The 228149-nt window shown below is 62.2% G+C and carries 211 protein-coding genes, 4 tRNA genes and 1 pseudogene (2 of these 216 cut by a window edge); 97 read left to right on the top strand and 119 right to left on the bottom strand.

All coding sequences use genetic code 11. From position 1 onward, the window contains the following. Together NL123_RS11925 and NL123_RS11920 are read left to right on the top strand one after the other, a co-directional pair. Positions 1-550, top strand: partial view of a methionine synthase gene (locus NL123_RS11925; protein WP_494357837.1) — the 3' portion only. It extends 482 nt beyond the left edge of the window; the window shows 550 of its 1032 coding nt (coding positions 483-1032); its start codon lies beyond the left edge, outside the window; it ends in the stop codon at positions 548-550. 75 nt (positions 551-625) lie between these two features. Beyond that, on the top strand, positions 626-1135 hold the full coding sequence (locus tag NL123_RS11920) for a flavin reductase family protein (RefSeq protein ID WP_248482326.1): 510 nt from the start codon (positions 626-628) through the stop codon (positions 1133-1135). Positions 1136-1156: 21 nt separating this feature from the next. On the opposite strand, the gene NL123_RS11915 is transcribed toward NL123_RS11920, so the two are convergent. Both NL123_RS11915 and NL123_RS11910 read right to left on the bottom strand, forming a co-directional pair. Next, positions 1157-1357 (bottom strand): DUF6021 family protein, encoded by a 201-nt coding sequence (locus NL123_RS11915; RefSeq protein ID WP_248482327.1) that lies wholly within the window; start codon positions 1355-1357, stop codon positions 1157-1159. Positions 1358-1371: 14 nt separating this feature from the next. After that, positions 1372-1548, bottom strand: a complete 177-nt coding sequence (locus NL123_RS11910) for a hypothetical protein (RefSeq protein ID WP_165447912.1) — start codon at positions 1546-1548, stop codon at positions 1372-1374. A gap of 113 nt (positions 1549-1661) precedes the next feature. On the opposite strand from NL123_RS11910, the gene NL123_RS11905 reads away from it, so the two are divergent. Then, on the top strand, positions 1662-2183 hold the full coding sequence (locus NL123_RS11905) for a DUF3087 family protein (RefSeq protein ID WP_248482328.1): 522 nt from the start codon (positions 1662-1664) through the stop codon (positions 2181-2183). On the opposite strand, the gene NL123_RS11900 is transcribed toward NL123_RS11905, so the two are convergent. From NL123_RS11900 to NL123_RS11890, 3 genes are read right to left on the bottom strand one after another with little or no spacing between them, the layout of a single operon-like run. Continuing rightward, positions 2180-2647, bottom strand: a complete 468-nt coding sequence (locus NL123_RS11900; RefSeq protein ID WP_494357836.1) for an MEKHLA domain-containing protein — start codon at positions 2645-2647, stop codon at positions 2180-2182. The genes NL123_RS11905 and NL123_RS11900 overlap by 4 nt on opposite strands. Before the next feature lie 16 nt (positions 2648-2663). Then, positions 2664-3794: an MFS transporter gene (locus NL123_RS11895; protein WP_494357835.1), complete on the bottom strand. Its 1131-nt coding sequence runs from the start codon at positions 3792-3794 to the stop codon at positions 2664-2666. Positions 3795-3840: 46 nt separating this feature from the next. Next, the gene (locus NL123_RS11890; RefSeq protein ID WP_494357834.1) at positions 3841-5205 is read right to left on the bottom strand and encodes an MFS transporter; all 1365 of its coding nucleotides are present in this window, start codon (positions 5203-5205) and stop codon (positions 3841-3843) included. A 179-nt stretch (positions 5206-5384) separates the two neighbouring features. Between NL123_RS11890 and NL123_RS11885 the strand changes: the two genes are divergently transcribed. Beyond that, entirely contained in the window at positions 5385-6110 is a 726-nt protein-coding gene (locus tag NL123_RS11885) for a carbonic anhydrase (RefSeq protein WP_494357833.1), read from the top strand. Here NL123_RS11885 and NL123_RS11880 read toward each other — a convergent pair whose 3' ends face one another. Genes NL123_RS11880 through NL123_RS11850 form a run of 7 tightly spaced genes read right to left on the bottom strand, consistent with a single transcriptional unit; the run spans position 6111 to position 9936 of the window. Further along, positions 6111-6563 carry an alpha/beta fold hydrolase gene (locus NL123_RS11880; protein WP_248482333.1) on the bottom strand — a complete coding sequence of 151 codons (453 nt, stop codon included), beginning with the start codon at positions 6561-6563 and terminating at the stop codon, positions 6111-6113. After that, positions 6556-7305 carry an HvfC/BufC family peptide modification chaperone gene (locus NL123_RS11875; RefSeq protein ID WP_494357832.1) on the bottom strand — a complete coding sequence of 250 codons (750 nt, stop codon included), beginning with the start codon at positions 7303-7305 and terminating at the stop codon, positions 6556-6558. The genes NL123_RS11880 and NL123_RS11875 overlap by 8 nt, the downstream gene beginning before the upstream one ends. After that, the gene (bufB, locus tag NL123_RS11870; protein ID WP_494357831.1) at positions 7302-8126 is read right to left on the bottom strand and encodes an MNIO family bufferin maturase; all 825 of its coding nucleotides are present in this window, start codon (positions 8124-8126) and stop codon (positions 7302-7304) included. Before bufB ends, NL123_RS11875 begins: the two co-directional genes overlap by 4 nt. A gap of 54 nt (positions 8127-8180) precedes the next feature. Further along, positions 8181-8453, bottom strand: coding sequence for a BufA2 family periplasmic bufferin-type metallophore (gene bufA2, locus NL123_RS11865; RefSeq protein ID WP_016979675.1), 273 nt, complete (start codon positions 8451-8453; stop codon positions 8181-8183). 26 nt (positions 8454-8479) lie between these two features. Beyond that, on the bottom strand, positions 8480-9241 hold the full coding sequence (locus NL123_RS11860; protein WP_494357830.1) for an alpha/beta fold hydrolase: 762 nt from the start codon (positions 9239-9241) through the stop codon (positions 8480-8482). 18 nt (positions 9242-9259) lie between these two features. Beyond that, the gene (locus NL123_RS11855; protein ID WP_083365789.1) at positions 9260-9667 is read right to left on the bottom strand and encodes a DoxX family protein; all 408 of its coding nucleotides are present in this window, start codon (positions 9665-9667) and stop codon (positions 9260-9262) included. Beyond that, complete coding sequence (locus NL123_RS11850) at positions 9664-9936, bottom strand: BufA1 family periplasmic bufferin-type metallophore (protein WP_049712652.1); 273 nt, start codon at positions 9934-9936, stop codon at positions 9664-9666. The genes NL123_RS11855 and NL123_RS11850 overlap by 4 nt, the downstream gene beginning before the upstream one ends. Before the next feature lie 576 nt (positions 9937-10512). On the opposite strand from NL123_RS11850, the gene NL123_RS11845 reads away from it, so the two are divergent. Continuing rightward, positions 10513-13329 carry an ATP-binding protein gene (locus tag NL123_RS11845; protein WP_494357829.1) on the top strand — a complete coding sequence of 939 codons (2817 nt, stop codon included), beginning with the start codon at positions 10513-10515 and terminating at the stop codon, positions 13327-13329. A 201-nt stretch (positions 13330-13530) separates the two neighbouring features. On the opposite strand, the gene NL123_RS11840 is transcribed toward NL123_RS11845, so the two are convergent. From NL123_RS11840 to NL123_RS11775, 14 genes are all read right to left on the bottom strand, one after another. Beyond that, positions 13531-13989 carry an REP-associated tyrosine transposase gene (locus NL123_RS11840; protein ID WP_248482338.1) on the bottom strand — a complete coding sequence of 153 codons (459 nt, stop codon included), beginning with the start codon at positions 13987-13989 and terminating at the stop codon, positions 13531-13533. A 126-nt stretch (positions 13990-14115) separates the two neighbouring features. After that, complete coding sequence (locus NL123_RS11835; protein ID WP_248482340.1) at positions 14116-15162, bottom strand: EscU/YscU/HrcU family type III secretion system export apparatus switch protein; 1047 nt, start codon at positions 15160-15162, stop codon at positions 14116-14118. Between the two features lie 3 nt (positions 15163-15165). Continuing rightward, positions 15166-15978, bottom strand: coding sequence for a type III secretion system export apparatus subunit SctT (gene sctT, locus NL123_RS11830; protein WP_248482342.1), 813 nt, complete (start codon positions 15976-15978; stop codon positions 15166-15168). Positions 15979-15984: 6 nt separating this feature from the next. Then, positions 15985-16254 carry an EscS/YscS/HrcS family type III secretion system export apparatus protein gene (locus NL123_RS11825; RefSeq protein WP_016969171.1) on the bottom strand — a complete coding sequence of 90 codons (270 nt, stop codon included), beginning with the start codon at positions 16252-16254 and terminating at the stop codon, positions 15985-15987. A gap of 10 nt (positions 16255-16264) precedes the next feature. After that, positions 16265-16918 (bottom strand): type III secretion system export apparatus subunit SctR, encoded by a 654-nt coding sequence (sctR, locus tag NL123_RS11820; protein ID WP_017137580.1) that lies wholly within the window; start codon positions 16916-16918, stop codon positions 16265-16267. Beyond that, positions 16915-17916: a type III secretion system cytoplasmic ring protein SctQ gene (gene sctQ, locus NL123_RS11815; RefSeq protein WP_248482344.1), complete on the bottom strand. Its 1002-nt coding sequence runs from the start codon at positions 17914-17916 to the stop codon at positions 16915-16917. The genes sctR and sctQ overlap by 4 nt, the downstream gene beginning before the upstream one ends. Further along, positions 17913-18359 carry a hypothetical protein gene (locus tag NL123_RS11810; RefSeq protein WP_494357828.1) on the bottom strand — a complete coding sequence of 149 codons (447 nt, stop codon included), beginning with the start codon at positions 18357-18359 and terminating at the stop codon, positions 17913-17915. Before NL123_RS11810 ends, sctQ begins: the two co-directional genes overlap by 4 nt. Before the next feature lie 270 nt (positions 18360-18629). After that, positions 18630-19952, bottom strand: a complete 1323-nt coding sequence (locus tag NL123_RS11805; protein WP_494357827.1) for a FliI/YscN family ATPase — start codon at positions 19950-19952, stop codon at positions 18630-18632. Continuing rightward, positions 19949-20533, bottom strand: a complete 585-nt coding sequence (locus tag NL123_RS11800; protein ID WP_494357826.1) for a FliH/SctL family protein — start codon at positions 20531-20533, stop codon at positions 19949-19951. Before NL123_RS11800 ends, NL123_RS11805 begins: the two co-directional genes overlap by 4 nt. Continuing rightward, positions 20530-21144, bottom strand: coding sequence for a type III secretion protein (locus NL123_RS11795; protein ID WP_494357825.1), 615 nt, complete (start codon positions 21142-21144; stop codon positions 20530-20532). Before NL123_RS11795 ends, NL123_RS11800 begins: the two co-directional genes overlap by 4 nt. Next, positions 21141-21923, bottom strand: coding sequence for a type III secretion system inner membrane ring lipoprotein SctJ (gene sctJ / locus NL123_RS11790; protein WP_494357824.1), 783 nt, complete (start codon positions 21921-21923; stop codon positions 21141-21143). The genes NL123_RS11795 and sctJ overlap by 4 nt, the downstream gene beginning before the upstream one ends. A 4-nt stretch (positions 21924-21927) precedes the next feature. Next, a complete protein-coding gene (locus NL123_RS11785) occupies positions 21928-22362 on the bottom strand; it encodes a hypothetical protein (RefSeq protein WP_248482350.1) in 435 nt (144 codons plus the stop codon). 9 nt (positions 22363-22371) lie between these two features. Then, complete coding sequence (locus NL123_RS11780) at positions 22372-22605, bottom strand: hypothetical protein (RefSeq protein WP_058425051.1); 234 nt, start codon at positions 22603-22605, stop codon at positions 22372-22374. 12 nt (positions 22606-22617) lie between these two features. Beyond that, entirely contained in the window at positions 22618-23181 is a 564-nt protein-coding gene (locus tag NL123_RS11775) for a type III secretion protein (protein ID WP_248482351.1), read from the bottom strand. A 48-nt stretch (positions 23182-23229) separates the two neighbouring features. Between NL123_RS11775 and NL123_RS11770 the strand changes: the two genes are divergently transcribed. Further along, a complete protein-coding gene (locus NL123_RS11770) occupies positions 23230-23994 on the top strand; it encodes a tetratricopeptide repeat protein (RefSeq protein ID WP_494357823.1) in 765 nt (254 codons plus the stop codon). A gap of 260 nt (positions 23995-24254) precedes the next feature. Here NL123_RS11770 and NL123_RS11765 read toward each other — a convergent pair whose 3' ends face one another. From NL123_RS11765 to NL123_RS11735, 7 genes are all read right to left on the bottom strand, one after another. Beyond that, positions 24255-24635 carry a hypothetical protein gene (locus tag NL123_RS11765; RefSeq protein WP_248482354.1) on the bottom strand — a complete coding sequence of 127 codons (381 nt, stop codon included), beginning with the start codon at positions 24633-24635 and terminating at the stop codon, positions 24255-24257. Between the two features lie 14 nt (positions 24636-24649). Then, on the bottom strand, positions 24650-25930 hold the full coding sequence (locus NL123_RS11760; RefSeq protein ID WP_494357822.1) for a type II and III secretion system protein family protein: 1281 nt from the start codon (positions 25928-25930) through the stop codon (positions 24650-24652). Then, a complete protein-coding gene (sctV, locus tag NL123_RS11755; RefSeq protein ID WP_248482356.1) occupies positions 25927-28059 on the bottom strand; it encodes a type III secretion system export apparatus subunit SctV in 2133 nt (710 codons plus the stop codon). Before sctV ends, NL123_RS11760 begins: the two co-directional genes overlap by 4 nt. Then, positions 28056-28391, bottom strand: a complete 336-nt coding sequence (locus tag NL123_RS11750) for a tetratricopeptide repeat protein (protein WP_494357821.1) — start codon at positions 28389-28391, stop codon at positions 28056-28058. The genes sctV and NL123_RS11750 overlap by 4 nt, the downstream gene beginning before the upstream one ends. Beyond that, positions 28391-28747 (bottom strand): hypothetical protein, encoded by a 357-nt coding sequence (locus NL123_RS11745; RefSeq protein WP_248482357.1) that lies wholly within the window; start codon positions 28745-28747, stop codon positions 28391-28393. Before NL123_RS11745 ends, NL123_RS11750 begins: the two co-directional genes overlap by 1 nt. 26 nt (positions 28748-28773) lie before the next feature. Then, positions 28774-29658, bottom strand: a complete 885-nt coding sequence (locus tag NL123_RS11740; protein WP_494357820.1) for a SctD/MshK family protein — start codon at positions 29656-29658, stop codon at positions 28774-28776. Positions 29659-29761: 103 nt separating this feature from the next. Beyond that, positions 29762-29923, bottom strand: coding sequence for a hypothetical protein (locus NL123_RS11735; RefSeq protein ID WP_016969018.1), 162 nt, complete (start codon positions 29921-29923; stop codon positions 29762-29764). Positions 29924-30525: 602 nt separating this feature from the next. On the opposite strand from NL123_RS11735, the gene NL123_RS11730 reads away from it, so the two are divergent. Next, positions 30526-30942 carry a winged helix-turn-helix domain-containing protein gene (locus NL123_RS11730; protein ID WP_248482361.1) on the top strand — a complete coding sequence of 139 codons (417 nt, stop codon included), beginning with the start codon at positions 30526-30528 and terminating at the stop codon, positions 30940-30942. Here NL123_RS11730 and NL123_RS11725 read toward each other — a convergent pair. Then, positions 30939-31799 carry a Dyp-type peroxidase gene (locus tag NL123_RS11725; RefSeq protein WP_248482363.1) on the bottom strand — a complete coding sequence of 287 codons (861 nt, stop codon included), beginning with the start codon at positions 31797-31799 and terminating at the stop codon, positions 30939-30941. The two genes, NL123_RS11730 and NL123_RS11725, sit on opposite strands and share 4 nt — an antisense overlap. 138 nt (positions 31800-31937) lie before the next feature. On the opposite strand from NL123_RS11725, the gene NL123_RS11720 reads away from it, so the two are divergent. Then, positions 31938-33554, top strand: a complete 1617-nt coding sequence (locus NL123_RS11720; RefSeq protein ID WP_248482365.1) for an NADP-dependent glyceraldehyde-3-phosphate dehydrogenase — start codon at positions 31938-31940, stop codon at positions 33552-33554. 86 nt (positions 33555-33640) lie between these two features. After that, positions 33641-34702: an FUSC family protein gene (locus tag NL123_RS11715; RefSeq protein ID WP_248482367.1), complete on the top strand. Its 1062-nt coding sequence runs from the start codon at positions 33641-33643 to the stop codon at positions 34700-34702. A gap of 168 nt (positions 34703-34870) precedes the next feature. Here the strand turns inward: NL123_RS11715 and NL123_RS11710 are convergent, their stop codons facing one another. Beyond that, positions 34871-35629, bottom strand: a complete 759-nt coding sequence (locus NL123_RS11710; RefSeq protein ID WP_248482369.1) for a TetR/AcrR family transcriptional regulator — start codon at positions 35627-35629, stop codon at positions 34871-34873. A 357-nt stretch (positions 35630-35986) separates the two neighbouring features. Here NL123_RS11710 and NL123_RS11705 point away from each other — a divergent pair, with 357 nt between their 5' ends. From NL123_RS11705 to NL123_RS11690, 4 genes are read left to right on the top strand one after another with little or no spacing between them, the layout of a single operon-like run. Beyond that, positions 35987-36694: an ABC transporter ATP-binding protein gene (locus tag NL123_RS11705; protein ID WP_494357819.1), complete on the top strand. Its 708-nt coding sequence runs from the start codon at positions 35987-35989 to the stop codon at positions 36692-36694. After that, positions 36691-37890 carry an ABC transporter permease gene (locus NL123_RS11700; protein ID WP_494357818.1) on the top strand — a complete coding sequence of 400 codons (1200 nt, stop codon included), beginning with the start codon at positions 36691-36693 and terminating at the stop codon, positions 37888-37890. The genes NL123_RS11705 and NL123_RS11700 overlap by 4 nt, the downstream gene beginning before the upstream one ends. Next, positions 37883-39361 carry a TolC family protein gene (locus NL123_RS11695; protein ID WP_248482375.1) on the top strand — a complete coding sequence of 493 codons (1479 nt, stop codon included), beginning with the start codon at positions 37883-37885 and terminating at the stop codon, positions 39359-39361. The genes NL123_RS11700 and NL123_RS11695 overlap by 8 nt, the downstream gene beginning before the upstream one ends. Beyond that, complete coding sequence (locus NL123_RS11690; protein WP_494357817.1) at positions 39351-40595, top strand: efflux RND transporter periplasmic adaptor subunit; 1245 nt, start codon at positions 39351-39353, stop codon at positions 40593-40595. Before NL123_RS11695 ends, NL123_RS11690 begins: the two co-directional genes overlap by 11 nt. 18 nt (positions 40596-40613) lie before the next feature. Here NL123_RS11690 and NL123_RS11685 read toward each other — a convergent pair whose 3' ends face one another. The 11 genes from NL123_RS11685 to NL123_RS11635 all read right to left on the bottom strand — a co-directional run bounded on the left by NL123_RS11685 (position 40614) and on the right by NL123_RS11635 (position 51558). Next, positions 40614-42008, bottom strand: a complete 1395-nt coding sequence (locus NL123_RS11685) for an FAD/NAD(P)-binding protein (RefSeq protein ID WP_494357816.1) — start codon at positions 42006-42008, stop codon at positions 40614-40616. Positions 42009-42020: 12 nt separating this feature from the next. Next, the gene (locus tag NL123_RS11680) at positions 42021-42788 is read right to left on the bottom strand and encodes an ABC transporter ATP-binding protein (protein WP_494357815.1); all 768 of its coding nucleotides are present in this window, start codon (positions 42786-42788) and stop codon (positions 42021-42023) included. A gap of 3 nt (positions 42789-42791) precedes the next feature. Continuing rightward, a complete protein-coding gene (locus tag NL123_RS11675) occupies positions 42792-44132 on the bottom strand; it encodes an ABC transporter substrate-binding protein (protein WP_464703948.1) in 1341 nt (446 codons plus the stop codon). A gap of 21 nt (positions 44133-44153) precedes the next feature. After that, positions 44154-45203, bottom strand: coding sequence for a branched-chain amino acid ABC transporter permease (locus NL123_RS11670; RefSeq protein WP_494357814.1), 1050 nt, complete (start codon positions 45201-45203; stop codon positions 44154-44156). A 4-nt stretch (positions 45204-45207) separates the two neighbouring features. Beyond that, positions 45208-46089, bottom strand: a complete 882-nt coding sequence (locus NL123_RS11665; protein WP_058423839.1) for a branched-chain amino acid ABC transporter permease — start codon at positions 46087-46089, stop codon at positions 45208-45210. Continuing rightward, complete coding sequence (locus tag NL123_RS11660; protein WP_248482388.1) at positions 46086-46859, bottom strand: ABC transporter ATP-binding protein; 774 nt, start codon at positions 46857-46859, stop codon at positions 46086-46088. The genes NL123_RS11665 and NL123_RS11660 overlap by 4 nt, the downstream gene beginning before the upstream one ends. Then, positions 46856-47758 carry an AMP-binding protein gene (locus NL123_RS11655; protein WP_494357813.1) on the bottom strand — a complete coding sequence of 301 codons (903 nt, stop codon included), beginning with the start codon at positions 47756-47758 and terminating at the stop codon, positions 46856-46858. The genes NL123_RS11660 and NL123_RS11655 overlap by 4 nt, the downstream gene beginning before the upstream one ends. A 112-nt stretch (positions 47759-47870) precedes the next feature. Next, positions 47871-49304: an LLM class flavin-dependent oxidoreductase gene (locus NL123_RS11650; RefSeq protein ID WP_494357812.1), complete on the bottom strand. Its 1434-nt coding sequence runs from the start codon at positions 49302-49304 to the stop codon at positions 47871-47873. After that, positions 49304-49630 carry an acyl-CoA dehydrogenase gene (locus tag NL123_RS11645; protein WP_248482393.1) on the bottom strand — a complete coding sequence of 109 codons (327 nt, stop codon included), beginning with the start codon at positions 49628-49630 and terminating at the stop codon, positions 49304-49306. Before NL123_RS11645 ends, NL123_RS11650 begins: the two co-directional genes overlap by 1 nt. Before the next feature lie 11 nt (positions 49631-49641). Further along, positions 49642-50838 (bottom strand): SfnB family sulfur acquisition oxidoreductase, encoded by a 1197-nt coding sequence (locus tag NL123_RS11640; RefSeq protein ID WP_494357811.1) that lies wholly within the window; start codon positions 50836-50838, stop codon positions 49642-49644. A 156-nt stretch (positions 50839-50994) separates the two neighbouring features. Continuing rightward, positions 50995-51558, bottom strand: a complete 564-nt coding sequence (locus NL123_RS11635) for a helix-turn-helix domain-containing protein (protein WP_248482395.1) — start codon at positions 51556-51558, stop codon at positions 50995-50997. A gap of 92 nt (positions 51559-51650) precedes the next feature. Here NL123_RS11635 and NL123_RS11630 point away from each other — a divergent pair, with 92 nt between their 5' ends. From NL123_RS11630 to NL123_RS11600, 7 genes are all read left to right on the top strand, one after another. Next, positions 51651-52580: a DMT family transporter gene (locus NL123_RS11630; protein ID WP_093123976.1), complete on the top strand. Its 930-nt coding sequence runs from the start codon at positions 51651-51653 to the stop codon at positions 52578-52580. 214 nt (positions 52581-52794) lie between these two features. Further along, a complete protein-coding gene (locus NL123_RS11625; protein WP_248482397.1) occupies positions 52795-55716 on the top strand; it encodes a monovalent cation/H+ antiporter subunit A in 2922 nt (973 codons plus the stop codon). Continuing rightward, complete coding sequence (locus tag NL123_RS11620) at positions 55716-56060, top strand: Na+/H+ antiporter subunit C (protein ID WP_003192163.1); 345 nt, start codon at positions 55716-55718, stop codon at positions 56058-56060. The genes NL123_RS11625 and NL123_RS11620 overlap by 1 nt, the downstream gene beginning before the upstream one ends. Next, the gene (locus tag NL123_RS11615) at positions 56057-57739 is read left to right on the top strand and encodes a monovalent cation/H+ antiporter subunit D (protein ID WP_494357810.1); all 1683 of its coding nucleotides are present in this window, start codon (positions 56057-56059) and stop codon (positions 57737-57739) included. The genes NL123_RS11620 and NL123_RS11615 overlap by 4 nt, the downstream gene beginning before the upstream one ends. Continuing rightward, entirely contained in the window at positions 57736-58224 is a 489-nt protein-coding gene (locus NL123_RS11610) for a Na+/H+ antiporter subunit E (RefSeq protein WP_058423849.1), read from the top strand. The genes NL123_RS11615 and NL123_RS11610 overlap by 4 nt, the downstream gene beginning before the upstream one ends. Next, on the top strand, positions 58221-58499 hold the full coding sequence (locus NL123_RS11605) for a K+/H+ antiporter subunit F (protein WP_017527140.1): 279 nt from the start codon (positions 58221-58223) through the stop codon (positions 58497-58499). The genes NL123_RS11610 and NL123_RS11605 overlap by 4 nt, the downstream gene beginning before the upstream one ends. Continuing rightward, the gene (locus NL123_RS11600; protein ID WP_028616866.1) at positions 58496-58834 is read left to right on the top strand and encodes a Na+/H+ antiporter subunit G; all 339 of its coding nucleotides are present in this window, start codon (positions 58496-58498) and stop codon (positions 58832-58834) included. Before NL123_RS11605 ends, NL123_RS11600 begins: the two co-directional genes overlap by 4 nt. 126 nt (positions 58835-58960) lie before the next feature. Here the strand turns inward: NL123_RS11600 and NL123_RS11595 are convergent, their stop codons facing one another. Together NL123_RS11595 and lepB are read right to left on the bottom strand one after the other, a co-directional pair. Further along, positions 58961-59419, bottom strand: a complete 459-nt coding sequence (locus tag NL123_RS11595; protein WP_494357809.1) for an HIT family protein — start codon at positions 59417-59419, stop codon at positions 58961-58963. 50 nt (positions 59420-59469) lie between these two features. Beyond that, positions 59470-60138, bottom strand: coding sequence for a signal peptidase I (gene lepB / locus NL123_RS11590; RefSeq protein ID WP_494357808.1), 669 nt, complete (start codon positions 60136-60138; stop codon positions 59470-59472). A gap of 112 nt (positions 60139-60250) precedes the next feature. Here lepB and NL123_RS11585 point away from each other — a divergent pair, with 112 nt between their 5' ends. From NL123_RS11585 to NL123_RS11575, 3 genes are all read left to right on the top strand, one after another. Continuing rightward, positions 60251-60802 (top strand): dihydrofolate reductase family protein, encoded by a 552-nt coding sequence (locus NL123_RS11585; RefSeq protein WP_248482406.1) that lies wholly within the window; start codon positions 60251-60253, stop codon positions 60800-60802. A 44-nt stretch (positions 60803-60846) separates the two neighbouring features. Continuing rightward, entirely contained in the window at positions 60847-61545 is a 699-nt protein-coding gene (locus NL123_RS11580) for a Type 1 glutamine amidotransferase-like domain-containing protein (protein WP_494357807.1), read from the top strand. 300 nt (positions 61546-61845) lie between these two features. After that, the gene (locus NL123_RS11575; RefSeq protein WP_494357806.1) at positions 61846-62181 is read left to right on the top strand and encodes a DUF6124 family protein; all 336 of its coding nucleotides are present in this window, start codon (positions 61846-61848) and stop codon (positions 62179-62181) included. Between the two features lie 70 nt (positions 62182-62251). Here the strand turns inward: NL123_RS11575 and NL123_RS11570 are convergent, their stop codons facing one another. The 3 genes from NL123_RS11570 to NL123_RS11560 form a co-directional block, all read right to left on the bottom strand. Beyond that, entirely contained in the window at positions 62252-63064 is an 813-nt protein-coding gene (locus NL123_RS11570) for a hypothetical protein (protein ID WP_494357805.1), read from the bottom strand. Positions 63065-63202: 138 nt separating this feature from the next. Beyond that, the gene (gene cysS / locus NL123_RS11565; protein ID WP_248482413.1) at positions 63203-64591 is read right to left on the bottom strand and encodes a cysteine--tRNA ligase; all 1389 of its coding nucleotides are present in this window, start codon (positions 64589-64591) and stop codon (positions 63203-63205) included. 21 nt (positions 64592-64612) lie between these two features. Next, the gene (locus tag NL123_RS11560) at positions 64613-66313 is read right to left on the bottom strand and encodes a glutamine--tRNA ligase/YqeY domain fusion protein (protein WP_248482415.1); all 1701 of its coding nucleotides are present in this window, start codon (positions 66311-66313) and stop codon (positions 64613-64615) included. 238 nt (positions 66314-66551) lie between these two features. Here NL123_RS11560 and NL123_RS11555 point away from each other — a divergent pair, with 238 nt between their 5' ends. Then, positions 66552-67055 (top strand): peptidylprolyl isomerase, encoded by a 504-nt coding sequence (locus tag NL123_RS11555; protein WP_010209496.1) that lies wholly within the window; start codon positions 66552-66554, stop codon positions 67053-67055. Next, on the top strand, positions 67052-67801 hold the full coding sequence (gene lpxH / locus NL123_RS11550) for a UDP-2,3-diacylglucosamine diphosphatase (protein ID WP_248482417.1): 750 nt from the start codon (positions 67052-67054) through the stop codon (positions 67799-67801). Before NL123_RS11555 ends, lpxH begins: the two co-directional genes overlap by 4 nt. Positions 67802-67957: 156 nt before the next feature. Here the strand turns inward: lpxH and NL123_RS11545 are convergent, their stop codons facing one another. The 4 genes from NL123_RS11545 to NL123_RS11530 are packed head-to-tail and all read right to left on the bottom strand — an operon-like array spanning position 67958 to position 72623. Further along, a complete protein-coding gene (locus NL123_RS11545) occupies positions 67958-69487 on the bottom strand; it encodes a DHA2 family efflux MFS transporter permease subunit (protein ID WP_058423856.1) in 1530 nt (509 codons plus the stop codon). Further along, entirely contained in the window at positions 69487-70686 is a 1200-nt protein-coding gene (locus tag NL123_RS11540; RefSeq protein WP_248482418.1) for an HlyD family secretion protein, read from the bottom strand. Before NL123_RS11540 ends, NL123_RS11545 begins: the two co-directional genes overlap by 1 nt. 15 nt (positions 70687-70701) lie before the next feature. Then, positions 70702-72153, bottom strand: coding sequence for an efflux transporter outer membrane subunit (locus tag NL123_RS11535; protein ID WP_248482419.1), 1452 nt, complete (start codon positions 72151-72153; stop codon positions 70702-70704). After that, positions 72150-72623, bottom strand: coding sequence for a MarR family winged helix-turn-helix transcriptional regulator (locus NL123_RS11530; RefSeq protein ID WP_494357804.1), 474 nt, complete (start codon positions 72621-72623; stop codon positions 72150-72152). Before NL123_RS11530 ends, NL123_RS11535 begins: the two co-directional genes overlap by 4 nt. A gap of 198 nt (positions 72624-72821) precedes the next feature. On the opposite strand from NL123_RS11530, the gene NL123_RS11525 reads away from it, so the two are divergent. The 8 genes from NL123_RS11525 to NL123_RS11490 all read left to right on the top strand — a co-directional run bounded on the left by NL123_RS11525 (position 72822) and on the right by NL123_RS11490 (position 85714). Next, a complete protein-coding gene (locus tag NL123_RS11525; RefSeq protein ID WP_494357803.1) occupies positions 72822-73772 on the top strand; it encodes a fimbrial protein in 951 nt (316 codons plus the stop codon). 54 nt (positions 73773-73826) lie between these two features. Next, on the top strand, positions 73827-76613 hold the full coding sequence (locus NL123_RS11520) for an ATP-binding protein (protein ID WP_248482422.1): 2787 nt from the start codon (positions 73827-73829) through the stop codon (positions 76611-76613). Further along, a complete protein-coding gene (gene pvrR, locus NL123_RS11515; protein WP_248482423.1) occupies positions 76600-77787 on the top strand; it encodes a response regulator cyclic di-GMP phosphodiesterase PvrR in 1188 nt (395 codons plus the stop codon). Before NL123_RS11520 ends, pvrR begins: the two co-directional genes overlap by 14 nt. Before the next feature lie 51 nt (positions 77788-77838). Continuing rightward, positions 77839-80997 (top strand): hybrid sensor histidine kinase/response regulator, encoded by a 3159-nt coding sequence (locus tag NL123_RS11510; protein WP_494357802.1) that lies wholly within the window; start codon positions 77839-77841, stop codon positions 80995-80997. A 22-nt stretch (positions 80998-81019) separates the two neighbouring features. Beyond that, positions 81020-81664, top strand: a complete 645-nt coding sequence (locus NL123_RS11505) for a response regulator (RefSeq protein WP_494357801.1) — start codon at positions 81020-81022, stop codon at positions 81662-81664. An 85-nt stretch (positions 81665-81749) separates the two neighbouring features. Then, on the top strand, positions 81750-82340 hold the full coding sequence (locus tag NL123_RS11500; protein WP_248482426.1) for a fimbrial protein: 591 nt from the start codon (positions 81750-81752) through the stop codon (positions 82338-82340). 58 nt (positions 82341-82398) lie between these two features. Beyond that, a complete protein-coding gene (locus tag NL123_RS11495; RefSeq protein ID WP_494357800.1) occupies positions 82399-83142 on the top strand; it encodes a fimbrial biogenesis chaperone in 744 nt (247 codons plus the stop codon). Positions 83143-83227: 85 nt separating this feature from the next. Next, complete coding sequence (locus NL123_RS11490) at positions 83228-85714, top strand: fimbria/pilus outer membrane usher protein (RefSeq protein WP_494357799.1); 2487 nt, start codon at positions 83228-83230, stop codon at positions 85712-85714. A gap of 124 nt (positions 85715-85838) precedes the next feature. Here the strand turns inward: NL123_RS11490 and NL123_RS11485 are convergent, their stop codons facing one another. The 3 genes from NL123_RS11485 to NL123_RS11475 all read right to left on the bottom strand — a co-directional run bounded on the left by NL123_RS11485 (position 85839) and on the right by NL123_RS11475 (position 91952). Further along, on the bottom strand, positions 85839-89510 hold the full coding sequence (locus NL123_RS11485; protein WP_494357798.1) for a translocation/assembly module TamB domain-containing protein: 3672 nt from the start codon (positions 89508-89510) through the stop codon (positions 85839-85841). Further along, positions 89510-91237 (bottom strand): autotransporter assembly complex protein TamA, encoded by a 1728-nt coding sequence (locus NL123_RS11480; protein WP_248482430.1) that lies wholly within the window; start codon positions 91235-91237, stop codon positions 89510-89512. The genes NL123_RS11485 and NL123_RS11480 overlap by 1 nt, the downstream gene beginning before the upstream one ends. A 64-nt stretch (positions 91238-91301) precedes the next feature. Then, positions 91302-91952: a GNAT family N-acetyltransferase gene (locus tag NL123_RS11475; protein WP_058423870.1), complete on the bottom strand. Its 651-nt coding sequence runs from the start codon at positions 91950-91952 to the stop codon at positions 91302-91304. A 168-nt stretch (positions 91953-92120) separates the two neighbouring features. On the opposite strand from NL123_RS11475, the gene xthA reads away from it, so the two are divergent. Together xthA and NL123_RS11465 are read left to right on the top strand one after the other, a co-directional pair. After that, entirely contained in the window at positions 92121-92933 is an 813-nt protein-coding gene (xthA, locus tag NL123_RS11470; RefSeq protein ID WP_248482431.1) for an exodeoxyribonuclease III, read from the top strand. Between the two features lie 182 nt (positions 92934-93115). Beyond that, a complete protein-coding gene (locus NL123_RS11465) occupies positions 93116-94447 on the top strand; it encodes a substrate-binding domain-containing protein (RefSeq protein ID WP_494357797.1) in 1332 nt (443 codons plus the stop codon). A gap of 121 nt (positions 94448-94568) precedes the next feature. Here the strand turns inward: NL123_RS11465 and NL123_RS11460 are convergent, their stop codons facing one another. Beyond that, on the bottom strand, positions 94569-95798 hold the full coding sequence (locus tag NL123_RS11460; RefSeq protein WP_494357796.1) for an acyl-CoA dehydrogenase: 1230 nt from the start codon (positions 95796-95798) through the stop codon (positions 94569-94571). A 151-nt stretch (positions 95799-95949) separates the two neighbouring features. On the opposite strand from NL123_RS11460, the gene NL123_RS11455 reads away from it, so the two are divergent. The 3 genes from NL123_RS11455 (at position 95950) to NL123_RS11445 (ending at position 98309) form a co-directional block, all read left to right on the top strand. Then, positions 95950-96885, top strand: coding sequence for a LysR family transcriptional regulator (locus NL123_RS11455; RefSeq protein WP_071493460.1), 936 nt, complete (start codon positions 95950-95952; stop codon positions 96883-96885). A gap of 115 nt (positions 96886-97000) precedes the next feature. Continuing rightward, a complete protein-coding gene (locus tag NL123_RS11450; RefSeq protein ID WP_071491993.1) occupies positions 97001-97393 on the top strand; it encodes a MerR family transcriptional regulator in 393 nt (130 codons plus the stop codon). A gap of 16 nt (positions 97394-97409) precedes the next feature. After that, positions 97410-98309, top strand: a complete 900-nt coding sequence (locus tag NL123_RS11445; RefSeq protein ID WP_248482433.1) for a hydroxymethylglutaryl-CoA lyase — start codon at positions 97410-97412, stop codon at positions 98307-98309. A gap of 542 nt (positions 98310-98851) precedes the next feature. Here NL123_RS11445 and NL123_RS11440 read toward each other — a convergent pair. Further along, positions 98852-100489 carry an AMP-binding protein gene (locus NL123_RS11440; RefSeq protein ID WP_494357795.1) on the bottom strand — a complete coding sequence of 546 codons (1638 nt, stop codon included), beginning with the start codon at positions 100487-100489 and terminating at the stop codon, positions 98852-98854. A 150-nt stretch (positions 100490-100639) separates the two neighbouring features. Here NL123_RS11440 and NL123_RS11435 point away from each other — a divergent pair, with 150 nt between their 5' ends. From NL123_RS11435 to NL123_RS11420, 4 genes are read left to right on the top strand one after another with little or no spacing between them, the layout of a single operon-like run. After that, positions 100640-101803, top strand: a complete 1164-nt coding sequence (locus tag NL123_RS11435) for an isovaleryl-CoA dehydrogenase (RefSeq protein ID WP_494357794.1) — start codon at positions 100640-100642, stop codon at positions 101801-101803. A gap of 11 nt (positions 101804-101814) precedes the next feature. After that, positions 101815-103422: a carboxyl transferase domain-containing protein gene (locus tag NL123_RS11430; protein WP_494357793.1), complete on the top strand. Its 1608-nt coding sequence runs from the start codon at positions 101815-101817 to the stop codon at positions 103420-103422. 15 nt (positions 103423-103437) lie between these two features. After that, a complete protein-coding gene (locus NL123_RS11425; RefSeq protein WP_494357792.1) occupies positions 103438-104244 on the top strand; it encodes a gamma-carboxygeranoyl-CoA hydratase in 807 nt (268 codons plus the stop codon). Further along, positions 104241-106166: an acetyl/propionyl/methylcrotonyl-CoA carboxylase subunit alpha gene (locus NL123_RS11420; RefSeq protein WP_494357791.1), complete on the top strand. Its 1926-nt coding sequence runs from the start codon at positions 104241-104243 to the stop codon at positions 106164-106166. The genes NL123_RS11425 and NL123_RS11420 overlap by 4 nt, the downstream gene beginning before the upstream one ends. Here NL123_RS11420 and NL123_RS11415 read toward each other — a convergent pair. Then, on the bottom strand, positions 106163-106795 hold the full coding sequence (locus NL123_RS11415; protein WP_248482438.1) for a LexA family protein: 633 nt from the start codon (positions 106793-106795) through the stop codon (positions 106163-106165). The two genes, NL123_RS11420 and NL123_RS11415, sit on opposite strands and share 4 nt — an antisense overlap. Positions 106796-106926: 131 nt before the next feature. Between NL123_RS11415 and NL123_RS11410 the strand changes: the two genes are divergently transcribed. Then, on the top strand, positions 106927-107277 hold the full coding sequence (locus tag NL123_RS11410) for a DUF6124 family protein (RefSeq protein ID WP_058423883.1): 351 nt from the start codon (positions 106927-106929) through the stop codon (positions 107275-107277). A gap of 467 nt (positions 107278-107744) precedes the next feature. Next, a complete protein-coding gene (locus tag NL123_RS11405) occupies positions 107745-108896 on the top strand; it encodes a M14 family metallopeptidase (RefSeq protein WP_494357790.1) in 1152 nt (383 codons plus the stop codon). Between the two features lie 18 nt (positions 108897-108914). On the opposite strand, the gene NL123_RS11400 is transcribed toward NL123_RS11405, so the two are convergent. Both NL123_RS11400 and NL123_RS11395 read right to left on the bottom strand, forming a co-directional pair. Then, a complete protein-coding gene (locus tag NL123_RS11400; RefSeq protein WP_248482440.1) occupies positions 108915-109454 on the bottom strand; it encodes a cytochrome b in 540 nt (179 codons plus the stop codon). Beyond that, positions 109451-110533 (bottom strand): catalase family peroxidase, encoded by a 1083-nt coding sequence (locus NL123_RS11395; protein ID WP_494357789.1) that lies wholly within the window; start codon positions 110531-110533, stop codon positions 109451-109453. The genes NL123_RS11400 and NL123_RS11395 overlap by 4 nt, the downstream gene beginning before the upstream one ends. A gap of 166 nt (positions 110534-110699) precedes the next feature. Here NL123_RS11395 and NL123_RS11390 point away from each other — a divergent pair, with 166 nt between their 5' ends. Both NL123_RS11390 and NL123_RS11385 read left to right on the top strand, forming a co-directional pair. After that, entirely contained in the window at positions 110700-111206 is a 507-nt protein-coding gene (locus NL123_RS11390; RefSeq protein ID WP_248482442.1) for an RNA polymerase sigma factor, read from the top strand. Then, on the top strand, positions 111203-111940 hold the full coding sequence (locus NL123_RS11385) for an anti-sigma factor family protein (protein ID WP_248482443.1): 738 nt from the start codon (positions 111203-111205) through the stop codon (positions 111938-111940). Before NL123_RS11390 ends, NL123_RS11385 begins: the two co-directional genes overlap by 4 nt. Here the strand turns inward: NL123_RS11385 and NL123_RS11380 are convergent. The 7 genes from NL123_RS11380 to NL123_RS11350 form a co-directional block, all read right to left on the bottom strand. Then, positions 111937-112857, bottom strand: a complete 921-nt coding sequence (locus tag NL123_RS11380; protein ID WP_248482444.1) for a Csu type fimbrial protein — start codon at positions 112855-112857, stop codon at positions 111937-111939. The two genes, NL123_RS11385 and NL123_RS11380, sit on opposite strands and share 4 nt — an antisense overlap. A 50-nt stretch (positions 112858-112907) precedes the next feature. Next, positions 112908-115265: a fimbria/pilus outer membrane usher protein gene (locus tag NL123_RS11375; protein WP_494358299.1), complete on the bottom strand. Its 2358-nt coding sequence runs from the start codon at positions 115263-115265 to the stop codon at positions 112908-112910. Positions 115266-115336: 71 nt separating this feature from the next. Beyond that, positions 115337-116125 carry a fimbrial biogenesis chaperone gene (locus NL123_RS11370; RefSeq protein WP_494357788.1) on the bottom strand — a complete coding sequence of 263 codons (789 nt, stop codon included), beginning with the start codon at positions 116123-116125 and terminating at the stop codon, positions 115337-115339. A gap of 25 nt (positions 116126-116150) precedes the next feature. Continuing rightward, complete coding sequence (locus NL123_RS11365; RefSeq protein ID WP_071493476.1) at positions 116151-116639, bottom strand: Csu type fimbrial protein; 489 nt, start codon at positions 116637-116639, stop codon at positions 116151-116153. Between the two features lie 2 nt (positions 116640-116641). Beyond that, positions 116642-117184 carry a Csu type fimbrial protein gene (locus NL123_RS11360; protein WP_034107216.1) on the bottom strand — a complete coding sequence of 181 codons (543 nt, stop codon included), beginning with the start codon at positions 117182-117184 and terminating at the stop codon, positions 116642-116644. A gap of 18 nt (positions 117185-117202) precedes the next feature. After that, the gene (locus tag NL123_RS11355; protein WP_248482446.1) at positions 117203-117745 is read right to left on the bottom strand and encodes a Csu type fimbrial protein; all 543 of its coding nucleotides are present in this window, start codon (positions 117743-117745) and stop codon (positions 117203-117205) included. After that, positions 117739-118236, bottom strand: coding sequence for a Csu type fimbrial protein (locus tag NL123_RS11350; protein WP_494358298.1), 498 nt, complete (start codon positions 118234-118236; stop codon positions 117739-117741). Before NL123_RS11350 ends, NL123_RS11355 begins: the two co-directional genes overlap by 7 nt. Before the next feature lie 215 nt (positions 118237-118451). Here NL123_RS11350 and zapE point away from each other — a divergent pair, with 215 nt between their 5' ends. Further along, entirely contained in the window at positions 118452-119546 is a 1095-nt protein-coding gene (zapE, locus tag NL123_RS11345) for a cell division protein ZapE (RefSeq protein WP_248482448.1), read from the top strand. 39 nt (positions 119547-119585) lie between these two features. Then, positions 119586-120887: a protein kinase gene (locus tag NL123_RS11340; RefSeq protein ID WP_494357787.1), complete on the top strand. Its 1302-nt coding sequence runs from the start codon at positions 119586-119588 to the stop codon at positions 120885-120887. A 43-nt stretch (positions 120888-120930) separates the two neighbouring features. Here NL123_RS11340 and NL123_RS11335 read toward each other — a convergent pair whose 3' ends face one another. Continuing rightward, positions 120931-121638, bottom strand: coding sequence for a YebC/PmpR family DNA-binding transcriptional regulator (locus NL123_RS11335; RefSeq protein ID WP_071493480.1), 708 nt, complete (start codon positions 121636-121638; stop codon positions 120931-120933). A gap of 100 nt (positions 121639-121738) precedes the next feature. Continuing rightward, positions 121739-122596, bottom strand: a complete 858-nt coding sequence (locus NL123_RS11330; RefSeq protein WP_248482452.1) for a LysR substrate-binding domain-containing protein — start codon at positions 122594-122596, stop codon at positions 121739-121741. 110 nt (positions 122597-122706) lie between these two features. Between NL123_RS11330 and NL123_RS11325 the strand changes: the two genes are divergently transcribed. The 3 genes from NL123_RS11325 to NL123_RS11315 all read left to right on the top strand — a co-directional run bounded on the left by NL123_RS11325 (position 122707) and on the right by NL123_RS11315 (position 125324). Continuing rightward, the gene (locus tag NL123_RS11325) at positions 122707-123828 is read left to right on the top strand and encodes a 2-aminoethylphosphonate--pyruvate transaminase (RefSeq protein ID WP_248482454.1); all 1122 of its coding nucleotides are present in this window, start codon (positions 122707-122709) and stop codon (positions 123826-123828) included. Further along, complete coding sequence (gene phnX, locus NL123_RS11320; protein ID WP_248482456.1) at positions 123825-124652, top strand: phosphonoacetaldehyde hydrolase; 828 nt, start codon at positions 123825-123827, stop codon at positions 124650-124652. Before NL123_RS11325 ends, phnX begins: the two co-directional genes overlap by 4 nt. Before the next feature lie 114 nt (positions 124653-124766). Next, positions 124767-125324, top strand: a complete 558-nt coding sequence (locus NL123_RS11315; protein WP_071493484.1) for a cytochrome b — start codon at positions 124767-124769, stop codon at positions 125322-125324. Here NL123_RS11315 and NL123_RS11310 read toward each other — a convergent pair. Beyond that, the gene (locus tag NL123_RS11310; RefSeq protein WP_248482458.1) at positions 125314-126198 is read right to left on the bottom strand and encodes a 1-aminocyclopropane-1-carboxylate deaminase/D-cysteine desulfhydrase; all 885 of its coding nucleotides are present in this window, start codon (positions 126196-126198) and stop codon (positions 125314-125316) included. The genes NL123_RS11315 and NL123_RS11310 overlap by 11 nt on opposite strands. Before the next feature lie 57 nt (positions 126199-126255). After that, on the bottom strand, positions 126256-128295 hold the full coding sequence (locus NL123_RS11305) for an oxidoreductase (RefSeq protein WP_494357786.1): 2040 nt from the start codon (positions 128293-128295) through the stop codon (positions 126256-126258). A 212-nt stretch (positions 128296-128507) separates the two neighbouring features. Here NL123_RS11305 and NL123_RS11300 point away from each other — a divergent pair, with 212 nt between their 5' ends. The 3 genes from NL123_RS11300 to NL123_RS11290 all read left to right on the top strand — a co-directional run bounded on the left by NL123_RS11300 (position 128508) and on the right by NL123_RS11290 (position 132007). Then, positions 128508-129638, top strand: coding sequence for a carbon-nitrogen hydrolase family protein (locus NL123_RS11300; RefSeq protein ID WP_248482462.1), 1131 nt, complete (start codon positions 128508-128510; stop codon positions 129636-129638). Then, entirely contained in the window at positions 129635-130663 is a 1029-nt protein-coding gene (locus tag NL123_RS11295; protein WP_248482464.1) for an AraC family transcriptional regulator, read from the top strand. The genes NL123_RS11300 and NL123_RS11295 overlap by 4 nt, the downstream gene beginning before the upstream one ends. Before the next feature lie 333 nt (positions 130664-130996). After that, positions 130997-132007: a transketolase-like TK C-terminal-containing protein gene (locus NL123_RS11290; protein ID WP_494357785.1), complete on the top strand. Its 1011-nt coding sequence runs from the start codon at positions 130997-130999 to the stop codon at positions 132005-132007. Between the two features lie 23 nt (positions 132008-132030). Here NL123_RS11290 and NL123_RS11285 read toward each other — a convergent pair whose 3' ends face one another. Further along, entirely contained in the window at positions 132031-132501 is a 471-nt protein-coding gene (locus NL123_RS11285; protein ID WP_248482468.1) for a MarR family winged helix-turn-helix transcriptional regulator, read from the bottom strand. 146 nt (positions 132502-132647) lie between these two features. On the opposite strand from NL123_RS11285, the gene aceE reads away from it, so the two are divergent. Beyond that, on the top strand, positions 132648-135308 hold the full coding sequence (aceE, locus tag NL123_RS11280) for a pyruvate dehydrogenase (acetyl-transferring), homodimeric type (RefSeq protein ID WP_494357784.1): 2661 nt from the start codon (positions 132648-132650) through the stop codon (positions 135306-135308). Position 135309: 1 nt separating this feature from the next. Here the strand turns inward: aceE and NL123_RS11275 are convergent, their stop codons facing one another. Together NL123_RS11275 and NL123_RS11270 are read right to left on the bottom strand one after the other, a co-directional pair. Next, positions 135310-136083, bottom strand: a complete 774-nt coding sequence (locus NL123_RS11275) for a DUF2242 domain-containing protein (protein WP_248482472.1) — start codon at positions 136081-136083, stop codon at positions 135310-135312. An 89-nt stretch (positions 136084-136172) separates the two neighbouring features. Next, a complete protein-coding gene (locus NL123_RS11270) occupies positions 136173-137072 on the bottom strand; it encodes a LysR family transcriptional regulator (protein WP_494357783.1) in 900 nt (299 codons plus the stop codon). A gap of 119 nt (positions 137073-137191) precedes the next feature. On the opposite strand from NL123_RS11270, the gene NL123_RS11265 reads away from it, so the two are divergent. Beyond that, positions 137192-138397: an MFS transporter gene (locus NL123_RS11265; protein ID WP_494357782.1), complete on the top strand. Its 1206-nt coding sequence runs from the start codon at positions 137192-137194 to the stop codon at positions 138395-138397. Here NL123_RS11265 and NL123_RS11260 read toward each other — a convergent pair. The 11 genes from NL123_RS11260 to NL123_RS11210 form a co-directional block, all read right to left on the bottom strand. Then, the gene (locus NL123_RS11260) at positions 138344-138868 is read right to left on the bottom strand and encodes a GNAT family N-acetyltransferase (protein ID WP_248482478.1); all 525 of its coding nucleotides are present in this window, start codon (positions 138866-138868) and stop codon (positions 138344-138346) included. The two genes, NL123_RS11265 and NL123_RS11260, sit on opposite strands and share 54 nt — an antisense overlap. Positions 138869-138967: 99 nt before the next feature. After that, a complete protein-coding gene (locus NL123_RS11255; protein ID WP_248482480.1) occupies positions 138968-140842 on the bottom strand; it encodes a SurA N-terminal domain-containing protein in 1875 nt (624 codons plus the stop codon). Between the two features lie 231 nt (positions 140843-141073). Further along, positions 141074-141361 carry an HU family DNA-binding protein gene (locus NL123_RS11250; RefSeq protein ID WP_221034285.1) on the bottom strand — a complete coding sequence of 96 codons (288 nt, stop codon included), beginning with the start codon at positions 141359-141361 and terminating at the stop codon, positions 141074-141076. 133 nt (positions 141362-141494) lie between these two features. Further along, a complete protein-coding gene (gene lon / locus NL123_RS11245; protein ID WP_071492029.1) occupies positions 141495-143891 on the bottom strand; it encodes an endopeptidase La in 2397 nt (798 codons plus the stop codon). Between the two features lie 174 nt (positions 143892-144065). Next, entirely contained in the window at positions 144066-145358 is a 1293-nt protein-coding gene (gene clpX / locus NL123_RS11240) for an ATP-dependent Clp protease ATP-binding subunit ClpX (RefSeq protein WP_248482482.1), read from the bottom strand. A 112-nt stretch (positions 145359-145470) separates the two neighbouring features. After that, positions 145471-146106: an ATP-dependent Clp endopeptidase proteolytic subunit ClpP gene (gene clpP, locus NL123_RS11235; protein WP_248482484.1), complete on the bottom strand. Its 636-nt coding sequence runs from the start codon at positions 146104-146106 to the stop codon at positions 145471-145473. A gap of 91 nt (positions 146107-146197) precedes the next feature. Next, positions 146198-147508 carry a trigger factor gene (gene tig, locus NL123_RS11230; RefSeq protein ID WP_494357781.1) on the bottom strand — a complete coding sequence of 437 codons (1311 nt, stop codon included), beginning with the start codon at positions 147506-147508 and terminating at the stop codon, positions 146198-146200. Between the two features lie 400 nt (positions 147509-147908). Continuing rightward, positions 147909-147984 (bottom strand) — tRNA-His (locus tag NL123_RS11225). A gap of 77 nt (positions 147985-148061) precedes the next feature. Beyond that, positions 148062-148146, bottom strand: a tRNA-Leu gene (locus tag NL123_RS11220). Between the two features lie 56 nt (positions 148147-148202). Next, a tRNA-His gene (locus NL123_RS11215) sits at positions 148203-148278 on the bottom strand. A gap of 32 nt (positions 148279-148310) precedes the next feature. Next, positions 148311-148387 (bottom strand) — tRNA-Arg (locus NL123_RS11210). Between the two features lie 279 nt (positions 148388-148666). On the opposite strand from NL123_RS11210, the gene folD reads away from it, so the two are divergent. Both folD and pbpG read left to right on the top strand, forming a co-directional pair. Continuing rightward, complete coding sequence (gene folD / locus NL123_RS11205; RefSeq protein ID WP_248482488.1) at positions 148667-149521, top strand: bifunctional methylenetetrahydrofolate dehydrogenase/methenyltetrahydrofolate cyclohydrolase FolD; 855 nt, start codon at positions 148667-148669, stop codon at positions 149519-149521. Between the two features lie 207 nt (positions 149522-149728). Continuing rightward, a complete protein-coding gene (pbpG, locus tag NL123_RS11200; protein ID WP_494357780.1) occupies positions 149729-150652 on the top strand; it encodes a D-alanyl-D-alanine endopeptidase in 924 nt (307 codons plus the stop codon). Positions 150653-150689: 37 nt separating this feature from the next. On the opposite strand, the gene NL123_RS11195 is transcribed toward pbpG, so the two are convergent. Beyond that, a complete protein-coding gene (locus NL123_RS11195) occupies positions 150690-151352 on the bottom strand; it encodes a C39 family peptidase (RefSeq protein ID WP_494357779.1) in 663 nt (220 codons plus the stop codon). A gap of 188 nt (positions 151353-151540) precedes the next feature. On the opposite strand from NL123_RS11195, the gene NL123_RS11190 reads away from it, so the two are divergent. After that, complete coding sequence (locus NL123_RS11190; RefSeq protein WP_248482492.1) at positions 151541-151702, top strand: hypothetical protein; 162 nt, start codon at positions 151541-151543, stop codon at positions 151700-151702. Here NL123_RS11190 and NL123_RS11185 read toward each other — a convergent pair. After that, positions 151699-152109 (bottom strand): PA0061/PA0062 family lipoprotein, encoded by a 411-nt coding sequence (locus NL123_RS11185; RefSeq protein ID WP_494357778.1) that lies wholly within the window; start codon positions 152107-152109, stop codon positions 151699-151701. The genes NL123_RS11190 and NL123_RS11185 overlap by 4 nt on opposite strands. A gap of 198 nt (positions 152110-152307) precedes the next feature. Here NL123_RS11185 and NL123_RS11180 point away from each other — a divergent pair, with 198 nt between their 5' ends. From NL123_RS11180 to NL123_RS11165, 4 genes are all read left to right on the top strand, one after another. Next, entirely contained in the window at positions 152308-155529 is a 3222-nt protein-coding gene (locus tag NL123_RS11180; protein WP_494357777.1) for an efflux RND transporter permease subunit, read from the top strand. Then, positions 155519-156688 (top strand): efflux RND transporter periplasmic adaptor subunit, encoded by a 1170-nt coding sequence (locus tag NL123_RS11175; protein ID WP_494357776.1) that lies wholly within the window; start codon positions 155519-155521, stop codon positions 156686-156688. The genes NL123_RS11180 and NL123_RS11175 overlap by 11 nt, the downstream gene beginning before the upstream one ends. Further along, positions 156672-158090: an efflux transporter outer membrane subunit gene (locus NL123_RS11170; RefSeq protein WP_248482497.1), complete on the top strand. Its 1419-nt coding sequence runs from the start codon at positions 156672-156674 to the stop codon at positions 158088-158090. The genes NL123_RS11175 and NL123_RS11170 overlap by 17 nt, the downstream gene beginning before the upstream one ends. A gap of 374 nt (positions 158091-158464) precedes the next feature. Next, entirely contained in the window at positions 158465-158923 is a 459-nt protein-coding gene (locus NL123_RS11165) for an REP-associated tyrosine transposase (RefSeq protein ID WP_248482498.1), read from the top strand. A gap of 106 nt (positions 158924-159029) precedes the next feature. On the opposite strand, the gene NL123_RS11160 is transcribed toward NL123_RS11165, so the two are convergent. Then, a complete protein-coding gene (locus NL123_RS11160; protein WP_248482500.1) occupies positions 159030-160313 on the bottom strand; it encodes a Zn-dependent hydrolase in 1284 nt (427 codons plus the stop codon). Between the two features lie 27 nt (positions 160314-160340). Continuing rightward, the gene (locus NL123_RS11155; protein ID WP_248482502.1) at positions 160341-161822 is read right to left on the bottom strand and encodes an NCS1 family nucleobase:cation symporter-1; all 1482 of its coding nucleotides are present in this window, start codon (positions 161820-161822) and stop codon (positions 160341-160343) included. 590 nt (positions 161823-162412) lie between these two features. Here NL123_RS11155 and hydA point away from each other — a divergent pair. The 3 genes from hydA to preA all read left to right on the top strand — a co-directional run bounded on the left by hydA (position 162413) and on the right by preA (position 166655). Further along, positions 162413-163852, top strand: a complete 1440-nt coding sequence (gene hydA / locus NL123_RS11150; protein WP_494357775.1) for a dihydropyrimidinase — start codon at positions 162413-162415, stop codon at positions 163850-163852. A 161-nt stretch (positions 163853-164013) separates the two neighbouring features. Then, positions 164014-165381 (top strand): NAD(P)-dependent oxidoreductase, encoded by a 1368-nt coding sequence (locus NL123_RS11145; protein WP_494357774.1) that lies wholly within the window; start codon positions 164014-164016, stop codon positions 165379-165381. Continuing rightward, positions 165381-166655, top strand: a complete 1275-nt coding sequence (preA, locus tag NL123_RS11140) for an NAD-dependent dihydropyrimidine dehydrogenase subunit PreA (protein WP_494357773.1) — start codon at positions 165381-165383, stop codon at positions 166653-166655. The genes NL123_RS11145 and preA overlap by 1 nt, the downstream gene beginning before the upstream one ends. Before the next feature lie 162 nt (positions 166656-166817). Here the strand turns inward: preA and NL123_RS11135 are convergent, their stop codons facing one another. Then, positions 166818-167438 (bottom strand): TetR/AcrR family transcriptional regulator, encoded by a 621-nt coding sequence (locus NL123_RS11135; protein ID WP_025854871.1) that lies wholly within the window; start codon positions 167436-167438, stop codon positions 166818-166820. Positions 167439-167581: 143 nt separating this feature from the next. Between NL123_RS11135 and NL123_RS11130 the strand changes: the two genes are divergently transcribed. The 10 genes from NL123_RS11130 to NL123_RS11085 all read left to right on the top strand — a co-directional run bounded on the left by NL123_RS11130 (position 167582) and on the right by NL123_RS11085 (position 176396). After that, positions 167582-168025 (top strand): GNAT family N-acetyltransferase, encoded by a 444-nt coding sequence (locus tag NL123_RS11130; RefSeq protein WP_494357772.1) that lies wholly within the window; start codon positions 167582-167584, stop codon positions 168023-168025. 18 nt (positions 168026-168043) lie between these two features. Next, complete coding sequence (copC, locus tag NL123_RS11125) at positions 168044-168409, top strand: copper homeostasis periplasmic binding protein CopC (protein WP_058426824.1); 366 nt, start codon at positions 168044-168046, stop codon at positions 168407-168409. Positions 168410-168412: 3 nt separating this feature from the next. Further along, positions 168413-169270 carry a copper homeostasis membrane protein CopD gene (gene copD, locus NL123_RS11120; protein WP_248482512.1) on the top strand — a complete coding sequence of 286 codons (858 nt, stop codon included), beginning with the start codon at positions 168413-168415 and terminating at the stop codon, positions 169268-169270. Between the two features lie 170 nt (positions 169271-169440). Beyond that, positions 169441-170703: an OprD family porin gene (locus NL123_RS11115; protein WP_494357771.1), complete on the top strand. Its 1263-nt coding sequence runs from the start codon at positions 169441-169443 to the stop codon at positions 170701-170703. 205 nt (positions 170704-170908) lie between these two features. Continuing rightward, positions 170909-171733, top strand: a complete 825-nt coding sequence (locus NL123_RS11110; protein ID WP_494357770.1) for an NAD-dependent epimerase/dehydratase family protein — start codon at positions 170909-170911, stop codon at positions 171731-171733. A gap of 3 nt (positions 171734-171736) precedes the next feature. Then, entirely contained in the window at positions 171737-172612 is an 876-nt protein-coding gene (locus NL123_RS11105; protein WP_494357769.1) for an SMP-30/gluconolactonase/LRE family protein, read from the top strand. 51 nt (positions 172613-172663) lie between these two features. Then, positions 172664-173626: a TRAP transporter substrate-binding protein gene (locus NL123_RS11100; RefSeq protein ID WP_071493518.1), complete on the top strand. Its 963-nt coding sequence runs from the start codon at positions 172664-172666 to the stop codon at positions 173624-173626. Positions 173627-173690: 64 nt separating this feature from the next. Continuing rightward, entirely contained in the window at positions 173691-174218 is a 528-nt protein-coding gene (locus NL123_RS11095) for a TRAP transporter small permease (RefSeq protein ID WP_248482520.1), read from the top strand. A 1-nt stretch (position 174219) separates the two neighbouring features. After that, positions 174220-175500, top strand: coding sequence for a TRAP transporter large permease (locus NL123_RS11090; protein ID WP_058426831.1), 1281 nt, complete (start codon positions 174220-174222; stop codon positions 175498-175500). Then, positions 175500-176396, top strand: coding sequence for an aldose 1-epimerase (locus NL123_RS11085; RefSeq protein WP_494357768.1), 897 nt, complete (start codon positions 175500-175502; stop codon positions 176394-176396). Before NL123_RS11090 ends, NL123_RS11085 begins: the two co-directional genes overlap by 1 nt. Positions 176397-176463: 67 nt before the next feature. Here NL123_RS11085 and NL123_RS11080 read toward each other — a convergent pair whose 3' ends face one another. The 11 genes from NL123_RS11080 to pedF form a co-directional block, all read right to left on the bottom strand. Beyond that, entirely contained in the window at positions 176464-177615 is a 1152-nt protein-coding gene (locus tag NL123_RS11080) for an HlyD family secretion protein (RefSeq protein WP_494357767.1), read from the bottom strand. Further along, complete coding sequence (locus tag NL123_RS11075) at positions 177612-179258, bottom strand: MFS transporter (RefSeq protein ID WP_494357766.1); 1647 nt, start codon at positions 179256-179258, stop codon at positions 177612-177614. The genes NL123_RS11080 and NL123_RS11075 overlap by 4 nt, the downstream gene beginning before the upstream one ends. 157 nt (positions 179259-179415) lie before the next feature. Then, on the bottom strand, positions 179416-180879 hold the full coding sequence (locus NL123_RS11070) for a DASS family sodium-coupled anion symporter (RefSeq protein WP_248482528.1): 1464 nt from the start codon (positions 180877-180879) through the stop codon (positions 179416-179418). A 64-nt stretch (positions 180880-180943) separates the two neighbouring features. Then, the gene (locus NL123_RS11065; RefSeq protein ID WP_248482530.1) at positions 180944-182314 is read right to left on the bottom strand and encodes an ATP-binding response regulator; all 1371 of its coding nucleotides are present in this window, start codon (positions 182312-182314) and stop codon (positions 180944-180946) included. Beyond that, the gene (gene ercA / locus NL123_RS11060; protein ID WP_248482532.1) at positions 182298-183461 is read right to left on the bottom strand and encodes an alcohol dehydrogenase-like regulatory protein ErcA; all 1164 of its coding nucleotides are present in this window, start codon (positions 183459-183461) and stop codon (positions 182298-182300) included. The genes NL123_RS11065 and ercA overlap by 17 nt, the downstream gene beginning before the upstream one ends. Before the next feature lie 104 nt (positions 183462-183565). After that, a complete protein-coding gene (gene pqqA / locus NL123_RS11055; protein ID WP_010209364.1) occupies positions 183566-183637 on the bottom strand; it encodes a pyrroloquinoline quinone precursor peptide PqqA in 72 nt (23 codons plus the stop codon). Between the two features lie 222 nt (positions 183638-183859). Then, positions 183860-185235 (bottom strand): IS3 family transposase gene (locus tag NL123_RS11050; RefSeq protein WP_494357142.1). Its coding sequence is split into 2 segments (ribosomal slippage): positions 183860-184732 and positions 184735-185235, totalling 1374 coding nucleotides; the frame shifts between segments, so codons are not numbered across the junction. A 103-nt stretch (positions 185236-185338) separates the two neighbouring features. Beyond that, entirely contained in the window at positions 185339-186859 is a 1521-nt protein-coding gene (exaC, locus tag NL123_RS11045; RefSeq protein ID WP_494357765.1) for an acetaldehyde dehydrogenase ExaC, read from the bottom strand. Between the two features lie 14 nt (positions 186860-186873). After that, a complete protein-coding gene (locus NL123_RS11040; protein ID WP_494358297.1) occupies positions 186874-187806 on the bottom strand; it encodes a quinoprotein relay system zinc metallohydrolase 1 in 933 nt (310 codons plus the stop codon). Between the two features lie 2 nt (positions 187807-187808). Beyond that, positions 187809-188552 (bottom strand): quinoprotein dehydrogenase-associated SoxYZ-like carrier, encoded by a 744-nt coding sequence (locus tag NL123_RS11035; protein ID WP_494357764.1) that lies wholly within the window; start codon positions 188550-188552, stop codon positions 187809-187811. A gap of 3 nt (positions 188553-188555) precedes the next feature. Then, positions 188556-189017 carry a cytochrome c-550 PedF gene (gene pedF / locus NL123_RS11030; RefSeq protein ID WP_248482539.1) on the bottom strand — a complete coding sequence of 154 codons (462 nt, stop codon included), beginning with the start codon at positions 189015-189017 and terminating at the stop codon, positions 188556-188558. Positions 189018-189271: 254 nt separating this feature from the next. Here pedF and exaA point away from each other — a divergent pair, with 254 nt between their 5' ends. Then, positions 189272-191164, top strand: a complete 1893-nt coding sequence (gene exaA, locus NL123_RS11025; protein WP_494357763.1) for a quinoprotein ethanol dehydrogenase — start codon at positions 189272-189274, stop codon at positions 191162-191164. A 190-nt stretch (positions 191165-191354) separates the two neighbouring features. Next, a complete protein-coding gene (locus tag NL123_RS11020) occupies positions 191355-192002 on the top strand; it encodes a pentapeptide repeat-containing protein (RefSeq protein WP_248482543.1) in 648 nt (215 codons plus the stop codon). Here the strand turns inward: NL123_RS11020 and NL123_RS11015 are convergent. After that, the gene (locus NL123_RS11015; protein ID WP_248482545.1) at positions 191999-192625 is read right to left on the bottom strand and encodes a response regulator; all 627 of its coding nucleotides are present in this window, start codon (positions 192623-192625) and stop codon (positions 191999-192001) included. The genes NL123_RS11020 and NL123_RS11015 overlap by 4 nt on opposite strands. A 153-nt stretch (positions 192626-192778) precedes the next feature. On the opposite strand from NL123_RS11015, the gene NL123_RS11010 reads away from it, so the two are divergent. Together NL123_RS11010 and NL123_RS11005 are read left to right on the top strand one after the other, a co-directional pair. Next, positions 192779-193318, top strand: coding sequence for a PQQ-dependent catabolism-associated CXXCW motif protein (locus NL123_RS11010; RefSeq protein ID WP_248482547.1), 540 nt, complete (start codon positions 192779-192781; stop codon positions 193316-193318). 27 nt (positions 193319-193345) lie between these two features. Further along, positions 193346-194011, top strand: coding sequence for a response regulator transcription factor (locus NL123_RS11005; RefSeq protein ID WP_058427587.1), 666 nt, complete (start codon positions 193346-193348; stop codon positions 194009-194011). Between the two features lie 146 nt (positions 194012-194157). Here the strand turns inward: NL123_RS11005 and NL123_RS11000 are convergent, their stop codons facing one another. The 6 genes and pseudogenes from NL123_RS11000 to NL123_RS10975 all read right to left on the bottom strand — a co-directional run bounded on the left by NL123_RS11000 (position 194158) and on the right by NL123_RS10975 (position 200374). Further along, positions 194158-196101 carry a PAS domain-containing hybrid sensor histidine kinase/response regulator gene (locus NL123_RS11000; protein WP_494357762.1) on the bottom strand — a complete coding sequence of 648 codons (1944 nt, stop codon included), beginning with the start codon at positions 196099-196101 and terminating at the stop codon, positions 194158-194160. Next, a complete protein-coding gene (gene nosP / locus NL123_RS10995; protein ID WP_494357761.1) occupies positions 196043-197188 on the bottom strand; it encodes a nitric oxide-sensing protein NosP in 1146 nt (381 codons plus the stop codon). Before nosP ends, NL123_RS11000 begins: the two co-directional genes overlap by 59 nt. A 246-nt stretch (positions 197189-197434) precedes the next feature. After that, positions 197435-197677: pseudogene (locus tag NL123_RS10990) on the bottom strand (porin); the annotation flags it as partial. Between the two features lie 253 nt (positions 197678-197930). Further along, positions 197931-198743, bottom strand: a complete 813-nt coding sequence (locus NL123_RS10985; RefSeq protein WP_248482551.1) for a sulfite exporter TauE/SafE family protein — start codon at positions 198741-198743, stop codon at positions 197931-197933. Next, entirely contained in the window at positions 198744-199988 is a 1245-nt protein-coding gene (locus NL123_RS10980) for an NAD(P)/FAD-dependent oxidoreductase (RefSeq protein WP_494357760.1), read from the bottom strand. A gap of 50 nt (positions 199989-200038) precedes the next feature. Beyond that, positions 200039-200374, bottom strand: a complete 336-nt coding sequence (locus tag NL123_RS10975; protein ID WP_005789341.1) for an ArsR/SmtB family transcription factor — start codon at positions 200372-200374, stop codon at positions 200039-200041. A 94-nt stretch (positions 200375-200468) separates the two neighbouring features. Between NL123_RS10975 and NL123_RS10970 the strand changes: the two genes are divergently transcribed. Then, on the top strand, positions 200469-201332 hold the full coding sequence (locus NL123_RS10970) for an MBL fold metallo-hydrolase (protein ID WP_494357759.1): 864 nt from the start codon (positions 200469-200471) through the stop codon (positions 201330-201332). 7 nt (positions 201333-201339) lie between these two features. On the opposite strand, the gene NL123_RS10965 is transcribed toward NL123_RS10970, so the two are convergent. The 3 genes from NL123_RS10965 to bkdR all read right to left on the bottom strand — a co-directional run bounded on the left by NL123_RS10965 (position 201340) and on the right by bkdR (position 204882). After that, positions 201340-202557: a cyclic di-GMP phosphodiesterase gene (locus NL123_RS10965; RefSeq protein ID WP_494357758.1), complete on the bottom strand. Its 1218-nt coding sequence runs from the start codon at positions 202555-202557 to the stop codon at positions 201340-201342. Positions 202558-202592: 35 nt separating this feature from the next. Next, on the bottom strand, positions 202593-204218 hold the full coding sequence (locus NL123_RS10960) for a methyl-accepting chemotaxis protein (RefSeq protein ID WP_494357757.1): 1626 nt from the start codon (positions 204216-204218) through the stop codon (positions 202593-202595). Positions 204219-204399: 181 nt separating this feature from the next. After that, positions 204400-204882, bottom strand: coding sequence for a Bkd operon transcriptional regulator BkdR (bkdR, locus tag NL123_RS10955; RefSeq protein WP_058426744.1), 483 nt, complete (start codon positions 204880-204882; stop codon positions 204400-204402). A gap of 195 nt (positions 204883-205077) precedes the next feature. On the opposite strand from bkdR, the gene NL123_RS10950 reads away from it, so the two are divergent. The 5 genes from NL123_RS10950 (at position 205078) to NL123_RS10930 (ending at position 211239) form a co-directional block, all read left to right on the top strand. Next, the gene (locus NL123_RS10950) at positions 205078-206313 is read left to right on the top strand and encodes a 3-methyl-2-oxobutanoate dehydrogenase (2-methylpropanoyl-transferring) subunit alpha (protein ID WP_494357756.1); all 1236 of its coding nucleotides are present in this window, start codon (positions 205078-205080) and stop codon (positions 206311-206313) included. A gap of 1 nt (position 206314) precedes the next feature. Then, entirely contained in the window at positions 206315-207373 is a 1059-nt protein-coding gene (locus NL123_RS10945) for an alpha-ketoacid dehydrogenase subunit beta (protein WP_248482563.1), read from the top strand. Beyond that, positions 207374-208633, top strand: a complete 1260-nt coding sequence (locus NL123_RS10940; protein WP_494357755.1) for a dihydrolipoamide acetyltransferase family protein — start codon at positions 207374-207376, stop codon at positions 208631-208633. Between the two features lie 3 nt (positions 208634-208636). Further along, positions 208637-210016: a dihydrolipoyl dehydrogenase gene (gene lpdA / locus NL123_RS10935; protein WP_494357754.1), complete on the top strand. Its 1380-nt coding sequence runs from the start codon at positions 208637-208639 to the stop codon at positions 210014-210016. Between the two features lie 203 nt (positions 210017-210219). Next, positions 210220-211239 carry a branched-chain amino acid aminotransferase gene (locus tag NL123_RS10930; protein WP_494357753.1) on the top strand — a complete coding sequence of 340 codons (1020 nt, stop codon included), beginning with the start codon at positions 210220-210222 and terminating at the stop codon, positions 211237-211239. Positions 211240-211274: 35 nt separating this feature from the next. Here the strand turns inward: NL123_RS10930 and NL123_RS10925 are convergent, their stop codons facing one another. Continuing rightward, positions 211275-212165 carry a GNAT family acetyltransferase gene (locus NL123_RS10925; RefSeq protein ID WP_494357752.1) on the bottom strand — a complete coding sequence of 297 codons (891 nt, stop codon included), beginning with the start codon at positions 212163-212165 and terminating at the stop codon, positions 211275-211277. Between the two features lie 285 nt (positions 212166-212450). Here NL123_RS10925 and ctlX point away from each other — a divergent pair, with 285 nt between their 5' ends. The 7 genes from ctlX (at position 212451) to NL123_RS10890 (ending at position 218376) form a co-directional block, all read left to right on the top strand. Beyond that, positions 212451-213377 (top strand): citrulline utilization hydrolase CtlX, encoded by a 927-nt coding sequence (gene ctlX / locus NL123_RS10920; RefSeq protein WP_494357751.1) that lies wholly within the window; start codon positions 212451-212453, stop codon positions 213375-213377. 11 nt (positions 213378-213388) lie between these two features. Continuing rightward, positions 213389-214435, top strand: a complete 1047-nt coding sequence (gene ocd, locus NL123_RS10915; RefSeq protein WP_494357750.1) for an ornithine cyclodeaminase — start codon at positions 213389-213391, stop codon at positions 214433-214435. A 246-nt stretch (positions 214436-214681) separates the two neighbouring features. Further along, the gene (locus NL123_RS10910) at positions 214682-215461 is read left to right on the top strand and encodes an ABC transporter substrate-binding protein (protein ID WP_494357749.1); all 780 of its coding nucleotides are present in this window, start codon (positions 214682-214684) and stop codon (positions 215459-215461) included. Positions 215462-215627: 166 nt separating this feature from the next. Further along, positions 215628-216329 carry an ABC transporter permease gene (locus tag NL123_RS10905; protein WP_248482576.1) on the top strand — a complete coding sequence of 234 codons (702 nt, stop codon included), beginning with the start codon at positions 215628-215630 and terminating at the stop codon, positions 216327-216329. After that, positions 216326-217039, top strand: a complete 714-nt coding sequence (locus NL123_RS10900; protein ID WP_248482578.1) for an ABC transporter permease — start codon at positions 216326-216328, stop codon at positions 217037-217039. The genes NL123_RS10905 and NL123_RS10900 overlap by 4 nt, the downstream gene beginning before the upstream one ends. Before the next feature lie 3 nt (positions 217040-217042). Beyond that, complete coding sequence (locus NL123_RS10895) at positions 217043-217873, top strand: ABC transporter ATP-binding protein (protein ID WP_494357748.1); 831 nt, start codon at positions 217043-217045, stop codon at positions 217871-217873. Between the two features lie 5 nt (positions 217874-217878). Further along, entirely contained in the window at positions 217879-218376 is a 498-nt protein-coding gene (locus NL123_RS10890) for an Lrp/AsnC family transcriptional regulator (protein ID WP_016974875.1), read from the top strand. Between the two features lie 137 nt (positions 218377-218513). Here NL123_RS10890 and NL123_RS10885 read toward each other — a convergent pair whose 3' ends face one another. The 4 genes from NL123_RS10885 to NL123_RS10870 all read right to left on the bottom strand — a co-directional run bounded on the left by NL123_RS10885 (position 218514) and on the right by NL123_RS10870 (position 222571). After that, complete coding sequence (locus NL123_RS10885) at positions 218514-219347, bottom strand: TIGR03915 family putative DNA repair protein (RefSeq protein WP_494357747.1); 834 nt, start codon at positions 219345-219347, stop codon at positions 218514-218516. Beyond that, the gene (locus NL123_RS10880; RefSeq protein ID WP_058426732.1) at positions 219344-220564 is read right to left on the bottom strand and encodes a putative DNA modification/repair radical SAM protein; all 1221 of its coding nucleotides are present in this window, start codon (positions 220562-220564) and stop codon (positions 219344-219346) included. Before NL123_RS10880 ends, NL123_RS10885 begins: the two co-directional genes overlap by 4 nt. 66 nt (positions 220565-220630) lie before the next feature. Then, entirely contained in the window at positions 220631-221968 is a 1338-nt protein-coding gene (locus NL123_RS10875) for a lysine N(6)-hydroxylase/L-ornithine N(5)-oxygenase family protein (protein WP_248482584.1), read from the bottom strand. A 120-nt stretch (positions 221969-222088) separates the two neighbouring features. Next, positions 222089-222571, bottom strand: a complete 483-nt coding sequence (locus NL123_RS10870; RefSeq protein ID WP_282578367.1) for a sigma-70 family RNA polymerase sigma factor — start codon at positions 222569-222571, stop codon at positions 222089-222091. A gap of 255 nt (positions 222572-222826) precedes the next feature. Between NL123_RS10870 and NL123_RS10865 the strand changes: the two genes are divergently transcribed. The 4 genes from NL123_RS10865 to NL123_RS10850 form a co-directional block, all read left to right on the top strand. Then, entirely contained in the window at positions 222827-223996 is a 1170-nt protein-coding gene (locus NL123_RS10865; RefSeq protein ID WP_248482588.1) for an efflux RND transporter periplasmic adaptor subunit, read from the top strand. Between the two features lies 1 nt (position 223997). Further along, a complete protein-coding gene (locus NL123_RS10860) occupies positions 223998-225968 on the top strand; it encodes a MacB family efflux pump subunit (protein WP_248482590.1) in 1971 nt (656 codons plus the stop codon). Beyond that, positions 225961-227364, top strand: coding sequence for an efflux transporter outer membrane subunit (locus NL123_RS10855; protein WP_494357746.1), 1404 nt, complete (start codon positions 225961-225963; stop codon positions 227362-227364). Before NL123_RS10860 ends, NL123_RS10855 begins: the two co-directional genes overlap by 8 nt. A gap of 104 nt (positions 227365-227468) precedes the next feature. Beyond that, positions 227469-228149, top strand: partial view of an alpha/beta hydrolase family protein gene (locus tag NL123_RS10850; RefSeq protein ID WP_494357745.1) — the 5' portion only. Its footprint extends 69 nt past the window's final position; the window shows 681 of its 750 coding nt (coding positions 1-681); it begins with the start codon at positions 227469-227471; the stop codon falls past the right edge of the window.

The following is a 228149-nucleotide window of genomic DNA, read 5'->3' as shown; positions in this document are numbered from 1 at the left end:
TCAGGAAGCCCTTGAACTAGAAGCCGCCGGGGTGGACATCATCCAATTCGATGAGCCGGCCTTCAACGTGTTCTTTGATGAGGTGAACGACTGGGGCGTGGCCACCCTGGAAAGGGCCATTGAAGGCCTCAAATGTGAAACCGCCGTGCATATCTGCTACGGCTACGGCATCAAAGCCAATACCGACTGGAAAAAGACGCTGGGATCAGAGTGGCGTCAATATGAAGAAGCCTTCCCCAAGCTGCAGCAATCCAGTATCGATATCGTCTCGCTGGAGTGTCACAACTCCCATGTGCCCATGGAGCTGATTGAACTTATCCGCGGCAAAAAAGTGATGGTCGGGGCCATTGACGTGGCCAGCCACACGATTGAAACGCCGGAAGAAGTCGCCAACACCCTGCGCAAAGCATTGCAGTTTGTCGATGCCGACAAGCTCTACCCTTGCACGAACTGTGGCATGGCGCCGCTGCCTCGGCACATTGCCAGGGGCAAGCTGAATGCGTTGAGTGCCGGCGCAGCCATTGTCCGAAACGAACTCTCGAACCCGTAGTGAGAATGCGCAAGGCCTGACGATGTCAGGCCTTGCCTGGCGCATTCGCACGCCCCCCCCAATTCAGGACCGCCTATGTCACCTCCCATCGAGCCCTTGCGCTTTCGAGAAGCCCTCGGGCACTACGCGTCCGGTATCACGGTGATTACCTCCCACGTTGATGGCGAACCGGTCGGCTTCACTTGCCAGTCGTTCTACAGCGTGTCGATGAGCCCGCCGCTGGTGTCATTCAGCGTCATGTCCAATTCGGCCAGCTATCCCAGGATTCGCCAGGCCGGCCGGTTCGCCGTCAATATCCTGTCCGGCGATCAAGTCAGGATTTCCAACCAGTTCGCTCGGCGAGGCACAGACAAGTGGCACGGCGTGGAGTGGCAGGGATCACCACTGGGCAATCCGCTCATTGCCGGCAGTCTGCACTGGCTGGATTGCGAAATTCACGCCGAACACGCCGCGGGTGATCACCTGATCGTGATCGGCGAAGTGAAAGCCTTGAACCTGCATGAAGCGACTGCGTCACAGCCATTACTGTATTTCAAAGGGCAGTATCGCGACCTCGCCACGCACGATGCGTGTCGGCAAGAATGAGCCGCAATGACCGTCGCCGGATCAAGTCTTCAAATCTCCCAGCGGATCGTAAGGCGGTTTGCGCTCGTCCTTATCGGTGTTTTTCTGATCCAATGGCGCGATAGCCGGGCCAATGGGGTCAACCTGCGGATCCGATACATCCGGTGAATCCGGATCAAACCCCAGTTCATCCTGACCACTGGAATGCTCACCCGAAGCCGGGCCTTTCGCTGTGTCACTCACGGCGTTCTCCTCCTTTAAAGTGGGCGAGCCTTGTCATGCAGGCTTTCAAGGTCTTCCTCGACGCGTTCAACGTCGTCGTCCTGACGCTCCGCCGGGTCGTTGGGGCGTAACGCATCGTTGTCGCGTTCCTCCTCTCCGGGTGTGCGGTCAGGGTTCGGGGTGCCAGGCGGTGGTTGCTTGTATTCGGGCATGATGGCTCACCTCAAAGGGTCTACATCAATTTAGAGAAACCGCCGTGCAGCATCGTTCAACTTGTTTGCCCAAGCGTGAGATGATGCCGGCCCCTTCTGGAGAGATGACCCGGATGTTCGAGCTCAAACCCTGCGACCCTGTCACCTTCCGTCAACAGACCCGGCGCAGCACGCTGATCGTGGCCGTGTTGTTCGTCGCACTGGCGATGCTGCTGTCGAGCCTGGCGGTGATGCTGTTTGGTGCGCCCGGCGGTGACAATTTCCGCTTCAATGTCGGCGGGGTGTTCGCCGGGGTGCTGATCACCCTGGCCCTGGTGCGTGGCCCGTTCTGGACCCAGGCGTGGCTGACGCCGGCGGTGTATGGCTGGCAGCTCAAGCGCAGCCTGATGAGCGTGACCAATGTGATGCACAAGGTCACCGAGCGGGTGCAGGCCAATGACCCGACGGCAATCAAGGTGCTGCGCTTCTACCACTTGGGCTTGACGCAGATGCATGAACTGGATGCCAACTCCAGCGCCCAGGTGCAGTTGCTGGCTGAGGTGGAGGCGCACAAGGCCAGGATGCAGGCGCTGGGGATCGACACCGAACAAACCCGTCTCGACCCCGCCTGGCTGGCAGCCTTTAAAACCGCTTAAGCCAACATGCCGATGCGCTGCTCGTCGGGCCAGAACAGCGCCGCCTGGCCGCACGGCTGGCCGGCGTCATCGAGCAAGGTCCACACCACCCCAGCATGAATCATGAACGGCTGGTTGTGCGCATCCACCCGCCAACCGCTGTAACCCTCGGCGATGCCGTGGGCGGTGACTTGCTCCAGCAGCAGCTGGCGCGCGGCGCGGTCGAGGGCCGAGGCGCTGAAGCGTGAGGGCATGCCGATAAAGCTCTCGCGCGGGTATTTGAAGCACTGCAAGGCGCAGTCATTCACATAGGTGAAACGCGGGTCTGCACCGCCATCATGGGCCAGCAGGCTGTAGGGCGCGTCGCTGTGCAGCCAGGCCAGGCGCTGTTGCGCGTCCAGGTGTGCCGGGGCCGGCAGTCCCTGGCCAGTCCAGTGTCGATAGGCCTTATCCAGCACGCCTACGAAGGTTTCTTGAGAGGACACGTACAACCTCACATCATCAGTTGGAATTTTTTGCCCGCCAGCAGAACACCGCGCTCACGGCGATGGCTGCACCGGCCAGGCCAAACACCCACGGCGCCGAAGCGATCGGCAACAGCAGGCCGGCGAGCAAGGGGCCAAGGCCGGCGCCGATATCGCGCCACACGGCATTCGAGGCCAAGGCCGATACCCGCATCGACCCGGGGTTGCGCTCCGCTACCAGGGTGGTCACCAGCGGCAGTTGCAACGCACGCAACACCAGCACCGCCGCCGCGCCGACAATCACCCAGTAACTACCGAACGCCGTCAGGGCCAGGGCACTCAGGAACGAAAACAGCAGCAGCATCGAGGTGGCGCCAAAACGCTGGGCCGCGCGACCGCCCAACGGGCTCAGGAGCATTTCCGAGACATAACGCAGCGCCATCAGGCCGCCGGCAATCAGCACCGCATCCCCGCCCAGCAGCTTCTGCGCCTGGATCGACAGGCCAAAGATAAACAGCCCGTCCAGCGCCACGCCCTCGATAAACGACCACACCGCCACACTGTCCGGCCATTTGAAGCGTCGTCCCGGTGTGCTGTGCAAATCATGCCCGACCGTAGGCAAGCCGCGCGCCATCCACAAGCCCACCAGGCAACACCCGGCCAGAATCAGAAAGATCGGACGCGGCCCGGCCCACAGCGTCAGCCAGCCGCCCAGGGGCAGCGCCAGCATCGGCCCCAGGGCGATCAACGCCCGCGAGCGTCCGGCGCGGCGTGCGGCACCGGCGGGCTCCGAGGTGGCCAGCACTTGGGTCGACAGGTTCAATGCGGCAAAACACAGGCCCCACACCAGGCGCAGGCAGAGCAATGCGGCAAACCCGGACAATATCGAGTTACCCACCGCACACAAGGTCGCGGCGCCGGCGGCGATCATGCAGGTCAGGCGGTCGCCGTTGCGTGCGTAAAAATTGAGCACATGCCGGTAGCCGAAAATCCGCACCAGGCGGTTGGCGGCCAGCAACACCCCGGCCTGGGCCAGGGTGATACCGAACGCCTGGGATTCCATGGGCAGCAGCAGGTAGAGCAACACGTCACTGGGCAGGCATAAAGCCAGGGTCAAAGCGGCGCGGCGGGAATGAGTATCAGCGGTGCGGAGGGCCAGGCTGGACATAAATCTGAAACATCCCGAAATATTCAGGTCGCCACGGTAGCGTTAATCAGACCTTTTTCCCATAGGGCAACAAACGCAGACCACTGGCCACCGCGCCCACCAGTGCAAACCCGCAGCCCAGCCACAGCGCATAGTGCGGGCCACTGCCCACGGACAAGTGAAAACACAGGGCCACCAGCGAAGCACCCAGCGTCTGGCCCAACAGGCGTGAAATCGCCACGATGCCGCTCGCCCCACCGCTGCGGGCCAAGGGCGCGCTGGTCATCAACGCCTTGAGGTTGGGTGACTGGAAAAACCCGAACCCGGCCCCGCACAGCGCCATGCGCCAGCCGATATCAAATGCCGAGGCGCCGCTGCCCAGGGTGGCCAACGCAGCCATCCCCACGCTGAGCATCAACAAGCCGATGCCGCACAGCACACCCAGGGACACACGGTCCGCCAGACGCCCCGCGACCAGCGCCATCACCGCCACCACCGCCGGCCATGGCGTCATCAGGAAACCGGTTTCCACCTGGCTGTGGCCGAGCACCGCCTGCAACAAAAACGGCAGTGACACAAAGGCCAGGCCCTGGGCGCTGAAGGCACACACAGCAGTCAAGGAAGACAAGGCAAACACCGGGCGCTTGAACAGGTCGAGCGCCAGCATCGGTGCCGGGTGCCCGGCCTGGCGCCGCAACAGCAGCACACCGCAGACCAGTGCCACGGCAATCAGGCCCAGCGTCAGCACGCCTTGGGCACCGTGGACCGCCGTGCCCAGGCCCAGCACCAGCAGGGCGAACAACCCGGCGCACAACACGGCGGCAAGCCGATCGAAGGCATGCCCGGTCATCGGCAGGGTCGGCAGCGAGCGCAGGCCCAGCCCCAAGGCCAACAGCCCCAACGGCACGTTGATCAGATACAACCAATGCCATGTCGCCACCGACAGGATCGCCGATGCCGCCGTCGGCCCCAGCGTGAACGCCAACCCCACCACCAACGAGTTATAGCCCAGCCCACGCCCGAGCATTGTTGACGGGTAGATATGCCGCAGCAACGCCGTGTTCACGCTCATGATCGCCGCCGCACCCAGCCCCTGTGCCACCCGCGCAGCGGTCAGGGTGACCAGCGATCCGGCCAACCCACAAAACAGCGACGACACAATAAACAGCAGCAAACCGCCGAGGTACACCCGGCGATGCCCCAGCACATCACTGAGCGACGCAAACGGCAGCACCGTGGCGATAATCGCCAACTGGTAGGCATTGACCACCCAGATCACCGAGGCGGAATCGGTACCGATCCCCTCGGCCAGGGTCGGCAATGCCGTGTTGACGATGGCCGTGTCCAGGGTCGCCATGCCGATTCCCAGGGAGATCGCGATCACGGCCGGCAGGCGTTTATTGAGGGGCAACCCATCGGCAACAGAAGACATGAACAATCCGCCCAGGTGACTAAGGCGGTTAGATTAATGGCAGCGGCGAATTTATTCAGTGGTGGATAGGCTACCTGTCAGTATTTTCATGTTCGCGCCCATTGAAAGAGACCTCCTACATTGTCCCGCTGCAATTTTTGCGAGGGTGACGTTCCTCTGCCCTTACGAGAAACTCACTGATGGACAACGATCGTAAAACCGCGCATTGCGATGCACGCCGGCATTTTCTGCGCCTGGCGGCCACCAGCGCCGGGGCTGTGCTTCTGGCAGGTCAGTTGCCAATCGCCTCGGCTCACGTGGCCGACACGCCAACCAGCATTATCGACCCGCAGCAGGCGTTGGCGCGATTGATGGAGGGTAACAGCCGCTACGCCGCCGACGTGACAAAGCGCCGCGACCTGATGGTGGAGCGCGAGGCCTTGGTCAGCGGCCAGCATCCGTTCGCGGCAGTACTCGCTTGCGCCGACTCAAGGATTGCGCCCGAATACATCTTCGATACCGGCCTGGGCGAACTGTTTTGCGTACGCGTAGCCGGCAACTTCGTGACGGAAAACGGGCTCGCCAGCCTCGAATACGCCGTTGCGATGCTGGGGACGCCATTGATCCTGGTGTTGGGGCATGACAGCTGCGGCGCCATTTCGGCTGGGGTCAAGGCAGTCAAAGACAACGTGACCTTCCCCGGTAAAATCCAGAGCCTGGCGGATGCGATCAAGCCTTCCGTGAACAAAGTGCTGAAAGCGCCCGGCAACCTGCTCGACAACGCCATTGCGCAAAATGTCCGGGACACCGTGGCACGGCTCAAGGGCGAATCAAGCGTGCTGGCCGACGCCCTTGCCCAAGGAAAACTCAGCATTGTCGGCGGCACTTACCGACTGCGCAGTGGCAACGTGGAGTTCCTGGCGTGATCAGGTGCGCCAGTGCCCAGTCTTCGCCATCACCCCTACCGCCTCGGCAAAACCCGCCTGGGGCAGCGTGTTGAGCGTGACCAGCCCCACGCAGCGTGTCGGTTTCAGGGTCGCCGTGTGCGTCGCCACGCGTGCGCCCTGCTCCACACCGGCCAGCACCGCCTCAGGGATATGCAGCGCGTTCATCAGTTCCAGCACATCCTGGCCGAGCGTGGCGTCATCGGCCTCGCGCAGGTACGGCACGATCACCCGGAAACCTTGCGCCGCCAGCGGCCCGCTGACCGCCGCAAACACGCTCACATCCGCCGCCAACAAGATAATCGCGCGGCCCTCCTCCGGCCCGAACTGCTCATAACGGACCTCCCCTTCATCCGTGCTCACCTGTTGCAGCGCAAACGCAGGGGCGGCGATCACCACCGACGCCAGCAGTAGAAAACCACGCCGATCAAACATCACTCACCCCCACGATCAATTCACTGCCCAGCCAAGCGGCCAGGTATTCACCCGCCTGCATGACGCCGGCCTCTTCCCCCAGGCGCTGCACCAGCAATTCACACAGCCCGGCGAAACTGCCGTCAGCCTGTACGTGCTGCACCGCCTGAAGCTCCAGCGCATCCATCTGACGCAGCCGCGAGGTGAATTGCCGCCGCCACACCAGCAAACCGCCCGCCTGCTCCAGCATCATCGCTTGCGGCGCGGGCGTTTCCTGCCACAGCGCCGACCAGATGGCCTCGGCATTGGTGGTCAAGTCGTGGCAACGCAACGACGGTGTGAGCTGCACTACCGCGGTGTCCCAGTCCAGCTCGGCCAGCGCTTCCAGGGCCAGCGGTTGCGCGTCAGCGGCGACAAAGGCTTCATTCAGGGCCGACTCGATCCACGCCAACTCATGCACATCCGGATTGCGCGGGAACACCTCCTTCAAGGTGGTGTAGAACCCCTCGGGGTACGCGTCCAGGGTCCAGGCATGGGGCGGATGGTTGTCGATGTGCGTAATGCTCGCGGCCAGGAACGCTTCCTCTCCAAGCCAACGGCGCAGGGTGGGGAAAGCCTGTTCGAGGCAGCCCACCAACTGGGCGCGGTAGTTGTTCTGGTACACCGCCAAACCGACGTGATTGCTGCCCAGCAACTGCGCGGATTCATCTGACGCGTTCACCAGCCAGCGGCGAAAAGCCTGCTGAAGTTGCGCCAGGTTCATCGCGCTGCCCCCAACGTCCGGGCCATCGACAGTTCCTGAAGCAGCTCGGCGAGCGGCGGGATCTCATCATCGCGCTCGATCATGGTCGCCACCGGCCCCAGCCGGGTCATGGCCTGGGCGTACAGTTCCCAGACGCCGGTGCACACCGGGCTGTCATGGCTGTCGATCAAGATGTCACGGCCCTGGCTGTGGCCAGCCAGGTGCACCTGGCGTACTCGCTCGGCGGGGATGCCGTCGAGAAACGCCAGGGCGTCGAAACCGTGATTGCTCGCACTGACGAACACATTGTTGACGTCCAGCAGCAGCTCACAGCCGGTGCGCCGGGCCATGGCCGTGATGAACTCCCACTCGGTCATGCAGGCACCCTCGAACGCCAGATAACTCGAGGGGTTCTCGAACAGCATCGTACGGCCCAGCACATCCTGGGCCTGATGGATATTGGCGCAGACCCGGTCCAGCGCTTCGTCGGTGTAGGGCACCGGCAACAAGTCATGGGCATTGAAACCGCCACTGCGCGACCAACTCAGGTGGTCGGAGACAAACAGCGGTTCAATTTCATCCACCAGCGACTTGAGGCGCCGCAGGTAATCGGTGTCCAGCCCTTCGGCGGTGCCGATGGACATGGACACGCCATGCAGTGCCACCGGGTAGCGCTCGCGCACCTGGCGCAGGATGTGCCGGGGCTGGCCGCCCGCGACCATGAAGTTTTCGGAGATCACTTCGACGAAGTCCACGGGCACCGAGGTCTCCAGAAAGTCGCAGTAATGCTCCTTGCGCAGCCCCAGGCCGTAGCCTGAAAAGTGAGGGTTGGATGTCGACATGACGGATCTCCGCAACGAATAAGTGGCGAGCCCACACAGGGCCCGCCGGATGGATTACTTCGGTTCGGTCAAGGTGCCACCGGCCTTGAGGCACTCGGACGGGGTCTTGACGATCACGCCTTCGCCCTTGCAGCTGTTGAGGCCCTTGCAGTCGTTTTTGGCGGTGGCGCACAGGCTGGTGCCTTTGCAGGTGTTGACGCCGTAGCAGCGGCCGGGTTTTTCCTGCTGGTCGGCGGCGCTGGCGGCGGTGGCGAATGAGGCCGACGCCATGGCGATCAGGGCAGCAGCGGCAGCGAGGCTCAGACGGGACTTGAGTGCAGTGTTCATGGGTGTTTCTCCAGGGTTGGGGTGAATTACTTGATAACGGACGCAGCGTCTTCGATGACCTTCGCCACAGCCTCGGGCTGGGAGATGTACACCGAGTGGCTGGCCTTGATTTCGGTGACCTTGGAACCGGCACGCTTGTACATCCAGCGCTGCAGGTCGGGGCTCAGGGCACGGTCTTCGGTGGAGACCACCGCGTAGCTCGGCTTTTTGTGCCAGGCCGCGGCCCACACGGTGCCGCCGAACAGGGCGGCGGTCGCGGGGACCTGGGAGGCGGCCATGAAGTCGGTGCGGTTGGTGGTCAGGTCGGCGGCAAAGTCGGCATTGAACTTGGCGCGGTCGAAGAACAGATGACCGTCGCGGCTCTGCTTGATGTCATCACTGGGCGCCGGCATCGAGCCGATCAACTGGGCCATGTTCTCGCCCACTTCCGGTTGCAGCGCCGACACATAGACCAGCGACTTGACCTTGTCGCGGTCGCCGGCAATCGAGATCACCGCGCCAGCGGAACTGTGTCCCACCAGCACCACCGGGCCGACTTGCTGCTCCAGCACTTCGCGCGCCTCGGCCACGTCGGCGGCCAGGTTCTCGTGGCCCTGGTGCACCACCGTGACCTTGTAGCCCTTGTGAATCAGGATGTCGTGCACCACACGCCAGCCGGAGCCGTCGACAAACGAACCTGGCACGATCACCACGCTTTTACCGGTGCCGGGCTGCGGGGCATCAGCGGCCTGGGCCAGCATCGGAACGGTCAGGGCCATGGCAATGGCCAGGGAAGAAAGCATACGCATTGGAAATCTCCATCAAAGTTAAGAACGTTTGCCCAGGATCAGGCGGTCCAGCGACCAGGCCCCACCGCCATACGCCAGCAGCGGCAACAGCAGGCCCGCCCAGGTCAGGTGCACCGGCCAGGCATCGGGGTACACAAACACCTCGATCACCAGAGTCATGCCCAGCAGCGCGGCGGCGGCCGGACGGGTCAGCAGGCCCAGCACCAGCAACAGCGGGAACAGGTGCTCGGCGTAGGTCGCCAGGTGCGCCGCCCACTCCGGCGGAATCAGCGGCAAGGCGTACTCCGAGCGGAACAGCGTGTAGGTCGACGGCTTGAGTTCAAGAAACCCGGTGACCTTGGTGCGCCCCGACAGAAAGAACACCGCCGCGATCCCCACCCGGGCCACCAGCAACAGCAGGGCTTCGGGCAGCAGGCGCTGGATCACGGCTGCTCCGTGAGGCTGCCGAAGCCTTTAGGGGTCTTGATCTGGGTGCAGGTGCCTTTGTCCACCAGTACCCAGGCATTGCCCTGGTAGTCGGTGGTGGCGGTGCCGGCACAGGAGGTACCTTTTCCGGCGGCGCAGTCGTTGGCACCGGCAAGGGACACGCCAAAGCATTTTTCCTGGGGCTTGGGCTCGTCGGCGTGGGCCACGGCCGCGAAGGCACTGAGGGACAGCGCAAGGGTTGCCGCGAGGGCTGCGTAAGGACGCTTCATAGGGTGAGTCTCCTGGCTTGACTGAGTGTGGCCAGGGCGCCTTGGGGGTCGATGACCGCCTGCGCCAGCTGGTGAGCAGAGTTAAAGCCAGGCGTGTATCCGCTCTGTGTCGCGAACGCGATAGAACGTCATGCGGGTGTATCAGGATGGTGCAGGGATACAGTTCGATACACAGTCAATAAAACAGTGCCAAAACCCCGGCGCTGTATTCGGCATCCCGAACGACACAATTAGAAATATTCGCCTTTCCGAACGAAGGCTTTTTCGTGTCTTCGACGACCGCAAAAATCACCATAAATTTCATGCGGTTGTTGTCATGTTTGTTACATGCCAACTGGCATACATTCTGCTTTATCCGTATTTCTGGTAATAAAATGTTTCAGCCCTGAGACAGTCTCATCCCCTGAAGCAATACCTGAGACACACCATAAAAACGACCACGCCCCAAAGGAGGGCGGCCTCTCCGACCTTTTGATCGACATCAACTTTCCAAGACTGCTGCTGCACATCTGTACCCCAAAAAGGGCGAACGGCCTGAACGCCGATAACAAGCCCGACTATAAAAAGGACGATTTGATGAGCTCGAGCAAGAACCACGCAGTGTCCTTCCTGGATGCAGACCACCCCGCGCCGACTACCCCCGACAGCACCCTGGGCTTTGGCCCCTTTCTATTACTGGCCAAGCAACATGTGTTGTTGCGCAACGGCGAGCCAGTCACCCTGGGCAGTCGCGCCCTCTACCTGTTGATTGCCCTGGTGACCCGTGCGGGGGAATTGCTTGAGAAGGCCGAACTGATCGCCTTCGCCTGGCCCAAGGTGGTGGTGGAAGAATGCAACCTGCGCGCACAGATCGTCGCGCTGCGCCGGGCCTTGGGTGACGATGGCAATTTCAGTTATATCGTCACCGTGCCGGGCCGCGGCTATCGTTTTGTCGCCCCCGTCACCGTACAGGCAGCCGCTGAAGAACACCTGCCCGTGCCCTATGTGCGAATGGATGAGCCCAACCCGCCGACGCCGACGGCGGAGGTGATCGGTCGCGACGCCTTGATCGCCAGCCTGGCCGACCAGGTCATGAGCCATCGCTTCGTCACCCTCACCGGCCCCGGCGGTATCGGCAAGACCACCGTGGCCATGGCCGTGGCGCAGCGCCTTGCCGGTGAACTCAACCTGGGTACGTGCTTTGTTGACCTGGCATCGGCCACCAGCGGGCAATGGGTGGCCGGCATGCTCGCCAGCGCCCTGGGTATCCAGACCGTCAGCGCAGACCCGCTGCACTCTGTAGTCGCCAGCCTGGCCAAGGGCCGCTTGCTGCTGGTGCTCGACAATTGCGAACACGTGCTGCCGGCCACCGCTGACGCAGTCGAAACCCTGTTGCGCGGCGCCCCGCAATGCTGTGTGCTGACCACCAGCCGCGAACCGCTGCGCGCAGACGGCGAACGCGTGCACGACCTGGCGCCGCTGGAGGTACCCGACGCACACGCCCCTCTCAGCGCCGAGCAAGCCCTGGCCTGGTCCGGTGTGCGTCTGTTTGTGGAGCGCGTACGCGCCCTCGACCCAAGTTTTGTGTTCCACGACGCCGACGTCGCGGCCGTGAGTGCGATCTGCCGCAAACTCGACAGCAACGCGCTGGCGATCGAAATCGCCGCCGCTCGCGTGCGCACCTTTGGTGTCCAGGACCTGGTCGGCCTGCTCGACGGCAGCTTCCGCCTGCAAATGACCGGCCGGCGTACCGCCCTCGCCCGGCACCGTTCACTGAGCGCGACCCTGGACTGGACCTACGCCATGCTCAGTGACGACGAACAAACCATGCTGCGCCAACTCGCGGTGTTCACCGGTTCCTTCACCCTGGAGGCCGTCAAGGCGATGACCACCAGCAGCCGGCTCGACCCGCGCAACGCCCTGCCCTTGCTCGAAAGCCTGATGGACAAGTCGCTGCTGATCGCCAGCGAATCCCCAGTGCACAAGCGCTATCGCCTGCTGGAAACCACCCGCGCCTACGCCCTGGAAAAACTCAACGAACAGGGCGAAACCCGCGCCACCTGCCAGCGTCACGCGCACTATGCCCTCGACGTGTTGCGCGAGGCCGGGCGGACCCTGGACGGCCTGTCGCCGGCCACCTGGCTGGCCCTCTACGCCCCGGAGATCAACACCATTCGCGCAGCGCTCGAATGGGCCTACTCACCCACCGGCGACCTGCCCCTGGGCATCGAATTGACCCTGGGTGGCGTGCCGTTATGGCTGCGGGTATCACTGGTCAGCGAGTGCCGCAGTTGGGTCGACAAAGGCCTGGCCAGCGACGCCCTCGTCCCGCTGCCCTTGCGCCAGCGCATGTTGTTGCAGACCGCCCTGGCCAGTGTGCTGATGCTCACCTATGGCACCGGCGGCCCGATGCGCGAAGCCTGGCGCCAGGTGTGCGAAGACGCCCGCGACCTCGGCGATGCCGAGCACAAGTTGCGTGCACTGTGGGGCCTGTGGACCGACCGTTGCGGTTGTAACCAGTACACCGAAGCCCTGGAACTTGCCGAGCGCTATATCGCGCTGAACAGCAGCGGCAGCCAACAATTGCTCGGCAAACGCATGCGCGCCGTGGCGCTGTTCCACATGGGCGACCTGATGGGTGCACGGCAGAACATCGATGAAGCCCTGGGCTCGCCGTCGGCACCGCGCTCGCACATCATCGACCTGCACTTCGACCAACGCATCGCCGCCCGTTGCCTCAAGGCCAAGGTGCAGCTGCTTGAAGGCGACGTCGACCCGGCGCTGCGCCTGATCGGCAACTGCGTCGACGAAGCCATCTCCCTCGAACACCCCGCGACCCTCTGGTACACCCTGTGCCTGGGCGCCATACCCCTGGCCCTGCTGGCGTCCAACCTGCCGAAAGTGCGCTATTACCTGGGCCTGTTGCAAGACAGCACCACCGGCCAGGACCTGCACATTTGGCGGCAATTTCGCCTGTGTTTCGAAAGTATCCTGCTGATCCGCGAAGGCGCGCCGGAAACCGGCGTGCCGCAACTGGGCGAAGCCTTGCACCACCTGCAAGGCCAGGGCGACAGCCAGCTCTACAGCCTGCTGCGCTGTGAATACGCCCTGGGCCTGGCGCGCCTGGGCCTGGAAAAACTCGCCCTGGAAGTGCTGGAAGACACCCTGCAATTGGCCCTGGGCCGCCATGAACGCTGGTTCGTGCCGCAAATGCTGCGGATCAAGGCACAACTGACCTTGCGCCAGGCGCACTATGGCTCGGTGGACAAGGCCACCGTACTGCTGCGCCAGGCCTGGGTCGACGCGCAGTTGGCGGGCGCGCATTTTTGGCGCGCGCAAATCGCAACCGACCTGGCGCGGTTGCAAGAACCCAAGCTGCGCATCGCCTCCCTGCCGCGATTCCAGCACCGATAAAGTGGTGAGCAGACTTCCTGTGATGAGCGGGCTTCCTGTGGTGAGCGGGCTTGCCCCGCGCTGGGCTGCGAAGCGGCCCCAATCCAGTCACCGCATATCTCCAGTCAGAAACAGGTCGCCTGGTTTAGGGCCGCTTCGCAGCCCAGCGCGGGGCAAGCCCGCTCACCACAAGCACAACCACAAGCCACACCCAGAAACCCATCAGAGCCAAACAGCATCCCACAGCGGGTAATCGCCTACCCGCTCAACCAACCCAGCCCGCAATGGGTTGGCGATGATGTAGCGGGCCATCTTGCGAATATCATCTTCCTCACGTACCGCCCTATCGTGATATCCGGGCTGCCAGACACGTTCTTTGCTTCGGCGACGACGATTGATGGTCAGTGTGCTGCGCGACTTGATACGCCGCATTACATCGGCCAGGGTCTTTTGCTTCAGATCGAATAGCCAGTGGATATGGTCAGGCATGATGACCCAAGCCAGGGACTCGACCAGGCCCAATTCGTGGGCATTCCGGAATTCGGCAACCAACAGGCGCCCAAGGAACAAATCAGTAAATAGACGTTGGCGGTTGTGAACGACGATGGTGATGAGGTAGCTACGGCCGTGTTCCGAATAACGCCCGTGGCGCAGGCGATGGGATTGAGGTGCTAGGCGCATATCCATTACTCCTGGAGAAGTCCTTAAGAGCATTAACGCTAGCGACTGATTTAAGGTGAGCCAGTGTTACTTGGTGACTGGATGTATCCCAATGTCCTTGAACAGCCTCCCTCTGGTAGCTGAGGGTCAGATAAGGCGAGCGGCCACCAGCCAGTCCGCCACGGCCTGGAACGACGCATCCGGCACCGGATCACCGGGGACGGTCTTGCGCGCGATCTCAGCGGCCAGGACCCTGTCCGGCGCATGGGGAATCCCCAGGTCATAGGCCTCCTGCAGCATCAATAACGCCTCCTCCGGCGAAGCCCGGCACACGATCACCGGCACCGGGGTTTCCCCGCGCACATAGCGCACGCCAATCACCCAGCCGTCGGTGGTGCCGATCATCATGGACGCACGGCCCAGACCCAGCTTGGTCGCCAGTGCCTGCATCTCGTTGCGCTGGCGGCGGCGCTCGCTTTTGATCAGCGGGTCGCCGTCGATGTCCTTGCGTTCGCGCTTGGTCTCGCTGCGCGTCATCTTCATGTCGCGGCCGAACAGCCAGCGTTGCATCATCACGTCCACGCCGCCCACCAGGATGAACGCACACAGCACGGTGAACACCAGCGGCTTGAGCACCAGGAAAAACGTCGACTGCATGCACTCGGCACCGCAACGCGAGGACTCCATCAGCGCCTGCAACGCATGCTTGCCGACCACGTAGAACGCGATTGCCAGCACCTGCACCTTGATCAGGCCCTTGATGAACTCCACCAGGTTGCGCAGGGCAAAGATCTTCTTCATGCCCTCCGCCGGGTTGATGCGCTTGAACTCGGGTTTGATCGGGTCCGTGGAGAACACAAACCCGCGCATGGTGATGATGTTGGTCAGGATCACCACTCCGGTGGTCACCGCCATCACCGGCAACGTGATGCCGATCACCAGTTGCTCGGCATGGTCGAGCACCCGGGGCCATACGGTGGCGAACGGTTCGATATAGATTTGCGCGGTGAGGTCGATCAACGCGGTGACCTGGGCCTTGGCCCGTGGCGCCAGAATCGAAATGCACAGCGTGCAGAACAGGATAACCATGCCCGACACCAAGTCCTGGCTCTTGGCGACCTGGCCTTTCTTGCGTGCGTCCTGGAGCTTCTTGTCCGTGGCCGGCTGGGATTTTTCTTCGCTGGTATCGGCCATGGTCTACTCCATTCCAGCCAGGGTCTTGAGCAGTTCGACGGTGCCGCGAAACTCCGCCAGTTGGTCAAGCATCAGCGGGATCAGGAAGCCGATGTAGATCACCATCAGAATCGTGAAAAACAGGTTTTTCACCGGCAACGACAGGTCGAAAATATGCAGGTTCGGCGCCATGCGCGACAGGTAGGCGAGCATCAAGTCGGTCACCAGCAGTGCGATCAACAACGGCGAGACCATCAGCACACCGACGCGCATGATCTGGTCAAGGATCGACAACACCGCCAGCAGCGCCGAGCTGGCGAACACTGGCGTGAACGAGGTGACCGGCCACAGCTGGTAGCTGTGGTAATAGCCGTCGACCATCAGGATGAAACCGCCGGACATGAAGAACAGCGTGATCAGCATCACCGTGAGCAAGGTCGCCATCACGCTGGACTCCCCGGACGACAACGGGTCCACCAATTGCGCCATGGTCGAGCCGCGTTGCAGGTCGATCAACTCCCCCGCCACCTCGGCGGCCCAGAACGGAATGCCGAACAGCAGGCCGATCAAAATGCCGATCAGGAACTCCTTGATCAGCAACCCGGCGATAAACACGCTGCCGTGCTCCGGCATCGAGGTCAGCGCGTCGAACACCGGGAAAAACATCGGGATGGAAATCGCCACGGCCACGCAGCCGCGAATCATGCCGGTGAGGCCCAGGCGGTTGAACGCCGGGGTGATCACCACCACGCCCATGGCCCGGCAAGCGGCAAGCGACGCGGAGCTGATCACCGGGTAGGCGACTTCGAGGAACTGCGCGGTCAGGCTGGCATCCATGGGCGGTCAGCGCGTCCACATCGGGAAATTGTCCAGCACCTGGCCGCCGAGTTCCGCCACCTGCCCGGCGAGTACCGGCCCCAGGAACACGATAGTCAGCAACACCGCCACCAGCTTCACCACCTGGGGCAACGTCTGGTCCTGGATCTGCGTCAGCGCCTGGAACAGGCCCACGCTCAACCCCACGATAATCGCCACCCCCAGCGCCGGCGCGGAGAGCATCAGCACCGTCATCAGCGCCTGTTTCATCAATGACAGGAATACGTCCTGGCCCATGGGTCGTGCCTCAGCCGTAACTCAGAATCAAACCGTGCATCAAGCGCGACCAGCCGCTCAGTGACACGAATAAAAAGATCTTCAGCGGAATGGAAATCAGGTTCGGCGAGACCATCGACATGCCCATGGCCATCAGCACGTTGGACACCAACAAGTCCACCACCAGGAACGGGATATAGAGCAAAAAGCCGATCTCGAAGGCGCGGGTCAGTTCCGAGCTGACGAACGCCGGGATCAGCACCACCAGGTCGTCGTCACGCAAATCGGCGCGTGCCTCAGGCGACCAGATGGTCTCAGTAGCCTGCACGAAAAAACCGCGTTCGGACTCATTCGCGAAGCGCTTGAGGTGCGCTTGCAACGGCGGACGCAATGCATCGCCCAGATCCTTGAGTTGCTCCACATGCTCGATGTTGAGGTCGCGCCCCTCCACCTGTCGGTACATGTCGCCAATCAACGGGGTGGTCACGTACACCGACAGGATCAACGCGATGCCGTACAGCACCAGGTTCGGCGGTGTCTGTTGCACGCCAAGGGCGTTGCGGATCAGGAACAGCACCACCGAGATCTTCATGAACCCGGTGAGCGTCACCACCGCCAGCGGGATCAGCCCGATCGTCGCAACGACCAGGATGATCTCGATCAGGTTCGGCTGATAGCCGGTCATGGGGTGGCAAAACTCAGCAGGCGCACACCCAGGCCGTCACCGATTTTCACCAGTTGGCCCTGGCCGACGCGGCGGCCGTTGACCATCAGGTCGACGCTGTCCACGCCCGGCGTGTTGAGCTGCAACAGGCTGCCGGCGCCCAGTTCACGCAATTGCGCCAGGGTCAGTTCCAGGCTGCCCACCTGGCACACCAGTTTCAACGGCAGGTCATCCAGCGCAACGGCGGCATCAACATCGGTCATGGGGTTCTCCGGTTCCACAAAGGGGGCTTGCAAGGCTTCCTGCAAGCGCAGGACTTCGCCCTGGTATTGGCAGCGCGCCTGCAGGCGGCCGTCGAGGTCGAGCACAAGGCCCGGACCTTGTTCCAGCATCAGCACATCGCCTGGGCGCAGGCTGCGCAGTTCGCCGAGGCTCAGCCACTGGCGCCCCGCCACCACCGCCAGGGTCTGGCACAGGCCTGGCAAGGGGTCGGGTTCGACCTCGGCGTATTGCGCCAGCAACTGCGCAACCAGCACCGCGGCGCTTTCGCTCAGGTCCAGCTGGGCGCTCATCGCGGGTTGGTTGCCGAAGGTCAATTCCAGCGCCAACCGCAGGGCAAACACGCCCTGCTCATCAGCGGCTTCGAGCACCTGCACCGGGTGACCGAGCAACGGTTCCAAGGCTTCGATCAGGTCGAGCAGCGCCAGCTCCAGCAACAACGCGCGCGGCAGCGCAGGCAACGGCTGCACATCGAACGGCAGCGCCAGCGGCAGCGTCAGTTGCTCCAGCGCCGCAGCAGACAGACGCAGGCGCACCGGGGCACGGCCCAGCGACAGCAACACGTCACGCGGCGCATCAAGGCTGTGCACTGCGGCGGCCCAGCTCACGCGCAGGTCCTGCCCAGCGCAACGGCCCTGCCAGGGGCGGCGACGGCGATGCAGTTGGTTGTGCAGGGCCAGCAATGCCGGGTCGTAGTGGGTCAGCCACGGCGACAGCGGGTCGGCAAGGGCTGCGATCATGTGCCGGTGCCCTCATCACGCAACTCGCCAACGCGACGCTCATCGCTTTCGCGGCCTTCGAGCAGGCTTTGCCAGGCGTCGGACTGACGCTGGCGACTCAGTCGCTCCTGACGGAACAGATCGCGTTCGCGCTCCTGGCTTTCCAAGGTGATGGAGACGTGGCTCACATCGTTTTCCAGTTGCTGCTGGTCATCCGACAGGCCGCGCAAGCGATCCTGGGCCGCCTGCCAACTGGCGACCGACAGGCCTTCGGTCAGGGACGCATAAACCTGCCGCGCTTCCTCGGCAATCGCCTCACGGTGCAGGCGCAATTGCTCCTTGGCGTCGGTCAGCACACCGTGGGTCTGCTCGCAGCGTTGCTGCTGCGCGGCCAGTTGGCTGGCGGCGCGTTGTTCGCGCAACACCCGCAGGGTTTGCAGGGTACGTAGTTGTTCGGTTTTCATTGGGCTGTCTCCATGTTCATGCCGATACACACATCGGTGGTGAGCCTGCTTGTTGTGGCGAGCAGGCTTGTCCTGCGTTGGGGTGCGGAGCAGCCCCTTGTAAACTCACCAGGCTCTTCCAGATAAAACTCAGCGCCTGGTTTTGGGGCTGCTGCGCAGCCCAACGCGGGGCAAGCCCGCTCACCACAACAGGCCTACCCAGCACAACAGGCCCGCTCACCACAGCAAGCCCGCTGACTACAACAGGCCTGCTCACCACCACAAGTCGGTTCATGCCAACACCTGGCGCATGCGGTTCAGGGTTTGTTCCAGGTTGCTCGGCTCATCCGCGTTCTGACGCAGGAAGGCTTCGATAGCGGCGTGGCGGTTGATCGCTTCATCGGCCAGGGGATCGCTGCCGGCGGAGTACTCCCCCACGCGGATCAGCATTTCGATCTCGCCATACCGCGCCATCAATTCACGCATGCGCATGGCCAGTCGCTTGTGTTCTTCACCGGCGACCTGCTCCATCAAACGGCTGCGACTGCGCAACACATCCACCGCCGGAAAGTAGTTGCGCTGGGCCAACTCGGCACTCAACGCGATATGCCCGTCGAGGATCGAACGGGCCTCTTCGGCCACCGGATCACTGGCGGCATCACCCTCGGTCAGCACGGTGTACAGCGCGGTAATGCTGCCGCTGGGGCCGGGGCCGGCGCGTTCCAGCAAACGCGGCAAGGCCGAGAAGAACGACGGCGGATAACCGCGCCGGGTCGGCGGCTCGCCCACCGCCAGGCCGATCTCGCGCTGGGCACGGGCGAAACGTGTGAGGCTGTCCATCAACAGCAATACGTTGCGACCCTGGTCGCGGTGGTACTCGGCCAGGGTGGTGGCGACAAACGCCGCACGCACCCGCTCGGCGGCCGGGCGATCCGACGTGGCAACCACCGCCACCGTGCGCGCACGCGCCTGGGCGTCAAGCTGCACATCGAGCAATTCGCGCACTTCCCGGCCACGCTCGCCGATCAGGCCGATCACGATCACATCGGCTTCACTGTTGCGGATGATGCTGGCGAGCAGCGACGACTTGCCCACACCGGGCTCACCGAAGATGCCCATGCGTTGGCCCTGGGCCAGGGTCAGCAGGCCATCGATGGAGCGAATGCCCAATGCCATGGAGCGCACGATCAGCTGCCGCGAAAACGGTGCCGGCGGTTCAGCGTGCAGCGGGTAATGCTGCAAGGCCACGGTCGGCGGGATGCCGTCGCCGTCGAGGAAATCGCCCATGGGGCTGATGACCCGGCCGAGCTGCGCATCCCCGACCGCCACGCCCAGGGTTTCGCCGGTGGCGGTGATTTGGGTGCGCGTGGACAGGCCTTCCATGGAGCCGATGGGCGACAGGATGGCTTCGTCGCCGTCAAAACCGATCACCTCGGCGCTCAGGCTGCGCGCGCTGCCGGGGTCGCGCAGCTGGCACAGTTCACCGATGCTCGCCCCGGCCACGCTGGCGCGCAGCAATACACCGCGAATACTCAGCACGGTGCCGTGCATGGGTCGCGGGCGCGCCTGGGCCAGGCGTTCGGTGAGGCGTGGCAGCAGGTGTTCCAGGTTCATGCCACGCCCTCTTCGGCGAAGGGCAACAAGCTGCGACGCAGGTTCTGCAATTGGGCTTCGAGGCCCAGTTCCACAGAGCCGGCCGGGCTGTTCAGGCGGGCCTGGCCGGCGCTCAGCTGTTCATCCGCATCCACTGCAATCGCCAGCCCCTCCAGCTTGAGGCGTTGGCGCAAGGCATCTACGTCCGCCGACGGCACCCACAGGGTCAGGGCCTGGTCCTGGCGAAACGCGCTCAACGCCTGGCGGGTACTGCGCACCACGCGGTCGGCCGTATCCAACTCACCCAGCACTTCGCGCACGATACCCAGGGCCAGGTCGGCCAGGGACGCTTCCAGGCCGCTCAAGTAATGCTGCACCTGGGCTTGGGTAGCGAGCAGCAGTTGCGCCACCTGTTCGGCGCCAGCTTGCCGGGCACTTTCAAAGCCCTCTGCGCGGGCGCTGCTCAGCCATTGCTCGCTGTCGGCGCGGAGCTGCTCGGCCTGCGCCTTGGCCGCTTGCAGGAAGGCAAAACCATCGCTCCATAGCGCGACTTCATCGGCGCGCAGGATGCGGGCGGTGGGGCGGCTTGGCAATTCAGTCATGGCGTGATCTCCTCGGCCAGCAGGCACGCGGCGGCGGCCTGGACGATTTCCAGGTCGCGTGGCACACGGGCGCTGTGGCCCTGGGGGAAGGCAAAGCGCAAACGCAGCCAGCCCTGCCAGTCGGCATGCTGGGCGTGTAACCAGGCCGCGACACAGCCTTGGCCATCGCGGTCGATGGCGTCGACCAGCTCGGCCGGCTCGCGCAGCAGATCCGCCGCGCCACCGAGCTGGCGCAAGGCCAGGGCGCTCACGAAGACTTCAGCGCCCAGGCCTTCGCGCAATTCATTGACCACTTCGCGACGGATCTCGCGGCTCAGGGTCGGGGCATGCCAGATGGCGCCGCACAACCTCGGCAAGCGGGCAAACTGTGTCGGCGACAGCAACAGCACCGACAAGTCTGCCGCCATTGGCGTGGTCAATTGCGCCATGGGCGCCAGTTGATAATGGCTGACCAGCAACAGCTCCAGGCGCTGGCGAAAGCGTGGCTGGCCCTGCATCGCCTGCAGCACGGCGTCTGGCAATTCATCGGCAAAACACGCGCCCAGGCTCGGCCCGCGCACAAACCGCAGCGGCTCGGCAATCAGCCCCTGCCAGCGTTCGAACAAACTCATTCACCCTCCTTGAGCACATACAACGCCTGGGACTGACGACGTGCCCACTGCTGACGGGCGAGCACACCCACCGCACCGAGTGCGATCAGCAACAAGGCGCCGAACATCAGCCGCGCCTGGGCCAGGTTGTCTTCCAGCAGCCACAGGCCCATGAACCGCGCCAGGCGCGGCTGCGCCGGGTTCTGACTGATGGCGACGGCGGCCTTGATCGCGGTCACCGAAACGCCGTCGTAACTCAACCCGGAGATGCCGTTGGCGACCAGCGTCTTGATCTGCGGGATCAGCGTATTGATATCGGTGTCCGGGTCGTAACGCACCAGCACCGAGGCCGACGATGGTGAAATCACGCGCTTGAGCAGGTCATTGTCCGGCAGCACCACGTGCACGCGGGCGGCGACGATGCCGTCGATCTGCGACACCGAGTGCGACAGCTCTTCGCTGAGCGCATAGATCATCTGCGCCCGCTCCTGCACCGGCGACGACACCAGGCCGTTGCCCTTGAACACTTCGCCCATGTTGGAAAAGCTCTGCTGCGGCAGGCCGGCGTTGTCAAGCAGGGTCATGGCTTCGGCAAAGCGTGACTCATCCACCACCACCTTGAGCTGGCCGTTGTCCTGGGCCTTGCGTTCGGCCGGGACGCCACCGCGCAGCAGTACCGCGACCATGGCATTGGCGTCGCGCTCGCTGAGGTTGGTGTAGAGGTCGGTGTTGCACGCCTGCAACAGGCTGGCGAGCAGGCCGATCAGCAACAGGCGCAGGGCGCGGTTTGGGCTTGGCATACGGTTATTGACCCTTGAGCAGCGTGTTGGCGGAACCGGAAATCTGTGTCGCACCGCGCACCACCATCTGGGTTTCGATGGAGTAATCGAACATCTTGCCTAGGGAGTGAACGATCTGGTCGACCTGTTGCTCGCCGACTTTTTTCCCCGGTTCACCCTGGGGCGAAGCACTGGCGGTGCGGACTTCTGCCTGGGCCGGCGGCGGTGCCGAAGGATTGTTGGTGAGCAGGTCGGCCCGTTCGGAGAAAGCCCGCGTACGGTCGATGAAACTGTTCATGCGCTCCATCAGGCCCGAGCCGATCTGGTGCGGGCTGGCGCCTTCGGGCATGCCCTTGGCGGTGTTGGCCATGTGCTCGAACAGGTTCTGCGAGGCCCCGGCGGGCCCCGCGCCGGCAGACGGCGGCAACGCCGAAGCACCGGCAGCGAGACTGATAGTCATAGGGGTTTCCTACTCTTCGTCGTCATCGGACATGGCGTCGTTCAGCAGTTCCTGCATCTTCGGCATGATGATGAACTGGCCGCCATAGGTGACCGCCTGGGTGATGAACGAATCGGTGAGTTCGGCGTCGGTGGGCTCGTTAGGTTTATCGGCGGTCTTGGCGTTTTCCACCGCCGCATTGAACTTGGCTTCAGGGCTGGCGCCACCAGGGGTGGGATTGCTGTCTACGGCCGTTACGGACATGGTGCTGCTCCTTTACTGGGTTGGGGTTTCGGTACTGACTTGCGCGCCACGGAACACCCGCACCCCGCGCTCGCGCGCCACCGGGGCGGCGGCGACCTTGGGTTGCAGGTGATCCACATGCTGCTGCACCAGCGCCAGGTACGGCGGTGGTCCGGACACGAACACTTCATCGCCCTCGGGGCCGTTGCGCATGGACAACTGCTGGCCGAACACATCGAGGTTGTTGAGGTAGGCCTGCAACTGGTCGAGGTCCAGGGCGTTGGCCTTGAAGAGCTTGGTGCTGATTTCATCGCTGGCGTTGAGGTACAAGAGGTTGCCGTCGAAGTACCAGGTGAGGCCGTTGGTGCTGCACAGGGTTTGCAGGAACTCCCCGGCGGTGGCCGCGCGAATCGTGCTGCGAGCCTTGCCGCGGACCTTGTCGGAGAGCACCAGCGGCACATCGAGGTTATGCCCGAATTCTTCCAGGGCACTGCGTACATCCTGGTCCACCAGTACGTAGGCGTACGGCTGGGAGAACCAGGCAGGTTCTTCGGCAGCGTGGGCGAAACTGGCGCTGAACAGGCATAGGACAGCCATCAAAAATATGCTTACATGGCCTCCGCCTTCGCCAGACGAGTTGTGACGATGACCGCTAGATTTCTGCTCGCCAGTACCCTGCTGCTGGCCGCCTGCGCCCACCAGCCTGCGACCGATGCCGACAAGTCCCTGCAACTGGCCAACGACCTGAGCAAGCGCGGCGACTACGCCAGTGCGGCAGCGCTGTACGAGCGGGCGGCGCAGCAACCCGGCGCGGGTATCGAGCTGTGGCTCAAGCTCGGCCAGGCCAAGCTCGACGCCAAGGATGCGGCGGGCGCCGAGCGTGCGTTCCAGCAGGCCCTGGGGTTCGATGCGCGCAATGCCGAGGCCCTGCTCGGCCTGGGCACCGCGCAATTGCAAGTGGGCAAGACCCAGCGCGCCGCCACCGCCCTGGGCCAGGCGGCCGAGATCAGCGGCTTGCCGGTTGCCTACACCCGCCTGGGTGTCGCGCAGATCCTCAATGGCCAGGCCGCTGCGGCGCAAACCGCGTTCGCCAAGAGCCTGAGCCTCAAGCCCGACGACCTCGACAACCGCTGCAACCTGGCCCTGGCGTATGCGCTGGGTGGGCAGTCGCAGCAGGCGCTGGACACCATCACCCCCGTCGCCCAGTCGCCCCGCGCATTGGCGCGGCATCAGCGTAATGAGTTGTTGGTGATGGTATTGGCGGGGTACGAAGGCCGCGTCGCTGCGCTGCCGTTGGACGATATTCCCGCAGCCGAGCGGGCGCGGTTGGTGGATGAAGCCAAGCGGATCAGGGCGATCAGTGATCCCGTGGCGCAGGCTCGGGAGTTGGGGTTGGTGGATCCGCGCTGAATCTGCTGCAGATGACTTTTCTGTGGCGAGCAGGCCTGTTGTGGTGAGCAGGCTTGCCCCGCGTTGGGGCGCGAAGCGGCCCCTGTCAAATTCACCGCATTCCAACAGACAGTTCTCAGCGCCTGGTTTTGGGGCTGCTTCGCAGCCCAACGCGGGGCAAGCCCGCTCACCACAGGAAGCCCGCTCGCCACAACAGGCCCGCTCACCAGTATAGGCCTGCTCCCCACAGCAAGCCCGCTCGCCACAGCAAGGAACACAGGTCATTGCTTGCCCCCTGCCGCATCAGCCTTGGCTTCCTGCTGGTCCTTGCGACGCTGCAATTGCTCGCGGTCGAACCCTTCGATGTACACCTGGGCAGCGCGGCCTACGGGCGCGGCCATGGCCGGGCCGGTGGCGCGGCCTTGGGTCAGGTCCTGCTTGCGCTCGACCATTTGCATCAGGTTCAAATTGTTCGCACAGCCAAGCGCCAACGTCGGTTTGAAATCCTCACCCAACCCGACGGTGTCCGTCGCCGGGGGTTGCTGGCACTGGGTCGGCAAGCCATCGGCGCGGTATTCGGACGAGTAATACGTCGGCGCCAGGTGGGTCTGGCAACCCATCAGCGCCAGGGGCAACAGCAGCAACACACGTAAAACAGTCATGGCAGGCCCCTTGATCAATTCATGTAGAAACCGAACGCCCCGCCGCTGCGCGGTCCGGTGGCCGCTGCGGTAGCCGGTGGTGCGTCGAGGGGCGTGGCGAGGTTGCGACCGCGCACCGGCTCCACCAGGTACGGCGTAATCAGGATCACCAGTTCGGTTTCATTGCGCTGGAAGCGCTTGGAGCGGAACAGGTTGCCGAGGATCGGCAGGTCGCCCAGCAGTGGCAGTTTCTCGATGTCCTGGCTGCTTTGGCGCTGGAACAGGCCGGCGATGGCGAAAGTCTGCCCGCTGCCGACTTCCACCCGGGTATCGGCACGACGCACGCTGAAGGACGGCACATGGAAATGGCCGAAATCCACGGTGCCGCCGCTGACCACCTGGCTGACTTCCGGGCGCACTTGCAAGGCTATGCGGCCGTTGGGCAGCAGGGTCGGGTTGAACAACAGCGACACGCCGAACGACTTGTATTCGATGCCCACCAGGTCGCGGTTGACCGGCACCGGTATCGCCACTTCGCCACCGGCGAGGAAGCTGGCGGTCTGGCCGGTCATGGCGGTGATGTTCGGTTCAGCCAGAATCTGCAACACACCGTTGGCCTGCAAGGCGTCGAGCATGCCGTCGATATTCACATTGCCGGAGCCTGCGCCTGCAGCGGCCAAGCCCCCCGCCGACGCTGCTGCCAACGGGCCACCGGTGATCAGGCCGAACGAGAACGTGCCGTTGTTGAACATCGCATTCCAGTTCACGCCGTAGTGCAGCAACTCCGAACGCGACACCTCGGCAAAGCGCACCCGCAGGTTCACCTGGGCGGAGCCTGCATATTCAGTGGTGTTGATCGCGCTCTGGAAACCCTGCCCCTGGGGATTGAGCAGCGCGTTCAGGTCTGTGGCTTCCGCCACCGAGCCTACGGTGCCTTTGGCGATCAGACGGTTACCGGCACCGCTGATCTGCGCAGCGTTGCCGGGATGCAATGCCTGCATCGGCGCCGTCACCGCCTGGCTGGCGCTGCTGACGGCCAGACTCAGGTTCGCCAGTTGCTTACCGTCACTGCCGAGGGCGATCAGGCTGGTGTTGCCCGGCGCCTTGCCGAAGATGTAGATCGTGCCCGGTGACACCACCTGCAAGTCGGCCACATTCGGTTCGGCCACCAGCACCGTGTCCACGGGAGCGACAAAATGCAGGATGCGCCCTTCACCGGAGGCCAGGGCGATAGAGCCACCGGCGCCGGCGGCGATTTCCTGAGCCTGGCTCACGCACGAAAAAACACTCAGCAACAATACACAAAAACGCATCATGAGGCAGACGCCAGGGCAGTGACGGAAGCCGCGGCAGGCGCGCGGCGATTGGAAATCTCGGTCAGGCTGATGGTCACCAGCGCTTGCAAGTTGTACTCGGTGGCCAGCTCGCGGAACGACAGCACCGCCAGTTCCAGCTCGCCGCGCACCACCAGGCGACGCAGGCTGCGGCGCAGTTCCGGGTGCACCAGCAACACCGCGCTGTTGACCTCGCGGGTGTGCTCGCAGGCCTGGCGCAGTTGGGTGAGCAAGGCGCGGCTGACGTCCTCGGGGATCAACTCGCGCTGCGGTTCCTGGCGACGCAGGGCGCCGCGCAACTGGTCTTCCAGGCCCGGCGCCAGCACCAGCGCACCGATCACCCGGTTGCGGTCGGCGTACTGATGGCTGATCTGCCGGGCCAACGCGGCGCGCAGGTGTTCGGCCAGGCGCCCGGCATCGGTTTCACGGGCGCCCCACTCCACCATGGCTTCGAGCAAGGCACGCTGGTTGCGGATCGACACACCTTCGCCGACCAGCAAACGCAGGGTTTCTGCGACCCGTTGCAACGGCACCAGGCGCAGGGCTTCCTTGACCAGTTCGCCGTAGGTGGCCTCGGTGCGCTCCAGCAGCAGGCGGGTTTCCTGGATGCCGAGGAAGTCGGCAGCGTAGCGACGCAGGCTGCGTTCCAGCACACCGCGCAACACCTCGTCGGGCAGCAGGAAACCGATGCCGGCGTTGCGCAACGTGTCTTCGTGCTGGCGCTCGACCCAGTGGGCGTTGCGGCCCGTGAGCGGCGAGTCGGCCTGCACCGTGGCGAGGTCGAGCAACTGCACGTGCACCGGGTCGTCCTGCACCAGCAGGCAGTTGATCGGCAACTCGCCTTCGCTGACCGGCACGCCTTCCAGGGACACGCGGAAACTGCCCGGTGTAGCCTTGGCCTCCATGTAGATGCCTGGCACCGGTACGTCGACGCCGAGTTCGGTGCGCAAGTCGTGGCACAGCGCTTCGACGCGTTGGCGCAGCAGTTGGCGCGGCGCGCTTTGGGACACGCCGCTGCCGATGGTCAGCAGCACGCGGGCGTCGGGCAGCAGGTTGTCATCCAGTTCGGCCTGGACTTCGACCACCGGCTCCGGCGTCTCGACCAACACTTCAAGTTCCGGCTGGCGGTGATGCCGGCGATACATCATGAACGCCGCACCGCCGAACACCAGGGACAAGCCGAGGAACACCCAGGTCGGAAACCCCGGCAACAGGCTCACGCCGATCATGATCAACGCGGTCAACCCCAGTGCACGGTAGCTGGCGCCCAGTTGCTTGATGATCTCGCTGCCCAGGTCCCCCGCTTCACCGTCGCTGTTGACACGGGTGACCACGGTGCCCGCCGCCACCGAAATCAGCAGCGCCGGGATCTGTGCGATCAGGCCGTCGCCCACGGTGAGCAACGAGTAGGTGTGCACCGCGACGCCGAACGGCATGTCGCGCTCGATCATGCCGATCAGCATGCCGCCCAGCAGGTTGACCGCCAGGATCACCAGGCCGGCGATGGCATCGCCCTTCACGAATTTCATGGCGCCGTCCATCGCGCCGAACATCTGGCTTTCGCGCTCCAGGCGTGAACGCCGGCGCCGGGCTTCGGCCTGGTCGATATCGCCGTTGCGCAAGTCGTTGTCGATGCTCATCTGCTTGCCCGGCATCGCGTCCAGGGTGAAGCGCGCGGCCACTTCCGCTACGCGCTCGGCGCCCTTGGTGATCACCACGAACTGCGCCACGGTGATGATCAGGAACACCACCATGCCCACCACCACTTGCCCGGCGATCACAAAGTCGCCGAAGGCCTTGACGATATGCCCGGCATCGCCGTGCAGCAGGATCAAACGGGTGGTGGTGATCGACAGCGACAGGCGAAACAGCGTGCTGAGCAGGATCAGCGGCGGAAGCGCGGAGAACTCCACCGAATGGCCGATGTAGAACGCCACGATCAGGATCAGGATGCTCAGGGCGATATTGAGGCCGATCAGCGCGTCCACCAGGTAGGTGGGCAGCGGGATGATCATCATCACAATCGCCATCAGCATGAACGCGACGATGATCACGTCGGTACGCTGCGCAGCCAGGCGCGCCAGGTTGTTCAGGCGGTTGAGTGCACTCATGCGCCGGCCCTGCGTGCGGCCAGGTAGCGTTTGAAGCACTGGCGCGCGTCGTCCTTGAGTTCGCCGTACCACAAGGCGCGGGCGCGCAGCAGCAACAGGCTGGCGGACTCGCCTTCCAGCGCCACCAGACGGTCGAGGGCGCCGAGGGCGCGAGTCGCGTCGCCGCTGTCGGTGAAGGCCAGCACCAGCGAGCGCAGCAACGCGCCGTCATCGGGAACGACGTTGACCGCGATCAGCAGCATCACCAGGGCGCGTTGGGACTGGCCATTGCGCCGGTACAGCTCGCCGATGCCCTTGAGCAGTTGCACGGCGTCGTCGTTATCGCGAGCCATCAGGCATGTACCTCCGAGCGTTGCTGTGCGAGGGTGCGGCGCATCTCGATTTCTTCACCGATCAGCTCGACGGCCAGTTGCTTGATGTGTGGCTCGGTGTCCAGGCTGGGCAGGATGTGTTCCATCACATGCTCCAGCAGCTCCAGGGAACGGGCGCTGCCGAACAGCAGCGAGTCGACGCCGGCGGCGCTGGTGAGTTCTTCGAGGTCACTGCGCAGGGAGCGGCGAGTCTGGGTCTTGCGGGTCTTGAGCACCGCTTCGAAAGCGGTGGCCTGGCGCGAATTGACCGGGCGCACGGCTTCGACCGGGGCGCTGCGTACGTCACTGGGGATCAACGGGCGGGGTTCGACTTTCATCCCAGGGCCTTAGCTTAAAAGCATGGTCACAACGTGAAGGTGAAGCGCTCCTCGCCACGGGCGAGGATCACTTGGTTGTTTTCGATGCGTTCCAGCACCCAGTTGTCCGCCAGTGCCGCGCCGGGGTACAGGCGCTTGCCGCTGTCGTTGATCACATAGGGATGAGGGCCGAACCACACGGCCTGGAAGCGCACGCGCGGCGCCGCCGCATCGGCCCGCGCGGTGACACGCGGGTTGAGCACGATCTGCTGGCCGTAACGCTGGTCGAAGGCTCGCTGCACCGCCAGCCACTGCGGTTTTTGCGACTGTTCGAAGGTGCCGGTGGCGCTGAGCTGGCCGTTGCTGTTACTGACTTTCACCGTGTCCAGCTGGGCGGCTTGCAGCTGCTGCTCCAGCCAGGCCTTGGCCTGCTCGCGGGAAGGTTTTTTCAGCGGGGCAACGTCGGCTACGGCGGTTGTCGGCAGCAGCGGTGCTTCACTGCGAAACGCCAGCGCTCCAGCACAGATAAACAACAGCGCGGTCGCGACAATCCAGGGGGTCAATCTGCGTGGTGCGGGCACGGGTTTTTCAGCACCGCCAGGCATTGCCAGGCTTACCCCCGCCGTGCCGATGCGCAGCTGCACCGGCAGCCGCGCGCGATGACCGTTGCCTTGGGGAATGCGCACGTTGCCGGCGATCAATACGTCACCGCCCAAGGCTTCGACCGCCACCTGGCCGCCTTCAAAACGCAGGCGCAGGTGCAGGCCGGCAATGCCGGGATCGCTGAGCACCAGATCAGCCGCCAGATCGGCGCCAATGGTGTAGACAGGCTGGTCGAGCACCAGGGAACTGCCCTGATGCAAACCGCCGGTCACCGTCAGGGTCGGCGCGCCAGTTGCGGCGAACGGACCCAGGGAAATCAGGGCTGTCATAGTCGGGTTTGCCCCCTTGAGCCTGTGCAACGGGGTCAAGAATCAGGATAAAAACGGGACTTGAGGGGTAAACGGGCAGCGCCGGCGCTGCCCGTTTGGCGAATCAGTTCTGCGGACGCTGTTTGGTGGCGTCCAGCTCCGCTTTTTTCGCGGTGCTGATTTCGGTGATCTTGGCCGACTTCTCGATAGCCATGTTGAAGGTCGCTTCCATCTTCGCGATAGCGTCGTCGGCGCCGCCGGCTTTTACTGGTGGGACATCAGCCATGTTCATCTCCTTGCATCGATAGGGAAGTTATTCAGTTGCGCAACAGCACGCTGAAAGTATGCAAACCGGTGAAGGCCCAAAACGTCAGACAGTGAACCTTCGAATCGCCGTTGGTTTGCATGGAATCCATACTACTCACGATCAAAACGCCTTCGCTGTGAAAGCTTGTGAAACGTTTCAGACAGGCACTGTGAAAGGTGTGGCTCAACCTGGCATTGAAAAAAACTCATCGCCGGAGCGGCATGGAACTTTTAGCAGAAACCAAAAACACGCCACAGGCCCCGATTTACGGGGACTCACCTACTGTTTACAGAACGAAGCTGAACAATAAACCTCGATGGAGACGCCCGGCACAGCGCTGCTCGGCAATTATTTTCGCGACAACGTCACATTTTTCGCTAATAGCCTTTTGCCCAACTTCCAGGGTATTTCGATTTGTAACAACAGCGACTTAATCATCGCGTTTGATAGGCCTCCCCCAACAACCTAATTGCGGGGGGGAGCAACTTTCCGCCGTGCCTGTTAGTGCAACTGCACTAATAACCAAAGGACGCGTTTGCAGGCCGGCTATATATGAACCTTCCAGGTGATCTATGACCGACATGAATTATTCACCCCCAACTTTCCTTGAAGACGACGGTTGCGTTGAGATTCACTTCGGCCCTTATCGACTGCTGCCCAAGCGCCACCAACTGCTCAGGCATGGCCAGCCGGTAAACCTTGGCAGCCGCGCCCTGACCCTGCTGATCGCCCTGGCCTCGCGGCCCGGTGAATTGCTGCAGAAAACCGAACTGCTGGACATCGCCTGGCCGAAACTGGTGGTGGAGGAATGCAACCTGCGCACGCAGATCAAGACGCTGCGCCGCACACTGGGCGATGACGATGTGCCGTACATCGCCACGGCAGCGGGCATGGGCTATCGTTTTGTCGCGCCCACCTGGTTCGAGCGGGCGGCGCACCCGCGGGCGATGAGGCCGTCGGGTGGTGGCGGTGAACGTGTGGCGGGCGGCTTGGTTTAGCTCAGGGCGCTCAGGTCCAGATGCCCATCCTTGATCGGCGGGCACCAGTAGTAACCACCGGTCAAGGGGGTGCTGATGCGGTACAGACCATCGACAATCCCATCCTCCAACCCGCTCATGCGGCGCAGTTGCGCTTCGAACGCATCGAAGGAATGCCCGAACGCGAGGAACATCAACCCTGCCTGGCCATTCTCGGCCCATGGCATGGAGCGACGTACCACGAAGGCTTCCGGCGTGAAGCTTTCCTGGGCGGTGCGCTTGGTGTGGGCGGACTCGGGAGCGTCGTCGAGTTCTTCGTTGTCGCCGTGGCGGCGACCGATGATGTGGTCGCGCTCCTGAGCCGGCAGCGCAGCGAAGCCATCGAGGTCATGCTGCCATTGCTGGAGCGCGGCAAAGCTGGCGCCGCTGTCGGTCAGGGCGGCTTCAACCGCGGCGTCGTCGTGGGGGTTTTCGGTGCCGTCTTCGTAGTCGGTGAGGTCGAAGCCGGTCTTGTAGCGGAAACCTTCGGTCATCTGCACCAGGCGAAATGCCGGGGCCAGGGCCTTTTCAAAGGCACGGCTGCGCAATAGCAATTCACCGCGATCCTCGCCATGCAGCCACACCCACAGAGCTTGCTGAGTGGACGGATTGTGTGCGCCCGGCCCGCTGACTGCCGGAAAACTGCGCAAGCCTTCAACGCGTGTGCCCAGTGCGGTGACCAACGGCTCGCCCAGACCGACCACTGCCGCCGAGTCGACCAGTTGCACCAGCGCGTCCAGCGCAGCAGGCACGGCGGCCAGGGCCTCCACGGCAAAAAACAGATGGCGTGCCTGCAACGGCACCGGTGCGGCAAGAATGCCCGGCTGGTACTGACTCATGTGAACTCCTTCTGAAAAGCCGCGCAGTTTAACCGCCGGGCTCAGCCATGCGTACTAGAAAGCGCGCAAGCCTTGCCATAGAGCCTGTTGTTGGGTGACTCTCTAGTCATGTTTTGCAACTATTCCAGGGGTAGCGCCATGACCACCAGCAACCTGCTCGCTCAGCTGTTTCCCGCCTCCGCCGCCGCAGTTCCCAAGCAATTCCAGCTCGGAGCGCCCATTGAACAGCGTGATTACCTGGTCGACGGCCAGTTGCAGGTGTGGAACGGCCCCTTGGCCAAGGTACAAAGCCCGGTGCAGTTTGGCGACGAGCGCGTGCATATCGGCAGCACACCGCTGCTGGACGCCGAGACCGCCCTTACCGCCCTGGATGCTGCCGTGCGTGCCTATGACCGGGGCCAGGGTGAATGGCCGACAATGCGCGTGGCCGAGCGCATCCAGCATGTCGAAGCGTTCCTGCGGCGCATGCGTGAACAACGCGACGCAGTGGTCAAGCTGCTGATGTGGGAGATCGGCAAGAACCTCAAGGACTCGCAGAAAGAATTCGACCGCACCTGCGACTACATCACCGACACCATCAACGCGCTCAAGGAACTCGACCGTCGCTCCAGCCGCTTCGAGCTGGAGCAGGACACCCTTGGCCAGATCCGCCGCGTACCGCTGGGCGTGGCGCTGTGCATGGGCCCCTACAACTACCCGCTGAATGAAACCTTCACCACGCTGATCCCGGCCCTTATCATGGGCAACACCGTGGTGTTCAAGCCGGCCAAGCTTGGCGTGCTGCTGATCCGTCCGTTGCTGGAGGCGTTCCGCGACAGCTTCCCGGCCGGGGTAATCAACGTGATCTACGGCAGCGGCCGCGAAACGGTCAGTGCGCTGATGGCCAGCGGCAAGATCGATATCTTTGCGTTCATCGGCACCAACAAGGCCGCCAGCGACCTGAAAAAACTGCACCCGAAACCGCACCGCCTGCGCGCGGCATTGGGCCTGGATGCAAAAAACCCCGGTATCGTGCTGCCCGAGGTGGACCTGGACAATGCGGTCAGCGAAGCGCTCACCGGCTCGTTGTCGTTCAACGGCCAGCGCTGCACCGCGCTGAAAATCCTCTTCGTGCATGAAGACGTGGTCGACCGCTTTATCGAGAAATTCAACCAGAAGCTGACCACGCTTAAACCTGGCATGCCGTGGGAAGACGGCGTGGCGCTGACGCCATTGCCTGAAATGGGCAAGGTGGATTACCTCAACGGCCTGGTGGCCGATGCCGCGCAACACGGCGCCAAGGTGGTGAATGAGGATGGCGGTGAAAGCCGTGGTTCGTTCTTCTACCCGGCGGTGCTGTACCCGGTGAACCCGCAGATGCGCGTGTACCACGAGGAACAGTTCGGCCCGGTGGTGCCGATCGTGCCGTACCGCGACCTGGAGACGGTGATCGACTACGTGCTGGACTCGGACTTCGGCCAGCAACTGAGCCTCTTCGGCACCAACGCCGTGGAAGTCGGACGCCTGGTGGACACCTTCGCCAACCAAGTCGGCCGCATCAATATCAACGCCCAGTGCCAGCGCGGCCCGGACACCTTCCCGTTCAACGGCCGCAAGAACTCGGCCGAGGGCACGCTGTCGGTGCATGACGCGTTGCGCGTGTTCTCGATCCGCACCCTGGTGGCGACCAAGTTCCAGGAGAGCAACAAGGCGCTGGTCAGTGACATATTGCGCAACCGCGATTCAAGTTTCTTGACCACCGATTACATTTTCTGAAAACGACACACCCAAATGTGGGAGGGGCATGCCCCCTTCCACATTTGGGCCGCGTAACCCTGAATTTCGAGGCCACTTTACTACCGATGAACCTGCCCTTCTTCGCCCGGCGCCTGTTGCGCCCGTTGCTCGACCCGTATCGCCGCTACCGCCATGCCAAGCTGATCCACGCCGTACGCGTGTCCATCGGCTTGCTGGCGACAATCCTGCTGACTACCGGCATCAACCTGCCCCACGGTGAGTGGGCGTCGGTGACCATGCTGATCGTGATCGGTGGCTTGCAGCACCACGGCAATATTGGCAAGAAAGCCGTGGAACGCGCCTACGGCACCTTGATCGGCGCCAGCGTCGGCTTGTTGCTGGTGGTGCAGCAGGCCTACTTCGGCCAGCCCTTCCTGACCTACCTGTTGATGTCGGCGGTGTGCGGGTTCTTTTCCTATCACGCCATCGGCAAGGGCGGCTACATCGCCCTGTTGTCGGCGATCACGGTGTTTATCGTCGCAGGCCACGGGGACAACCCGATCTCCGATGGGCTATGGCGCACCGTGGACATCCTGATCGGCATTGTGCTGGCCTTGGCGTTCTCGTTCGCCCTGCCGCTGTATGCCGTGTACTCGTGGCGCTACAACCTGGCCAGTGCGTTGCGCGATTGTGCGGCGATCTACAGCCGGATCATCAATGGCCAGTCGGTCACCGATGACGAGCACCTCAAATTGCTCAATCGCTTGAACGCGGCGATGCTGCAACTGCGTTCGTTGATGCCGTCGGTGTCCAAGGAAGTGCGGATTTCCATGACCGAGCTGGACGCGATCCAGCGGCATTTGCGCATGTGCATCAGCACCCTGGAGATTCTTGGCAATACCCGGCCCGATCCACGAGATGAACAGGCGATGGCGCGGATGCAGGTGATGTTGAGGGCCGAACATCGGCAAATTCGGGTGCAGTTGGTGGGGATGGCGCGGGCGTTGAAGTCGGGGGTGACGGAGCGGTTGGAGCGGCCCAGCCCTATCACGGGCACCGAGCCAGCACTGGATGCGCCAGTCTACAGCGCGCTGGATGGCTATCGGTTGTTGACGGTACAACTGGCGGCAAACGTGGATGCGATGCGCCAACGCCTGGCCAAAAGTGCCGGGCACTGGAAGATCTAGAGAGGTGGCCTGTTGCCGTGTTTACCAACGTCAACACTTTCACACTTTCTCTTACATATTTTTCACGTTTTATTCACATCCCGGAACGTAGGGTGAAGCCTCATCCGTTACAAATGTTGCATATCAAGCCCGCCGCCCCAGCGGGCTTTTTTTTGCCTCGGATTTGACCTAGCGGGACGCCTTGACGGCGGGGGCTGTCGCTTGTTCGCGAATGGCCCGCTGGGTATCCAGTACCTTGGCCAATGCGGTTTCCGCTTCCGGGCTTTGCTGTGGCACACGAATCGCCGCCGACACCAGGGTGATCAACTTGGCCATCACCTCGGCATCCGTCGCCGGGCGGCCCAGGCTCATGGAGTTCATCAGCAGGCGCAGCTCGGTGCCGGCCATCACCCCGGAAATCGCCTTGAGGGCAAATTGCAGGCGCACCCCCAGTTCATTGCGCGGCAGGTCCGGCAAGGCCAGGGCGAAGGCTTCGAAGAAACGCTGGAACACCGGCTGGTAATGCACCTTGAGGTATTCCTGGATAAACGGCGAGGTGTCGCTGTAGACCCGCCCCAGGAAGCGAATGAACGAACGCCCTTCCCCACTGGCGCTGGCCGGGTCGCTGCGCTCCAGGCCCATGGCCGGGGCAAACAGCACGCCGAGCAAGGTGTCGCAGTCCAGTGGGCCGTCGGACTCGGCTTCACACCGCGCCAACAGTTCCAGGCGCTGCTCGTTGAGCGGCTCCAGGCGCTGCTTGAGCAGGGTTTGCATCAGGGAGTCCTTGTCCCCGAAGTGGTAGTTCACCGCCGCCAGGTTGACCTGGGCACGCTCGGTAATCTGCCGTAACAAAACCGCGTCATATCCGTACTTGATGAAGAGAGCCTCTGTCGCATCCAGCAATCGAGTCTTGGTAATGTTTGGAGCGCTGACTTTCTTCGCGACCATAGAAGTTCCACGTGGGAAATATTGTTTTAAAAAATAATTTGATTTTTTATACCGGGGCCGCCGCCTGAAAGCAAGTAGTGACACTGCGCCATATGATCAAAAGCCTGTGCCCACGGGCTCGTTCAGGCTGGTCGACCGGTTTTTGAGCGGACTGCGACGCCCTTGAGGAAATCGTTTCAAAGGATGAAACCGCTCTATATCCATGGCTGGCGAAGCAGCAGGAACACGGTTAGTATTCAAACAATATTTTAAAAACAAGAAATAAAACCAGTCCGTGACGCACGCCAGGCCGCTCCCGAACTTGTAACAATGCTTTTCCGGGGACCGCACGGCATCGTCGAGACTGCAGGCGTAGTCATGATGACAGATACCCCCGCGCACCCAGGCTTGATCTCCCTGCAAGGCATCGGCAAAAGCTATCAGCTGGCCGGGCAAAACCTGGCCATTCTCAATGATGTGTGCCTGTCCATCGCCAGTGGCGACAGCTGCGGCATCCTCGGTGCCTCGGGTTCGGGCAAAAGTACCCTTCTGAACATCCTTGGCCTGCTGGACCTGCCCAACTGCGGTCAGTACCACTTCGCCGGCCACGATATTTTCAACGCCACAACGGACCAGTTGGCCGCCATCCGCAACCAGCAGATCGGCTTCGTGTTCCAGAGTTTCAACCTGCTGCCGCGCCTCAGCGCCCTGGACAACGTTGCCCTGCCCTTGAGTTATCGCGGCGTATCACGGCATGAGTCAGTGGAACAGGCCCTGCGCATGCTGGAGCAGGTCGGCCTGGCCGACCGCGCCCACCACCGCCCCGCCGACCTATCCGGCGGCCAGCGCCAACGGGTCGCCATCGCGCGGGCACTGGTGGGCAACCCGTCGGTGATCCTCGCCGACGAACCCACCGGCAACCTCGACAGCACCACCGCACAGGAGATCATGGACCTGCTGCTGGCGTTGAACCGCGAACAGCAAGTCACGCTGATCATCGTCACCCACGACCCGCATATCGCCGAGCGCCTGGAACGCAAGATCCTAGTGCGCAATGGCGTGGTGCAAGAGGCCCGAAGCCTATGAGCTTGCGGGTCGAACAAAGCCTCAGCCAGCTGCTGCATGAAGCGTTCGTCAGCCTGCGCACCCTGGGCAAGCGTTCGGTCCTGGCCTTGCTGGGCATCGTCATCGGCAGTTCGTCGGTGGTGGCGTTGATCAACATCGGGCATAACGCGGCAGTGGATGCGGCAATGATCTTCAAGGACATGGGCACCGACACCCTGATCGCCCAGTTCCCAGCCAAAGGCGGTAGCAGCATCCCGATGCCCGCCCGCCTCGACCTCGATGCCGTGCGCCAAACCGTGCCGGGCATTGCCCATATCGGCGCCCTCACGCTGTTCAGCGGGCCGATCGTGTTCCACGGCCGCACCACCAACGCCAACTTCGTCGGCAGCACGCCAGACATTAAGGACGCGATGCGCCTGGTGATACAGCAGGGGCGCTTCCTGTCGAGCTTCGATGCCAACGAAACCTACGGCGTGATCGGCGACCAACTGGCCCAGGCGCTCGGTGCGCCAGGTGACCCCCTGCAACTGGGCGACCGCGTGCGCATCAACGACTACCTGTTCCTGATCGTCGGCATCCTGCGCAGCCAGCCCCGGGCGATGCTGATGCCGGTGCAGGCCAATGAGTCGCTGTTCATCCCCGCCGAAGGCATGCGCCGCATCTATGCCACACCGCAGATCGGCAATGTGATCATCCGCGCCACACCCGGCCAGGACATGGAGCGCCTTGCCAAGGACGTGGCTGCCGCCTTGAGCTCGCAGCTCGCCGACCACGATGCAGACATCCAGGTGCCCCAGCAAATGATCGACGGCATGACCCGGCAAAGCCGCACCTTCGCCTATCTGCTGCTGGCCCTGGGGGCGATCTCCCTGGTGGGCGGTGGCGTCGGGGTGATGAACGTGATGCTGATGAACGTCTCGGAGCGCCGTCGCGAGATCGGCATTCGCATGGCCCTGGGTGCGCGCCAACGCGACATCCGCAACCTGTTCCTGCTCGAAGCCGTGACCCTCACCGCCGTCGGTGCCCTGTGTGGCGCCGTGCTGGGCATGACGGCGGCCTGGTTGTACGCCTGGCTGTCGGGCTGGGAATTTGCCCTGGCGGTCGCCGCCTTGCCGCTGGGGGTGGGCAGCATGTTGCTGGTGGGGTTGTTCTTCGGCATCTACCCGGCGGTCTCGGCCTCGCGGTTGCAACCGGTGGAGGCCCTGCGCGATGAGTAAATGGCTATGGCTGCTCGCATTCGCCAGCCTGCCCGGCATGGCCGCCGATGTGGTGATCAAGCCCTCGGCCCCCAGCACCACCCGCAGCGGCTACGAGCGCAGCGTGTCGTTGAACGCCCAGACCACCGCCATGACCCTCGGGGATGCGGTGTACCTGGGCCTGCGCAACAACCCGGCGATCCGCAGCGCGTACCTGCAACGGGTGGCCCAGAAGTTCGACCTGCGCGTGGCCGAAGATGTGTTCAACCCCAAACTCACCCTCAACAGTTACTACCGCAGCACCCGGGGCTCCGCCGACAGTGCGCGCAATGCCAACGTGGCGCCCGCCACCAGCCTGCTCGGCGAGTACGGCACGCGCCTGAGCATGGCCTGGACCCAGCAACTGAGCAACGCCGACCGCGCCGGTCGCTACCGCAGCGACGGCCTGGACCTGGCAGTCATCCAACCGCTGCTGCGTGGCGCCGGCTGGGACGCCACCACCGCGCCGCTGCGCCTGTCACGCCTGTCGGAACAGGCCAACCGCCTTAACCTCAAGGCCACTGTGGCGCAGACCATCAGCCAGATCATCGCCACCTACCGCGAACTGCTGCGCGCCCAGGAGCAACTGAGCATCGTGCAGGATGCGCTCAAGCGTTCCGGCACCTTGCTGGACGTGAACAAGGCGCTGATCAGTGCCGGGCGCATGGCCGAATTCGAAATCGTGCAGACCGAAGCCGACATCGCCACCCAGCAACTGGGCGTGGAGGAAGCGCAGAACCAACTGGACACCAGCCGCCTCGCCCTGCTGCGCCTGCTGGCGCTGGACCTGTCCACGCCGATTCGCGCCACCGAAGCCCTGGAGGCCAGGCCCATGCAGATCGACAAGCGCCAGGCCTTCACCCTGGCGCAGACCCAGCAACCCGAATACCTCGCCGCCCTGCTCGGCAGCCAACAGGCCGACCTCAACTTGGTGATCGCCAAGGACTCGGGGCGCTGGCAAGTGGACCTGGTGGCCGGCGCTAACCAGGTGCGCGCCAACACCGACAACGACGCGGGCCGTTCCAACAACCGTACCTGGGACAGCTACGCCGGGGTGCAGGTGCAGATTCCCATCGGCGATATCAGCACGCGCCAGGCCGAAGTGCGCGCACGGGTGAATGTGGAGGACCAGGCCATCCGCATCACCGATGCGCGCCAGGAATTGGAACGCAGCGTCAACGATGTGGTGCGTGACCTTGGTACGCGCTGGCGCCAGTATGAAATCTCCCAGCGCGCCGTGGAATTGTCGCGGCGCAAGATCGAAATCGAGCGGGAAAAACTCAGCGCCGGGCGCTCCACCAACTTCCAGGTGCTGAGCTTCGAGACCGATTTGCGCAACGCCGAAAACGCGCAACTGAATGCGCTGATCGCTTATTTGAACGCCCAGACTCAGCTCGACTTGACCCTGGGCATGACGCTGGAAAGTTGGGAAATCGCCCTCAATGACTACTAATCAGAAACGCCTGCTGGGTGTTGTGTTGATCGTCCTGCTCGGCGGCGCGGGCCTGGCCTTGCGCAGCCCGGCGTCCGATCCGGGCGGTGCCAGCGAACAGTGGCTGGTCGTCAAGCCCGAAGCGCTGGAGCAGCGGATCGGCCTGGTAGGCAAGATCGAGCCTGATACCACCATCACCCTCACCGCGCCCTTCGATGGCAACGTGCAAGCCAACCTGGTGGAACAAGGCCAGCGGGTCGAGGCCGGGCAGGTGCTGTTGCGCATGGACCCGGCCACGCTGGAGGTGCAATTGCGCGAAGCGCTTTCCGCCCAGCTCAAGGCCCGGCGCACCGTGCAAGAGATGCAGGACTGGGACAGTAGCCCCGCCGTCAGCCGCGCCCGCCGCAGCCTGCGCACCGCCGAAATGACCGCCGGCAACACCCAGCGCAAACTCACCGAAAGCGAAAACCTGTTCAAGCGCGGCATCATCCCGCGCAATGAACTGGACGACCTCAAGCAACAGACCCAGCAGCAACAGCTGGACCTTGCCTCGGCCCGCAGCGAACTGCAACAGGCCATCGACCAGGGCAAGGGCGAGTACCGCCAGATCGCCGATATGGAACTGACCAACGCCACGGTGAAATACGACGCCCTGCACAAACTGCTCGATGGCCAGGAGGTCAAGGCGCCGTTCTCCGGCATCGTGGTGCCGCCACCGGGCAACACCTCATCCCAGGGCGGCGGCAATAACAATGCCCCGGTGCAGGCCGGCAGCAAGGTCAGCCAGGGCCAGGTGCTGTTTGGGCTGGCGAATATCGAACGACTGAAAATCACCGCCAAGGTCTCGGAGCTGGACATCAACCAATTGCACCAGGGCCAGGCGGTGGAAGTGCTGGGCGACGGGTTTGATGGCGAGCGCCTGACCGGCTCGGTAAGCGTGGTCAGCGGCCTGGCGATTGCCAACGACAGCCAGGGCAGCGCGCAGTTTCCGGTGACCCTGTCGATCCCCAAGCTCACGCCGCAGCAGTTGCAACGGGTGCGCCTGGGGATGAGTGCGCGATTGACCATCGTGACCTACAACAATGCCCAGGCGATGGTGATTCCGAGCCAGGCGATCCAGGCAGATCACACGGTGGAGTATCGGGAGGCGATGGATAAACCGGTGGAGCGGGTGAAAGTGACCACGGGGCAAGCAACGGCGCAGGGCGTGGAGGTGTTCGGCCTCAAGCCGGGCTTCGTGAAGACCTCAAGATAAATGGAGCCCCTGCCACATTTAGATCTCTGTCAGCTTTGAAGCCAGTGCCTTGGCTTGCAGCGCCACATCAGTCACCGCCGTGCTTTCCCACCACATCCCACGCAACGGCGGGCCCATGGCGAACAAGCGCTGGCTGACCTGCCCCTGGGCGTCCACCACTGCCCCCGACGTATCCGCCGCAATCCCCAACGCCAGCGGCCCTGGCTGGATCAGCCCACGCTTGAGCAACTGCCGGGGCAATGGCCGGGCCACGCGGCGCCAGTCGTATTCGATACCGCTGGAGTTGATCAGCGCTGCGCCCGAGACCAGGGTGATGCCTTGTTCGCCGCGATAACGCAAACGAATCGTCACCCCTTCACCCGAAGGTTCCAGCCCCTTGAACGACGCCGCAAGGATCCGCAACCGCCCCTCTTCATGCAGCCGCGCCACCAACTGCGCGCTCAATGGCGGCGAACGGTGGTGATGGCTCTCCCACCAAGGCCGCACATGCCTGACGAACTGGCGCTTCTCACGCTCGCTGGCCTGGCTCCATAAACGCGCGATATGCGCACGCACGGTGTCCAGCGGCGCTTGCCAGTCGATGCCCTGGGCCTGCGCAAGCGCGCATTGCCGCCGCACCTCGCGCAGCAATTGCCGAGGGCTGCGCAGGCCATGGTCCTCCCCAAGAAAATCCACCCAGGCCGGCGGTTGCCGCCGCACATGGGGCAGCAGGCCGTGACGCGAGAACACCTCGATCGGCCCGCGATGCCCGGCCTGTTCCAGGGAGACCACGGCGTCGACCATGGTCAGCCCGGAACCGATGATCAGCACCGGCGCCTGCGGGTCGATCCGGCGCATCGCGCTCACGTCCCACGGGTCCACCGCCGCCGCGTTCAACCCGCTGGAGTCGGTCTGCGGTGTACGCGCCGCCGGGAACATGCCGGTGGCCAGGACCGCAAACCCACCGCGCAGTTGCTGGCCGTTATCGAGACTCAACAGGGTTGAGCCTGCATCCACTTGCAGGTCGACCACTTCGCCACGCACATGCTCCACGCTGGTCGCAGACTGCGCCTTCGCCTCGGCCAGGCGTTGCTGGGCATACAAGCCGAAAATCCCGCGTGGCGGGAACAGTTCGCTGATCGGCACGTGCTGCTGGTCGGACTCGGGCCAGCCGCCAGCGCCGATGTAGTCGGTGAGCCATTGGGTCAGGTCGTCTGGGTTGTCCGGGTCGACACTCATGCGCGCCGCGTTGCCGTTCAGGGTGTGGCCCAGTTCGACGGCGCTGTAGGCCTCGCCCCGGCCCAGCTCGGCACGCGGTTCGACCACCAGCACCCGGCGCGCGCCCGGCAGGCGCAGCAGTTGCACGGCCAGCATCGTGCCGCTCAGGCCGCCGCCGATGATCAGGACATCAGCGTTGCGGATGGATTCAGTCATGCGGAGTCGCCCTTACTGTTTGCCCAGGTAAATGTCATGCAGATCACCCCGCGCCAGCAGTTCAGCGGCGCTGCCACTCAAGGCCACGCGCCCAGTATCCAATACGTAGCCGTGGGACGCATAGTTCAGCGCGACGTTGATGTTCTGCTCCGCGATCAGGAAGCTCACCTGCTGCTCGCGGTTGAGCTGAGCGATGATCGCGAAAATCTCCTGCACGATCATAGGCGCCAAACCCATGGACGGCTCGTCGAGCAGTACCAAAGTAGGACGGGTCATCAATGCCCGGCCGATGGCGACCATCTGCTGCTCACCGCCCGAGGTGAGACCGGCGCGGGTATGGCGCTTGGTCTTGAGCCGTGGGAACCAGGCGTAGACACGTTCCAGGTCGTGCTCCATGTCGCGGCGACTCAGGCGTCGCACAAAGCCGCCGCTGCGCAGGTTGTCTTCCACGCTCAGTTGGCCGAACACATGGCGGCCCTCCAACACATGCACCATGCCCTGGCGCACGCGCTGGCTGGGGTCGATGCCGGCCAGGTCGGCACCGGCGTATTCGATCACACCGCGACTGACCTCGGCCCGTTCGGCACGCACCAAGCCGGAGATGGCCTTGAGCGTGGTGCTCTTGCCGGCGCCATTGGCACCGAGCAAGGCCACAATGGCGCCCTTGGGCACGCTCAACGACACCCCGGCCACCGCGAGGATCGCGCCGTCGTAAATCACTTCGATATCGTTGACCGTCAGCAGCGACGGCTGCGCGGCAGCGGTGGCGGGCTGGCTCATGGTTTATTCATCCCCGGTGCAGGTGCGTGGCGTCAGGCCTTTTTCCTTGGCGAAGGCGGCGGACTTTTCATCGATCAACGGACGCAACAGCGCACGGTCGGCGGCGATCCAGTCGCTGATCAGCGTCCAATTGGCGCCGTCCCACTGCTGCACCCGCGCCGAGCCGCCACCCTCGTGGTCGCGGCACGACAGCTTGAGGTTCTGCATCAGGCCCAGGTAACCCATGTCCTTCAAGCGCGCATCGTCGATGTTCAGGTGTTCCAGGCCCCAGCGGCCTTCTTCGCCATTGAGCGGGCGCTTGCCGAATTTGGCCTGGCCGGTGCGGATCGCCTCCACCGCCACGGCGGCGTTCACCAGGCCGGAGTTGTAGTAGACGCTGCCGAAGTTCTTCAGGTCCTTGAGGTCACTGTGGCCCTTGTCGAGGATGTATTGCTTGAGGCGTTTGTGGATCTCGAAATCCGCCCCGGCCGGGTATGGCGTAAGGGCCAGGTAGCCTTTGGCGGCGGCACCGGCGGGCAATACGTCTTCGCTGGAACTGGCCCAGATATCGCCGATGATGTGGTCCACCGGGAAGCCGAAGCGCGCCGCCGTCTTCACCGCCACCGGCGTGGACACGCCCCAGGTGCGCAGGAACACCCAGTCCGGGTTGGCCTGGCGCACCTGGCGCCATTGCGCGGACTGTTCGTTGCCGGGGTCGGCCACCGGAATCTGGATGTTTTCGAAGCCGTATTTTTCCGCCAGCAACTTCAGCGGGCCGAGGGTTTCGCGCCCGTAGGCCGAGTCGTGGTAGACCGTGGCGATCTTCTTGCCCTTGAGCTTGTCGAAACCGCCTTCACGCTCGGCGATGTAGTTCACCAGCGTCGAGGCCTCACTGTAGAAAGTCAGCATCACCGGGAAGTTATACGGGAACACCGTGCCGTCGGTGGCTTCAGTGCGGCCGTAGCCGAGGGTGATCAGCGGGATCTTGTCCACCTCGGCCCGCTCGCTCAGCGCATACGCCGCCGGCGCGCCATTGGGCTGGTACACCGCGACCGGCGCGCCATCCAGGCCATGCTTGAAGCGCTCGTAGCACTCGATGCCCTTCTCCGCCGTCCACTCGGTCTCGCATTCCTGCCACACCAGTTTGACGCCGTTGATGCCACCTTCGACCTCGTTGATATAACGCAGGTAGTCGATCATCCCGGCCCACACCTGCACGCCGCTGGACGCATAGGCGCCCACACGATAGGTCGCCAGGGGAATGAATTGCTGGTCCGGCGAGGCCATCGCCTGGGGGACTGCACCGGCCAAAGTTGCCAGCGCAAAGGCAGCGCCGACCAGGGAACGTTTCAAGGATGCACGCATAGGGATTCTCTTAAGGGAATGTCAGAAACGCAGCGGCCACTGCCGCACGCGGTCACGCAGGTTGTGCAACAGGCGAATCAAGCCCTCGGGCTCCTTGATCAGGAACACGATGATCAACACGCCAAAAATGATTTTCTGCAGGTTCTGCAACTGCCCCGCATCCACCGAGCCGCCGAACAGTGCCTGCCCGGCGTGGCTGAGGAAGATCGGCAGCAAACTGATAAAGGCCGCGCCGACAAAGTTGCCGGCGATACTGCCCATGCCGCCGATAATGATGATGAACAGGATCTGGAAGGAGCGGTTGATATCGAAGCTGCTGGCGCTGGCCGTGCCCAGGTAGGCAAAGGCCCACAGCGCACCGGCTATACCTAAGTAGAACGAGCTGACCGCGAACGCCAGGCGCTTGTAGCGCACCACCGGGATGCCGACCACGGCGGCGGCGGTGTCCATGTCGCGGATCGCCATCCAGTTGCGCCCGACCTGGCTGCGCACCAGGTTGAGGGCGGTCCAGGTCAGCAGCAGCACGGTGACCAGGGTCAGCAGGTAGCGGCCCAATGGTGTGTTGAGGTCATGACCGAACAGCGCCAGCCTGGGCGCGGAAATGGTCCCGGACGAACCGTAGTTGTAGAACCAGGGAAACTTGACGAACAGCCATTCCAGGAAGAACTGTGCGGCCAGGGTGGTGACCATCAGGTAGAAGCCCTTGATCCGCGAACTGGGCAGGCCGAACAGCAGGCCAACCAACGCACTGATGATCCCGCCGCCGAGCAGCGCAACCGGCAAACCCAGATCCGGCAGGCGCAGCAGAAAACCGTAGGTGGCAAACGCACCGACGGCCATGAAGCCGGCCGCGCCCACCGAGGTCTGGCCGGTGTAGCCGGTGAGCAGGTTCAGGCCCAGACCCGCCAGGGACAGCACTAGGAACGGGATCAGGATCGCATTCAGCCAATAGTCATTACCCCACAGCGGCACCCCGATAAAGGCCAGTGCCAACAGGCCGATCAAGACCCACGGGATGCGCCGCTGAATCAGCAGCAACGGCGCGGTGTGTTGTACAAGAGGGATCGACATGCTTTCAGACTCGCTCGATGGCGCGCTCGCCGAACAGGCCGGCGGGGCGGATATACAGGAAGGCCAGGGCCAGTACGTAGGCGAACCACGGCGTGATACCGCCGCCGATCAACGGGCCGATGTACACCTCGGCCAGGTTCTCCGCCGCGCCGACAATCAGTCCGCCGACAATCGCCCCGCCAATCGAGGTAAAGCCGCCGATGATCAACACCGGCAAGGCCTTGAGCACCACCAGCGACAGCGAGAACTGCACGCCCTGGCGCGCGCCCCACAGCAACCCGGCCACCAGCCCGACGATGCCGGCCACGGCCCAGACGATCTGCCAGATGCGGTTGAGGTTGATGCCGATGGACAGCGCCGCCGTGGTGTCATCCGCCACCGCGCGCAGCGACACACCGATGCGGGTCTTGTTGAACAGCAGCGCCAGCACCGTCACCAGCACCACCGCCGCAGCGGCAGCGATCAGGTCGAACTGGCTGAGCATCAGCGGGCCGACGAACAGCGGCACGTCGTCGATGCCCAGGTCCAGCGCCCGCACCTGGGAGCCCATCAACCCCTGGGCCAGGCCTTCGATAATGAACGACAGGCCCAGCGTGGCCATGAACAAGGTGATCTGCGAACGGTTCACCAGTGGCCTGAGGACCAGGCGCTCGATCAGCAGCGCGCCGACGCTCATCACGATCACCGTGAGCAGCAACGCCAGGGCAAACGGCACGCCCTGGTCATGCAGGCTGACGAAGGTCAGTGCAGCAAACAGCAGCATCGCGCCCTGGGCAAAATTGAATACGCCACTGGCCTTGTAGATCAGCACGAAGCCGATGGCGACCAGCGAATACATGGTGCCGGCGAGCAGGCCGCCGAGCAGGGTTTCAAAGAAAAACGTCATCCGTTTACCACTCCCAGGTAGGCCGCGATCACCTCGGGATTGGCTTGGACCTGAGCCGGCGTGCCGTCACCGACCTTGCGCCCGTAGTCGAGCACCACCACATGGTCGGACAGGCCCATGACCACGCCCATGTCGTGTTCGATCAACACCACGGTAGTGCCGAGGTCGCGGTTGACGTCGGCGACGAAGCGCGCCATTTCCTGTTTTTCTTCGGCGTTCATGCCGGCCATGGGCTCGTCCAGCAGCAACAAGCTCGGCCCTGCGATCAACGCCCGGCCCAGTTCCACGCGCTTTTGCAGGCCGTAGGACAGGTTGCCCACCAGCACATCGCGGTGGGCTTGCAGCTCCAGGAATTCGAGAATGCCCTGTGCGCGCAACCGGAACGCCTTGGCTTCGCGGCGTGCGCGAGGCAAGCCCAGGGCTTGTTCGATAAAGCTGCTGCGCATATGCCGCGACAGGCCGGTGAGGATGTTGTCGAGCACGCTCATCTTCTTGAACAGCGCGTTGTTCTGGAAGGTGCGGCCAATGCCGCGGCGCGCGGCGCCCAACGGGTCGATGCGGTGGAAGTGCTGGTCCTCGAACACGATCTCACCGGCATCAAAGCGGTACACGCCGTTGAGCACGTTGAGCAACGAGCTTTTACCGGCACCATTGGGACCGATCAGCGCGCAGATCTCGCCGCGCAGCACCTCGAAGGACAGGGCATTGATCGCCTTGACCCCCTTGAACGACAGCGAGATATCCCGCACCTGCAAAATGGCCTGGCTCATGCGATGTCCCGTTTGAATTCCGCCAGCCACACCGGTGAAGGCGTGGCTTTGACGGGTTGCCAGATGTACGCCAGGCGCTGGAACCCCAGGAGCCGGCGCACGCGGTTTTTCAGCAGGCGCCGCAAGCCACTTTGCGGGTGGGCGATGGCCCAGTCGCACAGGCGTCGGCGCCAGGTGCCGTGGGGCGCCAGGCGGCTTTCGATCTCATCGGCCAGGTGCTGCAAGCGGGCGGGCGACAACAGCAGGCCGGTGGGCGCGACTTCACTGCGGTCGCGCCGCGCCGAGGCCAGGCTTTCAGGGAAGGCCAGACCGTGACCGCTGTTCAGCCATTGCTCCAGCACCACCGCCAGACCGCCCTGCCAGTGGGTGCCCTCTTCGCTCCACAACAGGGTTTCACCCGTGGGCTGCCACCAGCGTGCCAAGTGTTGCGTCGGCGCCAACGGGCCGAGCAACTGCGCAAAATCCAACAAGTTGGCCGACTGCCAGTGCCGCGCAGTCTGGCGGCCCTGCACATAGGAATGGGTCGGGCGAATGCGCCACAGGTGGTGTTGCAGCGCCTCGGGCTCCAGGTCATCGGCCAGGGTCACCACCTGCCCTCCGATGACGTGCGCCGCCAGGGCCAGCAGCAACAGGTTCGGCTCGAACGCACCGCTGAGGGCCAGCCGCGATTGCTCGCTGAACCCCTGCTGGCGCAAACCATCGGCCAGGCGTTCCACATCGCGCAAGGCGTCGATCCAGCGCCATGCGCACCACTGCCCCCGGCGCTTGTGGCGCAGGGCACTATGCAGCGGCGTGATCTGCGCCCAGTGGTGCAGTTGTTCGAGGGCCTTGGGCAGGTGGCCGAGCCACTCGGCGGGCCACTCCACGGCCAGTGGGCGTTTGAGTTCGTGCACGCTCATAGGGGTAGTGCTCCTATTGGTGTGTGTGCGTGCGGTGGTCCGCTGGCTGGATTATTTGGATCAACACCGATCTACTGTGGGAGGGGGCTTGCCCCCGATGGCGGTGTGTCAGTCACAAGTGCTTTGACTGGACTGCCGCTATCGGGGGCAAGCCCCCTCCCACATTGGTTATGTGCGCGTCAGATAAATTGCGGTAGCCGGCACCAGGGTGGTTGGAGGCCAACCTTGCGCCGTCGCCAAACAACTTCTCGCGCAACGTGCCCTGGGCATACTCGGTCTTGTACACCCCGCGCTTCTGCAACTCCGGCACCAGCAGGTCCACGGCGTCGATGAAGGTTTCGTGGGTCAGCGCGTAGGCCAGGTTGAAGCCGTCCACATCGGTGTCTTCAACCCACTCCTGCAACAGGTCCGCGACGGTTTCCGGGCCGCCGACGAACAGCGGGCCGAAGCCGCCGATACCGACCCAGTCCGCCAGTTCATTCGGGGTCCAGACCTTGTTCGGATCGGCCGTCGAGAACGCCTCTACCGCCGATTGAATGGCGTTGGTATGCACGTGCCTGAGTGGCTCATCCGGTTTGAATTGGCTGAAGTCGATGCCGGTCCAGCCGGAAATCAGCGCCATGGCGCCTTCATAGCTGACATAGGATTTGTACTCCTCGAACTTGGCTTTGGCCTTGGCATCGGTTTCGCCGACGATCACCGTCTGCAAGTTGAAGATCAGGATTTTCTTCGGATCGCGCCCGGCTTCGGCCGCACGGCGGCGGATGTCAGCGACGGTCTTTTTCAGCAGCACCTTGGACGGCGCGGCGACGAATACGCACTCGGCCTGTTCGGCGGCGAACTGCTTGCCACGGCTCGACGCGCCCGCCTGGTAGAGCACTGGCGTGCGCTGCGGCGACGGTTCGCAGAGGTGAATGCCGGGCACCTGGAAGTGTTTGCCGACGTGGCGGATCTCGTGGATCTTGCTCGGGTCGCTGAAAATCCGCCGTTCGCGGTCACGCAACACGGCGCCCTCCTCCCAACTGCCTTCCCAGAGTTTGTAGCAGACCTCCAGGTATTCCTCGGCGTAGTCGTAGCGCGCATCGTGCTCGGTCTGGGCCTTCTGGCCGAGATTCTTGGCGCCGCTTTCCAGGTAGGAGGTGACGATGTTCCAGCCGATGCGGCCCTTGGTCAGGTGATCCAGGGTGGAGAGACGGCGGGCGAACGGGTACGGGTGTTCGAACGACAACGACGCGGTCAGGCCGAAGCCCAAGTGTTCGGTGACCAGGGCCATCGGCGCGATCAACGACAGCGGGTCATTGACCGGCACCTGCGTCGCCTGGCGAATGGCCGCGTCGCCGTTGCCGTTGTACACATCATAGATGCCCAGCACGTCGGCGATAAACAGGCCGTCGAACTTTCCGCGTTCAAGGATTTTGGCGAGGTCGGTCCAGTATTCCAGGTCCTTGTACTGCCACGAACGGTCACGTGGATGCGCCCACAGGCCCGGGGATTGGTGGCCGACACAGTTCATGTCGAAGGCATTCAGGCGGATTTCACGGGACATCAAAGCACTCCGTTGAGGTGGTAGTTACCGACGATCTGGTACTTCGTACGCAGCGGGTCATCAAGGCTCGACGGCAGTGCGGTGCGTTGGCCGGTGAGTTCGAACTCGGCGTTGCTCGCGGCGATCAGGGCTTCGCCGGCAGCGATCTGCGCTTCGGTAGCAGCCACGGGGCTGGGGTGGGTTTCGGCGCGTTCAAGCAAGGCCGCGGCCACATCGACGCGAATCTGCAAGTCGCCGAAACGGCTGATCACGTAGGGGTCGGTGCTGTTTTCAACGTGGCGGCGGGTGCTGTCCAGCAGTTGGCGCGCAAGGTTCAATGCGGTCATGGGTGAGCTCCTCAGTTCCAGGCGTGGCGCGCAGGTTTTACGCCGTTGAGCACGTAGTTGCCGATCAGGTGGTATTTCCAGCGGGCCGGGTCGTGCAGGGTGTGGGTGCGCGCGTTGCGCCAGAAGCGGTCGAGGTTGTGCTTGCCGGTGACCGAGCGGGTGCCAGCCAGTTCGAACAGTTTGCTACTGGCCAGCAAGGCGGTTTCGGCGGACAGCACTTTGGCCTGGGCGACCACCAGCGAAGCGTGGGCGACGGTGTCTTCATTGGGCTCGGCAAGGGCACGGTCTACGGCCAGGCCGGCCTTGGCGAGGATGGCTTCGGTGCCGTGCACACGCCATTCCAAGTCACCGATGGCGGCGATGGTGAACGGGTCCTGCCAGCCGTGATCCTGCTGGCTGTCGATCCAGGGTCGCGCCTGGCGTGCGTAAATCTTCGCCTGTTCAAGGGCACCGAGGGCGATACCGGTATCGACCGCCGCCTGGATGATCTGCGAAATCGGACCATTGGCGGTGGGCTGGTCAAAAGCCTGATGCGCAGGGATCACCGCGCTCAAGGGCACAGTCACACCATCGAGGGTCACGCCACCACTGGCGGTGGTGCGCTGGCCGAAACCGTCCCAGCTATCGATCACGTTCAGGCCGGGCGCGTCGCGTTCGACAAAGGCGATAAAGGCCTGGCCGTCTCCATTGTTGCCGACGGTGGGCACCAGATGGGCAAATAGCGCGCCGGTGCAGTAGAACTTCTCGCCGTTGATTTGCGCGGTATCGCCGTGAAAGCGAATCTGGGTATCGAAGGTGCCGGCGTTCTTGCTCTTGGCTTCGGAAAAGGCGTTGCCGAAACGGTAGCCCTGGAGGACTTTGCCGAAGTAGTACTGTTTTTGTGCCTCGGTCGCGGTTTGCAGCAGGATGTCCACCACGCCCAGGTGGTTCTGCGGGATCTGCCCCAGGGACGGATCGGCGGCAGAGATCAATTTGATCACCTCGGCCACGGTCACATAGGACACGCCAGCGCCGCCGTACGCTTTGGGAATGGTGATGCCCCACAGGCCGCTGGCGGAGAACTCGTCAAGCTCGGCCACTGGCAGGCGCCGCTCACGGTCGCGGGCGCTGGCCTCGATGGCAAAGCGTGCGGCCAGGCGCGTGGCGACCTCGATCGCTTCCGCGTCCGAGCGGATGATATGGGCAGGGTGTTGAGGGTGGGCTGACATGGGCCGACTCCAGGCTCCGAGGGGGATGACCTGGGTGATTGCAGGAGTCGTGCCTGAATCCAGTCGCCAATAAAATCAGCGAGTTGCTGGCATTTCAACGCAGTCGAGCGCGTTTCAAACCAGCAAAGTGTCCATCCACTGTTGCCGCTGGAACAGTTAGATCACCACATTGCGCACAAAGCGCACCGCCACGTCGCCGTCATTGCGGTAGCCATGCACGTGACGGCTGGCAAACATATAAAACTCACCGGCGGCGACGTGCTTTTCTTCATCGCCCACCAACAGCGTGAGGCAGCCTTGGAATACGAACAACTGCACGCTCCAGCCATCCGGGTCGGGGTCAGGGCTGTAGCGGTCACCCGGCTCCAGTTGCATTTCCCACAACTCGACCTCGCGGCGCGCCGTGGCCTTGGCCAGCAACACCGCCTTGCTGCCGGGAATGTCACCGGCCCAGGCCAGTTCATTGATGCGGCTGTGGTCGGGGGCATCGGGCGCTTGGATCAGGTCGCTGAAAGCCACGTCCAACGCTTCGGCCACGCGGTCGAGGGTGGACAGGCTGACGTTCTTCTCTCCCGCCTCGATGGCCACCAGCATGCGCCGGCTGACCCCGGACTTTTCCGAGAGCGCGGTCTGGCTCAGGTCGGCCGCATGGCGCAGGCGACGGACGTTCTGGCTGACGTGCTGCAGGACCGAAGCCCGGTGGGGATTTTCTTTGTGCACTATATTGCTCAATGGGTGGGTGTGCGCAGTATACTGCCCAGCGTGCGGCGCATTGTGCGGTCCGTGCCTTTCCCTTGCAAGACCGAGCCGCCATGACCACCCCGACCGCCTCCCCTCGTTTCAACCGTTTCAGCAAAGCCGAATGCATCCTGGTGGTAATCACCATGATCTGGGGCGGCACGTTTTTGCTGGTGCAACATGCGATGACGGTCAGTGGGCCGATGTTTTTTGTCGGGTTGCGGTTTGCCGCCGCGGCGATTGTGGTGGGGTTCTTTTCCTTGCGCACGTTGCGCGACCTGACGCTGTTCGAATTGAAGGCCGGAGTGTTTATCGGTGTGGCGATCATGTTTGGCTACGGGCTGCAAACGATTGGCTTGCAGACCATCTTGAGCAGTCAATCGGCGTTTATCACGGCGTTATATGTGCCGTTCGTACCGCTGTTGCAATGGCTGGTGCTTGGCCGTCGCCCGGGGTTGATGCCGAGCATCGGTATTATGCTGGCGTTTACCGGCTTGATGCTGCTGACCGGGCCGGCGGGGGCTTCGCTGAATTTCAGTCCCGGTGAAATCGCCACGTTGATCGGTGCGGTGGCAATCGCGGCGGAGATCATCCTGATCAGCGCCTTTGCCGGGCAGGTGGACGTGCGTCGGGTGACCGTGGTGCAACTGGCCACGGCGTCGTTGCTGTCGTTCCTGATGGTGGTGCCAATGGGCGAGGCGTTGCCGGGGTTTTCGTGGTTGCTGCTGTTCAGCGCGGTGGGCCTGGGCTTGACCAGTGCGGTGATCCAGGTGGCGATGAATTGGGCGCAGCAAAGTGTTTCGCCGACCCGCGCCACGTTGATTTATGCCGGTGAGCCGGTGTGGGCCGGCGTGGTCGGGCGGATTGCCGGGGAACGCTTCCCGCCGATCGCGATGGTGGGGGCGGCGTTGATTGTGTTGGCGGTGATTGTCAGCGAGATGAAGACCAAGGGGCAGAAGGCCCTGGAATTGCGCGATGAGAGGGAACAGGAACAGCAGGGATAAGGTCCGAGTACTTGCAGTGGCTGTCAGATCGCCATCGCGGGCAAGCCCGGCTCCCACAGGGGGGGGCGGTGTCGCTTGCCCGAATCGGGTTACCTGAAACAATGCCAAATGGGCGATTTCGGCTTAGCTTGTAGGATCCTGCCACATCTTGCCGTTTGGTGATCGTGAAAGCGGCACGTATGATGCATCCCAAACTCCCGCAGATTAGAAGCCTATGTCCCTGATAGTTCTACTGCTTCTGCCGTTCATTGGCAGCTGTCTGGCGGCCTTGCTGCCGCACAATGCACGTAACACCGAATCCCTGCTGGCCGGCCTTGTGGCCCTGGTCGGCACCATTCAAGTCGCCCTGCTCTACCCCCAGATCGCCCACGGTGGCGTGATCCGCGAAGAATTCATGTGGTTGCCCAGCCTCGGGCTGAACTTCGTGCTACGCATGGATGGGTTTGCCTGGCTGTTCTCGATGCTGGTGCTGGGCATCGGCACGCTGGTGTCGCTGTATGCGCGCTATTACATGTCGCCAGACGACCCGGTGCCACGCTTCTTCGCGTTTTTCCTGGCGTTCATGGGCGCCATGCTCGGGCTGGTGATCTCCGGCAACCTGATCCAGATCGTGTTCTTCTGGGAACTGACCAGCCTGTTCTCGTTCCTGTTGATCGGCTATTGGCACCACCGCGCCGATGCACGCCGTGGGGCGTACATGGCACTGATGGTCACCGGCGCCGGCGGTTTGTGCCTGTTGGCGGGGGTGATGCTGCTGGGGCATATCGTCGGCAGCTATGACCTGGACCAGGTGCTGGCGGCAGGCGAGCAGATCCGCGCGCATTCGCTGTACCCGGCCATGCTGGCCCTGGTGCTGATCGGCGCCTTGAGCAAAAGCGCGCAGTTCCCCTTCCACTTCTGGCTGCCCCACGCGATGGCGGCCCCTACGCCGGTGTCGGCGTACCTGCATTCGGCAACGATGGTGAAGGCCGGCGTGTTCCTGCTGGCCCGCCTGTGGCCGTCGCTGTCCGGCAGCGAAGAATGGTTCTGGATCGTCGGCGGTGCCGGCGCCCTCACCCTCCTCCTCGGCGCTTACTGCGCCATGTTCCAGAATGATCTCAAGGGCCTGCTGGCCTACTCCACCATCAGCCACCTCGGGCTGATCACCTTATTGCTTGGCCTGAACAGCCCGCTGGCCGCCGTCGCAGCCGTGTTCCATATCCTCAACCACGCCACGTTCAAGGCCTCGCTGTTCATGGCTGCAGGCATCATCGACCACGAAAGCGGCACGCGGGACATCCGCAAGCTCAGCGGGCTGGTGCGTTTGATCCCGTTTACCGCGACCCTGGCGATGGTGGCCAGTGCGTCCATGGCCGGCGTGCCGTTGCTCAATGGCTTCCTGTCCAAAGAGATGTTCTTCGCCGAAACCGTGTTCATCACCTCGACCGCTTGGGTGGAGTTCGCCCTGCCGTTGATCGCGACGATTGCCGGTACGTTCAGCGTGGCTTACGCCCTGCGCTTCACCGTCGACGTGTTCTTCGGCCCGCCCGCGACCGACTTGCCGCACACGCCTCACGAACCACCGCGCTGGATGCGCGCACCGGTCGAGCTGCTGGTGTTCACCTGCCTGCTGGTGGGCATCTTCCCGGCCCAGGTGGTCGGTTCGATCCTCGCCGCCGCCGCATTGCCGGTGGTGGGTGGTGTGCTGCCCGAGTACAGCCTGGCGATCTGGCACGGCTGGAACGCACCGATGATCATGAGCCTGGTGGCCATGTCCGGTGGTGTGGTGCTGTACCTGCTGCTGCGCAAGCAACTCAAGCGGGGTCGCTTCAAATACCCGCCTGTGATCAGCTACTTCAACGGCAAGCGCGGCTTCGAGCGCAGCCTGGTGGTGATGATGCGTGGCGTGCGCAGGATCGAAAAACGCATCAGCACCAAGCGCCTGCAGACCCAGTTGTTCCTGCTGGTGCTGGTGGCGGTGGTCGGCGGCATGATCCCGATGCTCAACAGTGGCCTCAGTTGGGGCGACCGACCGAAGATCCCGGGTTCCATCGTATTCGTGACCCTGTGGCTGCTGGCGATTGCCTGTGCCCTCGGCGCCGCCTGGCAAGCCAAGTACCACCGGCTGGCGGCCCTGACCATGGTCAGCGTGTGCGGCCTGATGACCTGCGTGACCTTCGTGTGGTTCTCGGCACCGGACCTGGCGCTGACCCAGTTGGTGGTCGAAGTGGTGACCACCGTGCTGATCCTGCTCGGCCTGCGCTGGCTGCCACGGCGGATCGAAGAGGTGTCGCCGCTGCCCAGCTCGCTGCGCAAGGCGCGCATCCGTCGCCTGCGTGACTTCCTGTTGTCCACCGTGGTGGGCGGCGGCATGGCGTTGCTGTCCTACGCGATGCTGACCCGCCAGACGCCCAACGATATCTCCTCGTTCTACTTGAGCCGCGCCCTGCCCGAGGGCGGCGGCAGCAATGTGGTGAACGTGATGCTGGTGGACTTCCGGGGCTTCGACACCCTCGGTGAAATCACCGTGCTCGGCGCCGTGGCGCTGACGGTGTACGCCCTGCTGCGGCGCTTCCGCCCTTCAAAAGAGAGCATGGAGTTGCCGCCGCAACAGCGCCAGCTGGCGCCGGACGTGGCCACCGACCTGGTCAACCCGCGCCAGGCCAGCGACACCGCGCTGGGCTTCATGATGGTGCCGGCGGTGCTGGTGCGCCTGCTGCTGCCGATTGCGCTGGTGGTGTCGTTCTACCTGTTCATGCGCGGCCACAACCAACCGGGTGGCGGGTTTGTTGCCGGCCTGGTGATGTCGGTGGCGTTTATCCTGCAATACATGGTCGCTGGCACGCAGTGGGTCGAAGCACAGATGAGCCTGCGGCCGATGCGCTGGATGGGCTTCGGGCTGCTGTCGGCGACGCTAACTGGGCTCGGCGCGTTGTTTGCCGGTTACCCATTCCTCACGACTCACACCTGGCATTTCAGCCTGCCGTTGCTTGGCGACATTCATATCGCCAGCGCGCTGTTCTTCGACGTCGGCGTGTACGCCATGGTCGTTGGCTCGACGCTGCTGATGCTCACTGCCCTCGGCCACCAGTCCGTGCGGGCCCATAAACCGAGCAACCAGGCCAAAGTGGTTGCCGCAACGGAAGGAGCCGCCTGATGGAAGAAGTCATCGCAATTGCCATTGGAGTCCTGGCGGCCTCCGGCGTCTGGTTGATCCTGCGACCACGGACCTTCCAGGTGGTGATGGGCCTGTGCCTGCTGTCGTACGGGGTCAACCTGTTCATTTTCAGCATGGGCAGCCTGTTTATCGGCAAGGAGCCGATCATCAAGGACGGCGTGCCGCAAGACCTGCTCAACTACACCGATCCCCTGCCCCAGGCCCTGGTGCTCACGGCCATCGTGATCAGCTTTGCCATGACCGCGCTGTTCCTTGTGGTGCTGCTGGCGTCACGGGGCCTGACCGGCACCGACCATGTGGACGGCCGGGAGCCCAAGGAATGAATTGGGTGAATCAACTGATCGTCGCACCGATCCTGCTGCCGTTGCTGACCGCCGCGCTGATGCTGATGCTTGGCGAAAAGCGCCGCCCGCTCAAGGCGAAAATCAATCTGTTCTCCAGCGTCATCGGCCTGGGCATCGCCATCCTGCTGCTGTACTGGACGCAAAAAGGCGGCCCAGGCTCGATTGGGGTTTACCTGCCGGGCAACTGGCAAGTGCCGTTCGGCATTGTGCTGGTGGTGGACCAACTGTCGGCGCTGATGCTGGTGCTCACCGGGATCATCGGCGTAAGTGCGCTGCTGTTCGCCATGGCCCGCTGGGATCGCGCGGGCACCAGCTTCCACGCGCTGTTCCAGATCCAGATGATGGGCCTGTACGGCGCGTTCCTGACCGCCGACCTGTTCAACCTGTTCGTGTTCTTCGAAGTGCTGCTGGCGGCCTCCTATGGCCTGATGCTGCACGGCTCCGGGCGTGCGCGAGTGTCGTCGGGGCTGCATTACATCGCGATCAACTTGCTGGCATCGTCGCTGTTCCTGATTGGCGCGGCGATGATCTACGGCGTCACCGGCACGCTGAACTTCGCTGACCTGGCGCTGAAAATCCCACTGGTGCCGGAGGCTGATCGTGGCCTGTTGCACGCTGGGGCGGCGATCCTGGCGACGGCGTTCCTGGCCAAGGCCGGCATGTGGCCGCTGAACTTCTGGCTGGCGCCCGCCTACTCGTCGGCGAGTGCGCCGGTGGCGGCGATGTTTGCGATCATGACCAAGGTTGGCGTGTACACCGTGCTGCGCCTGTGGACCCTGCTGTTCTCCGGCCAGGCCGGGGCGTCGGCGCTGTTTGGTGGGGATTGGCTGGTGTATGGCGGCATGGCGACCATCATCTGCGCGGCACTGGCGATGGTCGCGGCGCAGCGCCTGGAGCGCATGGCCAGCTTGAGCATCCTGGTGTCGGCGGGAATTCTGTTGTCCGCAGTGGGGTTTGCCCAGCCAAGCCTGACGGCGGGCGCGCTGTTCTATCTGGTCAGTTCTACCTTGGCCTTGAGCGCGCTGTTCCTGCTGGCTGAATTGATCGAACGGTCACGCTCGGCCAATGACCTGCCGCTGGATGAAGAGATCGATGCGCTGCCCAAGGCCATGGAATCCCTGCATCCGCGCCCTGGCGTCAACCTCGATGACGAGCAGCAAGCCGTGGTCGGCCAGGTGATCCCCTGGACCATGGCGTTCCTCGGCTTGAGCTTTATTGCCTGTGCCCTGCTGATTATCGGCATGCCGCCGCTCTCCGGGTTTATCGGCAAGCTCAGTCTGTTGAGTGCGCTGGTCAATCCGCTGGGCCTGGGCGTCAGTGTTGACGAACCGATCCGACCGGCCGCCTGGGGCTTGGTGGCGCTGCTGATTCTCTCCGGCCTGGCCTCGCTGATTGCCTTCGCACGCCTGGGCATCCAGCGTTTCTGGACCCCTGAGGAACGCCCTTCGCCGCTGCTGCGTCGCTACGAGTGCTTGCCGATCTTCTTCCTGCTGGGCTTGAGCATCCTGCTGACCTTCAAGGCCGAGCCGCTGATGCGCTACACCCAGGCCACCGCCGTCAGCCTGAACAACCCGGAACACTACGTGATGGCGGTGATGGCGACGCGGCCGGTGCCGAGTCCTGAAGCCAAGGCTGCCGCACTGGAGGTACAGCCATGAAACGACTGCTACCTGCCCCGTGGTTGTCCCTGGCGTTGTGGGTGTTGTGGCTGGTGCTGAACCTGTCCGTCAGCCCCGGCAACCTGCTGCTGGGCGCGCTGTTGGGCTTTCTCGCGCCGCTGCTGATGGCGCCGTTGCGGCCGTTGCCCATCCGTATCCGCCGCCCTGGCGTGATCATCCGCCTGTTTTTCCTGGTGGGCCGCGACGTGATCGTCTCCAACCTGCAAGTGGCCTGGGGCGTGCTGATGTGTGGCTCCCGCCCGCCGCGTTCGCGCTTCATCAAGATCCCCCTGGACTTGCGTGATGCCAACGGCCTGGCCGCGCTGTCGATGATCACCACAGTGGTGCCTGGCACCATCTGGTCGGAACTGGCGCTGGACCGCAGCATCCTGCTCCTGCATGTGTTTGACCTGGAGGATGAAGCGTCTTTCATCGAGCACTTCAAGTCCGCCTACGAGCGGCCCCTGATGGAGATCTTCGAATGAGCGCCCTGCTCGCCAATGCGATCCTGTTCAGCCTGTTCCTGTTCTCCCTGGCCATGGTGCTGACCCTGGTGCGCCTGTTCAAAGGCCCATCAGCCCAGGACCGGGTACTGGCGCTGGACTACCTGTACATCCTGGCGATGTTGATGATGCTGGTGCTGGGCATTCGTTATGCCAGTGACACCTACTTTGAAGCGGCGCTGCTGATCGCGCTGTTCGGCTTCGTGGGCTCGTTTGCCCTGGCGAAATTCCTGCTGCGTGGGGAGGTGATTGAATGATGCCGTTATGGATGGAAATCGTCGTCGCGGTGCTGCTGGTGCTCAGCAGTGTGTTTGCGTTGATTGGCGCGATTGGCTTGCTGCGCATGAAGGACTTCTTCCAGCGCATGCACCCGCCGGCACTGGCTTCGACGTTGGGGGCCTGGTGTGTGGCGTTGGCGTCGATCATCTATTTTTCGGTGCTCAAGTCCGGGCCGGTGTTGCACGGGTGGTTGATTCCGATTCTGCTGTCGATCACCGTGCCGGTGACCACGTTGCTGTTGGCGCGCACGGCGTTGTTCCGCAAGCGCATGGCTGGCGATGATGTACCCGCCGAAGTCAGCAGCCGCCGTTGATCCCTATAGAAAACACGGTCAAAACTGTGGGAGGGGGCTTGCCCCCGATGGCGGTGGATCAGTCAGCTCACCTGTAGCTGACCCACTGCTATCGGGGGCAAGCCCCCTCCCACATTTGGATTGGCGCTAGGCAAAAGACCTGATGTGCGCCGCCAATTCCGCCAACCCCTCATCATCCGCCCGCACATGGTCATGGGACGAGATATAGCCTTCATACGCCTCAAAGAACTTGTCCACCTTCGAACTCAGCGGCTTGAAGGTACTGTCGCCGCCGGTCCCATGCATGGGAAACAGCTTCGCATGCAGGTGATCCACCCCATACCCTTCCAGGATCATCCCGGTGCGCGCCACATCGGGAAACGCACGGTCGATCTGCTGTGCGGTTTTCTTTGCGGCGACGGCGAGCCCGGCCAACACTTCATCCGACTGTGCAAACGCATAGCTGCCGTAATGCTGCTTGGGGATCACCACGCTGAAACCCGGGGTGTTGGGGAAGATCGACAGGAAGGCCATGTGCTGGTCGTCTTCCCACAGGATGTGCGCCGGGGAAGTCTTTTGGACGATGCTGCAGAAAATACACGTCATTCGAGTCTCCATCAGTGGTTCTTGGTGGCCTTCAAATAGCACAACTTCCATTACAAGATAGGCGAGCCAAACCTGCGAAACCGCGGCATCCAATCACCCAGAATCTGCGCCGACGCCAGCACATGAGGCGCCCGCCCGATCAACAGCCGGCGTGGCACAACGCCGATGTACCGGGAATCATCGCTGTTGTCGCGGTTGTCCCCGAGCATGAAATAGCTGTCGGCCGGCACCACCAGCGGCCCGAAACTGCGCATCGCTCGCACCGTCGGCATGAACTGCACCGTGCGCTGCCGGTTGGCCGCCAACTCGTTCAGCTTGATTCCCGGCACCGCATGGCCGGGAACGATGGGCTCGCTGATGTCCTGCGCGTCACTGTAGGTGGCAGGCACGCCGTTGACCCACAACACCTCATCTTTCATTTCCAGGGTGTCACCGGGTATGCCGACGATGCGCTTGATCAGGCGCATGCCGTCCTTGGGCGACGAGAACGTCACCACATCGCCACGTTGGGGGTTATCGAGCTGGGCCAGGGAAATGTCCGTGAGCGGCAGCTTGAGGTCGTAGGCCACACGATTGACCAACACCACATCGCCCTCCAGCAAGGTCGGGCGCATGGAGCCGGAGGGAATGGGATTCCAGTCCGCCAGGGAGGTACGGAAAACGCCGAAGCACAACCAGAAAATGATTGCGTAACGGTAACGGATCAACCAACTTCGCATACATCCCCGCACGGCAGACAGGGGCATCAGGGCTGTTTCCCAGACGCCCGGTTGTTTCACGCGAGGATTAAATCAACATTAGCGTCCAAGCGCACAAAAAGGAGTTTTCGCCATGGATATCAAATGTTCGGTGTTTATCGCCGCCAGCGTCGATGGCTTCATCGCCCGCCCGGACGGTGATATCGACTGGTTGCACCGGCCGGAGTATGAAACCGCCAAGTTGAACGGTGTGACTTACGAAAGTTTCATCGCCACGGTGGATGCACTGGTGATGGGACGCAAGACCCTGGAGAAGGTACTGTCCTTTGCGGAGTGGCCCTATGAGGGTACGCCGGTCATTGCGCTCTTCCATCAGCCTCTGCAAATCCCTGCGCATCTGGAGGGCAAGGTCGAGGTCATGGCAGGAGACGTCACCTCACTCGTGGCAACGTTAGCCGAGCGCGGCATGAAGCACCTCTATATCGACGGAGGCCAGACGATCCAGGCGTTTCTTGAAGCGGGCCTGATGAATGAGCTGATCATTACGCGTATCCCGGTTTTACTCGGGCAAGGGATCCCACTCTTCAGCCAGATCGGTCGAGAACTTGAGCTTCGCCATATCGGCACGCATGAGTCGGACAATGGTTTTGTTCAAAGTCGGTATCAAGTGATGCAATCTTCATAGCGGCGGCAGACACTCACATCGCGCAAGACGGACAGGGGGTCAGGATGACTAAGCACATTATTGTTATCGGCGGCGAGTCCACCGAAGACATGCAGCGTATGACGCGTATCGATAAACATATCGTCGCGTCATCAGGCAAAACGCACCCTACTGTGCTCTACATCTCTACCGCCAATGGCGATGACCGAATCAAGATTTCCGATTTCACCACCAAATATGAAAGCGCTGGCTGCCGTGTAACCGCGCTGGCATTTTTCATTTCACCCTTCCCCAACGCCAATCATGTTTCATCACTCTTTGAGCAAGCCGACATTATTTACGTACCAGGCGGAAATACCCGCGCGATGTTGGCGATCTGGCGCGAATTTGCTGTAGTGGACCATCTGAAGAGGTCCTGGGAAAACGGCAAAGTCCTGTGTGGTGTCAGTGCAGGCGCCATTTGCTGGTTCGAGCATGGGCATTCCGATTCAGGGGGAGTGTTTGCGCTGGTTCACGGCCTGGGCTTGCTGCCAGGAGCACTGTGTCCGCATTTCAGCTCAGAAGCAGGAAGGGAAACCTCGTTTGTCGAGCTTGTTCAGCGTGAGGGTATACAACCTGCCTACGCGGTCGATGATGGCGTCGCTTTGCATTTCAAGGACGGCGAGTATCACGAGACCATCTATAACGACACAGCCAATAGCGCCTATAAAGTCAGTACAAGGCCACCCTACCTAGTACAGATATTGCGAACTTCAGGCGGGTAAGCGCCGCTAGGAAATTTCCGACAGCGTTTTAAGGTTTTCGCTCGGAAGATGGCTGCCTAATCTTCGGTGGTCGCTGCAAATTCAGCGACCGGGTTTCGCAGCCCGGTTAAACTCTAGACGCACAGCGTCCACCTCAGATAGCGGGCGCTTTTTTATGCCTGATGTTATGGCGGCTGTGCGCGGGATACCTTCGGGTATGCCGGGTGCCTAGAGTCCCGGTCTGCGAACCTGCGTACAGCTGCCACCCGAATGTCGTTTCGCAGCGATGGGTGGTGGCTCCAATACTCTAGGAGCTTTGCCATGATTAAAGACAGTCCGAATCCGCCGCTCGAATCAACCACGTTTCATAAGTCTGCTCATCGAGCGATTAAACATCATTTGAATCCCCCTCAAAGTCCAGAGCCGAGCACCGAAGGCGGTTGTCTCTTTGCCGTGCGTAAAGGGTTGGAAATCGAGACCCTACTTATCAACGTATCGGAAGATCTCACATCGATTCAGGCCCTAGCGAGCCACTTGGCTTTTGAGGTTGACGGAGCGCCACGTAGTGTTGCACTTGGCATCTGCCGAATATTGGAGGGTACTCAATTGTTGATGAACGACGCAGTCATCCAATGCGAGGCATCAGTTAGAGAGTAGAACTCGAAAAGGGACAGTTCTATGGTTTCAAATAGATCTGTCCCGCTCGAGTTTTACAAAAGGTTAAGCATCAATCTGAAAGACTGACTGTAATGTGTCTTAAGTCATTACAAGCAACGTAACCTTTTCCGTTACCGGAAACTCTGAGGGTTCCAAAAACCAGAATATAAGAACCCGCAAACTCCTCTAAGTCATCCACATCAAATCGCTCATGCAAACCATCGACAATTGCAGTGTCTGCAACAACACTCAAGTTTTCTCGCCCACCACTATTCAGCCAAAGGCTATTTTCTTGCCCATATCGAGCATCAGATAGCATCCCCCAATAGCCACGATACTCGCCGACATGGCCTCTATTGGCTTCATTAAACCTTACAAAAAAATCCCTCACGCGGAACTGCCCTTCTGGCAGGCCTATTATCTGATCTGAATTTCGAAATTGCTCAGACACCATCAAGTTTCTCAGGAGGGTACTCAGCCGCCTGTGCATTACAGGGCTTCGTCTTCCACTTCCCGGGACAAAACGGCCGCCTTGACCATTTGGATCAATAGGATTGTCAGGGATTGGGTGAACGATTTCTTGAGCCCCGTAGCCGAAATCAATTTCTATGCGTTCACCAGGATTAATCTGTTCTTCCTGATCATTCCCCGGATTCCCTCGCCTTCTACCTTCTGCAGCCGCAAACTCGCATCCTGGTGTGTGAGGTCGTGCACCAAAGCATGCAGCCTGTCCACTTCGAGATTCCTTCCTAAAAAAAGCTGGGGCGCCACATTGAACACAAACCAATAGGCGCCGTAACCCCTCAATCCGAGAATCACCAAGCTGTTCAAAATTATGTGCCGTATACGTATTCCCATCAGCTATGCATCTTGCAACATCCATATCTATGACTCTCCTATTGACTTACACCAATAATGTCATAGAGCCACTTATCGTCAACCCCATCTAGGTCAAACATACTATTCGTATGCAAAAAAACGCCCCGAACCAGTCGGGGCGTTTTCATTCAGCGTTTACCAATCAAGCCTGATCCGCCAACCGCCACGTCGTCCCACCCTTCCCGTCTTCCAACACCACACCCATCGCGGTGAGTTGGTCGCGGATACGGTCGGATTCCGCCCAGTCCTTACCGGCACGCGCCGCCAGGCGCGCCTGGATCAGCGCATCGACCTCAGCCGCATCCACACGCCCTTCGGCGCCGGCTTGCAGGAAGTCCTCAGGCTTCATTTGCAGAACCCCAAGCACACTGGCCAGCTCTTTCAGGCGCGCCGCCAGGCCGGCCGCTGCGTCGAGATCGCTCTCGCGCAGGCGGTTGATCTCGCGCACCATCTCGAACAGCACGGCGCAGGCTTCCGGGGTGCCGAAGTCGTCGTTCATGACCTCGGTGAAGCGGGCCACGAAGGCTTCGCCGCCGGCCGGCGCTACGGTCGGCAGGCCTTTCAACGCATGGTAGAACCGCTCCAGGGCGCCCTTGGCGTCCTTGAGGTTGTCTTCCGAGTAGTTGATGGCGCTGCGGTAGTGGCTCGATACCAGCAGGTAACGCACTACTTCCGGGTGGTACTTTTCCAGCACGTCGCGGATGGTGAAGAAGTTGTTCAAGGACTTGGACATCTTCTCGCCATTGATGCGAATCATGCCGCAGTGCATCCAGGCGTTGGCGTAGGTCTTGCCGGTCGCGGCTTCGCTCTGGGCGATTTCGTTTTCATGGTGCGGGAACTCGAGGTCGCTGCCGCCGCCATGAATGTCGAAAGTCTCACCCAGGCAGCAGGTGGACATCACCGAGCATTCGATGTGCCAGCCAGGACGCCCGGCGCCCCATGGCGACTCCCAGCTCGGCTCGCCGGGCTTGGTGGCTTTCCACAGCACGAAGTCCAGCGGGTCCTGCTTGGCTTCGTCGACTTCGATACGCGCGCCGATGCGCAGGTCTTCGATTTTCTTGCGCGACAGCTTGCCGTAGCCCATGAACTTGGCGACGCGGTAGTACACGTCGCCATTGCCCGGCGCATAGGCGTAACCCTTGTCGATCAGGGTCTGGATCATCGCGTGCATGCCCGGGATATGGTCCGTGGCACGCGGTTCCATGTCCGGCTTGAGGATATTGAGGCGGGCCTCGTCCTCGTGCATCGCGGCGATCATGCGCTCGGTCAGCGCGTCGAACGACTCGCCGTTTTCGTTGGCGCGGTTGATGATCTTGTCGTCGATGTCGGTGATGTTGCGCACATAGGTCAGGTCATACCCACTGAAACGCAACCAGCGGGTCACCAGGTCGAAGGCAACCATGCTGCGGCCGTGGCCGATGTGGCAGTAGTCGTACACGGTCATGCCGCACACGTACATGCGCACCTTGTTGCCGTCCAGCGGCTTGAAGACTTCTTTGGTCTTGCTGAGTGTGTTGTAGATCGTTAACACGACAATTCCCTTAAGACAGAATCACTGACCCCACGAATCACGCAAGGTCACGGTACGGTTGAATACCGGGCGACCTGGTTTCGAGTCCTTGATATCCGCGCAGAAGTAACCTTCGCGCTCGAACTGGAAACGGTCTTCCGGCTGTGCGTCGCCAAGCGATGGCTCGGCACGACAACCCGTAAGTACTTGCAGGGAGTCAGGGTTGATGTTGTCGAGGAAACTCGCGCTGTCTTCGGCCTTTTCAGGGTTCGGCGAGCGGAACAGGCGATCGTACAGACGCACTTCGCACTCGATGCTGGCCGCTGCCGGCACCCAGTGGATCACGCCCTTGACCTTGCGGCCTTCGGGGTTCTTGCCCAGGGTGTCCGGGTCGTACGAGCAACGCAGTTCGACGATGTTGCCATCGGCGTCCTTGATCGCTTCGTCGGCACGGATCACGTAGCTGCCACGCAGGCGCACTTCGCCGTTCGGCTCCAGGCGTTTGTAGCCTTTTGGCGGCTCTTCCATGAAGTCATCGCGGTCGATGTAGATTTCACGGGCGAACGGCAGCTTGCGCACGCCGAGTTCTTCTTTCTGCGGATGACGCGGCAGCTCGAGGTTATCGACTTTGTCTTCCGGGTAGTTGGTGATCACGACTTTCAACGGACGCAGCACGCACATGGCGCGTGGGGCGTTGGCGTCGAGGTCCTGGCGGATGCTGAACTCAAGCATGCCGTAGTCGACCACGCCGTCGGAACGGTTGGTGCCGACCATCTCGCAGAAGTTGCGGATCGACGCAGGCGTGTAGCCACGGCGACGGAAGCCCGACAGCGTCGACATGCGTGGGTCATCCCAGCCATGCACATGCTTTTCATCAACCAGTTGCTTGAGCTTGCGCTTGCTGGTGATGGTGTAGTTCAGGTTCAGGCGGCTGAACTCGTACTGACGAGGGTGCGCCGGCACCGGCAGGCTGTCGAGGAACCATTCGTACAGCGGGCGATGGCTTTCGAACTCCAGGGTGCAGATCGAGTGGGTGATGCCTTCGATGGCGTCCGACTGACCGTGGGTAAAGTCGTAGTTCGGGTAGATGCACCACTTGTCGCCCGTCTGGTGGTGATGGGCGTGGCGGATGCGGTACATGATCGGGTCGCGCAGGTTCATGTTCGGCGAGGCCATGTCGATCTTGGCGCGCAGTACGCGGGCGCCGTCCGGGAACTCACCGGCGCGCATGCGGGCGAACCAGTCGAGGTTCTCTTCGACCGAACGGTCACGGAACGGGCTGTTCTTGCCCGGCTCGGTCAGGCTGCCACGGTATTCCTTGGCCTGCTCCGGGGTCAGGTCGTCGACGTAGGCCTTGCCGGCCTTGATCAGCTCGACGGCCCAGTCGTGCAGTTGGTCGAAGTACTGCGAGGCATAGCGCACTTCACCGGACCATTCAAAGCCCAGCCATTTCACGTCGCTTTCGATGGCGTCGATGTATTCCTGGTCTTCCTTGGCCGGGTTGGTGTCGTCGAAACGCAGGTGCGTGACGCCGCCGAATTCCTGGGCCAGGCCGAAGTTCACACAGATCGACTTGGCGTGACCGATGTGCAGGTAGCCGTTGGGCTCTGGCGGGAAGCGGGTGACGATCTGCGTGTGCTTGCCCGAATCCAGGTCCGCCTGGATGATCGGGCGCAGGAAATTGACCGGGACGGCAGGTCCGGCCTTGGAATTCGAGGTAGGGTCGACAGTGGGCTTGCTCATAGGATCCTTGAACAGACAAGTACGTGGCCGGGCTAGGCCGACAAAACAAAGGGCTTATCATAGCTGATGCTGTCAAGCCGCTGACAGGGTTGCGGTGCATTTAACGCACCAGTGGTAAAAAACCACCTCGAAATTCCTGCAGGTCACGCTAAACTGCGCGCCTTGGCCGCAGTTTCGCCATACCGGTCGTGGTGCCCAGGCACCCAAATCCACGAATTCCCTGAAAAGAGTAGTGAACATGACTCAAGTCAAACTGACCACCAACCACGGTGACATCGTCATCGAGCTGAACGCCGAGAAAGCGCCGATCACCGTCGCCAACTTCATCGAGTACGTGAACGCCGGCCACTACGAAAACACCGTTTTCCACCGTGTCATCGGCAACTTCATGATCCAGGGCGGCGGTTTCGAGCCTGGCATGAAAGAAAAGAAAGACAAGCGCCCAAGCATCCAGAACGAAGCGGACAACGGCCTTTCCAACGACAAGTACACCGTCGCCATGGCCCGTACCATGGAGCCGCATTCGGCCTCCGCGCAGTTCTTCATCAACGTGGCCGACAACGCCTTCCTGAACCACAGCGGCAAGAACGTGCAGGGCTGGGGCTACGCGGTATTCGGTAAAGTCACCGAAGGCCAGGACGTCGTCGACAAGATCAAAGGCGTGCAGACCACCGGTAAAGCCGGTCACCAGGATGTTCCGGTAGAAGACGTGATCGTCGAGAAAGCCGAGATCGTTGGGTGATATTGCTGATTTCAGATTTGCATCTGGAAGAGGAGCGCCCGGACATTACCCGGGCGTTTCTGGATCTGCTCCACGGCCGCGCCCGTGGCGCCCAGGCGTTGTACATTCTGGGGGACTTCTTCGAAGCCTGGATTGGCGACGATGGGATGACACCCTTCCAACGCTCCATTTGCGCAGCCCTGCGCGAACTGAGCGACAGCGGCACCCCGATTTTTATCATGCACGGCAACCGCGATTTCCTGATCGGCAAGGCGTTCTGCAAAGCCGCCGGCGCCAGCTTGCTCAAGGACCCGAGTGTCGTGCAGCTGCATGGCGAGCCCGTGCTGTTGATGCACGGCGACAGCCTCTGTACCCGCGACGTCGGCTATATGAAGCTGCGGCGCATCCTGCGTAACCCGATCGTGCTGTTTATCCTGCGCCACCTGCCCTTGGGCACACGCCACAAGCTGGCGCGCAAGCTGCGCAGTGAAAGCCGTGCGCAGACACGCATGAAGGCTAACGACATCGTCGATGTAACGCCCGAGGAAGTGCCACGGGTGATGCAGCTGTTCGGCGTGCGCACCCTGGTCCACGGCCACACCCACCGCCCCGCCATTCACAAGTTGCAGATTGGCGACCAGGCGGCCAAGCGGATTGTGCTGGGGGATTGGGACAAGCAGGGCTGGGCGTTGCAGGTGGATGAGCAAGGGTTTCAGTTGGCGGCGTTTGACTTCGTCAATCCGCAATTGGCGTTGCCCGGCGCCTGAACCTCAGACACCACAAATCCAATGTGAACAAAGATCCAAATGTGGGAGGGGGCTTGCCCCCGATGGCGGCGGCACACTCAACATATTTGTTGGCTGAACCACTGCTATCGGGGGCAAGCCCCCTCCCACATTGAATTGTATTTCAACCTTTACTGATCAGTGGCCTGAGGCTTCCGGCCCTGCCTTGGCGCCAAACGGCGGCTTCGCCAGCCACACCAGCAGCATCAACCCCATGAACATCCACCCCAGCAACGTGAAGTAATCCACGGTGGACATCATGTACGCCTGGCTGGTGAGGATCTGGTCCAGCTGCGTGTAGGCCTTCTGCCCTGCCCCACCGAGCGCCTGCAAGGCATCGCGGGTCGCCGAGTCGTAGGTGGTCATGTTCTCGCTCATGTACGCATGGTGCTGGTCCGCCCGGCGAATCCAGATCCAGGTGGTCAGCGACGCCGCGAAGCTGCCGCCCAGGGTACGCAGGAACGTGGCCAGGCCCGCGCCATCGGCAATCTGGTGCGGCGGCAGGTCGGACATCAAGATGCTCAAGGTCGGCATGAAGAACAGCGCCACGCCAATCCCCATGAACAGCTGCACCAGGGCAATGTGCTGGAAGTCCACCTCATTGGTGAAGCCTGCGCGCATGAAGCAGCTCAAGCCAATCGCCAGGAACGCCAGGCCCGCCAGCAGGCGAAGGTCAAACTTGTGCGCGTACTTGCCCACGAACGGCGACATCAGCACCGGCAAAATACCAATCGGCGCCACCGCCAGGCCCGCCCAGGTGGCGGTGTAGCCCATCTGGGTCTGCAACCACTGCGGCAGGATCAGGTTGATGCCAAAGAAGCCCGCATAGCCCAGGATCAGCACGATGGTACCGATGCGGAAGTTGCGGTAGGCGAATAGCTTCAAGTTGACCACCGGGTGTTTGTCGGTGAGCTCCCAGATGATGAACACCGCCAGGGCAATCACCGAAATCGCCGCGCCCACGATAATGAAGTTGGATTCGAACCAGTCCAGGTCATTGCCCTTGTCGAGAATGATCTGCAAGGCGCCCACGCCGACGATCAAGCTCAGCAACCCGACGTAATCCATCGGCTGATAACTGGTCTGCACCGGACGTTTCTTCAACTGCGAACGCACCACCATCACCGCAAAGATACCGATGGGCACGTTGATGAAGAAAATCCACGGCCAGCTATAACTGTCGGTAATCCAGCCGCCGAGGATCGGCCCGGCAATCGGCGCCACCACCGTGACCATCGCCAGCAACGCCAGGGCCATGCCGCGCCTCGCCGGCGGGTACACGGCGATCAGCAGTGTCTGAGTCATCGGGTACAACGGCCCGGCCACCAGGCCTTGTATGACGCGAAAAGCGATCAGCTCGGGCATCGACGTGGAAATACCACACAGGAACGAGGCCAGTACAAACAGCATCGTCGCCCACAAGAACAGCTTCACCTCGCCAAACCGCCGGCTCAGCCAACCGGTGAGCGGCAAGGCAATTGCGTTGCTCACCGCAAACGAGGTGATGACCCAGGTGCCCTGCTCCGAACTCACGCCCAGGTTGCCGGAAATGGTCGGCAACGCCACGTTGGCGATGGTGGTGTCGAGCACCTGCATAAAGGTTGCCAGCGACAGGCCAATGGTGGCCATCAACAGGCTGGGTGGCGTGAAGGAGGCGTTATTGCTCATCAGCGTTGCACAGCCTTGGGCGCGGCGAGGCTGTTGTCATGGATCAACTGGGTGATCATGGCGTCGGCCTCGGCGAGTTGGCGGTCATACACGTTGGTGCTGAACGAGGCTTTCTGCGGCGCCTGTTGCGCCAGTACCGGGCCGCTCTGGTCATGCAGGTCGACCTTGACCAGGGTGCTCAAGCCCACGCGCAGCGGGTGCTTGGCCAGTTCTTCGGCATTGATGTGGATACGCACCGGCACCCGTTGCACGATCTTGATCCAGTTACCCGTGGCGTTCTGCGCCGGCAGCAGCGCAAACGCGCTGCCGGTACCGGCGCCGAGGCTGTCGATGGTGCCGCTGAATTTCACGTCGCTGCCGTAGATGTCCGACTCGATGTCCACCGGCTGGCCAATGCGCATGTCACGCAGTTGGGTTTCCTTGAAGTTGGCGTCGATCCACAGCTGGTTCAGCGGGATCACCGCCATCAAGGCGGTGCCCGGTTGTACGCGTTGGCCCAATTGCACGGTGCGCTTGGCCACATAGCCGGTGACCGGTGCGATCAAGGTGCTGCGCGCATTGGCCAGGTAGGCCTGGCGCAGTTGCGCGGCGGCGGCCTGCACGTCCGGGTGGGAGCTGATCACGGTGTCATCCACCAGCGCGTTGGTGGTTTTCAGTTGCTGCTCAAGGTTGGTCAGGGCGTTTTTCGCGGCAGTCAGGCTGTCACGGGCGTGGGACAGTTCTTCCTGGGAAATCGCCCCGCCCTGGGCCAGGGTTTTACGTCGGTTGAAGTTGTCCTGGGCAGTCTGCACGTCGGCTTTCTGCGCATTGACCTGGGCCTTCATGCCGTCGACGTTGCTGTACAAACCACGCACTTGGCGCACGGTGCGCGCCAGGTTGGCCTGGGCACTTTGCAGGCCCACTGCGGCATCGTTAGGGTCAAAGTTGATCAGCACCTGGCCTTCGTGGACCAGGTCGCCATCGTCGGCGCCGATGCTGACCACGGTGCCGGTGACCAGCGGGGTGATTTCCACCACGTTGCCGTTCACGTAGGCGTCGTCGGTGCTTTCGCTGAAGCGGCCGTAGAGCTCGTACCAGCCCCACACGCCGACCACGACGAGGATGACGATCAGCGCCAGGCCGATCAGCATCACTTTGCGTTTGCGTGGGTTGTTGTCTTTGGGTTGTTCGGTTGCGTTGGTGTTTTCGGCAGTGGCCATGACAAATACCTCAAATTATTCCGTGCGTGTAGCTGGGGTGGCCGCTGCCACGTTGTCGGCGCTGTAGCCGCCGCCCAGGGCCTGCATCAGTTGAATCGACAGATCGATCTGCGCGGCATTCAGGGTCGCCAGCTGACGCTGGGCCTGCAGCAATTGCTGCTCGATGCTGAGCACATCCAGGTAGTTACCGATCCCGGAGCTGTAGCGCTGCACGCCGGTGTCGTAGGACTGCTGGGCAATGTCCGCGGCATGTTGCTGGGCCTGGATCTGCCGACCGGTGTCGCGCAGTTGCGAAAGGGTGTTGCCGATATCGCCCAGGGCTTGCACCAGGGTTTTGTTGTATTGCGCCACGGCCAGGTCGTAGTCGGCGTCGCGGGCGTCGAGGTCGGCACGCAGGCGGCCGCCGTCGAAGATCGGCAGCGAGATCGTCGGCGCAATGTTGAAGAAGCGGCTGGCCGAGCCAAACATCGCATCGCCCAGTAACGACTCGGCCCCGGCGCTCGCGCTCAGGTTGAGGTTGGGGTAGAAGCGCGTCTTGCTGGCGTCGATATTGCGGCCCGCCGATTCGACCCGCCAGCGTGCGGCGATCAGGTCCGGGCGGCGGCCCAGCAGCTCGGCCGGCAGCACCGAGGGCACGGCGACAGCGCTGGGTTTCAGCACGTTGGGCCGGGCCAGTTCACTGCCACGGTCCGGGCCTTTGCCGAGCAGCACGGCCAGGGCGATCTTGGCGCTTTGCAGTTGTTTCTCTGCGTCGATCAGTTGCGACTGAGAGCTGGCTTCCAGGCTTTCGGTCTGCTGGTACTGGTACTGGCTGTCGATACCCGAATTCAGCCGGCGTTTGCTCAGGTCGAGCATCTGCCGGGTACGCTTGAGGTCATCGTTGGCCAGGTCGCGCACGATATGGGCCTGGCCCAGGTCGCTGTAGGCCTTGGCCACGTTGGCGGCCAGGGTCAGGCGCGCGGCCTGCTGGTCGACCTGGGCGGCACGCGCTTCGCCCAACGCGGCTTCCCAGGCAGCACGCTGGCCGCCCCAGAGATCGAAGGTGTAGTTGAAGCTGGCGCCGATATTGCGCACGGTCGAGTAGGCATCGCCCTGCCCGCGTGGGTCCTGGTCTTTGGCCAGGCGTGAGCGGCTCACACCGGCGCTGGCATCCAGGGTCGGCAGGCGCGCTGCGTCGGCGGCGTAGGCGGCGGCTTCGGCCTGGTGGGCACGGGCGCTGGCCACTTGCATGTCGGGACTGTTTTGCAGGGCTTCCCGAATCAAGCCATCAAGCTGCGGGTCACCGAGGCTTTTCCACCAGTCGGCGGTCGGCCAGGCAGCGCTCGACAGGGTCACGCCGCTCAAGGTTTTACCGGTTTGCAATGTGCTGGCGTCGAGGCGTTTGCCTTGGGTGTCGAGGCCGCTGTAGTTGGCGCAACCGGCCATGTTCATGGCCACCAGCACCAGGCTAAGTGCGCGTATGTTCATTCTTTACCTACCCGCTGGATGACGATGGCGTCACCGGCAGCTATCAGAATTTTCTTGAGGATCCGCTCCAGGGTCTGCAACTCGCCGGGCTCCAGGGCGCCGGCCAGTTCGTTCATCGACTGGGCGCCGATGTGCGGCAGCATGTCCGCCAGGCGCTGGCCGTCTTCGGTGAGCACCAAGCGCACCTGGCGCCGGTCCTGCTCGGAACGCTGGCGTGCCAGCAATCCCTTTTGTTCCAGGCGGTCGAGCATGCGGGTCATGGAGCCGCTGTCCAGGGACAGGTTGCGGCACAGCTCCGCCGGGGTATCCACATCGAACTGGGCGATGATGATCAACACCTTGAACTGCGCAGCGGTCACGCCGTGCGGCTCCATATGGGTGTCGATAATGCGGTCCTTGAGCAGCGCCGCGCGGCCCAGGAGCAGGCCGAGGTGACAGTTGCGAAAACTGTCAGGAGTGAAGTGAGACATCGGAAGTCACCTTATTACTGCCTAGGCAGTGAATGTATGACAAGATGTTACTGCTTAGGCAGCGAATGTCAAATGGAATTATTAGCTTGCTTGGTAGTTGGCGGATGAGTGGTGGGGTTCTAAGGATTGCCTGATGGGGTGTGACGCCTTCGCTGAGTAATCTGCGTAGCCTTTTGGCCAGTCGACACTCTCCTTCCCATGACTTCTTTAAAACAGTTTACTCGCCTCACGGTCATCACCCTGGCGGGCGCGCCAGCCGCTTTTGCGGCTAATTGCACAGCCACCATCAACACCAACGAAGCCCTTAATTTCGGTGCAAGTCTGGCCAGTGGCAGCCTGACAGTTCCCGCTGATACGCCCGACGGCACCGTGATTTACCAGGACACGGTGCAATCCGCTCAAAACAGCTGGAGATGCACGGGCTCTTCGCAATACGGCCTGGTGATGAACCCTACGCTAGGCTCGGTCACCAGCGGCTCGACCTACCCTATCGGCAAGACCGGGCTTTCGTTCCGCGTCTGGATCGACACTCTGAGTCGCTATGAGACTGCACCGTTTACGCTCAAGCCGGATGGTTACGGCATCAACCCAGGCTCGGTGCGCCTGGAAATCGTCAAATCAGGTACGCTGGCGCCGCAGGTCAAGATAGCGGCCGGAAACCTGGGCAGCTTGAAAGCCGACGACCTGTTCATCAGCAAGTACAACCTGACCAACCCGCTGGTGCTGAACGCCGCCTCCTGCCAGACCCCTTCCGTCCCCGTCGCCATGGGTGACGACTATCAGCTCTGGGAATTTCGCGACGCAGGCGCAACCCCTCGCACTGTCCGCTTCAACATCGGCCTGAACCAGTGCCAGACCGGTATCAACAAAGTCAGCTATTCACTCAAAGCCACCACGCCCGTCATCGACGCGGCCAGAGGTGTGGTGGCGCTCAACGGCGGCTCCACCGCCAAAGGCATCGGCCTGCAATTGATGGATGATGCCGGGCAACCCATCGCGTTTGATACCACCTACTCCTTCAGCGGTTTCACCACCACGGGCGCCAACTTCAAGATCCCGTTGTCGGCCTCGTATTACCGCTTGCCCACCGGCAACGTCGAGGCCGGCAGCGCCAACACCGAAGTCACCTTTATCGTGAACTACCTGTAGCAAACTAAGGATCGTCTGATTTTTCCTACGCCCGGCCACGCCTAGAGTGCCGGGATGCGATTAAAGAACTATCTCCACCAGATCAGCCCCGTCCTGTCCACGCCCCATGCCGCACGCCGCTTGTTGCGCATTTTTGCGCTGGTGCTGCTGGTGGGCATGCTGGGCGGTGTGTACAGCTTCCTGCTGTTTACGTTCAACAACGAGATCTCTCAGCGGCGCAGCTACATGAGCAGCGCCATCGCCGAGGCCCATACCTTTTTCACCACCCGTGAAGCCCTGCTGGAAAGCCTCAGCCTGTCGGCCACACGCAAGGCCGAATTGAACCTGCCGGTGAACGATGAGGAAATCCGCCTGTTGCTCGGTAAAATCCCGGGTAAGCAATGGAGCATCTGGCTGACCCAGCGCATGCGCGACTTCCTGAAGGCCAAGCAGCTCAACCTGCTGTATGTCGGCACCGATGCTCAGGTACTGCGGCTGTACGACGCGGGGCCCGCGGCCGCCGATTTTCCCGCGTCCATGCTGGCGCAACTCAATGCCCTCAAGCAGCAGAAAACCCTGCAGGAACTCTGGCTGACCCACACCGACGGCGGCCATTCGCAGCTGTACATTTTTATCCGCCTGGATGAACGCGACCTGAACTCCGGCTGGCTCGGCCTGGAGATGGATGACCGTGAAGTCTCCAACGCCTTGAGCGACCACAGCGCCGGCGAATTCACCATGTTCAATGCCCAGGGCATGCCTCTGTTCAGCAACAGCCGCAACCCGCCGCCCGGGCAGAACCTGCCGCACTTGCGCCAGCAGGACTTCTTCGGCTTTGTCGGCGACGGCTGGCTGCCCGAGCAATTGGTGTTGCGCAAACAACTGAAGTCGTCGGACTGGCAGCTCACCTACTCCATCGACCTGCGCGCGGTGCTCTGGGCGCTATGGCCGCAGATGCTCGGCGCCCTGCTGTTCTGCCTGCTGACCATCAGCCTGGTGGGCCTGCTGACCCGCCGCCTGGAACACCGCTTCATCACCCCCGCCATCCATCGCATCCAGGCGCTGGTGGAAAGCGAGCTGTTCAGCCGCGACGTGATCCAGACCGCCCCCGTGGCCCTGTGCGTGCTGCGGCGCACCGACGGCGAAGTGGTACTGGAAAACACCCTGGCCCAACAATGGCTCGGCCAGGCCGGTGCAGAGCTGGGGCCGGGCTGGATTCGTGATGCCTTCGACCCCGACGCCCCCTGTCTCACCGACTACTTCGAGGCTGCCGACGGTCGCCACCTGTACCTGAGCTGTGCACCCACCCGCTACAAGGGGGAAGACGTGTTGCTCTGCGCCTTCAGTGATATCAGCGCACGCACCCAGATCGAAGCGGCGCTGGAACAGGCGCGCCAATCTGCCGATGCCGCCAACGAAGCCAAGACACTGTTCCTGGCGACCATGAGCCACGAAATCCGCACGCCGCTGTACGGCGTGCTCGGCACCTTGGAGTTGCTCGCCCGGACCCGCCTGGATGCCCAGCAGAAAAGCTACCTGCATGCCATCGAAGGTTCCTCGGCGACGCTGCTGCAACTGATTTGCGATGTGCTCGACGTGTCAAAGATCGAAGCCGGTCAATTGGCCCTGGAGTTGAGTGAGTTCTGTGTGCCCAGCCTGGTGCAGGAAGTGGTGCAGGGTTACGCCGCAGCGGCGCAGAGCAAGGGCTTGCAGCTGTACGCGTGCCTCGACCCGCAACTGCCGTCGCGCCTGATCGGCGACGCCAGCCGCCTGCGCCAGATCCTCAACAACCTGCTGAGCAACGCGGTCAAGTTCACCGACTCCGGACGCGTGGTACTGCGGGTCAAAAAGCTCAGCCGTGAAGGCGAACGGGCGTGCCTGCAATGGCAAGTCTCGGACACCGGTAAAGGCATCGCCCAGGAAGACCAGGCGCTGATCTTCGAGCCGTTCTACCAGACCGAAGGCAACCCCCATGTGATCGCCGGCACCGGCCTCGGCCTGCCCATTTGCCTGCGCCTGACCCACTTGATGAACGGCACCCTGCGCATGGTCAGCGAGCCGGGGCTGGGCAGCAGTTTTTCCCTGACCGTGCCGCTGGAGCAACCCACAGGTATCGCGCCGTCGCTGCTGGCGCCGCTGGCGCAGGAGGTGGTGTATGTGCTCTCGCCTGTGCGCGAACTGGCCGACAGCCTCTGCGGCTGGCTGCGGCGCTGGGGCGCCCGCGCGCAGGTCGGCCCGCCGTCCAGCGCCGAGCTGGCCCCACCCGCGGTGCTGCTGGAACTGGTTGAGCGCAGCCTGGACACGCCCTGGCACGGTCCACGGGTCCTCGCCAGCATCGATGGTGCCCATGAGCCGCAGTTCAGCGAAGAGGGCTGGCAGGTCAACCTCAACGACCTGAACGCGATCCACCAGGCGGTTCGCCACGCCCAGAACGGCCAGGCCGCGCCGGCCCAGGCACGTTGCGAACGGCGCGACCTGCACCCCTTGCACCTGCATATCCTGGTGGCCGAAGACAATGTGATCAACCAGTTGATCCTGCGCGACCAGCTTGAAGAACTCGGCTGCACCGTGGAGCTGGCCAGCGACGGCGAAGAGGCTTTGTCGCGCTGGCACGAAGGCGCCTTCGACATCGTCCTTACCGACGTCAACATGCCCAGGCTCAACGGCTACGAACTGGCCGAAGCCCTGCGGCGCCTGGGCTGCAACACCCCGATCATCGGCGCCACCGCCAACGCCCTGCGCGGTGAAGATGCCTTGTGCCTGGCGGCCGGCATGAATCACTGCCTGGTCAAACCCTTCACACTGCGAGCCTTGTTCACTGCCCTGGCTCCCTACGCACGAGCCACCCATGAAGCCCTGTAGCATTCTGATCGTTGAAGACCATCCCTTTCAGCACCTGTATTTGCAGAACCTATTCAGCGAGCTGGGGGATTTTGATGTGGTGTGCGCCAGGGACGGTGAAGCCGCGCTGGCGTGCCTGAAACAACGCGATTTCGACCTGGTGCTCACCGACTTGCTTATGCCCGGCATGGACGGCGTGCAATTTATCCAGGGCCTGGCCGCTCAACCCTCGCGCCCTGCACTGGCGATCATGAGCGCCGCGTCACGGCGCATGCTGATGGGTGCAAGCCTGGTGGCGAGTAACCTGCAAGTGAAGGTGATCGGGTTGATTTCCAAGCCGGTGAATGCCGCGGCCCTGCGTTGCCTGATCGACCAGCTGCAGGCTCTGCGCCAGGTTGTCCCGGCCCAGACCCAGCCCGGAATCGATTGCCAAAGCCTGATGAACGCCCTGGACAACGGTGAACTGCACGCCTGGTTCCAACCCAAGAAAGCCCTGAGCAATGGTCGCATCGTCGCGGCTGAAGCCCTGGTGCGCTGGGTGCACCCCGAGCATGGCCTGTTGCTACCCGGTGTGTTCCTGCCGGCATTGATCGCCTGCGACCTGGAAGAACGCCTGTTGTGGTGCGTGCTGAAACAAGCGATGGCCGCCCAAGCCACGTGGCGCCAACACGGCTATGACATCCCGGTGTCGATCAACCTGCCCACGCACCTGCTCAACAGCCACGACCTGCCCGACCGCATCCTCGCGTTCGTGCTGGAACACCAGGGTTTGCCCGCACGCCTGTGTTTCGAGCTGATGGAGTGCTCGGTGCCCGATGACATCAGCAATTTCTACGCCGGCGCCTGCCGCTTGCGCATCAAGGGATTCGGCTTGTCCCAGGACGATTTCGGCAAGGGCTACAGCTCGTACATGAACCTGGTGTCAGCGCCGTTCACCGAGGTGAAGATCGACCGTGCGCTAGTGCAGGGCTGCAACGCCAACGAAGAATTGGCCCAGGCCCTCACCAGCATCGTCAGCCTGGGGCGTCAATTGGGCTTGATCGTGGTGGCCGAAGGTGTAGAAACCGCGCAAGAACTTGCGCTGTTGCGTAAGATCGACTGCACTCAGGTCCAGGGTTTCCTGATCTCCCACGCCGTCTCTGCGGATCAGTTCCAGCAATTGCTGACCCACGACGGGCCGGCGAGCGCCTATTGACCCGGCTGCCGGGTGTGGAACAACACCGTTAGCTTGCGAGGTCACCGCGTCATGCATCACCCCAATGCCTTCCTGGAGAAACTCACCAGCAGTTCACTGCGCCTGAACAAAGGCTTGCTGGTACTGGGCGCATTGGCGGTGCTGCTGCTGGGTATCAGCTACCTGGGAGTGCAGCGCATGGTCAAGGAGCAGCATGAAACCCTGCAATTCCACTTCGCCCGGCTGATGGAAAATATCCACGAGCAGGAAGCCTTCCTGCGCGATGTCTCGCGGGGCAGTCTCCAGGGCGAACTCAACCCTTCGGCCCTGCTCCCACCCGTTGTGCAAAAGCCGCTGCCCGAAGAAGGGCCGAATATCTATGAGGGTCGCGGGCTACCGTTTTCCCTGCCCTACAGCTTGAAAATCAACCCGGACAAGATCACCACCGCCCAATACCCCAAGGTGTTCGCTCTCGGCACCTACTTGTCGGCTTACTACAGCGCGTTCTGGGCCGCCTCCCACTATCAGTCGCCCCAGGTGATGGTGATCAACGGCCCGGACAACTTCGACATCAGCGTGCCCGCCACCGGCCGGCTGCGCGATGGCGGCCAGGTGCCGGTCGGCGCGCTGCTGGACGTGCTGACCCAGTTGAACGCGCGCCTGCACGCACAGAATTCGTCGCTGGCGGATCATCAGGTGCACTGGGAACCCTACGACCCCACGCCCGATGACAACGCTGCGCCCGTGCTGCTGGGCTATGTCGACATCAACCTGGCCTCGACCGCGCTGACCATCGACGGCGCCAACACCTGGGTGGTGGTGGCCTCGCTGCTGGACCTGGCCAAGGTGAATAACATCGAGCGCTTGATGCAGTGGTCGATCTACGACAACTTCACCTTGATCACCCCTGCCGGGGTTGTCCTGACCGGTGCAGTGAAGCCCGGCCAAGTGTTGGCCGAGGGCGTAAATGTCACCCGCGACGGCCTGGTGTTCAAACTCACCAGCCAGGGCGAGCAGGCGTGGACGGCGATCTACGTGATCAGCCTGCAACGCTTCCTCGACTACGCGCTGTGGCCATTGCTGTGTCTGCTGGCCGTGGTGCTGGCGATGCTGGGCTGCGGCCGCGCGCTCAACCGTTGGTACACGGCGCGGGTGGTGTTGCCCGCCCATCAGGCCCACGCCAGCATCGCTGAGAGCGAGGCGTTCAGCCGTGCGGTCATCGACACTGCGCCGACCGGCCTGTGCGTGATCCGCCGCAGCGATCACCATGTGCTCCTGCAAAACCAACGTGCTCAGCAATGGCAGGACGCCCGCGCCTTGTTCGACTTGCTCAAACAGCAGCCGCACACCACGCCGGGCCAGGCCGACCTTGAAAGTGGCGGCCGTCACCTGCACGTGGCGTTCGTGCCCACGCGTTACCAGGGCCAAGACGCGTGGTTGTGCGCGGTGCACGATGTCACTCGGCATATCGAAGATGCCGCCGCCCTGGAAGAAGCGCGCCAGGCCGCCGATTCAGCGAACCAGGCCAAGAGCCGCTTCCTCGCGACCATGAGCCATGAAATCCGCACACCGCTGTATGGTGTGCTCGGCACCTTGGAGCTGCTCGGCCTGACCTCCCTCGCGCCACGCCAGCAGGATTACCTGCAGACCATCCAGCGCTCGTCCACCTCCCTGTTCCAACTGATCAGCGATGTGCTGGATGTGTCGAAGATCGAAGCCGGGCAAATGACCCTCGAACTCCAGGACTTCTGTCCGCTGGAACTGACCGAAGACAGCGTGCGCACCTACAGCGCCTTCGCCCGCGCCAAGGGCTTGCAGTTGTATGCCTGCATCGACGCGAATCTGCCGGACCGACTGCGCGGCGACCCGCAGCGTATCCGCCAGATCCTCAACAACCTGCTGAGCAACGCGATCAAATTCACCGATTACGGCCGCGTGGTGCTGCGTCTGCGTGTCCTGCAAACCAGCGATGATCAGGTGAGCCTGCAATGGCAGGTCAGTGACTCCGGCGTGGGAATTTCCCAGGCGCAGCAACACCAGCTGTTCGACCCCTTCTACCAGGCCGAAGATGCCACCAGCCAGGCCGGTGCCGGCCTGGGCCTGGCGATCTGCAAATGGCTGTGCGAACTGATGCACGGCCAGCTGAATGTGGTGAGTGAACCCGGCCTGGGCAGCAGCTTTACCTTGCAGGTCGCATTGCAGGTCGTTCCCGGCAGCCTCACCGATTGCCCGACGTTCAGCCCCGGCCTGCCGCCTGTCTACGTACGGGCACAGGAACCCGAACGGGCGCAGCACCTGATCAACTGGCTCAATCGCCTGGGGCTGTCCAGCCGTGCGCTGTCAGCCGAGATGCCGGCCAACGCGCTGCTGGTGGATTTCGCCCAGGACCTGGCATGGTCCGGCACGCGCATCATCGCTTCGGCGGGCGGGCCTGACCCGGCGCAACCGTGCGGTGCCGACTGGAGCGTCGATGCCGACAATGCGCGCGCCATTGCCTGGGCGATCCACCGGGCGCAGCATGGCGCCGAAGCCGGCCCACACCGCGTAACGTCCGCCAAGGCGCAGCCACTCAACCTGCGGGTGCTGGTGGCCGAAGACAATGTGATCAACGCGGCCATTATCAAAGAACAATTGGAAGCCCTGGGTTGCCAGGTGGTCGTGGCTGGCAACGGCGAACAGGCGCTGATGCAGTGGCTGCCGGGACGCTTCGACCTGGTGCTGACCGACGTGAATATGCCGGTGATGAACGGCTACCAACTGACCGAAGCCTTGCGCCGACAGGACACCACGCTGCCGATTATCGGGGTGACGGCCAATGCCCTGCGCGAAGAGGGCGAGCACTGTGCCGCCGTCGGCATGAACGCGTGGATGGTCAAGCCGCTGAGCCTCGCCGCCTTGCGGGCGCAGTTGGAACAACACTGCAAGGTCGAAATGCCGGCTGTCGTCGAGATGCCGCCGTTGTCACCCAGGATGCGTGAGCTGTTTGTCACCACGTTGCGCCATGACGTACAGACCACCTTGACCGCGCTGGACAATCAGGACGCCAATGGCGCGGCGCAACAACTGCACAGCATGGCCGGCGCCCTGGGTGCGGTGCAGCTCGGTGACCTGGCCAGCGCCTTTGTCGAGCTGGAATTGCGCCTGACCGGCATGGCCGTCACGCCGGCCCTGGCCTTGGAAGTGCAGCAGCACCTGGCGCGGCTCAGCGCATTGCTCGACACTCTTGAATAACTTCACTCTGGATAAAAAACCCATGGAAACCCTCAACGTAGTCATCGCAGACGATCACCCCATCGTGCTGGTCGGGGTGCGGGAACTGGTCGAGCGCGATGAGCGCTTTCGCGTGGTGGGCGAAGCCGTGTGCTCCAACGAACTGGTGAAGTTGCTGGAAAACACCGCGGTGGACCTGGTGATCACCGATTTCAACATGCCGGCGGACTCGCCCTACGGCGATGGCCTGAAGTTGGTGGAGTACCTGGTGCGGCACTTCCCCAAGGTGCGCGTGCTGGTGCTGACCATGATCTCCAACCCGCTGATCCTCACGCGGTTGCAGGAGCTGGGTGTACTCGCCGTGATCCAGAAAAACCAGCTGCACGTGGAAATCCAGGCTGCGCTCAAGGCCATCGCGCGCGGCAACCCGATTCGCAGCAAGGGACCGCAGCCGTCCTCGGTGCTGGAGTCGTTTGACCTGGACCAGCGCTTCACCCGGTTATCGCCCAAGGAGCACGAGATTCTGCGGCTGTTTGTCTCCGGGCAAAGTGTCAACGAGATTGCCCGTGGGTTGAACCGCAGCGCCAAAACCATCAGCACGCAAAAAGTCGCGGCCATGCGCAAGTTGGAAGTCAGCAGTGACCAGGACTTGCTGGCTTATTGCATAGAGCGCAACTTGTTTAACTAACACCCACTTCTAGGGATCGTCTGATGTCCCCCCCCAAGGCCTGCGCCTTATTGTGTTGTTTTAACCCCAAGCATGGAAAAACAACATGAAACAGCTCTCTCGCGCACTCTTGGCTCTGTCGGTATTTGCCGCAGTTAATACATTTGCCGCCGGTGAACCCACCGCACCAACCAAAGCCGGTAGCGGCACCATTAGTTTCACCGGCAGTATCAACAATGATGCCTGTTCCGTTGAAGGGATTGGCCTGAACAAAACCATTTCGATCAACATGGGCGAAGTGTCGATCAAGGACATGGGCACCGCGACCGCGCCAAAAGGCAGCGGTACCCTGAGCGCCGAGAACTTCGACATGAAGATCAGCTGCAACGCCGGCACCAAGGTGGCAATGATCTTCGAACCGACCAAAGGCGCAGGTTCGGGCATCGTCGCCGGCACCAAAGTGCTGAAGCTGATCGACGGCCTGGGCGCCGCCAAGAACGTCGGTATCGCCCTGCTGGACAGCAACGGTGCGTTGATCGACCTGAGCTCGCCGACCACCGCGAAGATCGAAAACACCCTGCAAGACAGCAACACCACGCTGAAATTCTCGGCCGCCTACGTCACCACAGCCGACGCTGCGACTGCCGTAGCCGGTCGCGGCGACGCCACCCTGCCGTTCACCCTGCAATACGAATAACCCCAGCGTCGCGGGGCCTTCGGGCCTCGCACACTCTTCGAACGTAGCGGTAGCCATCATGTTATTTCGTCATTCTCTATCCCTCTGCGCGGGCCTGCTGGGCCTGTTCGCGGTCAGCCAGGCCACGGCCGGCATTTCGTTGAGCAGCACACGGCTGGTGTTCGACGGCCAGCATAAAGAAGCCGGTATCACGGTGCGTAACAACGGTGAAGACGTGCTGATCCAGTCCTGGGTCGATACCGACACTGACAGCACGGTGCCGTTTGCCGTGACCCCACCGCTGGCGCGGGTCACGGCCAATGAGCAACAGCTGTTGCGGGTGATTTATGCCGGCGCGGGCTTGCCTACTGACCGGGAGTCGGTGGTGTGGCTCAACGTGCAGGAAATCCCCCAGGCGTCGAAAACCCAGAACACCTTGCAGCTTGCCGTGCGCCAGCGCATCAAGGTGTTCTTTCGCCCCGCCGGCTTGAACAACAACGCTTACCTGGCACCGACCGAACTGCTTTGGCAGTTGGCCGAGCACAACGGCAAGCACGTGCTGCGGGTTACCAACCCGGGGGTTTATCACGTGTCGATTGCCGACATTACCCTGCAAGCCGGTGCCGTCAGTGAACACCCGTTCGATTCAATGATGATTGCGCCGGGTGAACTAAAAGAGTTCAACCTTAAACAACTTAATTCCAGCCAGCCGGCACGCTTGATATTCGGCAGCATTAATGACTATGGCGCACAAGACCGTTATTCCACGCAACTGGTTAACGGCGCGCCAACTTCAGCCAGTTTGAACACAGAATCACCATAACGCGCCTGCCGTTCGCGCAGCCGCACTTTCACTGTATTTCTCTTCGCTCCGTTAGTTCGTATCGGAGGTGATATAGGGTTCCTGCATGTTTTTATTCAAGCGCGATGGATTGGCGCCGTTATTGATTGCCCTGGGCTTCACTTCAGTGTGCCAGGCCGATGGCGACGAACAATTCAATACTTCGTTTTTGCAAGGTGCGGCGGCTGACGTCGACTTGCACACACTGCTCGCCAGCAACAGCGTGCTGCCCGGCAATTACCGGGTTGACCTGTACGGCAATGAAACCCTGGTGGGCCGGCGCGATATCGACTTTCGCCGCAACCCGCAAAACGGCAAGGTCGAGGCCTGCCTGACCCTGGAGATGCTGCAGCAAGTGGGCGTCGATATCGGCGCATTACAGGCCAGCGGCAAGCTCGTCGATACCGACCCGAATGCCTGCCTGGACCTGCCCGCCTTGATCGAGCATGCCAGCGTGCGCTACGACGTACCGCGCCTGCGCCTGCTGGTCAGCGTGCCGCAACGCGCCATGGAACGCGGGCGGCGTGGCTACGTCGATCCTGCGCTGTGGGACGAAGGCGTGCCTGCGGCGTTCATCAATTACCAACTGAGCAGCAACCGCAACAGCACCGATGCCGATACCACGCTCTCGAACAACCTGGGCCTGCGCAACGGCATCAACCTGGGCGCGTGGCGCCTGCGCAACGAGTCGAACTTCAACAGCAGCACCGACCGCCCCAGTACGTTCAAGAGCAACCGCACCTACCTGCAACATGACGTGACGGCCTTGAAGGGCCAGTTCAGTGCCGGGGATATTTTCTCGGACACCGACCTGTTCGACAGCGTGCGCTATCGCGGCCTCAAGCTGGCGTCCGACGATGGCATGCGTGCCGACAGCGAGCGTGGCTACGCGCCGATCATCCGTGGCATTGCGCAAACGAGCGCCACGGTGGAAATCCGCCAGAACAATTACATCCTCTACACCGCCAACGTGCCACCGGGCCCGTTCGAGATCAGCGACATTTACCCCAGCGGCTCCAACGGCGACCTGGAAGTGACGGTGATCGAGGCTGACGGCCGTCGCCGGGTCACGGTGCAGGCGTTTTCCAGCCTGCCGATCATGGTGCGCGAAGGCCAGTTGAAATACAGCCTCTCCGCCGGCCAGTACAACAGCAATGACGACGGGCAAGAAAACCCGCAGTTTGTCAGCAGCACCCTGGCCTATGGCATCAGCAGCAACCTGTCGGGGATCGTCGGCGTCCAGGCCACGCAGGACTTCCAGGCGTTGTCCGTGGGGGCAGGACGCAACACGTCGATCGGCGCGGTATCGCTGGATGTGACCCACTCCGTCAGCCGCACCTTCGGCCAGCAGGTCACGGGTAACAGCGTGCGCGCGTTGTATGCCAAGACCTTTACCGGCACCGACACCAACTTCACCTTGGCGGCCTATCGGTATTCGACCGAGGGCTATCGGACCCTCACCGACCACGTCGAGGAACTCAGCAATGAGGGCCAGAAACGCACCGGCAACTCCAAGACCCGCACCGACCTGACCATCAACCAGAGCCTGGGCCGCAACCAGCAGTTCGGCAGTGTCTATGTGAATGCCAGCGACCAGCGCTACTGGGGACGCGGCGGCTCGCAAAGTCTGTCGGCGGGCTACAGCAACTACTGGGGCGACGTGAGCTACAACCTCAGCGCCACGCATACCCAGGACGTGGGCAACTACGGGGCATCGAACAACGACACGCTGATCAACCTGTCCGTGTCCTTTCCGCTGGGTTCAAAGCCGCGCGCGCCGAGGGCATTCATGTCGGCCAGCACGCAAAAAGGCAGTGACTCCACGCAACTGGGCGTCAACGGCTACCTGACCGAAAACAGCGACACCTATTACTCGCTGCAAGCCGGTAACAGCAGCACGGGCGGTAGCACCGGTTCGGCCAACCTCAGCACCCGCACCTCGCTGATGGACATCAGCGGCGGCTACAGCCAGGGCCGAGGGTACAGCGCGCAGAACCTCAACGTGGCGGGGTCGGTGGTAGCCCACGCAGGCGGTATCAACCTGGGCCAGACCGTGGGCGAGACCTTTGCGCTGGCGCACGTCGACGGCGTGCAGGGTGTGAAGATCGGCAGCTTCTCCGGGGCAAAGACCGGCCGTAACGGCTATGCGGTGATCCCCAATGCGCAACCCTACCGCGTGAACTGGATCAGCCTGGACACCCGTGACCTGGGCGCTGACATTGAAATCGATAACGCCACCCAGCAGGTCGTGCCTCGCCGTGGGGCCGTGGTAGTGGCCCGCTATACCAGCAAGAGCGGGCGGCGTGTGCAGTTCGCGTTGTTCGACGCGCATCACAAGCCCATCCCGTTTGGTGCGTCACTGGAGAGTGTTGCGGGCAAGCAGATCGCGATGTCCGACCCTAGTGGCAAGGCATTGGCATTGATCGAAGAGGATGCCGGTACGCTGGTGATCAAGTGGGGTGAGCAGCACTGCCAGGCGCCGTATACGCTGGGCGAGCGCAACAAGGCGCTGAACTATGAGCAGGTAGACCTGACCTGCTTGCCACAACGCTAAAAACACCAGAGAACCCATGTGGGAGGGGGCTTGCCCCCGATTGGGGTGTATCAGCCAACTTATCTGTGGCCGACCCACCGCAATCGGGGGCAAGCCCCCTCCCACATTTCTGTACCTGTGTGGCTTAGAAATCGCGTTTATAGAAGATATCCAATGAGCTGGCCACACCGCTCGCCACTTCCAGGTACACCTTCTTGCTCAACAGGTAGCGCAAGGCAATGGTGCTGGCCGGTTCGAACACGCCTACCCCATACCGCAGGCTGAGTTTCTCGGTGATCTTGCCGCTGGCCACCACGGCGGTGGTGTTGCCGCTGCCCTGGGTGTCGAGTTCGAAGTCCTGGATGCCCAGGTTCTTCGCCAGGTCCGAGGTGACCCCCGCACTGCCCATCAAGCCGAGGCCCAGCGCAGCCTGGGCAAGCATGTTGTTGTCCTCACCGGTGGTGCTCAGCGGGCGCCCCAGCACCAGGTAGGACAGCGCTTGTTCCTGGCTCATGGCCGGTTCGGAGAAGATTTGCGTGGTGGGCTGTTCCGCGCTGCCGCTGAGGCGGATACCCGCGACCACATCGCCGGTCTTTCGGATCGCTTCAATATCCAGGAACGGTTGATCCAACGGCCCGGCGAACAACAGCCGCGCACGCCGCACATCGAGCTTCTGGCCGTAGGCGCGGTAGCGGCCGTCGTTGAGCCATAGCTCGCCTCGGGTGTCGAGGTTGTCGCCGATGTGCACCTGGCCCTGGACCTTGGCGGTGAGGCCGAAGCCGGAGAAGTTGAGCTTGTCTTCGCCCACAACCACGTTGATATCCATGGCCATTGCCATCGGCGGTTTGCCCTCCTCGGTCTGGCTGCCGATGATCACCGTGTCATCCGAGACCTTGACCGTCGACGGTGGCAGCTCGCGCACGGTGATGTCGCCGCGTGGGATATGCACGTTGCCGGCGATGGCCAATTTGTCGTTCTTCAGGCTGATTTTCAGGTCCGGTGCTACTTCCAGCACCGCGTAAGGTTCGACCGTGACCGGCAACTGCGAGCCTTGCAAACTGAGGTCCACCACCAGCGCCTTACCCCAGTCGACCTGCCCCTTGAGGCTGCCCTGCCCGGCCTTGCCACTGCGCCAGGCGCCGTTGAGCTGCACACTTTCGCCGGCAATCAGCGCCTGCACATTCAGGCCTTCCAGGCTGATGGGCAGTTCCGGACCGGAGATCTCACCGCCCACCAGGTTGACGTTGCCGTTGACCTGGGGCGCCAGCAAGCCGCCGGACAGACGGCCGTTGCCGTTGAGCTTGCCGGTGAGTTTCTCCACCATCGGCACAAACGGCCGTGCTACGGCAAGGTCGAGGCCGACGAGGCTAAAGTTGCCGGTGATGGGTTTGTTCTTGGGTAACGGGTTGATCTGCGCCTGCAACAACAGTTCGCCGAGCTTGCCGCCCTGGAAGTTGAGCTGAGTGTCGATACGCTTGGGGTTGAGGGTGGTTTCCAGTTTCAGGGTGTTGTAGGGGAAATCCAGCCACTGGTCCTTGTCCTTGACGCGCAAAGTGCCACTGCTGGCGTCCACCATCACCACGCCTTTTGGGCCACTGGCCGGCAGGTCCAGTTGCAGGTCGGCATTGAGCTTGCCCTGCCAGGCGAAATCCTTGGGCAGGAACGCCGCCAGGCTGTCGATGGGGAATTGCTTGAGATGGTAACGCAGCTTCGGCTCGGGCATCAGGCGCTGGTCTTCGCCGCACAGGCTGGCCGGCCCGGACACCCAGCAGTGCGCGGCAAAGGTCAGCCTGCCATCCGCCATGCGTTCGATCCTGGCCGGGGCTTGCAGCTTCCAGTCCTGGCCACCGGCTTGGACGTCGCCACTGGCCAAGCGCCCGCGCCAGTTGCCTTTGTCGAGGTTGCCGTCCAATGCCAGGGCCAGCTTGACCAGCGGGCCGACCAGGTCGAGCTGGACCTTCTGGTTCTTGATATCGCCCTGGGCACTGGCGGTCAGGGTGCCGACCTGGGTCTCGCCAGATTGGATACCGCTGCCTTTCAGGGCAATCTTGGCGCGCTGGGCACTGTCGAGACTGGCGTCGAGGGTGAGGCTTTGCAGGCGGTTATCGGCAAACGCCAGTTGCTGGCCCTTGAGGTCGAGTTTGCCTTGGGGCGCCTTGAGGCTGCCAGCCACGTCGAGTCGGCCATTGACCTGCCCGCGCAACTGCGGCCACAACTGGGCCAGGCGCGTCAGTTTGATGTCGATCTGCCCGGCCAGGCGTTGTTGCAGGCTGCCACTGCCGTTGATGCGGTTGTCGCCCAGGCGGATATCCAGGTTGGCCAGGGTCCACTGCTCACCCGCGCCTTCGGCCTTGGCTGCCAGCACGGCGGTTTGCCCGCGCAGGCGGCCCTTGAGGTCGAGGTCGGCATTCAGCTTGAGCTGCTCGTGCTTGAACTCGCCCTTGCTGCGCAGCGGCCCGGCCAGGGTGCCGGGCAATTCGGCGACCCAGTACGCCGGGTTCAGCGCAGACAGGTCGAGTGCCGTGTCCCAGGCGATGCCATCGGCGAATTGCAGATTCAGGTGGCCCTCGGCCTTGCCCTGGCCGGCGGTGAGTTTCAGCTCGGGCAGGAAGATTTGCTTGAGGTCGCCACTGAACGGCGTGACCATGTTGAACTTGCCTGCGGGGCCGTCGAGGTCGGCCTTGAGGTTGCCCAGGTAGTTGCCATCCTTGTAGGAGATCTCGCCATTGAATGTACGCAGTGCAACTTGGGGCTCATCGATGACGGGATAAAGGCGATGCCAGGGGAAGTCCAGCCAGTCGACCTTGGCGTCGGCGCTGAAGCCTTGTTGCCAGTCCAGGTTGGCGCTGAGTTTCAGGCTTTGCTTGTCACCGGCATTCAGGTCCAGGCCGGCGATCTGCGCGCCTTTGGCGTCAACACGACCTTGCAGCACAAGATCCACCGGACCTTTTTCCGCCGGCAATACGGCGTTGCCCAGCAGTTGGTAACCATCATTCAAGTCACCTTGGGCGCTCAGGTCCAGTTGATTGAGTTGCAGGGTGTCGGGCAGATCGGCGCTGGGTTTGAAGCCGTCGGCGGTGATGTGCACCTGGGCTGGCAGGTGTTCCGCCAGGGGTTGCAGCTCACCCGTGAGCTTGGCCGGTAAATAGCCACTGCTGTCGGCGTCAAGCTTGAGCGTCTTGAGCAGGTCGCCGTCTAGCTTGAGCGCAACGGTCCAAGGTGCGCCACCCGGTGCATAGGGCAGCCTGAGGTTACCGCTGGCGCTCAACGGCCAGTCGCCGGTGGGTTGCAGCAGACCAGCCAGGTCCAGCACCAGGCCATCGCGTTGCAGATGCACCGAATCAATTTGCATGCCCGCGGCGGTCCAGTGCGCCGCCAGTTGCAGGCCCTTGAGTTCTTCGCTGCCGTTGAACAGCAGGCTGCCGACGCGAACATCGCCCAACTGGATGGCCAGCGGCAGTTTCAGATCGGGTAGTTCGATCGGGCCGCTGCTCTGCTCGGTACTGGGAGGGAATTGCAGGCTGACTTGCTCGACATCCAGTTGATTGATGCACAGAGTCATGCGCAACAGACACGCCGGCGACCAATCCAGCTTGGGCGCCTGGAGTTCGACACGGCTGCTGTCCTGCTGCCACAGCAGATGGTCGGCGCTCCACTGGCCACCCAAATGCCCCTGGAAATTCTCCAGGGTCAACCCCGGCACGCGGCCCAATGCCCAGCGGCTGCCCGCCTGGGTGCCCAGCGCCGTCCACAGTGCCAGCAACAACACGGCAAGGCTGGCCACCACGGCCAGCCCCGCTATTTTCACACCACGCATCACAGCTCAGGCCCCATGGAAAAGTGCAATCGAATGCCGCCCGGGTCTTCCAGGGCATGGGCCAGGTCCAGACGGATCGGGCCGACCGGCGACACCCAGCGAATACCGACGCCAACGCCGGTTTTCAGGCTGGGCAGGTCCAGATTGTTGAAGGAGTTACCCTGGTCGATGAAGGTCGCGATCCGCCATTTCTCGGCGATGGAATATTGATACTCGGCGCTCAGGGCCACCATGTAGCGGCCACCAATACGGTCGCCGCGATCGTTCTCCGGCGACAGCGTCTGGTACTCGTAGCCGCGCACGCTCTGGTCGCCACCGGCAAAGAAACGTAGCGACGGCGGCACCGAGTTATAACCGTTGGTGGCGCTGCCGCCCACCTGCGCACGGGCCAGGAAGCGATGGTTGTCCCACAGCGTCGTCAGGCCTTTGACCATGGCCGTGCCGTAAAGCAGGTTGGTATCGGAGCCCAGGCCTTCCTTGGCGACTTTGGTGTCGAATTGCAGGCGGTAGCCGTTGTGCGGGTCGATACGGTTGTCACTGCGCAGGTAGGAGTAGCTGATCCCTGGCATCACCAGGTTACTCAGGCCGGAGTCATTGCCCAGGCGATATTCTTCACGCTGGTACTTGAGCGAAATCACCCGGGTCCAGCCGCTGGGCAGCTTGCTGTGCCACTCGGGGCCCACGGTGAGCAATTTACTCAGGGTGTCGGTGTTGGCGATCTCTTCGTTCTGATAGCCACCGGCAAAGCGCAGTTTGTCGGTGAGCGGTGGGTCCAGTGGAATGTCGTACCACAGGCCGACGTTCTGTCGCGGCGCCGACAGCTCGGCTTCCCAACCATAGCTATGGCCCTGGGGGTTGACCCAGTGGCGGGTCCAGTTGGCTTTGCCGCGCGGGCCGACGTCGGTGGAGAAACCCAGGCCCAGGCCCATGGTGCGGGGTTTGCGGGTCTCCAGGCGCACGGCCACCGGGATGATGTCATTGGTTGAAGCCGCCGGGGCGGCGTCCACGCGCACGCCTTCAAAAAAGCCACTGGCTTGCAGGTTCTGGTTGAGTTCGGCGATCAGTTCGGAATCATAGGGCGTGCCGCTTTTGAACGGCACCATGCGTTGCAGCAGCTCTTCGTCAAACGGCGTGTCGCCGGCAAAGCTGACCTTGCCCAAGGCGTAACGCGGACCGCTGTCATAGATGAGTTCGATATCGGCGACACCGGCCTTGGGGTCTACCGCTAGTTTCTGGCGGGTGAAGCGCCCACTGAAAAAACCGTAGCGCGAGGCCTGGTTCTGGATCAGGCGCTTGGCGTCTTCGTAATGGCCGTGGTTGAGCACAGCGCCGGCCTTGAGGTCGTTGCTGACGGGCACGCGAAAGGTCTTGAGGTCTGCGGCGGGGCCGTCGACCCGTATGGTCACGTTGCGCAAATGCACCGGTTCGCCGGGGTCGATGGTGAGGATCAGGCGCGGGTTCTTGCCGCCTTTCACCTCACTGTCGATCTGTGGCTGATAGAAGCCAAGGGCCTGGGCGGCTTTGCGCGCCTGCTCCTCGGCGCCACGGCTGAACCGCAGCAAGGCCTCTTCATCACGATCGCCCACCCCGCCGATATAGCCTTCGATGTTGGCTTTCAACGCGTCGTTTGAGGGTTTGATCCGCACGTCCAGTTCGCTTTGCGCCAACGCGCCGCAGCTTGTGAACAGCAGAATCAAGCCGCTGGTAAATCTTCCTGGAAACTTCATAGGCGCGGATGCTACACGAGCAAGGGAGACTCTTTGAACTCGGATTTATCTGAATAATTCTGGATTAAGCCGTTGCAGCATGTAACGACTGCGGATTCGGATGGAAAAACACATGCTCGAGGACCGGGCCTACCGCCACTTCACCGATTTCCTCGTAGCCCTGGCGTTTATAGAACTCCAGATAACGTGAATTCCCCGTGTCCAGCACCACACCGGACGAATGCGGGTCTTCGGCACACCAATTGTGCACGGCTTCCAGTAACTGCTCGCCGTAATGCTTGCCCTGGAATTGCGGGTGGATGCCCAGCAACGGCAGCACATGCACCGACTCACTGGGCAGGCACGCCAGCACCGCGTGATGGTAGTCGAGGTAACGCCGTGTACCGCGCACGCCGGTACTCAGCCACATGCGCAGTTGCCAGGCCCAGCTCTCGGTGATGCCCAGGCGCCGCTGCGGTGGCGCGATCAGGGCGATGCCGATCAGGCGGTCATTGACGAACAAACCAATGGCCGGCAGTTTCTGAAAGAAGTGCTGCTTGACCAACTCGCGCACGGTGGCGCGTACCCGTTGTTCATAACCAGGACGCTCGGCTTCGAAGATGTAGGCGAAGGTCGGCTCGTGCCGATAGGCCTGGTACAACAGGGATCGGGCCTCGCGGGAATAGCCGCTGTTGAGCAGGCGAATTTCAGCAATTGCAGTTGTAGTGTCCGGCATACCGTCAATCTCCCTGGGCGCGGCTCAAAAGGCAGCGTTCTTATGGGTACGAACCTACACAGCACGAGTCGTTCCCAGACATTAGCAGTGCATGTGCCCTACCGCCACGCTGGCCCCCGTCCGACTTGTCCGCTAGCATCGCCCTTTTGCCAGACCGGACTGCCGACCATGAAAATCGTCTCCTTCAATATCAACGGGCTGCGCGCCCGCCCACATCAGTTGGCGGCGCTGATTGAAAAGCACCAGCCCGACGTGATCGGCTTGCAGGAAACCAAAGTCCACGATGACCAATTCCCGCTGGCTGAGGTACAGGCCCTTGGCTATCACGTGTACTACCACGGGCAAAAAGGCCACTACGGCGTCGCCCTGCTGTCGCGCAAGGAAGCCCTGAGCGTGCACAAAGGCTTTGCCAGTGACGAAGAGGACGCCCAGCGTCGCTTTATCTGGGGCACCTTCGCCGACGAGAACGGCCACCCAGTTACCATCATGAACGGCTATTTCCCCCAGGGCGAAAGCCGCGACCACCCCACCAAGTTCCCGGCCAAGCAGCGCTTCTACGAAGACCTGCAGCAACTGCTGGAAAGCCAGTTCAGCAACGACCAGGCGCTGGTGGTGATGGGCGACGTGAACATTTCCCCGGAAGACTGCGACATCGGCATCGGCGCCGACAACGCCAAGCGTTGGCTCAAGACCGGCAAGTGCAGCTTCCTGCCGGAAGAACGCGAATGGATGGCCCGCCTGAAAAACTGGGGCCTGGTGGACAGCTTCCGCCACCTCAACCCGGACGTGGCCGACCGCTTCAGCTGGTTCGACTACCGCAGCCGGGGCTTTGAAGACGAGCCCAAGCGTGGGCTGCGCATCGACGTAATCCTCGCCTCCAATGGCCTGTTGGCGCGGGTCAAGGATGCCGGGGTGGATTACGAGCTGCGTGGTTTGGAAAAACCGTCCGACCATGCGCCGATCTGGCTGGAACTGAGCTGATCACACCCTGTGGGAGGGGGCTTGCCCCCGATGGCAGTGGGTCTTCAGCCCATCTATAGCTGACACGCCGCTATCGGGGGCAAGCCCCCTCCCACATTTAGCCTTGCGGCGCGTACGTCATATTTATGCAACCTGTCTGACTTATTCTCGCGGCACCCCCTTTGGCTTGAGAAGGTGCCGGCATGAGGCTGCGCGTTCTGTTACTGCTGACTGTTTTTCCCCTCTTCGCCGTTTCCGCCTCCCTGCCCGTTCCTGATCAAGGCCCTGCTTTGCGCATCCAGGGCTCCAATACCATTGGCGCGGCGTTGGGCCCGGCACTGGTCAAGGGGCTGATGGAGCATCAGGGCTTGCAGGCGGTGCACAACGAACCGGGCGAAGGCGCCAATGAACAGCGTGTGATCGGCAAGACGCGCCAAGGCAAGACCGTGACCATCGAAGTCGCGGCCCATGGTTCGAGCACCGGGTTCACGGCGCTGAAAAAAGCCAGCGCCGATCTGGCCGCCTCGTCTCGCCCGATCAAGGACAATGAACTGGTCGACCTTGAACCCCTGGGCGACCTGAAAAGCCCCGAAGCCGAACAAGTGATTGCCATCGACGGCCTGGCGATCATCCTCCACCCGCAGAACCCGTTGAACACGCTGAATACCGAGCAACTGGCGCAGATTTTCAATGGTGAGGTCAGTACCTGGGAGGCACTGGGTGGAGTGGGCGGCCTCATTCATGTGTACGCACGGGATGATCAATCCGGCACCTACGACACGTTCAAGGAACTGGTGTTGCGTTTGCGTGGCAAGCCGCTTGCATCGGGTGCCAAGCGCTTCGAGTCCAGCGAGCAGCTGTCCGATGCGGTCAGCCACGACCCGCAGGGCATCGGCTTTATCGGCCTGCCCTACGTGCGCCAGGCCAAGGCGGTGGCGATTGTGGACGGCGACTCACAGCCCATGTTGCCGCTCAACAGCCTGATTGCTACCGAGGATTACCCGCTGTCACGCCGGTTGTTTTTCTACCTGCCGCCGTCCGGGCGTAACCCGTGGGCCAAGGCACTGGTGGACTTTACCCAGGGCACCAAGGGCCAGGCGATTGTGGCCGCCAACGGGTTTATTGCGCAGCAGGTGCAGGCGATCGCCGTGCAACCGCGCCCGTCGATGCCCGAGGACTACCAGGCCATCGCCCGCGAGGCCCAGCGCCTGACGGTGAATTTTCGCTTTGAAGAAGGCAGCGCCAGCCTCGACAACAAGGCGCGCCAGGATCTGCAGCGGGTGGTGGCCTATCTGAAACACCACGACAAGTTAAATAAGCAGGTGACGCTGGTGGGCTTTGGCGATGCCAAGGATGACCCGCAGCGCGCCGCGTTGCTGTCGAAGCTGCGGGCGATGGCGGTGCGTCGGGAGTTGGTCAAGAACGCCGTGGTGCTGCGCGATATCCGTGGGTTTGGCGCGCAGATGCCGGTGGCGGCGAATACGGCGGATGAAGGGCGGATCAAGAATCGGCGGGTGGAGGTTTGGGTTTACTGAGGACTGATGGAGCTTCATTGCCTGATCCGACTGCATCGGGGGCAAGCCCCCTCCCACATTTTGATCTGTGAACACATCCAAGTGTGGGAGGGGGCTTGCCCCCGATGCAGGCGACCCGCTGTTACTGCCCGCTGCGCATCAGCTCTTTAGGCACATACTTGCCAATCTCGAACTTGCCGATGGCCGCCCGGTGCACTTCATCCGGGCCGTCGGCCAGGCGCAGGGTGCGTTGCATGGCGTACATGTAGGCCAGCGGGAAGTCGTTGGACACGCCGGCACCACCATGGATCTGGATCGCGCGATCGATCACCTTCAACGCTACGTTCGGCGCCACCACCTTGATCTGGGCGATTTCGCTTTTCGCCACTTTGTTGCCCACGGTGTCCATCATGTACGCCGCCTTCAGGGTCAGCAGGCGCGCCATGTCGATCTCCATGCGTGAGTCGGCGATCTTGTCGATGTTGCCGCCCAACCGGGCCAGCGGATTGCCGAACGCGGTGCGGCTGACCGAGCGTTTGCACATCAACTCCAACGCGCGCTCGGCCATGCCAATGGAGCGCATGCAGTGGTGGATACGGCCTGGGCCAAGGCGGCCCTGGGCGATTTCAAAACCGCGGCCCTCGCCAAGCAGGACGTTCTCATAGGGTACGCGGACGTTGTCGAACAGCACCTCGGCGTGGCCGTGGGGCGCGTCGTCGTAGCCGAACACCGGCAGTGGGCGCACGATCTTCACGCCGGGAGCGTCCACCGGCACCAGGATCATCGAGTGCTGCTGGTGGCGTGGCGCATCCGGGTTGCTCAGGCCCATGAAGATCAGGATCTTGCAGCGCGGGTCGCAGGCGCCGGAGGTCCACCATTTCTTGCCGTTGATCACCCACTCATCGCCCTGGCGTTCGGCACGGGCGGCCATGTTGGTAGCGTCGGAAGAAGCCACGTCCGGCTCGGTCATGGCGAACGCCGAGCGGATCTCGCCGCGCAGCAGCGGCTCCAGCCAGCGCTGTTTCTGTTCTTCATTGGCGTAGCGCACCAGCACTTCCATGTTGCCGGTGTCGGGGGCGGAGCAGTTGAACGGCTCCGGGCCCAGCAGGGAACGGCCCATGATTTCAGCCAGTGGCGCGTATTCGAGGTTGGTGAGGCCGGCGCCCAGTTCGGATTCGGGCAGGAACAGGTTCCACAGGCCTTCGGCTTTCGCCTTGGCTTTCAGCTCCTCCATAATTGCGGTGGGCTGCCAGCGGTCGCCTTCGCTGACCTGGCGTTCGAACACCGGCTCGGCCGGGTAAACGTAAGCATCCATGAACGCAGTGACACGTTCACGCAGTTCCTGAACCTTGGGCGAATAGGCGAAATCCATGAGCAGCTCCCTTCTCTGAGAGGTTGTTTAGGTCATGCAATCGATGCTAGAACAGCGTTGATAATTTACCTAGCCTATTCTCGGCGTGTATTAACATTCATCACCGATATATGATCGACGTATGGCCACCTAACAATAAGAGCGCTGCGAAATGAATCTGAGCAAGGTCGACCTCAACCTGTTTATCGTCTTTGATGCGATCTACACCGAAGCCAACCTGACCCGCGCCGGGCAGATTGTCGGCATCACCCAGCCGGCGGTGTCCAACGCGCTGGCCCGCCTGCGTGAGACCTTCAACGACCCGCTGTTCGTGCGCACCGCCCAGGGCATGGTGCCGACGCCCATGGCGCAGAACATCATCGGCCCGGTGCGCAATGCGCTGTCGTTGCTGCGGGTGTCGGTGCAGGAAAGCCGCATCTTCAACCCGCAGCAGGCGGCCAAGACTTACCGCATCAGCATGACCGACCTCACCGAGGCGGTGATCCTGCCGCTGCTGTTCCAGCGCCTGCGCCGCCTGGCACCCACGGTGGTGATCGAGAGTTTCCTGTCCAAGCGCCGCGAAACCACCAAGGAACTGGCCGCCGGGCGCCTGGATTTTGCCGTGGATGCGCCGCTCAACACCGACCCGCAGGTACGCCACGTCAAGCTGATGGAAGACCGCTACGTGTGTGCCATGCGCAAGGGCCATCCCATGGCCGGCAAAGACAAGCTCACGCTGGATGACTACCTGTCGCTGACCCATATCCATATCTCCAGCCGCCGCAACGGCCTGGGTCATGTGGACCTGGCGCTGGGCAAGATGGGCATCCAGCGCAAGATCGCCCTGCGCTCCCAGCATTACCTGATGGCCTCGCAGGTGCTGCAGCAGACCGACATGGTCATGACCGTGCCCGAGCGCTTCGCCCGCCGCCATGAACTGCACTGGTTCAACCTGCCGGTCAACGACGTGCCGCCGGTGGAAACCCACCTGTACTGGCACGAAAGCACCGACCAGGACCCGGCCAACCGTTGGATGCGCGAGCAGATGATCGAGTTGTGCCAGCAGGTCACCGCCCACGAGAAGAAACTCGATAAACAACAGGCGTGAGGTTGAAGCGCCGGCCCTGTGGGAGGGGGCTTGCCCCCGATGGGTCGCGCAGCGACCCTTGACGTTTACGTCAACCTGCCAGTAGCTTAACGCCAAGACCTCCTTGAGCGCCCCCATGAGCACCACCTACAGCATCTCCGACCTCGCCCGCGAGCTCGACATCACCACCCGCGCCATTCGCTTCTACGAAGAACAAGGCCTGCTGGCCCCGGAACGCCGGGGCCAGGAGCGCATCTACTCGGCCCGCGACAAGGTCAGCCTCAAGCTGATCCTGCGGGGCAAGCGCATCGGTTTTTCCCTGGCCGAATGCCGCGAGCTGATCGAACTCTACGACCCCACCAGCGGCAACCACGTGCAGCTCAACAGCATGCTGGCAAAAATCGCCGAGCGCCGTGAGCAGCTGGAACAGCAACTGCTGGACATCGAACAGATGAAGCTGGAACTCGACACCGCCGAAGAGCGCTGCACTCAGGCCCTGGCCCACACCCTGCGCCAGGCCGACCACTGATCAGAAGGTAACCGCCATGTCCCTCCCCTCACACGTACGCCTGGTGGAAGTCGGCCCGCGCGACGGTTTGCAGAACGAAGCCCAACCCATCAGCGTGGCGGACAAGGTCCGCTTGGTGGATGCATTGAGCGCAGCCGGCTTGCGCTATATCGAGGTCGGCAGTTTCGTTTCGCCCAAGTGGGTGCCGCAGATGGCCGGTTCCGCCGAGGTGTTTGCGCAGATCCAGCGCAAGCCCGGCGTGACCTATGGTGCCCTGGCGCCGAACCTGCGCGGGTTCGAGGACGCACTGGCGGCGGGCGTGAAGGAAGTGGCGGTGTTTGCCGCCGCGTCCGAGGCGTTTTCCCAGCGCAATATCAATTGCTCCATCAGTGAAAGCCTGGAGCGCTTTGCGCCGATCATGGCGGCGGCCAGGCAGCACGGGGTCAGCGTGCGCGGCTACGTGTCCTGCGTGCTGGGGTGCCCATACGAAGGCGAGATCGCGCCGGAACAGGTCGCGGCCGTTGCGCGGGAACTCTATGCCATGGGCTGCTATGAAGTGTCCCTCGGCGACACTATCGGCACCGGTACGGCGGGCGCCACGCGGCGGCTGTTCGAGGTAGTCGGGGCGCAGGTGCCAAGGGACAAGCTCGCCGGGCACTTCCATGACACCTATGGCCAGGCCATCGCGAATATCTACGCCAGCCTGCTGGAGGGCATCACGGTGTTCGACAGCTCTATCGCGGGCCTCGGCGGCTGCCCGTATGCCAAGGGCGCCAGCGGTAACGTCGCCACCGAAGACGTGCTGTACCTGCTCAACGGCCTGGGTATCGAGACCGGTATCGACCTTGAGGCATTGATTGGCGCGGGGCAGCAGATCAGCAGCGTACTGGGCCGGCCAACAGGATCGCGTGTGGCCAAGGCGCGTAACGCCGGTTGAGTAGCTTAGCCGTGACAATGTGTTACCGCACGCCTACACGTCGAGTAACACGGGAACATATTTTGTCGTATTTGCCGTAGGCCAAACCCCACACAAAAATCAACTCATTGATTTTAAAGGAATTTAAAAAGTTGGCACGGCTTCTGCTATCTCTATGGCATAACAAGAATAAAAAGCGCCAAACCTAATAAAAATAAGACGAAACGACTCTGATATAACAAAAACAATACGGCAGAGACGCAGCTAACAGATTTTTTTGGAGAAGATGTGCTTCGCAGGGTACGGCATGACGAAACCCGCAACCGGTCAGAGAAAAATAAAACTACCTCAGGTAGCTGCCCACTGGTTGGATCGATCGCGAAGAAGCAGATCAGCGCTCAAAAAAATACGTTTGCTCTTGACCCCGGATGGGGGTCGCCAAAAACAGCGGTAAAGGGTAACGGTTGCCAAAAACAACAATAGACCGCCCCTCAATAATAAAAAAAGAGCACGCAACGACAAATTAAAGGGGACCCTCGGGTCCCCTTTGTGCTTTCAGGGATTTATTCCTGCCCTGCCCCCAACTCTTGCATGGAAATCTCGCGCATGCGGAATTTCTGGATCTTGCCCGTCACCGTCATTGGAAACTCCTCTACGAACTTGAAGTGCTTGGGTGTCTTGAAGTGCGCGATGCGGCCCTTGCACCAGGTTTGCAGCTCCAACTCATTGGCGACATGGCCGGGGTGGAACTTGATCCAGGCGACGATGGCTTCACCGTAGCGCGCATCCGGAATACCAATGACCTGCACATCGGCCACCGCCGGATGGGTGAAGAAAAACTCCTCCAACTCTCGCGGGTACACGTTCTCGCCGCCACGGATGATCATGTCCTTGTTGCGCCCGGCGATGCATACGTAACCCTGGGCATCCATGCTCGCCAGGTCGCCGGTGTGCATCCAGCCGGCGTCGTCGATGGCCTCGCGGGTGGCGTCGGGGTTGTTCCAGTAGCCGAGCATCACGCTGTAGCCACGAGTGCACAATTCGCCGATTTCTCCAAGCGCCACCGTGTTGCCGTCTGCATTGATGATCTTGCTTTCCAATTGTGGCTGGGTGCGCCCGACCGTGGTCAAACGGCGCTCCAGGTCATCGTCCGCTCCGGTTTGCAGCGACACCGGGCTGGTCTCGGTCATGCCATAGGCAATCTGGACCTCGCGCATGTGCAGTTCGCTGATGACCCGGCGCATCACCTCGATGGGACACGTGGCGCCAGCCATGATGCCGGTGCGCAGCGTAGACAGGTCAAAGTCGCCTAGCTGTGGGTGATCGAGCAGGGCGATGAACATGGTGGGTACGCCGTAAAGACCGGTGGCGCGTTCTTCGGCGACGGTGGTGAGGGTCAGCAGCGGGTCGAAGCCGTCGTTCGGATAGATCATGGTGGTGCCATGGGTGATGCAGCCCAGGTTACCCATGACCATGCCGAAGCAGTGATACAGCGGCACCGGGATCACCAGGCGATCTTGCGCGGTCAGGCCCAGGCTTTCGCCGACCATGTAGCCATTGTTGAGGATGTTGTGGTGACTGAGGGTAGCGCCTTTGGGAAAGCCAGTGGTGCCGGAGGTGTACTGGATATTCACCGGCTGGTCGAAATGCAGGCTGGCTTGCCGGCTGTGCAACTGTTCGGGCGGGACGCCAGCCCCGAGCACGGCCAGTTGCGACCAGGGCATGAACCCCGCGGGCGGGTTGGGATCCAGGCTGATAAGGCCACGCACGTCCGGTTTCAGCTCGTGCAGCATGGCGTGGTAATCGGAGCTCTTGAATGAGCCAGCACACACCAGCCACTGGCAACCGGACTGCTTGAGCACGTAGTCCAACTCACTGCTGCGATAGGCTGGGTTGATATTGACCAGGATCACCCCGAGCTTGGCGCTGGCAATCTGGCTGATGCACCACTCGGCGCAATTAGGCGCCCAGATGCCCAGGCGGTCGCCGGTCTGCATGCCGAGGGCAAGAAAGGCACGGGCATGCAAATCCACCGTCTCGGCCAACTGCCGCCAGGTGTAGCGGCGTTGTTGATGGCGCACCACCAGGGCCTCACCATCGGGAAACTGCGCGACGGTTCGGTCAAAGGCTTGGCCAATCGTCATGGCCAGCAAGGTCTTGTCCTGTGAGCCACGGCTGTAGCTCTGATTCGGTTGATCCATAACGACCCCTGTTGTCTTTTTTGTAGGTTGACGTAAACGTAAACTACGATTGACAGCGCCGTAACGCAAGCTTACGTTAACGTAAAGGTGAGCGCCCTCCCCTGGCGCCGCATCCACACAACAACAATGCTCACATTAAGGTGCCTGTCCATGAGTTACCCGTCCCTGAACTTCGCACTCGGTGAAACCATCGACATGCTGCGCGACCAGGTGCAGTCCTTTGTGGGCAAGGAAATCGCGCCCCGTGCGGCGCAGATCGACATCGACAACCTGTTCCCCGCCGACCTGTGGCGCAAGTTCGGCGACATGGGCCTGCTGGGCATTACCGTGCCTGAAGAATACGGCGGCGCCGGTCTGGGCTACCTGGCCCACGTGGTGGCCATGGAAGAGATCAGCCGCGGCTCGGCCTCGGTGGCGCTGTCCTACGGCGCGCACTCCAACCTGTGTGTGAACCAGATCAACCGCAACGGCAGTCACACACAGAAACTCAAGTACCTGCCCAAGCTCATCAGCGGCGAACACATCGGCGCCCTGGCCATGAGCGAACCGAACGCCGGTTCCGATGTGGTCTCGATGAAGCTGCGTGCCGATAAACGCGGCGACCGTTACGTACTCAACGGCAGCAAGACCTGGATCACCAACGGCCCCGACGCCAGCACCTATGTGATCTACGCCAAGACCGACCTGGAAAAGGGCCCGCACGGCATCACCGCGTTTATCGTCGAGCGCGACTGGAAAGGCTTCAGCCGCAGCAACAAGTTCGACAAGCTGGGCATGCGCGGCTCCAACACTTGCGAGCTGTTTTTCGATGACGTGGAAGTGCCGGAAGAAAACATCCTCGGCGTACTCAACGGCGGCGTCAAAGTGCTGATGAGCGGCCTCGACTACGAACGCGTGGTGCTCTCCGGCGGCCCTACCGGGATCATGCAGGCGTGCATGGACCTGATCGTGCCCTACATCCACGACCGCAAGCAGTTCGGCCAGAGCATCGGCGAATTCCAGCTGATCCAGGGCAAGGTTGCCGACATGTACACCCAGCTCAATGCCAGCCGCGCCTACCTCTACGCGGTGGCCCAGGCTTGCGAGCGTGGCGAGACTACGCGCAAGGATGCCGCCGGGGTGATCCTCTACAGTGCCGAACGCGCCACGCAAATGGCCCTCGATGCCATCCAGATTCTCGGTGGCAATGGCTACATCAACGAATTCCCCGCCGGGCGCCTGCTGCGCGACGCCAAGCTGTATGAGATCGGCGCCGGCACCAGTGAGATCCGGCGGATGCTGATCGGTCGCGAACTCTTCAACGAAACCCGCTGAAGGAGCGCACCATGGCCACCTTGCACACCCAGCTCAACCCGCGTTCGGCGGAGTTTGCCGCCAACAGCGCGGCGATGCGCCAACAGGTCGACGCCCTGCACACCTTGCTCGCCCACGTGCAGCAAGGCGGCGGCGCCAAGGCACAGGAGCGGCACACCTCACGCGGCAAGTTACTGCCGCGCGAACGTATCAATCGTTTGCTCGACCCGGGCTCGCCGTTCCTTGAACTCAGCCAACTGGCCGCTCATCAGGTGTACGGCGAAGACGTGCCGGCCGCCGGGGTGATCGCCGGGATCGGCCGCGTGGAAGGCGTCGAATGCATGATCGTCGCCAACGACGCCACGGTGAAAGGCGGCTCCTACTACCCGCTCACTGTCAAAAAACACCTGCGCGCCCAGACCATCGCCGAGCAGAACCGCCTGCCGTGCATCTACCTGGTGGACTCCGGCGGCGCCAACCTGCCGCGCCAGGATGAAGTGTTTCCCGACCGTGAGCACTTCGGGCGGATCTTCTTCAACCAGGCCAACATGAGCGCCCAAGGCATCCCGCAGATCGCGGTGGTGATGGGCTCGTGCACCGCCGGTGGCGCCTATGTGCCAGCCATGGCCGACGAAGCAATCATGGTGCGCAACCAGGCCACTATCTTCCTTGCCGGCCCACCGCTGGTGAAGGCCGCCACCGGTGAAGTAGTGACTGCCGAAGACCTCGGTGGTGCCGATGTGCACTGCAAGATCTCCGGCGTGGCCGACCACTATGCCGACAGCGATGAGCATGCACTGGCGCTGGCCCGGCGCAGCGTGGCTAACCTCAACTGGCGCAAACAAGGCCAGTTGCTGCAACGCTCGCCAGTCGCGCCGCTATACAGCGGTGAAGAGTTGTACGGCGTGATCCCGGCCGACGCCAAGCAGCCGTTTGATGTACGCGAAGTCATTGCACGGCTGGTGGACGGTTCGGTGTTCGATGAATTCAAGGCGCTGTTTGGCACCACCCTGGTGTGCGGCTTTGCCCACCTGCACGGCTACCCGATTGCGATCCTGGCCAACAACGGAATTCTGTTTGCCGAAGCCGCGCAAAAAGGCGCGCATTTTATCGAGCTGGCCTGCCAGCGCGGTATTCCGCTGCTGTTCCTGCAGAACATCACCGGCTTCATGGTCGGCCAGAAGTACGAAGCCGGCGGCATCGCCAAGCACGGCGCCAAGCTGGTCACCGCCGTGGCCTGTGCCAAGGTGCCGAAATTCACGGTGATCATCGGCGGCAGCTTTGGTGCCGGCAACTACGGCATGTGTGGCCGCGCCTATGACCCGCGCTTTTTGTGGATGTGGCCGAACGCGCGTATTGGCGTGATGGGCGCCGAACAGGCGGCGGGTGTGCTGGTGCAGGTCAAGCGCGAGCAGGCTGAACGCGCCGGCACAGCGTTCAGCGCCGAAGAAGAGGCGGCGATCAAGCAGCCGATCCTCGACCAGTACGAAACCCAGGGCCACCCCTACTACTCGAGCGCGCGCCTGTGGGACGACGGTGTGATCGACCCGTTGCAGACCCGTGACGTGCTGGCCCTGGCCTTGTCCGCTGCGCTGAATGCCCCCATCGAGCCGAGCCGCTTCGGCGTGTTCCGCATGTAAATGGAGCTGTACCCCATGAGCGATTTCAACACCCTCGAACTGATCACCGACCCCCGTGGCTTTGCCACGCTGTGGCTCAGTCGTGAAGCCAAGAACAACGCGTTCAACGCCGAGATGATCCGCGAACTGATCATCGCCCTCGACCGGGTACAAGGCGATCCGTCCCTGCGCTTCCTGGTCCTGCGCGGGCGCGGCAAGCACTTCAGCGCCGGCGCCGACCTGGCCTGGATGCAACAGTCGGCCGAGCTGGACTACCACACCAACCTGGACGATGCCCGCGAACTCGCGGAGCTGATGTACAACCTGGCCAAACTGAAAATCCCGACCCTGGCGGTGGTGCAAGGCGCGGCCTACGGCGGTGCACTGGGCTTGATCAGTTGCTGCGACATGGCGATTGGCGCCGATGATGCGCAGTTCTGCCTGTCGGAAGTGCGCATCGGCCTGGCGCCAGCGGTGATCAGCCCGTTCGTGGTACAGGCCATCGGCGAACGTGCGGCGCGGCGCTATGCCCTGACCGCCGAACGCTTTGGCGGCCAGCGAGCGCGCGACATCGGCTTGCTGGCGGAAAGCTATCCGATCGGCGAGCTGGACCATCAGGTCGAACAGTGGATCGCCAACCTGCTGCACAACAGCCCGGCAGCCATGCGCGCCAGCAAAGACCTGTTGCGCGAAGTGGGCAACGGTGCCCTCACCCCGGCGCTGCGTCGCTACTGCGAAAACGCCATTGCGCGCATCCGGGTCAGCGCCGAGGGCCAGGAAGGCTTGCGCGCGTTCCTGCAAAAACGTCCACCGAGCTGGCAGCCCCAGGAGCCGCGTTCATGAGTACATTGACGACCCTGCTGGTGGCCAACCGTGGCGAGATCGCCTGCCGCGTGATGCGCACCGCCAAGGCCATGGGCCTGACCACCGTGGCGGTGCACAGCGCCATCGACCGCGATGCACGCCACAGCCGTGAGGCAGATATTCGCGTCGACCTCGGTGGCAGCAAAGCCACCGACAGTTACCTGCAAATCGACAAGCTGATCGCTGCCGCCCAGGCCAGCGGCGCCCAGGCGATCCATCCGGGGTATGGTTTTTTGTCGGAGAACGCCGGGTTTGCCCGTGCGATTGAAGCCGCCGGGTTGATCTTCCTCGGGCCGCCCGCCTCCGCCATCGATGCCATGGGCAGCAAATCGGCCGCCAAGACGCTGATGGAAACCGCAGGCGTGCCCCTGGTGCCGGGCTATCACGGCGACGCCCAGGACCTGGACACCTTCCGCGCCGCCTGCGAACGCATCGGCTACCCCGTGCTGCTCAAGGCCACCGCCGGTGGCGGCGGCAAGGGCATGAAGGTGGTCGAGGACGTCAGCCAGTTGGCCGAGGCGCTCGCTTCGGCCCAGCGAGAAGCGCTGTCGTCTTTCGGCAATGGGCAGATGCTGGTGGAGAAATACTTGCTCAAACCACGTCATGTGGAGATCCAGGTGTTTGCCGATCAGCATGGACACTGCCTGTACCTCAACGAACGGGATTGTTCGATCCAGCGTCGCCACCAGAAGGTCGTCGAGGAAGCACCGGCGCCGGGGTTGAGTGTTGAACAACGCAAGGCCATGGGCGAGGCGGCCGTGCGTGCGGCCCAGGCCATCGGTTATGTCGGCGCGGGCACTGTGGAATTCTTGCTGGACGCACGCGGTGAGTTCTTCTTCATGGAAATGAACACACGACTGCAGGTGGAGCACCCAGTCACCGAAGCGATTACCGGCCTGGATCTGGTGGCCTGGCAGATTCGTGTCGCCCAGGGCGAGGCGTTGCCGATCACCCAGGAACAGGTGCCGCTGGTCGGCCATGCGATTGAAGTGCGGCTGTACGCCGAGGACCCGGCCAATGACTTCCTGCCCGTCACCGGACACCTGGCGCTGTACCGTGAATCCGCACCTGGGCCAGGGCGCCGCGTGGACAGCGGTGTCGAGCAAGGCGACAACGTCTCGCCGTTCTATGACCCCATGCTCGGCAAGCTGATTGCCTGGGGCGAGGACCGTGAACAGGCGCGGCTGCGGCTGCTGGGCATGCTGGATGAGTTTGCCATTGGCGGCCTCAAGACCAACCTGGGCTTTCTGCGGCGCATTGTCGGTCATCCGGCATTTGCGGCGGCCGAGTTGGATACCGGGTTTATTCCGCGTTATCAGGATGAGTTGCTGCCGGCCCCAGGAGAGCTAAGTGATGAATTCTGGCAGGCGGCTGGCGCGGCCTTTATTCAGAGCCTGCCGCCGGGTGAGGGACCGTGGGCGGATAGACACGGTTTTCGCGCCGGGCTGCCTGCCGAAGTGTCGCTGCATTTGAGCTGCGATGGCCAGGACCGACTGGTGACGCTGGCCGCCCAGGCGCCACAGTGGCGTGGCGAACAGTTGCTGATCGAACGACAGGGCGTGCGTCGCAGCCATCTGGCGGTACGCCATGACCATACGCTGTATCTGCGTTGGGACGGCGAGATGCGCGGCGTAGCGCTGTTCGATCCGATTGCCGCAGTCGAGGCCAACCAGTCCCATCAGGGTGGGCTGACAGCGCCGATGAATGGCAGCATCGTACGGGTGCTGGTGGAGGTGGGCCAGCCGGTGGAAGCCGGCACGCAACTGGTGGTGCTGGAAGCCATGAAAATGGAACACAGCATCCGTGCGCCCCAGGCCGGGGTGGTCAAGGCACTGTTCTGCCAGGAAGGCGAAATGGTTGCCGAAGGTTGCGCATTGGTGGAGCTCGAAACGGCGGGTTAAAATTTTGCCGTGGCCTGTACGACGACGCCCAGGAGGCGGCAATCGTCGGTCAGCAACTGTTTCGGGTAGGTGGGATTGAGCGGCACCAGGTAACGCTGGCCGCTCTCTTCCAGCAACTGGCGAAAGGTCGCCTGGGGGCTCCCAAGCCACTGGGCCACCACCAATTTACCGGGCTCGGCGGCAATGGCCGGGTCCACCAGGATCATCATGCCCGCACTGATGCTCAGGCCACTGGGTGCGGTCATGGCGTCGCCGGTGACCGGCAGCCAGAAGGCTTCGCCCCGGGCATGGTAATCCGTCAGCTCGAAGCGGGCGGCGCCATAAGGCGGTCGCGGCTCACGCACTTCGCACAGCCCTTTCCAGTCGCTGACCGGATAGCGGAAATACGGGTTGTAGTTTTTCTCCGCAGGCGGCTCATCGGCACGCTCACGAATATCCAGCGCGACTTCCAGATAGCCCAGCCCCAACGCCGCCAACACCCGATTCATGTCGACCAGGCTCGGCGCACGGCGCTTGTTGAGCCAATGGCCGACGCCGCCCTGGGACATGCCCAGGCGCTCAGCCAGTTCACCTTGCGTGACCTTGCGGTCTTCCATGTTGGCCTTGACCAACGCGATCCAGTTATCCATGGACGCTGACAATACGTCACGCAGTTTCCAGGGCAATAAACAGTTTGTAGTAATCCATAAAACGACATAAATACGATACGTACTATCATCGGCATAAGGTTTTCGACACCCACCCCAGAGTACCGCCCCTTATGACGACAAGCCCGTATCTGCTGCCTGAAATCCCCGAAGACACCGAGCTGCACGACCTGCGCAGCAGCGGTGCCGCCAAGCGCGCATTGGACTTTTACTTGAAAGAAGATATGTCGGCATCAGCCCCTGACGAGGCCCTGTTTGCCATCAAGCCAGGCATCAGCCCGGAGGAAGCCCTGGTGCACGCCTCGGACCTGTTGCGCAGCGCCGCGGCCACGGCCTATGAGTCAGCGAGCAGCCATCAGGGCAGTCATCGCGACCTGGCGTTTTCGGTGGTGTATTTGATCGATATGGCGAAGGCGATGGTGGAGCGGTCGTTGCAGGTGCCGGAGGCTCAAGCGAACGGATGACAGGCGCGAAGAAAAAATATTTCTATCTCACGGATAAAAACATTTGACTTGCAAATGATAATGATTATTATTGGACCCAGCTGATCGCGAGATCAGTCGATAGACCAAGGGACCTTAGGTCGGACTCTTGGAATATCTCCTCATCAGGCTAATCACGGTTTTTGACCCGGCTCTTTGGCCGGGTCTTTTTTTTGCCAGTTTCCCTGGCATGGCTTCAGGCTAATGAAGACTGTGTGTTGCTTGATGGCGCGCATGGTAGCAAAAGACTATCGCGAAAAGAAAGCCAGTCGACCGCTCCAGCCCACATCTTTGCGAAATAGCGCTTGAGAATCAATCTCATAGATCCTAAGCTGCTGCTGCGTCAAGGAAGACGCCCCCCTCCCCCTTCGCAACAATTTTGCGTCCAGTCTTTACCAGACTCCTGTGTAAGATAGCCGCCACAACACTCATATTCAGGCAACCAGACTATGACCGTGGCCTTGACCTCCATCAGGATCAGCACCGACTTCGACAGTGGCAATATCCAGGTACTGGATGCCCACGACGCCTATCAGTTACTGCTGGCAATCAAACCCGACACACGCAGCCAACATTACCAATGGTTCCACTTCAAGGCCGAAGGCATGCACGTGGGCCATACCCACACCTTTCGCCTGAGCAACGCGGGTAAATCGTCCTACCCACACGCGTGGAGTGGCTACAACGCCGTGGCCTCCTATGACCACATCAATTGGTTCCGGGTGCCTTCGCGCTTCGATGGGGAAATCCTGCATATCAGTTTGGAAACCCGCGAGAAACACGCCTGGTTCGCCTATTTCGAACCCTACAGCCGCGAACGCCACGACTGGCTGATCGAACAGGCCTTGAGCCGCGCCGACACCCAATTGTTGGCCACCGGTAAAAGTGCCGAGGGCCGTGACATCCAACTGCTGCGTCGCGGCAAAGGTGGCGAAGGTCGTCGCAAGATCTGGATCATCGCCCAACAGCATCCCGGCGAGCACATGGCCGAATGGTTCATGGAAGGCATCATCGAACGCCTGCAACAGGACGGTGACGCCGAGCTGAAAAAACTGCTGAAAGTCGCCGACCTGTACCTGGTGCCCAATATGAACCCGGACGGCGCCTTCCACGGCCACCTGCGCACCAACGCCATGGGCCAGGACCTCAACCGCGCCTGGCAGAGCGCTAGCCAGGAGATCAGCCCGGAAGTGTTGTTCGTCCAGCAACAAATGGAAAAGTACGGCGTCGACCTGTTTCTCGATATCCACGGCGACGAGGAAATCCCCTACGTCTTCACCGCCGGCTGCGAAGGCAACCCGGGGTACACCCCACGCATCGAGGCATTGGAAAAACACTTCCGCAGCCACTTGAGCGCCCTGACCCGCGACTTCCAGACCACTCACGGCTACACCCGCGACCTGCCGGGTGAAGCCAACATGACCCTGGCGTGCAACGCGGTCGGCCAGAAATACGACTGCCTGTCGCTGACCCTGGAAATGCCCTTCAAGGACAACGACGACGCGCCCAACCCAAAGACCGGCTGGTCAGGCGAGCGCTCCAGGCAGTTGGGCAAGGACGTGTTGAGCACGGTGGCCGATATCGTCACCGTGCTGCGCTGACGCCCTCTCCCACCGGCATCACTCTTGGGTGCCGGTCATGCTCTGCAACACGCCGTCGCGGCGGATCAGCCCATGGAACAATGCCGCCGCCAGGTGCAACAGCACCGTCAGGAACAGCAGGTAGGCGAGATAACCATGGGCCTTGCGCAGCACCGCGAACAACGGCGCATCCGCGCCCACCAGCGCCGGCAGCTGTACCGAACTGCTCAGCATCACCGGGTCGCCCGCCGCCGAAATCATCGCCCAGCCTAGCAGCGGCAATACCAGCATCAAGGCATACAGCAACACATGGGATGCCTTGGCCGCCAACACTTGCCACAGCGGCAAGTCGGTGGGCAATGGTGGCTGACGGGTGGCGAAACGCACCATCAGGCGCACGATCACCAGCGCCAGAATTGCGATGCCCAGGGGCTTGTGCAGGTGGATCAACCACTCATGCCGCTCCGAGACAGACGCCGCCAGGCCCGCACCGATAAACAGCATGGCGATGATCATCAGCGCCATCAGCCAGTGCAGCAAACGCGCCAGCGGGGCAAAAAACCGTGGTTGGGCATTCATGGCTTCGACTCCTGAGGGGCGCTGTGCAACGGGCCGACTTCACCGGCGCGGCGCAGGTAGGAACTGGCATACGCCGCCGAGCGTGCCGCCAGCAACGGGTCATTGGACGCTTGGATGCCACTGGGCAGAATCAGCGGGTCGAAGTTGATGTCGCGGCAATCACCGTCCGCTTGCGGCTGGCTGCTTTGCAGCACCAGGGTGCCGGCATTGATGAATTTATGCTCGCCAGTCCAGGCCTTGCTCGCATCGTCCAGTGGGTCACCCGGGTTGGCCAGGGTCATGTTCAACTGCCAGCGCAACGGCCCGGTAGCCAGGCGCTGGACCAGGTCTTTTTCCAGGTAATCACTCCCCGCCGGGGCGATGTCGCCCGCCGCGTCCTGGCTCTGCGGCACCACACCCCAGCGCACAGCCTGGCGCTTGCCATCGGTCCCTACCAGATAAAACGCGTTGATACCGTTGTAGGTTTCAGTCGCATAACTGGCCGAAGGCTTGGCAGTCTTGACCCACGCCAGGAACGGCGCGGTCTCGGGATGGGCGGCGAAAAACGCCGGCATGCTCGCCGGGTTCGGCTTGCCGGTGGCGGGCTCCGGTGCACCGGCCTTGAGCATCTGGTAGAACGCCTCGGGCGTGCCCACCGGGAACACCGGCATGCTGTTCATGCCGGTGCGCCATTGCTGGCCGTTGGCCTGGGTGAACTGCAGGGCAAAACTGCGGATCGGCACACTGCTGTCGGGCGCGTAAGGGTTACCGCTGGGCAAGGCAAACCGGCCGATCACTGGGGTCTTGGCCTCGCGGAACACTTGGGCACTGGAATAGGTGCGCGCTTCGGGCGTGCTCTCGAAATACCCGGCGACGCAGATGCCTTTGGCATGGTTACGCCGAAAGCCCGGGTGCACGCCATTGTTGGTTTCCAGCGCGTTGACCAGGGTTTTAGGACGCAGGCGCTGTGGGTCGAGGGTGCCGTTGACGTAGGCAAAGGCCCCCGCCACAACCGCAACCACGGCACCGATACCCGCCAGGCGCGCGATCAGGCTCGCGATGCTCAACGGAGGACGGGGCGGTGATGAGTGATCTACCATGAAGGAACTCCAGGCCAAAGGCCTTAGGGGTGAACATAAGGTCGGAGCATTAAGACGAACGCCGATCGGCTCTATTCCCTGGCCCTGGATTTATTTTCACGCACGGGGAATAACCCTCAACGGCGCACGTCTCTCTAATCCCAGCGTAGTGACCAGCCAGATTCCCATGCATGAACTCGACGAACAGTTACGCGAACTCATCCCCAGGCTGCGGCGCTTTGCCGTGTCCCTGACCCGTAACGCCAGCAGCGCCGACGACCTGGTGCAGTCGACCCTGGAGCGGGCGATCATCAGCTGGGCCGATAAACGTGTCGAAGGCGACTTGCGCGCCTGGTTGTTCTCGATCCTCTACCGCCAATTCCTCGATGCCCACCGCCGCACCCGGCGTTATGCGCGCATGCTGGAATTCTTTACCGGGCGTGACGATGTGCAGCCGTCGGTCGAACGCACGGTGATCGCCCAATCGACCCTGCAAGCCTTCGATCAGCTCAACACCGAGCAGCGCGCCCTGCTGCTGTGGGTTTCGGTCGAAGGCTTGAGCTACAAGGAAGTCGCCGAGATCCTCGATGTGCCCCTCGGCACAGTGATGTCACGCCTGTCCCGGGCGCGCCAAGCCCTGCGTCAACTCAGTGATGGCGAAATTGCCAGCCCTTCCCTGCGGATACTCAAATGATCAGCTTGCCCCCCAGCGAACGCGATTTGCATGCCTACGTCGATCACCAACTGCTGGAGAGTGATCGCCGTGTACTTGAAACCTATCTGGCGGCCCACCCGGATGTCGCAGCCCAGGTCCATGCCTGGCAGCACGACGCGCAGTTGCTGCGTGCTGCGTTGGGCGGTGCCCTGCAGCAACCGGCGAACCCGGACCTGGACCCGGCGCTGATCCGCCAGCGCATCAAGCGTCAATCACGCCGCCACTTCGCCACGGCAGCCGTGCTGCTGATCGCTGTCAGCCTCGGCGGTGTCGGCGGCTGGCACGCCCGTGAAGTCAGCCAGCCGGCCCAACTGCCGATGGCCGATGCGATGCAGGCGTTCCGCTTGTTTGCCCAGGACGGCATCATGCCGGCCGACTACAAGGGTCAGGGCGGCGGCACGATGCAGGCCTGGCTCGACCGCTACTTCAACCAGGCCCACCGCCTGCCTGACCTGAGCGCGTCGGGCTTCACGCCGGTCAGCGGGCGCTTGCTCACTACCGAGCAAGGCGCCGCCGCCATGGTGCTGTACGAAGACCCGCAAGGGCGGCGCATCAGCTTCTACATCCGCCCGCCAGGCCCGGAAAACGGCTTCCTGCCCCGTGGCAGCCGCAGTGCCGATGGCTTGCAGGCCCAGTACTGGTCCGGTGCCGGCTACAACTATGCAGTGGTCAGCCCGGCAGATCAGCCCACCCCGGCGATGTTGAAGTTCTAGAAACCCACGTCGAGTACCACGTTGTCGAGGTAGGTGCCGGCGGGCGGTGTGGTTTGATCGGTGTAGATCCTGGCGTTGTAGTTGAACACCTGGCTGCCGATACCCAGGCCATTGCCGGGGTTGACCTCGGCGCTGGAACTGTCGCGCCGCGCCGCGCCCACGCTGCCCCAGCGCGTGGTGCCGGCGCTTTTGAAGATGTCGTAGGCCAGGTAATTGGTGCCTGAGATCATGCGCCGCCGCCCGCCCACACTGACAGCGTTCTGGCCGTCGCTCAGGCCCACGCTGTAGGCACTGCCCTTGGTGCAGGAAATACTGATGGTCTGGCCAGTGACAGCGGTGAACCCGCTGATAACGGGCGCACTGCCAAAACTGATATTGGGCGCGGTGATCTGGCAGTCATTGGTGACGGTCATGCTCACGGTCAGGAGCTTGACTTGGGGAGTCAGGTTCTTGTCGCGCAATACGCACAAGTTACCCACCCCCAGGCCAATGCAATAATCCCAGGTCCATGCAACGCTGAGGACTTCGGTATACACGCCGGCCGCCACATTCGTCCCGGTAATACTGCCCACGTAAAGCGGCAGGTTCTTGCTGCCCGGCCCCGTCAAAAGCCCCGCGCTTGTCGCAATGCCATTGGGGCCGAAATCGAACTGGAGCCCGCGTGTAATAGGGAACGTGGTGGTGTTATTGCCATAAAGCGTATAACCGATCACATCCCCCGTGGGGCCGACCATGCCGCTGGTGGTCGAGGTGATCGTGGCATAGAAGTGGTCACTGGTGCCGAGGGCAATCAGTGAAGCGGTGCAGCTCAACCCGCCGTTGAGGGTCGAACTGTTTTGCGTCGTGGTGCGTACGTTGATCGAACTCACCGAGCCAAAACTCACCGGGGCCGTCGCCACCGTCGAACACAGCGCCATTGCCTGCCCCGAGCACACCATCCCGAGGAGCGACAGCCAGCCCACGCGTCTCACTGGCACACCAACGGCCCGATCAGCGGCACGCCTTGTTGCTGCTCGTCGACCTCGAATCGCGCCTGGCACGTACGCCCTTCACCCAGCGTGACCTGCAAGGTGTTATGCGCCGAGAGGTTCTCCAGGTACACCAGGCCGTCCCAGCCAACCACCGCCTGCTGGTTGCTTTGCTCGTGCACCACCAGGCTGCCCAAGGGCAATTCCTGATGCTGGGTGTCCACCAGGGTAACGCTCGCCGCGAGTACCCGGCGCAATGGAAACTCCAGCAGGTAGCCACTGCCACGGCGCACCGACACACGTTGTTCCACATTCGGGCTCTGCACATTGAGCGGCAGGTTCAGCGGATCGATTTCGTACTTGGCGCGGTAGTACGCGCTGCTCCACGGCACCAGGAGATGCCCATTACGGTCGGTTTCGCCCACCAGCTGGTTCTCGTAGCGCACCGGGATACCCGCGAAACCCTGGGTACTCACCACCACGAAGGCATCATTGATACGGTTGGCGGCAAAGGTGTCGCCACCCATCCACACCAGCGAGCCGCTGGCATCCGCCCAGCGTGTCTCGGCATCGCTGCTGCCGTACACGCCGGCCTGCAGCTGCACCGACTGCAAGCGCCAGGTCAGGTCGGCCTGCCGATATGCCGCGCCATCGCCCTGGGCATAACCGAGGTTGTAGCCCACCCCGCCCTCGCTGGGCACCGCGCTGCTGTAATTGAGGCGCTGGCGACTGGCGCCGTCCTTGCTGCGCTCGGTGCTCAAGGCCAGGCTGCCGTTGAGGTCGAACGGAATCACCAGTTGCGCCTGCATCGCCCAGTTGCTGTCGCCGATCTCGCGGTTGGCCGACAGGTAGAAACTGGTGTTGCGCCACAGCGGTTTGCTCCAGCTCAGGTTGAGCAGCCGCGTGCGCGAATCGTCCGCCGCCTGCACATCGAAATACCCCATGCCCAGGCTGCCAAAACGCTCAAGGTTGAGGCTCAGCGTCACCTGCTCGCTGCGTTTGCTGAGGCTCGCGTAAGCGGTGTCGACCAGGGTCAGGTCGGCGTACTCGTCGTGCCTTTCCACCCGCTGATAGGACAGGCTGTAGCGCGTGCTGTTGTACTGATACCCCAGGCTCAGTTGCTGGCCGCTGCGCCCTTCAAATCGGCTTTGGCTGACGGCGGCATTGAGCACGCCGAGGTTGCCCAGCCGCAGGTTGCCACCCAGGCCGCCCAGGGTCAGGTCAGTGGAGGCTTCGGCATGGCTCTCCAGGGTCAAATTGTCGGAATAACCATAACGAAAGGTACCGCTCGCCACGCCGGGGCCGTAGGCGAAGTCCTTCAGGGTGTACTCCCGGCGCAAGGTGCCGGCGGCCACCGAAAAGTCCGTCAGGCCTTTTTGCAACAGGGTGCTGGTCACATAGAACGGCACCGTGGTAGACACCTGGCGACCCAGGGCGTCAGTCGTCACCACCACCGCTTCGCCCGCTCCGTTGATAAACGGCACGTTGGTCAGGGTGTACGGCCCCGGTTGCAACTGCGCGCTGTCGGATTTGTAGCCATTGATAAACAGATCCACCGACGACGGCACCGCGGCCTCACCGGCAAATTGCGGCAGGGGGTAAGTCACCAGGTCCGGACGCACCGCGAAGTCCCGCGAGAACTGCACGCCGCCAAGGCGCACCGAACTGCTCCAGGGCAAGGCGCCGCTGATCACGTCACCGGCTTCGTAGGTCAGCAGCCGCTCATCATCGGAGAAGCGCCAGGTAGTGTCATAGCGCCGGTAGCCGTTGTTGAGGGTACTGCTGCTGACGCCATCGGCCAAGGTCTGGCGGTACTGGCCGGTATTGGACAAGGTGCCCCAGTGGTCGAACAGTCGCACTTCGTTCCAGGCAGCGAGGTAGCTGCCGCCTTCGTCGGTGTCGTTTAAATACAGGTCATAGTTGAGCAAGGCGCCAAAGCTGCTCATTGCCTGGGTGCGCGGGTAGGTGTTGCGGTTGCCGATGAATTGTTCCTTCAGCCACGACGGCGGCACATCCAGCAGCAGGCGCTGGCCGTTGCTGTCGTACTCGCTGTGCAGGCCGGGGATCTTGTCCAGCGCCACGCTGCCGCTCAATTCGCCGGGCAGCTTCATGCCCACGTCCTGCAGCGCGCTGGCCGACACATAAAGTTGCCCAGCCCGTTGATCGACCGCGATAACGCGGCCGGTGTCCATCTGATTGACCACCAGCGCCAGAAACAACTGTGCATCGGCGACAGCCTCCATACTGCTCGGGGGCGGTGGCAGGTCGCCAGCCACGCTCGGAAGCGCAACCATTGCGCCGCCCAGCCCGCCCACCACCGACAGCCATAGACTGCGAGCCAGACCACGACTCACCATGGCGTTGTGTCCTTCAATGGACATCTCCATCCGTTTAAATCCCGGGGCGTTCCTGCCCCGTTACCGGCTTGTTACCGCTGCGGCGCGAGGCTCTCCAACTGCGGTGCGCCGTTGACCCTGACCTGCAGCGGCTGGTCGGCCGACAGCGCTGGCGGCACCGGCCAACGCATGCTGGCGCCCGGCAGCACGTAGCCCAACAGGCCATCCACCAAGGGTCGGGTCTGCCCGCCCTGCTTGAATGCAGCATCGGTCAGGCGCGCATGCACAGCGCCCTGGTTGCGCACTTCGATGTAGTCGCGCCCTGCTACCGTGACCTTGTGCCAGCTCAGATCCGGCTTGCCCGCGCCCTTGGGGTCACGCGGGCGCGTGCTGTCCTCCTTGTTCCACAGGCCCGCACCGTAGGCGAACAGCGGCACCGAATAACGCATCTGAAAGCGGATCGCCGCTGCGGTGTTCTTGCCTTCCGGCGGCGTAGGCACCTGCAAGGCTGAAGGGATTTCATCGATGATGATGCGGTAGGCCAACTCTTGGCCCGGTGGTACTTCTCGGGTGCGGGTCAGGCGCACCAATTGTTTCTGCCCTGGCTCGATCCGCGCGACGGGCGGGCTGCCAATCACATCACGCTGGTTCTGGTATTGCTCTTCGAAACCACTCTGGCTCCAGGCAAACACGCGAATCTGCAGGCTCGCGGTTTCAGTCCCACGGTTTTCCAGCCACAGCGCGCTCGCCTGTTGATCGGCCTCCAGCACCGGGTCGATGGGCCAGATCAGCACCGAACTGGCCGCCTGCACAAGCCCCGCCGTGCACACCGCACTCAAGGCAATACCCGCGGCCCACAACCGCCGGGATGGTGAACGCATAACCCCACTCCTTATACCGATAGCCTTACCACGTCAGCTGCACCTGCAGCGTGTCGCTGTATGTCCCCCCAGGCTGATTGCCCGGCAATTGCACCCGCCCGTAGATCGGCAGGCTGATGTTGTTCGCATCGCTGTAGGCCACGTTGACGCTCTGGCCGATCCCCAGGCTCTGACTGAACGCCGCATCCTGAAACAACTGGTAGGCCACCCGCGCGCTACCGCTATTGAGCTGCAGATTGCGCCCGGTGCTGCTGTGCTGCCCGCCGTCGACGCTCATGCTCAGCGTCACCCCCGGCGTGCACTGCAAGGTCACGCCCCCCGTCAGCGCCGCCGTGACCGTGCTGGTGGCCAGGGCCGAATAACTGCCGTAGGTCAGCGCACCATAATTGGAGCTGCCGCCCACGATCAGGCAGCCCGGGATGATGGTCGCGCTCACCTGGAAACTCTGGCTGGTCACCGCCGACAACGGCAACGGCACCGCCAGCCCACAGGCCAGCAACGCTCTGAGCCACATTGCTAGAACGTCAGTTCCACGGCCACGGTGTCGGTGTAGGTGCCTGCCGGCAGCCCCGCTTTGCCCACCGCCCGACCATAGAGGTTGACGGTCTGTGCCACCCCGGTGCTGGTGGCGAGGGTGATCACACCGTCAATCGCCAGCAGCGCGGAATGGCCGCTGTCGGTGTAGAAATCGTAGGGCACGAAGTTGCCCGCACCGTCGGCCAATGCACGGCTGCCACCGGGGGACGCGCCGTCATGTGCACCGGCGCGCACCTTGACCGCTGGCGTAGTGCCACTGGAACACAGGATCGACAACGCGCCACCGGTGCCAGTACCGCCCAGCAACTGGGCATCGGCGTTGGTGAACAGGCTGTTGGTGGTGCCGAAATTCAAGCTACCGAAGTTCAACCCGGTAGCCGCGCCCGAACCGTTGACCTGGCAACTGGCGATCAATATCAGGCTGGAGGTGATCTGCCCGGTCACCGTAGTTGCGGCATTGAGGCTGGAGGCCATTGCCAGGCCCAGCGCACACACACCCAATCGCGAAACAAGTACATGCATGGTTTTCATCCTCTTGAGTTACCAGTCCAGTGTCACCGTCAACGTGTCGGTGTAGATCCCTGCCGGTAAGGCACTGGTATTTGCCACCACGGAGCCAAACACCGGGATCGGTATCTGGGTGCCCTTGGCCACGACAAAATTGCGTTGTTGCCCGATGCTATAGGTGCTGTGCCCCTGCGGGTCGGCGGACAGTCGATAAGGAATCATCTGGCGCCCATTGCTCAGGCGCCGAGTGGTGCCATCACCGTTGGTGCCGCCGTCGATGGTCACGGTGAAGCTCGAGACCGAGGGGTTGCACGACACCGCCAAGGGCGCCTTGTCGCCCGCGGTGACGCCAGCACCCAATGGATTGTTCCAGGTCGGACCCTGACTGCCGAAGTCGAGCATCGCCGTGCCGCCCGTGGGGTTGACCGGCGCGCTCTCCACGCTTTTGCTCACTTCGCAACTGGCGGTGATCACCAGCCGCGCCTGGATAAACCCGCTGGCGACAGCCGCCTGCACGTCATCTGCCAGCACCAGCAGGCCACCCATGGCCACCAGGGCCAGGCAACGGCTTACCATGTCACCGTCACCTTGAGCAGGTCGGTGTAGCGGCCGACGGCGGGGATCTCCTTGAGCGGCTCGATGCGACCATAGAGCGGCAGGTCGACGAAACCTGCGTCCGGCACCCGGCCGCTGAGCGGCACATCCACGGGCAACGGCACGCGCCGCGCCGCGTCGGCATAGATGCGATAGGGAATGGGCTGGGTCGATGTAGTAGCACTGAGGTAGCGCACTTCACCGGTGCCACCATGCAGGCCGCCATCGACGCGGACCTGGTACGGCGTGTCGGGGTTGCACTCCAGGCGCGGTTGGCGCTGGCTGATCAGCGCCGCACTCAGGGGCCCGGCCGGGTCATCCAGACGCGGGCCGCTGCCGAAATCCAGTACGCCCAATTGCTCGATACCAGCGCTGCGGGTGGTGCCCACCAACTGGCAGCCCCGCTGCACGTCGATACGCACCTCCACCTGGAGCTGTGCACCGTAAGCCGCGTTGCAGAGCATTGCGCCCATGACTGCCAATACTGCTCGTCCCTTCACTGCCCCAAATCCTTGTACACGGGTGACTGCTGTGTAGGAGGTTAGTCACTCAGCGAGAAACTGCCAGTCTGGACAGGATTGCCGGCGTGAGATGCTTTTTCGAGATAGCTGGCAGCGCCCTTCTCTATTGGTCAAAACGCGACGAGCGTCCTAAAGTGAGCGACCACCGAAATACAGAGTGACTTGCATTGGCCGCGCTTTCCCTGATCCGTCGCCTGCTCGGCCAAAAGCCCGGGCCCCTTGGCGCTTCGCCCATTCCCGCGTTTTTTCAGCAAAAGGCCGCGCAACAGGGTTACACCCTGAGCACCGGTCAAACCCGCGCAATTGCTGCCCTGGCCCGGGAAACCCAACAACTGCTCGTCGGCCAGCCCGCCCGCAGCCTGTACCTCCACGGCCCCGTAGGGCGCGGCAAAAGCTGGCTGCTGGACGGGTTCTTCCAGGCGTTGCCGATCGCCGAGAAGCAGCGCGTGCACTTCCATGATTTTTTCGCCCAACTGCATCGCGGCATGTTCACGCACCATGCGCAGGACGATGCCCTGGCCGCGACGCTCGATGAGCAGTTGGCAGGCTGCCGGGTGCTGTGTTTCGACGAATTCCACGTCCATGATATCGGCGATGCCATGCTGATCACGCGGCTGTTCAAAGCCCTGTTCGAGCGCGGTGTACTGGTGTTGGTGACGTCCAACTATGCGCCGCAAGGGTTGCTGCCCAACCCCCTGTACCACGAGCGCTTCAAGCCGGTGATCGACCTGATCGCAGCGCGCATGGAGGTGCTGGAAGTCAGTTCGCCCCAGGACTTTCGCAGCCTGCCCCAGGCCCGGAGCGCGCAACGTTTCACCTGCGGCCAATACGTCTGGCCGGGCACCCCGGGGCAGCGGGCGGCGCTCGACCTGCCCGCCGTAGACAGCCCGCCCCGCCCCCTGGGCGTCGGCCATCGGACTTTGATGTGCCGCCGCCATCAAGGGCGCAGCATTGCCTTCACCTTCAACGACCTGTGCGAACAACTGACGGCGGTGATGGACTACCTGCTGCTGTGCCAGGACTACGACCACTGGATCATCGACGGCCTGCCTCAACTGGCGAACTGCCCGATTGCCGTGCAGCAGCGCTTTATCAACCTGGTGGATGTGCTTTACGACCGCGACAAGCACCTGGTACTGATCGGCGAATTACCGCTCGAGGTTGCCTTGAGCGGCCAGGCCATCGACCTGGCCCGCACCGCCAGCCGTCTTGGACAATTGCAGCAGGCCCCCCCGCAACCCGCGTCCGACCCGGTATCATGAGCGCCTTCCACGCCTTCTTGCCGAGTGACCGCGCCGTTCATGAATACCCTCGCCCAACTCAAGGCCGGCCAATTGGCCGGCATCACGCGCCTGGACCTGTCCTGCGGGCTGACCGAATTCCCCCGGGAAATCTTCGAACTGGCCGACTCCCTGGAAATCCTCAACCTCAGCGGCAATGCCCTGCGCAGCCTGCCCGAGGACCTGCACCGCCTGCCGCACCTGCGTGTGCTGTTCTGTTCGGACAACCTGTTCACCGAACTGCCGGCGTGCCTCGGCCAATGCGCCAAACTGAGCATGATCGGCTTCAAGGCCAACCAGATCAGCCACGTACCCGCCGCCGCGTTGCCGCCGCTGTTGCGCTGGCTGATCCTGACCGATAACCGCATCAGCCAACTGCCCGAGGCATTGGGCGAACGGCCATTGCTGCAAAAACTGATGCTGGCCGGCAACCACCTGACGCACCTGCCGCAAAGCCTCGCCGACTGCCACAACCTCGAACTGCTGCGCATCGCCTCCAACCGCTTCACGCGCCTGCCGCAGTGGCTGTTGACGCTGCCGAGCCTGACCTGGCTGGCCTACGCCGGTAACCCGGTGGAAATGGCGGTGACGGTGGCGGGTGAATACACCACGCCGGACATTCCCTGGTCCGAACTGGAACTGGCCGAAGTACTGGGCGAAGGCGCGTCCGGCGTGATCCGCAAAGCACAGTGGACACCCTCAAACACACCCGTCGCCGTCAAGCTCTATAAGGGCAGCATCACCAGTGACGGCTCACCGCTGCACGAAATGCAGGCCTGTATCGCCGCCGGGCTGCACCCCAACCTGATCAAGGTCGAAGGCCGCGTGGTCGGCCACCCCGATGACCAGGCCGCCCTGGTGATGGACCTGATCGACCCGAGTTACCGCAACCTCGCGGCACTGCCGAGCCTGGCGTCGTGCACCCGGGATATCTACACGCCGGACACCCGTTTCAGCCTTGACGTGGCGTTGCGCATCGCCCGTGGCATCGCCTCGGTCGCGGCGCATCTGCACCGGCACGGCATCACCCATGGCGACCTGTATGGCCACAATATTCTGTGGAATGAAGCAGGTGACTGCCTGCTCGGGGACTTCGGCGCCGCGTCGTTCCATGCCACAGCGGACACCGAGGAAACCAGGGCGTTGCAGCGTATTGAAGTGCGCGCGTTCGGGATTTTGCTGGGGGAGTTGCTGGAGCGGGTTGAGGAACAGGTGAGCGGTGAATGGCTGACGCTACAAGCAAGGTGCTGTCAGCCCGATGTGCTGGCACGGCCTGGATTCGAAGAGATCGAAGCCATCCTGGCCTCTATCCAACTGCGCTGACCCGATGTGTGAGGGGGCAAGCCCCCTCACACATGTTGAAGGTTCAGCCCGCCAGGCCGACGAACATATCCTGCACGTCATCATGGTTGTCCAGGCCTTCGAGGAAGGCTTCGACTTCCGCCATCTGCTCATCGCTCAAACCGCTCACCGGGTTCTTCGAGAGGTAGCCAAGCTTGGCCGACAACACGGTGAAACCCTGCTCCGGCAAGGCTTTCTGCACGGCGTCGAGGTCGGTGGTCTCGGTAATGAACAGGGTGGTGCCCTCTTCTTCGCCTTCTTCGAAATCCTGGGCGCCGGCTTCAATGGCGGCCATTTCCGGATCGGCGTCCGGGCTGTCCGGCGAGGCTTCGATCAGGCCGACGTGGTTGAAGTCCCAGGCCACGGAACCGGAAGCGCCCAGCTGGCCCTTGCGGAACGCCACGCGGATTTCCGCCACGGTGCGGTTGATGTTGTCGGTCACGCACTCGACGATCAGCGGCACCTGGTGCGGGGCAAACCCTTCATAGGTCACGCGGTGGTACTGCACGGTTTCGCCGAGCAGACCGGCGCCTTTCTTGATGGCGCGGTCCAGGGTTTCCTTGGGCATCGAGGCCTTTTTGGCCTGTTCCACCACCAGACGCAGGTGCGCGTTGGTCGCGGTGTCGGCGCCATTGCGGGCGGCGATGGTGATTTCTTTCACCAGCTTGCCGAAGATCTTGCCCTTGGCATTGGCTGCCGCTTCTTTATGTTTGACTTTCCACTGTGCGCCCATGACTCACTCTCTTTATGTCCATCGCGCCGAAACGTCTACTGGCCGGCGCTTTGGGGGCAGAGTTTATAGCGCAAGAACGCATCGTTCCACCAAAAAACCGTCAGGGCGCCAACTCGAAAAACGCCTGGATCAGGCGCAATGCGCGGCGCCGTTCCATGCAGCCGAGCAGGTGACGGTTCACCAGGCCATCACCCTGGATCGGCACCGCGCACACCCGCGGGTCGGGGCTGACCTCCATCGACGACACCACCCCAACGCCCAATTCGGCAGCCACGGCTTCCGTCACCGCCTCGCGACTGTCCAGCTCCAGCAGCACCCTGGGCTGTACACCGGCAACGAGGCAAGCACCGTCAAACGTGCGCCGGGTGATGGAGCCGGGTTCACGCAGCACCATGATGACCTCATGCAGTTGCTCCAGCTGAACACCCTCGGCCTGCCTGACCCACGGATGCGCCACCGGCACCAGCGCGCAGATCCGCGATTCGGCCAACGGCTGCAAGTGCAGGCCATTGCGCGGCTCCACCTCGGTCAGTACCGCCACGTCCGCATGCTCGGACAGCAACGCCGCCAGGGTTTCCTGGGCGTTGCCAAGGCGCAGATTGACCGTGATCCCGGGATAACGCGCACGCAGGCTGGCAATCATCGGCATCACCAGGTGCGGACCGTCCGCCGCCACTTCCAGGCGCCCGGTGAGCAATTGGCGATTGGCTTCCAGCAGGGTCTGCGCCTCGTCCACCAGACCGAAGATCGCCCGAGTGATGGCCGCCAGGCGCGTGCCTTCCTCGGTCAGTTCCACGCGCCTGGCGGTGCGACGCAACAGCGCGATCTGGTAGTGCTCCTCCAGGGCCTTGATATGCCCGGTCACCGCCGGCTGGCTGATGAACAGCCGCGCCGCCGCACGGGTAAAACTGCCCTCGCGGGCCACCGCATCGAATGCACGCAGTTGGAACAGGTTCATAGCTATCGGCCTCACTGATAGCTCGCATAACAACAAACAATTTGATTGATGACAAGCCAAACTGCAATTTAGGCGCCGTAGATTCAACCGATGCTTCGCGAGGATTTGTAATGACGACGCCCATCCTGCTGACCCCCGGCCCCCTGACCACCTCGAACCGCACCCGCCAGGCCATGCTGGTGGATTGGGGCTCATGGGACGACCGCTTCAACCAGCTCACCGCCAGCGTCTGCGAACAGTTGCTGGCAATCATCGATGGCGCCGCCAGCCACCATTGCGTGCCCTTGCAAGGCAGCGGCACCTTTGCCGTCGAAGCGGCCATCGGCACCCTGGTCCCACGCGACGGCAAGGTGCTGGTGCTGATCAACGGCGCCTATGGCAAGCGCCTGGCGAAGATCTGCGAAGTACTGGGCCGCGAATTCAGCACCTTCGAAACCGCCGAGGACCAACCCACCACCGCCGCCGATGTGGACCGCCTGCTGCACGCCGACAAGGCCATTACCCACGTCGCGCTGATCCACTGCGAAACCAGCACCGGCATCCTCAACCCCTTGGCCGAGATCGCCCAGGTGGTGAAACACCACGGCAAGCGCCTGATCGTCGACGCCATGAGTTCTTTTGGTGCGCTACCGATCAACGCCCGCGAAGTACCGTTCGACGCATTGATCGCCGCTTCAGGCAAGTGCCTGGAAGGCGTGCCGGGCATGGGCTTTGTCTTCGTCGACCAACAGGCGCTGGCCGCCGCCCATGGCAACTGCCACTCCCTGGCAATGGACCTGTTCGACCAGCACAGCTACATGGCCAAGACCGGCCAATGGCGTTTCACCCCGCCGACCCACGTGGTGGCGGCCCTGCATGAAGCACTGCTGCAATACGCCGAAGAAGGCGGCCTGCGCGCACGTCATCAACGCTACGCCAATAACTGCCAGGCACTGCTGGACGGCATGGCCGAACGGGGCCTGCGCAGCTTCCTGCCGGCGGACATCCAGGCGCCGATCATCATCACCTTCCACGCCCCGCAGGACCCGCGCTACCACTTCAAGGACTTCTATGAACGGGTCAAGGCCAAGGGTTTCATTCTGTATCCGGGCAAACTGACCCAGGTGGAAACCTTCCGCGTGGGCTGCATCGGCCATGTCGATGCCAGCGACATGCACGCCGCCGTCACCGCCATCGCTGACGTACTGCAGGCCATGGGTATTACCCTTTCATCGATTGGAGCACACGCATGAACTATCAAAACCCCAACACCCTGCAAGCCGTGATCCTCGATTGGGCCGGCACCGTGGTCGACTTCGGCTCCTTCGCACCCACGCAGATTTTTGTCGAAGCCTTCGCCGAATTCGACGTGCAAGTCTCCATCGAAGAAGCCCGTGGCCCGATGGGCATGGGCAAGTGGGACCACATCCGCACCCTGTGCGACCAGCCGCAAGTCGCCGAGCGCTACCGCAACGCCTTCGGCCGCACGCCCACCGACGATGACGTGACGGCCATCTACCAGCGCTTCATGCCGTTGCAGATCGAGAAGATCGCCGAACACTCGGCGCTGATTCCCGGCGCCCTCGACACCCTCGCCCGTTTGCGGGTGCAAGGCATCAAGATCGGTTCGTGCTCCGGCTACCCCAAGCAAGTGATGGACAAGGTGGTCGCACTGGCCGCCACCAACGGCTATATCGCCGACCACGTAGTTGCCACCGACGAAGTGCCCAACGGTCGCCCATGGCCAGCCCAGGCCCTGGCCAACGTGATTGCGCTGGGCATCGACGATGTGGCGGCGTGCGTGAAGGTCGACGACACCGTGCCGGGCATCCTCGAAGGCCGCCGCGCCGGGATGTGGACCGTCGCCCTGACTTGCTCCGGTAATGCCCTGGGCCTGACCTACGAACAGTTCCGTGCACTGGACGCTGCCACACTGGCCAGCGAGCGCAAGCGCATCGAGGCGATGTTCGCAGGTTCACGGCCGCACTACCTGATCGACACCATCAACGACCTGCCTGCGGTCATCACCGACATCAATGCGCGCCTGGCCCGTGGGCAAATGCCGCAGAGCTACTGATAGAGGTCAACATCACGGCACTTACCCCAGGCAAACCGCTCAAAACCGGCATACAGTAGAAGGACTCCATCGCCAAAGAATGGAGGTTTGCCCTGATGAGTGAGGAACCCAGCGATGCCGTGGAAAAACTCCGATACACGCTACAGCACCATGTCGATTGCGTTGCACTGGTTGATGGTGGTGCTGCTGGCGGTGGTCTACGCCTGCATTGAGTTACGCGGCCAGTTTCCCAAAGGCAGCGGTGCGCGAACGTTGATCGTCGAGATGCACTTCATGTTCGGCCTTACCGTGTTTGTGCTGGTGTGGTTGCGCCTGTTCGCACGCAGCCTGGGAGTGGCGCCGAAGATCGTACCGGCGCCGCCGCCATGGCAGAGCCTGTTGGCGACGCTGATGCACGTTGCGCTGTACGCGTTGATGATCGGCATGCCGATTGCGGGTTGGCTGATTGTCAGCGCCGAGGGGCATTCGGTGATGTTCTATGGCATGGAATTGCCGCCGCTGATCGCGGAAAACAAGGCGCTGGCCAAGCAGATTGAAGGCTGGCATGTGCTGTTCGGCAAGATCGGCTACTGGTTGATCGGGCTGCATGCGCTGGCCGGGATCGCCCACCATTACATCCTGCGGGACAACACCGCGTTGCGGATGATGCCGGGCAAGCGCGCTAACCCTTGAAGCCTCGCTGGCCTTGCAGCCCGCCGGTGTGGACGAAGACCAGGCGAGTGCCGGGGGCGAAGCGCCCGGCTTCGATCCGGGTCTTCAAGGCCAGTAACGCCTTGCCGGTGTAAAGCGGCTCCAAGGGTACGCCGCAGGCCTGCTGGGTGGTGTCGATGAAGTCGAGCAACTCGGGGTCGACTTTGGCGAAGCCACCTCGACTGGCGTCCAGCAGTTCATAGCCTCCCTGCACGATGGCCTCGACGTTCTGCGCCACACCGTGATCGTCCGGCACCGCCATGGCGCCGTACACCGGGTGCGCGCCCGCCTCTGCCAGTGCCAGGCCGCCCAGCGTGGTGCCGGTGCCTGCGGCCAGCCACCAGCCGTCGTAGTCCGCCCAGCCCACGCTGTGCAACTGTGCACGCACCTGCTCGACCAGCACCGCGCAACCCAGGGCGCCCTCCCGACCACCGCCGCCCTCGGGCACAGGGTGCAGGTGGGGATACTGCTCACGCCACGGCAACCAGAAACCGGGTTCATGCCGCACGCGATAGCCGCCATAGCCCAGCCAATGCAGCTGCATGCCGAAGGCTTTCAGGTCGAGAACGGTGGGGGTGTCTTGCGGGTGCCCGCGCAGCAGGCCGACGGTGGGGAAACCGAAGCGTGTGCCGGCGGCCGCCAATGCATGCAGATGGTTGGAATAAGCCCCGCCCAGGCTGATGAGGCCGCGAGCGGCTTGCGCCTGCGCCAGGTGCCCGGTGAGCTTGAACCACTTGTTGCCGCTGATCAGCGGGTCGATGCGGTCCAGGCGCAACACGGCCAGCTCGACACCTCTGAGCCAATCCAGGTGCAGCGGTTCAAGCGGTGCGTGGGGAAGCCAATCGAAGGGACCCATCGGGCGGGATCTGCATGAAAAACGGGGCGGTAGTCTACCACCGCCCCGGCCAGGGTCTTACAGCTCGGCGGCGAGGCGCGAGCCCTGGTTGATGGCGCGCTTGGCGTCCAGCTCGGCCGCCACATCGGCGCCGCCGATCAGGTGCACGTTCTGGCCGGCGGCGAGCAGGCCGTCCTGCAGTTCGCGCAGTGGGTCCTGGCCGGCGCAAATCACGATGTTGTCCACCGCCAGCACCTGGGGTTCGCCTTCGGCGCCAATGCGAATATGCAGGCCTGCATCGTCGATCTTCAGGTACTCGACACTGTTGAGCATCTGCACCTGCTTGTTCTTCAAGCCGGTGCGGTGGATCCAGCCGGTGGTCTTGCCCAGGCCGTCGCCGACCTTGGAGGCCTTGCGTTGCAGCAGGAACACGTCACGCGCCGGTGCATGGGGTTGCGGCTTGATCCCGGCCACGCCGCCACGGGCTTGCAGCCGGGTGTCGATGCCCCATTCCTTCCAGAATGCTTCGCGGTCCAGGCTGGTGGAAACGCCCTGGTGCACGAGGAATTCCGACACGTCGAAACCAATACCACCCGCGCCGATCACCGCCACACGCTTGCCGACCGGTTTGCGCTCCAGGATCACATCCAGGTAGCTCAGCACCTTGGCGTTGTCGATGCCCGGAATCGCTGGGGTACGCGGTGCGATACCGGTGGCCAGGATGATCTCGTCGTAGCCACCCGCCGCCAGTTGCGCCACATCCACGCGGGTGTTGAGGCACAGCTCCACATGGGTGGTCTGCAATTTGCGTTTGAAGTAGCGCAGGGTTTCGAAGAACTCTTCCTTGCCCGGCACCCGCTTGGCGATGTTGAACTGGCCGCCGATCTCGCTGGCGGAGTCGAACAACGTCACCTGGTGGCCACGCTCGGCGGCCACCGTTGCGGCGGCCAGGCCGGCAGGACCGGCACCCACCACGGCAATCTTCTTGATCTGCTTGACCGGCAGGTAGTTGAGCTCGGTTTCGTAGCACGCCCGTGGGTTGACCAGGCAAGTGGTCAGCTTGCCGCCAAAGGTGTGGTCCAGGCAGGCCTGGTTGCAGCCGATGCAGGTGTTGATTTCATCGGCGCGGCCGGCGGCGGCCTTGTTGACGAACTCCGGGTCGGCCAGGAACGGGCGCGCCATGGAGACCATGTCGGCATCGCCCTCGGCAAGAATCTGCTCGGCGATTTCCGGGGTGTTGATGCGGTTGGTGGTGATCAGCGGAATCTGCACTGCACCGCGCAACTTGGCGGTGACTTTGCTGAACGCGCCACGCGGCACCTTGGTGGCAATCGTCGGGATGCGCGCTTCATGCCAGCCGATACCGGTGTTGATGATCGTCGCACCGGCGCCTTCGATGGCCTTGGCCAACTGCACGATCTCTTCCCAGGTGCTGCCACCTTCCACCAGGTCGAGCATCGAGAGGCGGAAGATGATGATGAAATTCGGGCCCACGGCCTCACGCACGCGGCGCACGATTTCCACGGCCAGGCGCATGCGATTTTCGTAGCTGCCACCCCAGCGGTCGGTGCGATGGTTGGTATGGGCGGCGAGGAACTGGTTAATGAAGTAGCCTTCGGAACCCATGATTTCCACGCCGTCGTACTCGGCGACCTGGGCCAGCAGCGAGCAGGTGACGAAATCCTGGATCTGCTTTTCGATGCCCTCTTCGTCCAGTTCCTTGGGCTTGAACGGGTTGATCGGCGCCTGGATCGCACTCGGCGCGACCTGTTTGGGGCTGTAGGCATATCGGCCGGCGTGGAGGATCTGCATGCAGATCTTGCCACCCGCCGCGTGCACCGCCTGGGTCACGATCTTGTGTTTCTGCGCTTCTGCGTCGGTGGTCAGCTTGGCCGCGCCGGCATACACACCACCCTCGTCATTCGGGCCGATGCCGCCGGTGACCATCAGGCCCACACCGCCCCGGGCGCGCTCGGCAAAATAGGCAGCCATGCGTTCGAAACCGCCGGGTTTCTCTTCCAGGCCGGTGTGCATCGAGCCCATCAGGGTACGGTTGCGCAAGGTGGTAAAACCCAGGTCCAACGGGGCCAGCAGATGCGGGTAGGCAGCAGCGGTCATGGTCAAGCTCCACAACGGATCATCACGGGGTGTGACGGGCTCGTGCGGCCCGCCATCGGTTTATGTCCCACAGACTAAAAGGCGGTGGATGACGGCTCAATGACTGAAACTGACAAGTTATTGATCCAAATGCACAGCGCCCCTTGGCAAGCCCGCCCATGGGCCCTACCCTAGTCGGCGAACCCTGCACACGGTCTGTTGTCTGTTCCCCCATGCGTAAACTTCTTGCTTTTACCGTCTCCCTGGCGCTGGTTGCCGCCATCGCCGCGTATCTGGTCTGGACCCAGGAGCGCCCCGTGGCGCATTACCTGTCGGACCTTCGGATCACCCTGGCCGTCAACGAAGGCCTGCCTGCTGACCGCGGCAACCTGCTGGGCATCCAGCCGGAGCTGTTTCCCGCCGACTACCAGAGCCTGGAACGCCTGCACCTGAAGCTCGCGGCCTACCTGCAAAAAGCCCGGGACCAGGGGCTGATCAACGACAAGACCATCGTGGTGCTGCCCGAACATATCGGCACCTGGCTGATGCTCACCGGCGAAAAGAACGAGGTGTACCAGGCGCTCCATGTGAAGGATGCGATGAACTGGCTGTCGGTCAGCAACCCGCTGCTGTTCGCCCGCGCCTGGATCAGCGCCACCGGCGACAACCGCACCGACGACGCCTACCTGCGCATGAAAGCCTCGGGCATGGCGCGGGACTACCAGCTGTTGTTCGGCGGTCTGGCCAAGGAGTTCGGGGTCACCCTGGTGGCCGGCTCGATCACCCTGCCCAACCCCAGCGTCAGCCAAGGGCAACTGCAGGTCGGCCATGGCGCCTTGTATAACGCCAGCGTGGTATTTGCCGCTGACGGGCTACCGATCGGTGACCCGCAGCGCCAGCTCTACCCGATCTACGATGAGCGCGGCTTCATCAAGCCCGGCGATGAAAACGTCGTCAGCGTGGTCGACACCCCGGCCGGGCGCCTAGGTGTACTGGTCGGCAGCGACAGCTGGTACCCGGACAACTACCGCAAGCTCAACGAACAAGGCGCGCAATTGATCGCGGTGCCAGCCTTTGTGCTGGGGCGCGACACCTGGGACCGCCCTTGGCGCGGCTTCAAAAGCGTGTCCACCCCGACCGAAATCAGCCTCAAGCCCGAAGAACTCAGTGAGGGCGAAGCCTGGCGCCGTCTTACGCTGATCAGCCAACAGCCGATCAGCCAGGCCAGCGCCGGCATGAGCGTGTTCCTGCGCGGGCAGTTCTGGGACCTGGGCACCGCCGGGCACAGCTTTCTCAGCAGCAACGGGCAAATCAGCGCCGATGGCGAGGCCCGTGGCGCGCGCTTGTTGAATATCTGGTTGTGAAACCGGTACGGCTGGGGGACCTGTCGGTGGGCTTCGTGCACAGCCTGGCCGATGCCATCCACAGCCACGGCCTGGACCCGCAGCCGCTGCTGCTGCAATACGGACTCGACCCGGCGCGCCTCGCCGAAGCCGGTGCACGCTTGTCGATCCCGCGCTACATGCGCCTGGGCCACGCCGCCATCCAGCTCACCGGCGACCCAGGCCTGGGCCTGCGCATGGGCCAGCTCAGCCGCTTGAGCCAGGCGGGGCTGGCCGGTGTCACCGCGGCCCAGGCGCCCACTGTGCGGGAGGCGGCGCGCGCGCTGACCCGCTTCGAGGCGCTGTATGGCTCCAACTATCGCGGGCAGTCGAGCTTCGTCGAGGATGCCGAGGGCGCCTGGTTGCGCTTCTACTCCATCAGCCCCTACAACGCCTACAACCGCTTCGTGGTGGACTCGATCATCGCCGGCTGGCTGCATCAGTTGTCGAGCCTGGCCCAGCAACCGGTGCAGGCGCAGCGCATCGACATTGAGTTCGAGGCGCCGGAGTACAGCGAACGCTACGACGCGCTGGGAGACGTTCACTTCGGCGCCGACGCGAATCAACTGCGCCTCGACCAGCACACCCTGGCCCTGCGCAACCCGCAGCACTGCCCCAGTACCTGGAACCTGTTGTTGCAGCTGTGTGAGCGAGAGTTGGAGCAACTGACCCGCACCCGCAGCCTGCGCGAGCGCATTACCCGTTTGCTCGGGCCGATGCTCAATGGCGGCCGGGAACCCGACCTCGAAGAAGTGGCGGCACGCTTGAAGCTGCCGACCTGGACGCTGCGCCGCAAACTGGCCGATGAAGGCACTCAGTTTCGCGCGATTCTCAACGATACCCGCCGCGACCTGGCCATGACCTACATTCGCGATACGGAACTGGCGTTCGGCGAGATCGCCTACTTGCTCGGTTTTGCCTCGGCCCAGGCATTTCAACGGGCGTTCAGGCGGTGGAACAACCAGACCCCAGGGGAATTTCGCCGCAGTCAGCGGCATTCCGCCTGAAGTCTTTTTTACAGCTCTGTTGCATCGTCTGCCGGTTCCAGCGGGTCCAACTCAATCGCGTGGTACTCGAGCAGTTCTTCCTGGTAATCGTCCATGCCGGACTCCTTCTTGCGTTAACAGGGGTTGCAGATAAATGACCTGCATCACCAGCCTAAAGTGCCGTGATGACGAAAAAATGTCGACGTCATGACGTTCCTGCACTCAAGGATTAAACGTAGCAGCGTTGCAGGGATTTAGCACCTGACGACCGAGGAACTATTGCAATCATTGCAATTGCAATCAAATACAGATTTACATTAGGGTATGGGCATTCGTCGCCAAGTGACCCTCTCCATGACCGCCGCTACCGCACACGCCGCGCAGCTCTGTATCGACGCCTTGAGCACTGCCACCTCCGCCAGCCGGTCACCGTTGCACACCGTGATCAGCATGGCCAGCACCCTCGAATCCAGCCGCCAGGCCTGGGTGATCCACGGCCAGTCGCGCTCCCGACGCGAGGGTAACTGGCCCGCCTGGTTCGCCCGCAACGCCGTGGAAAAACCCTTGCTGTACCTGCACAGCGCGCACTCCGCGGCACAGTTGAGCGCGCTGTCGAACGTTACCCGGCAGCGCGGCATCCTGTGCAACGACAGTGAAAACCAGCCTTCGCGCTGGCCCAAAGGTGCACAGCCGTCCTTGCCGTTGTGGCTGGCCACTCATCCACGCTGTACCCCGTATGACCCGGCCTCAGGGGAAGAAGCCCGCGCAATTGTGCTGGCGGCCTTGCGAAGCCTGTATGTCGATGGCAAGCCCGGTTTCTATTACCTCGCGTTGCATGATCAGGACAGCGCAGCGCCCTTGAGCGAGCAGGACCGAGAGGCCGCGCTCAAGGGCATGTACCCACTCCAGTGCAACAGCCCCTTCGACGTGCGATTGCTCGGCGCAGGCCGCGCGCTTGACGAGGTGGTACACGCCAGGCGCTTGCTCAAACAGGACTGGAACATCAGCGCGCAGCTATGGAGCTGCCCCAGCTACACACGACTGGCCCGCGAGGCAGCCGGCGCTGAACGCTGGAATCGCTTGCACCCCAGGCTGCCCAAGCGCGGTTGCCATTTGCGTGATTGCCTGGCGGGGAGTGCTGCGCCGGTGATTGCGGTAACTGGCTATCCGCAGGCGATTGTCGATCAGTTAGGGGCGTACATGGATGCACGCTTTGTGGCACTGGGCGCGGGGTCGGTACAGGCGGCGGCACCGAGTCGATATTGGATCGTGGTATCGGCGCTCAGGGCCTTGGCGGATGAAGGGCGGATCGGCACACGGCAAGTGCAGGACGCGATGAAGCGCTATGCACTGGAATGCGAGTGACGGCAAGGCAGCGCCGTGGGGTTTCAGATTTTGCGGCGACTGCGGGTCTGCACGCCCGCGTCCATCGCCAGCCCGGCGGTGCGCTCCAACGCGTCGGCAAAGCCCTGGCGCTGCTCGGGCTCAATCTGCGACAGAAACAACTCATCCACCGTGCTTTCGTAGATCTTCCACATCTTTTTACGCAGCACCCGACCGGCCTCGGTGATCGAGGCAAACGCCGCGCGGCCATCGCCGTCGGAGCGGGAACGCACCACCAGACCGTCCTTTTCCAGACGGTCGACCAGTCGCGTGAGGTTGTAGCGTTCGATGGCGAGCACATCGGCCAATTCGTGCATGCGGCGGGTGCCGTCGGGGCCGCTTTCCAGGCCCCATAGCGCGTCGTACCAGGCGTACGGCGGCAGGTCCGCCTCAGCCAGGCGACGCTCGATTTCACGGATGACGGTCCTGTGGGCCCTGACAAAACGGAACCATACATCTGGCTCTTTCGACGACATGCAACACCATCCGGGGAATTTCAAGAAGGTTGCAATAGTAGCTCATCCCGCGCTAGATTCGGCCATGTAGTTGCAATTGCAATTACATTTGCCGGCACTCCCACAAAGAGCCCGCCACTTCAAACCTGCCTACCCTGGAGCCTCACATGACCCCGAACAACGCAGTCAGACGCGACGACGACCCACAGGAAACCCGCGAGTGGCTGGAGTCCATCGAGTCGGTGTTGTCCACCGAAGGCCGCCCGCGCGCGCACTACCTGATCGATCAGTTGCTGGATTTCGACGTGGCGCGGCATGGCGACTTCTACGGGCGGGTGACCACGCCGTACGTCAATACCATCCCGGTGGACCGCCAGTTGCCCTACCCCGGCAACCTGGCCATCGAACGCCGTACCAATGCGTTTATCCGCTGGAATGCCATGGCAATGGTGTTGCGTGCAGGCAAGCACTCAGGGGTCGGTGGGCATATCGCAACCTATGCGTCAGCCGCCGTGCTGTACGACGTCGGTTTCGACCACTTCTTCCATGGCCGTACCGAGCGCTTTGACGGCGACCTGGTGTACATCCAGGGCCATTCCTCCCCGGGCATTTATGGGCGCGCCTACCTGGAAGGCCGCATCAGCGAAGCGCAACTCGACAACTTCCGCCGTGAGGCCGGTGGCGAGGGTATTTCGTCCTACCCGCACCCACGGCTGATGCCGGACTTCTGGCAATTCCCCACCGTGTCCATGGGCCTCGGCCCGATCACGGCCGCTTACCAGGCGCGCTTCATGCGCTACCTGGAATTGCGTGGCCTCAAGCAACACCAGGGGCGCAAGGTCTGGGCCTTCCTCGGTGATGGCGAAATGGACCAGCCGGAATCCCTGGCCGCCATCTCCCTGGCTGGGCGCGAGAAGCTCGACAACCTGATCTTCGTGGTCAACTGCAACCTGCAACGCCTGGACGGCCCGGTGCGCGGCAATGCCAAGGTGATCCAGGAGTTCGAAAGCCTGTACCGCGCCGCCGGCTGGAACGTGATCAAAGTGATCTGGGGCGGCGGTTGGGATGCCCTGCTGGACAAAGACCACAGCGGCCTGCTGCGCCAACGCATGATGGAATGCGTGGACGGCGACTATCAGAACTACAAGTCGCAGAACGGCGCTTATGTGCGAGAACATTTCTTCGGCAAATACCCGGAGTTGCTGGCATTGGTTGCGGATATGTCCGACGACGAAATCTGGAAACTCTCACGGGGCGGGCATGACCCGGACAAGGTCTACAACGCCTATGCCGCCGCTGTGCGCCATAGCGGCCAGCCTACGGTGATCCTGGCGAAGACCGTCAAGGGCTTCGGCATGGGTGAAGCCGGCGAAGGGCAGAACATCAACCATCAATTGAAGAAGATGGGCGCAGATGCGGTGAGAGCCTTCCGCGATCGTTTTGGCCTGGACGTCGCGGACGAGCAACTCGCCGACATTCCCTACCTCAAGCCCGCCGCCGACAGCGAAGAAGCGCTTTACTTCGCGGCGCGCCGCCAGGCGCTGGGCGGCTATGTGCCGGCACGCCACAGTGCGGTCGAACCCTTGCAGATTCCCGAACTTGCCGCCTTTGCTACCCAGCTCAAGGACACCGGCGAACGGGCGATCTCCACCACCATGGCCTTTGTGCGCATCCTCGGCACCCTGCTCAAGGACCCGCACCTGGGCAAACTGATCGTGCCCATTGTGCCGGATGAGTCGCGCACCTTCGGCATGGAAAGCCTGTTCCGTCAGATTGGCATCCACTCTGCCGTAGGCCAACTCTACACCCCGCAGGACGCAGGGCAACTGAGCTACTACAAAGAGAGCAAGGACGGACAGATCCTGCAGGAAGGCCTGAATGAATCCGGCGCCATTTCCTCGTGGATTGCGGCCAGTACGTCCTATAGCAACCACGGCTTGATGACGGTGCCGTTCTATATCTTCTATTCGATGTTCGGTTTCCAGCGGGTGGGTGATCTGGCCTGGGCTGCCGGCGATGCACGGGCACGCGGCTTCCTGCTGGGGGCCACCGCCGGCCGCACCACGCTGATGGGCGAAGGTTTGCAACATGACGATGGGCACAGCCATATCCTGTCGTCGGTGATTCCGTGCTGCGTTTCCTACGACCCGACCTTTGCCTACGAGCTGGCGGTGATCATTCGCGAAGGCATGCGGCGGATGTACGTGGAACAGGAAGACATCTACTACTACATCACCCTGCTCAACGAAAATTACCCGCACCCGGCGATGCCCGAAGGGGTGGAAGACGGGATTCTCAAGGGCATGTACCCGCTCAAGGCCAGCAAGCAGGCCCAGGTGCAACTGATGGGCAGTGGCTCAATCCTGCGTGAGGTGATCGCCGCGGGCGAGCTGCTTGAGCAGGACTTCGGCGTGCACAGCACCGTGTGGAGCGCCACCAGCCTCACCGAATTGCGCCGCGACGGGCATGCAGCCGAACGCTGGAACCTGCTGCACCCGCAGAGCGAGCCACGGGTGAGTTATGTGGAGCACTGCCTGGCCGGGCAGGCGGGGCCGGTGGTGGTGACGACGGACTACATGAAGCTATTCGCCGATCAGATCCGCCCCTTTGTCCATGGCCGACGCTTTGTGGCCCTGGGCACCGACGGCTTCGGACAATCGGATACCCGTGAAACCCTGCGCGCGTTCTTCGAAGTGGACCGGCATTTCATCGTGCTGGCAGCCCTGAAGGCGTTGGCGGATGACGGCGTGATAGGTCGTGAAAAAGTCAGTGAAGCCATCAGCCGCTACGGGATCGACGTCGACAAGGTCAACCCCGTGGCGGTCTGAGTTACTGCGCAGGCGTCGGCAGGGGCGGAATCGCTTCTGTCGGTGCCGGCAGGTCCGGGTTACTGGTAGCGGGTGCAGGCTCAGGCTGTGGCGCGAGCGGTGCGGCCTCGGCAGGCGGTGTGACGGGCTGGGACACGGCAGGCTCTTCCTTCGGCGGCTCGGTTTTCTCTGCCGCCGGTGCGGTTTTAGGTTCCGGCACACCCAGCTCGGCTTTCGGCTGCTCGGGGATATGCGCGGCCTTCTTCACTTCCTGAGGCAGGAACACGTCCACCAGCGCAAAGTAGCGCTCGTAGAATTTCGGCGCCGAAACGGTCTCGCTCGCCACCTTCACCATGGAATCATCGGTGGAACCGATCGGCATCGATACCGACCCCAGCACGCCCACACCCAGGCTCGCGGAGTTGTTGACCTTCTTCAGCGCGTAACGGTCCTGCAAGGCGTTGGCGAACATGGTCGAGTGATTGGTGCCTTTGCCATCGTCGGCACACACCACGTTGAAGCTGATCTGCAGGTGGGTCTCGCCGGTCTGCTGGAAGCTCTTGTTGCCCACCACCAGTTTCGGATCGCTGCTGGTGATGATGTAGCCCTGGCTCAGCAAGGCACGTCGCGCCGCTTCGCACGCCGCCACATCGGTGACCGGGTAATCGCGGGAAAACGTACCGGAGTCGTCGAAATTCTCATGTTCATAAATGGCGGTCTTGGGTGACGAGCAGCCCGCGGCGCCCGCCAGCACCAGCGCCAGCCCGAGGCTACGCAAGTGAAATGATGTCGACATTGAAAATCCTGAGGAAAACGGTCCGGGCGGTATTGTGCAACAGAACGAGGCCTTGGCGCGCGCATTCCTGTCGGTAAAACGTCACAGCCCTACCTCGTACCGGCCGTAGGAAAAAGCCCTGCACACATATGATCAATAAACACGCGCAATTTGACCGAAGCATGGCGACTTGATGGCCATAACATCCAGAAACTGCCCCGGTGTTCCAGGCAGTCATCCAGCACCCTTTGCAGCCGCCCCTCCTGGACGGCCTGATTGACCATGTAGTCTGGCAGGCAAGCGATCCCCAACCCTTCGAGTACCACATGCTTGAGCGACTCGATCGTGGTGCTGACCAACGGGGTGCGCAGGACTGGCTCCGAGGCGCCGGGCGCCAGGCGTAACGGCCAGGGCTCCAGCTTGCCGGTGGCGCAGAACTTGTGGCGCAGGCAGGCATGCCCGTTCAAGTCCTGCGGCTGCTGTGGCGTACCGTGCTGGCGGAAATAGGCCGGCGTGCCCACCAGCACCAACTGGTAGTGTCCCAGATGGCGCGCCATCAAGCGCGAATCTTCTGGCTTACCGGTACGAATCACCGCATCGAACCCTTCTTCGATCACGTCCACCATGCGGTCGGAAAAATCCACATCCAGCTCGATCTCCGGGTAGGCGCGCATGAAGTCGCTGAGCACCGGCATTAGCAAGCCGCGCACCTGCGGCACGCTGATGCGCAACGTGCCACGGGGCGTAGCGCTGGCGTCCGTCAGTTCCCGCTCGGCCGCCTCGACCTCGGCCAGGATCCGCCGCGAACGCTCCAGGAACAGCGCACCTTCACTGGTCAAGGTGATGCTGCGAGTGCTGCGGTGAAACAGCCGCACGCCGAGGCGCTCTTCCATCCGCGCAATGCTTTTGCCGACGGCCGACGACGACACGCCCAGCACACGCCCGGCGACGGTGAAGCTACGCGTTTCTGCCACCTGAACGAATACAGAGAGGCTACCCAGACTGTCCATGAGCGAGTCCCTGGAAATTGCGGACTCCAACGTCCGATAAGTTCGGAACCTTAGCCTGTTTTTCCGTAGACCACAGCCCCCTACTCTGTCGACTTGCCCATTTGCATGGATAGAGCGCGATGACCTCCCTCACCGATTCCGCCGTGACTGCCCGAAAAGAAACACTGCCGCTGGGAGGATTACTGGCCCTGGCCAGCGCCGGCTTTATCACTATCCTCACCGAAGCCATGCCCGCCGGGCTCCTGCCGCAGATGGGCGACGGCCTCGGCGTATCGCCCGCGCTGGTCGGCCAATTGGTTACGCTGTACGCCCTGGGTTCGCTGCTGGCGGCCATTCCGCTGACGCTGTTGACCCGAGGCTGGCGACGCCGCCCCTTGCTGCTGGTCGCAATCGGCGGCTTTGCCCTGGTCAACAGCGTGACCGCGCTCTCCAGCCACTATGGGCTGACCCTGGTGGCGCGCTTCCTGGCCGGTGTATTCGCCGGACTGCTGTGGGCGCTGTTGGCAGGCTATGCCAGCCGAATGGTCGCGCCCCACCTGCAAGGCCGGGCCATCGCAGTCGCGATGCTGGGCGCACCGCTGGCCCTGTCGCTGGGTGTTCCAGCCGGCACCTTTCTGGGGGCTGCGGTTGGCTGGCGCCTGAGTTTTGCAATCATGACCGGCCTGACGCTGGTGCTACTGATCTGGGCACGCCTGCAACTGCCGGATTTCGCCGGTGAACCGGCGGGGAAACGCTTGGGGCTGCTTCAAGTGTTCAGCTTGCCGGGTATTCGTCCGGTGCTGTGGGTGACTTTTACCTACGTGCTCGCCCACAACATTCTCTACACCTACATCGCGCCGCTGCTGGTGCCGGCGCGGATTGCCGCCGATATTGACCAGGTCCTGCTGGTGTTCGGCCTTGCCGCGTTGCTGAGCATCTGGCTGGCGGGTGTATTGATTGATCGGTGGTTACGCCCGTTGCTGCTGATCAGTTGTGCGCTGTTCGGTCTGGTCGCCTTGGCGCTGGCGTTCTGGATGAACCTGCCGGCGGCTATCTACCTCGCGGTCGCGCTGTGGGGCCTGGCGTTCGGCGGCCTGCCTGCGTTGCTGCAAACCGCACTGGCCAAATCGGCAGGCGAATCGGCGGACGCCGCACAATCGATGCTGGTGACCGTGTGGAACCTGGGCATCGCAGGCGGCGGACTGGTGGGCGGTGTGTTGCTCCAAGGCTGGGGCGTCGGCGCATTCACCTGGGCGGTTGTGCTGCTGATGCTACTGGCCCTGGCCGGCGCGTTACAGGCGGCGCCCCAACAACTGGCCCGGCCACCCTTCAAGGTCGAACGTTGAAATACGCTGATACCCGCACGCCTCGTAAAAACGCACCAGGTCGCCCGTGCCGCCGGCGTAACAGTCCACGCGCAGGCGCTTGACCCCGGCAGCGCGGGCACGCTCATCGGCGAAAGCCAACAGCTGCCGACCCAACCCACGCGCACGTGCATCACGTGCGGCGATCAGCAAACGCACATAGACTTCCGGCTCAGACGCTGGCGGTACGTAAGGCATGGGCTCGCCCAGCACAAGTGCCGCCAGCAACCGCCCCTCAGGCGTTTCAACCACCCAGGCACCGGGCATGGCACACGCGTCTGTGACTTGCGCTACCCGCCGGGGCAATGCGGACCAGGGCGTGGTGCCCCATTGGGCGTTATTACCCATCCCGACAAACCAGGCAATCACCTCGTCAAACACCTGCAGCACGGCCGGGGCATCCGCTGCGCTGGCATGACGGATCACCCAGCCTTCTTTTCCTTGAATAGACACGCGCGAAACTCCTTGGTCGGCGATAACGAATGACCAGTCTAGCGCACATAAAAAAGCCCCCGGTCTTTTCAGGCCGGGGGCTTTTTATTCAAACCGACATCAGAACTTCTTGATGTCAGCCTTGGTTTCCAACTGCTTGCGGTAGGCCGCGAAGTCCTGCTGGCCGACACGGGAGGCGAGGAAGCGGCGGTATTGCGCCTTTTCTTCGTCCGTTGGCGCAGCGGCCTCGTTGACGCCGTTCAGGCGCACGATGACCAGGCTACCATCCGCCAGGGTTACAGTGGTAAAGGTCGGCTTGTCCTTGGCCGCAGGCTTGGGCATGCGGAACACGGTTTGCAGCACGGCGGGGTCGATCGCTTCCTGGCTACGGGTAGCCGCTTCAGTGACCTTCCAGGCCTGGCCGTCGACCGGCTGGTTCAGCGGGGTCTTGCCATCACGCAAGCTGGCGATCAGCTCGTCAGCGTGAGTCTTGGCAGCCGCGCTGGCGCGCTCCTTGGCCATCTGCGTGCGAATCGCCGCTGCGACGCTTTCCAGCGGCAGTTGCGAAGGCTTCAGGTGCTCTTTGGCACGCAGCACGATGATGGTTTCCGGGTCCAGCTCGATGGCGCTGCTGTTGGCACCCTCATCCAGCACTTCCGGGCTGAACGCAGCGGTGACCACGGCGCGGTTGGCCGCAACACCTTCGCCACCTTCACGGCCAAACGGCGCGGAGGTGTGTACGGTCAGTTTCAGGTCGGACGCCGGCTGGGCCAGGTCGGAGGCTTCAAATGCCGCATCTTCCAATTGCTTGGTCGCTTCGACATAACGCTGCTCGACCTGCTGGGTCTTGAGCTCTTTGGTCAGCTTGTCTTTCAGGCTGGCAAACGTCGGCACTTGCGGTGCCTCAACGCCCAACAGTTTGATCAGGTGCCAACCGAAGCTGCTACGCACCGGCGCCGATACCTGGTCCTTGTTCAACGCGTACAAGGCGGTTTCGAAGTCCGGATCGTAGACGCCAGGGCCGGCAAAGCCCAGGTCACCGCCATTGCTGGCCGAACCTGGATCCTGGGAGAACTCCTTGGCCAGGGCTTCGAACTTCTCACCCTTGGCCAGGCGTGCCTGGATTTCTTCGATCTTGGCCTTGGCTTGCGCATCGGTCGTCTTGTCGTTGACTTCAATCAGAATGTGCGCGGCACGACGCTGTTCAGCGAGGTTGGCGATTTCTTTCTGATAGGCGGCCTGCAGCTCATCATCCTTCACCGTAACCTGGTCGAAGAAGGAAGACTTCTTCAGCTCCAGATAGTCGATGACCACTTGATCAGGGGTCATGAACTCTTTGGCGTGCTGGTCGTAGTAAGCCTTGACCTCATCGTCGGTGAGCTTCACCGCCGCAGGGTTGGCCTTGATGTTGACGGTGGCGAAATCGCGGGTCTGCTTTTCCAGGCGGGCGAATGCCAGGACTTCGGCGTCGGTCACGAAGCCGCTGCCAGCGATGCCTGCGCGAACCTGGCCGATCAGCATTTCCTGGGTCAGCATCTGACGGAACTGCATACGGGTGTAGCCCAGCTGACGGATCACTTGGTCAAAGCGTTCAGGGCTGAACTTGCCATCGACCTGGAATTCCGGCGTCTGCAGGATCACCTGGTCCAGCGCAGCTTCAGAGAAGCCAAACTTGGCGTCGGCAGCGCCTTGCAGCAGCAGCTTGCGATCGATCAGACCCTTGAGGGCCGCGTCGCGCAGCAGTTTTTCGTCCAGCAGCGAAGCATCGAAATCCTTGCCCAGCTGTTGCATCAGCTGGCGGCGTTGCATGTCGACGGCCTGGCTCAGTTCGGTCTGGGTGATTTCTTCACCGTTGACCTTGGCCACGTCCTGCTTGTTGTTACCCGAAGCCTGGAAAATGGCCTCGATACCGGTGAACGCCATCAACGCGACGATGATCCCGATAATGGTCTTGGCAATCCAGCCTTGTGAATTGTCCCTGATATTTTGCAGCATGCGTCCCCCAGAAACGGTTGAACTTCAAGAATAGGCAACCGTGGAGCGTGGGTAGAGTACGGATATAAGAAAGGCGCATCCAAGGATGCGCCTTCTCGCAACTGGCGGAGCGGACGGGGGTTTTCGTTCTCCCCCCGGCTTGGCGACCCGATGCATACCTGGGTCTGCTGGCCGCTCCGCTGCCAGGTCGAACCTGCGTTCGACCCGGGTAGGTAAAGGCTTGATCGAAGCTTAGTTAACGGCTTCTTTCAGGGCTTTACCGGCTTTGAAACCTGGTTTCTTGGCAGCAGCGATTTGCAGTGCTTTGCCAGTCTGTGGGTTACGGCCAGTGCGAGCTGGGCGGTCAGTCACAGAGAAAGTACCGAAGCCTACCAGTACTACGGAGTCGCCGGCCTTCAGAGCGCCAGTGACGGATTCGATTACTGCATCCAGCGCACGGCCAGCAGCAGCTTTCGGGATATCAGCGGATGCAGCGATAGCATCAATCAGTTCCGACTTGTTCACTCTAAGTCCCCTTATATATCTATTGAGTATGATTCTAAGTTTTTTGGTGAAAGCAAAAACCAGTGCTGAATGGCCTACAGACACTTAAGAGCCGCTTTATAACAAGGGCTCTAAAAAGCTGTCAAGGAAGCCCCCAGGCTTTAACACATTAATGCGTGCTAATTCTTTCCTTGGAATCAGACTCACGTTTTTCGTCCTTAGCAACTATCTCCGGAGCCACATCCGGCAAGGGCTCCGGCGCGTATTGCAGCGCAATTTGCAGGACCTCGTCAATCCATTTAACCGGTTTAATCTGAAGATCCTGCTTGATATTGTCCGGAATTTCCTTCAAGTCGCGAACATTCTCTTCAGGAATGATCACGGTCTTGATACCACCCCGGTGTGCAGCAAGCAATTTCTCTTTCAGACCACCGATAGCCAACACCTGACCACGCAGTGTGATTTCGCCGGTCATGGCGACATCGGCGCGTACCGGAATGCCGGTCAATGCCGAGACCAGGGCCGTGCACATGCCTACGCCGGCGCTAGGGCCGTCTTTGGGGGTCGCCCCTTCCGGCATATGGATGTGCGTGTCGTGCTTCTCGTGGAAGTCCAGGGGGATCCCCAGGCTTCTGGCGCGGCTGCGCACCACGGTCTGCGCGGCAGTGATCGACTCGACCATCACGTCACCGAGGGAACCGGTCTTGATCAATTGGCCTTTGCCCGGGATCACGGCGGCTTCGATGGTCAGCAACTCGCCGCCCACCTGGGTCCACGCCAGGCCAGTCACCTGGCCGACCTGATCCTGCTGCTCGGCCAGGCCGTAGCGGAATTTGCGCACGCCCAGGAAGTGTTCCAGCGAATCGGCCGTGACCTTCACCGAGAAGCGTTTTTCCAGTGCATGTTCCTTCACCGCCTTGCGGCAGATCTTCGCAATCTGGCGCTCCAGGCCCCGTACACCGGCCTCGCGGGTGTAGTAGCGCACGATGTCACGGATCGCCTCGACCTCGAACTCGATCTCGCCTTTCTTCAGGCCATTGGCCGACGTCTGCTTGGGCGCGAGGTACTTGACGGCAATGTTGATCTTCTCGTCTTCGGTGTAACCCGGCAGACGAATCACCTCCATTCGGTCCAGCAACGCGGGCGGGATGTTCATGGAGTTGGAGGTGCACAGGAACATCACATCGGAGAGGTCGTAGTCGACTTCCAGGTAATGGTCGTTGAAATTGTGGTTCTGCTCGGGGTCGAGCACTTCGAGCAAGGCAGACGCCGGATCGCCACGCATGTCGCTGCCCATTTTGTCGATTTCATCGAGCAGGAACAGCGGGTTGCGCACACCCACCTTTGTCATCTTTTGAATCAATCTTCCTGGCATCGAACCGATGTAAGTGCGGCGATGACCACGGATTTCCGCTTCATCACGCACACCGCCGAGGGCCATGCGCACGAATTTACGGTTGGTGGCGTTGGCAATCGACTCGGCGAGGGAGGTTTTACCCACACCCGGTGGACCGACCAGGCACAACACCGGCCCGCGAATCTTTTTCACGCGTTTTTGCACAGCGAGGTATTCGAGGATGCGTTCCTTGACTTCTTCCAGGCCATAGTGGTCGGCATCGAGAATGTCTTCGGCACGCGCCAGGTCCAGGCGGACCTTGGTCTGCGCCTTCCACGGCACCTGCACCAGCCAGTCGATGTAGGAGCGCACCACGGTGGCTTCGGCCGACATCGGCGACATCTGCTTGAGCTTGTTCAACTCCGCAGTGGCCTTGGTCAGAGCATCTTTCGGCAGGCCGGCGGCATCGATGCGCTTTTTCAGCTCTTCGATTTCGTTGTGGCCTTCCTCGCTGTCGCCGAGCTCCTTCTGAATGGCCTTCATCTGCTCATTCAAGTAGTACTCGCGCTGACTGCGCTCCATTTGTTTCTTCACGCGACCACGAATGCGCTTCTCGACCTGCAACAGGTCGATCTCGGCATCCAGCAGTGCCAATACATGCTCGACACGGGCCGGCAGGTCGATGATTTCGAGAATGTCCTGCTTCTGCTCGATCTTCAGCGCCATGTGCGCGGCCATGGTGTCCACCAGGCGGCTTGGCTCATCGATGCTGTTGAGGGAGGACAGGACTTCAGCCGGGACTTTCTTGCCCAACTGCACGTACTGCTCGAACTGCGAGAGCAGGCTGCGTACAAAGACTTCGGACTCGCGCTCAGGGGCCTCGACTTCGTCGATCAGCGCCACTTCGGCACGCAGGTGGCCGTCCACCTCCATGAAGCGCTCGACCGCGCCGCGCTGCTCACCTTCCACCAGCACCTTGACGGTGCCATCAGGCAGTTTGAGCAGTTGCAGCACGGTCGCAATGGTACCGACGCGATACAGGGCATCTTCGCCTGGATCATCATCGGCAGGATTTCTCTGGGCCAACAGCAGGATCTGCTTGTCGCCCGTCATCGCGGCCTCGAGGGCTTCGATAGACTTCTCGCGCCCCACGAACAGCGGGATAACCATGTGCGGATAGACGACGACATCACGCAACGGCAGGAGAGGCAATTCGATGGTTGTCTTCATGATTTCGCCTCTATGACAGTTCAAAAATTAGCTTGAAACCAAGATGGGGGCTGCATGCAAAAAAAACAAGCTTATTGCCAGCAGTTAAACGCAGTAAACGCTCCGGCGTAAAAAACGCCGTAAAAACAAAGGGGCCCCTGGAGGCCCCTTGTTTATACCGACACTGCGAAACGCTTACGCGTCAGGCGCAGCTTTGGCAGCCTTGGCAGCCGGCTCACTGTTTTCGTAGATGTACAGTGGCTTGGACTTGCCTTCGATCACGCTTTCGTCGATCACCACTTTACTCACCTCGGACTGCGAGGGGATTTCGTACATGGTGTCGAGCAGCACCCCTTCAAGAATCGAGCGCAGGCCACGTGCACCGGTCTTGCGCTCCAGTGCCCGCTTGGCCACTGACTTGAGTGCATCGGTACGGAACTCGAGGTCTACACCTTCCATCTCGAACAACTTGGCGTATTGCTTGGTCAGGGCGTTCTTCGGCTCGGTGAGGATCTGAATCAAAGCCGCCTCATCCAGCTCGTCCAACGTGGCCAGGACCGGCAGACGGCCAACGAATTCCGGGATCAGACCGAACTTGACCAGATCGTCAGGCTCGACTTCACGCAGGGACTCGCCCACCTTCTTGCCTTCTTCCTTGCTGCGCACTTCTGCACTGAAACCAATGCCACCACGGGTGGAACGCTGCTGGATCACTTTTTCCAGGCCGGAGAACGCACCGCCACAGATGAACAGGATGTTGCGTGTATCAACCTGAAGGAATTCCTGCTGCGGGTGCTTGCGGCCGCCTTGTGGCGGTACGGAAGCGACCGTGCCTTCAATCAGTTTCAACAGTGCCTGCTGCACGCCTTCACCGGAAACGTCACGGGTGATCGACGGGTTGTCCGACTTGCGCGAGATCTTGTCGATTTCGTCGATATAGACGATACCCATCTGGGCCTTCTCTACATCGTAGTCGCACTTCTGCAGCAGTTTCTGAATGATGTTCTCGACATCTTCACCCACGTAGCCAGCCTCGGTGAGGGTGGTGGCGTCGGCGATGGTGAACGGAACGTTCAGCAGGCGAGCGAGGGTTTCTGCAAGCAGGGTTTTACCCGAGCCTGTAGGACCGATCAGCAAGATGTTGCTCTTGCCGAGTTCAACTTCGTCGCCTTTCTTGTCACGCTGGTTCAAGCGCTTGTAGTGGTTGTATACCGCTACGGCCAGAACCTTCTTTGCACGCTCTTGACCAATTACATACTGGTCAAGGATGCCGCTGATTTCTTTAGGCGAAGGCAATTTATGCGCGCTGCTCTCGGCCTGGGCTTCCTGCACCTCCTCACGGATGATGTCATTGCACAGGTCGACGCATTCGTCGCAGATAAACACCGAGGGGCCGGCAATCAATTTGCGTACTTCATGCTGGCTTTTGCCGCAGAAGGAGCAATAGAGCAGCTTGCCGTTGTCCTCGCCGTTGCGGGTGTCAGTCATTCGTTCGATCCAAATCCGATAGGCTTGCAACACAAGATGAAGGCTTATGCGGGCTTTTTCAAGCCCGCCAGTGGTCGGACATGCCGACCAGCCCTATTTTGAGCGGCTTATATTAAGCGGGACGCTGGGTGATCACTTCGTCGATCAGGCCGTATGCCTTCGCCGCATCGGCACTCATGAAGTTGTCGCGGTTGGTATCGCGCTCGATTTCTTCCAGGGTGCGCCCGCTGTGCTTGGCCATCAACGTGTTGAGACGCTCGCGGATAAACAGGATCTCCTTGGCGTGAATCTCGATATCCGACGCCTGGCCCTGGAAACCGCCCAGTGGCTGGTGAATCATCACGCGCGAGTTAGGCAGGCAGAAACGCTTGCCCTCGGCACCGGCAGTCAGCAGGAACGCACCCATGCTGCAGGCCTGGCCGATGCAGGTGGTCGACACATTCGGCTTGATGAACTGCATGGTGTCGTAGATCGACATGCCCGCTGTTACCGAACCGCCAGGGGAGTTGATGTAGAGATGGATGTCCTTGTCCGGGTTTTCCGCTTCAAGGAACAGCAGCTGCGCACAGATCAGGTTGGCCATGTAGTCCTCTACGGGGCCCACCAGAAAGATCACTCGCTCCTTGAGCAGGCGCGAGTAGATGTCGTAGGCGCGTTCGCCACGAGCGGACTGCTCGACAACCATCGGGACCAGGCCGCCAGCGGCCTGGATATCAGAGTTCTGCTGAATATAGGAATTACGGAACATGCTCTGCAGTTACTCCCAAATAGTCATGTCTTGAAAACGCATAAGCCAGCGCGAGGCTGGCTTATGGTTGAATTTCCAACGAGTTGGACAATCAGTCGGCTTGTGCTGCTTCCGCCGGTTTGACTGCTTCTTCGTAAGAGACCGCTTTATCGGTCACCTTAGCCTTCTGCAGAACAGTATCCACAACTTGTTCTTCCAGCACAACCGAACGCACTTCGTTCAGTTGCTGATCGTTCTTGTAGTACCAAGCCACGACCTGCTCAGGCTCCTGGTAGGCCGAAGCCATTTCCTGGATCATTTCGCGAACGCGATCTTCGTCTGGCTTGAGGTCGAACTGCTTGACCACTTCAGCCACGATCAGGCCCAGCACGACGCGGCGCTTGGCTTGCTCTTCGAACAGCTCGGCCGGCAGTTGGTCAGGCTTGATGTTGCCACCAAACTGCTGAACAGCTTGAACGCGCAGGCGATCCACTTCGTTGGACAGCAGGGCCTTAGGCACTTCGATCGGGTTGGCGGCCAGCAGACCGTCCATGACCTGGTTCTTGACCTTGGATTTGATGGCCTGGCGCAGCTCACGCTCCATGTTCTTGCGAACTTCGGTGCGGAAACCTTCGATACCGGTTTCCTTGATACCGAATTGCGCGAAGAATTCTTCGTTCAGCTCTGGCAGCTTAGGCTCGGAAACGGTGTTGACGGTCACGGTGAACTCGGCGGCTTTGCCAGCCAGGTCCAGGTTCTGGTAGTCAGCAGGGAAAGTCAGGTTCAGAACGCGCTCTTCGCCGGCTTTGGCGCCAACCAGGCCGTCTTCGAAACCCGGGATCATGCGGTTGGAACCCAGCACCAGCTGAGTACCCTTGGCGGAGCCGCCAGCGAAGACTTCGCCGTCAACCTTGCCAACGAAATCGATGTTCAGCTGGTCTTCGTTCTGGGCAGCACGGTCGGCCACTTCGAAACGGGTGTTCTGCTTGCGCAGGATTTCCAGCATGTTGTCCAGGTCCGAGTCAGCCACTTCGGCGCTCAGGCGCTCGATGGCGATACCGTCGAAACCGGCCACTTCAAACTCAGGGAACACTTCGAATACGGCAACGTATTCCAGGTCTTTGCCTGCTTCCAGGGACTTAGGCTCGATCGACGGCGAACCCGCCGGGTTCAGCTTTTGCTCAGTGACCGCTTCGTAGAAAGAAGCCTGGATCACGTCACCCACAGCTTCCTGGCGCGCATCGGCACCAAAGCGGCGCTTGATTTCGCTCATTGGCACTTTGCCTGGACGGAAACCAGCGATCTTGGCCTTCTGGGCAGTCTGCTGCAGACGCTTGTTGACCGCAGTCTCGATACGCTCAGCCGGCACGGTGATGCTCAGGCGACGCTCGATAGCAGTAGTATTTTCAACAGAAACTTGCATGGATATTCCTCGTTGCACAGACGTTAGCCGGCCATTTCCGACCCCAATCAAGGGCATGCATTCTAGTGGGTCAAACTCAAGAAGTCACCCTACTGCAAATACACCCGAAAACAGCCAGCAATTTATCGGTACGAAGGCACTGATGCACCCCGCCCCGGTGACAAATACAGCCCATCACGCCAGGGCTCTGCGCCGCCCCTTCTATATATAGAAGAAGTCGTCATCCATCTCCCTGACGGCCAACCCTTCAAACGGGACTGGCAGGCAGCGCAGCATCATCGAGATACATAAATACGACGAAACGCCCTGCCGTTGCGACCCAGTGACTGCGACCGCGGAATATTCGAACCGCTAAAACCAAAAAAGGCGCCAGACTGTTAAATCTGGCGCCTTTCGAATATGGGGTGGACGAAGGGGATCGAACCCTCGACAACGGGAGTCACAATCCCGTGCTCTACCAACTGAGCTACGCCCACCATATTGCGTTAACAAAGAAACCAAACCACTTCTTTGTCTAGCCTTACCCTGCTTCTCAACAAGGCGAAGCTTTATTTGGTGCGGATGAAGAGACTCGAACTCTTACGCCTCGCGGCGCTGGAACCTAAATCCAGTGTGTCTACCAATTCCACCACATCCGCGCTTGAAGCTCTTAAAGCAAAGGCGCCAGACGATTAATCTGGCGCCTTTTAAAATATGGGGTGGACGAAGGGGATCGAACCCTCGACAACGGGAGTCACAATCCCGTGCTCTACCAACTGAGCTACGCCCACCATCTGACGCTACTTGTGCCAAAGCTGCCTAATGGCGCACCCGGCAGGACTCGAACCTGCGACCATCCGCTTAGAAGGCGGATGCTCTATCCAGCTGAGCTACGGGCGCCTTATTAATCTGTACTCTTGGAGGATTACAAACTAAGTGCTTCCAGCCTTGCAGAACAACACGCTATTCTGCTCGACCTTCTTAACCAGTGCTAGGCTGTGCCCGACAAGTGCGACGAATAGTATAGACGCCCTCCAAACCCGTCAAATCTTTTTTGAAAAAAATTCATTTTATTTAAGGGGTTAGGGCAATTTGCAGACCAAGCGCCTTTGCCCTCACGCCTTGGCATGCGAGAATGCGCGCACTTTTCTTCCCCCTCTCGATGGTTAATCACGCGTAATGACTGCACAACTTATCGACGGCAAATCAATCGCCGCCAGCCTGCGCCAGCAGATCGCCAAACGAGTCACCGAGCGCAGCCAGCAAGGCCTGCGCACGCCTGGCCTCGCGGTGATCCTGGTCGGCAGCGATCCTGCCTCTCAGGTTTATGTCTCGCACAAGCGTAAAGACTGTGAAGAGGTCGGCTTTATTTCCAAGGCCTACGACTTGCCTTCCGAGACCACCCAGCAGGCCCTTACCGACCTGATCGACGGTCTCAACGACGACCCGAAGATCGATGGCATCCTGCTCCAACTGCCTCTGCCCGAGCACCTGGACGCCTCCAAGTTGCTGGAGCGCATTCGCCCGGACAAAGATGTCGACGGCTTCCACCCTTATAACGTCGGCCGCCTGGCCCAGCGTATCCCGCTGCTGCGCCCATGCACGCCGAAAGGCATCATGACCCTGCTGGAAAGCACCGGTGTCGACCTGTACGGCCTCGACGCCGTGGTTGTCGGCGCATCCAACATCGTCGGTCGCCCGATGGCCATGGAACTGCTGCTGGCCGGCTGCACCGTGACCGTTACCCACCGCTTCACCAAGGATCTCGCCGGTCACGTCGGCCGCGCCGACCTGGTCGTGGTTGCCGCCGGCAAGCCGGGCCTGGTCAAGGGTGAGTGGATCAAGGAAGGCGCCATCGTCATCGACGTGGGCATCAACCGCCAGGAAGACGGCAAGCTGGTCGGCGACGTGGTGTACGACACCGCCCTGCCCCGTGCCGGCTGGATCACCCCGGTACCCGGCGGTGTCGGTCCGATGACGCGCGCCTGCCTGCTGGAAAACACGCTGTACGCCGCAGAGACCCTGCACACCTAATAACCGGGCGTACTGAAAAAGCCCTGCCTTATCGCAGGGCTTTTTATTGCCCGCAATAAATCCTGTTTTTTCTTAGTTTTTAAGAACTTTCGTCCGGTTCTAGAAGAACATTCGACAGTTTCTGATCCATACTCCTAAAATGTAACGGCATTTATCCAAAACCCGTTTCCGAACGGTATTTCCTTACTTTTTAGCGAGTTCATCCGCGTGAAAATTCGTCTCTCTATTGTCAGCCTATTTTTTGCGTTTACAGGCACCTTCGCTCACGCCGCCGAAACCACCCAGGCCCCGCGTGACACCTCGAAACTGCAAATCGCCTCCGGCAGCGCCATGCTGGTAGATCTGCTGACCAACAAAGTCATCTACTCCAGCAACCCGGATGTGGTGGTGCCCATCGCCTCGGTGAGCAAGTTGATGACCGGCCTGGTGGTGCTTGAAGCCAAGCAGAACATGGATGAGTACATCGACATCAACATCAAGGACACGCCGGAAATGAAAGGCGTGTTTTCCCGCGTGAAAATCGGCAGCGAGATGCCGCGTAAAGAAATGCTGCTGATCGCGCTGATGTCCTCGGAAAACCGTGCCGCCGCCAGCCTGGCGCACCACTATCCGGGCGGCTACCCGGCGTTTATCGCCGCGATGAACGCCAAGGCCAAGGCGCTGGGCATGACCAGCACTCACTATGTGGAACCCACCGGCCTGTCGATCCACAACGTGTCCACCGCCCGGGACCTGAGCAAATTGCTCGCCGCCGCGCGTCACTATCCGTTGCTCAGCCAGTTGAGCACCACCAAGGAAAAGACCGTGTCGTTCCGCAAGCCCAACTACACCCTGGGCTTCTCCAACACCGACCACCTGATCAACCGCGCCAACTGGGACATCAAGCTGACCAAGACCGGCTTCACCAACCAGGCCGGCCACTGCCTGGTGCTGGTGACCAGCATGGGCAACCGCCCGGTGTCGCTGGTGATCCTGGATGCTTTCGGCAAATTCACCCACTTTGCCGATGCCAGCCGTATCCGCAATTGGGTTGAAACCGGCAAGAGCGGGTCGGTGCCGGATGTGGCGTTGCGCTACAAGGCCGACAAGAACCTGAAAAATCGGCCGAATGCTGCAGAAGCGCGTCGATAACCAACCATTAAAAAACGGCGCTTGATAGCGCCGTTTTTTATTTGCGCTCCGCCAACACCTTCAGCGCCTGGGCCGCCGCCCGCTCCTGCCCGGCCTGGGCCGTCGCGTTAGCCGCATCCCGCCAGCGCTGCGCGTCGACATTGGCTGGCAACTGGCTCGGGCGCTGGGTGAGGATTGCCCAGTTTCCGGCACTTTTCCATTTTGACTCGAAGTCGCCGAAGCTCATCAACAGGCGCCGGTCCATGCCTGAGCGCAGCAACACCGTGCTTTTCTGCTGATTGAACCCCACCACTACCACGTAGTGCGCGTCAGACCACAGCCCGCCGCCAATCCGTGCCATCACCGGATAACCCGCCGCCACCTGCGCCAGCACCGCCGTCAACTTTGCATCGAGCGGGTACACCATCAGCCCGTACTCACGCGCCAGCACCTGCATGTTGCGTTCAAGGTCCGCTTCGCCACCCGGCAAATGCAACGGCTTATCCAGCAACCCCGGTGTCATCACAATGCCTTGCTGCGACAGCATGCTGGCTAAAGACGTAGGACCGCTCTGATAAGCCTCGCTACGAAAGGTCGGCACGCCATTGAGTTCGACACGCTCCGGCAGGCCCGCCAGCCTCGACGGCGTGGAGGAACAGGCCGCGAGGCCCACGGCACAAGCAAGCAACAAGGATGTTTTCAGGTTCGACCGTAACCGCAATTTTCTACTCTCTTGATCGACTGCCATTAAGGGCCCTGATCATAGCCCAATCGCGTTTATGCAGGGGCCTTGGATATAGCAAAGAAGTTGGTTGGACTCGACCATTGGTCAATAGCAGGCAACCGCCCGGTAGCTAGACTGTCTATTGAAAAGACTGTGTGTGCCCGTAGGGGCGAAAGGAGGCCCGAATGAGCCTTGCAACGACGATTTTACTGCTGATCTGCGGTTGGCTGGCGGTAGCCGGCGCCATGTTGTGGGGGGTGTTGCGTATTACCCGCCGGCACCATCACCCCCACGCCAAACCCGTTGCACCCGCCAAGCCTCACAAGGCCGCGGTGCATCACGCCTAGCCTGGCATGCAATTGAAGTCCTGCGTCGCCGCGACTTCCTTGCCGTGGCCATCCATCAAGGAGGCGCGCACGGTGGTGCCCAGGCTGGATTCCACCAGGGTGTAGTGCTCACCCGCTCTGAAATGCTTGTACTCGACACGTCCCTGGCAGTCCTGCTGGTTGTCGTCGCCGGGTTCTTCCTCGAACAGCGTCACATCCAGGCGATGATCCCCCGGCGGCACTTCAAAAAAGCGTCCGTCATCCACGCGCTTGCCATCTACCCGCTCGGCCATCAGGTCATTCGGCGCTTCTTCTTTCAGACCAATCCACGCTTCGCTCGGGTCAGCCTTGGGGATCGGGCCGGCGCATGCCGACAACAACAGCGCAGCACCGAGGGCAGGAATCAACAATAAAGGTTTGAGTGACATGGCAGGGCTCCAAAACAGGACAAGGCGTCCAATGGGTTGCAAGCTTGAGGAGCAGCCCTTTGTAGAACAAATGAATACATATGAAACGATCTTCAGCCCTTACCTAAATGTTCCTTCACCTGGCTGAAAGGTGCGTGTTAGGTGGGTCGCGTGAGACTGCCGGGGTTTGCAATCCTGCTCCTTTCGGAGGTTTCACGCATGCTCGGGCTGGTAAAGACCGCACTGCAAAAGCCATACACCTTTATCGTGTTGGCCATCTTCATCTGCATCATCGGGCCGATGGCGGCCCTGCGTACCCCCACTGATGTTTTCCCGGATATCGGCATCCCCGTGGTCGCCGTGGTCTGGCAGTACAACGGCCTGTCGCCGGACGCCATGGCCGGTCGGGTGATCTACACCTACGAACGCTCCCTGAGCACCACCGTCAACGACATCGAACATATCGAATCGCAATCCTTGCCCGGCATGGGCATCGTCAAGATCTTCTTCCAGCCCGGCGTGGATATCCGCACCGCCAATGCCCAAGTGACGGCGGTTTCACAAACCGTGCTCAAGCAAATGCCACCCGGCATCACGCCACCGCTGATCCTCAACTACAGCGCCTCCACGGTGCCGATCCTGCAAATGGCGTTCTCCAGCCCCAGCCTCTCGGAAGCCAGGATCCGCGACCTGGTGCAGAACAACATTCGCTTGCCCCTCAGCGCCCTGCCCGGCCTGGCCATGCCGACGCCGATGGGTGGCAAGCAACGCCAGATCACCCTCGACCTCGACCCGCAAGCGCTAGCTGCCAAAGGCCTGTCGGCGCAGGACGTGGGTAACGCCCTGGCACTGCAAAACCAGATCATCCCGGTGGGCACCGCCAAACTCGGCCCCAACGAATACACGATCCTGCTCAACAACAGCCCCAAGGCCATCGACGAACTCAACGACCTGCCGATCAAGACCGTCGACGGCGCGCTGATCACTATTGGCCAGGTGGCCCACGTGCGTGACGGTTCGCCACCGCAGACCAACATCGTGCGCGTCGACGGCCACCGCGCCGTGCTGATGCCGGCGCTGAAAAACGGCAGCATTTCCACCCTGTCGATCATCGACGGCATCCGCCAGATGCTGCCGCGCATCAACGAAACCCTGCCGCCGTCACTGAAGACCTCGCTGCTCGGCGACGCTTCGGTGTTCGTCAAGCAATCGGTAGGCAGCGTGGCCCAGGAGGGCATCATTGCCGCACTGCTCACCAGTGCGATGATCCTGCTGTTCCTCGGCAGCTGGCGTTCGACGCTGATCATCGCCGCGTCGATTCCCCTGGCCGTGCTCTCGGCCATCGCGTTGCTGGCGGCCAGCGGGCAAACCCTCAACGTGATGACCCTGGGTGGGCTGGCGCTGGCGGTGGGCATCCTGGTGGACGACGCCACGGTGACCATCGAAAACATCAACTGGCACCTGGAACAAGGCAAGGCGGTGAAGACCGCGATCCTCGACGGCGCCGCGCAGATCGTCGGCCCGGCGTTCGTCTCGCTGCTGTGTATCTGCATCGTGTTCGTGCCGATGTTCTTGCTACAAGGTATCGCTGGCTACCTGTTCCGGCCGATGGCCCTGGCGGTGATCTTTGCCATGGCCAGTTCGTTCATCCTCTCGCGCACGCTGGTGCCGACCCTGGCGATGTTCCTGCTCAAGCCGCACACGCCGGAGCCAGGCGCCGGGCATCACCCGGAAGATGAATTCATCAACCACCACGAGGGTGAACAGCACCCGAAACCGCGCAATCGCGTGTTGCAATCGGTGCTGAATTTCCAGCAGGGCTTCGAGCGTCACTTCTCGAATATTCGCGACACCTACCACGGCTTGCTGACCTTGGCGCTGGGCAATCGCAAACGTTTTATCGTCGGCTTCCTGGCCTGTGTACTGGCGTCGTTCCTGCTGCTGCCGAGCCTGGGCCAGGATTTTTTCCCGGCCACCGACGCCGGCGCCCTGGCCCTGCATGTGCGCTTGCCACTGGGCACGCGTATCGAAGAAAGCGCCGCGGCCTTCGACCGTATCGAAGCGCGGATTCGCGAAATCATCCCCGCCGAAGAACTGGACACCATCGTCGACAACATCGGCATTCCGCTCAGCGGCATCGACATGGCCTACAGCAGCAGCGGCACCATCGGTCCGCAGGATGGCGATATCCAGGTCACCCTGAAAAAAGACCATGCCCCCACCGCCAACTACGTGAAAAAACTGCGTGAAGCCTTGCCGGAAAGCTTTCCCGGCAGCCACTTCGCCTTCCTGCCGGCGGACATCAGCAGCCAGATCCTCAACTTCGGCGCCCCCGCCCCGCTGGACGTGAAAATCTCCGGGCGCAACGACGAAGAGAACCGCGCCTATGCGGTAGAACTGGAGCGCCGCCTGCAGCATGTCCCCGGCATCGCCGACCTGCGTATCCAGCAGTCCACCGGTTACCCGTCGCTGCAGGTGAATGTCGACCGCCTGCGTGCCAATGGCCTGGGCATCACCGAGCGTGACGTGACCAACAGCATGGTGGCGTCCCTCGCCGGCAGTTCCCAGGTGGCGCCGACGTTCTGGCTCAACCCGGCCAACGGCGTGTCCTATTCCATCGTCGCGGCCACCCCGCAGTACCGCCTCGACAGCCTGCCCTCGCTGGAAGCCCTGCCGGTGACCGGTGCCGACGGCCAGTCGCAGATCCTCGGCGGTGTAGCCACCATCTCCCGCGTGCAGAGCCCGGCGGTGGTCACCCACTACAACATCGAGCCGACCCTGGACCTGTACGCCAACGTACAAGGCCGCGACCTCGGCGGCGTGGCCCGCGACGTGCAGAAAGTGCTGGATGACACCGCCTCCATGCGTCCCAAAGGCGCGGTGATCAGCCTGCATGGGCAGATCGATGCGTTGCATGAGGCGTTCAGCGGCCTGAGCTTTGGCCTGCTCGGTGCGGTGGTGCTGATCTACCTGCTGATCGTGGTCAACTTCCAGTCGTGGGTCGACCCGTTCGTGATCATCACCGCCTTGCCGGCGGCGCTGGCGGGGATCGTGTGGATGCTGTTCCTCAGCGGCACGTCCTTGTCGGTGCCGGCACTGACCGGCGCGATCCTGTGCATGGGCGTCGCCACGGCCAACTCGATCCTGGTGGTGAGCTTCTGCCGCGAACGCCTGGCCGAACATGGTGATGCGCTCAAGGCAGCGCTGGAAGCCGGCTACACGCGCTTCCGTCCGGTGTGCATGACCGCCCTGGCGATGATCATCGGCATGTTGCCCCTGGCAATGTCCGAGGAGCAGAACGCCCCGCTTGGCCGTGCGGTGATCGGGGGGTTGATCCTCGCCACCACCGCCACCCTGTTGTTTGTTCCCGTGGTCTTCAGCCTGGTCCACGGTCGTCATCCTACCCGCGCAGTTGCTGGAGAAAGCCCACATGTCGTCTGATCACAAACCCTCGCGCAAGCGTCTGATGCTCATGGGTGTCGGCGGCCTGACCCTGGCCGCCCTGTTGGTCGCCAACGGCCTGCACGCCCGCACTTTGCACGAACAGTCGGTCACCGCCTGGACCGAGACCGCCGCCATCCCGCAGGTGATGGTGTTCCAACCGCAGCAGAACGCGGCCGGCGATACCCTGCGCCTGCCCGCACACTTGGAAGCCTGGAGCAAGGCGCCGATCCATGCCCGGGTCAGCGGCTACCTCAAGGACTGGAAAGCCGACATCGGCACCCAGGTCAAGGCTGGCCAGGTCCTCGCCGAGATCGACAGCCCGGACCTCGACCAGCAACTGGCACAGACCCACGCACGCCTGGTGCAGGAACAGGCCAACGCACGCCTGGCCGCCACCACCGCCACGCGCTGGCAGAACCTGCTGGCCAGCCACTCGGTGTCGCGCCAGGAGGCCGATGAAAAAACTTCCAATGCCGCCGCCGCCAAAGCCAACGCCGAGGCCGCCGCGGCCGACTACGCCAGGCTGACCGCACTGGAAAGCTACAAGACGATTCGCGCGCCGTTCGCCGGCACCATCACCGCACGTAACACCGATATCGGCCAGTTGATCAAGGCCGACACCGACAGCGACCCGGAACTGTTCAACATCGCCGACACCCACCAACTGCGCCTGTATGTACCGGTGCCGCAGAACTACGCGGCGGTCATCCACCCTGGCCTGGAAGCCGAGCTGACGGTACCCGAGCATCCCGGCGAGCACTTCAAGGCGCGGCTGATCGGCGACTCCACCGCCATCGACCGCCGTTCCGGCACCCTGCTCGCGCAGTTCGTGGCCGACAACCCCAACGGCGAGTTGCTGCCCGGTGACTATGCCGAAGCGACCCTGCCGATCCCGGCGGACACCCATGGCGTGAGCATCCCGGCCAGCGCGTTGATCTTCCGCGCCCAGGGCACCCAAGTGGCGGTGCTGGACGCGCAGAATCACGTGCACTTGCAGGACATCCATATCGGCCTCGACCTCGGTGAACGCCTGGTCATCGACCAAGGCCTGAAACCCGCCGACCGTGTGGTCGACAACCCGCCCGACGCCCTGCGCGAAGGCGACCCGGTGCAACTGGCCGACGCCGCTGGAGGTTCGCATGCGCCCAAGGCTTAAGCCCCTCGCTGCACTGATGCTGCTGGCTCTACAGGGTTGCTCGATGGCGCCCACCTACAAGGTGCCGCCGATTGACCTGCCTGCGAACTACCGCGAGCAGACCAGCGACGGCCCCTGGCACAGCGCGCAACCGTCCGATCAACTGGCACCCGAATGGTGGCAGCTCTACCACGATTCACGCCTGAATGACCTGCAACAGCAACTGCTCAAGGCCAACCCGGACCTGGCGGCGGCACTGGCACACTTCGATGCGTCCCAGGCGTATGCCAGCCAATTGCATGCCGGCCTGTTCCCGCAGATCACCGCCAGCGCACAGCCGTTGCGCCAACGCCAATCGGACTCGCGGCCACTGCGGGGGACCACACAACCGTCGGTGTACAACAGCAATACGGCGGGTTTCTCGCTGAGTTACGACCTGGACCTGTGGGGCAAAATTCGCAACCAGGTGGCGGCGGGTGACGCCCAGGCGCAAGCGTCGGGGGATGACCTGGCGGTGGCGCGCCTGAGCTTGCAGCATCAACTGGCGAGCCTGTATGTGCAGCTCAATGGGCTGGATGCACAGGCGCGGATCCTCAACAGTTCGCTGGATGATTTCAGCCAGGCGCTGCAACTGACCCGCAGCCGGTACGAGGGCCAGATTGCTTCAGAGCTGGACCTGACGCGAGCACAGAACCAACTCGCCGAAGCCAAGGCGCAGCTGGATGAAGTCCGCGGGCAACGCAACCTGACCGAGCATGCCATCGGTGAACTGGTGGGCGTGGCGGCCAGCGATTTCTCCCTGCCGCCGAGCCCGCAATTGATTGCACTGCCGGGCATCCCATCGCAGCTGCCAAGCCATCTCCTGCAACGTCGACCGGACATTGCAGCGGCGGAACGGCGGGTGTTTGCGGCCAATGCGAACATAGGTGTAGCAAAGGCCGCGTGGTACCCGGATTTCAGCCTGACCGGGTTGATTGGCGGGCAGACGCAAGGCGTCGGCAACCTGCTGTCCGCCGGCAATCGCTATTGGGCGCTGGGGCCGCTGGTGAATCTGCCGATCTTTGACGGAGGCCGCCTGAGCGCCAACGAGCGCCAGGCCAAAGCCGAATTCGAAGAGGCATCGGCGCACTACCGCAGCCAGGTGCTGAAGGCCGTGCGCGAGGTGGAAGATAACCTGGGGCAACTGCGGGATTTGCAGCAGGAAGCGCAGGATGAACAGGCGGCGGCGGATGCGGCAGAGCATACACAAGCCTTGGCGATGAACAGCTATCAGGCCGGGGCCGTGAGTTATCTGGATGTGGTGACCGCGCAGACGGCGGCGCTGCAGGCGCAAAGGACGTTGCAGGCGGTGCAGACGCGGCAGTTGCAGGCGAGTGTGGGGTTGGTGACGGCGCTTGGCGGTGGCTGGCAGCCGGGCGCCTGATACGGTGGGTCAGTCACATAACTGTCAACTGAACTACCGCAATCGGGGGCAAGCCCCCTCCCACACTTGTCCTGTGCCAGACACACAATGTATGAACGCCGCAGAACCAATGTGGGAGGGGGCTTGCCCCCTTCCACCCTGCTCCTGTGCCAGACACACAATGTATGAACGCCGCAGAACCAATGTGGGAGGGGGCTTGCCCCCTTCCACCCTGCTTCTGTGCCAGACACACAATGTATGAACGCCGCAGAACCAATGTGGGAGGGGGCTTGCCCCCGATGGCGTTCTTCCAGACACATCCTGCCAAAAGCCAGCCCGTCAGCCTTTTACACACCGATCTAGCCTCTCTGAACACACCTTGAGAGGGCCAGGGAATGGCAGATTTACCCGCTTCACATCGGCTGCGCATCGGACGCTTCAGCGAACCCAACCGCATCTACCTGATCACCACCAACACCCACGAACGCCTACCGATATTCAGCGACTTCCACCTCGGTCGACTGGTGGTCTGGCAGTTTCGCCTGGCTCAGTACCGAGGGCTCGCAAACTCCCTGGCGTGGGTGATCATGCCTGACCACTTTCATTGGCTTATTGAGTTGAAAAAAGGCTCGTTGGCGGACCTGATGCGGCAGGTAAAATCCAAGAGCACGCGGTCCGTCAACGGCCTAAGCGGACGCAAGGGAAGACTCTGGCAGGAAAGCTTCCATGACCGGGCACTGCGCAAGGAAGATGATCTAGTGAAGATGGCGAGGTATGTAGTGGCCAATCCATTGAGAGCAGGCCTGGTGAAAAAGATCGGCGACTACCCATTGTGGGATGCCATCTGGATCTAACATCACACACTGTTCAAATGTGGGAGGGGGCTTGCCCCCGATAACAGGGTGACTGACCCACCGCTATCGGGGGCAAGCCCCCTCCCACATTTTTTTCTACCGTATTTCAGGCGGCTAACTTGCCGCTGGCGATTGCGGCGGAAGCTGCCACCATTGCGCGTAATAGAACCGCACACCCAGCAGCCAGGTCATCCGGCGCGGCATTCTCGATTTCGTTATGGCTGATGCCCCCTTCACACGGCACGAAGATCATTCCCGCCGGGCCAAGTTCGGCGACGAAAATTGCGTCGTGCCCTGCCCCACTGACGATGTCCATGTTCGACAAGCCCAGGCCATTCGCCGCATTGCGCACCGCGTCTACGCAGCCCTGATCGAAATACAGCGGCGGGAAGTCAGCGGTGGGCTCCATCTCGAAACTCAGCCCATGCTTGGTGCAGGTGTCCTCAATGACCTTGCGCACCTCACTGATCATCGAGTCCAGGCGGGCCGGCTCCAGGTGACGAAAATCCAGGGTCATGCGCACTTCACCGGGAATGACGTTGCGCGATCCCGGATAAGCCTGCAGGCAACCCACCGTGCCACATGCATGAGGTTGGTGCCCCAATGCAGCTGCGTTCACCGCCGCCACCACCGCTGCCGCGCCCACCAGAGCATCCTTGCGCAGGTGCATCGGCGTCGGCCCCGCATGCGCTTCAACCCCCCGCAGTTTCAGGTCGAACCACTTCTGCCCCAAAGCGCCGAGCACCACACCAATCGTCTTCTTCTCATCCTCAAGGATCGGCCCTTGTTCGATATGCGCTTCGAAATACGCACCTACCTTATGCCCGCTCACGGGCCGCGAGCCCGCATAGCCAATCGCATTCAGCGCATCGCCCACGCTGACGCCATCCACATCGACCTTGGCCAAGGTATCGGCCAGGGTGAATTTCTCGGCAAACACCCCCGAGCCCATCATGCATGGCGGAAAACGCGAGCCTTCTTCATTGGTCCACACCACCACCTCCAACGGTGCCTCGGTCTCCAGCTTGAGATCATTGAGCGTACGCAGCACTTCCACTCCCGCCAGCACACCAAAACAGCCATCGAACTTGCCGCCGGTGGGCTGGGTGTCGATATGGCTGCCGGTCATCACCGGCGGCAGGTTGGGGTTGCGTCCGGGGCGGCGGGCGAAGATGTTGCCGATGCCGTCGATGGTCACGGTGCAACCGGCGTCTTCGCACCACTGCACGAACAGGTCGCGGGCCTTGCGATCCAGATCAGTGAGGGCCAGGCGACACACACCACCCTTGGGCGTGGCGCCGAGCCTGGCCAGGTCCATCAGCGATTGCCACAGGCGGTCGCGGTTGATGTGCTGATCGGTGGATTGCAGAACGTCCAGGGCAGCGTTCATGGGGATCTCCTCAGGCTACATTTCTTCTTATGGATTGACGGTGACCGGCGTGGCCCCGCGCTTGGCATTCAGGCCGTAATACAACAACCCACCCAGCGCCGAACCGGTAAACCAGCCATAGCTGTAGAACCAGCTGAACGCATCGCTGCCCAACGACAGCAAGGTCAGCACCACCGGCACGCCGAACGCGATGAAACCGCTCCAGTTCCATGCCGGGTACAGGTCATCGCGATACAGGCCGGCCAGGTCGAGTTGCTGTTTGCGCGTGATGAAATAGTCCACCACCATGATCCCGGCGATCGGCCCCAACAGGCTGGAATAGCCGAGCAACCAGTTGGAGTAGACGGTCTCCAGGCTCACATCGGAAACAATCAGGCCGAGTTTTTTCAGCAGCTCATGGGCCATCAACGCCAGCCCGACCAGGCCGGTGAGGATCACCGCCGTGGTGCGGTTGATCAGCTTGGGCGCGATGTTCTGGAAGTCGTTGGTGGGCGAGACAATGTTCGCCGCGGTGTTGGTGGACAAGGTGGCGACGATGATCAGCGCCATGGCCACGGCCACCCACACCGGGCTCTGGATATGCCCGATCAGGGTCACCGGGTCGGACACGCTGACGCCCACCAGTTTCACCGAAGCGGCGGTCATGATCACGCCGAGGGCGGCGAACAGGAACATGGTCAGCGGCAGGCCGAAAATCTGCCCGAGGATCTGGTCCTTCTGGCTTTTGGCGTAGCGGCTGAAGTCAGGAATGTTCAGTGACAAGGTAGCCCAGAACCCCACCATCGCGGTGAGCCCGGCCATGAAGTAACCGGTGAGGCTCGCACCCTCGGGACGCTTGGGCGGGATCGCCATCAATTCGCTGATCGACACGTTGGGCATCGCCCACACCAGCAGGCCGATCCCCACCGCGACCAGCAACGGTGCCGACAGGGTTTCCAGGCGCTTGATCGACTCGGCGCCACGCAGCACCACCCACAGGTTCAGGCACCAGAAAATCATGAAGCCGATCACCTCGCCGGTGCCGCCAAGGGACTTCCACCCCTCGAAGATCGAGCCCAGGAACAGGTGGATCGCCAACCCGCCAAACATCGTCTGGATACCGAACCATCCGCACGCCACCAGCGCCCGAATCAGACACGGCACGTTCGAGCCAAGGATGCCGAATGACGAGCGCAGCAACACCGGAAACGGTATGCCGTACTTGGTGCCCGGAAAGGCGTTGAGTGTCAGCGGGATCAGCACCACGATGTTCGCGAGCAGGATCGCCATCAGCGCTTCCCCCACCGATAACCCGAAATACGCGGTGAGCACCCCGCCCAGCGTGTAGGTGGGCACGCAGATCGACATACCGACCCACAGCGCGGTGATGTGCCACTTGTTCCAGGTGCGTTCGTGCACCTTGGTCGGTGCCATGTCGTGGTTGTAGCGAGGGCTGTCGAGGACGTCGGGGCCGGCGTCGAGTTCGTACAGGCCGTTGCGTTCAATGACTTGCGATCTGTTCTGTTGCATGGCCGCTCCACGGTTTTTTCGAATTATTGTTGCGCGCCTGCAGTTGAGTGCAGGCGGCCGGAGTACCTCGTAAACAACATGACATCACGGGCCCGGCCAGCCGCCTCTGCACTCAATAACCGTGCCGACAACCGTTACCGCACCCGCACCGCTTATATAACATGCTGATGTTTATCAGCTTTCCGATTGCGCCTTCGGTACTTGCCGCGTTACTCAGGCTAAATAATGCGGAAGTTGCCCGAACCATCAGGACTCAATCTGGTGCAACACAATTATTTTTATTTCCCCTGCCCGTCAAGAGGCATGTCTCAAGCGTCTGATTTGCAATAAGAAATGTTGCTCAATTTAAGAACCTGTCAAGTGCGTCAAAATGGTGAGAGGTCGCTACATTTTGGTGATTATTGATTTTTATCCTTATAAATCAATAGATTGAAAACAATATAAGCTTATAAAAAATCTTCTTGCCCAATCGAAAAACTCGGGCTAGTTTCTATTCCTGTCACCGATGACAGGAATTAACCGACCATCGGCAAGCAGCACTACAACACTTAGAACTGGCACAAGCCGGTCAAGCCTGTGAGGAACTCGACATGTCGCTGTTGATCCGTGGCGCCACCGTTATTACCCATGATGAAAGTTACCGCGCCGATGTGTTGTGCGCAGACGGTCTAATCCGGGCTATTGGTACGAACCTGGATATTCCCGCCGGCACTGAACTACTCGATGGCAGCGGCCAATACTTGATGCCCGGCGGCATCGACCCCCATACCCATATGCAACTGCCCTTCATGGGCACCGTGGCCAGTGAAGACTTTTTCAGTGGTACGGCGGCGGGCCTGGCGGGGGGCACCACGTCGATCATCGATTTCGTGATTCCCAACCCGCAGCAATCCTTGCTGGAGGCGTTTCACCAGTGGCGCGGCTGGGCGGAAAAGTCGGCCTCTGACTATGGCTTCCACGTGGCGATCACCTGGTGGAGCGAGCAGGTTCGCGAGGAAATGGCCGAGCTGGTCAGCCACCACGGCATCAACAGCTTCAAGCACTTCATGGCCTACAAGAACGCGATCATGGCGGCGGACGACACCCTGGTCGCCAGCTTCGAGCGCTGCCTGGAGCTGGGCGCAGTGCCCACCGTGCATGCGGAAAACGGCGAGCTGGTGTATCACCTGCAACGCAAGCTGATGGCCCAGGGCATCACCGGGCCGGAAGCGCACCCGCTGTCGCGTCCGTCGCAGGTGGAAGGCGAAGCGGCCAGCCGCGCGATCCGCATCGCCGAGACCCTCGGCACGCCGTTGTACCTGGTGCACGTCTCCACCAAAGAAGCGCTGGACGAGATCACCTACGCCCGTGCCAAAGGCCAACCGGTCTACGGTGAAGTCCTCGCCGGCCACCTGTTGCTGGATGACAGCGTCTACCAACACCCCGACTGGCAGACCGCCGCCGGCTACGTGATGAGCCCGCCGTTCCGCCCACGCGGGCACCAGGATGCACTGTGGCACGGCCTGCAATCGGGCAACCTGCACACCACCGCTACCGACCACTGCTGCTTCTGCGCCGAGCAAAAAGCCGCCGGGCGTGACGACTTCAGCAAGATCCCCAACGGCACCGCCGGTATCGAAGACCGCATGGCGCTGTTGTGGGACGAAGGCGTCAACACCGGGCGTCTGTCGATGCAGGAGTTCGTGGCGCTGACCTCCACCAACACCGCGAAGATCTTCAACCTCTACCCGCGCAAAGGTGCGATCCGTGTCGGCGCGGATGCCGACCTGGTGTTGTGGGACCCACAGGGCACGCGGACCATTTCGGCCAAGACCCATCACCAGCAGGTCGACTTCAACATCTTCGAAGGCAAGACCGTACGCGGCGTGCCCAGCCACACCATCAGCCAGGGCAAGCTGGTCTGGGCCGATGGCGACCTGCGCGCCGAGCGCGGGGCCGGACGGTATGTGGAGCGGCCGGCGTATCCGCCAGTGTTCGAGCAGTTGAGCAGGCGGGCTGAGCATTCCAGGCCAGTAGCTGTGAAGCGCTGAGACCGCTATCGGGGGCAAGCCCCCTCCCACATTGACCCCATTCCAACAGGATCAACGCGGTCAAGTGTGGGAGGGCGCTTGCTCCCGATGAGGCCAGTGCAAGCAACAAAAAAACCACTGCCCATCAGAGGCAGCACCTCAATAACCGTGAGGCCAACACCGTGATCCAGACCCTGACCCACCTCCCCCATCCCGTTGAAGATGGAGCGACCCTCGCCAGCCATTTCACCGACCTGGCCCCCCCCCTCAACGCTCGCCAGGCCCAACTGGAAGCCTCGCGCTGCCTGTATTGCTACGACGCGCCCTGCGTGAACGCGTGCCCCAGCGAAATCGATATCCCGTCGTTCATCCGCAACATCCACACCGAAAACGTGCAAGGCGCGGCGCAGAAGATTCTCTCGGCCAACATCCTCGGCGGCAGCTGCGCGCGAGTGTGCCCCACCGAAATCCTGTGCCAGCAAGCCTGCGTGCGTAACAACGCCGAAGAATGCGCTCCGGTGCTGATCGGCCTGTTGCAACGCTACGCCATCGACAACGCGCACTTCAGCGAACACCCCTTCCATCGCGCCGCGCCTACCGGCAAGCGGATTGCCGTGGTCGGTGCCGGGCCTGCCGGACTGGCCTGCGCCCATCGCAGTGCGTTGCACGGCCATGATGTGGTGATCTTCGAAGCCCGGGAAAAAGCTGGTGGCCTCAATGAGTACGGGATCGCCAAATACAAATTGGTGGACGACTTTGCGCAGAAGGAGCTGGATTTCCTCTTGCAGATCGGCGGCATCGAGATCCGCCACGGCCAGCGCCTGGGGGACAACCGCACGTTGAGCGAACTACACCAGCAATTCGATGCAGTGTTCCTCGGCCTCGGCCTTGCCGCGAGCAAACAACTCGGTTTGGCGAATGAAGACGCCCCCGGCCTGCTCGCCGCCACCGACTACATCCGCGAACTGCGCCAGGCCGACGACCTCACCCAACTGCCCCTGGCCGACCGCTGCATCGTGCTCGGCGCGGGCAATACCGCCATCGACATGGCCGTGCAAATGGCCCGCCTCGGCGCCCGCGATGTGAACCTCGTATACCGCCGAGGCCTGGCAGACATGGGCGCCACCCACCACGAACAGGACATCGCCAAGGCCAACCAGGTGCGCCTGCTGACCTGGGCCCAGCCCGAAGCCGTGCTGCTGGATGACCTGGGTCATGTACGCGGCATGCGCTTCCTGCGCACGCACATGGAAAACGGCCGCCTGCACCCTACCGGTGAAACCTTCGAACTGGCCGCAGACGCGATCTTCAAGGCCATCGGCCAGGGTTTCGACAACGAGGCGCTGCACGACCCGCTGGCCGAGCAACTGCACCGCGTCGGCGAACGCATTTTCGTCGACGAGCAGCTGCGTACCAGTGTTCCCGGGGTGTACGCCGGTGGCGATTGCGTCAGCCTCGGCCAGGACCTCACCGTGCAGGCGGTGCAACACGGCAAGCTGGCCGCTGAAGCCATGCACGCCCAACTCATGCTGACTGTGGAGGCTGCGTAATGACCGATCTCTCGATTGTGTTCGCCGGTATCAAGGCCCCCAACCCATTCTGGCTGGCCTCCGCGCCGCCCACCGACAAGGCCTACAACGTGGTCCGTGCCTTTGAAGCCGGCTGGGGTGGCGTGGTGTGGAAAACCCTCGGCGAGGACCCGGCGGCGGTCAACGTGTCGTCCCGCTACTCGGCGCACTACGGCGCCAACCGGGAAGTACTGGGCATCAACAATATCGAGTTGATCACCGACCGCTCCCTGGAGATCAACCTACGGGAAATCACCCAGGTGAAAAAGGACTGGCCCGACCGTGCGCTGATCGTGTCGCTGATGGTGCCGTGCGTCGAGGAATCCTGGAAAAACATCCTGCCGCTGGTTGAAGCCACCGGCTGCGACGGTATCGAGCTGAACTTCGGCTGCCCCCACGGCATGCCCGAACGCGGCATGGGCGCGGCGGTGGGCCAGGTACCGGAGTACGTGGAGCAAGTGACGCGCTGGTGCAAGACGTACTGCTCGCTGCCGGTGATCGTCAAGCTCACGCCGAACGTCACCGACATCCGCGTGGCAGCGCGAGCGGCGTACCGTGGCGGTGCGGATGCGGTGTCGCTGATCAACACCATCAACTCCATCACCAGCGTGGACCTGGAGCGCATGGTTGCCCTGCCGATAGTCGGCACCCAGAGCACCCACGGCGGCTACTGCGGTTCGGCGGTGAAGCCGATTGCGCTGAACATGGTCGCCGAGATCGCCCGCGACCCACAGACCCAGGGCCTGCCGATCTGCGGCATTGGCGGCATCGGCAACTGGCGCGATGCGGCGGAGTTCGTCGCCCTGGGCTGCGGCGCGGTGCAGGTGTGCACGGCGGCGATGCTGCATGGGTTTCGGATTGTGGAAGAGATGAAGGACGGACTGTCGCGCTGGATGGACAGCCAAGGCTACAAAAGCTTGCAGGAATTTTCCGGACGGGCGGTGGGTAATACGACGGATTGGAAGTACCTGGATATCAACTACCAGGTGATCGCCAAGATCGATCAGGCAGCCTGCATTGGCTGCGGGCGTTGCCACATTGCCTGTGAGGATACGTCGCACCAGGCCATTGCCAGTCTGAAACAGGCGGATGGTACGCATAAATATGAGGTGATCGATGATGAGTGCGTGGGCTGCAACCTGTGCCAGATCACGTGCCCGGTGGCCGAATGCATCGAGATGGTGCCGATAGATACCGGCAAGCCGTTTTTGAATTGGACGCAGGATCCGCGGAACCCCTATCGGGAGGCTGTGTAGGCAAACCTGTGGTGAGCGGGCTTGCCCCGCGCTGGGCTGCGAAGCGGCCCCAAATCAGGCACTGAGTTCTGTCTGAAGGACCGAGGTGTTTTTATTGGGGCTGCTTCGCAGCCCAGCGCGGGGCAAGCCCGCTCACCACAACAACCAGCGTCACCATAAGGCTCAAGGCTCCAACCCAATCCCCCGCAAGATCACACTGGTCACCGTCTGGATCGCCTTCTCGAACTGCATATCCGACAACGGCTGGTGATCATTCAAAATCTTCACCTGGTGATCAAAGTCCGCATAGTGCTGGGTCGAGGCCCAGATCATATACAGCAGGCTCGACGGCTCCACCGGCAGGATGCGCTTGTCCTCCACCCACTGGCGAATCTTCGCTTCCTTCATCTTGGCCCAGTCGTACAGGCTTTCATCCAGCGCCTCACCCAGGGTCGGCGCGCCGTGGATGATTTCGTTGGCCCAGACTTTCGAACCGTACGGCCGCGTGCGCGAGCGCTGCATCTTGGCGCGGATGTAGCTGCTGAGCACCACCCGGGGGTCATCGAAGGTTTCAAAGCTCAGGGCGTCCTGCTTCCACACTTCCAGCAGGTCGAACAGCACCGCGCTGTACAGCTCGCTCTTGGTGGTGAAGTAGTAATGCAGGTTGGAGCGCGGCAGTTGCACTTCTTCAGCGATATCGGCCATGGCGGTGCTGCCATAGCCTTTTTCGGCGAAGATTTTCTCCGCGGCCAGCAGGATTTTTTCGACGTTGACCCGACGAATTCCGATCTTGTGATTGCCCATAAGGGCTCCCTGACAACAACTTGGCTTAAAGACTACCATCGGCTCTAGATCGGGGCGACAGGCCATAGTGAAACTTCTGACGCGAACCTTTCCCCCGGAAATCGGATTGGTTAGGATCGCGGTCCCCATGAAGGATCATTGCAATGACTATTCGACCTCGTGTGGCCACCGACGACCCCGTGCTGGGAGCACTGTGGGAACGCTCGGTGCGCGCCACCCATGACTTCCTCCCCGAGGATGACATTCAACGTTTGCTGCCCCTGGTACGCGACACCTACCTGCCGATGCCTGCCCTGGAAGTGTGGGTGTATGAAGATCAACAAGGCATCGCCGGTTTTATCGGTACCGGCGGGAACAATGTGGAGATGCTGTTTATCGACCCCGAGCGTCGTGGCCAGGGCATCGGCCGCCAGTTGCTGGACCACGTCCGTGCCCGTCACGACACGCTCACCGTCGATGTAAACGAACAAAACCCACAAGCCGTGGGGTTCTACCTGCACTATGGTTTTATCCAGGTCGCGCGCTCGCCGCTGGATGGCGAAGGCAAGCCCTTTCCCTTGCTGCACATGGCTCTACCGACTCCCTGACCCCGAAGGTATTGAACAATGTTGATCAAGAAAAGCCTCACCACCCTCGCCCTGCTCGCCTCCTTGCTCGGCGCCTCGGCAGCGTTTGCCCACGCCCACCTCAAGGCTGCGGAGCCAGCGGCCGACAGCAGCGTCGCAGCGCCCAAGGACCTGCGCCTGACCTTCAGCGAAGGCGTCGAAGCCACCTTCACCAAGGTGTCGCTGAGCAAGGACGGCACCGAAATCGCGATCAAGGGCCTGGAAACACCGGACGCCGACAAGAAAGTGCTGGTGGTCACCCCGGCCGCCCCGTTGGCCGCCGGCACCTACAAAGTGGTGTGGAACGCGGTGTCGGTCGACACCCACAAGAGCAACGGCGAATACAGCTTCAAGGTCGGCCAGTAACCCATGGCAACCCTGCTGGTGCTGTGCCGTTTCCTGCATTTCAGCGTCGTGTTGTTGATGTTCGGGGCCTGCGCATTCAGGCCCTGGCTGCTCGGCGCTGCACCGCAACCGGCACTGGACCGGCAACTTGAGCGGATCACCCGTGGACTGGCCTGGCTGGGGCTGGGGTCCGGCGTCGCCTGGCTGTTACTGATCACCGCGAGCATGGCCGGCAGTTGGGACGCGGCGCTGCAGCCGGCCACGGTGCAGCTGGTGCTGGGCAAGACCTTCTTCGGCCAGGTGTGGGTGTGGCACCTGTTGCTGAACCTGCTGCTGGTGATCGTGTTGGCCAAACCCTGGCCGATGGTGCGCCTGCCAGTGATCGCGCTGCTGCTGGCGACACTGGCACCGGTCGGCCATGGCGCCATGCTGGACGGGCTCAGCGGCAGATTGCTGATCCTCAATCAGGTGGTGCACCTGGTGTGTGTCGGTGCCTGGCTCGGCGGCTTGCTGCTGTTGGTGTTGATCCAGCGCCAATCCCCGCCTGTTGCGCTGGAGCCAATCCTGCGACGCTTCAGCGGTGTGGGTTATGGCCTGGTCGCCGGCTTGCTGGTGACTGGCTTGATCAACGTGCGCGTACTCACCGGGCAACTGTGGCCCACGCCGTTATTCAACGGCTTTGCCCTGATCCTGTTGATCAAGGTGCTGCTGGTGCTGGGCATGTTGGCCCTGGCGCTGCTGAACCGGCTGCGTATCGAGCGCTGTGAAGAACGCTTGGGCAGCCTGAAGGCCAGTGTGAAGCTGGAGTGGGTGCTGGGGATTGCCGCCGTCGCCGCCGTTTCCCTCCTGGGCACCTTGCCGCCGATGCTGATGGTTGACTGAAACACACCGTCATCGGGGGCAAGCCCCCTCCCACATTGAACCTCCACACCGAGCAGGTCATCGTATAACTTCTACTTGACAGCGCCTGAAAACCTCGCAAATATCGCACCCAATGTTGTACGACAACGTATAACAAATAATAAAAACAACAAAAGAAAGGGAGCTTCACTGTGAGTTCACTCGCGCGCAATTCCTCCGTCCGCCTGGGTTTTATCGGTCTCGGCAGCCTGGCCTTCACCCTTCCCCTCAACGCCCAAGCCGAAGGCTTCGTCGACGATGCTAAAGCGACGCTCAACCTGCGCAACGCTTACTTCAACCGCAACTTCACCAACCCGAGCAACCCTCAGGGCAAGGCCGAAGAGTGGACGCAGAACTTCATCCTCGATGCCAAGTCCGGCTACACCACAGGCACGGTGGGCTTCGGCATTGATGTGCTGGGCCTGTATTCGCAAAAGCTCGACGGCGGTAAAGGCACTGGCGGTACGCAGTTGCTGCCGATCCACAGCGATGGCCGCCCGGCCGATAACTTCGGGCGCCTGGGTGTGGCGCTGAAAACCAAATTATCGAAGACTGAACTGAAAGTCGGCGAATGGATGCCGGTGCTGCCGATCCTGCGCTCCGACGATGGCCGTTCCCTGCCCCAGACCTTCCGTGGCGGCCAGGTCACCTCCAATGAGATCGCCGGCCTGACCCTCTACGGCGGCCAGTTTCGCGGCAACAGCCCGCGCAACGACGCGAGCATGGAAGACATGTTCATGAACGGCAAAGCCGCGTTCACCTCCGACCGTTTCAATTTCGGTGGCGGCGAATACACCTTCAACGACAAGCGCACCCAGGTCGGTGTGTGGTACGCCGAACTCACCGACATCTACCAGCAACGGTATTTCAACCTGACCCACAGCCAACCCGTGGGCGACTGGACCCTGGGCGCCAACCTTGGCTTTTTCACCGGCAAGGAAGACGGCAGCGCGCTGGCTGGCGACCTCGACAACAAGACCGCCTTCGCCCTCCTCTCGGCCAAGTACAACGGCAACACCTTCTATGTGGGCCTGCAGAAACTCACCGGCGACAGCGTGTGGATGCGGGTCAACGGCACCAGCGGCGGCACCCTGGCCAACGACAGCTACAACGCCAGCTACGACAACGCCAAGGAGAAATCCTGGCAGGTGCGCCATGACTTCAACTTCGTGGTGCTCGGCATTCCCGGGCTGACCCTGATGAACCGCTACATCAGCGGCAGCAACGTGCACACCGGGGCGATCACCGATGGCAAGGAATGGGGGCGCGAATCGGAGTTGGCCTACACGGTGCAGAGTGGCGCGCTGAAGGATTTGAACGTGCGCTGGCGCAACTCAACCATGCGTCGGGATTTCAGCAATAACGAGTTCGACGAGAACCGCCTGTTCATCAGCTACCCGATTTCACTGCTCTAAAGGTGACAGAAGCAGTGCGACGATTCGCACTTGCCCCCCGTGGCGGCGGACCAGAGGCATATCTGCTGCCTGACACACTGCCATCGGGGGCAAGCCCCCTCCCACATTTGAGCAATGCCAGCCTGAAGAGCGTTGACAAGCCGGGGAATCAATAACGATACTTCGGCAAAGTCATACGACAACCTACAACAACAATGGAACCTACATGACCACCCTCACCACCCCGCCCGTTCCATTCAACCGCCTGCTGCTCACCGGTGCCGCCGGCGGCCTCGGCAAAGTCCTGCGCGAACGCCTGCGTCCCTACGCCCACGTGCTGCGCCTGTCGGATATCGCCAACATGGCGCCGGCTGCCGACGCGTCCGAAGAAGTGCAGACCTGCGACCTCTCCGACAAGCAAGCCGTGCACCACCTGGTGGAAGGCGTCGACGCCATCCTGCATTTCGGCGGCGTATCGGTTGAGCGTTCGTTCGAAGAAGTGCTCGGCGCCAATATCTGCGGGATTTTCCATATCTACGAAGCCGCCCGCCGCCACGGCGTGAAGCGTGTGATCTTCGCCAGTTCCAACCACGTGATCGGCTTCTACAAGCAGGGCGAACACCTCGACGCCCACTCGCCGCGCCGCCCGGACAGCTACTACGGCTTGTCCAAGTCCTACGGCGAAGACATGGCCAGTTTCTACTTCGACCGCTATGGCATCCAGACCGTGAGCATCCGCATCGGCTCGTCATTCCCGGAGCCGCAGAACCGCCGCATGATGCACACCTGGCTGAGTTTCGATGACCTGACCCAACTGCTCGAACGCGCCTTGTACACGCCCAACGTCGGCCACACCGTGGTGTATGGCATGTCGGATAACCTCGACACCTGGTGGGACAACCGCTACGCCGCTCACCTGGGCTTTGCGCCCAAGGACAGCTCCGAAGTGTTCCGTGCCCAGGTCGAGGGCCAGCCGCCCGTAGCCGCCGATGACCCGGCCAAGGTCTATCAGGGCGGCGCGTTCTGCGCGGCCGGCCCCTTCGGTGATTGACCCATGAACGCCGAATTGATTGTCGACGCGCGCAATGCCGTGGGTGAATGCCCGGTGTGGGTGCCCGAGGAAAATGCGCTGTACTGGGTAGATATTCCCAACGGCGGCCTGCAACGCTGGAGCGCCGCCACCGGCCATCTCGCCGCCTGGAAAGCCCCGCAGATGCTCGCCTGTATCGCCCGTACCGATGCGGGCAATTGGGTCGCCGGCATGGAAAGCGGCTTTTTCCAGCTTACCCCGTACAACGACGGCAGCCTCGACACCACGCCCTTGGCTGGAGTCGAACACCCCCGTGCCGACATGCGCCTGAACGACGGCCGCTGTGATCGCCAGGGCCGCTTCTGGGCCGGCAGCATGGTGCTGAACATGGGCTTGAATGCGCCCGAGGGCATCCTCTACCGTTACGCTTCCGGCGCCGTGCCCAATGCACAACTGGACGGTTTCATCACCCTCAACGGCCTGGCGTTCAGCCCGGATGGCCGTACGATGTACGCCTCGGACTCACACCCCTTGGTGCAACAGATCTGGGCCTTCGACTACGACATCGACACCGGCACGCCCTCCAACCGCCGCGTCTTCGTGGACATGCACAACTACCTCGGTCGCCCCGACGGCGCGGCGGTAGACGCAGAAGGCTGCTACTGGATCTGCGCCAACGACGCCGGCCTGATCCACCGTTTCACCCCCGACGGCCGCCTCGACCGCTCCCTCACCGTACCGGTAAAAAAGCCCACCATGTGCGCCTTCGGCGGCAGCCGCCTGGACACCCTGTTCGTCACTTCGATCCGTGACGACCAGAGCCCCCAGTCGCTGTCCGGCGGCGTGTTTGCCCTCAACCCCGGCGTTGTCGGATTGCCGGAGCCCACGTTCACCCTCTAGCTGCATCGCTGTGCCTTGAATACAACAATAACAAGACAGGAATGAACCCCCATGGACTTCAAACGCACCTTGCTCGCCGCTGCATGCTTCTCCCTCGCCAGCGCCGCCCACGCCCTGGAAATCAAGTTCGCCGACATCCACCCCGCCGGCTACCCCACCGTCGTCGCCGAAGAAAACATGGGCAAGGCCCTGACCAAGGAAAGCAACGGCGAACTGACCTTCAAGTACTTCCCCGGCGGTGTGCTGGGCTCCGAGAAAGAAGTGGTCGAACAGGCCCAGGTCGGCGCGGTCCAGATGACCCGTGTCAGCCTCGGTATCGTCGGCCCGGTGGTGCCGGACGTGAATGTGTTCAACCTGCCGTTCGTGTTCCGTGACCAGGCGCACATGCGCAAGGTCATCGACGGCGAGATCGGCGATGAGATCCTCGCCAAGATCACCGATTCGGAATTCGGCCTGGTGGCCCTGGCCTGGATGGACGGCGGAACGCGCAACCTCTACACCAAGAAACCGGTGCGCAAGATCGAAGACCTCAAGGGCATGAAGATCCGCGTGCAAGGCAACCCATTGTTCATCGAAGCCTTCAATGAAATGGGGGCCAACGGCATTGCCATGGACACCGGCGAGATCTTCAGCGCCCTGCAGACCGGGGTGATCGACGGTGCAGAAAACAACCCGCCGACCCTGCTCGAACACAACCACTTCCAGAACGCCAAGTACTACACCCTCACCGAACACCTGATCCTGCCCGAGCCCATCGTGATGTCGAAAATCACCTGGAACAAGCTCACTCCCGCCCAGCAGGACATGGTGAAGAAAGCCGCCAAGGCCGCCCAGGCGGATGAACGCGTGCTGTGGGACGCCAAGTCCGCCAGCAGTGAAACCAAGCTCAAGGCCGCCGGCGTGGAGTTCATTACTGTCGACAAAAAGCCCTTCTATGACGCCACCGCGCCGGTTCGCGCCAAATACGGCGCGGCGTACGCCGACATCATCAAGCGTATCGACGCCGTTCAGTAACACCCTCCTTCTCTAGCAAGGCCCGGCGCGGTCGGTATCGACGCGCCCGGTTACGGTGAACGCCATGAAGAATTTACTGCTGCGCATCAACGACCGCCTGTACATGACCTGCATCTGGGTCGCCGGCCTCTCGGTACTGGGGGTCGCGCTGATCATCCCCTGGGGCATCTTCGCCCGCTACGTCCTCGGCACCGGCGCCAGTTGGCCGGAGCCCACCGCCATCCTGCTGATGCTGATCTTCACGTTCATCGGTGCCGCCGCCAGCTACCGCGCCGGCGCGCATATGTCGGTGGCGGTGGTAACCGACCGCCTGCCGCCACGCCAACGCCACATCGCCGCTATCGTCGCGCAACTGCTGATGGCCACCATCTGCCTGTTCATGACCGTGTGGGGCACCAAGTTGTGCCTGTCCACCTGGAACCAGTTCATGAGTGCCATCCCCACACTGCGCGTAGGCATCACCTATATGCCGATCCCGATCGGCGGGCTGCTGACCCTGGTGTTCGTACTGGAAAAACTCCTGCTCGGCGACCAGAGCCAGCGGCGCGTGGTGCGGTTCGACCTGGTGGAAGAAAACGAAGGGGCTGCCTGACATGGATGCATTGATTCTGTTGGGCAGTTTTATCGCCTTGATCCTGCTGGGCATGCCAGTGGCCTATGCCCTGGGAATGTCGGCACTGATCGGCGCGTGGTGGATCGACATCCCGTTCCAGGCCTTGATGATCCAGGTGGCCGGGGGCGTGAACAAGTTTTCGCTGATGGCGATTCCGTTCTTTGTACTGGCCGGGGCGATCATGGCCGAGGGCGGCATGTCACGTCGCCTGGTGGCGTTTGCCGGGGTATTGGTGGGTTTTGTGCGCGGCGGTTTGTCCCTCGTCAACATCATGGCCTCGACGTTTTTCGGCGCCATCTCCGGTTCGTCGGTGGCCGATACCGCCTCGGTCGGCTCGGTGCTGATCCCGGAAATGGAGCGCCGTGGGTATCCACGGGAATTTGCCACCGCCGTGACCGTCAGCGGTTCGGTGCAGGCGTTGCTGACGCCGCCCAGCCATAACTCAGTGCTCTACTCCCTGGCCGCCGGCGGCACGGTGTCCATCGCCTCGCTGTTCATGGCCGGCGTGGTGCCGGGCCTGTTGATGAGCGCCTGCCTGATGGTGCTGTGCCTGATCTTCGCGAAAAAGCGTAACTACCCCAAGGGCGAAGTCATCCCCTTGAAGCAGGCGCTGAAGATCGCCGCAGATGCCCTGTGGGGCCTGATGGCCATGGTGATCATCCTCGGCGGCATCCTCTCGGGCATCTTCACCGCCACCGAATCGGCCGCGATTGCCGTGCTGTGGGCGTTCTTCGTGACCATGTTCATCTACCGCGACTACAAATGGCGCGAGCTGCCCAAGCTGATGCACCGCACGGTGCGCACCATTTCCATCGTGATGATCCTGATCGCCTTCGCCGCCAGCTTCGGCTACATCATGACCCTGATGCAGATCCCGGCGAAGATCACCACGGCGTTCCTGACCCTGTCGGACAACCGCTACGTGATCCTGATGTGCATCAACGTCATGCTGCTGTTGCTCGGCACGGTGATGGACATGGCGCCGCTGATCCTGATCCTCACGCCGATCCTGCTGCCGGTGGTGCTCGGGCTCGGTGTCGACCCGGTGCACTTCGGCATGATCATGCTGGTCAACCTCGGCATCGGCCTGATCACCCCGCCGGTGGGCGCGGTGCTGTTCGTGGGCGCCGCGGTGGGCAAGGTGAGCATTGAAAAAACCGTGAAGGCACTGCTGCCGTTCTATGCGGTGCTGTTCCTGATCCTGATGGCGGTGACCTACATTCCGGCGCTGTCATTGTGGCTGCCGAGCGTGGTGCTGTGATGCTGATCGAACTGGAAGACAACCTGACCCACCTCACCCTGGCCCCGGCCGTGGGTGGCAGCATCGTCAATTGGCGCGTGCGAGCCAGCGGCCAGCCATTGTTGCGCCACAGCGACCAACAGGCCCTGGACACGGGCCTGCCGGGCAAACTCGGCTGTTATCCGCTGGCACCCTGGTCCAACCGGATCGCCGAAGGGGGTTTCGATAACCCCGACGGCTGGCTGGCGCTCACGCCGAACAGCCTGACCGACCCACTGCCCATTCACGGGTCGGCCTGGCAACAAGCGTGGCAGGTGGTCAGCCAGTCGGCGGACGAAGTGGTGCTGCAACTGGTGTGCGACACACCGTTCGCCTATCGCGCTGAGCAGCGGTTTTGCTTGCGCGACGGCGAGCTGAGCATCACGTTGCGGGTGACCCATCTGGCGGACAAACCGGCGTGGCACGGCTTGGGATTGCATCCCTACCTGCCGCGCACAGCGCAAACGCGGTTGCAGGCCAAGGCCTCGCAGGTGTGGATGAGTGCCCCGTCGAAACTGCCCACGGAGCTGGCACCGGTACCCGCCGCCTGGGATTTCCAGACGTTGAAGACCTTGCCGGAAGGCCTGGTGGACAACGGTTTTTGTCAGTGGGATGGACATTGCCTGATCGAGCAACCGGAGCTGGGCTATGCCCTGGAGTGCCAGGCCACCGGCGCCGACTACTTCCTGCTGTACTGCCCGCCGGGGCTGGGGTTCTTTTGCATCGAACCGGTGAGCCATCCGGTGAATGCCCATCACCTGGCGGGGCGGCCGGGCCTGAAACTGCTGGAACACAAGCAGTCGGTACAACTCAATTTCAAGCTGAAATACAGACAACCGGTGGGAGGGGGCTTGCCCCCGATGGCGGTGAATCAGTAATCCATTGGGTGGCTGACACACCGCTATCGGGGGCAAGCCCCCTCCCACAGTTTTGATTTGCGTTGTGTCAGGGTGGAGAGTTTTTCAGGCGCCCAGCCGTGTCGATACTCACCACCACCGACAACCCCGGCCGCAATCGCTCGCTCTCGGCCTGGTTCGGGTCCACCGTGATCCGCACCGGCACGCGCTGGGCAATCTTCACGAAGTTGCCGGTGGAGTTGTCCGCCTGCAACAGGCTGAACTCCGAACCGGTGGCCGGGGAAATATGCTGCACCGTGCCGTGGAATTTGCGGTGGTTCAAGGCATCCACCGTAAAGGTCACCGGCTGGCCGACCTGCACGTTGTCCATCTGGGTTTCCTTCATGTTGGCAATCACCCACAGCTGCGGCGGCACCAGCGCCATCAGTTGCGCGCCGGAGTTGACGTAGGCCCCCAGGCGCACGCCAATCTGCCCCAACTGACCGTCACGCGGCGCAGTGATGCGGGTGTTGGACAGGTCGATACGTGCCAGCTCCACCGCCGCCTCGGCACTCGCTACGGCGGCTTCCAGGGAGCCACGGTTGACGATCACCGTCTGCAGGTCCTGCCGCGCGATTTCCAGGCTGGCCTGGGCTTGCGCCACGGCGGCGATGGTCTGCGCATTGGCGGCGCGGGTCACGTCCAGTTCGCGCTTGGACACCGAGCCGTCGCTGATCAGTTCTTCATTGCGGCGCAAATCGGCCGTGCTTTTGCGCGCCTGTGCCTGGCTGTCCACCAAGGCTGCCTGGCGCAACTTGATGGTCGCTTCGGCGCTGTTGCGCTGCTGCACCACATTGGCCAGCGAGGCCTTCTGCACCGCCAGTTGCGCCAGCGCCTGGTCCAGGCGCTGTTTGTAGATCCGGTCGTCGAGGCGCACCAGCAGGTCGCCGGCCTTCACGTATTGGAAATCCTGAACCGGCACTTCAAAAACATAGCCGCTCAGTTGCGGGCCGATGATCGTCACCTGCCCACGCACCAGGGCGTTCTCGGTGGTTTCCACGGCGCTGCTGAACGGCGGCAACTGCCAGGCATACAACACGATCAGCACCCCGACAATGGCAATCGCGGCAAACCCCAGCGATGAGACGATGCGCACCCGCAGGGAACGTGGCTCGGTGACCGAGGCGCCTGGCGGCGTGGTGCCTTCCGGGGTGGCGGCGATGGCGTTGGTGGTCGTGGTGGTGGAAGTCGGTTCGGTCATGAAGAAGCGCCGCTGGGTTGAACGGGAGGGGCTGCTGTTTTGGTCGTGCTCATCAGCCACAGGCTGCGGATAAAGATCCAGATCATGGTCAGTATCGCGATGATCGCGATCAGCATGAAGACATCGTTGTAGGCCATCACGTTCGCCTCGCGGGTCGCCGCCGTGGCCAGGCTGCGAATGCCCATGAGGTTGCGCAACTCGGGGTCGGCGACAATGCCGCCATAGGCCGAACCGCCGCTCGATACCCGCGCGGCCACACGCGGATCGAGCAGGGTCAAGTGCTCGACGATCATGCTGGAGTGGTACTTCTCGCGCACGATCTGGAACGTGCCCAGCAACGCCGCGCCAATCAGGCCGCCGAGGTTCTGGCAGATACCGAACATCACCGAGAAACTCACCAGGTTGCGCGGGTTGGCCAGCACGTTCCTGGTGCCCAGCACCATGGTCGGCCCCAGGAAGAATGTACCGCCGAAGCCTAGCAGGAACTGGCTGACATACAGGTTCTGCGGCCGGGTCAGGTTGCTGGAAAAACTGTCCATCACCGACCCGGTGGCCATCAGAGCCAGGGAGATCACCAGCGGCATCAACAGGTGCGCGGGGTTGATGGTCAACGCACTCACCGCCAGCCCGGCAATCGCCCCTGCGAGCATCACCACATACAGGGTGTGCATCTGCTGGTAGCTCATGTTCAACATCTGCATGAAACCCACGGCGCCGGTGGACTGCTCGGACAACACCATGCGGATCAGGATCACCGCCAGCGCCAGGCGGATCATCACGCCACTGCCCAGCCAGCGGGTCATCAGCATCGGGTTGGCGCGGTTATGCTCGATGGCCAGCCCGGCCATGATCAGCACCAGGGAACAGGCCGAGGCGATGCCGATCCACGGTGCTTCCAGCCACCAGTCGATGCGACCCAGGGACAGCACGGCGCAGAGCAAGGCGACACCGGTGGCAAGGATGGCGAAGGTGACGAAGTCGAGTTTTTCAAAGGTCTTGAAGCGGTCGCCGGGCGGCAACTTGAGCAGGAACACGCAGCCCAGGCAGATCAGCGCCAGGCCCAGCTCGAACAGATACAGCCCGCGCCATTCGGCGATTTGCAGCAGGTCTTCGGAGAACAGCCGTGCCAATGGCAAGGCCAACTGCGCCGTGCCCAACCCCAGCACCAGGGACTTCAAGCGCCACTTGGCCGGGAAGGCCTGGATCATGTAGTACAAACCCAGCGAACTCAGCGCCGCGCCCACCATGCCATGGGCCGCCCGCACCGCGATGGCCGAGCTGAGGTCGTTGACGAACAAGTGGCCGAAAGTCACCAGGGCGTACAGCACCAGGAACACCTCGGTAAATGCACGCAGCCCGAACTGCTGGCGGAACTTCACCAGCAGCAGGTTCATGCACACATTGGTCATCACATAGGCGGCGGGCAGCCAGGCCATTTCGGCGGTGGTCGCGCCCAGTGCACCTTGCAGGTATTGCAGGTTGGCGATGACCAGCGCGTTTCCCAACCCGCCAGTAATCGCCACCAGCACGCCCACCATCGCGAACAGCCAACGCTTGTGCGTCGGGTGCAGCGGCGTAGACGGCGAACCGGGCAGGCTCGGGCGCTCGTGGGGCTCCCAGGTGTGGGGGGTGTATTTGTTCATTCGATGACTCAGGTAAACCCATACTCAGAGACAGTAAACCTGAGCGGAGTTCATCTTGCCATGTCGAGGGCATAATTGATGCGAAGAACAGGCATCACCTGAAATGTGCGAGGGCAAGTCGACTCGTCGCCCTGCCCCCCTGGGATGTCCTGCGTATTCAGATCCAGCCGAGCCAACTCCAGTAGGTCGCAGCGAATACCAGCATCAACAGGTAGCCAACCAGCGTCACCAGAACCCCCACCTTGGCGAACTGCCGCGCCGTGAACGTCCCGGTCCCCAGGCACACCATGTTCTGCGGCGCATTGATCGGCAGGATAAACCCGTAGCTCATCACAAACCCCAAGAGCATGGTCATGCCCAACCGGCTGAAATCCCCCGGCAAGGTCTGCAACACCGCGATCAGGATCGGCAGCAACGCCGAGGTCAACGCGGTGGCGCTGGCGAAGCCCAGATGGATCAGGATCAGGAACGCACCAAGAATCGCAAACACACCCAGCGGCCCCACCTGGTCAAGCCCGGTATGCGCCACCACTTGCGCGCCCAGCCATTGCCCGGCCTGGGTGGTCAGCAGCGCCGTTCCCAGGCTGATGCCTACCCCGAACACGATCACCGTTCCCCACGGAATGCGCGACTGCACATCCTTCCAGGTCATCACGCCGATACCCGGCAATAACAGGAACACCAGGCCGGCGTAGGTGGTCGAGGTGGTGTCGAAACTGTGCAGGCGCCCTTCCGTGGCCCAGGCCAGTAGCAGCAACACCGAAACGCTCAACAGGCGCTTCTGCGCGCCGGTCATCGGCCCTATCTCCACCAGCGACTGCGCCACCGCCTCTTTACCGCCGGGGATGCTGTCGGTCTCCGGCGGCAGCAACTTGAGCACGAGGAACAGCAACACCGCCGACATGATCAACGCCCACGGCGCGCCGGCAATCAGCCAGTCGATCCACGACACGCGCTGGCCAAGCATCTTGTCCATGAAACCGACGGTGAGCAGGTTCTGCGCGGCGGCGGTCTGGATGCCGACGTTCCAGATGCTGGTGCCCTGGGCCACCACGATCATGATGCCGGCGGCGATATTCGAGCGTTTGTCCACGCCGAACGCGGCGATCACACCCATCATGATCGGCACCACGCAGGCACTGCGCGCCGTGGCGCTGGGCACCACGAGGCTGAGCAGCACCGTCACCGCAATCGCCCCCAGCAGGATGCGCCGGGTGCTGGTGCCGACCCGGCTCAGGGTCACCAAGGCGATACGCCGGTCCAGGCCGGTGTGGGTCATGGCTGCTGCGATAAACAGCGCCCCGGCCACCAGCGCCAGCGCCGGGTTGGAAAACCCGGTGAGCGCCATGCTGATCGCCGGGCTGGTGCCGATCACATGCGCGGGGTCCTGCAACGACGGCGCGGTGCCCAGCAGAAAGGCCATCAGCGACGTGATCATGATCGCACTGGCTTCATAGGACACCGCTTCGGCGATCCACACCACCACGGCAAACGCGAGGATCGCCAGCATGCGGTGCCCGGCGACCGGCAAGTCGGCGGGCACCGGCAACAGCAGCACCCCGGCCATCACCAACACGGCGACGACCAGGCCCAGGGGTAATTTGAAAGATGCCGCACTCATGGGCCACTCCAAGGCTCTAGATCAAGCCTTGAGCATGGGCTAAAAGCACCTGCGACGTGTTGACCTAGGCCAACAACTGGCTCAACACGGCCCGCAACTTGCCGGGTTTGACCGGCTTGTTCAGCAACGGCGCTTCCAACCGGCGCAACGCCCTACGGCACTGGTCGGTGCGGTCGGCAGTAATGATCACGGCCGGGATGTTCAGTTCGAAATGCTCACGCAGGTGCTTGACCACCGCACACCCCACCACCCCATGGTCGAGGTGATAATCGGCCAGGATCAGTTCCGGCGCCCTGCCCTCCAACGCCAGCAACGCTCCGGCCTGGTCGGTGGCGGTGACCACATCACAGCCCCATTGCCCGAGTAGCGCGCGCATGCTGTCGAGGATGCTCACCTCGTTGTCGATCACCAGCAGACGCCGTCCCGGCAGCGGGTTGCCGGTGGTCGGCTGGGCTGGCAACTGGCTGATCGGCAGAGGGATCTCGGTGCTCAACGGCACCTCGATACTGAACATCGAGCCACGTCCCGGCCACGAGCGTACGGCGATGGGGTAACCCAGGATCTCGGCGATCCGCTCGACAATCGCCAGCCCCAGCCCAACGCCTTTACGGTCCGCTGCGCGGCCGACGTCGAGCTGGTTGAACTCGAGGAAGATCGCCTCCAGCCGGTCCTGCGCAATCCCGCGCCCGGTGTCCCAGACCTCCAGGCGCAGGCAATCGCCACGCTTGCGCGCGCCCAACAGGATGCAACCTTCGTCGGTATAGCGGCAGGCATTGCTGAGGAAGTTACGCAAAATCCGCGTCAGCAAGCGCAAGTCGGTGCTGATCGCATAGCAGCCCGTGTGCACCCGCAGGTTCAACCCCGCCGCCTGGGCCACCGACTGGAACTCCGAGACCAGCGGCGCGAACAGTTCGTCGAGGCGGTACAGCGCCACATCCGGCTTGACCGCCGCCTGGTCGAGCCGCGAGATGTCCAGCAAGTCGGTGAGCAAGTCCTCGGCGCCCTCCAGCGCCTGATGCGTGCGCTCCACCAGCACCTGCTCGACGCTGGGCAACTGCCGTTCGCGCAAGGTGGCAATCAACAAGCGTGCGGCGTTCAACGGTTGCAACAGGTCGTGGCTGGCGGCGGCGAGGTATTTGTCCTTGCTGCGGTTGGCGGCCTGGGCGGCGTCGCGGGCGTCGCGCAGGTCCTGTTCGATCTGCTCGCGCTGGGCGATCTGCTGTTGCAGGTTGTGGTTGGCTTCCAGCAGTTCATCGGTGCGTGCGGCGACCCGCTGCTCCAACTCGTCATTGAGACGGATATAGCGCTTGCGCTCAGCCTCCAGCTCATCCAGCCGCGCCGTGAGTTCCGGGTAATGGCTCTTGCGCGCCGACTGGTCGCCCAGCCCCAGCAACCCGGCGAGTGCGCGTTGCTGGTCGTCAGAGAGCTTCGCCATAGACGACCTCGACGTCACGCTGGCTCGACTCCCTCGGGTTGGTGAGGATGCACGGATCGCCCATCGCATGCTGGGACAGGAACGGAATATCCGCCACGCGCACGCCATGCAGGCCCAGGGTTTCGTGGAAGCCGATCGCCCGCTTGAGCGCGATCAAATGCTCCACCAGCCGCGCGCAGATCTGCCGGTGATTGAGGCCGCGACAGTCGATGCCAAACGTCTCGGCAATCACCTTGAAACGCTCCGGCGCCGAGCTGTAGTTGAATGCCACCACATGCTCCACGAGTACCGCGTTGCACAGGCCATGGGGCAGGTCGAGGAAGCCGCCGAGGCTATGGGACATGGCGTGCACCGCGCCGAGGATCGCGTTGGAGAACGCCAGCCCGGCCTGCATGCTGCCGAGCATGATCTTCTCGCGCAGGGCAATGTCCGTGGGGTTGGCGATCATCTGCACCAGGTTGCCGTTGATCAGGCGCATCGCCTCCAGCGCATGGGGGTCGGTGAGTGGGCCATGGCCGGTGGAAACGAACGCCTCGATCGCATGCACCAACGCATCGATGCCGGTGCAGGCAGACAGGAACGGGTCCATGCTGGCGGTGGTTTCCGGGTCGATCAGCGACACGTCCGGCACCACCGCCTTGCTGACGATGGAGAACTTCATGCGTTCCTGCTGGTTGGAAATGATCACGAACTGCGAGACATCCGCCGAAGTGCCGGCGGTGGTGGGGATCAGGATCAGCGGCGGGCTGGGCACGCGAATGGTGTCGACGCCTTCGAACTCAAGGATGCTGCGCCCGTGGGCCACCACAATGCCGATGGCCTTGCCGCAGTCCATGGGGCTGCCGCCGCCGATGGCGACGATCACATCACAGTGATGTTCACGGTACACCTCGGCGCCGGTCATCACTTCTTCAACACGCGGGTTGGGCGAGACGGCGCTGTACAGGCAATAGTCGATGCCGAGGGCTTGCAGGCTGGCTTCCACATCGGCCACCCAACCGGCGGCGATCACGCCAGGGTCGCTGACCACCAGCACCTTGCGCGCGCCGAAGGTCTTGGCGTAGTTACCGACGTTGTGCCGGCAACCGGCTCCAAAGATGATTTCAGGCGAGACGAATTTACGCAGGAGGCTCAGATTTGGGCTCATTGGAAAGCCTGTTTTTATTATTTTGGAAGAATGCGCTCCACACTAACCGATCCGGCTGCGAATGCAATCAGACCAAAGAGGCATCCTTCCGACAGCGCCCGCGATCAACGGCTGGCGAAGTACATGGTCACTTCGAAGCCGATACGCAGGTCGGTAAATGCAGGTTTGGTCCACATGGGGGCAGTCCTCGGGTTGGGCCGGAAGATTCCGGTGGGGTCATTAATGCATGGGGGGATGGGGTAGCGAATGCTACTTTCGAAGTATTAAGCGCACTGCATTAGTCGCGAATGTGCAGAGACCAAAATGTGGGAGGGGGCTTGCCCCCGATGGCAGTGTGTCAGTCAATATGTAGGTCACTGGCATACTGAAGTGCGCCCCAAAAGCTGGACAGTTATTGTCTAGGCCTTAGCGGACCGGGCTCTGTATTCTACAGGGCTCAGTCCGCCAAGCTTGGTTTTGATTCGTTTATGATTGTAGTAATGGATGTATTTATCGAGTCCGGCTTGCAACTGGGCCACGCTATCGAAGCGTTCCCGATAATAAAACTCTGACTTCAACGTGCCAAAGAAACTCTCCATTGTGGCATTGTCATAGCAGTTTCCTCGGCGTGACATGCTCTGTTCCACGCCCTCTCTTTCCAGTCGTTCCCGGTACTTTGAGTATCGATAATGCCAGCCTTGATCCGAGTGCAGCATTGGCTTTGCTCCCTCGGGCAAGCGCTTAAACGCTTGGTCCAGCATGTCGCCAACCAAAGCGTATTGAGGGCGCATGGCTGTCTGATAAGCCACGATCTCTCCGTTGTACAAGTCTAAAATTGGAGACAGATACAGCTTTTTTCCAGCTACTTTGAACTCGGTGATATCCGTCACCCATTTTTGATTCGGGTGTTCAGCCTCGAACTGGCGAGCCAATTTATTTGGCGAGACCTCTCCCATCGGCCCTTTATACGCTCTGTATTTCTTCGGTCGTACTGTGCATTTCAGACCCAGCACTCCCATCAGTCGCCGTACCGTTTTGCCGTTGATCGGCGGCCTTTCTTTACGTAGTTCTAAAGTCATACGACGGTAACCCAAGCGCCCTTCATGCTCTTCCTGAAGGCTCTGGATAGAGGCTTTTACCGAGGAAAATCGGTCTGCAGTGTCCATGATTTTGAGTTGGTAGTAGTACGTACTTCGCGCAAGGCCCAGCAGTTTGAGCAAGTCACTCAAGGGAAAGTCTTGCCTCAGTTCGGTGACTATTCGAGCTTTTTCTTCGCTTCTTTCTCTCGCCTCATCACTGCCTCGCCTAACTCCCCAAGCTTTTTTAGGTAGGCGTTCTCCATGCGCAAGTATTGAAGCTCATCAAGCAGGGCTTTATGTGCAAGTTCCTCTTTGGTGAGTGTGCCGGCAGGTTTACGAGGTTTCGCAGGTGGCTTGGGCATCGCGGTGGTCCGTCCTTTTTTCCCTGGGGCCAGGGCTTCAATGCCGCCACTGTAATACTGCTGCTGCCATCTTCCCACTTGGGTAGAGTCACCCAGATTGAAAAGCGCTGCTGCGCGGCGCAGGGAAAGGGAGTCACGCCACATGCGCTGTAGGACGGAGAACTTAAACAAAGCACTGTAGCGTCCACCAGTACTGCTCAGACTGGTCTCGCCGTGCAACCGGTAAGCCTCCACCCAACGGCGAAGCAGGGTGGGGTCCATTTGAAATTGAGCGGCGATGCGACGAAAGCCGCGACCTCGCTCAAGAAAGGCAGTAATGGCGGAAAGCTTGAATTGCGTCGTGTACTTGCTCATGAAAAAGCCCCAGGAGTTGGATGGGTGTCCAACTTTTGGGGCGCACTTCATACCGCTATCGGGGGCAAGCCCCCTCCCACATTGGACAGCATTCCAGTCAGGTCTAGAAGAAACCCAGCGGGTTGATGTCGTAGCTCACCAGCAGGTTCTTGGTCTGTTGGTAATGATCCAACATCATCTTGTGGTTCTCACGCCCGACGCCCGATTTTTTGTACCCGCCAAACGCCGCATGCGCCGGGTACAGGTGATAACAGTTGGTCCACACGCGACCGGCCTTGATCGCCCGGCCCATGCGGTAGGCGCGGTTGATGTCGCGGGTCCACAGGCCGGCGCCCAGGCCGAACTCGCTGTCATTGGCAATCGCCAGGGCTTCGGCTTCGTCCTTGAAGGTGGTCACGCCCACCACCGGCCCGAAGATTTCCTCCTGGAACACACGCATCTTGTTGTGGCCCTTGAGCAGGGTCGGCTGGATGTAATAGCCGCTGGACAGGTCGCCTTCAAGGCGCTCGGCTGCGCCGCCGGTGAGCAGCACCGCGCCCTCCTCCTGGGCGATCTTCAGGTAGGACAGGATCTTGTCGTATTGCTGCTCCGAGGCCTGGGCGCCGACCATGGTCTCGGTGTCCAGCGGGTTGCCGCGCTTGATCTTGACGATCTTCTTCATCACCTCGGCCATGAACGGCTCGTAGATCGACTCCTGCACCAGCGCCCGCGAGGGGCAGGTGCACACTTCGCCCTGGTTGAAGAACGCCAGCACCAGACCTTCGGCCGCCTTTTCGATAAACGCAGGCTCGGCGCTCATGATGTCCTCGAAGAAGATGTTCGGCGACTTGCCGCCCAGCTCGACGGTGGACGGAATGATGTTCTCGGCCGCCGCATGCATGATGTGCGCGCCCACCGGGGTGGAACCGGTAAAGGCGATCTTGGCGATGCGTTTGCTGGTGGCCAGCGCCTCCCCCGCTTCGCGGCCAAAACCCTGCACGATGTTCAGCACGCCGGGCGGCAGCAGGTCGCCGATCAGCTCGGCGAACACCATGATCGACAACGGCGTCTGCTCGGCCGGCTTGAGCACGATGCAGTTACCCGCGGCGAGTGCTGGCGCGAGTTTCCACGCCGCCATCAGCAATGGGAAGTTCCACGGGATGATCTGCCCGACCACGCCCAATGGTTCGTGAAAATGATAAGCCGCTGTGTGCTCGTTGATCTCGGCGGCCCCGCCTTCCTGGGCACGGATACACCCGGCGAAGTAGCGGAAATGGTCAGCGGCCAGGGGCACGTCGGCGTTGAGGGTTTCGCGCACGGCCTTGCCGTTGTCCCAGGTCTCGGCCACGGCCAGCACTTCCAGGTGCTGCTCGATACGGTCGGCGATTTTCAGCAGTACAAGGGCGCGGTCCTGGGCCGAGGTCTTGCCCCAGGCATCGGCGGCGGCGTGGGCGGCGTCGAGGGCCTTGTCGATATCGGCGGCGCTGGAACGCGGGAACTCGGCGATGACGTCACCGGTGACTGGCGAGGTGTTGGTGAAGTACTCACCGTTGATCGGCGCGACGAACTCACCGCCGATGTAATTGCCGTAGCGCGGCTTGAAGCTGACGATGGCGCCGGGGGTGCCAGGTTGGGCGTAGATCATGGTGAGGCCTCTGCTTATTGTTGGGTGTTGATGGGCTGCATCTGGGTGCGTTCGTAGTGCGGGTACAGGTGGGTCACGCTGCGGGTCAGTTCATAGCGGCTCAGGTTGATGCCCGCGAAACGCTCGGGGATCGGGCTGCGGATCAGCTCGGGCATGTCGCTGCCCTGTGCCGCAGCGTCGCGCAGCAGTTGATCAAGCCAGGTGAGGTAGTCGCGCATCTGTTCGAAGGGTTTGGCGTCGGTCGCAACGGGGCCGTGGCCGGGCACGATCAGGATCCAGGGCAAGCCTTGCAGGGTGGCGATGTCCGCCAGCCAGATCGCCAGCCCCGGTGAATGGGGCGTGGTAAGCGCACGTTGGTAGAACACCAGGTCGCCGGCAAACAGCACGCCGGTCTTGCGGTCGAGGATCGCCAGGTCGGCGCCGGTGTGCCCGCGCAGTTGCAGCAGTTGCAGGTCGTGGCTGCCGAAGTTTTTCACACCGGGCTGCAGCGTTTCGCCGGGCAGTACCACTTCGGTGCCGCGCATCCAGTCGCCGACCATGCGGTACAGGTTCTCGGCCATGCTGTCGCCCTGCTCATGCAGCAAATCCTGGGTACCGGCCAGGGCGCCAATCGGCACGTCCTTGAAGGCTTGGTTACCCAGCGCATGGTCGGGATGGTGGTGCGTCAGCAGCACCTGGATCACCGGTTTGTCGGTGACACGGGCGATGGCCTGGCGCAGGGCTTCGCCGTAGCGCCTGGACGGCCCGGTGTCGATCACCACCACGCCGGGCTCGGTGACGATGAACCCGACATTGACGATATTGCCGCCATTGTCCTTGGCGAAATTGTCGGTGCTGCCTTCCAGCAGCCAGGTGTTGTCGGCGATCAAGCGGGGCGTGAGGGCGTAATCCAGGTCCGCCAGCACCGGCAGGCTGAACAGCAGCAGCCACAGCAGAATCCAGCGCAAGTTCATGGGATGGTCGCCTCGAACTGGCTGCCGCTGGTGTCGCGCAGGGTCAGGCGCGTGGGCTCGCGGCCTTCGATGTCGAAGGCCAGGCTGGGGTTTTCGCTGACGGCGGGGAACAGTTCCAGGCGTGCCAGCAGTTGGTTATCTGCGCCACGCAGCTCGGCCTGATGGATAAAGAATTCGGGAATACCGCTGATCATGCCGTTATCCATCGGATGGGCAACTTGCAGTTTCACGCGGCTGAACTCGGCACGCGGGTAACGGCCGCCGAGCACTTCGCCCAGGTGTTCTTCCCAGCCGGGTTGGGTGCGCACCACGCTGGGCGCGGTGCAGCCGCCACCGGCGGCATCGATCAGGGCCGAGCCGACATGCCACATGCCATCCCGGGTGAGCACCGCTGCACGCAACGGCGTGGCCTGTTCGATACGAATCCGCAGCGACAGCCACGGCAGTACTGGCCCCAACGGCTGGAAATCGACGATCTGCGGCAGCGGGTTCAGCTCGGCCCAGGCAAGGATCTTCACCACGTCCCCCTTGAAGGCGCGGGCGTCGATCTCCAGCGGCACCTGGCGCGCATCCTCGGCGAACGGCGGCGCCAGGAGCTTCACCCGCTCGTCGAAAACAAACGGTGCATTGTCGAGAAAGCGCTGGTGATAGTAGGCCCACATCACCGAGGGCACCGGGTCCACGGGCGCGCCCCAGGCCAGCATCGGCACACAGCACAACCACCACCCGCGCAGGCCCATGGCTTACTCCTCGACGTGCACGCTGTCGAGGTAGGTACGCACCGCCCACAGGGCTTCCTGGCTGAGGTAGTCGGCCATTTTCGGCATGTACACCCGGCCATCGCGCACGGCGCCGTGGCGCACGCGCTCCACAAACCATTCATCGCCGGCGTCGCCGGCATCGAGCATGCGCAGGTCGGGAGCGATGCCACCGGACTTGGCTTCCAGGCCATGGCACGCCGCGCAGTTCTGGTTGTAGGCCGACGCACCGACCTCCACCGCCTTGTCATGCTCGGGTGTGGTGCGATAGGGGTTGGTGGCGGCCCAGCCATCGGCGTCCAGCGGTACGCCGGCGTCCTTGATCGGGGTGAGGCCTTTGGTTTCCACGGCGGTGGGCGTCACGTTGCCGTGGGCCCAGGCGGAACCTGTACTGATTGCACCGGCGAGCAGGCAGGCGGTGATCAAGGCGTTGCGTTTTGTTGTCATTATTTTTTCCCTCGGGAGTGCACGCAAAACCTCTTGGCAGAGGCTATGGCAACCATCTTAGGAAGCACCCGGCAGGACCCGTATGCTGCTTTGGTGGGCGGGCTCTCATCCGTTGGTAGCAGACCTTGTGGGGCACTGCTAAATCAGAGGCGGTTCGGGAAATTGTCCCGGCAACACCGGGACTTTTTCCGTATTCGCCACGGCGTTCACATCGCACCCTGTGCAAGCCAAAACCTCCACTGGGAACTGCAACCATGACAATAAGATCGCTACCCGCCCTCTCGCCGCTGAGCCTTGCCGTGCAGGCCTTCCTGCTGGTCGGCAGCCTGTCCTTGAGTGCGGCCAGCTTCGCCGCCGCCGAGCCTGCCAAACAGACCCGCAACGTCACCTGGGAAGACATCGCCAACGACCACCTGACCACCAAGGACGTGCTGCAATACGGCATGGGCACCAACGCCCAGCGCTGGAGTCCGCTGGCCCAGGTCAACGACAAGAACGTGTTCAAGCTCACGCCGGCCTGGTCCTATTCGTTCGGCGATGAGAAGCAGCGCGGCCAGGAATCCCAGGCCATCGTCAGCGACGGCGTGGTCTACGTCACCGGCTCCTATTCCCGGGTGTTCGCCCTTGATGCGAAGACCGGCAAACGCCTGTGGACCTACAACCACCGCCTGCCCGACAACATTCGCCCGTGCTGCGACGTGGTCAACCGCGGCGCGGCGATCTTCGGCGACAAGATCTACTTCGGCACCCTCGACGCGCGCCTGATCGCCCTCGACAAGAACACCGGCAAAGTGGTGTGGAACAAGAAATTCGGCGACCACGCCGCCGGCTACACCATGACCGGCGCCCCGGTGCTGATCAAAGACAAGGTGACCGGCAAGGTGCTGCTGATCCACGGCAGCTCCGGCGATGAATTCGGCGTGGTTGGCCAGCTGTATGCGCGCGACCCGGACACCGGCGAAGAGGTGTGGATGCGCCCGTTCGTGGAAGGCCACATGGGCCGCCTGAACGGCAAGGACAGCACCCCGACCGGCGACGTCAAGGCGCCTTCGTGGCCGGATGACCCGACCACCGAAACCGGCAAGGTCGAGGCCTGGAGCCACGGCGGCGGCGCGCCTTGGCAGAGTGCGAGCTTCGATGCCGAGACCAACACCATCATCGTTGGCGCCGGCAACCCCGGCCCGTGGAACACCTGGGCGCGTACATCGAAGGACGGCAACCCCCACGATTTCGACAGCCTCTACACCTCCGGCCAGGTCGGCGTCGACCCCAGCACCGGCGAAGTGAAATGGTTCTACCAACATACCCCGAACGACGCCTGGGACTTCTCCGGCAACAACGAACTGGTGCTGTTCGACTACAAGGACAAGGATGGCAAGGTCATCAAGGCCACCGGCCACGCCGACCGCAACGGCTTCTTCTATGTGGTCGACCGCAACAACGGCAAGCTGCAGAACGCCTTCCCGTTCGTCGACAACATCACCTGGGCCAGCCACATCGACCTGAAGACCGGCCGCCCCGTGGAAAACGAAGGCCAGCGTCCAGCCAAGCCATTGCCGGGCGAAACCAAGGGCAAGCCGGTGGAAGTCTCGCCGCCGTTCCTGGGTGGCAAGAACTGGAACCCAATGGCCTACAGCCAGGACACCGGGCTGTTCTACATCCCGGGCAACCAGTGGAAAGAGGAGTACTGGACCGAAGAGGTCAACTACAAGAAGGGCTCGGCGTACCTGGGCATGGGCTTTCGCATCAAGCGTATGTATGACGACCACGTCGGTACCCTGCGGGCGATGAACCCGACCACCGGCAAGGTGGTGTGGGAGCACAAGGAACACCTGCCGTTGTGGGCCGGCGTACTGGCGACCAAGGGCAACCTGGTGTTCACCGGCACCGGCGATGGCTTCTTCAAGGCCTTCGACGCGAAGACCGGCAAGGAGCTGTGGAAATTCCAGACCGGCAGCGGCATCGTCTCGCCGCCGATCACCTGGGAACAGGATGGCGAGCAGTATATCGGCGTGACAGTCGGCTACGGCGGCGCGGTGCCGTTGTGGGGCGGCGACATGGCGGAGCTGACCAAGCCGGTGGCACAGGGTGGGTCGTTCTGGGTGTTCAAGATCCCGAGCTGGGACCTGAAAACCGCTCAGAAGTAACCTCACCCTATATGCCGGGGTCATCCTTTGTGGCGAGCGGGCTTGTCCCGCGTTGGGCTGCGAAGCGGCCCCCGGCTTTTCTCCAGCCCCAACGAGCCGTCAGGTTTTGGGGCTGCTGCGCAGCCCAACGCGGGGCAAGCCCGCTCACCACAGCAAGCCCGCTCACCCCAGGATCCCCAGAGGTCTCGCGATGAAATATCTGCCCTTTTTAATCCTGCTATCCCTGCCCTTGGCTCACGCCGACGAGGGCGACGACGCCCCCCTGGTCATCAACGGCTGTACCATTGCCGAACACAGCCAATGCCCCGGCGCCCACCTCAAGGGCGCCAACCTGAGCAATCAAGACTTAAGCAAAATGAACCTGGCCGGCGCCGACCTGCGCGACGCAGACCTGCGCCACGCCAACCTCGACCTGGCCAACCTGGAAAAAGCCCAGTTGCAAGGCGCCAACCTGACCCGCGCCAGCCTGCAACAAGCCAACATGCGCCTGGCGGATTTCACCGGTGCCACGCTGATGGCCGTGCAAGGCTGGGGGCTGTTTGCCCAGGGCGCACAATTTGAAAACGCCAACCTCAGCGCCGCCTACCTGCAATTTGCCCGGTTGTCGGGGGCGAAGCTGCACCAGGCCAACCTGCGGGCGGCCGACCTGGAAATGACCTGGCTGAGCAAGGCCGACCTACAAGGCGCCGACCTCAGCGACGCCAACCTGCAAGAAGCCAAGTTCGGCGAAAGCAACCTGGAGAAAGCCACCCTCACCGGCAGCCGCCAGCACTATGCGAATTTCCAGGATGCGAACATGGAAGGTTGCAAGGACTGCCCGACCACCTGGGACCGTTAACCCGCCACCCGCACCACCCCCATGTCGATACCCAAATGCACCAACTCGGCATGGGAACTCACCTGCAACTTACTCTTGAGCAAGGTCAGGTGATTGGACACGGTCTTGCTGCTGATACTCAGCTGGGCGGCAATCGCACGCGCCGGGGTGCCCTTGGCGAGCATCAGGAAAATCTCCAGTTCACGCTGGGTCATGCTTTGCAGGCGCCGGTCGGTGGGGTGGTACGCCAGCTGGGTGGCCAGGTCCTGTTCGATATAGGTGTGGCCGTCAAGAATGCGCTCGACCGCGTCCAGCATCACCGCCGGCAACGCGCTTTTGGTCAGGTAGCCTGACGCACCGGCCTCCAACGCCTGGCGCACCAGGGGCAACTCAGCATGCTGGCTGAAAAACAGCACGCGCAATTGCGGCAGGCGCTGGCGCAGGCGGCGGGTGGTTTCCAGGCCGCTGATCCCCGGCAGGCCGAAGCCGATGATCACCAGGTTTGGCACCGCTTCGTGCACCCGCGCCAAGGCATCCTCGCCACTCGCCGCTTCGCGCACCACCACACCGGGCAGCCCGCTGCGCAATAGCCCGGCGTAACCCAGGCGGACCACGGCGTGATCATCGACCAGCAGGATATTCATAGTGCCTCCAATGGCGGTGCCTCTGGCCATGCTAGAACCCCGGGGACCAATGGGACCTACTACTTTGGTACTGGTTTTGCTGTCTATCGTCGCATTCCCAAGGCAGCAGGACTGGCGTGTAATGGGCGCATAACGATAAGGATTGGATCCGCCATGCTGCCCGCTCGACTGCCCCTTGCGGCACTGTTGTGCCTGTTCATCACGTACGTACAGGCCGACACGCCACTGTTTTCCGCCGATGGCTACCGCACCAGCCTGTACCGCAGCCCCACGCCCGATCAACTGCCCGGGGCGATCATCGTCGACACCCCTGCCCTGCAAACCCTGTTGACCCAGACGCCCGCACCGGTACTGATCGACGTGTACCGCCGCCCGTGGCTACAGGGCCGCTTCATCGAAGACCAGCCCCACGCCAACCTGCCCGGCAGTCACTGGCTGGCCAATACCGGCGACGGCGACCTCACGCCCGAGTGGCAAGGTTACTTTGTGCGCCACCTGTACAAGTACACGGGCGGCAACCTGGCCCGCCCGCTGGTGTTCTACTGCCGCGCCGATTGCTGGCTGAGTTGGAACGCGGTAAAACGGGCCGCCAACCTGGGCTATACCACTGTGTATTGGTACCGCGATGGCTTGGACGCATGGGAAGCGGCAAACCTGCCAGTGATGGCTGCGACACCCGAACCCTTTGAATAAAAAACCACAACAAGAAGGTGAACGGCCATGTACAAAATTCTGATTGCCGACGATCACCCGCTGTTTCGCGAGGCGATCCACAACGTTATCAGCGACGGTTTCCCCGGCAGCGACGTGATGGAGACCGCCGACCTGGACAGCGCCCTTGCGCTGACCCAGGAACATGACGACCTCGACCTGATCCTGCTGGACCTGAACATGCCCGGCATGCACGGCCTCAACGGCCTGATCAACCTGCGCAACGAGTCGCCGACCATTCCGGTGGTGATCGTCTCGGCCGAGCAGGACAAACAGATCGTGCTGCAAGCTATCACCTACGGCGCGGTGGGCTTTATCACCAAGTCATCACCGCGCCTGCAAATGACCGAGGCGATCCAGCAGATTCTCAACGGCAATGTGTACCTGCCGCCGGACATCATCCGTACCCAGAAAAACACCGGGCAGCGGCGCATGAACGACAGCCCTGGGTTTGCCCCCGAGCTGTTGCAGGCGCTGACACGCAAGCAGCTGCTGGTGTTGGAGCGGATGACCAAGGGTGAGTCGAACAAGCAGATCGCCTATACGCTGGAGATTGCCGAGACCACGGTGAAGGCCCATGTGTCGGCGATTTTGCGCAAGTTGAATGTGCATAACCGCGTGCAGGCGATACTCAGTGCCGGAGATATCGATTTCGGCTCGTACCTGCGCCGCTGACGGTCTGACACACCACAAATCAACTGTGGGAGGGGCGGTGCGACGACTCGACTTGCCCCCGATGGCAGAGTGTCAGTCAGCACATGCATTGACTGATCCACCGCTATCGGGGGCAAGCCCCCTCCCACATTTTGATCTGCATTTTGTCAGGGCCGGCTGAGCAGGTGGCTCATGGCGGTTTTCAGCTTCATGGGCCTGACGGGCTTGTGCATCAAGGTATGCCCCAACTCACGGATCTGCTGCTTCAATTCATTGCTGTAGTTGGCGGTGATCATCAACGCCGGCACCGCGCTCCCGCGCCGGGCGTTAATGCGGGCCACGGCGTCCACGCCGTTCTGGTCGTCGTCCAGATGGTAATCGGCAATCAACAGGTCCGCCTCGGCATGGTAGTTGTCCACCTGCCGCGCCAGGTCCTGTTCCGACAGCGCCGTGATCACCCGGCAGCCCCAGCCTTCGAGCAAGGTACGCATACCCGCGCAGATCGCCGCGTCGTTATCCAGCACCCACACCCGGGCACCTTGCAGGCGCTCGAGCAACGGCTCGCTCATGGAAGACGCCGGCAGCGACTTGGGGGCCGTGGCGCTCAACGGTACCTCCACCGAGAACATCGAGCCTTTGCCCGGCCAGGATCTGACGCTGATGCGATGGCCGAGTATCCCGGCGATCTTTTCCACGATGGCCAGGCCCAGGCCCAGGCCGCGGTCCTGGTCCGGTCGCTGCACGTCGCCGCGCTTGAACTCCTGGAAAATTTCCTCCAAGCGCTCTTGCGCAATCCCCATGCCGCTGTCCCACACCTGGATCAACAGGCGCTGCTGCTGACGCCGGCAACCCAGCACCACCCGCCCCTGGTAGGTGTAGCGAATGGCATTGCTGAGCAGGTTGCGCAGGATCCGCGCCAGCAACTGGATGTCGCTGCGCACCAACGCGGAGCAGCCGACAAAGTGCAGCGCCAAGCCTTCGGCGCGGGCCAGTTGGGTGTACTCGGCGGCGAGGTTGTCGAGCAATTCACTCAAGGCGAACGGCGCGATATCGGCCTTGATCACGCCAGCATCCAGTTTGGAAATATCCACCAGGGTCCCCAGCAGGTTTTCCACGTCTTCCAGGGAGTTGCTCACATTGCGCACCAGGGCTTCGCTGGGGCGTTCCAGCAAGGCACTGGTGAACAGCCGCGCCGCATTCAACGGTTGCAACAGGTCATGGCTGACGGCGGCGAGAAACTTGGTTTTCGACAGGTTGGCCTGCTCGGCCTCGAGCTTGGCTTCGCGCAGGCGGGTTTCCATGCGCCGGCGCTCGTCGATTTCCTTGAGCAGTTGGTCATTGAGCGACGTAAGCTCCGAGGTGCGCTGGGCCACGCGCTGTTCCAGATGCTGGTAGGCCTGGTGCAAGGCTTCGGCCGTGCGGCGGCGTTCGGTGATATCGCGGATCAACACGAAGATCCCCACCACCTCGCCACTGGCCAGCATGTTCGGTACATAGGAGCGCAGCATGTAGCGTTCCTGGTGGTTGATGTTGGTTTCGGCGAACTCAAAGGTCACGCTCTCCCCCGCCAAGGCACGGGCGACGTAGGCATCCAGGCGCTGGCAATGCTGCTCGCTGTGCACTTCGCGCAGGCTCTGCCCAAGCATCATGCCGCGCGGCCAGCAGTACCATTCTTCATAGACCTTGTTGGTGAACTCATAGACCAGATCGGCATTCAGATAGCCGATCAGCGCCGGCACGTTGTCGGTGATCAGGCGGATCCAGCGCTCGCTCTCCTGGGCTTTCTGCGCCGCCGCCTGTTCGCCACGCAGGGTTTCGGCGCGCAGCCGGGCGTTGATCAGCAGGTGGTTGCTGGCCTTGAGTTCGGCCATCGCCTGGTTCAGCGCGTCGGTGCGCTCGCGCACTTGCTCGGCCAGCACCACCGAATGCTGGAAGGTGGCGTAGGGGTTGTTGCCCTGGGGCATGCCGGACTCGATGCGCTCGATCAGCGCCGCATTGATCCGCGCCAGCTTGTGGTTGTCCTGTTGCAGCCGGGCCAGTTGAGCGGGCAGGTCAGCGCCGGCCTCGGGCAATGGCGACCCCGGTGAACGTCTGGTTGATGTGCATGCCATTGAACTGTTCTCCGTAGGTGTTGAAACCCATAACTCGCTGGTCCCGCAAGTAACCGCCAAGCTGTTCGAGGGTGCCGTTGTCTTCCAACTCCAGGCGGCGCAAAAAGCAATCGCAGCCGATGGTCAGCAACAGGTCGCCGAGGCGCGCTTGCAGGCCGTCGAACAGCGCCTGCAAGTTCGGCAGCAGCGGGCCGGGCGTCATGACCGTCAGCACGATGCCGTTTTCCACCGCGCAGTAGAAACTCAGGCTGAGGTCCTCATGCACCTGCTGGATAGCGCGCACGTAGTACTGGTCGTGGATACGCACCGCCAGCGGGTGGGCGGCGAACGTGCGGTGGTCGAGGTCGGCCACCGCCACGCCGATATGCCGCGCGTACTCTTCGGCGGCGGGCTCGGCGTTGAGCTCGAACACGCGGCGTGACGGGCTGTCGGCGCCGGTCACCACCAGCTTTTCCGTGCGCGGCAGGATATGGTGGGTGGTGAACACCTCGAAATCCAGCCAGGTGTTGACCAGCATCACCACCGCCGCGCCGCTGTGGAACACGCCGTTGAAGTACACGTGGGTGTGGGTGAGGAAGTTGTCGTCACCGGCCGAACCGCCGAAATGCGGGATATCCCCAAGAGCCGCGCTAAGGGCGGCGAGGACCATTTCTTCGCGGCTGGACAGGCCGTCAAGCAGGGTCAGCGCAAACGTGTTGCCCTTGATCGGCGCCAGGGTATTGCTGCGACAGCCGCCGACCAGACGCTCGACCATGTCCTGGGCACCGATCAGGCTGAAGTGCTCGACCTGATCGATCAGCTCCGTGGCGATGGAAAAGTGCGCATGGTTGAAGCCCACCGCCGTGATGCAGTTGCGACCGTAGCCTTGGGGCGTGATCTCGCCGGCGCTGGTGCAGCCGACCACACGCACCTTGCCGAAGCACTGTTGCAGGGCCTGGCCAAGGGCCTGGAGGTCGTAGGACGCGGAACAGAAAAACAGCACAAAACCCAGGTACGGGTGCAGCAGTTGCTGGGCCAATTCCTCGGCGGCCTGCCCGGCATCGGTGGCCTGGGACATGGCGCTGACTACGCCTTCACTGTTGTGCATCGTTGCCTCCCCCTCTGAAGCATCAGTGTACGAAGGGCCAGGACGTGGACCTATGCTACTTGGGTACTGGGTGGGGGATTCGATGGGATGAGGCTTTCAAGACCACTCTCTCAAAAGCCAATGGGGATCCAATGTGGGAGGGGGCTTGCCCCCGATTGCAGGGTGTCAGTCGATGCATGAGTGATTGATCCACCGCTATCGGGGGCAAGCCCCCTCCCACATTTTGATTGCATTTCAGATGGCTACCATGCCATTGCCGTCGTCCTTGGTCTTGCCGTAGGACAGGGCCAGGCGGTTCTTGCCGACCTTGTACGAGCCTTGTACCAGGTAGCCATTGCTGTCGACGTTGCGCAACGTGGCCTCCCCGGCATTGTTAGTGAAAAACGGGTTGATGCCCTTGGCCTGGAACCCCGAACCGGTCAGCGGCAAACCGCCCATCTTCGCCTGCACGCCGTAGCCCAGGCCCTTGGAGGTGACGGAGGCCACGGTGGAAAGGCGTTGATGTAGCCATCGGTGGAGAAGGTGGTTTCGTCCTTGTCGTACAACATGATTTCGGCGTCGGCGAATGGGCTGAAGCCCAGGCCGAGGATAAAGGCAGGCAACAGACGCAGCGGGGACTTGATGTCGGAGGCGATTATCAAAAGGCGGTGGGCCATGGCATACGCTGCCTTGGCCCTGATTTGCGGATGCTTTGGAGGGGCAGCGGGTGCCCGGCAAGTTCGGTTTAGTCCAGGCCCGGCACTTAGGATGTAAGACCGGCCTTGACCAACATGCCCACGGCCACCACGACACACAGGCCGGCAAAACCGACCTGCAAGGCACGCGCGGGGATCACCGAACACAGACGCCGACCGGCCAGCATGCCGACGATACTCGCGGCGATAAACACCCAACCCACCGGCTCGATGCGCACACCGGCATGCAGCGCGCCGGCCACGCCGATCAACGACAGCAGGCTGATTACCATCAGGGAGGTGGCAACGATGCCACGCATCTGCACGTCGGTGAGCTGCTTGAACGCTGGCACGATCAGGAAGCCGCCGCCCACACCCAGCAGGCCGGACACCGCGCCGGTCACCGCGCCGAGGGCGGCCAGGGTCGCGCTACATTTGGCGGTCCAGGCCAGGCGCCCGGTCTGCTGGTCGAGCATGCAGTTCTTCTGGCCCCAGGAGGCGGTCCCGTGATCACTCGGCCCGGCCTCGCGTTTTTCGCGCTGCAACATGCGCCAGGCCACCAGCACCATCAATGCACTGAACAGCCCCATCAACAGGGCTTCCGGCAACTGGTGGGCGAGGTACACCCCCACCGGCGAAAACAGCGCGCCGAGCAAGGCGATCAGCAACGCGGCGCGATAACGCACCAGGCCATGGCGCAAACCATCGACCGCCCCTACCGCCGCCGCCGCGCCCACGGCGAGCAACGACACCGGCGCGGCCTGGGTCATGCTCAAGCCCAGGCCCAGCACCAGCGCCGGCACCCCGAGGATGCCGCCACCGGCGCCGGTCAGCCCCATGACCAGGCCCATCAACAATCCCAACACACTGGCGAGCAGCATTCAGTCCACCTTGCTCAGGCGGGTCAGCCATTCGCGGCCCTTGAGCATGCCGTTCCAGTAGAACCACGGCAGCAGAGTCGCCTTGAGGAACCACATCGAGCGACGCGCCTGGGTCGGGTCCAGGGGAAAGGTCGGCAGCAGCTTGCCGCCATAGCCGAACTCGGCCAGCACCACCTTGCCCTTCTCCACCGTCAGCGGGCAGGAGCCGTAGCCGTCGTATTTGAGCGGCAACGGCGCCTGTTTGCGCAGGGCCAGCAGGTTTTCGGCAACCACCACGATTTGCTTGCGCACCGCTGCGGCGGTCTTGGCGTTGGTGGTGCCGCACACGTCGCCCAGGCCGAAGATATGCGGATAGCGCAGGTGCTGCAGGCTATGGGGGTTCACCTCACACCAACCGCCGGCGTCGGCCAGTGGGCTCTGGCGGATGAAATCCGGCGACACTTGGGGTGGGACCACGTGCAGCAGGTCGAAGGCTTTCTCTTCGATGCGGACGTTGCCCTCGGTGTCCTTCACTTCGAACCAGGCCTTGCGGGCTAGGCCGTCGACTTTCACCAGGTTGGCATTGAATGCCAGGCGGGCGTTGTACTTTTCCACGTACTTCATCAGCGGCGGCACAAAGGTCGCCACCCCGAACAGCGCGGCGCCGGCCAGGTTGAATTCGACGTCGATGTGTTTCAGCGTGCCCTGTTTGAGCCAGTGATCGCAGGACAGGTACATGGCTTTTTGCGGCGCACCCGCGCATTTGATCGGCATCGCCGGCTGGGTGAAGATCGCCTTGCCGCCCTTGAGTTGCTGCACCAACTGCCAGGTGTAAGCAGCGTGCTGGTAACTGTAGTTGGACGTGACGCCATGTTTGCCCAGGGTGTCTTGCAGCCCCTCGACCTTCTCCCAGGCCAGGCGCAGGCCGGGGCAGACGATCAGGTTGTTCCAGGTGACGCGCTGGCCGCTGTCGAGCACCAGGGTCTGCTCGTCCGGCAGCAGTTCGCTGACGGCGGCCTGTACCCAGGTGACACCATTGGGCAACACGTCGGCCAGTGGGCGGCGGGTCTTTTTCACGTCGTAGGCACCGCCGCCCACCAGGGTCCAGGCGGGCTGGTAGCAGTGGTGGTCGCTCGGTTCGATCAGGGTGATATGCAGGTGGGGGTCGCGCTTGAGCAGGCTGGCCAGCAGGCCAATGCCCGCCGAGCCGCCGCCGATGACTACGATATCGCCACTGATGGTAGGGCCCCAGTGTTGGTCGGTCATGGTCTATCGCCTTTGTAATACATGCACACAAGGGTCGCTGCCGGATGGCGTCACGCCCAGCTTTTTATGACCGCGCCGCAATACAGGCCGGACAGGGTCTTCATCACTTGAATCACTTCATGGCTGGCCAGCCCATAGAAAATGTATTTGCCTTCCCGACGAGTGGCCACCAACCCCTCGTCGCGCAGGATGCCCAACTGTTGTGACAGCGTGGGTTGGCGCACACCGGTCAGGGCTTCCAGCTCGCCGACATTGCGCTCGCCCTGGGTCAACTGGCACAGGATCAGCAAGCGGTCCTCATTGGCCAGGGCCTTGAGCAAGGAACAGGCCTTGGACGCCGATGCGCGCAACTGGGCAACTTCGCCTTCACTCAGAGTAGATTCCATTTGCCTCGGGTCCTTTGTGTCACTTAAGCTCAAAACATTATGTGAAAACGTAAACTGATTGTAACTACTTTTTTCTTCATCGGGGACGTCCGCCATGCCAGCGTTGATTCAAGCCTTTCTGGACGAGGCATCGTCGACCTACACCTACGTCGTCTATGAAACCGACGGCGGCCCGTGTGCCATTGTCGACTCAGTACTCAACTACGACCCGGCCTCGGGGCGTACCGATACCGCCCAGGCCGATAACGTGATCGCCTTTGTGCGCGAGCACGCTTTGCAGGTGCAGTGGCTGCTGGAAACCCACGCCCACGCCGACCACCTGTCCGCCGCGCCCTACCTGCGCCGTACCCTGGGCGGCAAGATCGCGATTGGCCAGTCCATCAGTAAAGTCCAGGGCGTGTTCAAGCACCTGTTCAACCTGGAGCCGGAGTTCCGTGTGGATGGCTCGCAGTTCGACCACCTGTTTGCACCGAATGAGGTGTTTCATATCGGTAACCTCAAGGCCCAGGCACTGCATGTGCCAGGGCATACGCCGGCGGACATGGCCTACCTGATCGACGGCCGATTGATCCTGGTGGGCGACACGCTGTTCATGCCGGATGTCGGTACCGCCCGCTGTGATTTCCCGGGAGGGGATGCACGGCAGTTGTATGCATCGATGCGCAAGTTGCTGGCCTTTCCAGTGGAAACCGAGTTGTACGTGTGCCATGACTACCCGCCCGAAGGTCGCGAGGCCAAATGCCGGACCACCGTGGCCGAGCAGCGCGCAGGCAATATCCATGTGCATGACGGCGTGGATGAAGCGGCGTTTGTAGAAATGCGCACCAAGCGCGACGCCGGGCTGGGCATGCCGACGCTGTTGCTGCCGGCGATCCAGGTGAATGTGCGGGCGGGCAACCTGCCCCCCGCCGAAGATAACGGTGTGGTGTACCTGAAGATTCCGCTCAACCAGCTCTGAATCGCGCTTACTCGAAGTACGACGACTTGGAGGGCGCAAGCCCCGACCACAATTCGTCGATATGCTTGAAGCCCCACTCCTCGGCGCTTTCACGGCTGATGATCTTGTCCGGTTGCTCAGCCAGGTTCACCACCGACTGGGAAATCGGCAAGCGTGAACGTGCCGAAAAGAACACCTTGACCTTGGGCGTCAGCAGCGACGTAGGGCTTTGTTCGACAACCACGCCAATGCGCCCGCTTTCCAGGCGCACCAAGGCGCCGACCGGGTAAATACCCACGCAACGGACAAACGCCTGGAACACCCGGGCATCGAAGTGTCCCTTCCATTCGGCCATTTTCTGGATCGCCTCCGCGGGCCCCCACCCATGTTTGTAGGGGCGCTCCGAGGTGATCGCATCATAGACATCGCATACCGCGCCCATTTGCGCGAACAGGCTGATCTGGTCCTGCGCCAGGCCAAGGGGATAGCCGCTGCCGTCGACTTTTTCATGGTGATGCAGGCACACATCCAGCACCAGGGCGCTGATCTGCGGGCATAGCCGCAACATCTGCGCGCCTTCCACCGGATGCTGACGTACGGTGCAGAACTCCGTCTCGGTCAGCCCGGCCGGCTTGCTCAAGATCTGCTCGGGAATGGCCATTTTCCCAACATCATGAAACAGCCCGGCCAACCCGGCTTCCTGGACCAACTCCGGCGACAGGTTCAATTGCCGCGCCAGCGCGATCATCAAGCCACTGACCGCGACAGAATGCATGTAAGTGTATTCATTGGCCTTTTTCAGGCGCACCAGGCTGAGCAAGGCATGGGGATGGCGCAGCATAGAGCGGGAGATGTCCTCCACCAGGCTGGCCACTTGACGAACCTCCACCGCGCGCCCCATGCGCAGGTCACTGAACATACTGATCACGGCACGCTTGGCAACCGCACACACCTTCACGGCACGCGCCACCTCCGCTTTCATCTCTGAGGGGGCTGGCACCACAGGACGCGGTGTGGCAGGTTGTTTGACGGTGACCGGCGCCGCTGGGGCCGGTTGTGGTTCGTCGCAGCCTTTTGCGGTATCGATCCAGACCCGCTGGACCTGCGACGTCAACAAACGCTGCCGGTCCTCTTCACGGTCCAACAAAAAGCTGCTCTTCCAGAACCCATGGCCGATCCATGGCCCGTCCAGTTTGTGCAGGTACATCCCCAGGATCACCTGGGAACAAGCAATGCACTTCAGCATGTATCATCCCCCCCAAGGCATGACCTGCTTGGCGATCAACTCACTGCAAACTTCGCCACGATCTGTTTCAAGTCCACGGCGAGCCTGGACAGTTCCTGGCTGGCCACCGATGTCTGACCGGCGGCCGACGAACTCTGGATGGACAGGTCGCGGATGCTGATCAGGTTCTGGTCGACGGAACGCGCCACCTGCGCCTGTTCTTCCGACGCGGTTGCAATCATCAGGTTACGCTCATTGATGTCGGTAATGGCTTGGGTGATCTGGGTGATCGCCACGCCGGCTTCATGGGCAACCTTCAACGAGTCCACCGCTTCATTGCGATTGAGGACCATGGAGGCCACCGCTTCGCTCGAACAGCTCTGGATTTTCGCAATCATCTGTTCGATTTCCTGGGTCGATGTTTGCGTCCTGTGGGCCAGCGCCCGCACTTCATCGGCGACCACCGCAAAGCCTCGGCCCTGTTCTCCCGCCCTCGCCGCTTCAATCGCTGCGTTCAACGCAAGCAGATTGGTCTGCTCGGCGATGGAGCGAATCACCTCGACCACCCGGGCGATGTCCTGGGCCTGTTTGGCCAGCCCTTCAACTTCCACCCCGGTTTGCTGCACCGTGGAGCTCAACTTTTCAATCGAGGCGATGGTTTGCGTCACCCGCTCCATCCCCACGCTTGCCGAACGCTGGGAGTCCTGCGTCGACTGGGACGCAGACACCGCATTCCTTGCCACCTCCTCGACCGCTGCCGTCATCTGGTTGACCGCCGTGGCGGCCTGATCCGTCTCCAGGCTTTGGCGCTCAATGCCGGCAGTGGACTCCCGGGTGATCGCACTCATCTCCTCGGCTGCCGACGCCAACTGCCCGGACGCCTCCGAGATATGCTGCAACGTGCTTTTCAGGTTCATCTGCATGGTAGCGGTCGACTTTTGCAGCTCGGTCAGTTCGTCATTGCCGCTGATGGTAATGGCCACACGCAAATCGCCGTCGGCAATCTTGCCGGTCGACACCAGCAGCTCCCGCACCGGATTGATAATGCTGCGGGTCAGCAAGCGGGCCACCACCACGGCGATCAACACCGAACTGGCCATCAACACCCATGTGAACAACCGCGCCGCATCATGCTCACTGGCGGCGGCTTGCACCGCGGTCTTCGAGCCCTGTTCATTGATCGCAATCAAATCGCTGATGGAGGCCTGCACTTGGCGAGCAATGGGGCCGTTGACGTCGCGCAAATACACCGCCATTTGTTCCGCGGAAAAGCTGGAGGCTTGCGCGAGGAATTCATCCATCTTCTGGCTGTAGTTTTTTATCTCACTCAGTGCCTGGTCGTACTTGGTACGCTCCTCGGGGCTCGATACCAGCGTTCCATAATGCTCGGCAACTTGCAGCACTTCGGCGCGAACCGCCTTGAGTTTTTCCAGGGAGGCAGGGTCCTTGTCCGCGTATTCCATGGCGTAACGCCGCAGGTCCAGGCGAAGTTTGTAAAACGTCGAATCTATCTGGCCGGCCAGGCGAATACTGGGCAGCCAATTGTTTTCTATTTCGACCGTCGATGAATAAACCTTATCGACTTTTATCAGCGTCATCGCACCTTGTATTAACAGCAGGAAACACACCACACCGAAGCACAATGTGGTACGAAAGTTCAACTTCAAGGCTCTCATGGACATCTCGGCTCACCCTTCCCCTTGGCCGTGTCGAACACGGCCTTACGGGTACAACTTTGTTTAACCGAGTGTGAAAAAAACGTGACTACTTACGCATTTTTTTATGAATAGTGGCAAATAAACATGACGCAGATCATTGCTTAGCTAACCATCATAATTAACGGCTGTTGCGACTCTCCGATATTCATACCATTAGTCCATCCCGTGGTAACGGCAGCGCTGTTTTATATCGAACTTGTTTAAGTGCAAAACTGGAGCGGATATTGGCGACGCCTGGCACCTTGGTCAAAAAATCCATCATGAAGCGCTCCAGCGACTGGATCGTCGGCACCAATACCCGGATGAGGTAGTCCGGGTCGCCGGCCATCAGGTAGCACTCCATCACTTCCGGGCGGTCCGCAATCGCCCCTTCGAACTGCTGCAACGCCAGCTCGTTCTGCTTTTCCAGGCTCACGTGGATGAACACATTGACGTGCAGCCCCAGCAGGTCGGCGTCCAGCAGCGTGACCTGGTCGCGAATCAAGCCCAGTTCTTCCATCGCCTTGACCCGGTTGAAACACGGCGTGGGCGACAGGTTGACCGAGCGGGCCAGGTCGGCGTTGGTGATCCGTGCATTCTCCTGCAGGGCGTTGAGAATGCCGATATCGGTACGGTCCAGTTTGCGCATGAGACAAAATCACCTGTTTATTATGTTTATGCAGTTTTTTTATCCGCAAATGATCCTGAGCGCAACGAAACAGAGATAAATATTCTTCTACGCCACGCCTATGATTGTTGTAGGACAAGATTTCCCCTACCCGGGGACTGACTGTCAGCTAGCGCGCCCACTACAAGAAATTCACAAGATAGAGCGTAGAAAGCCATGACCCAGCAGTATGAACCACTGCGCCTGCACGTCCCTGAACCCTCGGGCCGCCCAGGCTGCAAGACCGACTTCACCTACCTGCGCCTGACCGACGCAGGCACCGTGCGCAAACCCGCCATCGACGTAGAACCCGCCGACACCGCCGACCTGGCCAAGGGCCTGATCCGCGTGCTCGACGACCAGGGCCAGGCCCTCGGCCCGTGGGCTGAAGGCATCCCGGTGGAGATCCTGCGCAAAGGCATGCGCGCCATGCTCAAGACGCGGATCTTCGACAACCGCATGGTGGTCGCCCAGCGTCAGAAAAAAATGTCGTTCTACATGCAGAGCCTTGGCGAAGAAGCCATCGGCAGCGCCCAGGCCCTGGCCTTGAACATCGACGACATGTGCTTCCCCACCTACCGCCAGCAAAGCATCCTGATGGCTCGCGAAGTGCCACTGGTGGACCTGATCTGCCAGTTGCTGTCCAACGAGCGCGACCCGCTCAAGGGCCGCCAGTTGCCGATCATGTATTCGGTCAAGGACGCCGGCTTCTTCACCATATCCGGCAACCTCGCCACCCAATTCGTACAAGGCGTGGGCTGGGGCATGGCCTCGGCGATCAAGGGCGATACCAAGATCGCCTCCGCCTGGATCGGTGACGGCGCCACCGCCGAATCCGACTTCCACACCGCCCTCACCTTCGCCCATGTGTACCGTGCGCCAGTGATCCTCAACGTAGTCAACAACCAGTGGGCCATCTCCACCTTCCAGGCGATTGCCGGTGGTGAAGCAACGACCTTCGCCGGACGCGGCGTCGGTTGCGGCATCGCCTCTCTGCGCGTGGACGGCAACGACTTCATCGCGGTGTACGCTGCTTCCGCCTGGGCTGCCGAGCGTGCGCGCCGCAACCTCGGGCCCACGCTGATCGAGTGGGTCACCTACCGCGCCGGTCCGCATTCCACATCTGATGATCCTTCCAAATACCGCCCCGCCGACGACTGGAGCCACTTCCCCCTGGGCGACCCGATCGCCCGCCTCAAGCAGCACCTGATCAGGATTGGCCAGTGGTCCGAAGAGGAGCATGCGGCGGTCAGTGCAGAACTTGAAGCCGAAGTGATTGCCGCGCAAAAACAGGCCGAACAGTACGGCACCCTGGCCGGCGGCCAGATTCCAAGCGCCGCGACCATGTTCGAGGACGTCTATAAAGAGATGCCGGAGCACTTGAAGCGCCAGCGTCAAGAGTTGGGGGTCTGACATGAACGATCACAACAACAGCATTGAAGTGGAAACCGCCATGACCACCACCACCATGACCATGATCCAGGCCCTGCGCTCGGCCATGGATGTGATGCTCGAACGTGACGACAACGTGGTGGTGTTCGGCCAGGACGTCGGCTATTTCGGTGGCGTGTTCCGTTGCACCGAAGGCTTGCAGACCAAGTACGGCAGCTCGCGGGTGTTTGACGCGCCGATCTCGGAAAGCGGCATTATCGGCGTGGCCGTGGGCATGGGCGCCTATGGCCTGCGCCCGGTTGCCGAAATCCAGTTCGCCGACTACGTCTACCCCGCCACCGACCAGATCATCTCCGAGGCTGCGCGCCTGCGTTATCGCTCGGCCGGGCAGTTCACCGCACCGCTGACCATGCGCATGCCTTGCGGCGGTGGCATCTACGGCGGCCAGACCCACAGCCAGAGCATCGAAGCGGTGTTCACCCAGGTCTGCGGCCTGCGCACGGTGATGCCGTCCAACCCGTATGACGCCAAGGGCCTGCTGATCGCCTCCATCGAAAACGATGACCCGGTGATCTTCCTGGAACCCAAGCGCCTGTACAACGGCCCGTTCGACGGCCACCACGACCGCCCGGTAACGCCGTGGTCGAAACACCCGCAAGCCCAGGTGCCGGACGGTTACTACACCGTGCCGCTGGACGTGGCCGCCATCGTGCGTCCGGGCTCGGCCGTGACCGTGCTGACCTATGGCACCACCGTCTATGTGTCGCAAGTCGCCGCCGAAGAAACCGGCATCGACGCCGAAGTCATCGACCTGCGCAGCCTGTGGCCGCTGGACCTGGACACCATCGTCAAGTCGGTGAAGAAGACCGGCCGTTGCGTGGTGGTACACGAAGCCACCCGCACCTGCGGCTTTGGTGCCGAGCTGGTGGCGCTGGTGCAAGAGCATTGCTTCCACTACCTGGAAGCGCCGATCGAACGCGTCACCGGCTGGGACACCCCCTACCCGCACGCGCAGGAGTGGGCGTATTTCCCAGGGCCGTCCCGCGTGGGCGCGGCGTTGCAACGGGTCATGGAGGTCTGAATGGGCACGCACGTTATCAAGATGCCGGACATTGGCGAAGGCATCGCGGAAGTTGAACTGTCGGTGTGGCATGTGAAGGTCGGCGACATGGTCGTCGAAGACCAGGTGCTGGCGGATGTCATGACCGACAAGGCGATGGTGGACATTCCCTCGCCGGTGCACGGCAAGGTGCTCTCCCTCGGCGGCGAGCCGGGTGAAGTCATGGCCGTGGGCAGTATTCTGATCAGCATTGAAGTGGAAGGCGCGGGCAACGCCAAGGATGCGCCGGTCGTCAAAGAGGCGCCGAAGGCCGTACCGGTGATGGAAGCCAAGCCTGCACCGGTCGTGGTTGAAAGCAAGCCAGCACCGTTTGTCGCGGCCCAGGCCCCCGTGGCACGTGCCGCCGACGAGCGCCCATTGGCCTCCCCCGCCGTGCGCAAACACGCCCTGGACGCCGGGATTCAACTGCGCCTGGTGCAGGGCACGGGCCCCGCCGGGCGGATTCTGCACGAAGATCTCGACGCCTACCTGCAACAAGGCGCGGCAAAGTCTTCGGCAACGGCCAACCCTTATGCCGAACGCAACACCGAGGAACAGATCCCCGTGATCGGCATGCGCCGCAAGATCGCCCAGCGCATGCAGGACGCCACCCGGCGCGCCGCGCATTTCAGCTATGTTGAAGAAATCGATGTTACCGCCCTCGACGAGTTGCGCGTGCACCTCAATGAGAAACACGGCGCCACACGCGGCAAGCTCACCCTGCTGCCGTTCATCGTGCGCGCCATGGTCGTGGCGTTGCGCGACTTCCCGCAGATCAATGCGCGTTACGACGACGAAGCCCAGGTCATCACCCGCCTCGGCGCGGTGCATGTGGGCGTCGCCACCCAGAGCGATGTCGGCCTGATGGTGCCGGTGGTGCGCCACGCCGAGGCCCGCAGCCTGTGGGGCAATGCCCAGGAAATCGCACGCCTGGCCACGGCCGCGCGCAATGGCAAGGCCAGCCGTGATGAGCTGTCGGGTTCGACGATTACCTTGACCAGCCTGGGCGCGTTGGGCGGCATTGTCAGCACGCCGGTGCTGAACCTGCCGGAAGTGGCGATCGTCGGCGTCAATCGCATTGTCGAGCGGCCGATGGTGATCAAGGGCCAGATCGTGGTGCGCAAGATGATGAACCTCTCCAGCTCCTTCGATCACCGCGTGGTCGATGGCATGGACGCGGCGCAATTCATCCAGGCCATTCGCGGCCTGCTCGAACAACCCGCCAGCCTGTTCCTGGAGTAAGGCATGACGCAGACATTGAATACCACCCTGCTGATTATCGGTGGCGGCCCTGGCGGTTATGTGGCGGCGATCCGTGCCGGCCAACTGGGTATCCCGACCATCCTGGTGGAGGGCCAGGCGCTGGGCGGCACGTGCCTGAATATCGGCTGCATCCCATCCAAGGCCCTGATCCATGTGGCCGAGCAATTCCAGCAAACCGTGCACCACAGCCAGGGTTCACAACTGGGCATCGAAGTGGATGTGCCGACCCTGGACATCCGAAAGAGCGTGGAATGGAAAGATGGCATTGTCGATCGCCTGACCACTGGCGTCGCGGCGCTGCTGAAAAAGCACAAGGTGCAGGTGATCCACGGCTGGGCCAAGGTGGTGGACGGCAAGACCGTCGACGTCGGCGACCAGCGCATCCAGTGCGAACACCTGCTGCTGGCCACCGGCTCGAAAAGCGTCAACCTGCCGATGCTGCCGATTGGCGGGCCGATCATCTCGTCCACCGAAGCGCTGGCACCCACGCGGGTTCCCAAGCGCCTGATCGTAGTAGGTGGCGGTTATATCGGCCTGGAACTCGGGATCGCTTACCGCAAGCTGGGGGCCGAAGTCAGTGTGGTCGAGGCTCAGGACCGTATCCTGCCGGCCTACGATGCCGAGCTGACCCAACCGGTGAACGAATCCCTCAAGCAACTCGGGGTGAAGCTGTACCTCAAGCACAGCGTCAGCGGCTTTGCGGACAATAAGCTGCAGGTGCGCGACCCGAATGGCGATACCCTGTCACTGGAAACCGACCAGGTATTGGTGGCGGTGGGTCGCAAACCCAACACCCTGGGCTGGAACCTCGAAGCGCTGAACCTGGACATGAACGGCGCGGCGATCAAGATCGACAACCGCTGCCAGACCAGCATGCGCAACGTGTGGGCCATCGGTGACCTGAGCGGCGAGCCGATGCTGGCGCACCGGGCTATGGCCCAGGGCGAGATGGTTGCCGAACTGATCAGCGGCAAGCACCGCGAATTCAACCCGGCGGCCATCCCGGCGGTGTGCTTTACCGACCCGGAACTGGTGGTGGTCGGCAAGACGCCCGACGAAGCCAAGGCCGCTGGCCTGGACTGCATCGTGTCGAGTTTCCCGTTCGCGGCCAACGGTCGAGCGATGACCCTGGAGTCGAAAACCGGCTTCGTGCGGGTGGTGGCACGCCGTGACAACCACCTGATTGTCGGCTGGCAAGCCGTGGGGGTTGGCGTCTCGGAACTCTCCACCGCCTTTGGCCTGAGCCTGGAAATGGGTTCGCGCCTGGAAGACGTCGCGGGCACCATCCACGCCCACCCGACCCTCGGCGAAGCCGTACAGGAAGCCGCGTTGCGGGCGTTGGGGCACGCACTGCATCTGTAAAACCGCGGTGAGGCCATCGGGGGCAAGCCCCCTCCCACAGGGGAATGCATTCAATTTGTGGGAGGGGGCTTGCCCTCGATAGCGGTGGATCGGTCAAACCAGAGGCTGAAGGCGTCCACCCAGTGGCTCCCACACAAGCCAAGAATGCAGTATTGTTGCGCCCATCCAGAAAAAAACCGACTTGACCAACGATAGAGGGTGTCATGGGTAACGAAAGCATCAATTGGGACAAGCTGGGTTTTGACTACATCAAGACCGACAAGCGGTTTCTCCAGGTCTGGAAAAACGGCGAATGGCAAGAAGGCACCCTGACCGACGACAACGTGCTGCACATCAGCGAGGGCTCCACCGCCCTGCACTATGGCCAGCAGTGCTTCGAAGGCCTCAAGGCCTACCGCTGCAAGGACGGTTCGATCAACCTGTTCCGCCCGGATCAGAATGCCGCCCGCATGCAGCGCAGCTGCGCACGCCTGCTGATGCCGCACGTGTCGACCGAAGACTTCATCGATGCCTGTAAACAAGTGGTCGCGGCCAACGAGCGCTTCATCCCGCCGTACGGCAGTGGCGGCGCGCTGTACCTACGCCCGTTCGTGATCGGCACCGGTGACAACATCGGCGTGCGCACTGCGCCGGAGTTCATCTTCTCGGTGTTCTGCATCCCGGTCGGCGCCTACTTCAAGGGCGGCCTGGTGCCCCACAACTTCCAGATTTCCACCTTCGACCGCGCCGCCCCACAGGGCACCGGTGCCGCCAAGGTCGGTGGCAACTACGCCGCCAGCCTGATGCCGGGTTCCGAAGCGAAGAAATCCGGTTTCGCCGACGCGATCTACCTGGACCCGATGACCCACTCGAAAATCGAGGAAGTCGGTTCGGCCAACTTCTTCGGGATCACCCACGACAATAAGTTCATCACACCGAAGTCGCCTTCGGTGCTGCCAGGCATTACCCGCCTGTCGCTGATCGAACTGGCCAAGACCCGCCTGGGCCTGGACGTGGTCGAGGGCGAAGTGTTCATCGATAAGCTGGACCAGTTCAAGGAAGCCGGCGCCTGCGGTACGGCGGCGGTGATCTCGCCGATCGGCGGTATCCAGTACAACGGCAAGCTGCACGTATTCCACAGCGAAACTGAAGTCGGCCCGATCACCCAGAAGCTCTATAAAGAGCTGACCGGTGTGCAGACCGGTGACGTTGAAGCGCCGCAAGGCTGGATCGTCAAGGTCTGAGCCACCTGGAAAAACCCGCCATCTGGCGGGTTTTTTCATTGTTCGGGGATATTCACCACTAGCTTCTTGCCCATGCTGATCCTGGGTTCCACCCCATACCCCAATGCCTCGTAGAACCCGACGACCGCCTCATTACCACTGGTGATCTGCAGGTTGATCTTCATGCAGCCCAGCGCCGTCAATGCCTGTTCCGCATGCCGCACCAGCGACGAACCCAGGCCATGGCGCCGATAGTCCGCATGCACCGCCACCGAATACAGCCAGCCACGGTGCCCGTCATACCCGGCCAGAATCGTCCCGATCACGGTTTTTTTGTCCGTCGCGACGAAGAACAACCCATCGTTGACCACCAGCTTCTTATCAATCGCCAGAATCGGCAGGTTGTGCGCCGTTTCGTAGCCAAACGCCTCTTGCCACAACGCCACCACCTGCGCCCGGTGCTGACGGTCGCGATACGGCCCGATGGGATGCCGGGACAGCAGGGCCTTTTCCATCACCAGCGTACGTTCGCTGCCGTGATAAACGTCGCGCACGGTATGAAACCCCAACTGGGTGTAGAACGGCTCGGCGGTCAGCGAAGACGGCACGCTCAGCACCGTCACCCCGGCTTCGCGGGCGCGTAGCTCGATCTCGATCATCAACAGTCGACCAATGCCCTGCCCTTGCAACTCCGGATTGACGAACACCGAGCGCACCACATTCGCATCCAGCGCTGCGGTGGCGACGATCATCTGATCCTGAATCGCTACCAGCACCACGCGGCGCTCGAGCAACGCCCGCACTGCCTCGGGCGTGAAGTTGCTGGCCACCCGCGCAATCACCTGCGCCGGATAATCCCGCGCATTGCTGCTGTGCAGGGCCGCGAGGATGACCTGGCTGATCCCTTCGGCATCGGTGGCTTGGGCTAAACGAACGACGGTAGACATAATTCCTCCTGGCTGACACAGCTGCAACAAACACCACCCTACCAATGTGGGAGGGGGCTTGCCCCCGATAGCATGCTTTCAGATATAGATTTTCTGGCTGACCCACCGCTGTCGCGGGCAAGCCCCCTCCCACAGGTTGCATGCATTTCACTCCGGCAGCCGATTCGGCTGCCCTACCCAACTTTTCAGCTTTCCCGGCTGACCCATCCCTCGGTTTCAGCCGGGATTCACCCCGCACAACCCACAAAATACACCCACAGCTCACCCCATGGATGTCGTGCCCCCATGCAAACCACCAACACCGTCTTGATGATTCGCCCGGCGCGCTTTGCCTTCAACCCGGACACCGCGATCAACAACCGTTTCCAACGCCCGCCCCTCGACCCACTCCACGCACAGCAGAAAGCGCTGGAAGAGTTCGACGGCTATGTCGCCACCCTGCGCAACCACGGCGTGGAAGTCCTTGTGGTGCAGGACACCCCCGCGCCCCACACTCCCGACTCGATCTTCCCCAACAACTGGTGGAGCAGCCACGCCGATGGCAGCCTGGTGCTGTACCCGATGGAAGGCCAGAACCGACGACTGGAACGCGACAAAGGCGTGCTGCAAGTACTGGAGCAACGTTTTGCGATCAACAGCACCATCGACCTCAGCCACCTCGAACAACAGAACATCTTCCTCGAAGGCACCGGCAGTATGGTGCTCGACCGCCAGCACCGCATCAGCTACGCCTGCCACTCCGGGCGCACCCACCACGACGCCCTGCGTCAGTTCGCCGAGCGCCTCGACTACCAGCTTTGCGTGTTCCACGCGGTCGACCGCCACCACGCGCCGATCTACCACAGCAACGTGATGATGAGCGTCGGCCGCAACCTCTCGGTGGTGTGCCTGCAAGCCCTGCCGATTGCCAATGAGCGCCAGGCCCTGGAACGCTCCCTGCGCGACACCGGCAAGGACATCGTCGCCCTCGATTTCGACCAGTTGGAAGCCTTCGCCGGCAACATGCTCGAAGTCCACGACCGCGACGGCCAGCCACTGTTGGTGATGTCGGCCAGCGCCTGGGGCGCCCTGCAACCGGCGCAGCGCCGACATATCGAGCGCCACACCCGGCCGGTGGTGGTGAACATCGACAACATCGAACGCATCGGCGGCGGCAGTGCCCGCTGCATGCTGGCGGAAGTGCATCTGCCCGCCCGTCCCTCATTTCAATAAGGAGTCTTGCCATGACCCGCTATATCGACGTCAACGACCTGTGCTACCTGGTCTCGCAAAAAGGCCTGCCCACCTGCATCACCGAAATGGCCGAGTACATCCGCGCCGACTATCTGCGCTGGCAGGATTTCGAGAAATGCGCGCGCCTGGCCAACCACTCGCCGGACGGCGTGATCGAGCTGATGCCGGTGTCCGATGCGTCGCTGTATGCATTCAAGTACGTCAACGGCCACCCGAAAAACACCCTGGCCGGCATGCTCACCGTAATGGCCTTCGGCGCGCTGGGCGATGTCGACACCGGCCTGCCGGTGCTGCTGGCGGAAATGACCCTGACCACCGCGATCCGTACCGCCGCCACCTCGGCGCTGGTCGCCCGCTACCTGGCCCGCGAGAACAGCCGCAGCATGGCGCTGATCGGCAACGGTTCGCAGAGCGAATTCCAGGCCCTGGCCTTCCACGCCATGCTTGGCATCAATGAAATCCGCCTGTTCGATATCGACGCCAAGGCCACTGCCAAACTGGCCGCCAACCTCAAGGCCTTCCCGGCGATCAAAGTGATCCTGGCCGGCAGCGTGGCTGAAGCGGTCAAAGGCGCCGACATCGTCACCACCGTCACCGCCGACAAGGCCTACGCGACGATCCTCACCGACGACATGATCGAACCCGGCATGCACCTCAATGCCGTCGGCGGTGACTGCCCAGGCAAGACCGAGCTGGACCGACGTATCGTCGAGCGCGCCCGGGTGATCGTCGAGTACGAACCACAAAGCCGCATCGAAGGCGAAATCCAGCACATGCCGGAAGATTCGCCGGTCACAGAGCTGTGGCAAGTGATCAACGGCCAGCAGCCAGGCCGCGAGAATGCGCGCCAGGTCACGCTGTTCGACTCGGTGGGTTTTGCCATCGAAGACTACTCGGCCCTGCGCTATGTACTGGACGTCGCAAAAGCGCTGGATGTGGGCAGCACACTTGAACTGGTGCCGGACCTGGCCGACCCCAAAGACCTGTTCGCACGCCTGGCCCAACAGCCCCGCGTACAGCAGAAAAAGCGCGCCTGAGACCGCTCTGGCCTGCTGCTTTGCGTCGAGGGCGGGCCATTTTTTCAGGGAGGAAAAGCCGATTCAGCGGGTGTCACAGCCGATTCCGCTGCATTGCCAGTTTTAACAGCGCAATTTGCGCTTTATGCGAGGGGTAAACGACACAAAAAACGCACCATGATGAAGCATCCTCTCCCCCAACAAGAACGATTTGTTTCAAGTTTTTTACTGCCCCTGACATCAATTACAAAATATAGGGACCACACCATGACTCCACTGCGATCACTCTTCGCTGCGTTGCTGTTGCCACTCTGCGCCAGCGCCGCCCACGCCCAGGACTGGAAAGAAATCCGCTTCGGCGTGTTCCCCGAGTATCCGCCCTTCGAATCCGTGGCCGCCGACGGCAGCCTGCAAGGCTTCGATATCGAGTTGGGCAACGCGATCTGCGCCAAGCTCGAAGTGAAATGCACCTGGGTCCACAATGAATTCGACGGCATGATCCCGGCCCTGCGCGCGCGCAAGTTCGACGCGATCATGTCGTCCATGGCCGTCACCCCGGCCCGTGAAAAAATCATCGACTTCAGTGACCGGCTGTTCCTCAGCCCGACCTCGGTGATCACCCGCAAGAGCGCCGACTTCGGCGACACCCCGGAATCCCTCAAGGGCAAGCAAGTCGGCGTACTGCAAGGGTCGTTGCAGGAGGCCTATGCCCGTGCGCACCTGGCCAGGCTCGGCGCGCAGATCAAGGCGTACCAGTCCCAGGACCAGAACTACGCCGACCTGCAGAACGGCCGCCTCGACGCGACCCTGACCGACAAGCTCGAAGCCCAGCTCAACTTCCTGTCCAAGCCCGAAGGCGCCGACTTCAAGACCGGCCCGGCCTTCAAGGACCCGACCCTGCCCCTGGACATCGCCATGGGCCTGCGCAAGAACGACCAGGAATTGCGCGCGCTGATCAACAAGGGCATCGCTGCGGTGCAGGCGGATGGCACTTACGCGCAGATCCAGAAGAAATACTTTGGTGATCAGGACATCTACCACGAGTAACCCCCTTGCCCTCTGTGGGCTCTGGCTTGTGTGGGAGGGTGCTTGCCCCCGATAGCAGTGGGTCAGCTGATACAGATGTCACTGACACACCCTCATCGGGGGCAAGCCCCCTCCCACAAAAAGCCTCTCCCACAGTAAATCTGTGCGCGCCAACGAGATTCTTCCCATGAATGAATTCCTCAACTTGCAAGGCTACGGCCCGATGCTCGCCCAGGGTGCGTGGATGACGCTCAAGCTGTCCTTCCTCGCCCTGGCCTTGAGCCTCGCCCTCGGCCTGATCGCCGCCGGCGCCAAGCTCTCCAGCGCCAAATGGCTGCGGGTGCCGGCCACGCTCTACACCACGCTGATCCGCAGCGTGCCGGACCTGGTGCTGATCCTGCTGATTTTCTACAGCCTGCAACTGTGGCTCAACGACCTGAGCGAACTGTTCGGCTGGGACTACTTTGAAATCGACCCGTTTACCGCAGGCGTCGTCACGCTGGGCTTCATCTACGGTGCGTATTTCACCGAGAACTTCCGGGGCGCGATCCTCAGCGTGCCGGTCGGCCAACTGGAAGCGGCGACCGCCTATGGGCTTAGCCGCTGGCAGCGCTTTCACCTGGTGCTGTTCCCGCAGTTGATGCGTTTTGCCCTGCCGGGCCTGGGCAATAACTGGCTGGTGCTGCTCAAGTCCACGGCGCTGGTGTCGATCATCGGCCTGTCGGACCTGGTCAAGGCCGCGCAGAACGCCGGCAAGACCACCAACGAGCCGCTGTACTTCCTAATCCTCGCGGGCCTGGTGTACCTGATGATCACCACCCTCTCCAACCGCATCTTCAAGCGCCTCGAACGGCGCTACAACCTCGGCATCAAGGGGATGGCGCGATGATCGAACTGTTCCAGCAATACGGCCTGGCCTACCTGCTCAGCGATGGCGCGGGGCTGTCCGGCGTGGCCATGACCCTGTGGCTGTTCATCGTCTCGGTGGTGTTCGGCTTCGTGCTGTCGATTCCACTGGCACTGGCAAGGGTTTCCGAGCACTTCTGGCTGCGCTGGCCGGTAGAGGTCTACACCTACCTGTTCCGTGGGACGCCGCTGTATATCCAGTTGCTGATCTGCTACACCGGGCTGTACAGCCTGGAAGTGGTACAGGACAACGCCCTGCTCAACCAGTTTTTCCGCAACGCGCTGAACTGCACCCTGCTGGCCTTCGTGCTCAACACCTGCGCCTACACCGTGGAAATCTTCGCCGGGGCGATCCGCAATATTCCCCACGGCGAAATCGAAGCGGCCCGCGCCTATGGCCTGCATGGCTGGCGGTTGAACCTGTTTGTGGTAGTGCCGGCAGCTCTGCGTCGCGCATTACCGGCCTACAGCAATGAAATGATCCTGATGCTGCACGCCACCTCCCTGGCGTTTACCGCTACCGTCGCCGACATCCTCAAGGTGGCCCGCGACGCCAATGCCGAGACGTTCCTGACGTTCCAGGCCTTCGGCATCGCCGCCCTGCTCTACATGCTGCTGTCCTTTGCACTGGTGGGCCTGTTCCGACTGGCCGAACGTCGCTGGATGCGTTTTCTTGTTCCTACCCGAGGCTAACCCATGAATCAGTCCGCGCAGGCCCTGGCCACTTATCCCGTTGACGAACCCGTAGCCAAACCCGCCACCGCTGCCATCAAGCTGCAAGTCGAAGGCATCCACAAACGCTACGGCGAACACGAAGTGCTCAAGGGCGTATCGCTGAATGCGCGCAATGGCGATGTGATCAGCCTCATTGGCGCCAGCGGCTCCGGCAAAAGCACGATGCTGCGCTGCATCAACTTCCTCGAACAGCCAGACGCCGGGGTGATCACCCTGGATGGCATCAGCATCGAAATGCAGCCAGGCCGCGCCGGCACCCGCGCGCCGCACCAGGTCCAGTTGCAGAACCTGCGCACACGCCTGGCCATGGTGTTCCAGCACTTCAACCTGTGGAGCCACATGACCGTGCTGGAAAACATCACCATGGCCCCGCGACGGGTGCTGAACGTGAGCGCCGCCGAGGCGGAAAAACGCGCGCGCCTGTACCTGGACAAGGTCGGCCTGCCGGGCCGCGTGGCGGATCAGTACCCGGCGTTCCTGTCCGGCGGCCAGCAGCAGCGCGTGGCCATCGCCCGAGCCTTGGCGATGGAACCGGAGATCATCCTGTTCGATGAACCGACTTCCGCACTCGACCCAGAACTTGTAGGAGAAGTCCTCAAAGTCATACAGACGTTGGCCGAGGAAGGTCGTACCATGCTGATGGTCACCCACGAAATGGGCTTTGCCCGCCAGGTGTCCAGCCAAGTGCTGTTCTTGCATCAGGGCAAGGTTGAGGAACAAGGCGATGCCAGGATCCTCGACCACCCCGGCAGTGAGCGCCTGCAGCAATTTCTTTCCAACCGTTTGAAGTGAACCCCATGGATACCAAGGCCAACGGACCCCATTCCTCCCCTGCGCTGGACCGCATCGATGAGGCCATCATCGAAGTGCTGCGCCATCAGGGGCGCATCACCTACGAAAAACTCTCGTCGCTGGTGCACCTCACGCCCAGGCCTTGCCTGGAACGGGTGCGCAAGCTGGAGCGGCGTGGGGTGATCCGTGGGTATGGGGCGATCATCGATGTGCAGATGGTCTCGCCAGGCTTGTCATTGCTGGTCCTGGTGGCCTTGTCCAACCAAAGCGGGCGCTCGGCGCAAAAGGCCTTCGAAGCCTGTGTGAAAGCCTGCCCGCAGGTGTTCGAATGCCAGCTGATCAGCGGGCCGTTCGACTACAGCCTGCGCATGCGTTGCCGGGACATGGAGCACTATCGAGTGCTGACAGAAACCTGGTTGAACAATGACGAGTTGCACATTGACAAGTTGGTGGCGCATCCGGAGTTGGCGGTGGTCAAGAACACCGCCACCGAGCTGGCCTGAACTTATCGCTCCAAAACACCGCAAATCTAATGTGGGAGGGGCGGTGCGACGATTCGACTTGCCCCCGATGAGGGAGTGTCAGTTAAAAATGTATAGACTGACACACTGCTATCGGGGGCAAGCCCCCTCCCACATATTCAACCCTGCCCGCTTAAGATTTTTTTGCCAGGCTTGGTGCCGATCAGCCTGGCCTGCCCATCCTTCTGCTTCCCCGTCCGCGCCTCGCTGATCAACCCCGGTATCAACTTGCCCTCCGGCAGGTTCTTCCAGAACCGGCTGGGCAAGTGCCCTTCCATCACCTTGGGGTTCAACCGCGCCGGGTTGAAGATGTGGCTGTAATAGGTCAGCCACATCGCATTGTGGGGGTCCTCGACATTCTGCGCCAACTGCCGCCACGCCTCGGGGCATTCACGCTGGTGGATCAACTGCTCGCCGTCGTAGTAGACCCCATCCAGCGGCGTGGCGATCATCCAGCGATGGCGGCCCATGCGCCCGATAAAGTGCTGGCTGGCTGATTTCAGGATGTCATGGGCTGGTTCGTGCCAGGCCACGTATTCCGGCAGTTCCGGCCCCGCTCCCGCCGGCAGCGCGATAAACCGCACAAACGCATGCAGGTGGTGCGCCTCGCGGCTGACCTGCTTGATCCGCCGCTGCAACTCACTGCCCAGCTTGTCCCCGGCCAGCATCGCGGTGCGGTCGCCATGGCTGACGCGCCATAACACTTCGTACAACAGGCTCCAACGCTGGTCGCCGTGGTAGCAAGCAGCCGACTCCAGCAGTTGCAGCAGGGCCTTGGGCACTCGCGTCTGGAAAGGCCCGGGCGCCTCGGGAATCGACTGGTCAGTGGCAAACAGGTCCGCCACCTCCGCCTCGCCCCAGCTCACCTGGCTGGGGTCGACCTGATGGCTGAGCAGCCAGCGCGCCTGGTCGCGCCAGGTGGCGAACAGGTTGTCGCATTCCAGGCTGATCACCCCCACAACCCCATCTGCTGCGGTTGCGGGCGATCACGCAGTTGTTCGCGCAGCAATACGCTGGTGCTGTCGGCCTGTTGCGGGTGGTAGTCGCTGGTGATGAAAAACGGCTTGGCCTTGGCCAGTACGCAGCGCATGCGCGCCAGGTCTTCGAAGCGGATCTTGCGTTCGCGGCGCAGGTCCACCAGGCGCTGGGTGGTGCGCAGGCCAATGCCTGGAATGCGTGCGATCAAGGTCGGTTCGGCGCGGTTCAGGTCCAGGGGGAACACGTCGCGATTGTCCAGGGCCCAGGCCAGCTTGGGGTCGATGTCCAGGGCCAGGTGGCCAGGGCCTTTGAACAGTTCATTGGCATTGAACCCATAGCTGCGCAACAGGAAGTCGGCCTGGTACAAGCGGTGCTCGCGCATCAGCGGCGGCGCGGCCAGCGGCACGCTTTTCGGGCTGTTGGGAATGGGGCTGAACGCCGAGTAATACACGCGACGCAGCTTGAAGTTGCCGTACAACGCCTCGGCACCGTGGAGGATGGTGCTGTCATCGGTGTCGTCGGCGCCGACGATCAGTTGCGTGCTCTGCCCGGCCGGCGCAAAACGCGGTGCACGCGGTTCGTTGCGCACGGTCTGCTCGCCGGTGTAGATGGTCTGCATGGCCTGCTTGATCGAGACGATCTTTTTTTCCGGCGCCAGGGTCTGCAAGCTGGCCTCGGTGGGCAGTTCGATGTTCACGCTCAGCCGGTCGGCATAGCGCCCGGCCTCGGCGATCAGCGCCGGGTCCGCGTCGGGAATGGTCTTGAGGTGGATATAGCCCCGAAAGTCATGCTCTTCACGCAGTAGCTTGGCCACGCGCACCAACTGCTCCATGGTGTAGTCGGACGAACGGATGATGCCGGAGCTGAGAAACAGCCCGCTGACGCAATTGCGCCGGTAGAAATCCAGGGTCAGGGTCACCACCTCCTCCGGGCTGAACCGTGCACGGGGCACGTCGCTGGAGCGGCGGTTGACGCAGTACTGGCAGTCGTAGAGACAGAAGTTGGTGAGCAGCACCTTGAGCAACGACACGCAACGCCCGTCGGGCGTGTAGCTGTGGCAGATGCCCATGCCATCGGTGGAACCCAGCCCCGCCTTGCCCTCGGAGCTGCGCTTGGGCGCGCCACTGCTGGCGCACGATGCATCGTACTTGGCGGCGTCGGCGAGAATGCTGAGTTTTTCGATCAACTGCATGGAGGGCTACCGATACTGGTTTTTTGTACAGTATCAGCCAACCCTCCGGGTCACAAGTGCAGCCTGTCAGCTTGCCGTGGCGAGCAACAGGTCCTGCACCGAGCGCCCCTTGCCGCGCCCACGGTCCAGGGCATACAACGACGCTGCAATCTCATCGGCGCGAATCGGCAGCACCGACAGCAAGGTGTCGCTCAAGCCATGGCTGGCCTGGCTGAAACCCTGGATGTAGATGCCGGCGTTGCAGCGCTCGTCGGTGACGATGCGGTAGTCGCGTGCCACTTCGAAGTCGCCCAGGTAGTCTTCCAACGGCGCCAGCAAGGCGCGGTGTGTCTGGCGCTCGTAGCCGGTGGCCAGGATCACCGCGTCGTAATGGTTGACGCTGGTGTCGCCGTTGGCGTTGTTGCGCAGCGCCAGTTCGATACCCAGCGGGCCGGGGGTGGCCTTCTCGACCACGGTCATGGTGCGGAACGCCTGGCGGGCGATGCCGGAGACTTTCTGGCGGTAGAAAATGCCGTAGATGCGCTCGATCAGGTCGAGGTCCACCACCGAATAGTTGGTGTTCTGGTACTCGGCCACCAGGCGCTCACGCTCGGCGCCCTCCTGCTGGAACACCAGGTCGGTGAAGGCCGGCGAGAACACTTCGTTGACGAACGGGCTGTCATCGGCGGGCTTGAGCGCCGAGCCGCGCAGGATCATGTCGACCTGCACCGACGGGAAGCTGTCGTTCAGGTCGATAAAGGCTTCGGCCGCACTCTGGCCGCCGCCGATGATGGCGATGCGCATGGCCTTGCCGTCGACACACGGCTGGGTGGCCATGCGCTCCAGGTATTGCGAATGGTGGAACACCCGGCTGTCGCCTTTAAGCGCCTTGAACGCCTCGGGAATACGTGGCGTGCCACCGGCGCTGACCACCACCGAACGGGTGGTGCGCACATGCTGCTCGCCCAGGGCATCGCGGGAGATCACGCGCAGCGCTTCGACCTGCTGCTGATGCAGGATCGGCTCGATGGCCAGCACCTCCTCGCCGTAGCGCGCCTGGGCCTGGAACTGCCCGGCGACCCAGCGCAGGTAGTCGTTGTACTCCATGCGGCACGGGTAGAAGGTGCCCAGGTTGATAAAGTCCACCAGGCGGTCGTGGGCTTTCAGGTAGTTGACGAAGGAGTACGGGCTGGTGGGGTTGCGCAGGGTCACCAGGTCCTTGAGGAACGAGATCTGCAGCTCGCTCTGGGTGACCAGGGTATTGCCGTGCCAGCGGTAGTCGGCCTGTTTGTCCAAGAACAGCACGTCCAGTTTGCCCTGGGCCTTTTCGCGCTCCTGCAGGGCGATGGCCAGCGCCAGGTTCGAAGGGCCGAAACCGATACCGATCAGGTCGTGAACCGCGGGCGAAGCAATTGCCTGTGTCATTCCAGTGTCCTCTGGATAAGCCCCTTGGCGGTGGGGCGGGAATACCTTTCAAGGCCTGAACAACAGGCCGTGTGTTGATAGGAAACGAGGACAGTGAAATAAAATTTAACCGATCATTGATCAGTGTGCTTCCCACTCGCGCATCCGTACCCGGCAGTGCTTCATGGCGTTGACGATGTGTTTTTCCACCAGGGCGCGGGAAATGCACAGGCGTTCGGCAATCTGCAAGTGGGTCAGGCCGTCGAGCTTACGCAGCAGGAAGCTGTCGCGGCAGGCCGGCGGCAGTTCGGCCAGGGCGCGTTCAAGCAGCTCCAGGCGCTGGCCGTGGGCGTGGGTGGTGTGCGGCGAACTGCTGGCAAAGCGTTCTTCGGCATCGAGTACGTCCAGCGGTTCGACCTGGCGCAAGGCGTTGCGCCGATGGCCGTCAATCACCAGGTTGAGCGCAGTACGGTACAAAAAGGCACGGGGTTGCTCGATGGGGGTGTCGCTGGAACGTTCCAGCACCCGGACATACGCGTCATGCACCACATCCTCGGCGACCTGACGGTTGCCCAGCTTGGCGTTGAGGAAACACACCAGCTCGCGATAGTAGTTTTCCAACATGACTCCCGGCCGCGGGGTAGCGGCATTAGGTCCCCGGGTGCAATAAAGACAGCGTTTAGGTGATGGCAGTTTGAGTGTGTGCAATTTATAGTAATTCTCATCTACTTTTAAAGCAGACTTGCATCAAGGGACGATTTTTTTCTTCAAGGGAGCTGTAACTGCTTATGTAACCGCCTAAATCCCCGCGCAATTCTCTCGTTTACTTGTCAGCTCCCCGCAACTGCGGTCCGAACTTTCCTGGCTGGAAACCCACGCATGAAACGCCCTCGACCTGCCCGACGCGCCTTGCTCGTTATCGCGTGCCTGATCCCCATCATCGCCGTCGCGGCCTGGCAGGTGCTGCCGCCGGGGCGTGACACCCTCACCACCGTCACCGTCACCCGCGGCAATATCGAAAACAGTGTGACCGCCCTGGGCACCCTGCAACCGCGCCGTTATGTGGACGTGGGCGCCCAGGCATCCGGCCAGATCCGCAAGATCCACGTCGAGGCCGGCGACCAGGTGCAGGAAGGCCAGTTGCTGGTGGAGATCGACCCGTCCACGCAGAAGGCCAAGCTCGACGCCAGCCGCTACGCCATCGAGAACCTCAAGGCCCAGTTGCAGGAGCAAAAGGCCCAGCACGAACTGGCGCGCCAGAAATACCAGCGCCAGCAGCGCCTGGTCGCCGGCAACGCCACCCGCGAGGAAGACGTGCAAACCGCCAAGGCGGAACTGAGCGCCACCCAGGCGCGGGTCGACATGTTCCAGGCGCAGATCCTGCAAGCCCAGGCCAGCCTGCGCAGTGATGAAGCCGAGCTCGGCTACACGCGGATTTATGCGCCGATGACCGGCACCGTGGTCGCGGTGGACGCCCGCGTCGGCCAGACCCTCAACGCCCAGCAGCAGACGCCGTTGATCCTGCGGATCGCCAAATTGTCGCCGATGACCGTGTGGGCGGAAGTCTCGGAAGCCGATATCGGCCACGTCAAACCGGGCATGACCGCCTACTTCACCACCCTGAGCGGCGGTAACCGGCGCTGGACCAGCACCGTGCGGCAGATCCTGCCGATCCCGCCCAAGCCTCTGAATCAGACTCAAGGCAGCGGCAGCCCCAACAGCACGAATAAAAGCGGCAGCGGCCGCGTGGTGCTGTACACCGTGTTGCTGGATGTGGACAACGGCGACAACGCGTTGATGGCCGAAATGACCACCCAGGTATTTTTCGTCGCCAGCCAGGCCAAGGACACGCTGACGGCACCGGTCGCTGCGCTGCAGGGCACGACGAACGCCAACCAGCAGATCGCCCGGGTGGTGGCCAAGAATGGCCGCATCGAACAGCGCCAGGTGCAGGTCGGCATCAGCGACCGCCTGCGCGTGCAAGTGCTCGACGGCCTGAACGAAGGTGATCACCTGCTGGTCGGCCCGGCCGACGGCAACGGGGGTTGAGGTGAACACGCCCCTGATCGAACTCAAGGACATCCGCAAGTCCTACGGCGGCGGCGACAGCCCGCAGGTCGACGTATTGCGCGGCATCGACCTGGCGATCCATGCCGGGGAATTCGTCGCCATCGTCGGCGCTTCCGGCTCCGGCAAGTCCACGTTGATGAACATCCTCGGTTGCCTCGACCGCCCCAGCACCGGCGACTACCTGTTCGCCGGGGAAAACGTCGCGCACCTGGACAGCGACGAACTCGCCTGGCTGCGCCGTGAAGCCTTTGGCTTTGTGTTCCAGGGCTACCACCTGATCCCCTCGGGTTCGGCCCAGGAAAACGTCGAGATGCCGGCGATCTACGCCGGCATCAGCGCCGCCGAGCGCCATGCCCGCGCCAACGCCCTGCTCACCCGCTTGGGCCTGGCCGAGCGCACCGGCAACCGTCCGCACCAGCTTTCCGGCGGCCAGCAGCAACGGGTGTCCATCGCCCGTGCGTTGATGAACGGCGGCCATATCATCCTCGCCGACGAACCCACCGGCGCCCTCGACAGTCATAGCGGCGCCGAGGTCATGACCCTGCTCGACGAACTCGCCAGCCAGGGCCACGTGGTGATCCTGATCACCCACGACCGCGAAGTGGCGGCGCGGGCCAACCGCATCATCGAGATTCGCGATGGCCTGATCATCAGCGACTCGGCCAATGACAGCGACGCGAAACCCGTGGCCACCAGCGGCGCCCTGCAAGCCGTGGACCTGCGCCAGCGCCTGGCCGACGGCGCCGAGCACAACGGCGCCTGGAAAGCCGAACTGATGGACGCGGTACAGGCCGCCTGGCGTGTGATGTGGATCAACCGCTTCCGCACCGCGCTGACCCTGCTGGGCATCATCATCGGCGTGGCGTCGGTGGTGGTGATGCTGGCAGTGGGCGAAGGCAGCAAGCGCCAGGTCATGGCGCAGATGGGCGCGTTCGGCTCCAACATCATCTACCTCAGCGGTTCGTCGCCGAATCCGCGCACGCCGCTGGGCATCGTGACCCTCGATGACGTGCATGCACTGGCATCCCTGCCGCAGGTGCAGCGCATCATGCCGGTCAATGGCAACGAAGCCGGGGTGCGTTTTGGCAATGTCGACTACATGGCCTACGTGGGCGGCAATGACACCAACTTCCCGGAGATTTTCAATTGGCCGGTGGTCGAGGGCAATTACTTCACTGCTGCCGACGAACGTGCGGCTGCCACCGTGGCGGTGATTGGACATCGCGTGCGCGAGAAGCTGTTCAAGGGTGAGGTCGACCCCATCGGCCAGTACATCCTGATTGAAAATGTGCCGTTCCAGGTGATTGGCGTGCTGGCGGAAAAAGGCGCCAGCTCCGGCAACAAGGACAGTGACGACCGGGTTGCCATCCCTTACACCGCCGCCAGCGTGCGTCTGTTCGGCAGCTACGACCCCGAGTATGTGGTGATCGCGGCGGCGGATGCGCGCAAGGTCCGCGAGGCCGAAGTGGCCATCGACCAGTTGATGCAAAAGCTGCACAACGGCAAGCGCGACTATGAGCTGACCAACAACGCCGCGATGATCCAGGCCGAGGCGCGCACGCAGAACACCCTGTCGCTGATGCTCGGTTCGATTGCCGCGATTTCCCTGTTGGTGGGCGGCATCGGCGTGATGAACATCATGTTGATGACGGTGCGCGAACGTACCCGTGAAATCGGTATCCGCATGGCCACAGGCGCACGCCAGCGCGACATCCTGCGCCAGTTCCTCACCGAAGCGGTGATGCTTTCGGTGGTTGGCGGCCTGTGCGGCATCGCCCTCGCACTGTTGGTCGGCGGTGTGCTGGTGCTGGCCAAGGTGGCGGTGCAGTTTTCCCTGGTGGCGGTGTTCGGTGCATTCGGTTGCGCCCTCGTCACCGGCGTCGTATTCGGCTTCATGCCGGCCCGTAAAGCTGCCCGGCTCGATCCGGTTAAGGCGTTGACCAGTGAATAAACGATCCCTTTACCTGCCCGGCCTCTGCGTATTGCTCAGCGCCTGCACCGGCAACCCGCCAGCCCTGGACAGCGGCATCGCACCGCCGGCCGCCTGGCAATATACCGAGCGTGCGGCGGCGCAGGCCACCAACCGGCAATGGTGGACACAGTTCGGCAGCCCGCAACTCGACCGCCTGGTCGATCAGGCTCGCCGCGACAGCTACGACGTAGCTGCCGCCACCGCGCGCGTGCGTCAGGCCCAGGCCAGTGCAGTGATCGCCGGCGCACCGCTGTTGCCGGAGGTGAAGTTCAACCTCGCCACCAGCCGTCAAAAGTTGCTGCGCGGACCGGGCGGGCCCGATCTGGATGCGTCACGCACCAATGATGCCGTCGACAACTTTGGCGCCAACCTCACCGCCAGCTACGAAGTGGACTTCTGGGGTGGCCGTGCCGCCGCCCGTGACAGTGCGCTGCATAGCCTGCGCGCCAGCGAGTTTGACCAGGCCACGGTGGAGCTGACCTTGCTCAGCAGCGTGGCCGACCGTTACGCGCAAACCCTGGCTGCCCACCAGCGCCAGCAGATCGCCGAACTCAACCTGGCGAACGCGCGCAACGTACTCGACCTGGTGCAGACCCGCTATGACGCCGGCTCCGCCACTGCCCTGGAACTGGCCCAGCAAAAAAGCCTGGTCGCCAGCCAGCAACGTCAACTGCCGCTTATCCAGCAACTGGCCGAAGAATCGCGCATCACCCTGGCCGCCCTCCTCGGCCAGCCCGTGCAGGCCCTGGAGCTGGGCAGCGAACCGTTCCAGGCCCTCACCTGGCCGACCATCGGCGCCGGCATGCCCAGCCAGTTGCTCAGCCGTAGACCCGACATCGCCAAGGCCGAGGCGCAACTGGCGGCGGCGCAAGCCGACGTCACCGTGGCGCGCGCGGCCATGCTACCAGCCGTCACCCTTGGTGCGACGCTTGGCTCCGACGCTTACAAGGCCGCAGACATTCTGCGCAGCCCCTACTACACGCTGACCGCCGGCCTGGTCGGCCCGATCTTCAACAACGGCCGTTTAAGCGCTGAACGCGACAAGGCCCGCGCCCGTCAGGATGAACTGCTGCACACCTATCGCGGCGCGATCATCAACGGCTTTGCCGATGTGGAAAAAGCCCTCAGCAGCATCACCCGCCTCGACCAGCAGCGCCAATGGCAGCGTGAAGAACTGCAACAGGCGCAGACGGCGTTCCAGATCGCCGAAAGCCGCTACCAGGCCGGCGCCGAAGACCTGCTCACCGTGCTGGAAACCCAGCGCACGCTGTACGCGGCCCAGGACCAGAATGTGCAACTGCGCTTGTCACGCCTACAGGCCAGTATCGCCCTGTACAAAGCGCTGGGTGGTGGCTGGCAGACAGAGATCCGATAAACAAAACTCCAGTTTCATACACAAGACGTTCTTTCAGCCTACATTCTTCGACCCAAGGTCCTTGGTAAAAAAACCGCTATCACACGGTTGCCCGGGACCTCTCGATGACTGCTGCAAAACACCTGACGTGCGCCTGTCTCTGGCTGCTGGCAAACCTTGCCGCAGCCCAGCCGTTGATCCCCCCCACTGCCATCGACTGGTTGCTGGACTGTCCCCTGCCCACCGTTGAACGCCTGGACCCCGCGGTACTGGAACGTACCCAATGCGGCACCGTGAGCGTACCGCGCAATTACGCAGCGCCCCGCCAGGGCAGGCTGCGCCTGTACGTGACTCGCGTCGGTGCCCGCGACCCGCTGAGCCGTGAAGGCGTGATCATTGCCCAGGCCGGCGACGCGGCCAAAACGAATCAGGTCGGCACCTTTGTCATCCACCTGGCCAGCCTGTGGAACGCCCACTCCCACCCGGCCTATCGCAGGCTGGTGGACCGTTATGACGTCATCGAGCTCAGCACCCGCGACCTGAGTACCGACAATGGCATCGAAATGGCCGCCCAGGACCTGGAGTTCGTACGTACCCAACTCGGTGAAGCTCAATTGCGTTACCTGGGCAATGCCGACAGCGCACGCCTGGGCAACCGCTACGCCACGCTGTTCCCCGAGCGGGTCACGCGCATGGTGCTGGTCAACGCGCACGCGAGCGAAATGGCGGCGCCCTTCGTCGAACAATTGCGCCTGAACGACTCGGCCACACAGGACGCCAGCCGTTGCATCAACCGCTGGGTGGGC

It is taken from the genome of Pseudomonas sp. FBCC-B1565, assembly GCF_059133265.1.
This window is presented reverse-complemented; position numbering and strand designations above follow the sequence as displayed.

Bases quoted from the DNA above. Each gene is read 5' to 3' on its own strand.
- NL123_RS11920 (WP_248482326.1), top strand. From the start codon at position 626: ATGTCACCTCCCATCGAGCCCTTGCGCTTTCGAGAAGCCCTCGGGCAC.
- NL123_RS11910 (WP_165447912.1), bottom strand. From the start codon at position 1,548: ATGCCCGAATACAAGCAACCACCGCCTGGCACCCCGAACCCTGACCGC.
- NL123_RS11905 (WP_248482328.1), top strand. From the start codon at position 1,662: ATGTTCGAGCTCAAACCCTGCGACCCTGTCACCTTCCGTCAACAGACC.
- NL123_RS11895 (WP_494357835.1), bottom strand. From the start codon at position 3,794: ATGTCCAGCCTGGCCCTCCGCACCGCTGATACTCATTCCCGCCGCGCC.
- NL123_RS11890 (WP_494357834.1), bottom strand. From the start codon at position 5,205: ATGTCTTCTGTTGCCGATGGGTTGCCCCTCAATAAACGCCTGCCGGCC.
- NL123_RS11885 (WP_494357833.1), top strand. From the start codon at position 5,385: ATGGACAACGATCGTAAAACCGCGCATTGCGATGCACGCCGGCATTTT.
- NL123_RS11880 (WP_248482333.1), bottom strand. From the start codon at position 6,563: ATGTTTGATCGGCGTGGTTTTCTACTGCTGGCGTCGGTGGTGATCGCC.
- NL123_RS11875 (WP_494357832.1), bottom strand. From the start codon at position 7,305: ATGAACCTGGCGCAACTTCAGCAGGCTTTTCGCCGCTGGCTGGTGAAC.
- bufB (WP_494357831.1), bottom strand. From the start codon at position 8,126: ATGTCGACATCCAACCCTCACTTTTCAGGCTACGGCCTGGGGCTGCGC.
- bufA2 (WP_016979675.1), bottom strand. From the start codon at position 8,453: ATGAACACTGCACTCAAGTCCCGTCTGAGCCTCGCTGCCGCTGCTGCC.
- NL123_RS11860 (WP_494357830.1), bottom strand. From the start codon at position 9,241: ATGCGTATGCTTTCTTCCCTGGCCATTGCCATGGCCCTGACCGTTCCG.
- NL123_RS11850 (WP_049712652.1), bottom strand. From the start codon at position 9,936: ATGAAGCGTCCTTACGCAGCCCTCGCGGCAACCCTTGCGCTGTCCCTC.
- NL123_RS11845 (WP_494357829.1), top strand. From the start codon at position 10,513: ATGAGCTCGAGCAAGAACCACGCAGTGTCCTTCCTGGATGCAGACCAC.
- NL123_RS11840 (WP_248482338.1), bottom strand. From the start codon at position 13,989: ATGCGCCTAGCACCTCAATCCCATCGCCTGCGCCACGGGCGTTATTCG.
- NL123_RS11835 (WP_248482340.1), bottom strand. From the start codon at position 15,162: ATGGCCGATACCAGCGAAGAAAAATCCCAGCCGGCCACGGACAAGAAG.
- sctT (WP_248482342.1), bottom strand. From the start codon at position 15,978: ATGGATGCCAGCCTGACCGCGCAGTTCCTCGAAGTCGCCTACCCGGTG.
- NL123_RS11825 (WP_016969171.1), bottom strand. From the start codon at position 16,254: ATGGGCCAGGACGTATTCCTGTCATTGATGAAACAGGCGCTGATGACG.
- sctR (WP_017137580.1), bottom strand. From the start codon at position 16,918: ATGACCGGCTATCAGCCGAACCTGATCGAGATCATCCTGGTCGTTGCG.
- sctQ (WP_248482344.1), bottom strand. From the start codon at position 17,916: ATGATCGCAGCCCTTGCCGACCCGCTGTCGCCGTGGCTGACCCACTAC.
- NL123_RS11810 (WP_494357828.1), bottom strand. From the start codon at position 18,359: ATGAAAACCGAACAACTACGTACCCTGCAAACCCTGCGGGTGTTGCGC.
- NL123_RS11805 (WP_494357827.1), bottom strand. From the start codon at position 19,952: ATGAACCTGGAACACCTGCTGCCACGCCTCACCGAACGCCTGGCCCAG.
- NL123_RS11800 (WP_494357826.1), bottom strand. From the start codon at position 20,533: ATGACTGAATTGCCAAGCCGCCCCACCGCCCGCATCCTGCGCGCCGAT.
- NL123_RS11795 (WP_494357825.1), bottom strand. From the start codon at position 21,144: ATGAGTTTGTTCGAACGCTGGCAGGGGCTGATTGCCGAGCCGCTGCGG.
- sctJ (WP_494357824.1), bottom strand. From the start codon at position 21,923: ATGCCAAGCCCAAACCGCGCCCTGCGCCTGTTGCTGATCGGCCTGCTC.
- NL123_RS11785 (WP_248482350.1), bottom strand. From the start codon at position 22,362: ATGACTATCAGTCTCGCTGCCGGTGCTTCGGCGTTGCCGCCGTCTGCC.
- NL123_RS11780 (WP_058425051.1), bottom strand. From the start codon at position 22,605: ATGTCCGTAACGGCCGTAGACAGCAATCCCACCCCTGGTGGCGCCAGC.
- NL123_RS11775 (WP_248482351.1), bottom strand. From the start codon at position 23,181: ATGGCTGTCCTATGCCTGTTCAGCGCCAGTTTCGCCCACGCTGCCGAA.
- NL123_RS11770 (WP_494357823.1), top strand. From the start codon at position 23,230: ATGACCGCTAGATTTCTGCTCGCCAGTACCCTGCTGCTGGCCGCCTGC.
- NL123_RS11765 (WP_248482354.1), bottom strand. From the start codon at position 24,635: ATGACTGTTTTACGTGTGTTGCTGCTGTTGCCCCTGGCGCTGATGGGT.
- NL123_RS11760 (WP_494357822.1), bottom strand. From the start codon at position 25,930: ATGATGCGTTTTTGTGTATTGTTGCTGAGTGTTTTTTCGTGCGTGAGC.
- sctV (WP_248482356.1), bottom strand. From the start codon at position 28,059: ATGAGTGCACTCAACCGCCTGAACAACCTGGCGCGCCTGGCTGCGCAG.
- NL123_RS11750 (WP_494357821.1), bottom strand. From the start codon at position 28,391: ATGGCTCGCGATAACGACGACGCCGTGCAACTGCTCAAGGGCATCGGC.
- NL123_RS11745 (WP_248482357.1), bottom strand. From the start codon at position 28,747: ATGAAAGTCGAACCCCGCCCGTTGATCCCCAGTGACGTACGCAGCGCC.
- NL123_RS11740 (WP_494357820.1), bottom strand. From the start codon at position 29,658: ATGACAGCCCTGATTTCCCTGGGTCCGTTCGCCGCAACTGGCGCGCCG.
- NL123_RS11735 (WP_016969018.1), bottom strand. From the start codon at position 29,923: ATGGCTGATGTCCCACCAGTAAAAGCCGGCGGCGCCGACGACGCTATC.
- NL123_RS11730 (WP_248482361.1), top strand. From the start codon at position 30,526: ATGAATTATTCACCCCCAACTTTCCTTGAAGACGACGGTTGCGTTGAG.
- NL123_RS11725 (WP_248482363.1), bottom strand. From the start codon at position 31,799: ATGAGTCAGTACCAGCCGGGCATTCTTGCCGCACCGGTGCCGTTGCAG.
- NL123_RS11720 (WP_248482365.1), top strand. From the start codon at position 31,938: ATGACCACCAGCAACCTGCTCGCTCAGCTGTTTCCCGCCTCCGCCGCC.
- NL123_RS11715 (WP_248482367.1), top strand. From the start codon at position 33,641: ATGAACCTGCCCTTCTTCGCCCGGCGCCTGTTGCGCCCGTTGCTCGAC.
- NL123_RS11710 (WP_248482369.1), bottom strand. From the start codon at position 35,629: ATGGTCGCGAAGAAAGTCAGCGCTCCAAACATTACCAAGACTCGATTG.
- NL123_RS11705 (WP_494357819.1), top strand. From the start codon at position 35,987: ATGATGACAGATACCCCCGCGCACCCAGGCTTGATCTCCCTGCAAGGC.
- NL123_RS11700 (WP_494357818.1), top strand. From the start codon at position 36,691: ATGAGCTTGCGGGTCGAACAAAGCCTCAGCCAGCTGCTGCATGAAGCG.
- NL123_RS11695 (WP_248482375.1), top strand. From the start codon at position 37,883: ATGAGTAAATGGCTATGGCTGCTCGCATTCGCCAGCCTGCCCGGCATG.
- NL123_RS11690 (WP_494357817.1), top strand. From the start codon at position 39,351: ATGACTACTAATCAGAAACGCCTGCTGGGTGTTGTGTTGATCGTCCTG.
- NL123_RS11685 (WP_494357816.1), bottom strand. From the start codon at position 42,008: ATGACTGAATCCATCCGCAACGCTGATGTCCTGATCATCGGCGGCGGC.
- NL123_RS11680 (WP_494357815.1), bottom strand. From the start codon at position 42,788: ATGAGCCAGCCCGCCACCGCTGCCGCGCAGCCGTCGCTGCTGACGGTC.
- NL123_RS11675 (WP_464703948.1), bottom strand. From the start codon at position 44,132: ATGCGTGCATCCTTGAAACGTTCCCTGGTCGGCGCTGCCTTTGCGCTG.
- NL123_RS11670 (WP_494357814.1), bottom strand. From the start codon at position 45,203: ATGTCGATCCCTCTTGTACAACACACCGCGCCGTTGCTGCTGATTCAG.
- NL123_RS11665 (WP_058423839.1), bottom strand. From the start codon at position 46,089: ATGACGTTTTTCTTTGAAACCCTGCTCGGCGGCCTGCTCGCCGGCACC.
- NL123_RS11660 (WP_248482388.1), bottom strand. From the start codon at position 46,859: ATGAGCCAGGCCATTTTGCAGGTGCGGGATATCTCGCTGTCGTTCAAG.
- NL123_RS11655 (WP_494357813.1), bottom strand. From the start codon at position 47,758: ATGAGCGTGCACGAACTCAAACGCCCACTGGCCGTGGAGTGGCCCGCC.
- NL123_RS11650 (WP_494357812.1), bottom strand. From the start codon at position 49,304: ATGTCCCGTGAAATCCGCCTGAATGCCTTCGACATGAACTGTGTCGGC.
- NL123_RS11645 (WP_248482393.1), bottom strand. From the start codon at position 49,630: ATGACCGCATTGAACCTTGCGCGCCAACTGCTGGACAGCACCCGCCGC.
- NL123_RS11640 (WP_494357811.1), bottom strand. From the start codon at position 50,838: ATGTCAGCCCACCCTCAACACCCTGCCCATATCATCCGCTCGGACGCG.
- NL123_RS11630 (WP_093123976.1), top strand. From the start codon at position 51,651: ATGACCACCCCGACCGCCTCCCCTCGTTTCAACCGTTTCAGCAAAGCC.
- NL123_RS11625 (WP_248482397.1), top strand. From the start codon at position 52,795: ATGTCCCTGATAGTTCTACTGCTTCTGCCGTTCATTGGCAGCTGTCTG.
- NL123_RS11620 (WP_003192163.1), top strand. From the start codon at position 55,716: ATGGAAGAAGTCATCGCAATTGCCATTGGAGTCCTGGCGGCCTCCGGC.
- NL123_RS11615 (WP_494357810.1), top strand. From the start codon at position 56,057: ATGAATTGGGTGAATCAACTGATCGTCGCACCGATCCTGCTGCCGTTG.
- NL123_RS11610 (WP_058423849.1), top strand. From the start codon at position 57,736: ATGAAACGACTGCTACCTGCCCCGTGGTTGTCCCTGGCGTTGTGGGTG.
- NL123_RS11605 (WP_017527140.1), top strand. From the start codon at position 58,221: ATGAGCGCCCTGCTCGCCAATGCGATCCTGTTCAGCCTGTTCCTGTTC.
- NL123_RS11600 (WP_028616866.1), top strand. From the start codon at position 58,496: ATGATGCCGTTATGGATGGAAATCGTCGTCGCGGTGCTGCTGGTGCTC.
- NL123_RS11595 (WP_494357809.1), bottom strand. From the start codon at position 59,419: ATGACGTGTATTTTCTGCAGCATCGTCCAAAAGACTTCCCCGGCGCAC.
- lepB (WP_494357808.1), bottom strand. From the start codon at position 60,138: ATGCGAAGTTGGTTGATCCGTTACCGTTACGCAATCATTTTCTGGTTG.
- NL123_RS11585 (WP_248482406.1), top strand. From the start codon at position 60,251: ATGGATATCAAATGTTCGGTGTTTATCGCCGCCAGCGTCGATGGCTTC.
- NL123_RS11580 (WP_494357807.1), top strand. From the start codon at position 60,847: ATGACTAAGCACATTATTGTTATCGGCGGCGAGTCCACCGAAGACATG.
- NL123_RS11575 (WP_494357806.1), top strand. From the start codon at position 61,846: ATGATTAAAGACAGTCCGAATCCGCCGCTCGAATCAACCACGTTTCAT.
- NL123_RS11570 (WP_494357805.1), bottom strand. From the start codon at position 63,064: ATGGATGTTGCAAGATGCATAGCTGATGGGAATACGTATACGGCACAT.
- NL123_RS11560 (WP_248482415.1), bottom strand. From the start codon at position 66,313: ATGAGCAAGCCCACTGTCGACCCTACCTCGAATTCCAAGGCCGGACCT.
- NL123_RS11555 (WP_010209496.1), top strand. From the start codon at position 66,552: ATGACTCAAGTCAAACTGACCACCAACCACGGTGACATCGTCATCGAG.
- NL123_RS11545 (WP_058423856.1), bottom strand. From the start codon at position 69,487: ATGAGCAATAACGCCTCCTTCACGCCACCCAGCCTGTTGATGGCCACC.
- NL123_RS11540 (WP_248482418.1), bottom strand. From the start codon at position 70,686: ATGGCCACTGCCGAAAACACCAACGCAACCGAACAACCCAAAGACAAC.
- NL123_RS11535 (WP_248482419.1), bottom strand. From the start codon at position 72,153: ATGAACATACGCGCACTTAGCCTGGTGCTGGTGGCCATGAACATGGCC.
- NL123_RS11530 (WP_494357804.1), bottom strand. From the start codon at position 72,623: ATGTCTCACTTCACTCCTGACAGTTTTCGCAACTGTCACCTCGGCCTG.
- NL123_RS11525 (WP_494357803.1), top strand. From the start codon at position 72,822: ATGACTTCTTTAAAACAGTTTACTCGCCTCACGGTCATCACCCTGGCG.
- NL123_RS11520 (WP_248482422.1), top strand. From the start codon at position 73,827: ATGCGATTAAAGAACTATCTCCACCAGATCAGCCCCGTCCTGTCCACG.
- pvrR (WP_248482423.1), top strand. From the start codon at position 76,600: ATGAAGCCCTGTAGCATTCTGATCGTTGAAGACCATCCCTTTCAGCAC.
- NL123_RS11510 (WP_494357802.1), top strand. From the start codon at position 77,839: ATGCATCACCCCAATGCCTTCCTGGAGAAACTCACCAGCAGTTCACTG.
- NL123_RS11505 (WP_494357801.1), top strand. From the start codon at position 81,020: ATGGAAACCCTCAACGTAGTCATCGCAGACGATCACCCCATCGTGCTG.
- NL123_RS11500 (WP_248482426.1), top strand. From the start codon at position 81,750: ATGAAACAGCTCTCTCGCGCACTCTTGGCTCTGTCGGTATTTGCCGCA.
- NL123_RS11495 (WP_494357800.1), top strand. From the start codon at position 82,399: ATGTTATTTCGTCATTCTCTATCCCTCTGCGCGGGCCTGCTGGGCCTG.
- NL123_RS11490 (WP_494357799.1), top strand. From the start codon at position 83,228: ATGTTTTTATTCAAGCGCGATGGATTGGCGCCGTTATTGATTGCCCTG.
- NL123_RS11485 (WP_494357798.1), bottom strand. From the start codon at position 89,510: ATGCGTGGTGTGAAAATAGCGGGGCTGGCCGTGGTGGCCAGCCTTGCC.
- NL123_RS11480 (WP_248482430.1), bottom strand. From the start codon at position 91,237: ATGAAGTTTCCAGGAAGATTTACCAGCGGCTTGATTCTGCTGTTCACA.
- NL123_RS11475 (WP_058423870.1), bottom strand. From the start codon at position 91,952: ATGCCGGACACTACAACTGCAATTGCTGAAATTCGCCTGCTCAACAGC.
- xthA (WP_248482431.1), top strand. From the start codon at position 92,121: ATGAAAATCGTCTCCTTCAATATCAACGGGCTGCGCGCCCGCCCACAT.
- NL123_RS11465 (WP_494357797.1), top strand. From the start codon at position 93,116: ATGAGGCTGCGCGTTCTGTTACTGCTGACTGTTTTTCCCCTCTTCGCC.
- NL123_RS11460 (WP_494357796.1), bottom strand. From the start codon at position 95,798: ATGGATTTCGCCTATTCGCCCAAGGTTCAGGAACTGCGTGAACGTGTC.
- NL123_RS11455 (WP_071493460.1), top strand. From the start codon at position 95,950: ATGAATCTGAGCAAGGTCGACCTCAACCTGTTTATCGTCTTTGATGCG.
- NL123_RS11450 (WP_071491993.1), top strand. From the start codon at position 97,001: ATGAGCACCACCTACAGCATCTCCGACCTCGCCCGCGAGCTCGACATC.
- NL123_RS11445 (WP_248482433.1), top strand. From the start codon at position 97,410: ATGTCCCTCCCCTCACACGTACGCCTGGTGGAAGTCGGCCCGCGCGAC.
- NL123_RS11440 (WP_494357795.1), bottom strand. From the start codon at position 100,489: ATGGATCAACCGAATCAGAGCTACAGCCGTGGCTCACAGGACAAGACC.
- NL123_RS11435 (WP_494357794.1), top strand. From the start codon at position 100,640: ATGAGTTACCCGTCCCTGAACTTCGCACTCGGTGAAACCATCGACATG.
- NL123_RS11430 (WP_494357793.1), top strand. From the start codon at position 101,815: ATGGCCACCTTGCACACCCAGCTCAACCCGCGTTCGGCGGAGTTTGCC.
- NL123_RS11425 (WP_494357792.1), top strand. From the start codon at position 103,438: ATGAGCGATTTCAACACCCTCGAACTGATCACCGACCCCCGTGGCTTT.
- NL123_RS11420 (WP_494357791.1), top strand. From the start codon at position 104,241: ATGAGTACATTGACGACCCTGCTGGTGGCCAACCGTGGCGAGATCGCC.
- NL123_RS11415 (WP_248482438.1), bottom strand. From the start codon at position 106,795: ATGGATAACTGGATCGCGTTGGTCAAGGCCAACATGGAAGACCGCAAG.
- NL123_RS11410 (WP_058423883.1), top strand. From the start codon at position 106,927: ATGACGACAAGCCCGTATCTGCTGCCTGAAATCCCCGAAGACACCGAG.
- NL123_RS11405 (WP_494357790.1), top strand. From the start codon at position 107,745: ATGACCGTGGCCTTGACCTCCATCAGGATCAGCACCGACTTCGACAGT.
- NL123_RS11400 (WP_248482440.1), bottom strand. From the start codon at position 109,454: ATGAATGCCCAACCACGGTTTTTTGCCCCGCTGGCGCGTTTGCTGCAC.
- NL123_RS11395 (WP_494357789.1), bottom strand. From the start codon at position 110,533: ATGGTAGATCACTCATCACCGCCCCGTCCTCCGTTGAGCATCGCGAGC.
- NL123_RS11390 (WP_248482442.1), top strand. From the start codon at position 110,700: ATGCATGAACTCGACGAACAGTTACGCGAACTCATCCCCAGGCTGCGG.
- NL123_RS11385 (WP_248482443.1), top strand. From the start codon at position 111,203: ATGATCAGCTTGCCCCCCAGCGAACGCGATTTGCATGCCTACGTCGAT.
- NL123_RS11380 (WP_248482444.1), bottom strand. From the start codon at position 112,857: ATGGCGCTGTGTTCGACGGTGGCGACGGCCCCGGTGAGTTTTGGCTCG.
- NL123_RS11375 (WP_494358299.1), bottom strand. From the start codon at position 115,265: ATGGTGAGTCGTGGTCTGGCTCGCAGTCTATGGCTGTCGGTGGTGGGC.
- NL123_RS11370 (WP_494357788.1), bottom strand. From the start codon at position 116,125: ATGCGTTCACCATCCCGGCGGTTGTGGGCCGCGGGTATTGCCTTGAGT.
- NL123_RS11365 (WP_071493476.1), bottom strand. From the start codon at position 116,639: ATGTGGCTCAGAGCGTTGCTGGCCTGTGGGCTGGCGGTGCCGTTGCCG.
- NL123_RS11360 (WP_034107216.1), bottom strand. From the start codon at position 117,184: ATGCATGTACTTGTTTCGCGATTGGGTGTGTGTGCGCTGGGCCTGGCA.
- NL123_RS11355 (WP_248482446.1), bottom strand. From the start codon at position 117,745: ATGGTAAGCCGTTGCCTGGCCCTGGTGGCCATGGGTGGCCTGCTGGTG.
- NL123_RS11350 (WP_494358298.1), bottom strand. From the start codon at position 118,236: ATGGGCGCAATGCTCTGCAACGCGGCTTACGGTGCACAGCTCCAGGTG.
- NL123_RS11340 (WP_494357787.1), top strand. From the start codon at position 119,586: ATGAATACCCTCGCCCAACTCAAGGCCGGCCAATTGGCCGGCATCACG.
- NL123_RS11335 (WP_071493480.1), bottom strand. From the start codon at position 121,638: ATGGGCGCACAGTGGAAAGTCAAACATAAAGAAGCGGCAGCCAATGCC.
- NL123_RS11330 (WP_248482452.1), bottom strand. From the start codon at position 122,596: ATGAACCTGTTCCAACTGCGTGCATTCGATGCGGTGGCCCGCGAGGGC.
- NL123_RS11325 (WP_248482454.1), top strand. From the start codon at position 122,707: ATGACGACGCCCATCCTGCTGACCCCCGGCCCCCTGACCACCTCGAAC.
- phnX (WP_248482456.1), top strand. From the start codon at position 123,825: ATGAACTATCAAAACCCCAACACCCTGCAAGCCGTGATCCTCGATTGG.
- NL123_RS11315 (WP_071493484.1), top strand. From the start codon at position 124,767: ATGCCGTGGAAAAACTCCGATACACGCTACAGCACCATGTCGATTGCG.
- NL123_RS11310 (WP_248482458.1), bottom strand. From the start codon at position 126,198: ATGGGTCCCTTCGATTGGCTTCCCCACGCACCGCTTGAACCGCTGCAC.
- NL123_RS11305 (WP_494357786.1), bottom strand. From the start codon at position 128,295: ATGACCGCTGCTGCCTACCCGCATCTGCTGGCCCCGTTGGACCTGGGT.
- NL123_RS11300 (WP_248482462.1), top strand. From the start codon at position 128,508: ATGCGTAAACTTCTTGCTTTTACCGTCTCCCTGGCGCTGGTTGCCGCC.
- NL123_RS11290 (WP_494357785.1), top strand. From the start codon at position 130,997: ATGACCGCCGCTACCGCACACGCCGCGCAGCTCTGTATCGACGCCTTG.
- NL123_RS11285 (WP_248482468.1), bottom strand. From the start codon at position 132,501: ATGTCGTCGAAAGAGCCAGATGTATGGTTCCGTTTTGTCAGGGCCCAC.
- aceE (WP_494357784.1), top strand. From the start codon at position 132,648: ATGACCCCGAACAACGCAGTCAGACGCGACGACGACCCACAGGAAACC.
- NL123_RS11275 (WP_248482472.1), bottom strand. From the start codon at position 136,083: ATGTCGACATCATTTCACTTGCGTAGCCTCGGGCTGGCGCTGGTGCTG.
- NL123_RS11270 (WP_494357783.1), bottom strand. From the start codon at position 137,072: ATGGACAGTCTGGGTAGCCTCTCTGTATTCGTTCAGGTGGCAGAAACG.
- NL123_RS11265 (WP_494357782.1), top strand. From the start codon at position 137,192: ATGACCTCCCTCACCGATTCCGCCGTGACTGCCCGAAAAGAAACACTG.
- NL123_RS11255 (WP_248482480.1), bottom strand. From the start codon at position 140,842: ATGCTGCAAAATATCAGGGACAATTCACAAGGCTGGATTGCCAAGACC.
- lon (WP_071492029.1), bottom strand. From the start codon at position 143,891: ATGAAGACAACCATCGAATTGCCTCTCCTGCCGTTGCGTGATGTCGTC.
- clpX (WP_248482482.1), bottom strand. From the start codon at position 145,358: ATGACTGACACCCGCAACGGCGAGGACAACGGCAAGCTGCTCTATTGC.
- clpP (WP_248482484.1), bottom strand. From the start codon at position 146,106: ATGTTCCGTAATTCCTATATTCAGCAGAACTCTGATATCCAGGCCGCT.
- tig (WP_494357781.1), bottom strand. From the start codon at position 147,508: ATGCAAGTTTCTGTTGAAAATACTACTGCTATCGAGCGTCGCCTGAGC.
- folD (WP_248482488.1), top strand. From the start codon at position 148,667: ATGACTGCACAACTTATCGACGGCAAATCAATCGCCGCCAGCCTGCGC.
- NL123_RS11190 (WP_248482492.1), top strand. From the start codon at position 151,541: ATGAGCCTTGCAACGACGATTTTACTGCTGATCTGCGGTTGGCTGGCG.
- NL123_RS11185 (WP_494357778.1), bottom strand. From the start codon at position 152,109: ATGTCACTCAAACCTTTATTGTTGATTCCTGCCCTCGGTGCTGCGCTG.
- NL123_RS11180 (WP_494357777.1), top strand. From the start codon at position 152,308: ATGCTCGGGCTGGTAAAGACCGCACTGCAAAAGCCATACACCTTTATC.
- NL123_RS11175 (WP_494357776.1), top strand. From the start codon at position 155,519: ATGTCGTCTGATCACAAACCCTCGCGCAAGCGTCTGATGCTCATGGGT.
- NL123_RS11170 (WP_248482497.1), top strand. From the start codon at position 156,672: ATGCGCCCAAGGCTTAAGCCCCTCGCTGCACTGATGCTGCTGGCTCTA.
- NL123_RS11165 (WP_248482498.1), top strand. From the start codon at position 158,465: ATGGCAGATTTACCCGCTTCACATCGGCTGCGCATCGGACGCTTCAGC.
- NL123_RS11160 (WP_248482500.1), bottom strand. From the start codon at position 160,313: ATGAACGCTGCCCTGGACGTTCTGCAATCCACCGATCAGCACATCAAC.
- NL123_RS11155 (WP_248482502.1), bottom strand. From the start codon at position 161,822: ATGCAACAGAACAGATCGCAAGTCATTGAACGCAACGGCCTGTACGAA.
- hydA (WP_494357775.1), top strand. From the start codon at position 162,413: ATGTCGCTGTTGATCCGTGGCGCCACCGTTATTACCCATGATGAAAGT.
- preA (WP_494357773.1), top strand. From the start codon at position 165,381: ATGACCGATCTCTCGATTGTGTTCGCCGGTATCAAGGCCCCCAACCCA.
- NL123_RS11135 (WP_025854871.1), bottom strand. From the start codon at position 167,438: ATGGGCAATCACAAGATCGGAATTCGTCGGGTCAACGTCGAAAAAATC.
- NL123_RS11130 (WP_494357772.1), top strand. From the start codon at position 167,582: ATGACTATTCGACCTCGTGTGGCCACCGACGACCCCGTGCTGGGAGCA.
- copC (WP_058426824.1), top strand. From the start codon at position 168,044: ATGTTGATCAAGAAAAGCCTCACCACCCTCGCCCTGCTCGCCTCCTTG.
- copD (WP_248482512.1), top strand. From the start codon at position 168,413: ATGGCAACCCTGCTGGTGCTGTGCCGTTTCCTGCATTTCAGCGTCGTG.
- NL123_RS11110 (WP_494357770.1), top strand. From the start codon at position 170,909: ATGACCACCCTCACCACCCCGCCCGTTCCATTCAACCGCCTGCTGCTC.
- NL123_RS11105 (WP_494357769.1), top strand. From the start codon at position 171,737: ATGAACGCCGAATTGATTGTCGACGCGCGCAATGCCGTGGGTGAATGC.
- NL123_RS11100 (WP_071493518.1), top strand. From the start codon at position 172,664: ATGGACTTCAAACGCACCTTGCTCGCCGCTGCATGCTTCTCCCTCGCC.
- NL123_RS11095 (WP_248482520.1), top strand. From the start codon at position 173,691: ATGAAGAATTTACTGCTGCGCATCAACGACCGCCTGTACATGACCTGC.
- NL123_RS11090 (WP_058426831.1), top strand. From the start codon at position 174,220: ATGGATGCATTGATTCTGTTGGGCAGTTTTATCGCCTTGATCCTGCTG.
- NL123_RS11085 (WP_494357768.1), top strand. From the start codon at position 175,500: ATGCTGATCGAACTGGAAGACAACCTGACCCACCTCACCCTGGCCCCG.
- NL123_RS11080 (WP_494357767.1), bottom strand. From the start codon at position 177,615: ATGACCGAACCGACTTCCACCACCACGACCACCAACGCCATCGCCGCC.
- NL123_RS11075 (WP_494357766.1), bottom strand. From the start codon at position 179,258: ATGAACAAATACACCCCCCACACCTGGGAGCCCCACGAGCGCCCGAGC.
- NL123_RS11070 (WP_248482528.1), bottom strand. From the start codon at position 180,879: ATGAGTGCGGCATCTTTCAAATTACCCCTGGGCCTGGTCGTCGCCGTG.
- NL123_RS11065 (WP_248482530.1), bottom strand. From the start codon at position 182,314: ATGGCGAAGCTCTCTGACGACCAGCAACGCGCACTCGCCGGGTTGCTG.
- ercA (WP_248482532.1), bottom strand. From the start codon at position 183,461: ATGAGCCCAAATCTGAGCCTCCTGCGTAAATTCGTCTCGCCTGAAATC.
- exaC (WP_494357765.1), bottom strand. From the start codon at position 186,859: ATGATCTACGCCCAACCTGGCACCCCCGGCGCCATCGTCAGCTTCAAG.
- NL123_RS11035 (WP_494357764.1), bottom strand. From the start codon at position 188,552: ATGGGCCTGCGCGGGTGGTGGTTGTGCTGTGTGCCGATGCTGGCCTGG.
- pedF (WP_248482539.1), bottom strand. From the start codon at position 189,017: ATGACAACAAAACGCAACGCCTTGATCACCGCCTGCCTGCTCGCCGGT.
- exaA (WP_494357763.1), top strand. From the start codon at position 189,272: ATGACAATAAGATCGCTACCCGCCCTCTCGCCGCTGAGCCTTGCCGTG.
- NL123_RS11020 (WP_248482543.1), top strand. From the start codon at position 191,355: ATGAAATATCTGCCCTTTTTAATCCTGCTATCCCTGCCCTTGGCTCAC.
- NL123_RS11015 (WP_248482545.1), bottom strand. From the start codon at position 192,625: ATGAATATCCTGCTGGTCGATGATCACGCCGTGGTCCGCCTGGGTTAC.
- NL123_RS11010 (WP_248482547.1), top strand. From the start codon at position 192,779: ATGCTGCCCGCTCGACTGCCCCTTGCGGCACTGTTGTGCCTGTTCATC.
- NL123_RS11005 (WP_058427587.1), top strand. From the start codon at position 193,346: ATGTACAAAATTCTGATTGCCGACGATCACCCGCTGTTTCGCGAGGCG.
- NL123_RS11000 (WP_494357762.1), bottom strand. From the start codon at position 196,101: ATGGCATGCACATCAACCAGACGTTCACCGGGGTCGCCATTGCCCGAG.
- nosP (WP_494357761.1), bottom strand. From the start codon at position 197,188: ATGCACAACAGTGAAGGCGTAGTCAGCGCCATGTCCCAGGCCACCGAT.
- NL123_RS10985 (WP_248482551.1), bottom strand. From the start codon at position 198,743: ATGCTGCTCGCCAGTGTGTTGGGATTGTTGATGGGCCTGGTCATGGGG.
- NL123_RS10980 (WP_494357760.1), bottom strand. From the start codon at position 199,988: ATGACCGACCAACACTGGGGCCCTACCATCAGTGGCGATATCGTAGTC.
- NL123_RS10975 (WP_005789341.1), bottom strand. From the start codon at position 200,374: ATGGAATCTACTCTGAGTGAAGGCGAAGTTGCCCAGTTGCGCGCATCG.
- NL123_RS10970 (WP_494357759.1), top strand. From the start codon at position 200,469: ATGCCAGCGTTGATTCAAGCCTTTCTGGACGAGGCATCGTCGACCTAC.
- NL123_RS10965 (WP_494357758.1), bottom strand. From the start codon at position 202,557: ATGCTGAAGTGCATTGCTTGTTCCCAGGTGATCCTGGGGATGTACCTG.
- NL123_RS10960 (WP_494357757.1), bottom strand. From the start codon at position 204,218: ATGTCCATGAGAGCCTTGAAGTTGAACTTTCGTACCACATTGTGCTTC.
- bkdR (WP_058426744.1), bottom strand. From the start codon at position 204,882: ATGCGCAAACTGGACCGTACCGATATCGGCATTCTCAACGCCCTGCAG.
- NL123_RS10950 (WP_494357756.1), top strand. From the start codon at position 205,078: ATGACCCAGCAGTATGAACCACTGCGCCTGCACGTCCCTGAACCCTCG.
- NL123_RS10945 (WP_248482563.1), top strand. From the start codon at position 206,315: ATGAACGATCACAACAACAGCATTGAAGTGGAAACCGCCATGACCACC.
- NL123_RS10940 (WP_494357755.1), top strand. From the start codon at position 207,374: ATGGGCACGCACGTTATCAAGATGCCGGACATTGGCGAAGGCATCGCG.
- lpdA (WP_494357754.1), top strand. From the start codon at position 208,637: ATGACGCAGACATTGAATACCACCCTGCTGATTATCGGTGGCGGCCCT.
- NL123_RS10930 (WP_494357753.1), top strand. From the start codon at position 210,220: ATGGGTAACGAAAGCATCAATTGGGACAAGCTGGGTTTTGACTACATC.
- NL123_RS10925 (WP_494357752.1), bottom strand. From the start codon at position 212,165: ATGTCTACCGTCGTTCGTTTAGCCCAAGCCACCGATGCCGAAGGGATC.
- ctlX (WP_494357751.1), top strand. From the start codon at position 212,451: ATGCAAACCACCAACACCGTCTTGATGATTCGCCCGGCGCGCTTTGCC.
- ocd (WP_494357750.1), top strand. From the start codon at position 213,389: ATGACCCGCTATATCGACGTCAACGACCTGTGCTACCTGGTCTCGCAA.
- NL123_RS10910 (WP_494357749.1), top strand. From the start codon at position 214,682: ATGACTCCACTGCGATCACTCTTCGCTGCGTTGCTGTTGCCACTCTGC.
- NL123_RS10905 (WP_248482576.1), top strand. From the start codon at position 215,628: ATGAATGAATTCCTCAACTTGCAAGGCTACGGCCCGATGCTCGCCCAG.
- NL123_RS10900 (WP_248482578.1), top strand. From the start codon at position 216,326: ATGATCGAACTGTTCCAGCAATACGGCCTGGCCTACCTGCTCAGCGAT.
- NL123_RS10895 (WP_494357748.1), top strand. From the start codon at position 217,043: ATGAATCAGTCCGCGCAGGCCCTGGCCACTTATCCCGTTGACGAACCC.
- NL123_RS10890 (WP_016974875.1), top strand. From the start codon at position 217,879: ATGGATACCAAGGCCAACGGACCCCATTCCTCCCCTGCGCTGGACCGC.
- NL123_RS10880 (WP_058426732.1), bottom strand. From the start codon at position 220,564: ATGCAGTTGATCGAAAAACTCAGCATTCTCGCCGACGCCGCCAAGTAC.
- NL123_RS10875 (WP_248482584.1), bottom strand. From the start codon at position 221,968: ATGACACAGGCAATTGCTTCGCCCGCGGTTCACGACCTGATCGGTATC.
- NL123_RS10870 (WP_282578367.1), bottom strand. From the start codon at position 222,571: ATGTTGGAAAACTACTATCGCGAGCTGGTGTGTTTCCTCAACGCCAAG.
- NL123_RS10865 (WP_248482588.1), top strand. From the start codon at position 222,827: ATGAAACGCCCTCGACCTGCCCGACGCGCCTTGCTCGTTATCGCGTGC.